Origin of the sequence: Pseudarthrobacter sp. fls2-241-R2A-168 (assembly GCF_030209335.1) — a bacterium.
Lineage (GTDB): Bacteria > Actinomycetota > Actinomycetes > Actinomycetales > Micrococcaceae > Arthrobacter.
In genome coordinates this window covers 1-203,646 of the sequence record NZ_JARVSG010000016.1, presented here as the reverse complement: position 1 = coordinate 203,646, position 203,646 = coordinate 1, and the positions used below count along the sequence as shown (strand labels likewise).

The following is a 203,646-nucleotide window of genomic DNA, read 5'->3' as shown; positions in this document are numbered from 1 at the left end:
TCAAGGTGGTCTGGGGCCGGGAATGGGATGACCTGCTGGCCCGCGACACCGACGGCTCGCTCGTGAAGATCATGAACGAAACCCCCGACGGTGACTATCAGACCTACAAGGCCGAATCCGGCGGGTTCGTCCGCGAACACTTCTTCGGCAAGGACCCCCGCACCAAAGACCTCGTCGCTGACCTCACCGATGACCAGATCTGGAACCTCAAACGCGGCGGCCACGACTACCGCAAGGTCTATGCCGCGTACAAGGCAGCCACCGAATTCAAGGGCAAACCCACCGTCATCCTGGCCAAAACCGTCAAGGGCTACGGACTCGGACCCCACTTCGAAGGCCGCAACGCCACCCACCAAATGAAAAAACTCACCCTCGAGGACCTCAAGGAATTCCGGAATTATCTCCGCATTCCAATTTCTGACGCCCGACTTGAGGAAGATCCGTACAGCCCGCCCTACTACCACCCCGGCCATGAAGCGCCGGAGATTGCCTACCTCCATGAGCGGCGCCGTGCACTGGGCGGCGCCGTGCCGGAACGGCGGCCGGACCACCAGCCCGTTGAGCTGCCCGAGGCCAAGACGTTTGACGTGGCCAAGCGCGGCACGGGCAAGCAGCAGGCCGCCACCACAATGGCGTTCGTGCGGCTCCTGAAGGACCTCATCAGGGACAAAAAGTTCGGCCACCGGATTGTGCCCATCGTCCCGGACGAATCCCGGACCTTCGGTATGGATGCCTTCTTCCCGACCGCGAAGATCTACAACCCCGGCGGCCAGAACTACCTGTCCGTGGACCGCGACCTGGTCCTGGCCTACAAAGAGTCCGCCCAGGGCCAGCTGATCCACCCCGGCATCAACGAAGCCGGCGCCGTGGCAGCGTTCACCGCCGCCGGCACCGCCTACGCCACCCACGGCGTGCCCCTGGTCCCGGTCTACGTGTTCTACTCCATGTTCGGCTTCCAGCGCACCGGCGACGCCTTCTGGGCAGCAGCAGACCAGATGACCCGCGGCTTCATCATCGGCGCCACCGCAGGACGGACCACCCTCACCGGCGAAGGCCTCCAGCACGCCGACGGCCACTCCCCGCTCCTGGCCTCCACCAACCCGGCAGTCGTCACCTACGACCCCGCCTACGGCTACGAAATGGGCCACATCATCCGCAACGGCCTCGAACGCATGTACGGGCCGGACTCCGATGACAAGAACCTGATGTACTACCTCACGGTGTACAACGAGCCCATCACCCAGCCCGCCGAGCCGGAGAACCTCGACGTTGAAGGGGTGCTGAAGGGTATTTACCGGGTGTCGGCGTCGGACGTTGAAGGACCCAAGGCGCAGATCCTGGCCTCGGGTGTGTCGGTGCCGTGGGCCCTGGAGGCACAGCAGCTCCTGGCCGATGACTGGGGTGTCTCCGCCGACGTCTGGTCCGTGACCTCCTGGAACGAACTGCGCCGCGACGGCCTCGCCGCCGAAGAGGAAGCCTTCCTCAACCCCGGCCAGCCCGCCCGCGTCCCGTTCGTCACCAAACAGCTCGAAGGCGCCACCGGCCCCGTCGTCGCCGTCAGCGATTACATGAAGGCCGTCCCGGACCAGATCCGCCAGTTCGTGCCCAACGAATTCGCCACCCTCGGCGCCGACGGCTTCGGCTTCTCAGACACCCGCGCCGCAGCCCGCCGCTTCTTCAAGAACGACACCCACTCCGTCGTGGTCAAAGCGCTGCAGATGCTCGCGGCGAGGGGCGAAATCGAGGAGGGCGCGCCGCAATACGCGATGGACCGGTACAAACTCCTGGACGTCAACGCCGGCACCACCGGCGGGGCCGGCGGCGACGCCTAGGAAGGACACGGACACCCGAAGAGTTAGGGTGCAGCTATGTGCGACGCGGAGGAGATCAGGGCCACGGGGGTTGTGCTCGCGGCCGGGGCCGGGACCAGGCTCGGCCGGGGCCCCAAGGCCCTGCTCCCCTACCGCGGCCGGCCGCTCGTGGAATCGGTGGCCGGAGCGCTGCTCGACGGCGGCTGCCGGGAGGTGGTGGTGGTCCTTGGCGCCGGCGCCCCGGACGTCGCCACCATTGCCGAACTGGACCGGTACCGGACGGTGGTCAACCAGGACTGGGAGTCCGGGATGGGCAGCTCACTGTTGCTGGGCAACGCCGACGCCGATCCCCGGGACCACCTGATGGTCGCCCTTGTGGACCAGCCGGGCCTGACGCCCGGAACAGTGGGCAGGCTCCTGGCAGCGCACTGTCCGGGCCGGCTCACGGCAGCTTCGTACGACGGCGGCACCGGCACCACACGCCGCGGGCACCCCCTGATCATCGACGCCGCGCTCCGGGAGGCCGTGGCCGCCACAGTGACGGGCGACGCCGGGGCGCGCGGCTTCCTGCGGGCCCATCCGGAACTGGTGGACGAGGTGGACTGCAGCGACCTCTCGAACGGCCTGGACGTTGACACCCCGGAGCAGCTCTACCTCCTGGGCTAGCGGCGAATTGCCCCGGCGCTGAGCAGCTCGTCCAGGCCCCGCTTGAAACCGGCTCTTCCGCCATGCGAGGGGTGCCGCACTTTGGGGGCATCCATACCGCTGAAAAGCAGGCTGCGGTGTGCCACGTTGCCCACGGCCACCACAGTTTCAATACTGAACAGCTCCGCGAGAGACTCCCAGAACGGCGTCCCATGCCTTGCATCGGCGGCAGTCGGAGTGCGGTTGGACCAGGGCTTCCCCGGAACATGGGTATGCCAGGGGCACGCGCTCCACAGCAGGGGCAGGAACCGCAGTTCGGCCAGCACGTCCCACATCACGGTTGCGGTGGGCTCTGCAGCAACGTCCGCTGCCTCCGGCGGCAGCACGTAGCCCTTCCCCGGACCAAACAGGCCAAAGCTGTTGGCCGGCCCCTGGAACATGGTGCGGTTGGTGAAGGGCACGCCGGTGATCCGCATGCCTCTGAATCCCGGCGCCTCACCCAGCAGCAACACTTTCGGTGAACGGTCCAGCAGTTCCTTGAGGTATAACTCCAGGTTGCGTCGCCGCAGTGCATTTTCGGGGACGCTGTGGTCAAAGAAGTTGTTGCGCCCCGGGACTGTGGGCACGGCGGCGAGCCGCTCCACAAAGTCACTGACGGATGCAGCCACAAGCGAACGGGGCTACCAGCGCGGGTGGATGGCCTCGCGGAAGTAGTGGTCATAGATCCAGCGGACGCCGCCGTCGAACTCCTCGCTGACACTCACGGATGCGGCAGCAGCATTTGCCGCGGCCTGCTCACCGTTGCGCGCGCCGGGGATCACCGTGGTGACGCCGTCCTGCGCGGCAATCCAGGCGATGGCTGCCTGGGCAGTGCTGGCGCCTTCCGGAACAATCTGTTCGAACTCGGCCACGGCCTTCAGGCCCAGTTCGTAGTCCACACCGGAGAACGTCTCGCCGACGTCGAAGGAGTCGCCGTTGCGGTTGTAGTTCCGGTGGTCGTTCTCGGCGAAGGTGGTCTCCTTCGTGTACTTACCGGAGAGCAGCCCGGACGCGAGCGGCACCCTTGCGATGATGCCCACGTTCGCGGCCTTTGCGGCCGGAAGGACCTCGTCCAGGGGCTTGAGCCGGAACGCGTTGAGGATGATCTGGACGGAGGCGGTGCCCTTGTGCCGGATGGCTTCCAAGGCTTCGTCCGTGCGCTCCACGCTGACGCCGTAGTTGCGGATGGCTCCCTCGGACACCAGGGTGTCCAGGGCGTCGTACACCTCGGCGTTGCTGTACACGGGGGTGGGCGGGCAGTGCAGCTGCACCAGATCGAGGGTGTCCGTGCCCAGGTTCTTCCGGGAGCGGTCCACCCACTGGCGGAAGTTGGCCAGCGTGTAGTGTTCAGGCTTCTGGTCCACCCGGCGGCCCATCTTGGTGGCGACAGTGATGTCCAGCCCCGGGTTGTCCGCGAGGAACTTTCCGATGGCCTGCTCGCTCTTGCCGTCGCCGTAGACGTCTGCGGTGTCGAAGAAGTTCACGCCTGCTTCCACGGAGGCGGCCAGGATGGCCTGCGCCTGGGCCGGGTCAACGTTGCCCCAGTCCGCGCCAAGCTGCCAGGTGCCCAGCCCCACAATGGACACGTTCCGTCCGGTCTTGCCTAAAATCCGCTGTTCCATCCCTTGACTATATGCAACGATGCAACGCGGGGTCAGATTTGGCCCCCTGAACGCGCTTCAGACGGCATTATGTGACCCCGCGTTGGTCAGGACAGGCCCGAGCGCTGCAGGTTGGGCACCAGCCCCGCCCCCTTGAGCCCCAGGTAGATCTTGTCCCGGGCGATGGGCAGCGACGTGAAACGCACCCCGGTGGCGTTGCGGATGGCGTTCGCGAGCGCCGGAGCCACGGGATTGAAGGGGCTCTCGCTCATGGACTTGGCGCCCAGCGGGCCCATCGTGTCATTGGTGTCCGCGAAGTACACCTCGCTGCGGGGCACGTCGGCGAAGGTGGGGATGTGGTACTGGCGCAGGATGTCGGTGGTGACCCGCCCGGCGTCGTCAATCACCACCTCCTCATACAATGCTGCCCCGATGGCTTGGGCAATCCCGCCCTCGATCTGGCCCCGGCACTGGCGCGGATTCACCACCACGCCCGCGTCCGCCGCCTGCACGCTCTGCAGGATTTTCAGCTCGCCCGTGCCGCGGTTCACCGCCACGCGGAAGCCGTGCACGTTGAACGCGACGGAGCGTGGCGTCCCGCCCCACCGCCCTTCTGCTGCGAGTTCGACGCCGGCTTCCGCAGCCGCCTGCGCCAGTTCCGTCAGTGCCAGAGGAGTTCCGTCAATAAACACGGAGTCGCCGTCGAGGACGCAGGCGGAGGCCTGGGTCTGCCGGATGCCGGCGGCAAAAGCCCGGATCCGGACGGCGAGTTCCTCCGCCGCGGCCAGTGTTGCCTTTCCTGCCACCACGGTCCCGGCCGAACCGAAGGCACCCGTGTCGTGCTCAATGAGGTCCGTATCCGACTGCCGGACCACCACCTTGGTTGCTTCGGTGGACAGTCCCGTGGCCGCCAGCTGCGCGTGGACTGTGGTGGTGCCGTTGCCGAACTCGGCGGTCCCGACGTCGGCCTGGTACGTTCCGTCCGGCAGGAGCAGCAGCCGGGAATGGGCGAAGTGGCCGCGCGGGGGAACAGTGTCGATCATGGAGAGCGCGGTCCCCTCGCCGGTCAGCCATTCGGGTCCCAGTTCGTCCAGGCCGGCGGCTCGGTAACGCTCCCGGCCGCGGGCCAGGGCATCGCGGACCAGGCTCAGGCATTGGTCCAACCCGTAGCTGCCGTAGTGGACGTCCTCCTCGGGCTCCGGCTGGGTGGACAGCATCAGGTCGCCTTCGCGCACCATGTTCCGGCGGCGGAACTCGAACGGATCCATCCCGATGCCGGCCGCGAGCTCGTCCATGGCGGACTCGATGGCGAAGATCATCTGGCTCAGCCCATAGCCGCGGAATGCTCCGGCCGGGACAGTGTTGGTGTACATCGCGTGGGCGTCCACCTTTTTGTTGGCGCACTTGTAGACACTCAGGGATTCGCCGCAGCCGTGGAACATCACGCCCGGCCCGTGGTTGCCGTAGGCGCCGGTGTTCGTCAGGACGTCCAGTTCCAAGGCTGTGAGCCGGCCGTCGTTGCTGGTCCCGGCGCGGAGCTTGATGGTGAACGGATGCCTCGTTGTGGTGGCCGTGAACTGTTCGGTCCTGGTCAGTTCGAGCTGGACCGGCCGCCCGAGTTTCAGTGCGGCGAGCGCCACGATGTCCTCGGTCAGGACCTCCTGCTTGCCGCCGAACCCGCCGCCCACCCGCCCTGCCACCACGTGCACCTGCTCCTCCGGAAGCCCGAAGACCCGGCACAAGGTCCGGCGGACCAGGAACGGAACCTGGCTGGAGGTACGGATCTGCAGCCGCCCTTCGCTGTCCACCGACGCAATGGCCGCGTGGGTTTCCAGGGCAACGTGCTGCACGCGCTGGGTTCGGTACGTGCGTTCGTGAATGAAGTCCGCCTGGGCGAAGCCCTCGGCCACGCTGCCCAGTTCGGAGTGCAGTTCCGCCACCACGTTGCGGTCGGGCCGGGAAATGCGGGCCGCGGTTCCGTCCTTGTCCCCATGCACCAGCGGCGCGCCGGGGACCAGTGCGTCCTGCGGCGAGAAGACTGCCGGGAGTTCCTCGTAGGCAACGTCCAGTGCCCGCACACCTGCTTCGGCGGCGGCCACGGTTTCAGCCACCACCGCGGCCACCCGCTGGCCCCGGAACCGCACCACGTCATCCAGCACGCGGGTATCGTCGGGGTCGTCCGTGAACAGTTCGTGCTGGGCGGTGGAAAACAGCTGTTCCGGCGCGTCCTGGTGGGTGAAGACCGCCACAACGCCGGGAACCTTCAATGCAGCGCCAGTGTTGATGGACAGCACCCGGGCATGCGCATGCGGCGAGCGCAGGAGCTTGAGGTGGAGCAGGCCCTGCAGCTGGTCCGCCGGAACGTCCAGCGTGTAGCGGACAGCCCCGGTGACCACCGCCCGGCTGGCAGGTGCGGGGACGTCGTCGCCCAGCTGCCCCCGCACAGGATCCGGCTGCCCCTCCCCCGCGATTCCGGAGCCCGGTCCCTGGGGAGCCGGGTGGCCGGCGTGGCCGCAGACGGCATCGGAGATAGCCCGGTATCCGGTGCAGCGGCAGAGATTGCCCTTGAGGTTCCGCGGCAGGTTCTCCTTCTGGTCGTCGTCGAAGGTGGCTGCCGTCATCACCATGCCGGCCGTGCAGAATCCGCACTGGAAGCCCTGCCGCTCCATGAACTGCTGCTGCACGGGGTGCAGGTCTGCGCCGGCAGTTGACGCCAGTCCCTCGATGGTGGTGACGGCGTGGCCTTCCGCCCGGACGGCCGGGTAGATGCAGCTGTGCACGGGAGTGCCGTCCACGTGCACGGTGCAGGCGCCGCAGTCGCCGCCGTCGCAGCCTTTCTTTACCCCCAGGTTGCCCTGTTCCCGCAGGAAGGTGCGCAGGCACTGCCCGGGGCGCGGTTCCGTCCCGGCCGCAACGCCGTTGATCTCGATGGCCATGCTCAGGCCCCTTCCTGCTGTGCGTTAAGTCCCTGTCCAGGGAACCCACGGTCCGACGGCGGCCAGAAATCGCCGGAGCTGCGGAGCCCGGGTGCCCCTTCGGGAGCAGCGAGCTCGGCACGGATCTCTTCGGCCAGGCGGTAGGTCATGTCCCGGCGCCAGGCCGGAAGCCCGTGGATGTCGTTGTGGTAAAGGCCTGTGGGAACGGCTTCATCGAGGGCCCGCGCCAGCGCGTCCGTGTCCGGCAGTGCGTCGAAGCGCAGCTGCACAGGCCGCTGGGTGGCGGCGGTGACGGTGAGGACAAAGGACGTGCCGCCGTCGAGCCGTCCAATCAGCAGCACCCCGGACCTGCCGAGGTTGCTCAGCGAGAGGCGGCGGAACGCCACCCGGGAGGCAAGGGCCGACGCCGGGAGCTGGATGCTGCGCAGGAGCTCGCCGGGTGCCAGGCAGTTTTGCGCGTCGCCGGTAACGAATTCGGCCACCGGGACGGTCCGGGTGGTGCCTTCGGGACCGAGGATGGTGGCGGTGCCGTCCAGCCCGGCGCAGAGCGAAATCATAGGGCCGGCGGGCAGGGACGTGCAGAGGTTGCCGCCCACGGTGGACATGTTCCACACCTTGAAAGAGGCCACGAAGGAGTCGCAGCAGGGGCGGACCAGCTCCACGCCGGGCCAGCTGCGGCCTGCGGCTTCGGGCGTCCCGGGAAGCTTGTACAGTTCAGCGACGGTGCAGGTGGCGGCGAGTTCGATGCCGGCGTCCGTGACGGTCACCGGAGTCCAGCCCGCGGATCCCAGGTCGAGGAGGCGCTTCAGCGGCTGCGGCCCGAACGCGAAGCTGCCGTAGGAGAACAGGACGGTGCCGCCGGCCAGCCAGGCGTCGCCGTCGCGCCATTGCCCGGGGTCGGTGGTGGGAACCACCGACTCGATGGTGTTCATGTCCATACGATCTCCTGCTGTTTAACGTTATTGGGGGCCGGCGCGTTGGCTGGTTTATCTGCAGTGGGCGCCGCCGATTGGTGGATGGGGCCGGAGGTTTCCCTCAACGGCTGGTGGGATGCTGCTGCGGTGCGGGCGGCGATGAGCTCGGCCAGGACGGACACGGCTACTTCGGCGGGAGTGACTGCCCCGATATCCAGGCCCAACGGCGAGTGGAGCTGGGCGATCCGCTCAGGCCGGACTCCCAGGTCCAGGAGCGCGTCCACCCGTTGGGCGTGGCTGCGCCGGGAACCGAGGGCCCCGATGAAGGCGACGTCCAGCCCCAGCGCGGTGTGGAGCAGGGGAATATCGAACTTGGGGTCGTGGGTGAGGACGCAGATGACTGTCCTGCTGTCCATGCGTCCAGCGGCAGCCTCCGCTGCAAGGTATTGGTGGGGCCACGCCGTCACCACTTCATCGGCCGTCCGGAACCGGGCCTGGGCGGCGAAGGCGGGGCGGGCGTCCACCAGCGTCACGTGGTAGCCCAGGGGTTTGGCGGCCGGCAGCAGTGCGGCGCTGAAGTCGTTGGCGCCGAACACCAGCAGGCGGGCCTGCGCGAGGCGGGACTCCACCAGCACGGTGGCGCCGCCGGTACACACGCCTGCGCTGGTCAGGTCCAGGACGCCGGTGCTGCCGGCGCGCAGGAAGGTCTCGAGCTGGACAGCCCGGGCCCTTCCTGCGTCCGGGTCCGCGCCCGGCACCAGGTCCAGCAGCGCAGCCAAAGCCGGAAGGCCGGTCACGCTGGCGGAGCCAGGGTCCGCAATAACGACGGCGTTGCTGCCGCCACCGGCCCCGCCCAGGTCCAGGTTCCGGACCAGCGCCACCGGCTCGTCCGGTCCGTAAGCTGCCAGCTGCCGGACCGCTTCGCCGAGCGCGCAGCGGTCACCGAGGTTGGCCGGCTCGATATGCACGTCCAGCTCTCCCCCGCAGGTGAGCCCGGCGGCGAAGGCATCCTCGGCACCGAAGCCGAAGGTCTCAAGGCGGGTGACGCCGTCGTCCATTGACTCCAAAGCCGCCGCCACAACGGCGCCCTCCACGCAGCCGCCGGAGAGGCTGCCCAGGACCGCGCCGCCGTCGTCCACCAGCATGGAAGTGCCCACGGGCCGGGGAACCGAGCCGCTGGCCCGCACGATGGTGGCCACCGCAAACCGCTGGCGGCCAAGGGCCGGGGCCCAGCCACTCAGTGAAGGGATCAGGTCAAGCATGGCGGCACTCCTTCTTCCGCGCTGCGGTGGTGTCCATATTGTCGTTCCTATTGGGGGCCGGGCCAAGCATTGGCCCGGCCCCGGTAGTCGGAAGGGGGCTCAGGCGCCCAGCAGCAGGTTGATCGGACCGCGGGCGAAGTACACCAGGAACCCGGCGCTGACCACCCACATCAGCGGATGGACCTTTTTCGCCTTGCCGGATGCGGCGCCGATGATGGCCCAGCTGATGAAGCCGACGCCGATGCCGTTGGCAATCGAGTAGCTCAGCGGCATGGTGACGATGGTGAGGAAGGCCGGCAGGGCCACGGTGAACTTGCTGAACTTGATCTCGCGGATCTGCGCCATCATCATCGCGCCCACCACCACCAGTGCTGCGGCGGCCACCTCGAGCGGGACAACGCTGGTGAGCGGGGTGAGGAACATGGACCCGAGGAACAGGACGCCGGTCACTACCGATGCCAGGCCGGTCCGGGCTCCTTCGCCGATGCCGGCAGCGGAATCGATGTAGACGGTGTTGGAGGAGCCGGAGGTTGCCCCGCCCGCGATCGCCCCGAAGCCTTCCACGATGAAGGCGGACTTCAGCCGGGGGAACGTGCCGTCCTTATGAGCTACGCCGGCGCTCTTGGCCAGGCCCGTCATGGTGCCCATGGCGTCGAAGAAGTTGGTGAACACCAGGGTGAACACCAGCATGGTGGCCGCGAGTCCGCCGATCCTGCCGAAGGCGCCGAACAGGTCGAACTGTCCCACCAGGCCAAGGTCGGGTGCGGACACCAGCTGTCCGGACAGGACGGGGGTGTTCAGGTGCCAGCCGCCGGGGTTGGTGGCGCTCGCCGGGCCGAGGTGCAGGATGGCTTCGACGATGGCGGCCAGGAAGGTGGTGGCCACAATGCCGATCAGCAGGCCGCCCTGGACCTTGCGGGCCACCAGGATGCCCATGGCCAGCAGGCCCACGATGAACACCAGGGTGGGTATCGAGGTGATGGAGCCGCCGTTGCCGAGCTGGACCGGCGGGCCGCCCGCCGTCGCCTTGACGAAGCCCGAGTCCACGAACCCGATGAAGGCGATGAACAGGCCGATGCCCACCGTGATGGCGGCCTTCAGCTCCTTGGGTACTGCCCGGAAGATGGCGGTGCGGGCACCGGTGATCCCAAACAGGACGATCAGGATGCCGTTGATCACCACCAGGCCCATGGCCTCCGCCCAGGTAACCTCTTGGATCACGGAGACGGCCAGGAAGGAGTTGATGCCGAGTCCCGCAGCGAGGCCGAAGGGCAGGTTGGCGATGAGCCCGAAGAGGATGGTCATCACGCCGGCGGTGAGTCCGGTGACGGCGCCCACCTGCGCAGCGGACAGCCATCCCCCGGCAACATCGGTGGGGGCGTTGTCCGCGCTGAAACCGCCCAGGATCAGGGGGTTGAGGATGACGATGTACGCCATGGTGAAGAAGGTGACCAGGCCGCCGCGGAACTCGCGGGCCAGCGTGGAACCGCGCTGGGTGATCTGGAAGAACCGGTCCAGGAACGAGTCCGGCGCCGGAGGTTGGGGAGTGGTGTTCGCGCGCTTTTGCGTGCGGATGCTTGGAGCCGAATGCTCCTCGTGTGAGTTGTCCAGGATGGTCATGTCAGCCGCCGGGCCTAGTAGTCGATCCTGGTGTCGAGTGTGTTCCAGGTGTTGAACGGCTCCAGCGGCGCGGGGGCCGCCGGATCATCCAGCACCAGCTTCGAGACCGGCATCAGGGAGTCCCTGTCCTGGTTGTCGAAGTATTCGTAGAAAACGGCGTCATCGAAGCCAACGGAGGCGGCGTCATGCCGGTCCGCGGCGAAGACCACCTTTTCCACCCGGGCCCAAAGCGCGGACGCGAGGCACATGGGGCACGGCTCGCAGCTGGTGTAGAGGACGGCCCCGCTGAGGTCGAAGGTGCCAAGCTCGCGGCAGGCGGTGCGGATTGCGGTGACTTCGGCATGCGCGGTGGGATCGTTGTCCGCGGTGACGCGGTTGACGCCGTCGAACGCGCGGCCGTCAGCCGTAACGATCATGGCTCCGAAGGGGCCCCCGCTGTTCAGGACGTTGGCCGTGGCCAACCTGATGGATCTGGCCAGAAACTGTTCGGCCGTGACGGTGGTACTCATGATGCGACTTCCTTTTGCCGGGAAGCCCGTTGCCGCTTGCAGGACCAGTAGAACCAGGTGCGAACGGTTACCAGGCTTCAGCATGTGCTGTGAAGGTTAAGTTGCGCCTGGTAGATAGCTTCCCGGTGACCGGGTGCCCGCCTTTGGCAAGATCGAGATTAGCACCGGACTGTGGGCTGCGCCATAGTTTTCTGGAATTTTAATTTCGCAATGTGAAATCCACGTTTCGCGGGTTTCACCCCTGCTGCGGTCACAATCCGTGGCGTTGACGCCGGGCCCTGCGCCTTCTAGCCTAGGTGCCAGCCGCGCCGCTTCCGGGCACTGAACCGTGAGGCGCGGCCGCCTGGATCAGCAGACAGGGCCTCACTGAGCTGGAATGACATTAACAGCGCTCAGAGAAGGACAGCCATGACGCCATCCGCTTCCCGTTTGTGGATCAAAAACCCGCAGGGAGCTTTTACCGCCAACCACCTCGACGCTTCGGGCGGGCTGGTGGTCAGCGGCGGTGTTATAACCGAGGTTCTTGCCGCAGGGCAGCAGCCCTCCGCGCCGTGCGATGAGACGTTCGACGCCGGAAACCACGTGCTGCTGCCGGGCCTGATCAACACGCACCACCACTTCTACCAAACACTCACCCGCGCGTGGGGCCCCGTGGCGAATGCCCCGCTGTTCCCCTGGCTGCAGAACCTCTATCCGGTCTGGGCGAGGCTTACCCCGCGGGACCTTGAACTCGCCACCACGGTGGCGCTGGCGGAACTCCTGCTGTCCGGCTGCACCACGGCGGCGGACCACCACTACCTCTTCCCCGCGGGCCTCGAGGACGCGATTGACATCCAGGTGGAGGCCGTGCGCCGGCTCGGCATGCGGGCCACCCTCACCCGCGGGTCCATGACCCTGGGAACGGACGACGGCGGCCTGCCGCCACAGTCGACGGTGCAGGCAGCCGAGGTGGTGCTGGCCGACAGCGAACGGCTGGTGCACCAGTACCACGAACGGGGCGACGACGCGGTGATCCAGATTGCCCTGGCTCCGTGCTCACCGTTTTCGGTCACCAAGGAGATCATGGCCGAAAGCGCAGCGCTCGCCGAACGGCTGGACGTGCGGCTGCATACCCACTTGGCCGAAACCCTGGATGAGGAGGACTTCTGCCGGGAGATGTTCGGGCTGCGGACGGTGGACTACCTGGACAGCGTGGGCTGGCTGACGGACCGCACCTGGCTGGGGCACGGCATCCATTTCAGCGACGCGGAGATCGCCAGGCTGGGAGCCGCGGGCACCGCCGTCGCGCACTGCCCCACCTCGAACATGCGGCTGGCGTCGGGAACCGCACGGGTCCTGGAACTGGAGGACGCCGGGGCTCCCGTGGGGCTGGGAGTGGATGGCTCGGCGTCGAACGATGCCTCCAACATGATCCTGGAAGCGCGGCAGGCCCTCTACCTCCAGCGGCTGCGGTACGGTGCGGACGTTCCGGTGGAGCGTGCACTCAGCTGGGCAACCCGCGGCTCGGCGGCCGTCCTGGGCCGGTCCGGCCTCGGCCAGCTGGCTCCCGGCATGCAGGCGGACCTGGCCCTCTTCCGGCTGGATGACCTGCGCTTCTCCGGCAGCCACGATCCGGTGGCCGCGCTGCTGCTGTGCGCCGCGGACCGGGCGGACCGTGTGATGCTGGGCGGACAGTGGCGCGTGGTGGACGGGCAGATCCCGGGGCTCGACGTGGCCGGCCTGATCGCCGAGCACTCAGCGGCCGCGCGCCGGCTGGTCAACGGCTAGCCGGACCCCTGGACCTGCCGCGACGCGCAGATTCAGGATCGACGCAGAAAAGGACAGGCGAGACCCGGGTATGGGTCCCGCCAGTCCTTTTGCGCAGCGGAATTGAGGGTGCGTGTCGCCAGCGTAGATGCGCGTCGCCGGCCCGGGCCTGTGCCCTGCTATGAACGGCGGCTGAATCCCGGGAGCGCCTGGACCCAGCGCGAGAAGCGGCCGGGAACGTGCTCCCGGTCCGCAGGAAGGTAGAAGTCCGGATCCGTCCCGCCGCCGAGGGGGAGGTAGAACTCCTGGACTGAAGCTGCCGCCGTGGGTGCCGGTGAAACCGGCGTGCTGTCCTGCTGGTACATCTGATCCTCCTTCAAGGTATGAGGTTTAGTTCCACAAAACGGAAAAAAACTTTTGCTGTGTGGAATAGCTTATGGCTGCCTCCGCTGGCTCGTCAATGGTCTGCTCCCGGTTCGGTCACAATCTGAATTTTCGATTTGTGATGTACACCACCGGCTTCCGGAGGTACGCTTGGTGTCAATTCGTGGCACAGGTCACGTAACCTGGGAGCAGCAGGCAGGGTCGTAATGAGCTGGCATCAATGGATGCCGGCTCTTTTTTGTTGGGTCGGCTCCACCGGAAACGCGCTTGAAACGCGCGCTTAATTTCAGTGATGGAACCTAGGTTCCACTTACCGGAAGTTGGGAAAAGACCATGAGCAGCAAGATCATCCTCGGCGAGAACCAGTACGGCAAGGCCGAGGTCCGGGTCGTCAAGATCACCCGCGACACCGACCGCCACGAAATCGAAGACCTCAACGTCACCTCGCAGCTGCGGGGCGATTTCGCGGCCGCACACCTTGAGGGCGACAACGCCCACGTGGTGGCCACTGACACCCAGAAGAACACCATTTACGCCTTCGCCCGTGAGGGCGTCGGCTCGCCCGAGGCGTTCCTGCTTCGCCTCGGCGAGCACTTCACCTCCAGCTTCGACTGGGTCACCGGCGGCCGCTGGGAAGCCGAGTCTTACAGCTGGGACCGGATCCAGGCCCACGGCACCGAGCACGACCACTCCTTCGTGCGCAACGGCCAGGAAGTCCGCACCGCAGTCCTGGTCCGCGACGGCGCCACCACCCACCTGATCTCCGGGCTCAAGGACCTCACAGTCCTGAAGTCCACCCAGTCCGGCTTCGTGGGCTACCCGAAGGACAAGTACACCACCCTGCCCGAAACCACGGACCGCATCCTGGCCACCGACGTCTCGGCCCGCTGGCGCTTCAAGACCGGCACCGACTTCAGCACCCTGGACTTCAACAAGAGCTACGACGACGTCAAGGGACTCCTGCTCGAAGGTTTCACGGAGAAGTACTCCCACGCCCTCCAGCAGACCCTGTTCGACATGGGCACCAAAGTGCTGGAAGCTCACAGCGAGATCGACGAGATCAAGTTCTCGATGCCCAACAAGCACCACTTCCTCGTGGACCTCTCGCCGTTCGGCCTCGACAACCCCAACGAGGTCTTCTTCGCCGCCGACCGCCCCTACGGCCTGATCGAGGCCACCGTCCAGCGCGAGGACGCCACCCCCGCGGACATCGCCTGGTCCGGCATCGCCGGCTTCTGCTAAACCCGCACCACGCACCATCCGGCCTGGAGTTTTTGTCCAGATAAGACGACTTCAGCACCCCTGAAGCCTGCATAGCTGGACAAAAACTCCGGGCACCCACCCCACGTCTTTCACCACCGTTAGCCAGACACCGTTAGCCAGACAATGTCGTCTGCCATGAACCAAGAAAGTCTGCCATGAACTTCAGAAAGAAACCGGCCGCTGCTGCCGCCGGAAAAGGCACCCGTTCGGCCCGGCCAGAGGACCAAAAGCTCCCCATCGCCAGCACCTTCGCGTACGGCTTCCAGCACGTCCTCACCATGTACGGCGGCATCATCGCCCCGCCCCTGATCATTGGCGCCGCCGCCGGAATGTCCTCGCAGGACATCGGCCTGCTGATCGCGGCCTGCCTCTTTGTCGGCGGCCTGGCCACCATCCTGCAGACAGTGGGCATCCGCTTCTTCGGCTCGCAGCTGCCGCTGGTCCAGGGTGTTTCCTTCGCAGGCGTCTCCACCATGGTGGCCATCGTGCACGGCGGCGGCGGAATCCAGGCAGTCTTCGGGTCCGTCATCGCGGCATCACTGATCGGCCTGCTGATCACTCCGCTTTTCTCGAAGATCATCCGGTTCTTCCCGCCGGTGGTTACCGGTACGGTGATCACCACCATCGGGCTGACCCTGATGCCGGTGGCCGCCAACTGGGCCATGGGCGGCAACAGCAAGGCCGAGAACTACGGCAGCATGGCCAACATCGGGCTGGCCGCGGCCACCATGGCCATCGTCCTCCTGCTCAGCAAGGTGGGCAGCGCCGCGATTTCACGGCTCTCCATCCTGCTGGCCATGGTCCTGGGCACCCTGATCGCGTTCGCCTTCGGCATGGCTGATTTCTCCAAGGTGGGTCAGGGCGAGATCGTCGCGTTCCCCACCCCGTTCGCCTTCGGCCCGCCGGTGTTCGAGATTGCCGCCATCATTTCCATGCTGATCGTCATCCTGGTCACCTTGACCGAGACCTCCGCGGACATCATTGCCGTGGGCGAGATCGTCGGCACCAAAGTGGACTCCAAGCGGATCGGCGATGGGCTCCGGGCGGACATGCTCTCCTCCGCCATCTCCCCGCTGTTCAACTCCTTCACCCAGAGCGCGTTCGCCCAGAATGTGGGCCTGGTGGCCATCACCGGAGTCAAGAGCCGCTTCGTTGTCAGCGCCGGCGGCCTGATCCTGGTGATCCTCGGTCTCCTGCCGGTCCTTGGCCGCGTGGTCGCAGCGGTGCCGACTCCTGTACTCGGAGGTGCCGGCGTCGTACTCTTCGGCACGGTGGCCGCCAGCGGCATCCGGACTCTGTCCAAGGTGGAGTACAAGAACAACATGAACCTGATCATCGTGGCGGCGTCCATCGGGTTCGGCATGATCCCCATCGCCGCGCCGGCCTTCTACGACAAGTTCCCGTCCTGGTTCGGCACCATCTTCCACTCCGGCATCAGCTCCGCTGCGGTGATGGCCATCCTGCTGAACCTGCTCTTCAACCACCTCAAGGCGGGCAACTCGGAGAACCAGTCGGTGTTTGTGGCCGGAACAGGGCGCGTGGTCCGGGAAGAGGACCTGAAGTGCCTGGCCGACGGCGACCGCTTCGAAGGCGGCAAGCTCATCGACTGCGACGGCAAGGAAGTCCGCGTCGAGTCGTCCGAGAAGGCGTCAGAGCACTGACCCTCCCCGCAAGTACGACGCGGCCCGCTTCAGGAAGGAGCGGGCCGCCGTCGTTGTCAGCACAGGAGGTGCGTCAGGTGCGGTTGAGTTCCAGCGAGATGGCCTCGGCGGCCTCGCGGAGGACGGGCACGGCTTTATCGGCAAAGTGCTCGTCCACGCGGGAGACGGGGCCCGAGACAGAGATGGCTGTGGGAGTGGGGGCGTTGGGCACCGCCATGGCGAAGCAGCGCACGCCGAGCTCCTGCTCCTCCTCGTCAATGGAGTAGCCCCGCTCGCGGATGAGCTTGAGGTCAGCCAGGAGGTCATCGACGTCGCCAATGCTCTTGGCAGTGGGCGTCGGCATCCCGGCGCGGGTCACGATGCCGCGGACCGTCTCGTCATCCAGCTGCGCGAGGATGGCCTTCCCGACGCCGGTGGCGTGGGTGTGGGCGCGGCGGCCCACCTCGGTGAACATGCGCATGGAGTGCAGCGAGGGCACCTGTGCCACGTAGATCACCATGTCCGAGTCCAGTACGGCCATGTTCGAGGTCTCCCCCAGCCGGTCCACCAGCGTTTTCAGCTGCGGACGCGCCACGGCGCCCAGCTGCTTGTTGGCGCCTTCACCCAGCCGGATGAGCCGAGGGCCCAGTGCGTAGCGCCGGTTGGGCAGCTGGCGGATGTAGCCCAGGGACACCAGTGTCCGCAGCAGGCGGTGGATGGTGGGCAGCGGAAGGTCGGTGGACGAGGACAGTTCGCTGAGCGTCACGTCGCCGCCGGCATCCGTGATGAGCTCCAGCAGTTCGAAGACGCGCTCTACCGACTGCACACCGCCCGAGGCTTTTTCTGCCATTCCGTTGTCTCCTACGGCTCGGAATCTGACAACTCTTATCCGCATCGTGAAAAGAATTGCTTAGAACACCCAACATACAGCACCTCTGTACGCGGCGCGATGCACTCCCCCAGTCATACAAGGAGGGCTTGTATTTCCATCTTGCAGATAATAATATCCATAATACGAAAACATTGGTTTCGAGAACACAGACCGGACACGGCCGAACAGAAGGCCCAACAGGAGGACATTCAATGGCGAACCCCAGCCCCGGAAATTCGATCACCCTGCGCGTGGAAGCACCGTCGAGCTTCAGCGCCACCAGCGAGCTTGCCGCAGCCGTGGGAGCGGCGGGCGCAGCCATCACCGCACTGGACGTCAGCGAATCCCACCACGAGACCCTCGTTGTGGACGTCACCTGCAACACCACTGACGACGAACACGCCGCCCGCGTCAAGGACGCCCTCAACGCGCTCGACGGCGTCACGGTCCAGTACGTCTCGGACCGCACCTTCCTGATGCACCTGGGCGGCAAGCTGGAAGTTGTCCCCAAGGTAGCCCTGCGCAACCGCGACGATCTTTCCCGCGCGTACACTCCCGGCGTCGCCCGCGTCTGCCTGGCCATCGCCGAGGATCCCGCGGCAGCCCGCAACCTGACCGTGAAGCGCAACACCATCGCCGTCCTCACCGACGGTTCGGCCGTCCTGGGCCTGGGCAACATCGGCCCGGCCGCGGCCCTTCCGGTGATGGAAGGCAAGGCGGCGCTGTTCAAGCAGTTCGCCAACGTCGATGCCTGGCCGGTCTGCCTGGACACCCAGGACACCGAGGAGATCATCATGATCGCCAAGGCCATGGCCCCCGTGTACGGCGGCATCAACCTCGAGGACATCGCCGCCCCGCGCTGCTTCGAGATCGAGAACCGGCTCCGCGAGGAACTGGATATCCCGGTGTTCCACGACGACCAGCACGGTACGGCCATCGTCACCCTGGCAGCCCTGGTCAACGCACTGCGCGTGGTGGGCAAGAAGCTGGACGAGGTGAAGATTGTGGTGTCCGGCGTCGGCGCAGCCGGCTCTGCCATCATCCAGCTCCTGAAGGCCCAGGGGGCGCAGCACATCATCGCCGCCGGCCGCTCCGGTGCCATCCACTCCGGCGAGACCTACGGTGACGAGCACCGCAGCTGGATCGCGGCGAACACCAATGAGGAAGGCTTCGCCGGCACCCTGCACGAGGCCCTCGCCGGCGCGGATGTGTTCATCGGCGTCAGCGCCCCGCACGTGATCGGCGAGGAGCAGGTGGCCTCGATGGCAGAGAACGCGATTGTGTTCGCCATGGCCAACCCGACGCCGGAAATCGATCCGGTCATCGCCTCCCGGCACGCTGCCGTGGTTGCAACCGGCCGCAGCGACTTCCCCAACCAGATCAACAACGTGCTGGCTTTCCCGGGCTTCTTCCGGGGCCTGCTCGACGCCGGAGCCTCGGACATCACCCCGGAGATGCTGGTGGCCGCCGCGGAAGCGATCGCCAACCGGGTGGCTGACGACGAGCTCAATGCCAGCTACATTATCCCCAGCGTCTTCGATCCCCACGTGGCTGCCGATGTTGCCTCAGCCGTTGCCGCGGCCGCCCACGCCGCCAACGTGGCAACCGCGGCTGCAGCCAAGGAACTCGAAGCCGCCCTGGCCAGCGCCTGATTCACCGCCTGACTTCAGTACAAGGAAAGGACCAGAAATGGCCATCACCGTCACAGACCCCCGGCCCATCGAGCGCGCGGAGGAAATCCTCACCCCCAAGGCCCTGGCCTTCATCGAGGAGCTCCACACCCGCTTCGCCGGCACCCGCAACGAGCTCCTGGCAGCCCGCGCCGTCAAGCGGCAGCGCGTGGCCGAGACCGGCAAGCTGGACTTCCTGCCGGAGACGCAGGACGTGCGCGACGGCGACTGGAAGGTTGCGCCGGCACCGGCGGCTTTGCAGGACCGCCGGGTTGAGATGACCGGGCCCGCCTCACCGGCGAAGATGGCCATTAACGCGTTGAACTCCGGCGCCAAGGTGTGGCTCGCGGACCTTGAGGATGCCAGCACCCCCACCTGGGGCAACGTCATCGACGCCATCCTGAACCTCCGCGACGCCGCCCAGGGCACCCTGAGCTACACCTCGGAGGAGGGCAAGGAGTACAGGCTCCGCACGGACGCGCCGCTCGCCGTCGTAGTGGCGCGCCCGCGCGGCTGGCACATGCAGGAAAAGCACCTGCTGCTCAACGGAGAACCCGCCGTTGGCGCACTGGTGGACTTCGGCCTGCACTTCTTCCACATCGCCAAGCAGCTGGTGCTCAACGGGCAGGGACCGTACTACTACCTGCCCAAGATGGAGAGCCACCTTGAGGCCCGGCTGTGGAACGACGTCTTTGTGTTTGCGCAGGATTACCTGGGACTGGGCCAGGGCACCATCCGCGCCACCGTGCTGATCGAGACCATCCCGGCCGCGTTTGAAATGGACGAGATCCTGTACGAACTGCGGGACCACGCCTCCGGCCTGAACGCCGGCCGGTGGGATTATCTGTTCAGCATCATCAAGTACTTCCGCGACGCCGGCGAGGAGTTTGTGCTCCCGGACCGCGCCTCGGTTGCCATGACCGCCCCGTTCATGCGCGCCTACACCGAACTGCTGGTCAAGACCTGCCACAAGCGCGGCGCCTTCGCCATGGGCGGCATGGCGGCCGTGATCCCCAACCGCCGGCACCCCGAAGTGACCGAGGCTGCCTTCGCCAAGGTCCGCGCCGACAAGACCCGTGAGGCAAATGACGGCTTCGACGGCTCCTGGGTGGCACACCCGGACCTGGTCCCCACCTGCCGTGAAGTCTTTGATTCTGTGCTCGGCGACAAGCCCAACCAGCTGGACAAGCAGCGCCCCGAGGTCAACGTGACCGCGGAGCAACTGCTGGACGTCACCTCCGCCGAGGGCCAGGTCACCGAAGCCGGGCTGCGTTTGAACCTGTACGTGGCCATTGCCTACACGGCGGTCTGGCTGTCCGGGAACGGCGCCGTGGCCATCCACAATCTGATGGAAGACGCCGCAACTGCGGAGATCTCCCGCTCGCAGGTCTGGCAGCAGATCCGTAACAAGTCGGTCCTCGCGGACACCGGCAACACGGTCACCCGCGAACTGGTGGAGCGGATCCTGGGCGAGGAAACCGAGCGGCTCCGCACCGAGTTCGGCGACGAGGCTTTCCGCCGCTACTACCAGCCGGCCAGCGAACTGATCGCGGACATCTGCCTGTCCGAGGACTACACCGACTTCCTCACCACCCCGGCCTACGAACTGGTGGGCTGAGCCATGGCAGCATCACCCAAACCGTCGCTGTCCGCCGGGGACCTGGCGGCCATCGACGGGCAGCTGGCCGCCACGGACCGCCTGCTGGAGCAGAACTACCCGGGCGACGACGGCTCACGCCAGCCCGTTCATACGGTGTACGTGCCCGCGGACCGGTTCACGCCGTCGTTCGCTGCCGACTGGGGCGCCGAGGCACTGGCCGCGGCCAACGCCCACGGCGGGCTGGAAAAGCTCGGTGCGCTGCTGGGCCAGGACGCCGCGCTGGCGGAGGCTGTTGCCCCGCGGGTGGAAGCCAAGCTGGCCAGCGAACCGATCGAGGACCTGCGGCTCGATTTTGAGGACGGGTTCGGGGACAGGGGCGACGACGCCGAGGACGCAGCCGCGGTTGCTGCGGCTTCCGCTGTGGCCGCCGCAGCCGCGGCCGGGTCCGCTCCCCCCTTCATTGGCATCCGCTTCAAGTGCTTCGAGGCGGCCACGCGGTCCCGCGGGCTGCGGACGCTGGACCTGTTCGTTTCGGGCCTGGCGGCGGCGGGCGAGCTGCCGGAGGGCCTGGTCCTGACGCTGCCCAAGGTGACCACCGTGGCCCAGGTCAAGGCCATGGACTACGCCGTTTCCCGGCTTGAGGAAGTGCACTCGCTCCCGGCCGGACGGCTCCGCTTCGAGGTGCAGGTGGAAACCCCGCAGCTGATCCTGGGGCCGGAGGGAACATCGCCGGTGGCCCAGCTGCCGCACGCCGTCCCGGGCCGGATCAGCGGCCTGCACTACGGCACGTACGACTACTCGGCGTCGCTGCAGATCTCGGCCGAATACCAGTCCATGGAGCACCCGGTGGCGGACTTCGCCAAGGAAGTCATGCAGCTGGCCGTGGCCGGTACCGGCATCCGGCTCTCGGACGGGTCCACCAACATCATCCCCGTGGGCGACAACGTGGAGAACGCATGGCAGCTGCACGGCCGCCTGGTCCGGCGGTCGCTGGAACGCGGCTACTACCAGGGCTGGGACCTGCACCCGGCCCAGCTGCCCAGCCGCTTCGCCGCAACCTACGCCTTCTACCGTCAGGGCCTTCCGGCCGCCGCGGCCCGCCTGCGGACCTACGTGGAACGGGACAACGCAGAGCAGACCGAAGGCGGCGTCATGGACGAACCCGCCACGGCCCGGGCCCTGGCCGCATTCGTCCTGCGGGGCGTCCAGTGCGGCGCCGTCGGTGCGGAGGAAGTCCAGGCGCTTGCCGGCGTCGGAATTCCGCAACTGACCGGACTGGCCCACCCGCGGCTCGCCACCACTTCCAACTCCTAGGTAAGGATCCCTTATGGGCAAGTACTACTCCCCCACTGGCGGGCTGCCGCCGCAGACCCACCTGACCACCGAGCGGGCCATCGTCACCGAGGCGTACACGGTGATCCCGAAGGGCGTGATGACGGACATCGTCACGTCCAACCTGCCGGGCTTTTCGAACACCCGATCCTGGATCATCGCCCGCCCCATCTCAGGCTTCGCCACCACTTTCTCGCAGCTCATCGTTGAGATCGGACCGGGCGGCGGCGCCCCCAAAGCTGAGTTCGAGGCCGGGGTTGAAGGCGTCATCTTTGTGACCCGCGGAAAGGTCAACCTCACCCTCGACGGCGAACTCCACCAGCTGGAGGAAGGCGGCTACGCCTACCTGGCGGCAGGTTCGGACTGGGGCCTGGAAAACGTTTCAGACGACGTCGTGTCCTTCCACTGGATCCGCAAGGCCTACGAACGCCTTGAGGGTTTCGAAGCCAAGTCCTTCGTCACCAACGAAAAGGACGTGGAACCCACGGCGATGCCGGACACCGACGGCGCCTGGAAAACCACCCGCTTCACGGACTCCAGCGATCTCGCCCACGACATGCAGGTGAACATCGTGACGTTCCAGCCCGGCGGCGTCATCCCGTTCCCGGAAACCCACGTGATGGAGCACGGCCTGTATGTCCTGGAGGGCAAGGCCATGTACCTGCTGAACAACGACTGGGTGGAAGTGGAGGCCGGCGACTTCATGTGGCTGCGCGCCTTCTGCCCGCAGGCCTGCTACGCCGGCGGCCCGGGCGAGTTCCGCTACCTGCTGTACAAGGACATGAACCGCCAGGTCCGCCTCACCTAAACCCCTCCCCCCAACTAAGTAGCGCCAAGTGTCGTTTTGGAACCTCAAAACGACACCTGGCGCTACTCAGTTGGGGGAAAATGGGCAACATGGGCACAACCCCGGGCCGCGCGTGGAAGCGGGTCGCCGCTGTCCTGTGCACGGTTCTGCTGGCTGCACCGTCAGCCGGCTGCACCGGGGAACCGCCTCCGCCAAAACCGGACAAGCCGGCAGCCTTCGCCCTTTTGGAATCCTTCAGCTCCCGGATGCTGGAGGAAGGCGCGCCCGCGGTTTTGGTCGCCGTCCGGTCCAAGGACACCAGCTGGACGCACGCCTCCGGCGTACGGGACCTGGCAACACGTGAGCCTGCAGCAGTCTCTGATCCAGTCCGCATCGGCGGCATTACCGAATCCATGGTTGCTGTATCGGTCCTCAAGCTGGCTGAGGAGGGCAAACTCGACCTGGACAACCAGGTCAGCGACTACCTCCCGGAGTTCGGCGGCGTCCTCCATCCGCCCGGCCGGGTCACGGTCCGGCAGCTCTTGACCCATGAGTCCGGGCTGCCCGACTTCTCAGTCCCCCTCCTGGCCTCCGGCGGGTGGGCGGAAACGATGAACCGGCCGCTCAGCCTTGAACAGCAGTTGGCCCTGGCCGCCACCATTCCCTGGGAACCGAGGCTGGCGCGAATATTCAACTACTCGCGGTCCAATTACGCCGCCCTTGGGCTGCTGATCCAACGCCTGCGGGGGCAAAGCTTGAGCCGCGTCCTGGCCGCAGATGTTGCGCACCCGCTGGGCCTGACGGCAACCAGTCTTGGCGGCGTGTCCTCGCCCACCATGGTCCACGGTTACATCACCGTGGAGGGCAAGCAGGTGGACGTGGCACATCCCGTCTGGCAGGCCGAGCTGCCCTCCGGCGGCGCCGTCTCCACGGTGGAGGACGTCAACCGGTTCTACGCCTCGCTGCTGCAGGGCACCCTGCTCCCGCCGGACAGGGTGACGGCCATGAAGGGCGGTTCCTCGACGTATTACGGCTTTGCCCTGCGGCGGTGGAACAACACCTGCAACAACCGTTTCTACTATGGCCTTCCCGGGGACACCGACGGCTATGGCATGATCGCCATGACCAGCGAGGACGGAAGCACGCAACTGGCGATGTCAGTCGCCTACCCGTCCGCGCCGCCAACCCTCGACCTGAATCCGCTGATCTACGAGATGCAGGACGTGGCGCAGGAAGCCCTGAACAGCCTGTGCAGCGAAAACTAGGGGTTCAGGACCACCTTGATGCAGCCGTCCTCCTTCTTCTGGAACTTCTCGTACAGCGCCGGCGCCCCCTCCAGGCCGGAGCGGTGGGTGACCAGGTCCATCACACCCAGCGGATCGGCGTCGTCCTCCACCAAGGGAAGGATGTCATCGGTCCAGCGGCGCACGTTGCACTGCCCCATCCGGAGCTGGATCTGCTTGTCGAACATGGTGAGCATCGGCATCGGGCTGGCCTGCCCGCCGTAGACCCCGCTCAGCGACACTGTTCCGCCCCTGCGCACAGCCTGGATGGACGTGTGCAGCGCGGCGAGCCTGTCCACGCCGGCTGTCTCCATCGCCTTTTGCGCCAGTTTGTCCGGCAGCAGACCCAGCGCCTGGTGCGCGAACCCGGCCACCGGGGAGCCGTGTGCTTCCATGCCGACGGCGTCAACCACCGCGTCCGGGCCACGCCCCGCGGTCATCTCCCGCAGCTGGTCCGCCACATCCTTGGTGTAGTCGAGCGTTTCGACGCCGTGCCGCGCCGCCATCTCACGCCGCTCAGGGACGGGGTCGATGCCGATGACCCGCAGCCCGCGCTGGACCCCGATGCGTCCCGAGAACTGGCCCACCGGGCCCAGCCCGAACACGGCCAACGTGCCGCCGGCCGGAGTGTCTGCGTACTCCACGGCCTGCCAGGCGGTGGGAAGGATGTCCGAGAGGAACAGGTACCGTTCGTCCGGCAATTCCGTGCCCACCTTGATGGGGCCGTAATCTGCGTGCGGCACGCGGAGGTACTCGGCCTGCCCGCCGGGGACGGAACCGTACAGCTCCGAATAGCCAAAGAGGGCCGCCCCTGAGCCCTTGTCCTTGACCTGGGTGGTCTCGCACTGGGACTGCAGGCCCTGGGCACACATGTAGCAGCGGCCGCAGGAAATGTTGAAGGGGACCACCACCCGGTCGCCTTTGCGAAGGTTGGTGACGCCGCTGCCCACCTCCTCGACGATGCCCATGGGTTCGTGACCGATGACATCACCCTTGTGCATGTACGGGCCGAGGACCTCGTACAGGTGGAGGTCGGAGCCGCAGATCGCCGTCGAGGTGATCCGGATGATGGCGTCGGTAGGGTCCTGGATGACCGGATCAGGCACTTCTTCCACACTTACCGAACGTTTTCCTTGCCACGTCAGTGCTTTCACAGTCTCCCCTTCTCTCGGATCCGGGCGGGACGCCCTTTCCTCGACGCTATCGGCTCACGGGCAAAAAAGTAAGCAGGCTGATGAAAGTCTTGTCGTCCCAGCCTGGGGCTCCTAGCGTAGGAAGGACCAGCCCACGCCAGATGCCCAGTGAAAGAGGAACATGATGTCGCTCTACCAGCCGGAACCGGTCGAAATTTCCACGCGCATGCGCCCTGGCGAATGGACGGAGGAAACCCTGGAAGCGCTGGTAGCCAGCTACCAGCAGCGCATCGTGGAGATGGGCGCCAGCATCACCGACGTGGTCACCGACATAGATCGGAGCGACGACGGCTCAGTGCGGGTAGCAGTTTCCTGGGTCAAACCGGCCAATGCGGGTGACGAGGACTCGGTCGCCGGCGGGCAGACGCTTTAGCGCCGCATCAGGTTAACAGGCGGCCTGCAGCGCTTGTTTTCAGGTTCTCCAGCAGGTCGCGCGGCCCTTCAAAGACTTCCACCGCGCCCGCGTCCCGGAGCTCAGCGGCACTGACCCCGCCGCAGGTGACTCCGATGGCGGGAATCCCCAGCGCGGCGGCGGCCACCATGTCCCAGACCGCATCCCCGACAAACACGGCGTCGGCCGCATCCACGCCGATTGCTTCCAGCGCGGCGACGAGGATGTCCGGGGCTGGCTTGCTTTCCTCGGCGTCGTTGGCGCTGGTGGCGCCATCGATGTACGCGTCCGCGTCCAGGATCGACTTCATGACCTGGAGGTCCTGGTTCCGCGCAGAGGATGCGAGCGCGACGGCGAGTCCGGCCGCATGGCATTGGGCCAGCAGTTCCCGGGCGCCGTCGAACCTGCGCAAAGCCGGCCAGTGGGAGGCGTAAAGTGCGGCATGGCTGGCCATGACCTCAGGGTCAAGGGACTTGTCCCGGTCATCCGGCAGGAGGTTGTCCACCAACCGGTCGCCGCCCATGCCCACAAAATGGTGGATCGACGCCATCGGGATGTCGTAGCCGTGCTGGCGAAAGGCACCCCACCAGGAAATGGTGTGGATGTAGGAGGAATCGATCAGCGTGCCGTCAACGTCAAAGAGAATCCCCCGGCGGCGTCCGCTGTCAGGGGATTCGGGTTCCAGCGCCACCATCAGCTGACCGCAGCCCGCTTGGCCCCCGCAGTTTTCCTGGCCCGGGCAGCCTCCTCCTTGGGGCTGGTCACCGGACGCACGCGCTCCCTGATGACCGTGCCGGCGCCGTCGTGGCTCTTGTCCCTGATCAGTCCCGTGCCGGCGATTTCACGCGCCATCGCCACCCCGGCAACCGCTGCCCGCTTGGTAGGAAAGGTGACCGAGATGGCCATCAGATTCCCGGTGCCATCCATCATCCGGACCCTATAGCCGCCGTCGGGCGCGTCCACGAGCTCAAAATACCCGGCCATTGCAATCACTCCTCCATCAGTCATGGTGCTGTGCTCTTTGGGAGCACTCCATGAAGTGTTAGTAAGTATACTTATCTAATTAGCGAAGGAGAAGCCGGACGTCCCGAACGCGCCGCCTCAGCGCGTTTCCGCCGTTTCCGGGGGTATGGGAGTGTCACTTCGCCGAACGGTATCCTGATGCAGCTCCAAAGCGCTAGTCACAAGCGCGAAGTGGCTGAACGCCTGTGGCGTATTCCCGAGCTGCCGGCCGAGCCTGACTCCCCATTCCTCGCTCAACAGCCCCACGTCGTTGCGCAATTCCAGCAGCCGTTCGAACAATTTCCGGGATTCCTCTTGGCGGCCCGCGCCCAACAGCGCTTCCACCAGCCAGAACGAACACGCCAGGAAGACGCCCTCATCGCCCGGCAGGCCGTCGTCGCTCTCGGCGGGCCGGTAACGCAGCACGAACCCGTCCTCGGTCAGTTCCCGCTGGATGGCCTCGATGGTTCCGATCACGCGCGGATCATCGGGCGGCAGGAAACCCACCCGGGGAATCAGGAGCAGGCTGGCGTCCAGTTCCGGCCGCCCGTAGGACTGCACAAAGGTGTTGCGTTTGGCGTCGAAGCCGTTGGCCATAATGTCCCGGCGGATGGTGTCCCGCAGTTTTTCCCAGCGTTCCACCGGCCCGGGAAGCCCTGAGTCGCGGACGCCCTTGACCATCCGGTCCGCCGCCACCCAGGCCATCACCTTGGAGTGCGTGAAGTGCCGGCGGGGGCCGCGCATTTCCCAGAGCCCGTTATCCGGCTGGTCCCAGATGGTCTCCAGGTGCTCCATCAGCGCTACCTGCACGTCCCAGGCCTCATCGGTATGGGTCAACAGCGAGTTGCGGGTGAGCGCCAGGCAGTCCAGCACTTCGCCCCACACGTCCAGCTGCAGCTGCTCGGCGGCGCCGTTGCCGATCCGGACCGGGGAGGAGTTTTCGTAACCCTTCAGCCAGGGCAGCTCCATCTCCGGCAGCCGGCGTTCCCCATGGATTCCGTACATGATCTGGAGATCCGACGGGTCGCCGGCGACGGCCCGGAGCAGCCAGTCCCGCCAGGCGGCCGCCTCGGCGGTATAGCCGGCTGCCAGCAGCGCCTGGAGCGTCATGGTGGCGTCGCGGAGCCAGCAGTAGCGGTAGTCCCAGTTGCGGGGGCCGCCGGGTTGTTCGGGCAGCGAGGTGGTCACCGCCGCCACGATCCCGCCGGTGGGAGCATAGGTCAGGGCCTTCAGCGTCACCAGCGAGCGGATCACGGCTTCCTTGTACTTGCCCTCCACCGTGCATTGGGAAGCCCAGCCCCGCCAGAAGGCGTAAGTGGTGCCCAGTACTTCTTCGGCATCCACAGTGTGCGGCCGCCCCACATGGCTAGGGGCCCAGGTGAGGACGAACGGAACCCGTTCGCCGGCATTGACCGTGAAGTCGCTGACGCTGTGCATGTTTTCCCCACGCAGCGGAGCAGGCGTTACAAAATAAACGGCGTCCGGCCCGGCAATGGCGTGCAGGCCATAGTCGTCCTTGCGCACCCAGGGGATGATGTGGCCGTAATCGAAGCGGAGGGTCAACTCCCCATGCATCTTCACGCTTCCGGTGACGCCTTCGACGATCCTGACGATGTCAGCCACCGAGTCACGCGGCGGCATAAAGTCGATGACCCGCACCGTCCCGTCAGCGGTGTCCCACTCTGTCTCCAGGATCAGGCTGCCGTCCCGGTAGCCGCGGCGCGTGCAGGGCCCGCCACTTTCCGGCGCCAAAAGCCACCGCCCCGCCTCGGGTGTGTCCAGCAGCGCGTTGAAGCAGGCAGGGGAATCGAACCGTGGAAGGCAGAGCCAGTCGATGGAGCCTTCAGTGTTCACCAGTGCCCCGGTATGGAGGTCACCGACAACCGCATAATCTTCAATTCGCGCCATGACCATACCCTGCCACAGCCAGCGCCGGAGTGGACCGTGTAGCCTCGAAAGACGGCAGCAGCGGTGACCGGAGGCAAACATGGCAATCCACATCGGAACCTCCGGATGGAGCTACGACCACTGGGAAAACGTCCTCTACCCGCCCAAGCTGCCCGCGAAGGACCGGTTGCAGCATTATGTGGCCCGGTTCCACACCGTTGAACTCAACGCCAGCTTCTACCGCTGGCCCCGCAACACCACCTTTGCCGGCTGGAACCAGCGGCTGCCCGCCGGGTTCAGCATGTCAGTCAAGGCGCCCCGTGGCCTGACCCACGCCAGGAAGCTGTACGAACCGGAGGTGTGGCTGGAGCGCATCACCCGGTGCTGGCACGAGTTGGGGGATAAACGCGCAGTCCTTCTGGTCCAGTTGCCGCCCGGCATGGAACGGGACGATGCACGGCTGGACTACTTCCTCGCCGCGGTGCCGGACTGGATCAGGGTCACCGTGGAGTTCCGGCACCCGAGCTGGGAATGCTCCGAGGTGTTCACCCTGCTGGAGCGGCACCAGGCCGCCTACTGCATCATGAGCGGTGCCAACCTTCCCTGCATCCTTCGGACTACTGCCCCTTTCGCCTACGTGCGGCTCCATGGCCCGGACCACCAGCACCTTTACGCAGGCTCCTACTCGGATACGGACCTGCAGTGGTGGGCGGACCGTATCCGGGAATGGGCAGGCAACGGCCTGGACGTCTACGCCTATTTCAACAACGACGGCGGCGGGAACGCCGTGCGGAACGCGGACACCCTGCGCGGGATCCTCGGGGAAGGGTAACGTCACGAAGCGTCAGCAGAGGCCTGGCTTCTCTGTGGCCCGCACCGCCCTGTGGCAGAGTGGAGCCATGGACTCGGCTCCGAAGAATTCTGCACACAGCACAACACCTGCCGCGGCTTTGGACGCGCTCTCCGGGAACCAGGTGTTCCGGCTGGCGCACCGGCTATCGGACGCCTTCAATGACGTCCGGATCCAGCTGGCCAAGCGCTGGAAGTTCGTTCCGCAGATCATCGCCTACCAGGGCTACGGCTCAACCACCCAAGTCAGGGTACTGGGGCGGGTGCTGATGACCCAGAAGCCGCTGCCTGGCAGCAAGGCCGAGCAGGAAGCCCAGAACGGCAACCAGAATGTGCGGGGGTGGCGCGCCTTCACCGGTGTACCGCTGCAGTTCACCGACGTCGAAATCACCATCGGCGACGTCGTCACCCATATCCGGGCGGACCGCGGCGGCCTGATCGACACGGAGGTGGACGTCCAGCTGTCTCCGGGCTGGCACACCGCTGTCCTGCGGGCGGAAGGAACGGACCCTGTTGAGGCAAAGGTCCGGGTAATCGCGCCCGACGTGAAATTCGGCATCGTCTCGGACATTGATGACACCGTGATGGTCACCGCCCTTCCCCGGCCGTTCCTGGCGTTATGGAACACCTTTGTGCTCAGCGAGCGCGCACGCATGGCCACGCCGGGCATGGCGGTGCTGCTGGACAGGCTCACCATCGAACACCCCGATGCCCCGGTCATCTACCTGTCCACGGGCCCCTGGAACGCCGCACCCACCCTGGCCCGGTTCCTGAACCGCAACATGTACCCGTCCGGAGCGCTGCTGCTGACGGACTGGGGCCTGACCCAGGACCGCTGGTTCCGCAGCGGCCAGGACCACAAGCACCGTAACCTGGAGCGGCTTAGCAAGGAGTTCCCGGACATGCAGTGGCTGCTGATCGGTGACAACGGCCAGCACGATGAAGCCATCTACTCCGGCTTCGCGGCGGAGAACCCGGACAAGGTTGCCGCTATCGCCATCCGCCAGCTGTCGGTGAGCGAGTCAGTCTTCGCAGGCGGCCACTCGGAAGACGGCGACCACACCACGTCCAAGGTGCCGTGGATCTACTCCCCTGACGGCGCCGGCATCGCCAAGCAGCTGGGCATGCTGGACGTCCTCTAGCCCGGTGCCCTAAGTGCCCTAAAGCCGCAGCCTGCACCCCGGCAGCGGCTACCCTGCACCCCGGCAGCGGCTGCCCCGCGCCCCGGCGGCCTAAGCGCTGGCACCCAACGGGGTCACGCCGTCGTCGGGCGATTCCGCATCCAGGACCTCCGCCTCCAACCCCTCGGGTGCCGCGGCCGCTGCGATGGCCATGTCCGCAGCAGCAGCCACGTCCCGCTCCTCAATGAGCTCCTGGTACCAGAAGTAGGAGGCCTTGGGCGTCCGCTCCAGGGTCTCGTAGTCCACATGGAGCAGCCCGAACGGCTGGTTGTAGCCGGCGGACCACTCGAAGTTGTCCAGCAGGGACCAGACGTAGTAGCCGCGCAGGTCGATGGACTCGGCCTCACCGCCGGGAGCCGTGGCCCGCAGCGCAGCCTCGAGGTGGTCCGAGAGGTACTTGAGGCGGCGCTCGTCGGGGATGAACCGGGTGTTGGTGGACTTGTCCCGGACGATGATGTCCTCGAAGCTGGCCCCGCCCTCGGTGAGGATGACCGGCGGCAGGTTGGGGTACCGGTCGGCCATCTCCTTCAGGGCAACCCGCATGTATTCCGGTTTAACCGGCCAGCCGTAGGACGTGATGTCCGCTTCCGGCCAGGTTTCCACGTGGAAGGGGGTGCCGCCGCTGCCCGTTGCGCTGAGGTCGCTGCCCATGGCCTCCGCCATGCTCGCCGGCACCGCCCCGCCCCCGGGTCCCACAGCCACCTTGGTGGGCATGTAGTAGTTGAGCCCGTAGAAATCCAGCGGCTGCGAGATGAGCTCCATGTCCTCCTCCGGATGCTCGAACGAGCTGAAGAACTTGGCGGCCCGGATAAGGTCGGGATACTTCCCCGTCAGTACTGGGTCAGCGTAGAGCCGGTTCTGCGCCAGGTCCATCAGGCCCGCGCTGACGTAGTCCAGCGGGTTGATCGAATTCGGGACCATGGGCGAGTAGACGTTGGTCATGCCGATTTCGCCCGGCACCTTCGCGGCGCGCAGGGCCTGCACGGCCAGGCCGTGCCCCAGCAACTGGTGGTGGACCGTGGGGAAGGCGCCCAGGAGGAGCTCCTTGCCCGGCGAATGGAGGCCAAGGGTGTAGCCGTTGGTGCTCACCGTGGCGGGTTCGTTGATGGTGACCCAGCGGGCCACCCGGTCACCGAAAGCCTCAGCCAGGATGCCGGCGTACTCCCCCAGCCGGTAGGCGGTGTCCCGGTTCATCCACCCGCCGTCCTCGTCCAGCGCCAGCGGTGTGTCCCAGTGGTAGATGGTGGCCATGGGCGAGATTCCGTTGGCCAGGAGTTCGTCCAGGAGCCGGTCGTAAAAGGCCAGGCCAGCCTTGTTCGCGGGTCCGCGGCCGGTGGGCTGGATGCGCGGCCACGCGAACGAGAACCTGTACGAGTCCACGCCCAGCTGCTTCATGAGCGCCACGTCCTGCGGCATGCGGTGGTAGTGGTCGCAGGCCACCTTCGGGCTGTGGTCCTCCACGATGGCGCCTGGCTTTGCCGCAAATACATCCCAGCCGGCGGGTCCGCGGCCATCCTCGTCCAGCGCACCTTCGATCTGGAAGGCTGCGGTGGCCACTCCAAGCGTGAACCCCGCGGGGATGAGTGCGGCGAGGTCCTTGGCGGATATGTGCATCGAATCAAACCCTTTACTACGGACAGGACGGTACCCGCGCCAATCGTTGGACCCGCGCGAGGTCAGGACCATATCCTCGCACGATTCCCGGGCTCCTGGTGGGCGTCCTGCTAGGGTCTGGGAATGGATGAAAAACTGGGGAAGTTCATCGACAATTTTGCGCTTCTGGTGCAGTTGGCCCAGGCAGGCAGCCACCGCCGCCAGCCCGGAACGCAGCTGCTGGAAGCCTTGACCGGGCACCTGGGCGTGGCGGCCGAAAACCTTGCCGTGGTGGAGGAAGAAATTCCGCCTCATCGGTTCGTTGATGCGGACATCGTGATGGCGGACCTCGCTGCCCTCGACCCGGGAAGCCGCCTGGTGGGGATCGGCGGGGGCGGTCAGCGGCACCACCAGTCGCTCAGCGACATGGTCCAGCAGTCGCAGGTGTTCCCGCAGTTTCCCCTCGCCCAGCCGGACTACGTGAATCTCGCGGTAGGCCCGGAGGCGCAGCGGCAGGCGGTGGGCTGCGGGCTGAGGCTGTTGACGTACGACGGCGGCCGGCTGGGTGTGCTGCAGCGTGCGGCGGATCCGCGCTCGGGACGGCAGTCGGCTTCGCTTGAGGTGGTGGCCGAAAACATTGGCACCGGGACGGCGTTCCTGGCCGAGTACCGGCGGCGGATGGACAGCCAGAGCGTGTTGAAGGGCCAGGTGGTTTCCCTGACCATGGGTGAGTTCGGGCCAAGCAGCGGCGGAGTGACCTTCCATTCCCGGCCACGGCTTGAGGGGCATGAGGTGATCCTCCCGCCGGGGTTGCTGCAGAAGGTGTCGGACCACGCTGTGGGCATTGCCGCCCACCGTGAGTCTCTGAAGCGCCATGGCCAGCATCTCAAGCGGGGTGTCCTGCTGTACGGGCCGCCGGGAACCGGCAAAACACACACCGTCCGCTATCTGCTGGGACAGAGCACGGACGCTACGGCCATTCTCCTGAGCGGGGGTTCGCTGGCCCGGATTTCGGAAGCGGCCCGGATGGCCAGGGCTTTGCAGCCCTCGATCGTGGTGTTGGAGGATTGCGACCTCATCGCCGAGGACCGGAGTTTCGGCCACGGGCCGCAGCCGCTGCTCTTTGAGGTCCTTGATGCCATGGACGGCCTGGACAACGACGCCGACGTCGCGTTTGTGCTCACCACCAACCGGCCGGACATGCTCGAGCGTGCGCTGGCACAGCGCCCCGGCCGGGTGGACCTGGCTGTGGAGATCCCGCTGCCCGCGCTTAATGAGCGGATTGCGCTCCTTCGGCTCTATGGCCGGCAGGCCAATTTCAGTGAGGAGGCGGTGGCAACCGCCGCCGCCCGTACTGCCGGAACTACCGCGTCCTTCGCCCGCGAACTGGTGCGCCGCGCCGTGGTGGCTGCAGCCCTGGAAGATGCACCGGTGTCGGATGTGCACCTGGCAGCGGCCGCGGAAGAACTGATGGACGACGCCGAGACCCTCACCCGGAGCCTGCTGGGCAGTGGTGCCCCGGGGAGCGCCTGACTACTGGTCTCCGAACAGGAAATCCTTCGCATGCGCCACAGCCTTGCGGAAGGCATCGTTACGGAGCGTCACGAGGTGCTCTGTTTCGCCGTCGGCCGGTTCAAGGTACCCCGTGTAGCCCGGCCGCAGGACCCAGATGTCCCCGGCCGGCGGCAGATAAAAGACGCCGAAGGAACGCTGCTGCTTTTCGTCGTTTGTCCAGACCGGCACCACGGCCAGGGCAGCGCCGGTTGCCGGGTTGATCCACTGTGCACGGGGCAAGGGCTCCTCATGTGCTTCGGGGTCCAGGAACGGGGCGGTGCCTTTGCCCCAGCGCTGTTCGAAGCGCTCGTGGAACGCCGGCATGAGGTGTGAGTCGTAACGGCGCCAATCGCTCATACAGTTTGCCTCCCTAACGTAGAGCCGCCCCGGTGGGTCCGTCGGCGGCTGAAGGTAGCCGATGCGCCGCGTGGTTTCTGCAGCTAGGCCCAGGGGCCGCTCTCCCAGCGCACCGGGCTGATCCTGATGGTGTTCCCCGAAGGGCGGCTCCGGGGCTGGACTTTGCGGACCGGAATCTCCCGCGCGGTTCCCGACGCCGGTGTTGCCCGGGCTGCAGGTGCCGCCTTCACCCCGCGGTCGTAGTCCGCCCGCCGGACCGGATCGCGCAGGACGGCGAAGGCCTGCATAATCCGCAGCAGTTCGCCCTCCGACTGCGGCGGAGCCGTCACCGGGACGTTCTGTTGGCTGCCCATGGTGGCCCTGCCCGCATCGAGGTCGGGATGGTGGCAGCGCATGAGGGCCCGGTAGGCGCGGGAAATCTGCTGCTGGGTGGCGTCACGCGGGACGCGCAGCGTTGCGTAGTAGTCCGGGATGTCGCTCATGTGGGTCTTCCGCTTCCAGATGCGTCCGGATACGGGGGCGGCGCAGGGCACCCGCCACGGCTGCCCTGCGCCACGGGTCCGTCCTAGCTTCCGATCTGGTGCATCTCGCCCTGCTGGGTCTGGATTTCGATCTTGCGGGGCTTGGCCTGTTCCGCCACGGGGATCCGCAGCGTCAGGACACCTTGGTCATAGCTGGCCTTGATGTTGTCCGTGTTCAAGGTGTCGCCCAGGATCAGCTGGCGGCTGAAAACACCGCGCGGACGCTCGGAAGCAACCAGCTCCACGTTGGGCTGGGTAGGATCCTTGCGTTCGGCGCGCACCGTGAGGACGTTGCGCTCAACGTTCAGGTCCAGCGAATCGAGCTTGACGCCCGGAAGATCAAAGGCCACAACAAACTCGCCATCCTCCTGCCAGGCATCCATGGGCATGGCAGCCGGGCGGGCGGCGGTTCCAAAGACCTGCTGCGTGAGCCGGTCCAGCTCACGGAACGGGTCCGTGCGCATCAACATCATTTCCCACTCCTTCAGCTTGTCAGATGTTGGTTCCTGCCATATCCACCGCTTCATGATCTATGGTGGTGGATATAGATTTTTTATAGCACCCGTGGGAAACTGAAGCAAGATCACCGCCAAAAATTCTGGAGAGGGCCGATGGCAGAGCAGGAATCAGGCCGGGCGGCCGCGCCCGCGAAGGGGCGCGCACTCTATGCCATTTCGGTGGCGGCGAAACTGGCGGGCACCGGCCAGCAGAACATCCGCCTCTACGAGACCCGGGGTTTGCTGACGCCGTCCCGCACCTCGGGCGGCACACGGCAGTACAGCGATGCGGACATAGCCGTGCTGCTTAGGATCGGCGAGCTCCTTGACCAGGGCCTGAACCTGGCCGGAGTCGCCAAGGTGCTGGAACTGGAGGAAGCCAACCTCAAGCTCCACCGTGCCTTAAAGCGTGCCCGGTCGCGGCCGCCGGCGTAACGGTTTAGTCCCGCTGGGTTTCAGCCTTGGACAGTTCGCCGGTGATCCGCTCGCCGGGAATCCTTGCCGTCCGCCAGGTATCCAGGGCGATGACTCCCCCGAGGATCAGCAGTGACAGCGAGACTGAGGCGAGTGCATCGCTGAGCCAGTGGTATCCCAGGTACAGCCGGCTGACCGAGGCCAGCACAATTCCGACTCCCGCTCCGATGAACCCCCAAACCGCGGCCTTCCTGTTCTTCCGCCGCGAATAGATCAAGAACGTGCCCACCAGCAGGAAGTCGCACGCCCCCAGGACGTGTCCGGAAGGAAACGAGAAAGTGTGGTCTATCCCAAAGAGCATCTGCTCCACCGGCGGACGCGACCGGCGCACAATCTGGAGGATGATCTGCGAAATGATGACCCCGCTGAGCATCGCGGATGCCAGCACCACGGGGCGCCAGGCGTGCTTCGCGGCGAAGCCCCACACGAGCACCACCACCAGCACGATGATGGGGAGGGCAATGGGACCGAAGATCACGGCGAGGACAATCATCACCACCGTCAGGGTCTGGGACCTCAGCCCCAGCAGCCAGTCCCGGACGGGCACGTCGGCTGCCGAAAGTCCATCTGCCTGGACAACGCTGACCAGGGTGGCAAGGAAAAGCGCCAGTCCCACCCCCGCCAGGATGACGGCTGCCCTGTACAGGTTGCGCCGGTCCACCGGGTCAACGTAGCGCTCCTCCACCACGAACTTGTCATGGAAGGCCCGCCACTTGCCGGTACTCTTCCGGGTGGTTCCTGAGCCTGCTGATTCCTGCTGTCCCACCGGCACGTCCGTCCCTCGGTAGTGAAGTTTGCCTAGGGTGAAGATTATCCCTGTTCCGGAGGGTTGGTGCGGCGGGAATCCGGCTGGCGTTCGGAGGGGCCCTCATTGTCCTAGCCCGGCGGTAGCCTGACTGCATGGGCGTGATGAACGAACTGATGGACCCGCCGGCCATAGCCACCCTCGTCGGCATCCTCAAGGAGACCTCGCCAGGAGTCCCATGGGAGCGGACCGCAGCCACCGGCGCGGAGCTGGGTGAGCTCAATTTACGTGCCCGCACCGACCTGGTGGCCCGGGCGCTGGTGGCCGACATCAGCGAGGCCAGCCGCGGTGACGGGTTTACGACGGCGGCCCGCAGCTTCCGCGCGGCGCTTCAGCTTCCCGAATTTACCGGCTGGGTCCTGTGGCCGGTGTCCGAAGCGGCAGCCAGCCTCGCCCTGGATTCAGGTGCGTTGGAGGACTTTGACGACTGCCTGGCGCTGCTGGCCGAACTCACGCCGCGCCTCACCGGTGAATTCGCCATCCGGCGGCTCCTTGCCCGGAACCCGGACCGCGCCCTGGCAGCAATCCAGGAGTGGACAGCAAACCCGGACGAGCATGTGCGCCGGCTGGCAAGCGAGGGCACCCGGCCCTACCTGCCCTGGGCGGTGCGCGTACCCGCACTCGTCCAGCGCCCGGAAGCCACCCTGCCCATCCTGGATGCCCTGTACCGGGACTCCTCTGAGTACGTGCGGCGCTCGGTGGCGAACCACCTCAACGACCTTGCCCGGCACGTGCCGGACGCTGTTGTTGCCACCGCCGGGCGCTGGCTCGGAGCGGCGGTCGGCAACACGGCGGACAGCAATACCGTGGACAAAAACACGGCGTGGGTGGTCCGCCATGGGCTCCGCACCCTGATCAAAAAAGGACATCCCGGCGCATTGGCGCTGCTGGGCTTCACCCCTGCGTCCGTGGCCGTGAACGGCCCGCGGCTGGACCAGGAAACCCTCACCGTACCGGGTGAGCTGACGTTCGCTTTTGAGATTTCCAACTCCGGCACCGAAGAGGTGAAGCTCGCCGTGGATTACTTGGTGCACTACCAAAAAGCCAATGGCAGCCAATCCGCCAAGGTTTTCAAGATCTCAACCCTGACCCTCGCACCGGGCGAGCGCCGGAGCCTGTCCAAGCGCCACGCCTTCCGGCAGATGACAACCAGGGTGCACCACCCCGGATTGCATGCGCTGGAGCTGCAGATCAACGGGGCCGTGCACGGCCGCGCGGAGTTCCTGCTGGAGACGGTCCGGGCCGAAACCTAGAAGGAACCGGTGGTGAACTGCCAGCTCCGGCCGCCGAAGGGGTTTCCGGCCAGGTCCCTCACCGCGGCGCTGCCGCCGGTCACCGTCACGGTGTATTTGGTCTTGGCGGCCAGCGGCTGCTGGGGGTCCAGGATCCACTGATTGGTGGTCCCGTTCCGGTACACGGACGCCGGCACCACGGCTCCGGTGGCGGCGTTCTTCACCGTGAAGGTGGTTCCGTTGACGGCCTGGACAGCCTCGTTAAAGGTGACGCTGATGTTGTTGGTCCGCCGCACCAGCAGTGCGTTGCTGCCGGGCGTGGTGCTGGTGACCACGGGCGCGGGTCCGGTCAGGAAGCTCCAGCCGGCGGAGGCCAGCGGGGTGCCTGTGGTGCCGCGGATGGCCGAGGTTCCGCCCACCAGTGTTGCGGTGTAGCGTGTGTCAGCAGCCAGGTTGGCAGCCGGGTCAAGGGTGGCTGTGCGCGTGGTGGCGTTGTAGGTGACGGTGGCGGGGATGGGGCTGCCTGCGGAGTTCTTGAGGACGAAAGTCCCGCTGGTGACGCCTTGGACCGCGGCACTGAAGGTGGCCGTGACGTTGGAACCGGCCGCTACTGCCGTGGCATCAACCCCGGGCGTCATCGCCGTGACGGTCGGAGCAGGAGCAGGGGCAGGGGCAGGCGCGGGAGCAGGGGCAGGAGCAGGAGCAGGAGCAGGTGCAGGTGCAGGTGCAGCAGCAACGGCACCGGCGAACAGCAGGCGGTTGGGCGTGCCGCTGGTGGTGCCGGTAACCACCCCGGCGGTGGCGTTGGTTGTGAGCGCAGCAGCCACCTGGGCCGGAGTGAGGGCCGGGTTCTGGGACAACAACAGTGCCGCCGCCCCAGCCACGTGTGGAGAGGCCATTGAGGTCCCGGACATGGACGCGGTGGCAGTGGCAGAGGTGTAGTAGGTGGAGGTGATGCCGACGCCCGGCGCGTAGAGGTCCACACATGGGCCGACGTTGGAGAAGGACGCCTGCCGGTCTGCAGAATCACTGGCCGCTACTGTGACGGCGGCCGGAACGCGGGCGGGGGAACTGTTGCAGGCGTCCACGGCAGAGTTGCCGGCGGCAACCACTGCAGTGACGCCGTCGTTGATCACTGCCTGGATGGCGGCGTCCACGGTGGTGCTCACGCCTCCGCCCAGGCTCAGGTTGACCACGGCCGGTGTTCCGGCGGCGTGGTTGGCGGCAACCCAGTCGAGCCCGGCCACCACGTCGGAGTTGTAGCCGGAACCGTTGCAGTCGAGCACGCGCACAGGCACCACGGTGGCGCTCTTTGCCACACCATAGGTGGAACCCGCTACCGAGCCGGCCACATGCGTGCCGTGGCCGTTGCAGTCACCCGAGCCCAGTGCGTCGGCGACCGCTGACCAGCCTGCGGCCACCCTGCCACCAAAATCGGCGTGCGAGGCCAGGACGCCCGTATCCACGACGTAGGCGCTCACCCCGGCGCCGGAGGAAGTCCAGGAGTAAGACCCGGACAGGGGCAAGGACTTCTGGTCGATGCGGTCCAGGCCCCACGGTGCCGGCTGCTCTGTGGCGGAGACGCTGACGCGGGCATCCGGCTCCACCGCAACAACGCGGCCCGAACGTGCCAGTGCGGCCGCCTGGGCAGGATTGGCGGTGACCACTGCAGCGCGGACCGCGTGTGAAAACGTACGGCCGACGGCGAGGCCCTGTCCCCGCAGTCCGGCCGCCTCTGCTGCCACGTCGGTGCTGGCTGCGTACTGGACGATGTAGCGGGCGGCACCGGTATCGGCAGGTGGAGCTGCCGAGGCAGGCACGGCAGTAGCAAGAAGTGGGGCGGCGAAAACCAACACTGCTGCGGCGGGCAGAACAAAGGCGGGAGTACGAATTTTGGGTCCTTGTTTTGGCGTTGCGGGCTGCGCGGGCAGACCATCCATCCGCCCTTACCAAAAGGTTAGGACCCAACAACGGCCAGGATCCGGGTCCTTGCGGGATCCTGTGCCAACACTTGGCGATTCCTGCGCCGGACCGCAATTCCCTAGTCTTGCGCGCCTCCTGCGATATCCGCCACGTGGTTCCGCCAGGAGTGTTCGGGCTCGAAGCCAAGCAGGCGCCGGGCCTTGTCGATGGACAGCAAGGTCTCGTGCTCGCCCAACTCCTTGGTGACTTTGACGGCGGGGAATACCTCGGCAGCGAGGCTGGCACTTGACCGGCTCATGACCGTATCCGCATTGGCAATGACGTAGGCCTCGAAGCCGGGCCGGCCGTTCTCCAGCGCGCGGACCACGGCCTGCGCCCCGTCACGGCCGTCGATGTAGCCCCAGAGATTCCACTTCCGCAGCGTTGCGTCGGCGTCGAAGCTTGGGAACTTTGCATAGTCGCCAGGGTCCATGACGTTGGAGAACCGCAGCCCGGAGATGCTCAGCTCCGGGTCCCAGCGGGTCAGCTCCACCGCCATCTGCTCCTCGAGGTGCTTCACCAGGGAGTAGGTGCTCTCCGGCCGCGCCGGGTACTCCTCGTCCACGGGGATGTAGGGCGGGTCGACGTCGAACGGCAGTCCCAGCACCGTCTCACTGGAGGCGTACACCACTTTTTTGATTCCGGCCCGCCGGGCTGCTTGGAACACGTTATAGGTGGAGAGCATGTTGTTCTCGAAGGTGGCCGCGTCAGGGATGATGCCCGGCGCCGGTATGGCTCCGAGGTGCACCACAGCATCAAACCCGTTATGCCGGTCATCCACGCCCAGCAGGACATCCAGGACCTGCCCGTAGTTGCGCAGGTCCACCACCACCAGCCCGGGGCTCCGCTCACCAGCCCGGTCCAGGTTCAGCACCTGGTGTCCGTCATCCACCAGCCGCCGCACCACGTGCCGTCCAAGCTTTCCGCTTCCCCCGGTTACTGCCACCCTCATGCGCGTTTTTCCTTTCCGTTGATGAAGCGTTCGACGGCGTCAATCGCCTGTGCAGTGATCTCGCCCGGGTCGCCGCTGCCGTTGACCGACACCAGGAGTCCCCGGCCCGCGTAGACGGACACCACTTCGTGGGTCTCCCGGTGATACAGATCAAGCCTGCGCCGGAACACGTCCACCGTATCGTCCCGGCGGCCTTCCTTCCGGGCACGCTCCAGCATCCGCTGTTCCAGTTCCGAGTCCGGGGCGCGGAGTTCGATGACGGCGTCGAGGAAGCCGCCCTGGGAGGCCAGGAAGTTGTCCAGCTCCACCACCTGGGGGGCGGTGCGCGGGTACCCGTCCAGCAGGAAGCCCGCCCGGACATCAGCGTCCCGGAGGCGGTCCTTGACCAGGGCGTTGGTCAGGTGGTCGGGCACAAAATCCCCGCCGTCGAGATACTTGGCGGCTTCGTTACCCAGTTCCGTTTGCCTGCTGACATTGCTGCGGAAGATTTCACCCGTGGAGACGGCGGGGATCCCGAAGTGGCGCGCCAGCTTTTCAGCCTGGGTTCCCTTGCCGGAGCCGGGCGGACCGATGATGAGCAGTCTGGTCATGTTCGTTGTCCCTCCGCGGCGCAGCTACCGCTGGTTTCCGGGTCCGCCGCCGGCAGCCCCGGCGCTGCCCTATTCTGCCCATAACGGGCAACACAATGCCAGCCTCCGGGAGGCGTTCCGGAGGCTGGCAGTGGGTTTCAGTTCTACCTAGAACCTCGAGTTGGTCCCCGGGACGGGTCCGCCGGGAAGGAGGTTTCCGGCGCCGTCAGTCAGCCCGGAAGCCGGAATGTAGGTTGGCAGCACGTTTCCTTGTTTTGTTGTCGGCGTGCCACTAGCCAGGTTCACGAGGTTGATGGTGAGTTGGAGCGTGCCGGGGTTCCATACCAGTGACGAACTGAAGCTAAGGTCGCCGCCCGCTGAGTAGTTCCCGTTGAGCGTCACCGTCCCGAACCTGATTGAAGGGCATCCTGGGTCGGTGCTGGTGAACTTCAAGGAGTTTCCGCCGGTGATGGTGAGGGTACCATTTGCGGATTTGATACCGGAAGGGTCCGTCCAGCCGCTGCAAATACTGGAAGGAAGCAGGGGCTCCGAGAACGTCACCACAACCTTGTCTCCAGCGTCAGCGATGAACTGGCTTCCCCCATTGCCAAGCGACACGGCCGAGACAGCCGGCGCCGTCGCATCCTTGGCTGAAGTGGCCGTCCCGGGAGCACTGGCATTTCCCGCGGCGTCAGTGGCCACCGCCGTGTAGGTGATGGTTCCGTCCCTGAGCGCCGAGAGGTTGAAGGTCACCGTCTCATTTGATCCAGTCACCGTCAGCACTTGGAAGACGCTCTGCGCGCTGCCGCCGGCCGGTGCGGTCTCGGTAGCGGTAATCCTCACGGATGAGCCTTGTTCAGCCGAAAGCGTTACAGGCACGCTGCCCACGTTGGCGCTGTTAGTTGCTGCAGGAGCGCTGCTGACCAGCGCCGGCGCCGTGATGGTTGGAGCAACGGGCGGCGTCGTGTCCGCGGCGGTCACTCCCACGCTTCGGACAGATTCAACGCCCACCCACGCGCCGAGTACCGGCGTGACGGTGTAGTACCAGGTGCCGGCCGGCAGTGAGGCTTCGCTGCACGTCAGGACGGTGACAGTTCCGGCGCAGCCGCCCGTGCCGGAAACCTTGATGCCGCCGCTGGCAGACGAGTACCGCGCAACGGTGTAGCCGCCAACCGGACGGCCTTCCGCCGTCGTGCCCTGCTTCCAGCTGATGGATGCAGCACCTCCGGACACCACTGCGGACGGAGCCGCCACCGCCGGGATGGCGTCGGCCCTGGCCGCTCCGGCGTTGCTGCCCAGGGTCTGCCAGAAAGCGTTGGCTGCCGGACCACCCCATGAAATGACGACGGCGGCGGCCAGCACCCCCGCGATGCGGGTGAGCTTGCGGCGGCGGGGCTGGTTGCGGTGCCCGAGCTCAATCGGCTGCGGGGCCTGGTTGGGGCGGATCATTTCCGGGCCTCCAAGGTGACGGGCAGGCTGAAGGTTGCTCCTTGGCAGCCCGACGATGATGCAAACGACATCGCGGCCGCGCCGGGCAGGGTAATGAGCACGGATGTGTTCGCGGGTATGGTGACCGCCAGCGGGTCGGCCGGGTCCATGAAGGTCACCCCGGTGGTGGTGCAGCCGGGGTGGTTGGCGTCTGCAGTCGCGGCCCCGTTGCCCCGGATGGCCTGCACCTTGACCGGGAAGCTGTTGGGGTTGAACGCCCGGACGGCAACATCGGCGGTGCTGCCCGGGACGAGACTGTTTTGCGTGCCGTCGCCGGCCACGAGGGCTTCGACGGCGACCAACCGCATGGTGCCGTTGACCGCGGCTCCTGAGCCCGCTCCCACGGCTGCCCAGTAGGCGTAGGCCGCGCCTGCTCCAGTCGCGAGGCAAAGAGCGACGGCTGCTGCCGCTGACTTGGCAGCCAGCCGCCGGGACGTTTTCTTCGATGTGGACGTCATGTCAGTTCCCCTCCCCTGTTCCGGAATAGGCGAGCTGGAGCGTGGCGCCCTTGCAGCCGTCCTGGTTCACATTGGTGTCCAGCATGCCGATCCTTGGCCATAGATCCGGCGACAGTTTGAGTGACTGAAGCGTTGAAGTCCCCACCGGAACGGTCAGCGGGTATTGGCCGCTGTAGTTGGTCACTGCATAGTCCGCAGGGGTGCAGGAAAGGCCCGCGGCGACCGCCGCCTGGGTCCTAGTCACAATTGCCACCGAGACGGACAGACTGGACAGTGCCAGGCTCTTGTTGTTGGGGTTCGTGATGGAAAGATTCAGCGGGACCGTGGCTCCGGGAGACAGCGGGGCGCCCAGGTTCCCTGAGATGGTGAACGTTTTTTTGGAGGCTTGGACAACCAATTGGACTACGACGCCGCTGGCCTGGCTGGTGCCGGCAGCGGTGGCGATCGTCAGGTCGGCCTTGCCCTCCGGGGTGGTTGCCTGCGTCACCACCGTCAGGGTGACGGTGGCGCCTTTCCCGGAGGTGAGGGTTACGGACGCCGGAGTGAAGGCCGCCGTCGTATTGGCTGGAAGGCCGGACACCGTGGGTGTGACGTTTCCGCTGAACCCGTTGGCGGACGTGAGCGAGGCGGCGTAGCTGGCGGTGCCGCCCTGGTCTACTGTCCTAGTGGCGGGATTCACCTGGATGGTGACGCCCGACTTGTTGCCCTGGTTCCCGCCCTGGCTGGCGGCGAAGATGGAGCCCGCCGAAACGAACATCACCAAAAGCCCCAGCAGCAGCATTCTCCCAGCTGTGCGGAAGTACCCGGATGTGTTCTGCACGAAAAACCCTTCTGGCCGGACTCGAGTGGGAGGACGTGGAATTCGCCGGCGGGGAGGTGCTGCCCCTCCCCGCCGGCGAAGCTCTTAGAGGCTGTTGACGTTGACAGTCACAGTTGCACCCTTGCAGGCGCTCTGATCGACTGTTGCGCTGTCATTGAACGTCAGGACTCCACTGCCCACCGACGTCCCTGTGGAGTTCTTCGGGACAGTGGTGTTGCTGGTGACGGCGGTGACGCTGAACCACTCGGGCAGGCAGCCGGGGATGTCTGTGGCCACGGTGGCGGTCAGCGCGCCCACCTTGGTGCTGGTGTTCACGTCTGAGTTGTCCGCCGTGTAGCCAACGCTGCGGCTGTCGCCGGGGGTGAGGCCCGCGTCGAAGTTCGCGTGTAGGGTGACGGTGCCGCCGCCTGTCGAGTTGGCGGCACCGCCGCTTCCCGAACCGGTGGTGGTCCAGTAGGCGTAGGCAGCTCCACCGCCGCCTGCCACCAGGGCCAGTGCTCCGGCTGCTGCCAGGACCTTGTTTTTCTTCGTCATTTTGCGCATGGTGGAGACTCCTTTGGCTGGGGGATAACGACTGTTTCTGAGACGCACAGCCATCGGGAACCACTACGGGAACTTGCTTCCGGCTGATCGATGACGCCCATATTTCCCGGCGCCGGGAGCGCAAACAACGCGTAGCTGTACTGGTCTTTTCACAGCATTGCCGGAACCGGCTTCTTGGTTTGGGGGCGGAGTACTCAGTTTTCGAAGCAGTGCGCAACGTGCCGCGCCAGCCCCAAAAGCGGCGTTGCCACAGGCCGGAGCTGTATATACTTCTGGATATCGGTTTAGCAGCAGGCCGTTGGAAAAGTTCGTCGAATCCAGCGACTTCAGCCGCCGGCCGCCCTTTGAGGTGGAAGGTGCATGTCGCCGGCTCGTTTTGACCTGAGCGAATGGCACCAAGAAACCGTGGCCAGCGAGTCAACTGCAAAAACCGATAACTCCATAACCGAGCACCTGCATGAACTCGTCCTCAACAGCTCTGACGTTGAGGACTTCCTTAACGAACTGGCGCAGGTGTCCGCCCGTAAACTCTCCGAGCCCGGCGACGAGATGCTGTGCGCCATCACCCTGCTGCGCGAACGGAAAGCTGCCACAGTAGCCAGCAGCAGTCCGGCCGCCGAGGCCGTCGCCAGGCTCGAGTACGAGTTCAACCAGACGCCCAGCATGGAAGCGTCCACCACCCAGGCAACCGTCTCGGTGCCGGACGTCCGGGAGGACGGCCGCTGGCCCGAGTACTCGGCAGCCCTGCTGGACCAGGGCGTCCGCTCCGTCCTTGCCGTGCCGTTCCAACTGGAGGGCGGGACGAAAGCGGCGCTGCTGCTGTATTCGAGCCGCCCCAACCGTTTCGAGGCCCAGGTTCTTGAGTTTGCCGAGGACTTCGTCAGCCAGACGTCCCTCGCGCTGCGGCTCGCGGTGCGCTTTGCGCACTACAGCGAGACCGCCGCCAACCTGCGGGCCACGCTGGAATCCCGGACCGTCATCGACATGGCAGTGGGCATCATCATGGCCCAGAACAGGTGCAGCCAGCACGACGCCTTCGAGATCCTGAAGACAGCCTCCAGCACCCGCAATTCCAAGCTGCATGATGTGGCTGCCTCAGTGGTCAACTCCCTTGGCCAGGGACCCGCCCGCACGCACTACGACGGATAGCAGCCGCATTCCCGCATTTGTTACCTGCCACCCACCTGCCTTACAGCAGGCCGCCGGCCTGCGGCGGTAGACTGATGCCAACTTTTGCCGGGGGGCTCCAATGGAAAATAAACGCGTCTGCCTGGTCGTTGAAGACAACGACGATATCCGCGGACTGATCACTGTCGTCCTGAGACGCGCCGGATTCGAGGTCAGGGCCGTGGCCACGGGCGCCGAAGGAATCGCCGCTGCAGCAGACCCCGCCGTCTCGCTGGTCACCCTGGACCTGGGCCTGCCGGACATGGACGGGCATGTGGTGGCCCGCGCCGTCCGCGCCTTGAGCAAGGCTCCCCTGCTATTCCTCACGGCCAGGTCTGAGAACGACGACGTCCTGGCCGGCATGGCATCAGGCGCCGCCGCGTACCTCACCAAGCCCTTCCACCCGAAAGAACTGAAGGACCTGGCCGTACAGCTTTGCCCTGCCCCTGTGCCGGCCGCTCCCGCTTCACAGGTTCCACACATACCGGGCAAATCCCTCTGCTAGTTTGCCTGCCTGGAAATGAGGCATGACTCCTCAGCAGAACAAACTCCGTAAAGGCCCTGATATTTGTGGTGGTGCACGGCCGCAGCCCCGCTACAGCGCCGGCGTCACTATGACCGGACCGCCGAAATCATGCAGGGCCTCGGTGCCGCCACTGCCTACAACATCGACGGCGGTGGCTCCGGCACCAGTGCAGGGCTCGGGGAAGGCTCAGTGGACCGCGCCGCCGAACAGAGCACTGTCACCGGCGGCGAGTACACCGCGGAATACACCGCGGTCAGGGCCTGGGCGGAAGCGGCGGCGGCCCGCGCTGGTAATCCCCAACGCTCGCTCACTTAACGTCGCCTTTCCCTCAACGCTTCATCACTTAACGTCGCCTTTCCCCCAACGCCAGCTCACTTAACGTCGCCTTTCCCCCAACGCCAGCTCACTTAACGTCGCCTTTCCCTCAACGCGCGCTCACTTCCGGCGACGGCGGCTCCCGCCGTCGCCGGAAGTTCCGGCGCTAAGCGGTGCTACTTGGCGAGGAAGCGCAGCAGCGCTTCGTTGACCTCCGCAGCATGGGTCAGGAGCAGCCCGTGCGGAGCGCCCTCGATCTCCACGTACTCGGCGCCCGGCAGGGCCTTGGCGAACAGCCGTCCGGTGGAATCGATGGGAAGGATGTTGTCCGCGGTGCCGTGGAGGATCAGTGCCGGGACGTCGATTTTCGGGATGTCCCCGCGGAAGTCCGTGATCCAGGTGGCCTGGGCTGCGACGGATGCAGTGGCCCCGGCATTGGAGGCGGTGTTCCAGCTGGCGTTGACGGCCTCCTGGCTGAGGCGGGGCGTACCAAGGAACGTGTCGCTGTTGTAGAAGTTCTTGAAGAACTCGGTGAAGAAGGCGTAGCGGTCTGCCGAGACAGCTTCCTTGAGTCCGTCAAAGACTTCCTGGGGAACACCGTCGGGGTTGTCATCGGTCTTCAGCAGGAATGGTTCCAGGGAACCCAGGAAGGCTGCCTTCGCTACCCGGGCAGATCCGTAATTGCCGATGTAGCGGGCCACTTCACCGGTGCCCATGGAGAAACCGACGAGCACTGCGTCGCTCAAATCCAAGGCGGTCAGCAGGGTGTTGAGGTCCGCGGCGAAGGAGTCGTAGTCGTATCCCTCGGTGGTCTTGCTTGACTTGCCGAAGCCCCGGCGGTCATAGGTGATCACGCGGTAGCCGGCCTCCAGCAGGGCGGTGGCCTGCTTCTCCCAGGAGGCGCCGTCAAGGGGGTAGCCGTGGATCAGCACAACGGGCTGGCCCGAGCCGTGGTCCTCGTAGTAAAGCTCGATGTCAGTGCTGTTTTCGGTTCCAACGGTGATGAAAGCCATCGCGGCGGTCCTTTCGAGACTGTGGGATCGGAGCGGGCGGCAAAGCTCGCTTGCCCCCGCAGTTCCCACTCTAGGGGCACAGCTCCTGCTCCAAGGTTGTCCGCCGTGAGCGCTACTTGGAAGGTTGCGGCAACTCACATGAAATTTGGGGGTTGGCACCCATGTAGTTCAGCGGGCCCGCCACAATAGTGATGGCAATGGTGCCGGCCTGGGCGCAGTTCCCCGGTGCTGCCCCGAAGTAGCCGCGCTGCCAGGCAGCAACGCCGCCGATGATCAGCCAGATGACGATGAGTGCTCCGAGAATCCGCATGATTCCTCCAAAGGCCGCGGCGGCTGGTGGGATCAATTATGCGCGGTGCACTGCGGAAAGTGAGAGAGCGTTCGTCGAAAAGGGGCGGTAAGTGAGAGAGCGTCTGATCCGGGACAGAAAAGACTGCACCTCCGGGCCCGGGGTGGTTACCGGGGCCGGAGGTGCAGTCAGTGCTTTACGTGAGGGCTAAGCCCGGGGCGATGGCGCCTAAGCCCGCGCAGCCTTGCCCGGGAGGGCCAGTTTGAAGATTTTGCCCCACGTGGACCCGACCTGCTTCAGCAGCGGCCCGGTGGTGTACTTCAAGCCGTAGCGCTGGCAGATTTCGCGGACCTTGGGCGCCACCTCTGCGTACCGGTTGGAGGGCAGGTCCGGGAACAAGTGGTGTTCGATCTGGTGCGACAGGTTGCCTGTCATGATGTGCATGAATTTCGACCCGGAGATGTTGGCGGAGCCAATCATCTGGCGGATGTACCAGTCGCCGCGGGTTTCGCCTTCCGCCATTTCCTCCGTGAAGGTGTCAGTGCCTTCGGGGAAGTGGCCGCAGAAGATGACAGCGTGGGCCCAGACGTTCCGCACAGCGTTGGCGGTCAAGGTTCCGTAGAGCGCCTGCTTACCGGAGCCTGTCAGCATGGCCACTGCCGGGGTTGCGGCGTAGTCCTTGGTGAACTGGGTGACAACCTTCTTGCCGAGGGCCTTGAGGTCCTTCAGCAACGCTTCCTTGGACTTAGTGCCTTCCTTGAACTCCGTGAGCTCGAGGTCATAGATGGCGATGCCCCACTCGAAGAGGGGCGCGAGAATGGCGTTGTACAGCGGGTTGCCGAGGTTCATCGGCTTCCACGGCTGGTTCTCGTCCATGCGCAGGAGGTTGTATCCGACGTCGTTGTCCTTGCCCACCACGTTGGTCCAGCGGTGGTGGAGGTCGTTGTGGGTGTGCTGCCAGGAGCGCGACGGGGTGACAAAGTCCCACTCCCAGGTGGTGGAGTGGATGTCCGGGTCCCGCATCCAGTCCCACTGGCCGTGCAGGACGTTGTGCCCGATCTCCATGTTTTCCAGGATCTTGGCCAGGCTCAGCAACGTGGTTCCGGTGACCCACGCGGCCTTGTTCTTGCTGACCAGCAGGGCGGCCCGGCCGGAAATTTCCAGGCCGCGCTGGATTTTGATCACGCGGCGGATGTAGGCGGCGTCTTCCGCGCCACGCTTGGCGAGGATTTCGTCACGGATCGCATCAAGTTCGCGCCCGAGTTCGGCCACCTGCTCGTCACTGAGGTGGGCAGCCGCGGGCGGGCGCACCGTGGGGCTGCCGGATTCGGCAAGCTTTCCCGGGCGCGTGCGTGAGTTCCCGGCGGAGCCGCCGGTGGATGTGGCCTTGCTGGGTGAAATTACAGACATACCGTGGTGCTCCTCAGATTTCGAGGTTGACGGGTCCGGCGGCTGCCGAGACACACGTTTGGATCAGTTGGCCGGGTTCGCCGTGGACTTCCCCGGTGCGGAGGTCGCGCACCTGCCCGGACAGGAGTGGGGTGAGGCAGCTGTGGCAGATACCCATGCGGCAGCCGCTGGGCATCAGCACTCCGGCGTCCTCGCCGATGTCCAGGATGGGGGTGTCGCCGTCGGCCTGCACTTCCCGGTCCGAGGCTTCAAAGGTGACCAGGCCGCCGTCGTACCCCACACCCCCGGCGAAGGTGGTGTTGAAGCGTTCGATCATCAGGTTGCCGGCGCTGCCGGCCACTGCCACGTCCGAGCCGGGCGCCGCCGTGGTCAGCGCGGCCCGCTTCCACAGGGCTTCGGCGTCGTCCAGGAAGCTGTCCGGGCCGCAGGCATACGCCGCCCGTTCCTTCCAGTCGGGGCAGATCTCGTCCAGCTGGTCCGTGTTGCTCAGGTCCATGCGGCCCTGTTCGCCGGTGTACCAGTGGGCCAGGCGGAAGTTGGGGAACTGGTCGGCGAGCTCGGCGAGTTCCTCGCGGAAGAGGCTGTCGCCGGGGGTGCGCGCCGAGTGGACCAGGACGACGTCGGCATCCGGACGCCGCGGAACGAGCGTGCGGATCATGGACATCACCGGGGTGATGCCGCTGCCGGCCGTGACCATCAGCAGGGGCCGGGGGTGCTCAGGGAGCACGAAGTCGCCCTGCGGCGGGGCCAGGAAGAGGACGTCTCCGGGCCGCGTGGTGCGGACCAGCGTGCCGGAGACAGCACCGACGTCGGTGACCGTGATGGCCGGGTCCTTGCCTGCGGGGGCGCTGAGCGAGTAGGACCGCCAGTGGCGGACGCCGTCGAGCTCGACGCCGATGCGCGCCCATTGGCCTGCAAGGTGCGAGTGCCAGCCGCGGCCGGGCCGGAAGAAGATAGTGGCTGACTGCGCGGTCTCCTGGACCACCCGGGTGACCACGCCGCGAAGCTGCCGCGCGGAGTAGACCGGGTTGAACAGCGCGAGGATGTCCTCCGGCGCCAAAGGGGTGGTAAGCACGGAGGCCGCCTGGGCCAGCTGACGTAGCCGGATCATGGGATAAAGCCTAAAACGGCGCGGGCCATATTTCTCTCTTTCCGTCATATGACCGTTCCGCAGTCACGCTGTAATGAGGGCGCTAAGCCCCCAAAGCCGCACTATAAGCGTAACGGCTGCGGTGTGCAGAAGGTTCCCCAACTTCAGTAAGCATGCTTAGCATACCCGGGATTCGGGTGCGCTGCCTGCTTTCTCAAGGGGTGGACGGCGGTGGCGCGGCCGGCGGCTAACGGATCAGGATCGGGCCGCTTTCCAGCCCAGGTTCTGATGGGGAGCATGGCCTTAATCGAGTACTCCTTACGCTGGCCGGTTCGTCCGTGGTGCTGCAGAATCGCAGGAACAAGCGGTCCCTTGGCGGCCGGCGGACTTTGGCAGACGGGCGGACCTGTGGACCATGCGGACTACTGCATTATTGGCGGCGGAATTGTGGGGCTGGCAACGGCCTACCAACTGCTGATCAAGGAGCCCGGAGCGTCGCTGATCCTGCTGGAGGCCGCGGACACGCTCGCCGCACACCAGACCGGCCATAACAGCGGTGTCATCCACTCCGGCATCTACTACGCCCCGGACAGCCTCAAAGCCCGCTTTAGCAAGGCCGGCGCGCAACAGACAAAGGAGTTCTGCCGGGAACACGGCATTCCCTTCCAGGAGCCGGGCAAGCTGCTCGTCGCCACCACTGCGCTGGAAGAGGCACGGCTGGGCCAGCTGGAAGAGCGGGCGGGCATCCACGGCCTGGACTGCGAGCGCGTGGGCCAGGCGGAGCTGCGCCGCAGGGAGCCGGATGTGTCCGGGCTCGCGGCATTGTTCATACCCAGCACAGGGATTGTTGACTACACAGAGGTGGCCCGGAAGCTGGCCGGACTCATCACCGCCGCAGGCGGGCAGGTCATCACCGGCGCCAGGGTCACCACCATCACCGAGCATGCGGACAAGGTTGAGGTGGCCACCCGGGCAAACCGCTACAGCTGCGGCAAGCTAGTGGTGTGCGCCGGGCTGCAGTCGGACCGGCTCGCGGAGCTGGCGGGCATGGACATCGACGTTCAGATCATCCCCTTCCGGGGCGAGTACTTTGAGCTTCCGGCAGATAAATCCAGCTACGTCCGGCACCTGATCTATCCGGTCCCGGATCCCGCCCTGCCCTTCCTCGGCGTGCACCTCACGCCCACAGTGGCCGGCACCATCACCGTGGGGCCCAACGCGGTGCTGGGTCTGTCGCGGGAGGGCTACCCCAAATTCTCGGTAGACCTCAAGGACGTGGGCCGGTACCTGAAGTTTCCCGGCCTCTGGCACGTGGCCCGCGCCCATGCCACTACAGCAGTCCGCGAGGTCCGGAACTCCTTGTTCAAGGGCAGCTACCTGCAGGAATGCCGGAAATATGCGCCCGGCCTCACCAAGGACGACCTGCTGCCGTACGAAGCAGGAATCCGGGCGCAGGCGGTCCGCCGCGACGGCACCCTCATCCACGACTTCCTCCTCGCCGAGACGGCCCGGATGATCCACGTCCTGAATGCACCCTCACCCGCGGCCACCGCGGCGCTGCCCATCGGCGAGCACCTGGCGTCGAAGGCGGTGCAGCTGCGCACCGCGTAGCCTGCAGGCCGGTGGCTAGACTGGCACCGTGACCAACAGCGACCAGCCCGCCAACGCCGGGACCCCGCCGTCGCGGGGGAAAATCGCTGAGCGGCTCCTGCCCGGCGGCGAGGAACCGGACCCGCGGTTCACCCTTGCCAACGAGCGGACGTTCCTGGCGTGGATCCGGACGTCATTGGCGCTGCTGGCCGGCGGCATCGCCATCGAGGCGTTCACGTCCGATCTTTTCCTGGAGCCCGTCCGGAAAGGGCTGGCGGTGGTGCTGCTCCTGCTGGGGATGCTGTTGAGCGCAGGCTCTGCGGTGCGGTGGGTGCGGGTGGAGCGCAGCATGCGCAACAAGGCCCCCCTGCCCTTGCCGCTCATTGTGCCGCTGCTGGCCGGGGCCGGGGCGGTGGCAGCCGCCGTCGTCCTCATCTTTATCCTCTGGCGCTGAAACTGTGGACTCGTCCCGCTCTGCCGGCAGCCACGGCGACCCCGGCCTGCAACCGGAGCGGACCACACTGGCGTGGGGCAGGACAGTACTGGCACTGGTGACGGTCAGCGCCATCTTCCTGCGCTGGCTCCCCCGGCACGGCCTGCCCATCCTCCTGCTGTTTGCCGTCTCGGCAGCCGCGGCGCTGGCCATCTACGCCACCCAGCGGCGTCGGTACACCGCCAGGTCCCGCGGCCTCTCGAAGGAAAGGCTCGACGCCGACATCACCGCAGTGCTGTGGACCGCTTTTGCCGGGGTTGCCCTGGGCGGCCTGGGCATCGCCGTAGTCCTCGCCGGATAGAGGCCCGGGACCCTAAAACATGGGCAGGACGAAACCTGCAAGCAGCGCCACGGCACCGATCGCGGTCAGGCAGCGGCCCAGCACTGAGGCTGTTTTGCCGGCCTCTTCCGGCTCGGTGGTCTGCCACTGGGTGGGCCGCTTGGGGTGGTAGTAGATGGGGAGCGTGTCCCCCACCGCCATGTCCCTGATGTCGTGCGGCGACATCGGCGCGTGGTGCACCTGGTATTTGCGGTCGAACCAGCGGAAGCCCACGCCGGTGTTGTCCGAATAGACCACGGCTTCGGCCACATCCCAGGGGTGCACGAAGCGCCGCAGGAAGCCGGTGTAGAAGAGAAGACCCAGCCCGGCGGGCAGGCACAACCAGGTGAGCATTTCCAGGATCGGACCTGCCATATCAAGCACGGTGGGCATGGATTCGATGGTACAGGCGTACGCTGGGGGAAACGTTCCTGCGGAAGGGGTAGACATGAACGACGAGGATCTTTTGGCCCGCATCCAGGCCCTGGTGGAGGAGGAACACACCCTCCGCGAGGGATCCGGCGACGGCCATGCACCGGACCAGGCGAGGCTTAGGCAGGTTGAGGAAAGGCTGGACCAGTGCTGGGATCTCCTCCGCCAGCGCCGGGCCAAGGCCGAGTCCGGGGAAAACCCCAACGATGCCGAAGCGCGGCCCGTCAGCGAAGTCGAGGGCTACAAGCAGTAAAGGCCGCATCTGTTCCACTGCACCTCTGGCGGTATCGTTGCGCCAGAGGTGCAGCCATGCCACCTCAAGAACGGAGCCATCCATGCGTCTAGCAGTCGCGCAGATCATCAGCAGTGCCGACCTTGAGGCCAACCTGGAGCTGATCCGCGAGAACGCCACGCAGGCCAAGGCCGCCGGCGCGGAGCTGGTGGTGTTCCCCGAGGCTGCCATGCGGGCATTTGGCCATTCCTTGCGGGACGTCGCGGAACCGCTTGATGGGGCCTGGGCCGAGAAGGTGCGGGCTCTGGCCAACGAACTGGGTATTGCCATTGTCGCGGGAATGTTCACTCCCGGTAAGGACGGCCGCGTCCGCAACACCCTGCTGGTCACCGGCCCCGGCCTGGACACCTCCTACGACAAAGTGCACCTCTTCGACGCGTTCGGCTTCACCGAGTCGAAGACCGTGGACGCGGGAACGGAGCCGGTGACTTTTGAAGTCGGCGGCACGGTGTTCGGCCTGGCCACCTGTTACGACGTCCGGTTCCCTGCCTTGTTCACGGCCAATGCCCGTGCGGGGGCACAGGTGAACATCGTCTGCGCCTCCTGGGGAGCGGGCGAAGGCAAGGCCGAGCAATGGGACCTCCTGGTGCGGGCACGCGCGCTGGACAGCACCACATTCGTGGTGGCCTGCGGCCAGGGTGACCCCGAAACCATTGGAGCCGGCCCGGCGGGCGCAGCTCCGACCGGCATTGGCCACAGTGCCGTCATCACTCCCCTGGGCTCGGCGGTGGTTGCGCTGGGCGGGAAGCCGGAGCTCGCCGTCGTCGACATCGACCCCTCGATTGTGGACGACGTCCGCACTAAACTTCCGGTGCTGGCCAACGCCCGCCAGTTCTGATCTTTTAGCCCACCTGTCCGGCTAAGCCTCCACGGCTGAGTCTGGATCACGACGGCGCGCCGCAGATCCCCCTGCGGCACGCCGTCGTCGTGCTTAAGGATGGGAATTGCCGCCTTTGAGCGGTGAAGTTCCGTTCATGGCCGCGTAATCTTGCTGAATTTTACGTACGACGGCGGGATCTCACCTTCCGCCCCCGGCCCACCATGGCCCGCATGGAGTTCCGGCCGGTAAGGTTCCACGGCACGGGTTGGCTGATGGACCCTGTTTACATTGCCGAAACATTCCCGACACGGGGAATTCACACCGGGGCCATTTCTGTAACGCGCGCGCAACTTTCAAGCGCATTTCCTGAAACACGAAACGCGAAAGATGGACTGCGGGGGAAACGCGAGGGCCTGCAAGAGCGCCCCGTTTCGAGGCGCTAACGCGAAGGGACCTTCAGGTGGAGATTTCTGCCCAACATGTCTGGCTGATGATTTCGGCCGCGATGGTACTGCTGATGACGCCCGGGCTTGGCCTCTTTTACGGTGGCATGACGCGGGCCAAGGCGGCCCTGAACATGATCATGATGAGCTTCATTTCAGCCGGGATCGTCGGCGTGATCTGGGTTCTGTGGGGCTACTCGATGACCACAGGCGACGGCGTGCTCGGCATCTTTGGCAATCCCTTCGCCAACTTCGGACTCCAGAACCTGATGGGCTCCCCGGACCTGATCAAGGCCGGCTACAGCGCCACCTTCGCGATCATCACCGTGGCTCTGATCAGCGGTGCCATTGCCGACCGCGCCAAGTTCGGCGCCTGGGCACTGTTTGTACCCATCTGGATCACGGTTGTGTACTGCCCCCTCGCCTATATGATCTGGGGCGGCGGCCTGATGAGCGCCGGCGGTGCCGTCACCGCTGTTTTTGGCCAGGTCATCGACTTTGCCGGCGGCGCAGTGGTGGAAATCAGCTCGGGCACGGCAGCCCTAGTCCTTGCAGTGATCGTTGGGCAGCGCCACGGCTTTGCGAAAGACCCCAACCACCGCCCGCACAACATCCCCTTCATCATGCTCGGAGCCGCCATCCTCTGGTTCGGCTGGTTCGGCTTCAACGGCGGCGCCGCAACTTCAGCGGAACAGGCCGGCCTGATCTGGATCAACACCCTGGTGACGCCCGCTGCGGCCATGCTCAGCTGGCTGGTGACCGAAAAGATCCGCCACGGGCACCCCACCTCGCTGGGTGCAGCGTCCGGTGTGGTGGCCGGCCTGGTTGCCATCACCCCTTCCTGCGCCAACATCAGCCCGGTGGCCGCTATCGGCCTGGGCCTGGTGGCCGGAGCCGCCTGCGCTGTCTTCGTGGACCTCAAGTACCGGTTTGGCCTGGATGATTCCCTCGACGTGGTGGGCGTCCACCTGGGCGCCGGCCTCATCGGCACCCTGGCACTTGGCTTCATCGCCCTCCCGGTGGACGGCCAGGGCGGCGGGCTCTTCTACGGCGGGGGCCTCCAGCAGCTCATTGCGCAGACCGTGGCCGTGGTGATCACGCTGCTGCTCTCAGGCATCGGCACCTTGGTGATTGGCCGTGCCATCAACAAGACCATCGGGTTCAGGGTCAGCCGCGAGGCAGAGACTGCAGGAGTGGACCTGGCCGAGCACGCTGAGAGCGCCTATGCCTTCGGGGAAATCGGCGGAGGCTTCCGTCCGCTGAACCACGGCCTTCCGCATGCCGCGGCCACAACGCACTCCCCGAATGAATCTTCTTCTGTAGCCGGCCAAAGCCTGCCACCGCGGCCGGCCAAAGAAGATTCCTTCGCCTGAGCCCTGCCCATCTCTTCGGCCTGCTAGTCAGCCAGGATCTTGTAGAGCGCGCGCCGGGTCTCGTCCAACTTCTCGATCGCAGCCGTCCGCTGTTCCTGGGTGACGCCGCTGCGGAACTGGTGGATAGCGGCCATCAGCTTTCCGATGCTCTGGTGGAAGTCCCGGTCGGGACTCTCAGGTCCGGCGTTCCACGCGTTCTCCAATTCCTCTGCATGCTCCTCCACCCAGGCCCTTCCGGCATCCGTGAGTGAGAACTCAGTCCCGCGGCCTTCACTGAGGGGCGTGATGAGCTCCTCATCCACCAGTTGCTGCAAAGTGGGGTAGATAGATCCGGGACTTGGCCGCCAGGCACCGTCCGTCTTTTCGGCAATGGCCTTGATCAGCCCGTAACCATTCGAGGGCGCTTCGGCCAGGAGCGAGAGGATGGCTGAGCGGACATCGCCCCTGCTTGCCCTGCGCGGGCCGCGGCCGAACCCAGGCCCGAACCCGGGGCCAAAACCTGGGCCGGGGCCACCGCCAAAGCCGGGGCCGAATCCCGGACCGAAGCCGGGGCCGAAACCTCCACCCCTGTGCCCGTGCGGTCCGCGCCTTCCACGCCCGCGTTCAAACCTGCCCCTGCCATGCTGCTGGCCGGGAAAATTCTCTTCTGAAGTGCCTTTCATGGTGGCATCTTCCTTTCATTCCACATTGTCTTCTTGGTTGTCGCCGATCCTTCGGCGATAGTTAACGATATGTCGTTAACTATCGCCGAGTCAATAGAAGAATTCACCAAATCATGACCTGGCATCCTCTGGATTGCCCGCTGGAGGCGACGTAGTCTTGTGGCACTCTTCAAGCTCGAGGGCTGGAAAATGGCGAAGAATAAGAAGCGCAGGCGTCGCAGCGGTTCTACCCTGGGAAGGATTCTGGGATTTTTCGCGGCGAGCATTATGTGCGGCGTGCTGGCGGCCAGCCTGGTGGTCCCCGCAGTGGCAGCGGCAGGCTTCGGAGTGAGCACCTCGATCGGGTTTTTCGACAGCCTGCCCGAGGAACTCACGGTCCAGCCGCCGTCGCAATCAACGAGGGTCCTCACGTCCGATGGCCAGCCGATTGCAACCTTTTATGCGGAGAACCGCGTCCGAATCCCGCTGGACCAGATGTCGCCCTACATCAAGAACGCCGTCATTGCCATCGAAGACAGCCGCTTCTACGACCACGCCGGCATTGACCCGCAAGGGGTCCTTCGTGCGGTGGTGGCCAATCTGACCAAGGGAGACCAACAGGGCGCGTCCACCATCACGCAGCAGTACGTCACGAACGTGGTCAATGAAGCGCGGCTGTCCCAGGACAGGCCCGACGAGGTGATCCTCAGCGGCCAGAAGGACATCGGCGACAAACTGCGGGAGATGAAACTGGCCATAGCGCTGGAGAAGAAGTACACCAAGGACCAGATCCTTGAGGGCTACCTGAACATCGTGTTTTTCAACAGTGACGCCTATGGCGTGGAAGCTGCGGCCCGGTACTTCTTCAGCACTACGGCAAAGGACCTGGACCTTCCACAGTCTGCGCTCCTGGCCGGGCTCGTGAACAGCCCCACGTTCTACAACCCAACCATCAACCCCGAGAACTCGTTGACCCGCCGCAACCAGGTGCTCGGGGAAATGCTCCGGCTGGGGAAAATCAATCAGCAAGAGCATGATGACGCTGTTGCCGCACCCATCGAGCTCAAGGTCAGCCCGCAACGGCAGGGTTGTGCCAATGCGTCCATGGCGCCGTATTTCTGCGATTACATCTCGCACCTGATCCTGAACAACCCGGCTTTCGGGCCCAACCAGACTGAGCGTGAGCGGAAGCTCTACCGGGGCGGCTTGACCATCACCACTACCCTTGACAGCAGGCTTCAGGCCGCCGCCCAGGCGCAGGTGGATGGAACAGCGGGACCCAACCCCGACCGCTGGGGAGCAGCTCTGGTAACCATCCAGCCAGGGACCGGCAAGATCCTGGCGATGGCACAAAACACGGTTTTCCTGCCCGAACCGGGCAAGTTCGACACGCAGTTGAATTTCAATGTGGACGCAAAGGACCCCCAAGGCAACGACTTGAACGGTGCCGGAGGGTTCCAGACCGGGTCCACCATGAAGCCGTTCACGTTCGCTGAATGGTTGAACGAGGGCAAGACCATCACGGCCGAGGTGGACGCCTCCCGCCGGGTCTATCCCCTGGGATTCCCGTGGCGGTCCTCCTGCGGAAAGGTGCTCGGTGCCTACAGTACTGCGCAGAACAATCCTGAACTCGGCGCCGCCGATGACCTGCAAAATGCGGAAGAAGGCTTCTACCGGAAGATGCCCGTGAACTACGGCCTGTACAACTCCATCAACACCGCTACTTTTGCCTCGGCCACGCAGCTGGACTTCTGCGGGATCCAGAAGATGGTGGACGCAGTGGGACTCCACAGCGGCCTGGACGGCTCGCCCATCAACATGCATCAACTTGGCAACCTGCTGGGCGCCACCGGAGTTGCTCCCCTGCATATGGCTAATGCCTTTGCCACCTTTGCCAACGACGGCCGCTACTGCAACCCCATCGCCCTGCTGGAAATTACCGACGCCAACGGCGGCAAGTTGCCGGCCCAGTCCACGGAGTGCCGGAACGCGGTAAAGCCGGAGGTGGCACGCGGCGTCAACAACGTCCTGCAGGACGTGCTGAAGAAGGGTTCGGGCGTCTGGATCAACCCCAAGGTGCACGACAAGGTTCCTACGGCTGCCAAGACGGGAACGTCGAACAACAACGGGTCCACCTGGGTGGTTGGGTACACATCGGGGCTCGCCACCGCTTCCTTCTTCGGGGACGCACTGGAAGGACAGAAACGGTCCGGCCAGAACGTCACCATCAACGGGACCTTCTACCCCCGGCTTGACGGTTTCATGATCGCCGGGCCGCAGTGGGCAAACTACATGGTGAACGTGGCTCCGCTTTACCCGGCCGCACCGTTCCCGCCGCCTCCTCCGGCCATGATGGGATCAAATCCTCCGCCGCCCACGCCGGGCCGGTGACGACCGCCCGCAGGCAAGGGAATCCGGCAAAGAACAGGCAAGGCGAAGCCCGTCGATCAGGGGCTGTGGGCTGCGACCCGCTTTTGAGGAGTGGGGCGCCTGCTCATGCCTCGTTCAAGCACTTGGGCAGAGGGCTTGGCCAACCCGGGGGGTTTCACCGACGGGAGGGGCTCCTCCCGAACAATGGGCTTCACTGGAACGGAAGGCTTCGCTGCCATCGCCAAGGCGCTACCGGGGAGCAGCGGCGCGGTCGACCTGTAGGTGTGGCCGGTGGGAGTCCGGGTTTCCACTGTCTGCCGCTGCCCTGGTCGGGTGACGGTCTTTGAGTCCCAGCCTGGTGTTTCTTTGGTGTGGTTGCAGGCTTCGCAGAGGCCTTGGCCGTTGGTGCTGGTGGTTGGCCCGTCGTTGTGCCAGGGGATGATGTGGTCGTGGTGGCGGATGGGCGCGTCGCAGTAGGGGGTGCGGCAGGTGTCGTCCCTGACCTGGATGAACCGGCGGAGTCCTGCCGGGAAGAGCCGGGATTTTGGAGTCCATCGCGACCAGCTCACCGCTGGTGGGCGTGGTGTAGAGCCGGCGAAGCCACACCTTGAGTGCGGAGCTTTCCGGTTCCGCGTTTAGAGAACCATCTGGTCCCAGGCCCGCTGCTGGCCAGTCGCTTCACTGCCGGTGGGCTCCGCGTCTGCCAGCAGCTCGCCACAGATGGTTTTTCGGGCCCATTCGCCGGGAATGATGCCGTAGCCGGCCAGGCGGGCAGGTTCGCTGTCGCCTTGGAAGAGGGTGCGGTCGGTCATGACGAGCTGGATCTCGACACCGCTGATCCCGCCGGGGGTGCCGGTCACGGATTCCACGAGTTGGTCAGCCATGATGTTGCCCTTTGAACGCTCATCACCGGAAGATTTCAGGGTGTCAGCATGGCGGGCCAGTGCCGCGTACGCGGCCACGCCTTGGGCGACCGGGAGAAGGGCGGTCAGGCGGGTCATCGTGTCCGGCGCCGGACGCAGAGTCACGGTCCGCTCATTCACAGCGTGGCTCGCGCGCCTGGCGACCGATTGCGGGTCCCGCCGGTACGCCGCAGCCCGGACTGCGGCGATGACGGCCCGGTCCCCGGCGCCGGCCAAGGTCCCGGTGTGGGCGGCGATCTCCTCATCCACGGCGGTCCGGTCCTCGACCGCGAGGCAGGCTGTTTCCTTCACCACCAGGGTGGCCCGCCACTCGTTCAACTGCCCGGACTCCAGCGCCGCGAACGTGTGGGGCATCTCAACCAGGGCTTTCCCCAAACCCAGCAACCGGGCGCCACGGGACGGCGACTCGCGCCGGGCCAGGGCAATTTCGGCTCCGACCCCCGCGCCCAGTTCATCCGCGGGCACACCGGCTGCGGCCTGTTCCTGCCGGGTTGCGAGGTGGTAGGCCACCGCGATCCTCGCCTGCTTGGCCGCAGCCGCGGACTTCACATCCTCCAGCTCCCGCATCTGGTCGATCATTCTTTGCCTGTCAGCAGCGGGACGGACCAAAGACAAGGTGCGCAGGACATCCGCAACAGCAGGCCCAGGGCGGCTTGCCGCGTCCTGCTGCCCCGCCGTCGTGATCAGGTCCATAAACAAAGTCTTCCAGCAGCCCCAGCCAACGGCACGGAACCGCCGGCCCTATGTGGATAACCCAACCCCTCCGCAAGAGCCCGGCAAAGTGGCAGGATGGGCGGGGTGAAAAGCCTGGAAACCAAGCGGCTGATCCTGCGCCCGTGGGAGCCCGAGGATGCCGGGTTCGTGCTGGACCTCTACTCCCGCTGGGAGGTGCAGCGCTTCATCGGCAACCATCCACAGGTGATGCGGGAATTCGCCGAGGCCGAGGAGCGGATCCGCGTGTGGCGGACCATGGACCATCCGCTCCACGGCGCCTGGGCAGTTCAGTTGAAAGAGGCAGTCCAGCTAAAAAAGGCGGCCCAGCTGAAAGAGCCACTCCAATCCAAAAGCACCCCACCCCTGGCCGGAACCCTGCTGCTCAAGTCCATCCCGGCGTCGGGCGAAACACCGCCGCTTCAGCCCTCCGGCGATACGGAGATCGGCTGGCACTTCCACCCCGACTGCTGGGCTCACGGTTACGCGACGGAAGCTGCTGCCGCAGTCCTCGCCTACGCCCTGGAAGGGGGACTGGACAGGGTGGTGGCAGTGACGGCCCCCGCCAACACGGCATCACAGAGAGTCTGCCAGCGTATCGGGATGACCCACCTGGGCCAGACCAACAGGTACTACAACGCACTCTGCGAGCTTTTCGAAGCCAGGACGCCCCAGCCCACACTGCCCTAGCCGACCGCGCCCTTCCAGAGCCGCTGCCACCACGAACGCGCAGCTTCCGGTTCCGGCGGTGGGGCATCAGCAATCCGGGCGGCACGGCGCTCGCGCCACCGGGAAACCTCCTCCTCCACATCCCGGGTCCTGGTGACCACCGGCGGGCCGCCCTGTAGCTGGCGCCGGGCGTCAATGACGCGGCGGTTGAAGTCGGCCAGGATATCCCGCACCTGCTGCTCGGTGTACTGCGCGTCGAGCTTGGCGTCCAGCTCCGCATCCTCGGTGCGGAGCAGGATGGCAGCGGGGCCGAGGCCACTGATGTTTTCCCGCTGGATAAGGCCCTTGACCCACCAGTCGGGGTCGTACCGCTCCCCCAGCCCCGGAATCGGCTTGCCCGCATACTTGAGGTTGTCGAACTTGCCCTGCGCCATCGCGTCCCGCACCAGATACTCAGCCCGGGCGGCGTCGCTGACCTTCTTGCGCTTCTCCCGCTCCTGCGCATCAAGGGCGTCAAGCGCGGCTTCCTCCTCGGCGCTGATGCCGGCTCCACGGTAGGACCGGACTTCAGCGGCGCGCTCCAGGCGCTTCCGGAAATCCCCCGCACCGCCGCCCATTGCTGCCACCGCCTCACGTCGAAATGATGCTTCCTTCCAGTATTCAGAAGGTTTCCGCCCGCTTCAATGCAAGGCGCCGCAATTGAAAGCAAGGGGAGCTTAAGCTGTTCAGGCGTGGCCAGTCGAGGAGGAGTTGCCCATGGATGCCAGGGAATCCGCGGAGCGGACGGAAACGTTCAGTTGGGTGGATCCCCGCGTGGGGCTTGAACATCTGCCCCGCCTTTCCGGGTTCGACTACCTCTGCGGAATGCGGGACGGGAGCATCCCCCGGCCGCCCATGGCATCGCTGATGAACCTGGCCCTTATCAGGGTGGAACCGGGCCGGGTGGAGTTTGAGTGCCGGCCGGGCGAGGCTCACTACAACCCACTCGGGGTGGTGCATGGCGGCCTGGCGTGCACGCTCCTCGATACTGTGGTGGGGTGCGCCGCGCACAGCACCTTGCCCCTGGGTCTCGGCTATACCTCCATTGATCTCTCGGTCAGCTATCTCCGCCCCATCACGCTCAGGCACAGAGTCCTGAGGGCCGAGGGCACCGTGGTGAAGCAGGGGCAGCGCGTCATCTTTGCGGAGGGCCGGATTGCCGGGCCTGACGGAGAGCTTCTGGCCACGGCCACCAGTTCGCTGCTGGTTTTTGCCGCCGGCCACGAGATTAAGTAAGCGTACGACGGCGGGAGGTCCCGCCGTCGTACGCTCTCCCTGGGTGCCGGGAGGCTCAGCCGGTCACGCGTTCGCGTGTTCGGCGAGGATGGCGTCGATCTGGCCGACGGCCTCCCGCATGCCTTCCTCCATGCCCATCTGGACCATCTGTTCCATCTGCTCCTCCGACTCGAAGGTGGAAACGATGGTCATCCTGGTCCGTCCGCTCGCATCCTCGAGCGTGACCGTGGCGTGCGTGGTGCCCATGGACTCCACCGGAGCCCCGTTTTCGTCCGCGAAACCGTCGTCAAACTCCAGCTTGCGGGGAGCCTCGATGGCTGTGAACCGCCACCAGCCACCGGCCTTTTCACCTTCCGGCCCGGTCATGTAGTAGCCGGCTCTGCCGCCGGATTCGAAATCGAACTGCTCAAAGGTGGCCGGCCAAGTGGGCGGGCCCCACCAGCGCTCCAGCTGGCGCGGGTCTTCCCAGAGCTGCCAGACGCGTTCGACTCCGGCGTCGAACTCGGCGACCAGAATGAAGCTGAGCGCCTCAAGATTCTTGGTGGAACTGATAACCGACATTGCAGAACCCTTTCCCTATCCTTCAGCCAGAATGTCAGCGATCCGGCTTACGCGCTGCCGCCAGATCGCCTCATAGTCATCGAGCAGCCGGCGGGCCTTCTGCAGCCCTTCGTGGTTTCCCCGCACGATCTGCTCCCTTCCGCGCTTCTCCTTGGTGACCAGGGAGGCGCGCTCCAACACCGCCACGTGCTTCTGGACGGCAGCGAAGCTCATGGCGTAAAGGCCTGCGAGGCCGGAGACCGAGTATTCGCCGGCAGTCACCCGGCGAACAATGTCGCGGCGGGTGGAGTCGGCGAACGCCTGGAAGAGGCGGTCAAGTTCGGTTTCGCGGAGCTGATCTACAACCATTTGGTTGTACGATAAGTCGCGGACACAGCACCTGTCAACGATTTTTGTTTCGCGCCTGCTCGGACGCCATCGCCGGGAGGGCGGCCGACGGCGTGCCGCGCCTTGGTTTCTCCGCCGGCGCCTGAGAGGGAGCTAAGCGTCGAAGTGAGTCTGGACGCTGGTGCCCTGCAGCTGCTCAACCAGTTCTGTAGCCACGTCCCGCAACTTGCGGTTGCGGTTGCTGGAGACCTTGGTCAGGATTTCCATTGCTTCTGATTGTGAACACCTGTTCTGGGCCATGATGACCCCGCAGGCCAAGTTGATGGCCGTCCTGTGTTCCATGGCCGCCTCAAGATCTTCCGCCCGGTTTTCGGCAGTTTTGATGCGGACGGACAAATGCAGGGTGCTGTGCGCAGCGGCGCCAAAGCCCACGGCCTTGTCGTAAACATTCGGAGTGAAGACGCCCGGCCTGGTTGCGAAAAAGTTCAGTGCAGCGCTGGCTTCGCTGCTGATTTCCAAAGGCACGCCCAGTGAACTGTAGATGCCCGCCTCCGCAAACCTTCTGGTGAGCTCGGGCCAGCGGGAGTCCGAGGCGACGTCGTCGATAATCACCGGTGACATTTCCCTCAGGGCCCTCATGCAGGGGCCATCGCCGACGGCCTGCTCAATGTGGTCGAGCCCAACGGCACGGTCACTGCTGCCTGCAACGGTAGTGGGCCTGCGCCTCAGCTTGACGGTGACTGCACATTCGATGGCATCGCCTGCTGCTTCGGAAACCGCCGCTGCCGCCAGCCCTGAAAGCCCCGACAGGAACTCCACCCCGTCTTCGGCTCCCACCAGGATGCCTTGCAGCTGTGCGATCGATTCGTTGTCCGGTGAATTCGACATGCGCCTATCCTATGTCCCGCCCCTAAAACATGGGCGGTGTTGCTGTGTATGAACCAGGCGGAACGGCTGCCACCCCGCACTGCAGCCGTTCCGCCTCCTGCAGGACGCCTATTCGGGCACCTCCATCTGGAAACCGCACTGGCAGTGCAGTACCTGCGTTGTCAGGTAGACGTCCAAGGCGTCCTCGAATGGCTTGTCTGTGAAGGCCGGCGCAATGAGCCTGCGCAACTCGGAGCCCGTCTTCTGCATGGGCTGGCCACAGTGGACAAACTGCCCGCCAAAGGCCAGGACGCCGTCAATGCGGTTCTTGGGACCCTCCGGATTGATGGACATCGTCAGGCGGCGGCAGGGTAGCTGGACAGGATGTAATCGGCCGCTGCCGGCCCCACCATCCGGAGCCTGGTGTCGTGGAGGTCGATGCCTTCCCGGTGCATGGCTGCCCGGAAGGTGACGTCCGGCTTGGCTTCCAAACCCTTGAGCAGGCACCAACTGACGTAGAGCCCATAGAGGCAATCGGCAGACATGGGGCAGTCAGTATCGAATTCCGGAACGGTGGCTTCAGCAAGGAACTGTGAGAAATGCGAGGCAGCCATGATGGCTCTCTTTCGCTGGTGTGCGTCAATCCGCCGTCATGCTACAGCGGTCACTCCCGGAGGCCCAGCACTAGGCCCGGAGGGGCAGGTCGCCAAATGTGACGCCTACCACTCAAAAATTTACGCACTCTCCGCGCTTCTGTCCAATGGGACTTTTCTCTTGCCGACAGCCGAGTCCTTTCCCAACAAAGACCGGATCCAGAAAAGTTCAACGGCGGCATCAAGCAGGTAGGCCCTGCTGATGCGCCCACTCAAGGAGTAATACAAGTCAATTGCAGCAAGCGTTAAGGCAGCACCGATGCCGAGTCGCCTTGCAACGGCGGCGCTTTCCCTGCCGGGGGTAGCACGCACTTGCTCCAGGCCGATGGCGATAAGGAGGCCCGATACCGTGCGCACCAGCCATTTGTCTGCCTTTGGTCCGCTCACGGCCTCGAAGCTGCGCATATGGACGAGCGGCCACAAGCCGTTGATGATGTAGAAGGCTCCTTGCAGTTTTGCTGTTTTGGAAGACTGCATCCTCCTCGCTCCCTCAGTAAGGTCCTGTCATGATCCCCTGCCACCGGTTAACGCCAGGGCTCGTTCGTCGACAGCCGCGCAGCTCACTCGTCGAAATGCGTACGCAGGGCGGAATCGGGCGAAACTGATTCGATGATGCCTGCTGCCACGTCCCGCAGCTTGACGTTGCGGCTGTTGGACGCCTTCCGCAGGATGGCCATCGCTGATTCCTGGCTGCAGCGGCTTTGTGCCATTATCACGCCGACAGCAATATCGATGGCGGTCCGCGATTTCATCGCGGCCTCCAGATCCTCCTTGGCATCCCGCAACTGGGCGAGGCGCAGTTCGAGCCGCAGAGTCTTGGCGGACTGCTCGCCGAACAGCTCCGCACGTGCAATGTCCTCCGGGGAGAATCCATGCACTGCCGAGGAGTAGATGTTCAAAGCGGCTGAGGAATCGCCCTCAAGCTGCAGGGGCACGCCCAGTATTGAACCGATGCCGTGGGCTGCGACTGCCTGCGCATACTGCGGCCAGCGCTGCTCCATTGAAACATCGGCAACGTACACGGTCTTGCCTGTACGCATGGCCGTAAGGCAGGAGCCGTCGCCGTAGGCGTACTGGAGGTCGTCCATCACGCGTGCTGTGGGCGTACTGGAGGCGACAGAGACGGGCCGCTTCCGGCGCACCACCGTCACGTTGCAATGTACCTCTCCTCCTGGCGGGGCGAGGAGAGAAGCCGAGAAAACGGCGAGTTCCTTGAAAAAGTCCTGGGCGTCGCCCGCCTGCAGGACGAGGTCCTGGAGGCGGGAAACGATGCCGTCCTGAATTGCGGTGGCCGGCAGAGAGGCTGTATCGGGCAGGGCGTCCATTCCAGATCCATGAAGTCGGGATTCAACCGCGCCAGTTTCCAACGCGGCCTTTAGACGCCCACTTCCAAACGCTGCCACCAGCCTACATCGATTTGACGGGCTTCCGGAAAGCCGTAGCGCCGGAACCCCGCGCGACTGCGTCGTCAGGGTCTATTCTTGTCTTGGAGGGAAAATTACTTTCCGCTCCCGGCCCAGCAGGGGGCACCCCACGAAGACAGCAATGTCCTTCGCAGAAGGTCCGCTCCCATGCCACAACAACTCCCCTTGGATGAACTCACCCTCGCGCTTGCGCGCATCAGGGGCCTCCTCCTGACCGAGGAGAAAGTAGACCGGGCCGCCCAACGGCTTGCCGAGGGCATCCGCGACGCTTTCCCGGCAAGCTCGGGGGCGGGCGCATCACTCATGGACGAACACGGCAAGCGGACCAGCACGGGAGCCACTGACCCGGTAGTCCTTGAAGCGGACGCCGCACAGTATGAGCTCGGCGAGGGTCCGTGCATTACGGCGTGGGCCACCGAACGCAGTGTGGTGATTCACGACGTCGCTACTGACGACCGCTGGCCCTTGTGGTCGCAGGCGGTCCGGGAACTCTCCATCCGCTCCGTCATCAGCTCGCCGTTGATGGCAGGCACACGATGCCTGGGGGCTCTGAAAATCTATTCAACCCAGCCGGGCGTCTATGACGCCGCCAGCGCGAGGCCCCTGGAAAAGCTTGCCGTGCCTGCAGCCACTCTCCTGGACAATATCCAGAGCTCCGAGGCTCCGCAGCGATTCACCGAAGTCCTCGCTTCTGCCCTGGACAGCCGGGACACAATCAACCGCGCCCAGGGCTTCCTGATGCACCTGCACGGCCTTGACCAGGCCACAGCCCTTCAGCAACTCGTGGAGCTCTCCAAGTCCAGCAGGCAGTCACTCTTTAGCATCAGCACCGGGATCCTCGCCGGAACCAAGAGAACCTCTGATGACGGACCATGAATTAAGCCGCCCCGACTCCTCGATGGGCCTTGAACAGGAGCAGAGCCGGCTCCTGCGCAAAGCCCTGCAGCGCTCCGGCGTCAGGCATGGAGATCTGTGGCTCCGCTACTTCAGCATCGGAGGGACCGTGGGTGAATACGAAGTTGACGCCTACATCCAGTCGCTGTTCTCCCTGCCGGCGGGCCAGCGCGACCTGCTGGCGCACGCAGCAAATGAACTCATCGACGAGCTGCCGCCGCTGCCCCGGGCGCCGTACCTGCAGGACCTCGCCTGAACGGGCGCACCCCGGGTGCCCTCCCGCCGTCGTAATGCACATACCCGCAGGCGAGCCCAAGGGACGGCGGGAAGGCCTTGGCCCTATGCTGGAATTATGGCGCAGCAACTTCCCCTCGACGAGCTCAGCACTGTGATCGCTCGCATCCAGGGGCTGCTGCTCACTGAGGAGAAGGTGAATTCGGCTGTCCGGCTATTGGCCCAGGCGGCCAAGGAATCGGTACCGGGCACCATTGGAGCGGGGGTGTCCCTCATGGATGCCCGCGGACGCCGGACCAGCAGCGGTTACACCGACAGGATTGTGGCCGAGGCCGACGCCACGCAGTACGAGCGCGGGGAGGGTCCGTGCCTGACCGCCTGGGCAACGGAAAAGCCGGTGCTGCTCCAGGACATCCGGGTGGAAACCCGCTGGCCGGATTGGCGCAGGGCCGTGGCGGGGCTGCCCGTGCGTTCGGTTGTCAGCGCTCCCCTCATCGCAGGCAAGGAGACCATCGGCGCCCTGAAGTTGTATGCCGCGCTGCCCAATACATATGACGAGTCCAGCACCACCCTGCTGCAACTTTTTGCAGCGCCGGCCGCCACGCTGCTCTCGCACATCCAGGCCAGCGAGGCACCCCACAAGATGACCGAGGGCCTCCAGGCCTCCCTGTACACCCGCGACCTGGTGAACCGTGCCTGCGGCGTGCTGATGGAACGTATGGGCCTGACCCACGAAGCAGCCCTGCAGTGGCTCATCAGGCATGCCCGCGACGAAAACACAGCATTGCAGGACGTCAGCGCACGAGTCCTGGCCGGGACGCCGGCATCCGGATCGTAGGCCGTCCACATGGGTTTCGATCCTAATGAACCGGAACAACGGCGCAGGCTCCGTTCGGCCATGAGGGCCGCCGGCATCTCCATATCCGAGCTGTGGCTGAAGTATTTTGGCATGTCCGGAGACGCCGGCGAATACGAGGTGGAGGCCTACCTGCAGGGGCTGCTGTCGCTGCCGCCCGTGCAACGCGACCTGCTGGCGCTGGCGGCCAATGAGCTGATCGACGATCTCCCCCGGCCTCATGCGCCGTACACTGACGATTTCGACGGCGGTCCGGGCCCTGCCCCCACCACATCGGAGATCCGGGAAGATGGCACCGGCCGCCAGGCGGAACCGGACGAGTAGGTCAAGGACCGGGCATATCAATAGGTCCGGTACCGGCGTAGTGTCGGTAGTAGGAGATTTCGGGATACCCATCAGATCCAGAGGTTGAATGATCGGGTCCGCCGCGCAGAGAGCGGAGGCCGCCAGCCAGGGGCAACTGCCCAGGGCACACCTATGGATCGAGGGCCCATGGCCCAGGACAGCAGACTTACCACGTTGGACCGAATGCAGGATTTGCTCCTGGAAAGTCCCGGGTTCCCCGAGTTCCTCCTTGGCCTGGCCACGATCTCCGCCTCGCTGCTGGGGTCCGATGGCACGGTCACCTGTACCATCACCGTGGAACGCGACGGAGGAGCGGCAACGGTTGCCAGCAGCACCGAAGAGGGCCGCCGCTTGGATGAAACGCAGTACTCGTTCGGCGACGGACCATGCCTCACTGCCGCCCGGCAGCAGCGCCTGGTGTTGATTGCGGACCTGGAAAACGACGAACGCTGGAGCGACTACCTGGAGGCAGCCCTCCAGGAGGGCGTGCGCTCCGTGCTGGCCGTCCCCATCCCCACTGACGCCTTCTCGCATGCCGGATTGAACTGCTATGCAGGCACGGTGGGCGCCTTCACCGCGGAGACGGTGGGGCTTCTCGAACAGCACGCGGCTGCCATGTCCCGCGTGCTGAGGATCGCACTGCGGCTGCACGGAACGGACATCCATCCCGAGCACCTTCGCGCCGCCCTGAAGTCGCGGGCAGTGGTGGACGCGGCCGTCTCCCTGATCATGCTCCAGCAGCATGGCGGCCGTGAAGACGCCCTGCAGATCCTCCAACTGGCGGCCAAGTCAAGCAACCGCCGAATGCACGACATTGCCACTGACATTGTCCGCGGAGCCGGACTTCCCGGAGCGGAGCAAGACGAGAGGTAGGAACGTATCCCTACGGAGCCGATGGTCCCGAAGGATCGGATTTTGCCGCCGAAGTACGGCGGGGCACAGCGGAGCGTTTCCGGAAGACAGACCTTCCGCTGGCCAAATTGTGGACGTATTACTACGGCCTGGGCGGTGGGATCGATGAGATGTCACTGGATGCCTACCTTCACGAGGCACTTGATATCCCGTCGGGTCAGGTTGCCTTGATCGCCATGGCCATGACGGAGCTGATAGAAGGCGAAACACTATGACAAACCAGGAGTCCGGTGCCGGAAACTTCAGCATCGTGCCGCAGGCGGACCCGGTTCCCGCCCCGGATGTGGAGACGCGGCTGAAGGAACTGGTCCTGGACAGCAAGGATGTGGCCGGCTTCCTTACCGATCTGGCGCTGATTGCCGCCGCCCGGCTGTCCTCCCCGGGTAACCGGATCCATTGCGGCGTCACCGTTATGCGGCGCAAGAGGCCCGAAGCTGTAGCCAGCAACGATGCGGCAGCCCGCGCCCTGGACGAGTTGCAAAACGGGTACAAGGACGGCCCCTGCCTCACCGCCCTCAGGAACAGAACCACGCTCCTGGTTCCCGACCTGGCCGCCGAGCGGCGGTGGGCACACTACACGAAGGCCGCCCAGGAGAATGGTGTCTCATCCATCCTCGCCGTGCCACTGGACCTGGCCGGTGAGGCAGAAGCCGTGATGAACCTGTATTCCGGCTGCAGCAACGGATTCACGGACGAGGACATTTCCACTGCCGAGGCGTTCGCCAGCCAGGCGGCGACTTCGCTGCGCCTGGTTCTACGCATCGCTCAACTCAGCGAAGCCCGGAACGACATGGCAGTCGCCATGCAGTCGCGCACGGTGATTGACATGGCCATCGGCGCCATCATGGCCGAAAACAGGTGCAGCCGGGACACAGCCTTCAAAATCCTCACCAAGGCCTCCAGCACCCGCAATATCAAGCTGCGGGACGTGGCAGCAACCGTGATCGCCTCCATTTCGGGCGAGAATCAGATCGACACCTACTTCGACGAATAGGCCACCGTCCGCCGCCCCCTTGCTGCCGTGATGAGAATCACTTGCAATAATTGCCGTTTCGGTTGAGACGCTTCACCTGCTCTGGGCACTATGGAAAAGCAGGGTTGGCCACCAGCGGGCTCACGCTCGCGCGACCTGGTGTGATTGGTCACATCGCCCCTGCACCGGTTGCGGATCCCAAAAGCAACCTGCACCATGGAAGTAAGGGAATGCGCTTTCCCACTTGCAGTCCGTCCTCACCGACGAGGACACAGTCCGGGCAAAGAAGATTCCGGGCTGCCCACCGCATGAAATGGAAGTTGAATAATGACGTTCGATGCCAATAACTCCTTGACCCTCAAGATCTGGGACCGGTCAGCCCTCCACCACACGCTTGACGCCGCAGTGAGTGACCTCTCGGCCCGCCACAACACCACCACCTGCCGCATCGCCGTCACCTGCAGCGGGCCCAACACGTTCACGTTGAGTGTCCGTGGCGAGGACCGCGCACTGGCCTCCGCCTAACGCACCTAAGCAAAACTGCAGCGGACGACGGCGGGAGGTAACCGCCGTCGTCCTCTTCAGTTAACTGCCCTCCCGGAAAAGTCCGTTAGCTGTGGGTGGGCTCCTCCACCAGCGCTGTGGCGATGCTGTCGGCGTCGTGCAGGGCGGCGAGGTAGCGTTCTGCGTCGAGGGCGGCGGCGCAGCCTGTGCCGGCGGCGGTAATGGCCTGCCGGTAGCGGTGGTCCACGGCGTCCCCGCACGCGAAAACGCCGGAAATGTTGGTGACAGTTGTGGGTGAATCCACCTTGATGTAGCCGTCCTCGTCCAGGTCCACCTGCCCGGTCAGCAGTTCCGTGCGCGGCACGTGCCCGATGGCGACGAAAATCCCCGTAGCGGCCTGATGCCGTGTCTCCCCCGAACGCGTGTCCCTCAGGGTCACTCCGGAGACTTTCCCGTCGCCATGGATCGCCGATACTGCGGAGTTCCAGGCGAAGGTGATCTTGGGGTTGTCCTTGGCCCGCTGCGCCATAATGCGGGAGGCCCGCAGTTCGCTCTTGCGGACCACGACGGTGACGGACTTTCCGAACCGGGTCAGGAACATCGCTTCCTCCATTGCCGAGTCACCGCCGCCCACCACGATGATGTCCTGTTCGCGGAAGAAGAACCCGTCGCAGGTGGCACACCAGGAAACCCCGTGGCCGCTGAACTTCTTTTCCTCCGGCAGGCCGAGCTCCTTGTACGCCGAGCCGGTTGCGAGGATGACGGCCGGAGCCCTGTGGGTTTCGCCGCCGCCGGTGACCACAGTCTTGACGTGACCCTTCAGCGAAACCTCGGTGACGTCGTCGAACACCACCTTGGCGCCAAACTTCTCGGCCTGCTCCTGCAGCCCGTCCATGAGCTCCGGCCCCTGGATACCGCCCGGGAAGCCGGGAAAGTTCTCCACCTCGGTGGTGTTCATCAGCGCGCCGCCCGCCGTGACGGAGCCGGCGAGCACCAGAGGCGCAAGGCCGGCACGGGCGGCGTAAATGGCGGCGGTGTAGCCGGCGGGGCCGGAACCGATGATGATCAGCTGTTCCGTTGCTGGATGGTGGTTCGCGTCAATGGTCACGGCGGGCTTCCTTTGCTTTCGGGCGTTCGGGCGTTCGGGCGTTCGGGCACAGGCTTCCGGGTCTCCGGGTGCTGACCGGTTTAGCCAGGGACTCGTGGGTCAGCGGACGGCGGGATACGGTTTTAATTGTGCGCGTTTATGTGCGCACAGCTTCTACAGAATCTACGCGGACGGCGAGGAAAAGTGTGGCATCACGTCAGAACGCCAGTGGCAAGGAAGAGTCCATGACGCAGCCGCCCGCCCAACCCCGACTGGACCAGGCGCGGCCCACTGGGCTGAACGGCGCCTCACTGAACGTGATCCCGGCAGCGCTGGTCTCGGCGTCGGGCTTTCTGCTGTTTGTCCGCGAGGACCGCCTCTCCGGCTTCCTGCTGCTGGCCGCCGCCCTTGTACTGGCCGCAATGATCAACCGCCGGTTGCTCATCGACCTGGCCCTGATTGCCGCGGGATTGACCGCCATGAGCATGGTGCCCATCACCACGGACATCAGCACCGGCCACATGGCCGTGATGGGCACAGCCATGATCCTGGCCGTTGGTATTCCGTACGCCGTTTCGCGGTTCATCACCAGGGAGCATGCCATCCGGTTCCCTGTCCGCACCGGCCAGCCGTGGACCCGCGCCGAAAAGTGGTACCTGCCCGCGGTCCTGGTGATCGGATACGCGCTGATGCCGGTTTACATGATCCGCACTGGTGTCTACAACAACTGGCCTGCCGTCAGTGACCCGGAGGGCATTGCCAGGCTTTTCCTGGGGACCAACGTGCTGGGCATCTGGGATGAGCTGTTCTTTATCTGCACCGCGTTCACGCTCCTGCGCCGGCATCTTCCGGACTGGCAGGCCAACCTGCTCCAGGCTGTGCTCTTCACGTCCTTCCTCTGGGAGCTGGGGTTCCACGCCTGGGCGCCGTTCTTCATCTTCCCGTTTGCGCTGCTGCAGGCGCGGCTGTTCACCATCACCAGGTCGCTGTCCTACATCGTGAGCGTGCACCTGCTGTTCGATTTCGTGCTGTTCCTGGTGCTGATCCACGCCCACAACCGGGAATGGATCGACATCTTCCTGTACTGACGTTTTTGCTCTGGACGTGCACTGGCCCGGCGCCCATGGTTGAAGCGTGCAGACACCCGACCCTGAACTTGAGGCCTTGCGGCAGCGTGCCGAGCGCGGTGATTCGGACGCCGTGGATGAACTGGTTGAACGCGCCGCGGAGCGTGGGGACCTGGACGAACTGAGGCGGCTGGCCGAGTCCGGCAGCAGGGACGCCATGGACCAGTTGGTGGAAACCGCCGGCGAACAGGGCGACCTTGATGAGCTTCGGCGCCTGGCGGCCGCAGGCAACCGGGACGCCGCCGACGTGCTCGCGGAGATTGAAGACGACGGCGGCTCCTGGCACGGGAGGAAGTCATGAGTGAAGTCATAGACACGCTGGTTGCCGCCCTGAATGCCCACGACCTGGAAGGGGCGGCAGCGCTTATTCACGAGGACTACCGCAGCGAGCAACCGGCCCACCCCGGCGCTGCCTTCGTTGGGCGCGCTCAAATGCACGCCAACTGGCAGGCGATGTTTGCCGGGATTCCCGATTTCCACGCCGAACTGATCCGCTCGGTTGATGACGGTGACACGACCTGGAGCGAATGGTCCTGGTCCGGAACGCGCAGTGATGGCCAGGACTTCAAGGTGCGTGGAGTAACACTCTTTGAGCTCAGGAACGGCAAGATCACGGCGGGCAGGCTCTACATGGAGGAGGTCGACCGCCTAGCCGTGAATATCGAGCAGGCGGTGGAAAACCTCTCGGGACAGCGGCCGGATACGGCGCCGAACCCACAGCAATAACTGAGGGGATGGCATAGAGCGGGCCCTGGGCGATTAAAGCCCGACGGCGGCCCGCCCCTTGGGAGCCGGCCGCCGTCGGACGCTTTTGGTACTAGAGGGTGGCAGTGTCGATCACGAAGCGGTAGCGGACGTCCGAGGCCAGGACGCGCTCGTAAGCGTCGTTGATCTTCTCAGCGGGGATGACCTCGATCTCGGCGCCGATGCCGTGCTCGGCGCAGAAGTCCAGCATCTCCTGGGTTTCGCGGATGCCGCCGATCATGGATCCGGCGAAGGACCTGCGGCCGCCGATCAGCGCGAAGGCGTTCACCGGGAGCGGCTCCGCGGGGGCGCCGACGTTCACCAGCGCGCCTTCGAGGGCCAGCAGCTGCAGGTAGGAGCTGATGTCGATCGAGGCGCTGACGGTGTTGATGATCAGGTCAAAGGTGCCGGCGAGCTCCTTGAAGGTGTTCTCGTCGCTCGTGGCGTAGTAGTGGTCCGCGCCAAGGCGCAGCCCGTCTTCCTGCTTTTTCAGCGACTGCGACAGGACCGTCACGTCAGCACCCATGGCGTGGGCGACCTTGACGGCCATGTGGCCGAGGCCGCCGAGGCCGACGACGGCAACCTTCTTGCCGGGGCCGGCGCCCCAGTGCCGCAGGGGTGAGTAGGTGGTGATGCCGGCGCACAGCAGCGGGGCGGCGACGTCCAGGTCCAGTCCCTCAGGGATGCGCACCACGAAGTCTTCGGTCACCACAACATGGCTGGAGTAACCGCCCTGGGTGATGGTGCCGTCGCGGTCAACCGCGCCGTAGGTGCCCACCATGCCCTTTAGGCAGTACTGCTCCTCGCCCTTCAGGCAGTTGGCGCACTCCTTGCAGGAGTTGACCATGCAGCCAACGCCCACCCGATCGCCGACGGCGTGCTTGGTGACGGCGGAACCCACCTGGGTGACGACGCCGGCGATCTCGTGGCCGGGGACCAGCGGGTACTGCTGCGGGCCCCAGTCGCCGCGGACCGTGTGGATGTCCGAGTGGCAAATGCCGGCGAACTTGATCTCGATCAGGACATCGTTCGGGCCCACCTCGCGGCGTTCGATGGTGGTGGCGATGAGGTCATCTGTGGCGGACGGGGATGCATAAGCTTTGACGGTAGTCATGGCTCTCCTGTTGTTCTTGGGGGTTCTCTAAAATGCTAGCGGGGTCGAAGACCGGCAAACCGGCATATCAGGCCGGCAGGGGTGGCCCTGTTGATACTGGGTCTGGCAGTCCTACCCTTAACCGCCTTCGTACTGGTCATCCGTGATGTGCTCGGCCCAGACGGTGGTGACGGCGGGGTCGTCAGAGTTCTCCAGGATGGCGATGTGCTCCATGAAGGTTCCATTGGCCGAGGCGTGCCAGTGCTCCTCCCCGGGCGGGGTGTAGAGCGTCTGCCCCGGGTGTACCTCAATGATCGTGCCGTCCCGGCTGCCAAAGCGGGCCACACCTGCGGTGACATGCAGGTACTGGCCGCGTTCATGCGAGTGCCAGGCAGTGCGGGCACCTGGCGCGAAACGCACTTTGGCAACCACTGCACGCTGCTCAGGCCCGTGCGGTGCGGCAATCAGGTCCACCCACACGTTGCCGGCGAACTGCTCCGGCGGGTTCTTGATGGTTTCACGGGCTGGTTCGATGTCCATTGGTTCCTTTCCTATGACTGTGAATGTGGGGCCGGGCCAGGACAAGGAGCCCGAACAGGGACAGCAGCGCTCCGCCGATCATGAGCAGGGCCATGGGCACGGCCGTGTTCTCGCCGCCGAGGCCGGCGATCGGCGCCACGATGCCCGCGGTGGTCCACTGAACCAGTCCCAGGACGGCGGAACTGGTGCCGGGGTGCCGGGGCACCTCCGCGGAAGCGAGGGCGCCGCCATTGGTGTTGATCAGGCCCTGCGCCACCATAAGGGCGAAGAAGCTGCCCATGGCCACGAGCAGCGGGGTGGCCCACCACAGTGCTCCGGCCAGCATGGCCACCCCGGCGGCCAGCGCGATGAGCTGCCCCGCCAGGATGACCTTCCGCGTGGGGATGCGCCCGGCCATCCTGGCTGACAGCAGCGCCGCGATGGTCATTCCGCCGGCGTTCGCGGCGAACACGATGGAGTACGTCACCGGAGACAGGCCGTTCATGTTCTGCAGGATGAACGCGGACGTTGCCACGTATGCGAACAGGGCGATAAAGGCCGACGACGCCACCACCACGTAGCCAACAAAGCTGCGGTTCGAGAGCACCTCCTTCGCCGCGCGGCCGAATTCAGCCAGCCCGCCGGAGTGGCGTTTCTCCGGCGGAAGCGATTCCGGGACGACGAACAGGGCACAGAGTGTCATCAGGATGCCCAGGGCGGCAAGCGTCCAGAAGGTCATCCGCCATCCGGTCAGCTGCAGGATCACGGCTCCGAGCAGCGGGCTGATGATGGGTGCCACGCCGCCGATGCCCATCACAATGTTCAGCACCCGGACCAGCTGGGACCCATGGGCGAGGTCCACGATGACGGCCCGGCCGACCACCATGGCCCAGCCGCCGCCAAAGCCCTGCAGGAAGCGGGCGATCATCAGGAGTGCGATGTTCGGGGCGAGGGCACAGGCCACCGATGCCACCGCCATCAGGACGGTGCCCGCCACCAGGGGGAGCCGACGTCCGCGCTGGTCACTGAACGGGCCGCCCACCAGCTGGCCGAGGCCCATACCGGCGAAGAACGTGGTGAGGGTCAGCTGCACCGCCGAGGCCGTGGTGCCGAAGTCCGCGGATACGCGCGGGAAGGCCGGGACGTACATGTCCGTGGCCAGGGGTGCCACCGCCGTCAGGAAGATGACAGTGGCCACCAGCGTCGCGGGAACGGCGCCGGCGGACGGCGCCCGCGTTGCGGTTGGCAGCATTCGTTGAGCACTCCATCTGATTGATGACGAAAAGGGGATGCTTCCATCAAAACGGCAGCCGGAAGTCCTAGCGAGGGCCCTGCTGAAACGGGTTTTGGCAGACCCTCCTTACGGATTGGCCATTCGTCGTAACGTGTCCTTATGGATAACCGAGCCGAGGTACGTCAGTTCCTCTCCACCCGCCGCGGGCGCATCACGCCGGAGCAGGCAGGGATCGAACCCTACGGCGGACGTCGTCGCGTGCCCGGCCTCCGGCGGGAAGAGGTGGCCCGGCTCGCCGGGGTCAGCGTGGACTACTACACCCGCTTGGAACGCGGGAACCTCACGGGTGTCTCGGACAGTGTCCTCGATGCGATCGCACGCGCCCTGGAACTGGACCGGGCCGAACATGACCACCTTTACGACTTGGCCAGGACGGCCAACATGACGGGCCGCAAGCGTGCGGCGAGCGCCGCGCCAACCCGTGTCCGGCCCGAACTCCAGTACCTCCTCGACACCATTACGGGAGCGCCGGCCTTCATCGGAAACAACCGGATGGACATCGTGGCCGCCAATACGCTGGGGTACGCGCTGTATTCGGACCTGTACCGCGGCCCGGCACGCCCGGCCAACCATTCACGCTTCATCTTCCTGGACCCCCGGGCCCACAACTTCTACACGGACTGGGAACGGGCAGCCAATACCAACGTGGCCATCCTCCGCCGTGAGGCCGGACGGAACCCGCATGACAAAGGCATTGCCGAGCTGGTGGGCGAACTGTCCATGCGCAGCGACGATTTCCGCACCCGCTGGGCTGCACACAATGTCCGCCGGCACTATGCCGGGACCAAGTTCTTCCAGCACCCTGTGGTGGGGCTGCTCGAACTGAACTACCAGGTCCTGGGACTTGAAGAGGACCCCGGGCATTCACTTACGGTCTACCCCGCGACTCCGGGCAGCCCCTCCGAGGAAAGCCTCAAGCTCCTCGCTTCCTGGGCGGCAACCGAGAAGATCGCCGAACTGGCCCAGGCCAGCGCGGGCTAGCTCCAACCAACCCGGTGTTCCGGGTTTCCAGTCACATTAACCACCGTTGCGGATCATGGCGCAGCGTTGCCCGGTTTGTCCTTCTGATGGCGCTGTAAGTAGCGCCGTTTCCTTCCGTTTCGCGTCTTTTGCAAGGTGCTGGCCAAGGCCCTGGCTGCCGTGCTTAGGTGTTTCCACGGCCTCGGCCATGCAGCATCAAACAGAACAAGCAGAACGAACAGGAGGACCCGATGCCGGAAACCACCATCCGCTGCCAAGGCAGCCCCTTCGGTTCCGCCTGTTGCCCCACGCACCGAATGTGCCGCATGCGCAGTGCCGAACGGTGGCGGCTCCCCCGCTCCTGACTGCCGGCACCTGACAGCGCGCAGCACCTCCGTTTTTCCCCATCCCGCTCCGGGCTCTCTTCGAGGGCCAGCTCGGCCGTGCCTTCCTTCCGACTTCGCATGCCACTTTTCCCACGCCAATACTCCGAAAGGCCAACCATGACCTTCGCCGCCTCCTCTTCACCCCCGTCCGCTTCATCCGGGGCTTCCAGCTTCACCCGCCGCCGTGCCCTCGGCGCCTTCCTGGCACTGCCAGCGCTCGGGCTCCTGACCGCCTGCGCCGGTACCGCCACGGCCGGCAACTCCACCAGCCAGGTGTCACTGGCGCCGCTGGCCACCACCGTTCCCGCCGGAACCACCATCAAAGTGGGCGACCCCACCGTCAAAGTAGCCCTGGAACTCTCGGGCCTGAACAAGGAGCTCGAGGGCTTCACCGTGGAGTTCGCCAACATCTCCGGCGGGCCCCAGACAACAGAGGCTTTCCGGGCCAATGCCCTTGATGTCGGTTCCGTGGCGGACATCCCGCCCATCCACGCCACCTGGACCGGCCTCGATGTCCGCATCATCGCCAGCGCCTACCGCCAGGACGCCGTGAACCACCCGATCTACGAGCTGGGCATCGCCCCGGGAGCCGGCATCACCTCCCTGGCGGAGCTGCGCGGCAAGAAGATCGCCTACAGCCCCGGCCAGGCCCAGGGTGCTCTGGTGCTGCGGATCCTTCAAAAGGCAGGCCTCACGCAGGATGACGTCAAACTCATCGAGCTGCCAAGCACCGGTGACACCTACTCCACGGCACTGGCCAGCAAGCAGGTGGATGCTGCGCCACTGGGCGGGGTACAGATCAAGCGCTACCTGGCCAAGTACAAGGCCGACGGCGGCACTACCCTCCGGCATGGCCTGCGAGATGATCCGGGGCACCTTTACTCCCCCGCCAAAGTGCTGGCGGACCCGGCCAAGGCCGCCGCACTGGCTGCCTACGTCAAGGTGTGGGGCAAGGCCCAGCGCTGGATTGAGGACCACCCCGAGGAATGGCTCGAGGGCTATTACGTCAAGGACCAGGGCCTGTCCCGCGAAGACGGCCAGTACCTGATCGACGCGGCCGGCAAGCGGGATGTTCCCACCTCCTGGGCTGAGGGCATCGAGCGGCACCAGCAGACCATCGACCTGCTGTCGAAGGAACAGAAGAAGCCGCACCTAAAAGCGGCGGACCTGTACGACACCCGGTATGAAGCCATTGCCGGCACCGCCTTCGCTGAAGCAGCAAAGGGCGGTGCAGCATGAGCGCCGCCCCCGTGCTGGACCGTCCCGCCGTCGAACCCCACCTGGATCCGACGCTCGCCACACGCGAGGACATCCGCCCCGCCGGCAGGCGGCTGGGACCGGGACGTCGCAGGCGGCTGGCCTGGCTGCTGGGCCCCGGCGCCCTGCTGGCACTCTGGACCATCTCCTCCGCCACCGGCCTGCTGGACCCAAGGATCCTCTCCGAACCCTGGACCGTGGTGGCCACCGCCGGTGAGCTCCTCGCCGACGGCCGGCTCCAGGAAAACCTCGCCATCTCGGCCCAGCGGGCAGGGCTGGGGCTCTTCTTCGGCATCGTGGTCGGCGCCCTGCTCGCCCTGCTGTCAGGACTGAGCCGCGTGGGCGAGGCGCTCATCGACGGGCCGGTGCAGATCAAGCGGGCCATCCCCGGCCTCGCCCTGATCCCGCTCCTCATCCTGTGGTTCGGCATCGACGAGACCATGAAGGTCCTCACCATCACCCTGGGCGTTTTTGTCCCCATCTACCTGCAGACCCATGCCGGACTGCGCGGCATCGACCTGCGCTACGTGGAGCTCGCCCAAACCGTAGGCCTCAGCCGTGCGGCCTTCATCCGCAAGGTGGTCCTCCCCGGCGCCCTGCCCGGGTTCTTCCTGGGCCTGCGGTTCGCCGTCACCGGTGCCTGGGTGTCCCTGGTGGTGGTGGAGCAGATCAACGCCACCAGCGGCATCGGCTACATGATGGAGCTCGCCCGCACCTATGGCCAAACCAACATCATCGTCCTCGGACTGGCCGTCTACGGCATTCTCGGCCTGGTCTCCGACGGCGCCGTCCGCCTCATCGAACGAAAGGCCCTCTCGTGGCAACGCACCCTGGCGGGCTGACCGCCGCCGCACGTCCCGCCGTCGTCAACCCTGCCGGCAAGCCCGCTTCCGGCGACGTCACCGCAGTTTCCGTCCGGGACCTGATCCGCAGCTTCGGGCCCAAAGGCGTCCTGAACGGCGTGGACCTGGACATCGCACCGGGCGAATTCGTGGCCCTCCTGGGCCCCAGCGGCTGCGGTAAAAGCACCCTGCTGCGGGCACTGGCCGGGCTGGACCACGATGTGCGCGGCAGCGGCGTCATCAGCGTCCCGGAGCGGGTCTCCGTGGTGTTCCAGGACTCCCGGCTGCTGCCGTGGGACTCCGTGCTGGGCAACGTCACCCTGGGCCTTCGGGAGCACGACGCCGAGGCCCGGGCACGCAAGGCCCTCGCCGAAGTGGGGCTCGCCGGCCGCGAGAAGTCCTGGCCCCACGAGCTGTCCGGCGGTGAACAGCAGCGCGTGGCACTGGCCCGGTCGCTGGTCCGTGAACCCCAGCTGCTGCTGGCCGACGAGCCCTTCGGCGCCCTCGATGCCCTCACCCGGATCAAAATGCACGGACTGCTCCGTGACCTGGTGGCCGCCCACCGGCCCGCCGTCCTGCTGGTCACGCACGACGTGGACGGGGCCATCGCCCTCGCCGACCGCATCGTGGTGCTGGACAGGGGCCGCGTGGCCACCATCCGCACGGTTTCGTCGGAGGTCGGTACTGCTGCCGACGCGGCCGGACACGAAGCCCTGCGCCGCGAACTGCTCACCGACCTCGGCGTCGTCGCCCCCTCCCACTGAACCGACCCCAAAGGACCAATCCCATGACTTCCGAAAACCAGCCGCAACACCGCAAGCTCCACCTCAACGCCTTCCTCATGAGCACCGGCCACCACGAGGCGTCCTGGCGGCTGCCCGAAAGCGACCCGCAGTCCAGCACCGACATTGAGCACTACAAGCAGCTGGCCCGCACGGCCGAACGCGGCAAGCTGGACTCCATCTTCTTCGCCGACTCCCCCGTCCTCTTCGGCGAGGTGGGCCGCCGGCCGGCCGGCAAGCTCGAGCCCACCGTGCTGCTGACCGCCATCGCCGGCGCCACCGAACACATCGGACTGATCGCCACCGCCTCCACCACCTACAACGAACCGTTCAACCTGGCCCGCCGCTTCGCGTCCCTGGACTGGGTCAGCGGCGGCCGGGCCGGCTGGAATGTGGTGACCACAGCCGGCCCCGACGCTGCCCGCAACTTCGGGGTGGACGACCAGCCCGCCCACGCCGTCCGGTACGAACGGGCCGCCGAGTTTATCGAGGTGGCGCAGAAGCTGTGGGACAGCTGGCAGGACGATGCCGTCCTCGCGGACAAGGCCGAGGGCGTGTGGGGTGACGCAGACAAGATTCGGACCATCGACCACGAGGGCAAGCACTTCAAGGTCCGCGGCCCCCTCAACGTGCCCCGCTCGCCGCAGGGCCACCCTCTGATTGTCCAGGCCGGATCGTCCGAGGACGGCAAGGACCTCGCGGCCCGGTATGCCGACGCCGTATTCACCGCCCACCAGACCCTCGCGGACGCCCGGGAGTTCTACCGCGACCTCAAAGCCCGCACCGCTGCGGCCGGCCGTGACCCTGAGACCATCAAGATCCTCCCGGGCATCGTGCCGGTCATAGGCGCCACGGAGGAGGAAGCGCTGGAGCTGGAACGGGAACTGGACCGGCTGATCAAGCCCGAGTACGCACGCATCCAGCTGGCAAAGACCCTGCGCGTGACTCCGGAGGACCTGCCCCTGGACCGCCAACTGCCCGAGGACCTGCCCAGCGAGGACGAGATCGAGGGCGCCAAGAGCCGCTACACCCTGATCGTCCAGCTTGCCCGCCGCGAACAGCTCACGGTCCGCCAGCTGATCGGCCGGCTGGGCGGCGGCCGCGGGCACCGCACCTTCACTGGAACGCCGGTCCAGGTGGCGGACGCAATCCAGGAATGGTTCGACGGCGGCGCAGCCGACGGCTTCAACATCATGCCGCCGGTGCTGCCTTCCGGGCTGGAGACGTTTGTGGACCAAGTGGTGCCGATCCTGCAGGAGCGCGGCCTGTTCCGCACCGACTACACGGGAACCACCCTGCGGGAGCACTACGGCCTGGAGCGCCCGGGCAACCGCTTCGCCGGCGATGTTGCACCGGCGCTCGCGTCGATCGGTTCAGCGTTCTGATGGGCCGGCAGCTCAAGCTCAACCTGTTCATCTACCCGGGCGGCCACCACGAGGCCGCGTGGCGGCACCCTAAATCCCGGACGGACCGGTTGCTGGACATCCGCTTCTACCAGGAGCTGGCCCAGCGCGCGGAGGCCGCAAAACTGGATGCAGTGTTCTACGCCGACGGTCCAGCGCTGGAGAACAACGTGCAGTATGCCACCAGGTTCCGGATCGAGCCGTTCACCTGGCTGTCCGCGATCGCCGTCGCCACCGAACGGATCGGCCTGATCGGCACCGCCAGCACCACTTACCTGGAGCCGTACAACGCGGCCCGGCTGTTCGCGTCACTGGACCACATCAGCAACGGCCGCGCCGGGTGGAACATCGTAACCACCGGCGCGGAGCGGGCGGCCCGGAACTTCGGGCTGGATGAGCACCCGCCGCACGCCGAGCGATACGCCCGCGCGGATGAGTTTGTCCGTGTGGCGGGCAAGTTGTGGGACAGCTGGGAGGACGGGGCCGTGGTGGCCGACACCGACAGCGGGGTTTTCGCCGACACGTCCCGGATCCATCCGATCCAGCATGAGGGCGAATACTTCCGGGTGGAGGGCGCATTGAACACGCCGCGGTCCCCGCAGGGCAGGCCGGTGTTTGTGCAGGCCGGCTCCTCGGCTGACGGCAAGGCCTTCGCTGCCCGGCACGCCGAGGCGGTTTTCACAGCCCACCAGACCCTGCAGAGTGCGCAGGGGTTCTACGCCGACATCAAGGCGCAGGCAGCGGCGAACGGCCGGGACCCGGAACAGCTCCTGGTCCTGCCCGGCATCAGCCCCTACCTGGGCTCCACCGAGGCCGAGGCGCGGGCGCTCAAGCAGGAATTCGACGAGCTGACCCAGCCGGAGTACGGGCTGGGGATCCTGCAGAAGCTGCTGGGCGTTGACCTGGACGGGGTGAAGCTGGACCGGGCCTTCCCGCCGGAGCTGCTGGCCTCGGCAGGCAAGGCCGGCAGCCGCAGCCAGCTGGTCCTGGACATCATCCGCCGCGAGAACCTGACCGTGCGGCAGGTGCTGCACCGCTTCGCCGGGGCCCGCGGGCACTATGTCTTCGCCGGAACTCCGGTGCAGGTGGCAGACGAGATCCAGCGCTGGTTCGAGGACGGCGCAGCGGACGGGTTCAACATCATGCCGCCCTGGCTGCCCGGCGGCTTCGAGGCCTTCGCCGACGAAGTGGTGCCCATCCTGCAGTCCCGCGGACTCTTCCGCACCGAGTACACCGGCCGGACCCTGCGCGAGCACTTCGGCCTGGATCGGCCGCAAAGCCAATACAGCCAAAACCAACACAGCCAGCAACTCCTGGGAGCATCCGCATGACCGACTACCGCAACCTTGGATCCACCGGCCTCAAGGTCAGCCCACTGACCCTGGGCACCATGATGTTCGGGGCCATCGGAAACCCGGACCACGAGGATTCCATCCGCATCATCCACCGCGCACTGGATTCCGGGATTAACCTTGTGGACACCGCGGACGTCTACTCCAAGGGCGAGTCTGAGGTGATCGTGGGCAAGGCGCTCAAGGGCCGCCGGGACGAGGTGGTGCTGGCCACCAAGGTCCACGGCCGCCTCGGCGAGGACGTGAACCAGGCGGGAAACTCCCGCCGGTGGATCATCCGGGAGGTGGAGGACAGCCTGCGCCGGCTGCAGACCGACTGGATCGACCTCTACCAGGTGCACCGGCCGGAACCGGACACGGACATCGACGAGACCCTCGGGGCGCTCACGGACCTGGTGCGGCAGGGCAAGGTCCGCTACATCGGCACGTCCACATTCGAGCCAGGGCAGATTGTGGAGGCCCAGTACGTGGCCAGGGAACGCCACCGCGAGCGCCCGGTCACGGAGCAACCGCCGTACTCCATCCTGGCCCGCGGCATTGAACGTGAAGTGCTGCCGCTGGCCCGGAAGCACCGCCTCGGCGTGCTGCCGTGGAGTCCGCTGGCCGGCGGGTGGCTGTCCGGCAGGATCAGGCCCGACGGCGCGCATGCCACCTCCAGCCGGGCCGCGCGGCAACCGGAGCGGCATGACCCGTCGTCGTCGGAAAATGCCCGCAAGACCCAGGCGGTACTGGAGCTGACCGAACTCGCCGGGCAGGCGGGTCTGTCCCTGATCCACCTCGCGTTGGGCTTCGTGCTGGAGCACCCGGCCGTGACGTCCGCGATCATCGGGCCGCGCACCCTGGAGCACCTCGAAGGCGCGCTCGGCGCGGACAAGGTCAGCCTGTCAAAGGACGTGCTGGACCGGATCGACGGGATCGTTCCGCCGGGCACCACGCTGAACCAGGCCGACGCCGGCTACCTGCCGCCGTCGTTGACTGACCCGTTGCTGCGGCGCCGCAGCCGTTGAACCAGCGCCGGCTGGACTGCTGCCTGCAGGTACGTCGGCGGGCCGGACGGCGCGGGAAGCTCCCGCCGTCGTCCGGCCAGTTCACTGAGGCTGATCAGGCCGGGTGCACGCGCGTGGTGAGGTAGAGGCGGTGGGCGGTGATGACCAGCGACAGCCAGGCGGCGCCCAGCGCCCAGGCCCCCAGCACGTCCGTGAGCCAGTGGTGCCCGAGGTACACCCGGCTTAGCCCCATGGTGGCGGCGAACACTGCCGCGGCCACCGCGGTGAGGGCGCGGGCCCGGGCAGACTTGAGGCGCAGGATGATCAGGTACGCCACAATTCCTGCGATGACCACCGAATTCAGCGAATGGCCGCTAGGAAATGACGCCGAGTATTCGTAAGGCGGAACGGCGTCCGCCAGGTCCGGACGGGTCCTGCCCACCAGTTCCTTGCCGGCGATGGTCATTAACAGCGAACCGAGCCCGGCAACGAGCATCAGGATGACGGGGGTCAAGGACTTTCGCCGCCATGCAAGCAGGACCATAACGGCCAGGGCCAGCACGGGCATTCCGATGGTGCCGCCCACATCCGTGTAGGCGGTGATCAGGAGATCCAGGGTTGGGGAACGCAGTGTTTTGGCACCGTCGAGGACCGGGTGGTCCAGCCCTGCCACCCCGTCTGCTTCGACTACGGACTCGTACACCTGGGCGAAAACTGACGCCAACGTGACAGCCAGCACCGCACCGACGGCCAGGGTGAGCACAAGCGCGGCGTGCGAGCCAAGAAGGCTGCTGATCCGCTTGACCACCGAGGCCAGGAGCCGGCCCGGCCGGGTATCCCACCTGGTGAGGTCCTGCCCTCCAACAAAACGGTCCTGCTGGACTTCACCGCGGACGCCGGTCTCCGCCGGATTCTTGCCTGCAACCATTTTCCTGGGCCCTCCCGTACGGCAGATAAGGAATTAGTAAGCAACCTTACCTTGCCGTTCGGCGGATTCCTCCTGCCCTTCCCCACTGTCCGGCGGTTGGGGCTTGTAGACCCAGGCCACCAGCACCACGGAGATGATCATCAGCAGGAACCAGGACACCAGCTTGTCCAGCGGCACCGGATGCCAGCCGTCCGCCTGGCTGGGGTACAGCCAGGCGCCGGACCAGGTGGCGATGTTCTCGGCGATCCAGATGAACAGCGCCACCAGCAGGAACGCGATGACCAGCGGCATCCTGTGGTGCTTCCGGAACACCCGGAAGTGCATCACGCACGGGCCGAAAATGATGACGACGGCGGCAAGCAGCACCCAGCGCAGGTCCCAGATGTAGTGGTGGCTGAAGAAGTTCGCATAGATGGCGGCGGCCACGATGGCTGTGATCCACCGCCGCGGGTAGTTGGCGAAGCGAAGATCGAAGAGCCGGTAGACGCGGACCATGTACGAGCCCACCGCCGCATACATAAACCCGCTGAAGAGCGGGACCGCACCGATCCGCAGCACACCCTCCGCCTCATAGGACCAGGAGCCGACATCGGTCTTGAACAGTTCCATCACCGTACCCACCAGGTGGAACAGGATGATGACCCGCAGTTCCCGGAGCGTTTCCAGTTTGAACACGACCATCAGGACCTGGATGGCGACGGCGGCCAGCGTCAGGAAGTCGTTCCTGGCGAGCGCGGCACCGTCCGGGTACCAGAGCCGTGCTGCCATCAGCACCGCCAGGAGGGCCGCCCCGAAAATACAGGCCCAGCCCTGCTTCAGGCCAAAGACCACGAATTCGGTGAGCTTGGGGCGCACACGGCCGGCCGGGGCGCTGGCGAGGAAACGGCGGGCCCGTTCGTCGAGGCGCTCCTCCAGCGGAGTGGAACTACGCACGAACTCCCTGACGCTTGCCCGGTTGGCTGTTGGCGCGGATGTCGGCGTCCAGGCTGTTCAGGCAGTAGTCCTTGAACCAGTGCCGGATACGCCGCGGGAGCCTGGGGTAGGCCACCGCCAGGACCCGCATGGTGCGGTTGAAGCGGCGCTCCCGGCGGCCGCTCCACGGCAGGCCGAAATCTTGGCGGAGCTGATCCGGGAGGAGGCCGGCGGTGAGGAACCTCGCGGACGGCATAATGGCGCGGTACCAGAGGGCCGTGTGCTTCGGGTACAGCAGCCCGCGGCCCACGCGCACCCCGCCGCCCTCTGCCCGCAGGGTAGAAATGCGTTCGTCCCAGTAGCGGCCGAACGCCGCCCGGTCCGCGGGCCACATCCCGGCCGGAAGCTGCAGGGCTGTGCCGATCCGCGCATAGTCCTGGTACATGGCGTCGGCCGATTCGTCGTCGAGCGGGCCGTAGATCTTCTCGATGATGGTGATCGCAGTGTCGTAAAGCGTGGCCACCACCCAGAGCTGCAGCTCGGGATCGAAGGCGTTGTAGCCCGGGGAAGTTTCGGTGTCGTCCTTGCGGACCGGAACGTGGGCCCGGTTCACCCTGCGGCGGACCTCGGTGACCTGCTCGTCCGTGCCGTACACAATGGCGTAGACGTAAGTGAGGGTGCCCTTGAGCCTGTTGACCGGCCGGCCCACAAAGGTGCTGTGCTCGTCAACGCCGCGGCCAACGGCCGGATCGGCAAGCTGCAGGAGGAGGGCCCGGCCCGCGCCGGCGAGCAGGATGCCTTCTGCGCCGTACTCGGCCATTCCTCGCACCATTTCAACAGGGTACCGGACTGCCTCAAGCAAGGACGACGGCGGGGCCTCCCGCCGTCGTCCGCTTCCGTCCCCGCGCTGCGTCAGGCGAGGTACTCGGTGCGGCCGTCCACCACAGTGCGGAGTATGCGCGCGTTCAGCAGGGACTCCTCACCATGAACGAAGGGATCTGCGTCCAGCACGGCGAAGTCGGCAGCGAGTCCGGCCGACAACCGGCCCCTGCGGTCCTCCTCCATCACGGAGGCAGCGGCGTCGCGCGTGGCATGCCCGATCGCCTCCGCCAGGGGCCGGGCGGAATGCGGGTTGTTTGGCGGATACGACGGGTCCAGCGCCGACTTCCGGGTGGCCGCCACAAACATGTTCTGCAGGGCATCATAGGGCGCCGTGGGAGCATCGGTGGAGAACGCCAGGAGGGCTCCGGCCGCCACATACTCCGGCCAGGCAAAGCTGCGGTCCGGCCGGTCGTCGCCCAGCATCGCCACCCAGTTGCCGTAGATGGCGGGGTCGGCGTGGACGGGCTGCATGGATGCGGTGACGCCGAGCCGGGCCATCCGGGCAGGGGTCTCCGGTGAGGCGTATTCGAGGTGCTCGATGCGGTGGCGGCGGTGCCGTGGGCCGTTGATGTCTGCGGCACGCTCCAGGGCATCCAGGGCAATATCACTGGCGTGGTCCCCGATGGCGTGGAGGGCAACCTGCAGCCCGGCAGCGTCGGCGGCGGCCACCACCGTGGTGAGCTGCTCGGGTGCCCAGATGGGTCCTGCCTGGGAACCGTCGGCGTAGGGCTGGTTCATGGCAGCGGTGCAGGCATCGATCACGCCGTCGAGCGCCAGCTTGATCCCGGCCACCCGCAGCCACTCCGTATTGACTTCCCGCGCCAGGCGCACGGCGCGTTCCACCTGCGCCAGGTTTTCCGCTTCGTCGCCGGTGTTGTGGATGAACCAGTGCGCCACAATGCGCAGCGGCAGCCTCCCGCCGCGCCGATCTGCCGCCCGCAGGAAGGCGGCCAGGTCCAGTTCGCCCAGGGCCATGTCCACCGCGCCGGTCACCCCGGCGGCAAGATAGGCCTCGATGGAACGCTCGACGGCGGCGTCCCGGTCAGCGTCGGACGTCACCTTTGCCAGGAACGGCCACACAAACTGCTGGGCGGCAGTTTCGTACAGCATCCCGTCCGGCTCGCCCTGGCTGTCGCGTCCGATACGGCCGCCGAGGGGGGCCGGGGTGTCGCGGGTGATGCCGAGCTCCTTCAAGGCGGCGCGGTTTACCCAGCAGGAGTGGTAGTCGTTGGCATCGAGGTAGACGGGTACATCTGACACCGCTTCATCGATCATGGCCGCGGTGGGGGCTCCGGGCAGCGAATCGAACAGCCAGCCCCTGCCCAGGATCCGCTGCGCACCGGGCTCCGCGGCGCGGGCAGCGCTCAGGCGTTCCTGGATGTCGGACAAGGACCTGGCATCCGTCAACGCCACCTTTCCGAGCGCCTCCCCGAGCATCATCACGTGCGTGTGGGCGTCGATGAACCCAGGCACCACCAGCCGGCCGCCAAGGTCGATGACCTCCGCGGTGGACCCGGCTGCCGCGTCGGCGGAGCCGTTGGTGCCCACGTGGGTGAGCATGCCGGCGTCGACAACAAACGCTTCAGCCCAGGGTGCCGACTCGTCGGCGGTGAAGACGCGGGCGTTGCGGTACATCTCGGTCATGGCTTTTATACTCCTGCAGTTCGAATGGTGGCGATATCGGGTGAGTTGGAGGTTTTGGCGGCGTTCACTGCCTCTACACGGGTGGACAGCCGGGCAATCAGGACTGCGGGAACCAGGAGCACCAGGCTGAAGCCGGCCAGGACCCAGCCCAGGGCCGGGAAGCCGAAAGCCTCCCCGATCCAGGCTCCGAACATGGGCGCAAAACTGGATCCCACCAGGTACACCCCCAGCACGGGGCCGGACCAGCGGCCGCTGGCGTCCAGGGCTGCGGCGGTGGCGATGAAGTACATAAAGGCGACCGCGTACACGGTGTTCCAGGCGATCATGGTGACGAGGTAGGTGGTGGAGTCTGTGGTGAGGCAGGCGGTCAGTTTCAACGCGGCGCCGAGCGCCAGCAGGATGCCCAGCGGGAGTGCCCGGCCCAGCCTGGTTCCGAGGAAAATCAGTGCGATGGCAGCGAGCAGGCCTCCGCCGGTGGATGCGCTGAGCACCAGCCCCAGCTGTTCCTCCGTCATACCGGCCTGGGCCACGCCGATGGCTCCGGACATAGCCCACAGGGAGTCCTCGCCGATTGCCCACAGGGCGAAGATTGCGAGCAGGGCAAAGCCGGCAACGGTGATGGTCCTGGTGCTGACGGCGCCTGCTGTGGCGATTGCCGTCGTCGTACTCTCCGCTGCTGGCTGTGGTGCACCCTGGTGGGCCGCCGGTTCCTCCGCCATGGGCAGCCACCCGGCCGTGAACAGCAGCGCGAGGGCAAGCCCGGCCACGAAGCCGAAGGCGCTTCCCATGCCGATGCCCACGGCCGGAATGATGGCCAGCACCACGGTGACGATGGCCCGGTTTGCCAGTCCGCTGATGCCGGAGGCGCGGTTCGGGTTGCGCAATGCTGCCAGAGCGGCCCCGCCGGATGCCACGGCGCCGCCGGCTCCGATGCCGCCGGCAATGATCCCGGTGATCACCGCGGCGGGTGCCAGGTCAAGGGCGGCAAGTCCAAAGCCGGCGGCCGTCAGGAGCAGTCCCAACCGGGCCACCAGGTAGCGCCCGCGGCCTTCCGTAAAGCGGGTCACGGCGAGGCAGGCGAGGGCGGTGGCAAGGAGGCAGGCCGTCATCAGCGTGCCCGCCTCGGTAGCTCCGACCTCGAGGGAATCCTGGATGGCGAGGATCATGAACGGCACCAGGTTGGCGCTCATGAAGCCCACCACGCCGATGCCGAAGGTGGAGACCGCGCGTTTGGTGGTCAGCGGAAGCCGCTGGGGTTCTGGCTGGGTCATTGGTAGTCCTTTGAACAGGGGGATGCGCAGGGTTTTCAGGACTGCGCCGGATGCTTCCTTGCATCAGGCGTGCCTGCTGCCGGTTCGGCAGTTCCCACTAAAACGAATGGCGTTCGTTTTATTATGCATGTGACCTGCGTCAAAGGGAAGAGTCCCTAGACTGGCATCTGACGAAGGGAGTTTCATGCCACGGCCCAGGACGCCGATCCTCTCGGTGGACCGCATCGCGGATGCCGCCATCGAACTGGTGGATGAAGGGGCCGGCTTCGGCGTTAATGCCCTCGCCCGCCGCCTGGGCGTCACGGCGTCGTCCCTGTATAACCACATTTCGGGGCGGGACGAGATCATTGAACTCATGCGTGCCCGGCTTGCCACGCAGTCCATCCCGGACGTTCCCGAGGACGCCGGCTGGGACAGGGTGCTCTCGCTGATTGTGCGCGGGCAGCGGGAAATGTACGCGGCCCATCCGTTCGTGGTGCCGCTCATCGTTGGCAAGACCATCACCGACCCCGGAGTGATCAGCGCCTACGAACGCATGGCCTCAGCGCTCGTCGCGGCCGGCTTTCCGGACGGGGACGTGCTGACCATCATCTCCGTCATCGACTCCTTTTCGCTCGGCGCGGGCCTGGACCTCGCCGCACCTGACGACGTGTGGGCGCCCTCCGAATCCGCCGCCACTTTGTCCAGGCTGGTCAAGGAATCCGGTCACGGCCGGGAACGCAGCGACAAGGCCTTCGAGACCGGCCTTGAGTTACTCCTTGAGTCGCTGCGGATGCGGTTAGCCGCGACCTGACGGGCGCCCACCCGCCGGCCCTTCTCAGCCAAAAGAAATGCGCCATGGGGAAAACTGGGAGCGATAACAGGAAACTACGCCTGAGTCCGCAACTGAGTCCCACTTTAATTCCTACCGGTGACGCTCACTGGTGTGCTAGAACTGGGAGCGCACACAGGTTCCGCCGGTTGGCGTACTTGCCGCCAGCCTGCTTTCGATTCATACCGTCAGGGAGGACGACATGAAAAAGCACCACTCGAAGATCCAGCACCCTCAGAAGCGAAAACTTCCCTCAGCGGTGGTGGCCGCTTCGCTGCTGGCCGTCGCTGCTTTGCCTGCTGGCATCAGCCCGGCGACAGCCGAAGGCCCCTCCCAGCCGGGTGGCGCCGTCGTCAACGGAGACTTTTCCCAAGGACTCAGTGGATGGAAGGTGACCGGCGATCCTGCCGCGACCACCACGGCGGCGGAGGCCGGCAACCAGCTACTGACGCAGCGCCTCGGCGCGGACGGCACGGCGACTCTTCGCCAGAAGACCGGCAGCCTGGCCGAGGGCTGGTGGACGGTGTCAGCACGGGTGAAGGCTGAGGGGACGCTCGGCGCTTCCCGGATCGGCTTGAAGAACTGCGGAGTGGACGGCGAGACCGTCCTTCCGTCCACCGCGCAGGACGGCGCCTGGCTGCAGATCTCGGCCGACGCCTACGTGACCAAGGGTGCCTGCGAGATCATTATCGAAACCCGCGGCAAAGCCGGCGACTGGGCCGAGGTGGACGATGTCACCCTCACCCCAGGCTCCGTCCAGCGGGCGGTCCGTGGTGCCGACCTTTCCAACCTTGCCAAAAATGAGGACATGGGTGCGGTCTACTTTGATGCGAACGGCCGGCAGGTGGATGCCGTCGAAGCATTCGCCGACGCCGGCGCCAACCTGGTGCGGCTGAAGGTGTGGGTGAACCCCGCTGACGGCTACAACACCACGGATGAAGTGGTGGCCACGGCCAAGCGGGCGAAGGCGGCCGGGATGAAAATCCTGGTGGACTTCCACTACAGCGACCGGTGGACAGACCCGGGCGCCCAGGGAATGCCCGCCGCCTGGGTGGGCCTCAGCCCGCAGGCAGTGGCGGATGCCGTCTACGCGCACACCTCGGAGGTGCTGACTGCACTGAAGAACGCCGGCGCCACTGCGGACTCGGTGCAGGTGGGAAATGAAATCAACCCCGGCATGCTCTGGCCCCTCGGCCAGACCTGGGACGTCAACCCCGCGGACGACGTGAAGGGCGCCCAGTGGGACAACCTGGCGCTGTTCCTCGCCGCCGGTTCCCGCGCCGCCAAAGACGTCAGCGCCCAGACCGACGTCATCCTGCACCTGACCAACATCAACAACGGCATCGGCGGCCTGACGTGGTGGTATGACGAGGTCACCAGGCGGGGCGTCCAGTTCGACACGATCGGCTTGTCCTACTACGGCTACTGGCACGGCTCCATGGCGGACCTGCAGCACGCCATCACCGAACTTTCCGCCCGCTACGACCGTAACGTGGTGGTCGTCGAGAACTCCTACCCGTTTACCCTCCAGGACAATCCGGTTGATCCGTGGGAGAACGTCATCCGCAGCCAGGACCAGCTTGTACCGGGCTATCCGGCAACTCCGGAGGGGCAGGCGGCTAACTTCCGGGCCGTTCAGGACGTCGTGGCGTCCGCCCCGGGCGGCCGCGGACTCGGCGTGGTGTCCTGGGAACCGGCATGGACTGCCGTCCCGGGCAACGGCTGGGATCCGGCCGACCCCGCCAGCGGCAACGCGTGGGAGAATCAGGCCATGTTTGATTTTGCAGGCCGGGCCCTCCCGGCGCTGCAGCAATTTGCTCCGGATCCTGATACCAAACGCTGATCCCACGAGCGGGCCGCGCCTGTCCTGCCGGGCTGGCGCGGCCGCAGTGACTTGACTCACAATAAGCCCTGACGTACCGTTTCTGTTAGCGCTAACACATCCTGAAAGCGGACTGCATGGCAAGTGCCACCGGCATCGCCCGGGCAGACCGCCCCTTCCGAGTCCAGAACCGCGGGTCCGGCTTTTAAAGCCCCACCCCTTATTGCTTTACCTGCCGGCAAGCGCAGATGCTTACCGGCTCAGCACCACTTCGCGGACAAACTCCGCGGAAGGAGAAAGTTGTGAGAATTAGGAAACTCCTGGGCGCCGTTGCAGTCGCTCTCGCAGTCACTGTGGGTGCCACAGGTTGCGGCTCCCGGGGCGGAGCAGCTGAAGCCGGGGCCGGGGCCTCGGCTAACCCCAGCGATTCCCTGGTGGGCATCTCTATGCCCACGCAAACTTCCGAACGCTGGATCGCCGATGGCGGGAACGTGGAAAAGTCCTTGAAGGAACTGGGCTACAAGACTGACCTGCAGTTCGCCAACGACGACATTCCCACCCAGGTGTCGCAGATCGAAAACATGCTCACCAAGGGAGCCAAGGCGCTGATCATCGCTGCCATCGACGGCACCACCCTGACCGATGTCCTCGCCAAGGCGAAGGAACAGAACGTCAAGGTCATTGCTTACGACCGCCTGATCAACGGCACCCCCAACGTTGACTACTACACCACGTTCGACAATTACACCGTGGGCGTGCAGCAGGCTACGTCGCTGCTGACCGGGCTTGGCCTGGTGGATGCCAGCGGCAAGAAGGTGGACGGCAAGGGCCCCTTCAACGTTGAGCTTTTCGCTGGCAGCCCCGATGACAACAACGCCAACTTCTTCTGGACCGGCGCCATGGACACCCTGAAGCCGTACATGGATGCCGGCACCCTCAAAGTGCCCAGCGGCCAGACCAAATTCGAGCAGGCAGCCATCCTGCGCTGGCAGGCACCCGTTGCGCAGAAGCGCATGGAGGACATCCTGACCGCCGCCTACAGCTCCGGCACCAAGCTCGACGGCGTGCTCTCCCCCTATGACGGGCTCTCCATCGGCATCATTTCGGCGCTGACCAGCACGGGCGGCTATGGCAAGGGCGACCTGCCGGTGGTCACCGGCCAGGACGCTGAAAAGGGTTCGGTGAAATCCATCATCTCCGGTGAGCAGTACTCCACCATCTTCAAGGACACCCGCCAGTTGGGTTCCCAGGCCGTGAAAATGGTTGACGCCGTCCTGAAGGGCAAGGAGCCGGAGGTCAACGACAGCAAGACCTACAACAACAAGGTCAAGGTAGTACCGGCGTTCCTGCTGAAGTCCGTGATCATCACGGCGGACAACTACAAGAAGGAACTCATCGACTCGGGCTATTACAAAGACGCCGACGTCAAGTAACCATCTTCGGGGGTTGCGGCCAGGCCACCCCGGCCTGGCCGCAACCCCTTCCCGTAGGGCCCCTGCAGCCGCAGGCCGGCCAAGTTTTTCAACCAGTCAGTGGGAATTGACGATGAACACACCCATTCTCCAAATGCGGGGAATCACTAAGACCTTTCCGGGCGTGAAAGCCCTCCAGGACGTCACCCTGGACGTCAACCGTGGCGAGGTGCACGCCATCTGCGGTGAGAACGGGGCGGGAAAGTCCACCCTCATGAAAGTGCTCTCCGGCGTTTACCCGCACAACTCCTTCGACGGTGAGATCCTCTTCGAAAACGAGCCCTGCAACTTCTCCGGCATCAATGACAGCGAGAAACGCGGCATCGTCATCATCCACCAGGAACTCGCCCTGAGCCCCTACCTGTCGATCGCCGAGAACATTTACCTCGGGAACGAGCAGGCCAAAAACGGCTGGGTGGACTGGCGGAAAACAAACCTGGAAGCGGCCAAGCTGGTGGCCCGGGTGGGGCTGGACGAAAACCCCGTGACTCCGGTACAGCACATCAGCGTGGGCAAGCAGCAGCTGGTGGAAATCGCCAAGGCCCTCTCGAAGGAAGTCAAGCTCCTCATCCTGGACGAGCCTACTGCCGCGCTTAACGACGAGGACTCGGGACACCTGCTGGACCTGATCCTCCACCTGAAGGGGCAGGGAATCACCAGCATCATCATCAGCCACAAGCTCAACGAAATCCGCAAGGTAGCTGACGCCGTCACCATCATCCGCGACGGCAAAACCATCGAAACGCTGCGCCTGGATGAAGGCCAGATCACCCAGGAACGGATTATCCGCGGGATGGTGGGCCGGGACCTGGAAAGCCTCTACCCGGACAGGAACCCGCAGATCGGCGAGGAAGTCCTCCGGATCGAGGACTGGTCCGTCAGGCATCCCCAGGACCACTCCCGGATGGTGGTGCACAACGCAAGCCTGTCCGTCCGCAAGGGCGAAGTGGTTGGCCTCGCAGGCCTGATGGGCGCAGGCAGGACCGAGCTGGCCATGAGCGTGTTCGGGCGCACCTACGGAACCGCGATGTCCGGGAAGGTGTACAAGTACGGCAAGGAAATCAACACCTCCACCGTGTCCCACGCGATCTCGAACGGCATTGCCTACGCCACCGAAGACCGGAAGCACTACGGCCTGAACCTCATTGAGGACATCAAGCGGAACATCTCCATGGCGGCCCTGCGGAAGCTGGTCAAGGGCGGCTGGGTGGACAAGAACCAGGAAACCATTGTCGCCAACGGCTACCGGAAGAGCATGAACATCAAGGCTCCGTCCGTGGCCGCCATCACCGGCAAGCTGTCCGGCGGAAACCAGCAAAAAGTGGTGCTGAGCAAGTGGATGTTCTCGGACCCGGACGTCCTGATCCTCGACGAACCCACCCGGGGCATCGACGTCGGCGCGAAATTCGAGATCTACACCATCATTGCCAAGCTGGCGGCCGAGGGTAAAGCGGTGATCGTCATTTCCTCCGAACTGCCCGAACTCCTCGGCATCTGCGACCGGATCTACACCCTCTCGGCCGGCCACATCACGGGCGAAGTTCCCATCGCCGAAGCCTCCCAGGAAACCCTCATGCACTACATGACCAAAGAGAAGGAATAGGACATGTCCGCCCTACGAGAATCACTCGGCTTCCTCACAAGCCGCCTCCGGCAGGTTGGCATCTTCGTTGCCCTGATCCTGATCGTCCTGCTGTTCCAGGTTTTGACCAACGGCATCCTCCTGGAACCCCAGAACGTCACCAACCTGGTGGTCCAGAACAGCTACATCCTCATCCTCGCCATTGGCATGGTGATGGTGATCATCGCCGGCCATATCGATCTCTCGGTCGGTTCGATCGCCGGATTCATCGGGGCCGTTGCCGGCGTAATGATCGTCCATTGGGGCTGGGCCTGGTGGATCGCCATCCCCGCCTGCCTCCTGGTGGGAGCACTGGTGGGCGCCTGGCAAGGTTACTGGATCGCCTACGTGGGCATCCCTGCGTTCATCGTCACACTGGCAGGCATGCTGATCTTCCGCGGCCTCACCCTGATCACTTTGAAGAACCAGCAGATCACCCCGTTCCCCGCCGAACTTCGGGCCCTGGGCGGCGGCTTCCTTCCGGACATCTCCGGCGGCAATTCAGTGCTGGAGTGGCTGACCGTCATCCTTGGCGTGGGTGCCACGGTCGCCCTGCTCGTCCAGGCACTCAAAGAACGCCGGATCCGGAGGAAGTTCGATCTGGAGAACGAACCGATGGCCTGGTTTGCCACCAAGACCACCTTTATCGCCCTCCTCATGCTGATCATCACGTTCCTCCTGGCCAGCTACCGCGGCACGCCGATCGTCCTGATCGTGCTGGCCGTCCTGGTCATCGCCTACACGGCCCTGATGAACAACAGCGTCTTCGGCCGCCACACCTACGCCATCGGCGGGAACCTCCACGCCGCTGAGCTGTCCGGCGTCAAGACCAAAGCCGTCACCTTCCGGCTCTTCGTCAACATGGGCGTCCTGGCAGCCTTGGCCGGCCTGGTCTTCACGGCCCGGCTCAATTCGGCCCAGCCGGCCGGCGGCACCGGCTTCGAGCTGGACTCCATCGCCGCTGCGTTCATCGGCGGCGCTGCCGTCCAGGGAGGCATCGGCACGGTGGCCGGCGCGATGATCGGTGGCCTCATCATGGGCGTGCTGAACAACGGCATGTCCATCCTGGGCCTCGGGACCGACTACCAGCAGCTCATCAAGGGCCTGGTCCTCCTGCTCGCCGTAGGCTTCGACATCTTCAACAAGAACCGCACCGGCGGCGGCACCAGCATCACCAGCCGCTTCAAGAAGAAGCCGGTTCCCCCGGCAGCCACTGACGCAGCGGCGCCTAAGGAGCCAGCCGCTCCGGTTCCGGCAAAGGCATCCGAGACTGTCTGACCCAAGGGGAAAGCCCAGCTACCGGACGGCCTGGTAGCTGGGCTTTTTCGCGTGGCGCGAAAGAGATTGGGCCTAGAAAGTGGATTCCCGGGTCACTCCGAACGGCACCTGGTCGCTCAGGGAGACCCGGAAGTGGCCGGGTTCCAGGCGGGTCACCAGGATGCCGTGGGTCCCGGCGCGGACTGCTAGGGCTTGCAGATCCTTCACGGCCGAGTTCAGCCGTTCCTCGATCTGGAAGGCGCTCTCGACCCGGATCTCGATGTGGTCAGCGGTTGCGGTGGGCATGTCCTAAACCTCTTTCCCGGCAGTGTGGATGACGCAGACGGTTCCTGCGGGGACCACTGCGGTGCCCGCGACGGTTTCGCCGCTGAGGAGGTCGCGGCCGGTGGCCGGGTACTCGGCGTCGGTCTCTGCATGGTTGATCAGGAAGGTGAAGGTGTCCGCCCCGGCGCTGCGGGACGCGACCTCCAGTCCGGCCGGCGGCCGGGGCACCGTTTCAATCCCTGAACTTTCGACGGCGTCACGCACCACGGCGGCGAGGTCGCCGCCGTCGAGCTTGGTGGAAACGTACCAGGCAGTCCCGCTGCCGAACGTGTTGCGGGTGACGGCCGGCCGTGAAGCTGCCGGGCCGTCAACGTAGTGGCTGACGACCGTGGCAGTGCCGGGATGGATCTCCTCGGCCCACACGGTCCCGGCGGCACCGCTGCCCAGCGTGACGGTCTGGTTCTCTCGGAGCGGCAGGAATTCGTGGATTTCCAGGCCGAGCACCTCGCGGAGGGCTCCGGGTGAGGCACCTGCCGGGACCGTATCGTTGGCGTCCACAATGCCGGAGAAGTAGGAAACCAGCAGGTGGCCGCCGCCGCGGACGTATTGTGCGAGGTTTGCCGCAGCCTTGTCCCCCACCAGGTAGAGGGCCGGGGCCAGGACCAGGCCATATCCGGAGAGGTCGGCTTCGGGGTGGGCGAAATCGACGCTGATGCCTGCCTGCCAGAGGGTGGTGTAATACGCCTCAATGCCTTCGCGGTGGTTGAGGTCGCTGCTGGGCCGCCATTCCAGGTCCTGGGCCCAGAAGGATTCCACGTCCCAAAGGATGGCCACCCGGGACTCCACAGTGGATCCCTTGGCGGCGGCGAGCTTCTTCAGGTCATCGCCCAAGTCCAGCACCTCGCGCCAGATCCGGGTACCGGTACCGGCGTGCGGAAGCATGGCGGAATGGAACTTCTCGGCACCGAACCTGGAGGCCCGGAACTGGAAGAACATCACCGCATCGGCGCCGCGGGCCAGGTGGGAGAGGCTGTTGCGTGCCAGTTCGCCGGGGCGTTTGGCGATGTTGCGGCCCTGCCAGTTCACGGCGCCGGTGGAGTGTTCCATCAGCATCCAGGGCCGGTTTCCCGCCAGGGAGCGGGTGAGGTCGGCGTCCATGGCAAGCAGGATGTGATTGTCCGTCCGCTGGGCCACCAGGTAGTGGTCGTTGGCGACGATGTCCACTTCCTTGCTCCACTTCCAGTAGTCAGCAGCCAGGCAGTTGGTGGCCATGAAGTTGGTGGTGACGGGGATGTCCGGAGTGTACCGGCGGATGACGTCCCGCTCATTGATGAAGCACTCAAGCAGGGCGTCTGAGGTGAAGCGGTGGAAGTCCAGGCGCTGGGCCTGGTTGCTGACGCTGGCGGAGAGCCGGGGCGCGTCGATCTCGTCCCATTCGCCGTACTTCTGTCCCCAGAACAGCGTGCCCCACGCGCGGTTCAGTTCGTCCAGTGTGCCGTAGCGGGCCTGGAGCCATTCGCGGAAGGCAGCCACGGAGTACTCGTCGTAGGAGTCGCTGACCGGTGCCCCGTACTCGTTGTGGACGTGCCACAGGACCAGCGCCGGATGCGCGGCGTACCTGCGGGCCAGCTGCTCCGTGATGTTGGCGGCGGCGCGGCGGTACTCGGGCGAGCTGGGGCTGGCCATTCCGCGGGATCCGTTGCCGAGGGTGACCCCCTCGCGGGTGACGGGGCGGGCCTGCGGGTACTTCTTCCAGAACCAGGCGGGCGGAGCTGCCGTGGGTGTGCCGAGGTCCACACTGATCCCTGCACCATGGAGGAGATCCATCAGATGGTCCAGCCATTCGAAGTCATACTCGCCTTCGCGCGGTTCCAGCAGCACCCAGGAGAAGATGCCGATGCTGACCAGGTTGATCCCGGCCTCCTTCATCAGCGCGATGTCCTCCACCCAGACCTCGCGCGGCCACTGCTCCGGGTTATAGTCCCCGCCGTAGCAAAGGCCGGCGGGGCGCTGGACCCAGGGCGCAGGTAGGCGCTCGGGTGCCGCCGCGGCCTGCGTCGCCGCGCGGTGAAGGACGTCTGTCATGGGGGATTCTCCTTAGGACTGTGTGCGGTCCCAGTTTTATCACAGCGTAAAGCACGAAGACCAGAGCAGCGCTCCTATTGACATGGCTCACACAGATGTGGATTACTGGAACCGCTCACAGTCATGCGGCCTAGGTTCGGATGAGGGTGATAATTCAGCGAAACCCGTTCAGCTTTTCGACAAGGAGGACGAAATGCGCAAGTCATTTCGTGCAGGCGCCGTGGCCATGCTCGCAGGGGCCGCAATGCTTACCGCAGGATGTTCCGGGAATTCCGGTTCGGACAACGGATCAGCAGCAAGTGATCCCAACCAAAAGGTGGAACTGACCTACTGGGCCTGGGCCCCCAACCTGGACAAGGTGGTGGAGGTCTGGAACGAAAAGAACCCCAACATCCACGTCACCGTCAACAAGCAGGACGGCGGCGACCCCGCCGTCACCAAGCTGCTCACCGCCGTCAAGGCCGGCAGCGGCGCCCCTGACCTGATCCAGGCCGAATACCAGAAGATTCCCACGCTGGTTGCGGCAGATGCCCTGGCCGATCTGTCCGGCACCGAAGCCAACGAAACCAAAAGCCACTTCCCCGAAGGCGTGTGGAACGACGTAACGCTGGGCGGCGACGCACTGTACTCGGTTCCGCAGGACACCGGCCCCATGGTCTTCTACTACCGTGCCGACGTCTTCGAAAAGCTCGGCCTCTCCGTCCCCACCACCTGGGATCAATACGCGCAGGCCGCCAAGGCCGTCCACGCCGCGGATCCCGAAGCTTACCTGGGCACGTTCTCCTCCAACGATGCCGGCTGGTTTACGGGCATGACCCAGCAGGCCGGAGCCTCATGGTGGGGTATTGACGGGGACGCCTGGAGCGTCAACATCGACAAGGAAGCCACCCAGAAGGTCGCCGGGTACTGGGGCGGGCTCGTGGAAGAGGGCATCATCGACAACAAGCCGATGTACACCCCCGAGTGGAACACGGCCCTGAACACCGGCAAGCAGGTCGGCTGGCTCAGCGCAGCGTGGGGTCCGGGCGTGCTCTCCGGCAACGCAGGTTCAACTGCCGGCCAGTGGAAGGTGGCCCCCATGCCGCAGTGGGATGCCGCAAAGCCCTCCACCGGAAACTGGGGCGGTTCCTCCACCGCCGTAACGTCGCAGTCCAAGAACCTTGACGCCGCCGCAAAGTTCGCCACCTGGCTGAACACCGATCCGGAAGCCGTCAAGGCCCTGGTCACCGAGACCGGCATCTACCCGGCCGACACCGAAGGTGCCAAGTCCGCGCTGACCGAGGCGCCCGGGTTCTTCTCCAACCAGCCCGATTTCTACGATGTGGTTGGCGGCGCCGCGCAGAGCGTGAGCTCCTTCACCTACGGGCCCAACGTCAATGTGGCCTACAACGCCTACAACGACCAGTTCGCCAAGGCTGCACAGTCCAAGCAGAAAAGCGCCTTCCTCGACGCCGTCAAGTCCATGCAGCAGGTCACCGTTGAGGACCTGTTGCAGACCGGCTTCACCGTCAAATAAGCCCTGCAAGTATGTAACAGACTCCGGTTCCGGGAGGGGCATCCCTTGGCCCCTCCCGGAACCGGCACCATCTTCAAGAATCCACAAGCTCCAATCCACACAAGGAAGTGCACCCGTGGCAATGACTGTGACCAAGCCCGGTCCGGCGGCAGATACCGCCGCCGGGACCACCAGGCGGGCGAAGAATTTCAAATCCCGGGTGCTCATCCCCTATGCGATGCTCGCCCCCGGCATCATCCTTTTCCTGGTCTTTATGGCCGCACCCATCGTCTACACGCTGGTGCTGAGCTTCCAGAAAAAGAAGGTCAGCGGCCTGGGGCTCGGCAAAGGCTCCCAAAGCCAGGTGTTCGCGGGCTTCGAGAACTACGTCAGCGCCCTGACTGACCCCGAGTTCCTGGGCAGCGTGCTCCGGGTGCTGCTCTACGGCCTGATACTGATTCCGCTGATGCTCGGCTTCGCACTGCTGTTCGCGCTCCTGCTGGACTCCCGGCGGACCAGGGCAGGCAGCTTCTCCCGCACCGCCATCTTCCTTCCCTACGCCGTCCCCGCCGTTATCAGCTCGCTGCTGTGGGGCTTCCTGTACCTGCCGGGAGTGAGCCCCTTCCACTTCCTGGCCCGGCAGTTCGGCGTCGCACTCCCCTCGCTGCTGGACCCGAACCTCGTGACATTCGCCATCTGCAACATCGCCCTCTGGGGCGGCGTGGGCTTCAACATGATCGTGATGTATACGTCGTTGAAAGCCGTTCCCAGCGAGATCTACGAGGCAGCCAAGCTGGACGGCTGCTCTGAAATCCAGACGGCCCTGCGGATCAAGATCCCGATCATCGCCCCGTCGCTGGTGATGACGGCATTGTTCTCGATGATCGCCACGCTCCAGGTCTTTGCCGAGCCCACCACCCTGCGCCCCCTGGCCAACAGCCTGTCCACCAGCTGGTCCCCTCTCATGCTGGTCTACCGCGACGCGTTCACGCGGAACGACGTGTTCTCCGCAGCCGCCACCAGCATCGTGATCGCCGCCGCCACCTTCATCATTTCCTTCCTGTTCCTGCGTGTTGTGCAGAAGCGGGCCTTCGGACAGGAGAACTGACCGTGACCACCCTCGCCCCGCGCCGGACCGCCAACGGAAAGTCACAGCGCAGCTCCATGCGTGTTGATTCAGTCCAGGAGAAACCGAGCTACCTGTCCACGGGAATCCTGATCCTGGGCGCACTGTACTGCCTGTTTCCCGTGATCTGGGTGGTGGCAGCCGCCAGCAAGGACGGCACTGAGCTGTTCTCCACCTTCACGCTGGCCCCCAGCACCCACCTGTGGGACAACATCGTGGCCCTGACCGAATACCGCGACGGCCTGTTCTGGCGCTGGATGGCCAACACTGCGCTCTACGCCGGTGTGGGCGCCATCCTCTCCACCTGGGTCTCGGCGCTGTCCGGCTACGTCCTGGCAAAGTTCGAGTTCCCCGGCAAGGCAGGGATCTTCAAGGTCCTGCTGATGGGCGTGCTGGTCCCCGGCGTCATCCTGGCCATCCCCCAGTACCTGATGCTCGCCCAAGCCGGCTTGACCAACACCTACTGGTCGGTGCTCCTGCCGCAGATCATCAGCCCCTACGGCATCTACCTCGCCCGGATCTACGCTGCCGCATCTGTGCCCGGGGATGTTATCGAGGCGGCCCGCACCGAAGGCGCCAAGGAGATGTACATCTTCAACCGGATTGCCGCACCCATGATGCTGCCCGGCCTGGTGACCATCTTCCTCTTCCAGTTCGTGGCCATCTGGAACAACTTCATGCTGCCGTACATCATGCTGGGCGACGACCACCTGTTCCCCATCACGGTGGGCCTGAACGGGCTGCTGAACCAGGGCGCCTCCGCACCTGCCCTCTACACCCTGGTCCTGGCCGGCGCCCTGCTGTCGATCGTCCCGCTGGTCATTATGTGCCTCCTCCTGCAGCGCTACTGGCGGGTCGACCTCGCCGCCGGCGCTGTCAAGGCCTAGTCCTCGATAGGCTGTCAACCATGACTCAACCCACCTCCCGGCCGAGGCCAAAGATCGACGACGTGGCCAAAGAAGCCGGAGTCTCACGCGGCACAGTTTCCCGCGTGCTGAACGGCGGACACTGGGTCAGCCCGTCCGCCCTGGAGGCCGTCAACGCCGCCATCAAAAAGACTGGCTACCGGGTCAACCCGCATGCCCGGAACCTGGCCACCAACCGTGCCAACTCCGTGGCATTCCTGCTGACCGAAACGCATGACCGCCTGTTCGAAGACCCCAACTTCGCCGTCCTCCTGCGCGGGGCCGCCGATGCGCTGGCAGTCCACGACATCCCGCTGGTCCTCATCCTGGCGGGCACCGATGACGAACAGCGCCGCGCCACGGAATTCCTCACCTCGGGCCATGTGGACGGCGTACTGCTGGTCTCATCCCACGCCACCCGCAAGGGGATCATCTCGAACATCATTTCCGCGGGCATTCCCGCCATCTCCTGCGGAATCCCGTTGGGGTTCGAAAAGAAGATGGGCTACGTTGCGGCCGACGACTACGAAGGTGCCCGGGACGTCCTGCGCTACCTCCAGGACGCCGGCCGCCAGCGGATTGCCACCATCACCGGGCCGCAGGACACCTCCGGCGGCATCCGCCGGCTTGAGGCCTACCGCGACCACCAGGGCGCGGACCTTGATGAAGCCCTGATCGTCCACGGCGACTACAGCAAGGAAAGCGGTGCCAAGGGCATGCGGGAACTCCTCAACCGTGCTCCCGGCATCGACGCCGTTTTCGCCGCCAACGACCTCATGGCCCTTGGCGCCATGGAGGTTCTGCACGAGGGCGGGCGGCGCACCCCCGAGGACGTCGCCGTCGTGGGCTTCGATGACATCAGCGCGTCCTCGGCTGCCACGCCGGCGCTGACCACCGTGCGCCAGCCGTTCGAGCGGATCAGCGAGGAAATGGTCCGGCTGCTCCTGGACGTCATCGCGGGCAAGCGGCCCGCGGCCATCACCATCCCCACGGAGCTGGTGGTCCGGGAGTCCGCGTGACCCTCCTGAGGTGAGCGCTGAACAACAGAAGCGGACGACGGCGGGACCTCCCGCCGTCGTCCGCTTCTGTTATGTGCGCTTCTGTTATGTGCGCTGCTGTTATGTGCGCTGCTGTTATGTGCGCTGCCCGGAGGCTGGTGCTAAACCTTGGCGCCGAAGCTGAGCAGGACCTTCCCGGATTCCGCAGAGTTCCGGGCCACGCCGAAGGCTTCCAGCGCGTCCTCCACCGGGTATTCGTGCGTGATGACGGGCTCAATGTGCAGCGAGCCGTCAGCGAGGGCGGCAATGACGTCGTCGATCTCGTCGTTGAACCGGAACGAACCCTTCAGCTCGAGTTCCCGCGTGATGGCCAGCGAGATCAGCACCGGCTGCGGCCCCGTGGGCAGCAGCCCCACCATCACCACGGTGCCGCCGCGGGTGGCGCCCTGGATGGCGGACGCCAGGCCGTGGTGGTTGCCGGAGGATTCAATCACGACGTCGGCCTCCACGGCGGCGATGGCCTCGGCATCACCGGCGGTGATCACCTGGTCCGCCCCCACGGCTTGGGCGATCTCCAGCGGCTTGGCGTGCATGTCGACGGCGGTGATGCGGCTTGCGCCGGCCCGTTTCAGGACCGCGACGGCAAGGGCGCCGATAGGGCCGCTTCCGATCACCAGCGCGGACTTTCCGGCCACGTCACCGGCCCTCGCCACTGCGTGCCAGGCCACCGAGGCCGGCTCGATCAGGGCGGCGGTGCGGAGATCGATGCTGTGCGGCAGGGTCCGCAGCATCCGGGTCGGCAGGTTCACGTAGCGGCTGAACGCGCCGTCCTTGTGCGGGAACCTCGCGGCGCTGCCCAGGTACGTGCAGCCGGGCGAAAGGTTGGGCCGGTCCTCCGGGTAGCGCGCCGCGCCAGGACCGGGCGTGGCGGGGTGGACCGCCACCGGGGTGCCCGCGGCCGGACCGGTGCCGTCAGCAGCGGCACGGACCACCGTCCCGGAAATCTCGTGGCCCAGCACCAGGGGCGCCTTCAGGATGGATTCGCCGGCTGCGCCGTGCAGCCAGTAATGCAGGTCCGAGCCGCAGATGCCGCCGTAGTGCACCTCGATCACAGCCTCGTCCCGGGCCGGAGCGGCGAGGGTCAGTTCATCGATCCGGAGATCGTTCGCGGCATGGGCCACCACAGCCGGGCCGGTAATGGGCAGTGATGTATCCAGGGACATCAGACCACCACCGTCATTCCGCCGTCGATGAAGATGGTCTGGCCGTTGACAAAGTCAGAACCGCTGGAGGCCAGCCACACGACAGGCCCCGCGAGGTCCTGCACGGTCCCCCACCGGTTGGCCGGGGTGCGGCCCAGGATCCAGGAGTTGAACTGCTCGTCGTCCACCAGGTTCTGCGTCATCTCGGTGTGGATGTAGCCCGGAGCGATGCCGTTGATCTGCAGCCCGGACGCCGCCCACTCCGCGGTCATGGCCCGGGTCAGGTTCCGCAGACCGCCCTTCGCGGCAATATAGGGCGCGATGGTGGGGCGGGCGAGGTCCGTCTGGACCGAGCAGATGTTGATGATCTTCCCGTGCCCGCGCCCGATCATGAACCGGGCAGCCTCCCGGCCCACCAGGAACGCGCTGGTCAGGTCAGTGGAGATCACCCGTTCCCAGTCCTTCACATCCAGGTCCAGCATCGGCACCCGGTGCTGGATCCCGGCGTTGTTCACCAGGATCTCCAGCGGCCCCACGTGGTCTTCCACCCAGGCAACGCCGCGCGCGGCCTCGGCGTCATTCGTGACGTCGAAGGCCACACTGTGCACCCGGCCCGGCGCGAAGTCCGCAGCCATGGCCGACGCGGCGTCCTTGAGCCGCTCCTCATTGACGCCGTTCAGCACCACTGTTGCACCGGCGTCGGCCAATGCCCTTGCCAGGGCGTTGCCGATCCCGCGGCTGGAACCGGTGACCAGCGCAACCCGGCCGGTCAGGTCGAAAAGTGAGCTCATGCGAACGGACCTTCCTGGACGAGGTTGGCCGGAGCCTGGCCGGCGGCCAGCGCCTCGAGCTGCTTCCGGAGGAGCTTCAGGATCCGCGGCTGGAACGCCGAGGCGTTGCCGCCCACGTGCGGCGTGATCAGGGCGTTCGTGGTGGACCAGAGAGGGTGGTCCTGCGGCAGCGGCTCGGGATCAACAACGTCGATGGCGCACTGCAGGCGGCCGGACAGGACTTCCTTGGTCAGCGCGGCGGTGTCCACCACGGAACCGCGGCCCACGTTCACCACCAGGGCACCGTCCGGCAGGGCAGCCAGGACCTCTTCGCCGATCAGCTGGTGGGTGTGCTCGTTCAGGGGCAGCACCGAAACCAGGATGTCGTGCGAGGCGGCGAGCGCGGCCAGTTCGGAGGACGCGTGGACCTGGCCGTGCTCATCCGTCCGGGCCGAGCTGCCCACCCGGGTAATGGAGACTTCGAAGGGCTCCAGCCGGCGCGCAATCTCGTGCCCGATTCCGCCCACGCCCACCAGCAGCACCTTGCGGTCCGCCAGCGACTGCCGCCGCTCCGGCCGCCACAGCCCGTACTGCTGGTCCCGGACGGCCTGGTCGATGCCCCGCAGCTTGGCGAGGATCAGGCCGATGGCAAGCTCCGCCGTCGCCGCCGCGTGGACTCCCGAGGCGTTTGCCACTCCGGCTGCCGGGCCGGCAGCCTCAATCACGCCGTCGTACCCCGTGGACTGGGTCTGGACGAACTTCAGGTCCTGCACCCTGGCCAGGGACCCCAGCACTGCGCCGGCGTTGATGTACGGCAGGATGACGCCGTCGATCCCAGCCAGCGTCCCGCCGTCGGGATCCTCATTCAGGTCCCAGACCACTCCCCGCAGCCCGGCGGGCAGGGGTGAGAGATCGTCGAGGAGCTGCTGGTCGGGGAAGCTGACGGTGCGGACTGTTTGCATCGGGAACCTATCAATCGGTGGAACTGGTTGGCGTGGCGGTGGCTAGCGCCGGTCGAACGTGAGGCCGCCGGGCACCTGGAACGTGGGCATCAGTTCAAGCATGCCAACATTTACGTGCCGGGGTGTTTCGATGGCGTAATCCATGGCGTTGACGATGTCATCGGTGGTCAGCGATTCGTAGCCCTCGTAGTAGGTCTTCCACGCCTCTTCCATGGCCTCCGGCGTTCCGCCCATGTTGCGGCCGAAGATTTCGGTCTCCACCCGGCCGGGGCAGATCTCGGTGACGCGGATGCGCTTGCCCACGGTGTCGTTGCGGAGCTGGCGGGAGATCTGGTGCACCGCGGCCTTGGTGGCGTGGTAGACCGTGTGGCCGTAGAAGTTGTACACGCCGGCGATGGAGCTGACGTTGATGACGTGCCCGCGGTCGCGTTCCACCATGCCCGGCAGCACCAGCCGGGTCAGCTGCAGCAGGCCGCGGAGGTTCACGTCGATGAGTTCGTCGATGTCGCCCTCGCTGGAGTCCAGGATGTTGCCTGGCCGGGAGACGCCGGCGCAGTTCACCAGGATGTCCACTTCAAGGCTTCCGACGGCGGCAGTCAGGGCCGCGGTGTCCGTCAGGTCCACCACGTGGGGCACCGCGCCGGTTTTGTCCGCGAGTTCCTTCAGGCGGTCCTCGTTCCGGGCTACGGCGTGGACGGTGAGTCCGCGCTTGGCCAGGCGTTCGGCGATGGCGGCACCCATGCCGGTGGAGGCACCGGTCACCAGGGCGGTTGAGTAGTCAGAAAAAGTCACGGATATCTCCTGTGGGCAGCTCGGGGCTGCGGTGGTAGTTGTCTCGGGAAAGGTCAGGCGTCGCGGAGCGGCAGGTGCGCCCGGTCCTTCACCGTGCTGACGGCGGCGAGCGTGCCCAGTGCGGTAATCACGGCGTAGAAGGCGGGCATGTAGATGTTGCCGGTGGACGAGATCAGCCAGGTCATCAGCAGCGGGGCGGTGCCGCCGAAGAGTGCCGAGGAGATGTTGTAGCCCAGGCCGTAGGCGGAGTAGCGGACGCGGGTGGGGAAGAGTTCCACGATCAGGATGTGGATCACTGCCGTGTGGCCGGCGAAGACCACTGCCATGATGCAGGCACCCAGGATGGCCAGGGCCATCTCGCCGGTGGCGATCAGGGCGTAGGAGGGGATGCCCAGGACGGCCATGGCGATGGCGGAACCGGCGATGACCTTCTTGCGGCCTACCCGGTCAGAGAGTGCGCCCATAAACGGGATGGCGATGCAGATGACCACCAGGCTGCAGGCGGTGACCAGCAGTGCCTCGCCGATGGTGAAGTTGAGCTGCTTGCCCTTGAGGAAGGTGGGCATGTAGGAGAACAGGACGTAGTAGCCGGAGCCGTTCATCAGCGGGATGAACAGGGCCAGCAGCATGGCGCGGCGGTGCTCTGCGGAGGCGAAGGCTTCCTTGAGCGGGTTCTTGGACAGTCCGCCTTCTTCCTTGAGCTTCTGGAAGTTGGGGGTGTCCGCGATGGCCTTGCGGATGTACCAGCCGATGATGCCCATGGGGATGGCCACCAGGAACGGAATGCGCCATGCGAACGCACCGAACCCGCCGCCGTCGATCGCTGCCTGGGTGAGCCAGGGGGACATGGAGAAGGCAACCAGCGTGCCGGTGAGCAGTGCCGCGAAGGAGGCGATCTGGGCGTAGGAGGTGATGATGCCGCGCTTGCCTTCAGGGGCGTGCTCGGCGAGGAAGGTCATGGCGCCGGCAGCTTCGCCGCCCACGGAGAAACCCTGCAGCAGCCGGAGCAGCACCAGCAGGATGGGCGCCGCGATCCCGATGGCCGCGTAGTTGGGCAGCAGGCCGATGCCGGCTGTTGCCACGCTGATCAGCAGGATGACGAAGACCAGCAGCTTTTGCCGCCCTATCCTGTCGCCCAGGTAGCCGCAGACCACGGCGCCGAGGGGGCGCACGAAGAAGGAGACGGCGTAGCCGGCGAAGACGAACAACAGGGCGTTGTCCGGGTTGCCGGGAGCCAGGAAAACAAGGGCCAGGGTCCCCGCCATGAAGGCGAAGATGCCGTTGTCATAAAGTTCCACAAAGATGCCGACGCAGCCGGCCGTGACGACCTTGCGGGTCTGCTTGCTGCTGAGCCGCTCTTGGTGCGGCTGGGCCGCATGCGTAGAAGTGGACATGGCTTTCCTTACTTAAGGGGATGGTAACAAGGGTTTGACGCTGGGGCGAGGGTGTTTAGCTTCCTGCTGCCGGCGCGAGCCGGGGCCAGCCTGGTTGGTTGCCGTAGTGGTTGCCTGGTTGGGTGCTTGATTGGTTGCTTGGTTGGTTGCCTGGCTGGTTGCCGACGCCCAGGAGGGCGAAGACGGTACTGACGGTGGAGCGGAGTGTTTCCAGTTCCCGGAGCGCTGCGCGGTATTTGGCTGTTGCTTCCGGGACGGAGGTTCTTCGGAAGGTGATCTTGTGGCCGGGGCGGGCCTGGGCAAGGACGTCCAGCGAGCGGCTGGTGACCACTGCCAGGACGGGGTAGCCGGCGGTGACCCCCCGGCCCCGGTGCAGCACCAGGAGCTCTTCCCGGGACGGCACCTCGATGGCGCCCACCGGGACGCCGCGGGACAGCACCTCCGCCGTGGACTGGCGTTCGGGAAGGGCCCCGCCCAGCCGCAGGCCGATGTGGTTGCTCCGGGCGCTGACGGTGTACTCGGTGTTGTAGAGCAGGTCCGCAGTGCCGCCGAACTCCTCCACATCGGGTCCGTCCGTCACTTCCACCACGGCCGTGCTGGTGAATTGCGGCCGGGTGAGGCCCAGGCGGAAGAGGGGAAGGTCGAAGTATGGCTGGCGGATGGGCGGAACGTTGCGGAAAGTCTTCAGTTCCGTGCCTTCGATGAGCCGCAGGCCGAAGCCGACGACGGTGTCCGGCGCGCAGCTGCCCAGCAGGACAGGGGCTTCCACTGAGCCGTGGACGGCGATGTAGGCGCGGAGGCCGCCGTCGATCCTTCGGAGCGCCACCGTCTCCCCCGCCCTTACGGACACCGGCTCCCACTGCTGGCACTCGCGCCCGCCCACCGTGAGGTGCAGGGGTGCTCCGGTGACGGCGATGAGGAGGTCCGTAGTGGCCCGCATGCGGAAATCCAGTGCGGTGACTTCCAGCAGCGGGGCGTTGTCCGGATTGCCGGCAAGGATGTTGGCGGCGCGGGCCGAGAACTGGTCCAGCGCGCCGTTCACGGGCAGCCCGAACCGGGGTCCGCGGAAGCGTCCCAGGTCTGTTACCACTGAGTTGCCGGGCTGCTGGATGACCAGGCTCATTGTGTCGCCTCCAGTTTCCTGCCGGCGTACTTCGCGAACTCTTCGGGCTGGATCTGTTGGAAGCGCAGGGTGTCGCCGGGGACGTAGGGAACCAGTGGTTCGGCGGCGACGTCGAGGACTGTCAGGGGGGTTTGGCCGATGACGCACCAGCCGCCGGGGGCCGCAGCCGGGGCAATTACTGCCTGCCGGCCGGCCACCGATACTGCCCCTGCGGGCACGGACAGCCTGGGGTCCTTGAGGCGGGGCACAGGGAAGGGGAAATCGGGGCCGTCCATCATGGGCGAGCCGGCGGGGGCGCCCAGGCAGCGGATCACGTAGGACTTGGTGGTGTGAAGGGCGATGATGTCCTCGACGGAGAGCTGCTGTTGTTCGGCAACGCGCTCCAGGTCCGGGCCATATTCGCCGCCATACACCACGGGAACAAGGAATTCGCGGGGTTCCCGGGCGGGGGCGCCGGTGAATTCGAGCTGGCGCAGGCCCAGAAGGACGAAAGCCCGGACCTGGCGCGCTGAGGTGACGCCGGGATCGAATTCCACGAGAAGTGAGTCGTAGGTGGGCACTGCCCCGTGGACGCCGTCGAAACCGGCAGCGTCCAGCCAGCCGGCGAGGGCATGGACCGTCGCCCAGTTTGCCTCCCGGTCCGGGGAGGACGTGACGACGCGGAGGGCGGCGTCACCGGATTCGAACACCTCCACCGGAGGCTGTGCTGGCGTTGGGGTGGCGGGCATGTCAGGCGGCTTTCACTTTGGCGGCGAGGACCTGGGCGAGCGGTGCAATGGTGACGCCGGCGCGTTCCAGTTCAGCGCGGACCTGGCGGGCCAGCTGGACGGCGCCCGGGGTGTCCCCGTGCAGCAGGATGGTGTCGGCAACGATCGGGAGGTCTGTTCCGGCAACGGTTTCGATGACGCCTTCGCAGACCATCCGGATGGTGCGCTCAACAATGGCCGAAGGATCATGGATGACGGCGCCGGGACGGCTGCGCGGCACCAGGGTGCCGTCCGCTTCGTAGGCGCGGTCTGCGATGCCCACGATGCCCACAGGGAGCTGGCGGGCTGCGGCGGCATCGGCGAGTTCGCCGTCCTGGGCGAGGACGATGAGATCCGGGTTGATGCGGGCGGCCGCGTCAGCCACGGCTTCTGCATAGTCGGGGCGCGTGGCCACGAGGTTGCCGAGGCGGCCGTGCGGTGCAAGATGGACGACGCCGGCGCCATGGTAGGCGGCGAAAGCGCTGAGGGCTCCGAACTGGTACAGGACGTCGTTGCGGACTTCGTCTGCGGTGAGGTCCATGGCGCGGCGGCCGAAGCCCCGGAGGTCCGGGAAGCTCGGGTGCGCCCCGATGCTGACGCCGCGGCGCACGCATTCGGCCACGGTGGTGTTCATGATGTCCGGATCTCCAGCGTGGAAGCCGCAGGCGATGTTGGCGCTGGACACCACTTCGAGCAGGGCTGCGTCGTCGCCCATGGAGTAGGCACCGAAGCCTTCTCCGAGATCTGCCACGAGATCAACTGTGGGTCCCATCTGAGCCCTCCTTGGGTGTTTTGGCGCAGCGCTGTACAGCGGCACAGCGCCTGTTGCCTGAAGCGGAAGTGGTGGGGACCAGCCTGTGGGGCTCTGGTCCGGTTGCCTGGGTTGCCGGGCTTGTAGAAAAAAGTCTGACACCGGGACTTTGATCACACAAAGACGTAATCCATGTCACGGGATAGGCGGGGGTTATGACCGCCGGACTGTGGCATAGAGAGTCCATATGTCACCTCCTCCACTAAAGGCCTGTTGCCCGCCAATTCCGGTTATCGATCGCCTTCAAGGTAAGTGCCGTACATTTCCGGAATGTTAAAAGGAATGGCTCGGAGCAGTCAACCATTTACTTATGCAAAAAGCATCTGACGCCATCAGGAAATTGCATGATTGGCCGGGGGTAGAATGACTGATTAGTGAATTAGCGTTCAGGACAGCGATGTTCCCGACAGGCCGGACAGGCGAGTTCTGGACAGCGACGATCTGAACAGGGAGAGGGCGGCCATGGATACGCGAAAGCTTGCGTACTTTGTCCAGATCGTGGATTCGGGAAGCATCACCAAGGCGGCCGCGGCGCTGCATGTGGCCCAGCCGGCACTGAGCCAGCAGGTCTCTGCCCTGGAGACCGACCTGAAGCAACGGCTGCTGATCCGCAGCAAACAGGGTGTGGTGCCCACTGCTGCAGGCCACACCCTGTACCGGCACGCACAATCCATCCTGCGCCTCGTTGACCAGGCCCGGCAGGACGTTGCCAAGTCCGGGGCAGCCCCTTCCGGCCGCGTGTCTATCGCCATCGCGCCGTACAGCATGGCCTCCAGCCTGACTCCCCGGATCATCAGCGAAGTGGCGCGCAAATACCCGGACATCGTCCTGCACGTTACGGAGATCTATGGCGGCGTCCTCAGCGAGGCCATCAAGAATGGCCGGCTCGACATGGCCCTCATCTACGAGCCCGGCCCCATCCGTGGCGTGCTGTTCACCACCATGATCGTGGAGGACCTCCACTTTGTGGTCAATGCCAACCGGGAGGACGTCAATCACGCGGACGGCGAGATCTCCCTGGAGGAAGTGGCCCGCCACGGACTCTTCCTGCCCGAACAGATCCACACTCTTCGCCAGGCTGTCCAGGCGGGGCTCACCAGCAAGGGGCTTGAGCTGCGGCTGGTGGGCGAGGTGGAATCCGTTCCGTCACTCGCCCGGTTGCTGCGCGCTGACCTGGGTGCCACCATCATGCCCAAGTCCGCAGCTGATGCCCTGTTCCACGAGGAGGACTTCAACGTCCTGCGGATCGTGGACCCGGCCCTCCAGTGCAAAATCGCCCTGTGCACCCCGGACCACGATCCCCTCTCCGAAGCGGCGTCCGCAGTCCTGCTGGTCCTGAAGGAAATGCTTCAGGAAATGCTCAACAATAAGTACGCCCGCTAGTTTCCATAGCCCTCGCTTATTGGGTCACGCGTCTTTGGTCTTAGCGCTGCTTCACGGTGGATCCTAAAATAAATTCAAGGCCGGAATTTATGGCCGATTCAATCCTTGAAGAATTAATTGGAGTACGCCGTGAAAAAGATAGATACGTTGCGGAGAATTGGCGGTAAGGGTCTGGGCCTGATGGCCAAAACTGGATTCCACTGCCCGGCGAATGGATTCTGGCGTCCAGAGGACCGCTCGATGGACCCTATTTTCGTCTTCGAGGGCAGCCTCATGCCGGCAGGCAGGGGCGGGTCCACGGTCTGGCTGCTGGAGGACGCCATGTTCGGGCCGCCGGAGTACCCGCTTCCGGCACGTTAGAAGGCTCTTCCGCGGAAAGCTGCCAATTCCATATCCGGCCCCGCTTCTTCCGTCTGACCTGCGTTTCCCCAGGCCTGCCCCTTCCCTATCCAAGCCTGTCTTTTCGTATCGGGACCTCCCCTTCCTGTCTCGGTTTCCTGCCCACTCCGGCGCTTGCTCCCAATCTGGACAATGGCGACCGTCCGGGTCATCCCATCCCCGGCCCCTCTCTCGCCAAATTGTCAGACCCCCTTGCCATGATTGATGCATGGGGAAAGCGGCGGTGGTGAAGGCGTTTGAGGACATCAAGGCCGCCCTTGCCGTGCTCAATGCCGAGGCGGAGGGCTGTGGGTCGGAGCCGTTCTCGGATGCTGATCCGCTGGCCGGTTTGGCTGATGGGTGCCTGGACATTCTTGCCGGGGCGCGGGTGGTGGAGGCCGGGTTCGCCGCTTTGAAGGCCAGGGCTGCCGTGACGTACTCGGACACTGTTCAGGCCGTTGCGGGGCCGGACACACCGGTGCAGGCACTGGAAATGGCTGTCGCCGCGGAAATCGGCGCCCTCCTGGCCGTCGGTCCCCGGGCAGCCGGCGCGTTCCTGGCCGCCTCCCACACGGTCGCGAAGGAGTTGCCGCTGGCGTTCTCGGCGTTGCAGACAGGAACGATCACCTGGCCGCACGCCCTGGTCATGGCGGAGGAAACCGCCGGCCTTGACCCCGCCGGCGCCGCCGCACTCGAGGCCCACTTCCTGGACCCGGACCTGCCCAGGCCGGCCACGGCCGCCCCGATCGGGGAGCTGCCCGCGTACCGGCTCCGTGCCAAGGCCAGGAACTGGCGGGAACGCCACCACCCCGAATCCATCGAGAAACGCCATGCCAAGGGTGTGGCGGACCGGCGGGTGGAATACCGGCCGGATCGGGACGGGATGGCCTGGCTGTCCGCCTGCCTGCCCGCGGACCAGGCCATGGCGGGCTGGAACCGGCTCACCGCCCTCGCCCGCGGGATGCAAGGACCCGACGAGTCCCGCACCCTCACCCAGTTGAAGGCCGACAAGTTCACCGATGCGATCCTTGGCAGCGGCTACAACGCCGGGTCTGCCGGTGCAGGCGGTGACGACTCCGGTGCGGCGGCTGGCCCGTCGTCGCGGATCCAGGCGCAGGTGCTGGTCACCGTGCCGGTATTCTCCCTCCTGGGCATCACCGACGAACCGGCAAACCTGGACGGCTACGGCCCGATCCCGCCTTCCATGGCCCGGCGGCTAGTTGCTGAAGGTGCCGGTTCGTTCTATCGCGTGCTGGTGGATCCGCGGGACGGGGCGCCGCTGGAAATCGGCCGTACAAGCTACCGGCTCACCAAGGCCATGAAAAAAGCCCTGCAGCTCAGGGACGGGAAATGTACCTTCCCCGGCTGCAACAACCCCTCCCTGGACAACGAGGCAGACCACCTTCAAGCCTGGCAACACGGCGGCACCACCGGGATCAGTAACCTGGCCCAGCTCTGCCCGAAACATCACCGCCTCAAACACGTCACCGGCTGGACGCCCACCACGGCCACCCAAAACGAACCACCGGGCTGGACCTCACCCACCGGCCGCCACTACAAAGCCGAACACCACGACTGGGACCCACCACACTGGCCTGCCCAACTACAGTCCGCGACTGGGGATCCGCCGGACTTTATCTACCTTGGGCTCTCCCCAGGCGAAGAAGCACTCGAGTGGTTCCTGCACGCCCCACCCGCCTGACTCGTTGCTGGGTTCCGGGTTTCGACAAGCTGAACCACCGGGACGCAGTGCAGCCGCCGCAGGACCAGATCCGCGGCGGCTGCACTGCTACTTCAGGCTGGAATTCGCCGCCTCCTAGGCCTGCTCGACCAGCAGTCCCTTCGCCTTCAACACATCCGTGAGGTTGCACAGGTCGATGGTGGTGCCGCCAGCCTTGTACAGGCTGATGAGCTCGCGCTCGGCGTCGTCGCGTTCCTGCGAAAGACGGATAACTTCCTCGATCTCGTCCTTGCGGACCACCACAACACCGTCGGCGTCGCCGCGCAGGACGTCGCCGGGGTAGATGATCTCGTCGCCGAACACTACCGGGTGGTTGATGGGGCCGATGGTCTCTTTGACGGTGCCCTTGATGGACACGCTGCCGGAGAAGACGGGCAGCCCAAGCTCAATGAGGTCCTGGGTGTCGCGGACACCGGAGTCCGTCACCAGGCCGGCCAGGTCCTTGGCTTTCATGGCGTTGCCGAGGACATCGCCGAAAGTCCCGGCTTCCTCGTACTCCCCCGCGGCGGCCAGGATCACGTCGCCGGGCTGCGCGTAGTGAATGGCCACCTGCAGCATGAGGTTGTCCCGTGGGGCGCACCGGACCGTGGTGGCAGGGCCGCAGAAGGACATGGACCTGTCGATGGGCTTGATGCGGGAGCTCAGCGCGCCCTTGCGCCCCTGTGCCTCATGAATGGTGGCCGACGAGAACTTCGCGAGCCGGCTTACGGCGTCGGCGCTGGGGCGGTCGATGTTGGTTTTAACGTGAATCACGGCATTTTTCCTTCGGTGGGTTGGGTCAGTTGAGGGCCCGGACGGCCTTGTCGATGGCAGCGATGGACTCCTCGATGACGTCCAGGCTGGTGGCGTAGGAGATGCGGAAGTACGGGCCCAGGCCATAGGCCGATCCCTGGATGACCGCCACGGAGGCGGCCTCCAGCAGGTAGAGCGTGAAGTCCTGGTCGTCGCTGATGACTTCGCCATCCGGCGTCGTCCTGCCAATAACCCCCGAACAGTTGACGTAGGCGTAGAAGGCGCCTTCCGGCGTCGTGCAGGACAAACCGTCGACGGCGTTCAGGCTGGCCACTGCCGTATCCCGCCGCTTGCGGTACACCTCCAGGCTGTCCCGGACGAAGCCCTGGTCGCCGGTCAGCGCCGCGACGGCGGCGGCCTGGCTCACGGAGGATGGGCAGGACGAGATCTGGGACTGCAGCTTGTTGATGGCGGCAATCACCGGAGCCGGTCCGGCCGCGTATCCCAACCGCCAGCCGGTCATGGCGTAGGCCTTGGATACGCCATTGACGGCGAGGACGCGGTCCTTCAGTTCGGGGGCTACTTCCACCAGGCTGGTCAGCTTGCCGTCGCCAAAGTAGATCTGGTCGTAGATTTCGTCGGTGAGGACGGAAACGTGCGGGAAGCCGGCCAGGACATCGGCGAGCGCCCGCAGTTCGGCCGGTGAGTAGACGGCGCCGGTGGGGTTGGACGGTGCGTTGAGGATGACCCACTTCGTGCGGTCGGTCAGTGCACCGGTCAGCGCGTCGGGCGTGAGCTTGAAGCCAACGTCCTCGCCGCAGGGAACCACCACGGGGGTGCCGTCATTGGCCAGCACCATGTCCGGATAGGAAACCCAGTAGGGGGCGGGGACAATCACTTCGTCGCCGGCGTCGAGCGTTGCCATGAATGCGGTGAAGATGACCTGCTTGGCACCGCCGCCGATGGTGATCTCGGCAGGGGTGTACTCAAGGCCGGTCCGCTGCGCCAGGGTCTGGAGGATGGCCTTCTGCAGGGCAGGGGTGCCGGTGACGGACGTGTATTTGGTTTCGCCGCGGCTAATGGCTTCAACCGCTGCTGCCTTGATATGCGCCGGGGTATCGAAGTCCGGCTCGCCAACCGTGAGATCGAGGATGCGGCGCCCTTCCGCCTTCAGTTCACGTACACGGGCGGCGGCGGCCACGCTGGCCGAAGACTTGATGCGGGACACCCGCGCTGCAGGGACAAATTCAGGCATGGTCTTTTCCTAGGGAGTCAGGAGCGAGCGGTACTCGTTTCTTCGACACTAGGGAAATCCGGCGGGTATGGATAAGACCAATACTGCGTGGACGGATAAGCGTCCCTTATGGCTGGCAAGCCCATACTTTCCCGTTATGGGTCCACTCACAATTGGTATTTCCGGCGCGCATCGGACACTGCCTAGCCTCGAAGGTGACCCATCGGGGTACGTGGCCCATCCGGCAAAATTCCAACCGAGGAGTGACCTTGGCCGTTATGCACCATGGCGACGCCGGCTACTACCGCTACCGCGGAATGCCAAGGCCTGACAAGCCGGCCGTAGACGCGGAGAAGATCCGGACGCTGCTAAAGGCGAACCGGCAGCGGCTTGCCTTCAATGCCAGCAGCAGCCGCCCCCTGTCCGCCCGGCTGAACCAGCACGTTGCGCAGGCGCTCCGGGACGGCGTCAAGGTCACCCGGCTGGCCCAAACTGCCGGCCTTTCCCGATGGACCATCAGGACTATCGGCCTGACATATAACGACCTGCATCCCTCAGGCCAGCCCGCCGAGCAGCAGCTCGGAGTCATATCAAGCCTGAAGTCCGAGCTCGCTGAGTTGGAGGAATCCAGGGCAGTACTTGAGGAACAGCGCCTGAAACTCCTGGCTGCGGCACGCCGGCTCGGCGTGATGGACGACTTCGAACTCGCGGCCCTCAGCGGACTCCAAAGCGATGCCATCCGCAAAATGACATGGGGGCAACCGGTCCACGTTCTCTAGACTGGCATCTGAACGCCAAGTAACGGATACCAGTAGAGGAGCAAGGCATGAGTGACGTAGTTGTTGTAGGTGTGGACGGCAGCGAGTCCGCCAAGAAGGCCGCGGAAGCTGCACGCGACCTCGCGGCGTCGCTGGGAGCCTCACTGCACGTGGTGACAGCATTCGAGACCGAGAGCGCCGAAACCTTCGGCGTCGGGTCGGACAAGGTGCGGATCTCAAACGCGGACGCCGCCGAGATGGTTGCGAACTCGCTCTCCAACTCAGGGCAGGTGTCCATCACCCACTCGGCCGCCCGCGGCAAGCCCGCCGACGCCCTGATCAAGGAAGCCATCCGCCTGGACGCGAAGGTCATCGTGGTGGGAAACCGCAGGATGCGCGGCATCGGCCGGCTCCTGGGCAGCGTGGCCAACAGCGTGGCGCACAACGCCCCCTGCGACGTCTACATCGCCAACACGTACGACGACTGACGGCTCACCCTACATAAAAACAAAAGCAAACCGGACGACGGCGGAACTTCCCGCCGTCGTCCGCTTGCGTTTAATGCCCGCTCCAGGGAGCGCGCTGCCGCAACGAGTGCTAAGTGGCCGCCTCCGCCTCCGCCAGCGCGATCATCCGGATTTCCTCGGCAACTGCGTGGGAGGGCCAGTGGCTGTTGGCTATGTCCCTGGCCCGGTGGTGATCAGCATCGGCAAAGAGCTTCTCCAGCAGCCCCGTCACATGCAGCAGGCCGATCAAGGCCGTGGTGCGCGCATCGGCTGTTCCGCTTCCCAGCCCGGCCTCAATGTCCTTGAGGAGCGCCGCCTTCGGCGCGTGGTCCTGCTCCGGATACCGCGTGATCCTGAACAGGCCCAGGCGCTTTTCGCCGACGTGCCTCACCACGCCCTGCTCAGCCAGCTCCTCATAAATCCGATGCACCTCGGCACGGCTTTCCAGGATTGAAACCCAGCGATGGGCAGTGTGCGGCCTTGATTTATGCCGGATGAGCTCCAGGTGGTGCTGAACCCCGTCGGGCACAGGGCCGCCTGTGACCCTGACGTGCTTGCCCTGCAGTTCAATGGCACCGAGCAGATCCAGCTCCGCCAGGATTGCCCCGGCTACACCGGCTTGCAGAACGGGCTGGGTGATTTCTGCCCCGCCGTCAGCGTCGTTGGTTGCGAGAAGGAGGAACGCCTGGGGAAGGCTCAGCTCCCCGGCATTGGGAGATTCAGCATCCATACCACTATGGTCCCGCGGGAAACGGGCCACCACAACGAGGATTTACCTCCACGAAACGCAAACCACTGGAAGCAATCGAAATTGCAGAGTACATTTAATGCAATCACCCTTGCAGAGTGATCTGCGTTACAGAACAGGTCTTCCTTGAACACCAACACCGCAGAAGCGGAAGCCCCCGCCATTGAAGCCAACGGCAGCCCCGGCGCCGGGGACAGCTCCCAAGCATGGCTCGGCGACGCAATCCCGGATGTTCCGCTGACCAAGGCACAAAGCCGGGTGGTGGAGGTCATCACCCGGAATCCGCAGCTCTCCTCCTACGCGGACATAGCGGAGATCGCGCAGCGGGCCGATGTCAACAACTCCACCGTGGTCCGCGCCGCGCAGCACCTTGGCTACCGTGGCTGGCCGGACCTGCAGCGGGAACTCCGGTCGCGTTACCTCGTGATGATTTCCACGGAGGACACCCTCACCGAGCACGGCGAACACCGCAGCCCCTTGCACGACGCACTGAACCACGACGTTGAAAACCTCCGGCTGACCCTCGAATCGAATACGGCAGACGAAGCCGAGGCCGCTATCGCGGCGATGGCCGCGGCGAAGTCCATCACCGTCGTCGGGATCGGCTCCTTCGCAGGCCCCGCCAGCGTGATGGCCCACCTCGGCTCCACGATGGGGTATCCCATCTCGCTGGAAAACCGCGGCGGCGTCCACCTGGCTTCGAGCACCAACACCCTTGGCGCCGGCGACGTGCTGGTGGTGATCAACATGTGGCGTTCCGTCCGGCAGGTCATCGTGGCCGCCGAAGCCGCCAAAGCTTCCGGTGCCACGGTCATCGCCATCAGCGACATGCGCCGCGGCCGCCTGGCAGCCGCCGCCGACCACCTTCTGGTGGTGGCATCCGAGGGCATCTCCTTCTTCCAGTCGGTCACCGCCGCGAACTCGCTGGTCTACGGGTTGCTCGCCGGGATGGAGGCGGCCCATCCCGAGCGCAGCCGGGCCGCCATCCGCCGCACCCAGCAGCTATGGAAAGACCTCGACATCTACCTCGACTGACCCGCCTTAACTTCGCAGGAGTATTTGATGAATGACCAGATCGATCGCCGGATAGCCGTCATCGGGCTCGGTGCCATGGGCGGAGCAATGGCCGCCACCCTCCACAAAGCCGGCTGGGACGTCACCGGCTTCGACCCCTCCGGCGAGGCACGTACCGCCGCGGAACAAACCGGCATCAAAACCATTCCCAACCTCGCGGATGCCGCCGGGACACCCTACGCCGTGCTCTCCCTCCCCGCCGCCAGCATCGTGGAAACCACCGTGCCCCAACTCCTCAAAGTGCCAGGCACCGTGGCGATCATCGACACCACCACCTCCGAACCAGGCACCAGCAAAAACATGGCCGAGCTTGCCCAAACCCAGGGAGCGGCCTTCGTGGACGCACCCGTCTCCGGTGGCCGCGACGGCGCAGCAACCGGTTCGCTGAGCGCCTTCGTCGGTGCCACGGACGAGGCCCTCGCCGCCGCCGAGCCCGTCCTGCTGGCGCTGACGGGCGGGAAATACAGCCACATCGGCGGCCCCGGCAGCGGCAACGTGGTCAAACTCCTCAACAACGTGCTCGCGGCCGCCAACCTCGTCTCGGTGGGGGAAGCATTGGGTGTTGCCAAGGCCTACGGCATTGACCCCGCCACCGCCGCGGCCAGCATCAGCAATGCGTCCGGGGGCAGCAAAGTCTCGGCCAACATGTACCCCAACTGGGTACTCAGCGGCACGCACGACTCCGGTTTCTCCCTGGGCCTGATGGCCCGCGATGCCGCCCTCGCCGTGGATGTCGCCGCCCGGATCGGCGAAAAGCCCGCACTCTTGGCCGCCGTGGCCAGTCAGTGGCAGGATGCCCTGGCCGCGCTCGGCCCGAAGGCGGACTTCACTGAAATCGCCCGGACCGTGGCCCCGGCCATCACTCCCGCCGGAGCACCAAGCAACGCACCAGGCCTGGAACCAGGCCTGAAACCTGGAGCGGCACCCGGCAACGCTTCCGGCACCTCCGCAGGCACCTAACACCCAACCCGCAGCCCCAAAGGAACACCACATTGAGCGTCACCACAGCACCCAACTCCTCCTCGGCAGCCACCGCTAAAAAGGTCCTGGATTCGGCCTTCCCCGCCGGTCTGGGCGCCTTCGTCAACGGCAAGGTAACCACCGGCAGCGGCGAGGCCATCACCCTCACCGCTGCTGCCACCGGCAAACCGTTCGCCACCTACGCGGACCCCGGCGCCGAAGGTGCCAACGCCATCCTGGAAAGCTCGACGGCGGGCGCCAAAGTCTGGGGCGCACTGAACGGCTTCGAACGGGCCGCCATCCTCCGCAACGTCAGCCGGGCGGTGGAACAGCACGGGGAGGAGCTCGCCATCCTCGAATCCGCCACCACCGGCAAGCCGATCCGCGACACACGCGCCGAAGCCGCCAAAGTTGCTGAAATGTTCGGCTATTACGCCGGCTGGGCGGACAAGCTGACCGGCCAGACCATCCCGGTCCCGGGCAACTGGCACACCTACACCGAGCGCGTCCCGTGGGGCGTCGTCGTGGCCATCACGCCCTGGAATGCTCCCCTGTTCACCGCCGGCTGGAACTCCGCGGCCCCGCTTGCGGCCGGCAACGCCGTGATCATCAAGCCCAGCGAGTTCACCCCGGCCTCATCGGTCCGGCTCGCCCAACTGGCGCACGAAGCCGGGCTGCCGGCAGGCGTCTTCAACGTGGCGGCCGGGCTGGGCCAGACTGTGGGCGCGGCCCTCACCACGGACCGGCGCGTGGGCAAGGTGAGCTTCATCGGCTCCGTCCCCACCGGCCGCCGCGTCGCCGTGGCTGCAGCCCAGGCCGGGATTCCCGCCCTGCTGGAGCTCGGCGGGAAAAGCGCCAACATCGTCTTCGCGGACGCGGACCTGGACCGTGCCGCGGATGGCGCCATCTCAGCCATCTTCTCCGGCGCGGGCCAGTCCTGTGTGGCCGGATCGCGCCTGCTCGTGGAGCGCAGCGTCCACGCAGAGTTCGTAGAGCTGGTAGCCGCCAAGGCCGCACGGCTCCGGGTGGGCGACCCGCTCAGCGCGGACACCGAGGTGGGCCCCATCATCACCGCCCAGCAGTTCGCCACCGTCACCACGCTCATCGAAGCAGGAATGAACGACGGCGGCCGCCGGGTCACAGAAGCCGCTTTGCCGGACTCCCTGGCCGGGTCCGCCCTGGCAGGCGGGCACTGGGTGATGCCCACTCTGCTGGACGGCGTCACCCCGGCCAACCGCCTCGAAACCACGGAGGTCTTTGGTCCCGTAGTGGGCGCCGACGCCTTCGACACCGAAGCCGAAGCCATCGCCCGGGCCAACAACACCAACTTCGGCCTGGCCGGTGCAGTCTGGACTTCCGACGTGTCCCGCGCCCACCACGTTGCCCGCGAGGTCAAGGCCGGCACGTTCTGGATCAACTCGTACAAAACCATCCACGTGGCGGTTCCGTTCGGCGGCTTCGGCGATTCCGGCCACGGCCGCTCCTCAGGCCCGGGCGTACTGGACGAATACACGCAGACGAAGGCCATCTGGGTGCCCACCCGCGCGGCCGGGTCGCCTTTCCCGTCCCTTTCCTACTAATCCGCCCTGAAACGCCGCACCCAAAGGAAGATGCCCATGGAACTGACCAACCCATCCCCCGCCCCGGCGGCCCTTCGCGGCGCCCTGGCAGACGGCGTCGACCATTGGAAACCCCGCGTCCAGGCGTTGGCGCAGGAGATCCACGCGTTCAAGGAGATTTCCTTTGAGGAGGTGCGCTCCGCCCACGCGATTGCCGCCCTGCTGGAGGAGGCCGGCTTCGAGGTGGAGCGTGGCACCTCAGGCCTTCCCACCGCCTTCTCGGCGAGCGCAGGCAGCGGCGAACTGACGGTAGCGCTGTGCGTGGAGTACGACGCGCTTCCGGACATCGGCCACGCCTGCGGGCACAACCTGATCGCGGGCGCCTCGGTGGCCGCCGCCCTCGCCCTTCTCCCCCTGGTGGACGAGCTCGGCATCACGCTGAAGGCCATCGGCACTCCCGCCGAGGAGCATGGCGGCGGCAAGGCGCTGATGCTGGAGCGAGGAGCGTTCGACGGCGTCGGGCTGGCTTTGATGGTCCACCCCGTCCAGGACGGGCTCACCTACAATCCCACCGGCACCAGCGCCCAAGCGGTGGGCCGCTACAAGGCGACGTTCACCGGTAAGGCGGCCCACGCCGCGGCAGCCCCGCACCAGGGCGTCAACGCGGCCGATGCCGCGGTGCTGAGCCAGGTGGCCATCGGCCTATTGCGCCAGCAGATCCCCAGCGACCACCGGATCGCCTGCTTCGTGGCCGAGGCCGGGCACGTCACCAACATCATTCCGGAGAAGGCGGTGGTCCAGTTCGAATGCCGGGCCTTCACCCTGCCGGAATACGAGGCCCTGCACCAGCGGGTCCGGAACTGCTTCGAAGGCGCCGCGCTGGCCACCGGCACAACGCTGGCCATCGAGGAAGCCGAACCCCTGTACGAACCGCTGCTCCAGGATGACGCCCTCGCAGCGCACTGGACCGACGCGATGGATGCCTTCGGCAAAGACACGTCGCGGTCGTCCGGCCTCAGCGGCGGCTCCACCGACATGGGCAACATCTCCCAGGTCATCCCGTCCCTGCACCCGTGGCTGAGCATCCCGGGTGCGGACGTGCCCATCCACTCGCACGCGTTTGCCGCACTTGCGGACACTCCCGGGGCGTACGGCGTGATGTTCGAGGCAGCGGTCGCGCTGGCCTGGACCGCCGCGGCCGCCGCCTCAACCCCCACCGAACGGGACCGCTTCATCAAAGCTGCGTACCGCCGTCGTACTTTCACGCAGGAAGGCACATCATGAGCACCACCAAAGCAGCCCGGGCTGATAGGGCCGGGGCCAAGCTGACCATCCCGATCGCCGCCCTGGCCCTGGTGATCGCCGTGGCGGTCCAGTTCATTGGGCAGGTGAAGATCGATGTGGGAATCGGCTCCATCATCATCTTCCCCATGGTGTGGGGCCTCATCCTGGGCCTGCTGGTCTCGATCCAGAAGGTCAAGCCCCTGGGCATCGACCTGCAGCGGGTGGCGGCAGCCTTGGTGGGCGTGGCCGTATTGCTCCTGGTGGCCCGGCTGGCGTTCAACATCGGACCCAGCCTGCCCACCCTGCTCAAGGCCGGACCCGCGCTGCTCCTCCAGGAGGTGGGCCACCTGCTCGGCACCATCGTGCTGGCGCTCCCCCTGGCTGTGCTGCTGAGGATGGGCGCGGCAACGGTGGGCGCCACGTTCTCGCTGGACCGCGAGCCCTCCTTCGCGATGGTGTCGGAGAAGTACGGCCCCGATTCGGACCAGTACCGCGGCGTGCTGGCCATGTACGTGTTCGGCACGCTGTTCGGCGCCGTCTACATCACGCTCCTCACCTCGCTCGTGGCCAACTGGAAGATCTTCGATCCGCTGGCCCTGGCCATGGGCGCCGGCGTGGGGTCCGGCTCCATGATGGCGGCGTCCGCCGCGAGCATCGTGGCCGGCTACCCGGCGGACCAGGAAGCCGTCCTGGGCATGGCGGCCGTGTCCAACCTGATCACCACGGTCCTGGGCGTTTACGTGGGCATCTACATCGCCCTGCCGCTGGCCGACCGGTTTTACCGGCTCCTCACCCGCAAGCAGACCGCACGCGAAGACGCTGCCGTGACGGCTGGTGCACCGGCCGGCGCTGCCGGGGCTTCCGCCGGTGCAGCGGCAGCACGTACCGCGGAAGACATGGACCGCGAAGCCGCCCAGGCGGAGGAAAACCGGCGGTTCCGTGAGCGCGTGGCCGAGTCCGCGGCAGCCATGAAACTGCCGCTCTGGCTGTCCCTCTCGGTCCTCACGGTCCTGGGCATCGCGACGGCGTCGGTGGCGGCGAAGGGCTTCAGCCTCAGCATCGTAGCCGGCTACGTGATCATGCTGGTTTTGGTCCTGGTCAGCATCGCGCTGGCGAAGGCCACCCGGAAGATCTCGGCCATCGTTTTTATCACCACCATTGGCGCCTACATCTCCAGCCCGTGGTTCTTCGCGGCGGAACCGTTGAATGCCGCGGTCAAGACCGTCGACTTCCTCTCCATCGCCACCGTGATGCTGACCCTGGCGGGCCTGTCGCTGGGCAAGGACATCCCGTTGCTGAAAAACATTGGCTGGAAGATCATCCCCGTGGGCCTGGTGGCCGTCACGGCGTCGTTCCTGCTCTCCACGGTGATCGCGGAATTCGCCCTTGGCCTCTGGCACTGACTCCGGACCGAGACTCCCGACAGCCGGTCCACAGCAAAGCGGACGACGGCGGGACCTCCCTCCGTCGTCCGCTTGCTTTAATCGTCGGCTCGTCCGAAGTAAGGGTGCGGGCCACCTGGACCACTGGTATTGCTCCGCGCCCGAAGGCGGAAGGAACCATGCGCCCAACACGGCCAGCGCACTAATCCAGGTTGTTGCCTGCCGTTTCCGGCCCGCACGGTCTTTGGGCTGGAGCGCGTCAGACGCTGGTTCTGCGCTTCAGCCAGCCCCAGACAGCGGTGGCCACAAACAGGATCAGGCCGATGAACGCCAGCCACAGCAGGCCCTTGATCACGAAGCCCAGGATCGACAGAACAAGCCAGATGATAAGCAGTGTGATGATTAGTCCCATAGGGGAAGCTTAGGCCAATCCCGGACCGCGCATGCCGGGTTAGGTCGAGGCGTCCCGCTCAATTTCCTCGGCGAGGTCGTCCACCGCTTCGGGGCGCAGGTTGATTCCCGCCTCATCGAAGCGTTCCTCCAGCACGTGGCTTACGTCGTCCTGCACATGGCCCAGCCGGATCTCGTCCTTGACCTCTTCGGCAATGCTTTCGGCGGTTTCCACGGCGTCAACCTCCTCCATGTTGTCGTCGTCAAAAGGGGCACCGGTATCAGCTGCGTCAGTCATACTTCATCGTTGCGGCTCGGCGGCGGGCGGTCAATGACGGGAACGGCGAAAAGGGCAAAGCGGACGACGGCGGTACCTCCCGCCGTCGTCCGCTGCCGTTGTCCAGGGGCTTAGCCCGCAATCTCTACTTTGACGAAGTCCTCCCGGTGGAACATCCGGCGCTCGGCCCAGCCGTCCATGACCACCCAGATGATGGAGCCGTCGGGTGTGGTGCCGTCCACCACGCCGCAGCCCAGGGGCACGCCGTCCCGTGAGAGGCGCACCCACTGTCCCACCGGCAGGGCATTCCAGGAAACGCGCCGCCAACTGTGCAATTCAGTAAGGAACATTCGCGCCTACCGGAGGATGACCGTGCGGTTGCCCAGCAGCAGGATCCGCCCCTCGCAATGCCAGCGGACGGCATTCCGGAGGGCAGCACACTCGGCGTCCCGGCCCACCGCCACCAGGTCGTCCGCCGTGTAAGTGTGGTCCACCTCGATGACCTGCTGCGCGATGATCGGGCCCTCATCCAGTTCCGCGTTGACGTAGTGCGCGGTGGCACCCACAGTCTTCACGCCCCGCTCGTACGCCTGGTGGTAGGGCTTGGCGCCCTTGAAGCTAGGCAGGAACGAGTGGTGGATGTTGATGGTCTTGCCCGCCAGCCTGACCGAGAGCTCATCGCTGAGCACCTGCATGTAGCGGGCCAGGACCACCAGTTCCACGTCGAGCTCATCCACCAGTTCCAGGAGCCGCGCCTCAGCCTGGGGCTTTGTGGCAGCGGTGACCGGCACGTGGAAGAACGGAATGCCGTGCCACTGCACCAGGCCTTCCTGGTCCCGGTGGTTCGAGACGACCGCGACGATCTCCACCGGGATGTCACCCGTGCGCGCCCGGAACAGGAGGTCGTTGAGGCAGTGCCCCATCTTGGACACCATCACCAGCACACGGCGTTTCCGGCCCTGCGGCTCCAGCTTCCAGTTCATCTGCCACTTCTCCGCCACAGGCCCGAACTGCCGGCGCAGGTCCTCGGTGGTGAGAGGTTCCTCCAGGCTGCCTTCGGACGAGTCCGAGGCGAAGTGCACCCGCATGAAGAAGTGTCCCTGAGCCTTGTCCCCGTACTGCTTGATGTCGACGATGTCGCAGCCGTGCTCGAGCAGGAACGCCGACACCGCGTGCACAATGCCCGGCGATTCGGCACAGTCAACGGTCAGGATATGTTCGACGGCGGCAGCAGGTTCCCCAGCTGCCGCAGCCGCCGCGGGGGCTGGCTCTTCGAGCGCCGTGCTCATTTCTTGGCCCCGTCTTCCACAGCTCCGAAGTCGCGGCCGATGGTGGACGCCTCGGTGTCCAGGTCCTGGGCAAGCTCGGACTTGAACGTCTCGTAACGGGCCAGGTGTGCGGGCCGGCGGCGCAGCACCAGCCACGCGGCGCCGAGCACCAGGAACCAGACCGGCGTGACCAGCAACGCCAGCAGGGTATCCGGCTGGGTGGTGAGGGCCCAGAGGACGAAGCCGAAGAACGCGAACACTATCCACACCATCGGGATCCCGCCGGGCATGCGGTACTTGGACGCCTCGTGCAGGTGGGCGCGGCGGCGGCGGAACGCGAGGTAGCTGGCCAGGATGATGGACCAGGCAAACACGAAGCAGACGGCGGACACGGTAGTCACCATTTCGAAGGCCTTGCCGATGTCCTGGCCCGCGTACATCAGCACTACGCCGGAGAGCAGCAGCACGCAGGAGAGGAACAAGGCATTCTGCGGCACTTTTCGGGTCGACAGGTGGCGGAACACTGACGGCGCGTCGCCTTCCTGTGCCAGGCCGTAGACCATGCGGGAGGTGGAGTAGATCCCGGAGTTGGCCGAGGACATCGCCGAGCTGAGGACCACCAGGTTCACTACGGTGGCGGCGGCGCCGAGGCCGGCCAGGGAGAACATGGCGATGAACGGGCTGTGGCCGGCCTGGAACTGGGTCCACGGGGTGACGGACATCAGGATGATCAGGGCGCCCACGTAGAACAGGAGTACGCGGATGGGGATGGAGTTGATGGCCTTGGGCAGGTTCTTCTCGGGGTCCTTCGCCTCGGCGGCGGTGGTGCCCACCAGTTCAATGCCCACAAACGCGAACACCGCAATCTGGAAGCCGGCCACAAAACCCATGAATTCATTGGGGAACATCCCGCCGTGGCTCCACAAGTTCGTGAAGGTGGCAGGGCCGGCGTCGGACTGGAAGCCCGTGAAGATCATGAACATGCCCACGATGATCAGCGCCGCGATGGCGATGATCTTGATCAGCGCGAACCAGAACTCGGTCTCGCCGAACGCCTTCACCGTCACCAGGTTGAGGAACAGCAGGATGGCCACGGTGGCCAGGCCCGGGATCCAGAGCGGCAGCCCCGGCCAGAGTTCCTTGGAGTAGCCGGCGATGGCGATCACATCCGCGATTCCGGTGATTACCCAGCAGAACCAGTAGGTCCAGCCGGTGAAGAAGCCCGCCCAGGGGCCCAGCAGGTCGGCGGCGAAGTCGCTGAAGGATTTGTAGTTCAGGTTGCTCAGCAGCAGTTCGCCCATGGCCCGCATCACGAAGAACAACATGAAGCCGATGATCATGTAGACGAAAATGACGGACGGACCTGCTGCGGAGATGGTTTTGCCCGAGCCCATGAACAGGCCCGTGCCGATGGCGCCGCCAATGGCGATCAGCTGGATGTGCCGGTTGGTAAGCTGCCGCTCCAAGTGCGGTTCCTGGTGGGTTGTTACGGGTTTAGTGCTCACGTGCTGCTCCTCGAATCATCGTTGGTTGAAGTGCTGCGGTAGTGGATGTTTGCTCCGGTCCGGCTGGGACCGGGTCAAGGCTGTTGAAGCTGTAGAGGTGGATGCCGGCGATGCTGCCCGGTTGGCTTTTCAGGCCGGCGATCAGGCTGTCCGGCGAGTAACGGTCGCCGCTGAGGAGTTTGCGGGCCAGCGGGCCTTTGCGGCTGAGGAACTTCAGGGAACTTCCGACGCCGATCTGCCCGGCGAGTGCCACCAGCCTGGTCCGCGGGACGGCCCCCGCCACACCCGCCCAGACGGGAAGGTGAACGCCTTCACGGCGCAGGAGCGCCGCATAGTCGTGGATTTTCTCCGGGGAAAAGCACATCTGGGTGACCACGTGGGTGGCCAGGTGCTGCTTGGCCAGCAGCCCGTCCAGCAGGTCTACCGGGCTCACCGCAGGGTGGCCCTCGGGGTAGCCTGCCACACCGGCCCGCATGGTCCCGCCGGTGTACTGCGCGATGTCTTCGAGGACCGGAAGCGCCGAGTCATAGACGCCGGCCGGTTGTTTCCGGTCTCCCCCAATAACGAAGACTTCGCGGATGCCCGCTGCATCGCAGCCGCGGACAATTTCGGTGAGCTCGGCCCGGCTGCTGATGCTCCGGCCGGCGAGGTGCGGCACCACGGTGTAGCCGGCATCGCTGAGCTCCACCGCGGTGCGCATGGTCCGTTCGATGCCGTGGTGCGGCAGGCACGTGACGCTGAGCGTGGTGGTCCTGGGCACCAGGGCCTGAACCTGCTCCACGATTCCCTGGGCAGGGATGATTTCGATTCTGATGGGGAACTTCATTGGTCCTGTCTATGCATCAGGTATGGGTCATCCGTTCCGGACTGCAACGCGGGGTCACTCCCGGCCCGATGTTGGCGGTTTTTTGGGCCGGATGTGACCCCGCGTTGTGGTTCAGGAAGCGGCGAGCAGTGAGCTGGCTTCCTGGCGGGTGGTTCCGGAGTCCTGGATGCCCTCGGCGATGTGGGCGAGTTCGGCGGGGATGTCCCGGCCTTTCTTGCGCATGGCAGTGGCCCAGAGCCGGCCGGCCCTATAGGAGGAGCGCACCAGCGGGCCGGACATCACGCCCAGGAAACCGATCTCGATGGCCTCGTCCTGCAGGTCCACGAACTCCTGCGGCTTGACCCACCGGTCCACCGGCAGGTGCCGCTCGGACGGGCGCAGGTACTGGGTGATGGTGATCAGGTCGCACCCCGCCTCATGCAGGTCCCGCAGCGCTTCGGAGATCTCTTCACGGGTTTCGCCCATGCCCAGGATCAGGTTGGACTTGGTCACCATGCCCAGGTTCCGGCCCTGCGTGATCACATCCAGGGACCGCTCGTACCGGAACGCCGGCCGGATCCGCTTGAAAATCCTTGGCACGGTTTCCACATTGTGCGCGAACACCTCCGGCTTCGAATCACAGATCGCGGCGATATGCTCGGGCTTGCCGGAGAAGTCCGGGATCAGCAACTCCACCCCGGTGCCCGGGTTCAGCTCGTGGATCTTCCGGACCGTCTCGGCGTACAGCCACACACCCTCATCCGCCAGATCGTCCCGGGCCACGCCGGTGACGGTGGCGTAGCGCAGCTGCATGGCCTGCACGGACCGGGCCACCTTGGTGGGTTCGAACATGTCCACCGGGGACGGCTTGCCGGTATCGATCTGGCAGAAATCACACCGCCGCGTGCACTCGGACCCGCCGATCAGGAACGTGGCTTCCTTGTCCTCCCAGCACTCAAAAATGTTGGGACAGCCAGCCTCCTCACACACCGTGTGCAGGCCTTCCTTTTTCACCAGGTTCTTGAGCCCGACGAACTCCGGACCCATCTGGACCTTGGCCTTGATCCACTCCGGCTTGCGCTCCACCGGAACAGCAGAATTACGCTGTTCAACGCGCAAAAGCTTCCGGCCTTCAGGTGCCAATGTCATTTCTGTACTTCCTTCAGCATTCGACGACGTTGACGGCGAGGCCGCCCATGGCCGTTTCCTTGTATTTGGAGCTCATGTCCTTGCCGGTCTCGCGCATGGTCACAATGACCTCATCGAGCGAGACGCGGTGGGAGCCGTCGCCCCAGAGCGCCATCTTCGCGGCGTTGATGGCCTTCGCCGCGGCAATCGCGTTCCGTTCGATGCACGGCACCTGCACCAGGCCGCCGATCGGGTCGCAGGTGAGGCCCAGATTGTGCTCCATCGCGATCTCCGCCGCGTTCTCCACCTGCGCCGGGGTTCCGCCCATTACCTCGGCCAGGCCTGCTGCCGCCATGGACGACGCGGATCCCACTTCGCCCTGGCACCCCACCTCGGCGCCTGAGATGGACGCCTGCTCCTTGTACAGCACCCCGACGGCCCCGGCAGCGAGCAGGAACTTGACCACCACGTCGTCGCGGTCCTCTTGGCTTGCGTTCTCCATCCCCGGCGCGAAGTGCAGCGCGTAAAACAGGACCGCCGGGATGATCCCCGCCGCTCCGTTGGTGGGTGCAGTGACCACCCGGCCGCCGGACGCGTTCTCCTCATTGACCGCCAGGGCGATCAAGTTAACCCACTCCTGCCAATACTTCTGGTCATAGAAGTCCTGGTCCTGGCCTTCATCGTCCGGCCGTGAGCTTTCCTTCTTCAGCCGGTCGTACCAGTCCGGGGCACGACGGCGGACCTTCAGTCCCCCGGGCAGCACGCCTTCGCGTTTCAGGCTGGTCTGCACGCAGTCCTCCATCACCGACCAGATGTGCAGCAGGCCTGCGCGGATCTCTTCGGGAGTGCGGCTGTCCTCCTCATTGACGCGCATCACGTCGCTGATGCCCAGACCGGTTTCCCGGCAGTGCTCCAGCAGTTCGGCGGCAGTGCGGAAGGGCAGCGGCAGTTCCTTCTTGGACTCCTCGAGTTCCTGCTGCGCCGCGTCTTCCTCGCCTTCGCGGACGATGAACCCGCCGCCCACCGAGAAAAACGTGGCGGTGTGCAGGACGTTGCCGTCGGCGTCGGACACAGTGAAGGTCATGCCGTTGGTGTGCCGGGGCAGGACGGTCAGCGGCCGCAGCACCATGTCCTTCACCCCGTACGGCAGTGCGACCGCGCCAGCCAACTGCAGCGTGCCGGTATTGGCGATTGCCGCCAGCCGTTCCTCCACCTCGTCCGGCAGGATCAGCTCCGGGTGGAAGCCCTCCAGCCCCAGCAGGATCGCGGTCATGGTGCCGTGCCCGTGCCCCGTAGCCGCGAGCGACCCGTACAGGTCCACCCGCAGGGAGGCAACGTCCGCGAGCTTGCCCAGGCCTTTGAGCTCCTCGGCAAAGACGGCAGCGGCCCGCATCGGCCCCACAGTATGGGAACTAGAGGGGCCAATCCCTATCGAAAAGAGGTCAAAGACTCCAACAGCCATGCGCGTTTCCTAACTAGAAGTGGGGCGTTGATTGAGCTTGTAAAAACCGGTTTCGGCAGGCTCAACCACCGGTGGTTGAGCCTGTCGAAACCTACTGCTCAACTAGCGAGGTTTGCGACGCCCGGGTAGAGCGGGTGGGCTTTGGCGAGGGCGTCGACGCGGTGACGCAGGCCGGAAAGGTCTGTGTCGGCGTCGGCCGTTAATGCCTCGGCGATGATGTCAGCAACCTCACGGAAGGCCTCTTCGCCGAAGCCGCGGGTGGCCAGAGCGGGGGTGCCGATCCGCAGGCCGGAGGTGACCATGGGCGGGCGGGGGTCGAACGGGACGGCGTTGCGGTTGACCGTGATGTCGATGGCTGCGAGCCGGTCCTCGGCCTGCTGGCCGTCGAGTTCGCAGTTCCGCAGGTCGACGAGGACCAGGTGCACATCGGTGCCGCCGGAGACCACGCTGATGCCCTTGGCGCTGACGTCGGGCTGGACCAGGCGCTCGGCCAGGATCCGGGCGCCGGCCAGGACGCGCTCCTGGCGTTCCTTGAACTCGGCGGACGCGGCGATCTTGAACGCCACAGCCTTGCCGGCGATCACATGCTCCAGCGGGCCGCCCTGCTGGCCCGGGAATACCGCCGAGTTGATCTTCTTGGCGATGCCGGCGTCGTTGGTCAGGATGATGCCGCCGCGCGGACCGGCGAGGGTCTTGTGCGTGGTGGAGGTGGTGACGTGCGCGTGCGGCACCGGCGACGAGTGCAGCCCCGCGGCCACCAGCCCGGCGAAGTGCGCCATGTCCACCATCAGGTAGGCGCCGACGGAGTCGGCGATGCGGCGGAACTCTGCGAAGTCCAGCTGCCGGGCGTAGGCGGACCAGCCTGCCACGATCAGCGCGGGCTTGGTCTCCTGGGCCAGGCGCTCCACCTCGGCCATGTCCACCGTGTGGGTATCTTCGCGGACGCCGTACGGCACCACGTTGTAGAGCTTGCCGGAGAAGTTGATCTTCATGCCGTGGGTGAGGTGGCCGCCGTGGGCCAGGTTCAGGCCCATGATGGTGTCGCCCGGCTTGATCAGCGCGTGCATCACCGAGGCGTTGGCCTGGGCGCCGGAGTGCGGCTGCACGTTGGCGAACTCCGCGCCGAAGAGCGCCTTGATCCGGTCGATGGCGAGCTGTTCGATGACGTCCACGTGCTCGCAGCCGCCGTAGTAGCGCTTGCCCGGGTAGCCCTCGGCGTACTTGTTGGTCAGCACGGAGCCCTGCGCCTGCATTACGGCGACGGCGGTGTGGTTCTCGGAGGCGATCATCTCCAGGCCGTCGCGCTGGCGGGTGAGTTCGTCGTCGATCTTTGCCGCGATCTCCGGGTCCAGGGCGGACAGGTTCGCGTCCAGCGACGGGGAGACTACCTGCTCGAACGCCGCCGTTGTCATGCCCGCGCCGCTCACAGTTCGCCGCCGTTCGCTTCGGCGTACTCTTCAGCGGACATCAGCGGGCCTTCTTCGGTGACGGCCACCTTGAACAGCCAGCCGGCGCCGTACGGATCGTTGTTGATCAGGGCGGGGTCGGAGACCACGTCGTCGTTGATCTCCACCACTTCGCCAGTGACGGGTGCGTAGAGGTCGGAGACCGACTTGGTGGATTCCACCTCGCCGCAGGTCTCCCCCGCGGTCACCGTGGAGCCAACCTCGGGCAGGTCCACGTAAACGATGTCGCCCAGGGCTTCGGCAGCCACAGCGGAGATCCCGACGCCGGTAGGCCCAGACCCGTCAGCAGCAACCCACTCGTGCTCGGCCGAGTATTTAAGTTCAGCAACAACTTTTGCCATGTGTATTTCCTTAGGTAGGTGTGTGAAAAGTGAAAGAGCGTCAGCCCAAACCCCACATCAAGTGAGAGAGCGTTTGGTCAAAACCCGCATCAAGTGAGAGAGCGTTCCGTTAAACCCTGCGAAAAGTGATGCAGCGTCGGGGGTACCAATGGGGACGACGGGGCTGGCATCCGGCAGCGTGCTCCCCACCGTCTCCCTAGCCTCGCAAGCTCGGCCAGGGAACCCTGACGGCGTGGGCCCAAGCACGCGTGAGAGGTCGGGCCCGGCGTCACGCAAGAGCGTTACTTCTGGCGTTTGTAGAACGGGAGCTCTACTACTTCGAACGGCTCTGCCTTGCCGCGGAGGTCGATGTCCAGGGCGGTGCCTGGTGTGGAGTGTTCGACGTCGATGTAGGCCAGGGCGATCGGGTAACCGAGGGTAGGACTCGGCTGGCCTGAGGTCACCTCGCCCACCACGTTGCCGTCCTTGAGGACTGGGTAGTGGCTGCGGCCGGCGCGGCGGCCCAGGCCTTTGAGTCCCACGAGCTTGCGGCCGGAGGTGGAACCGGCCCCCAGTTCCTTGAGCTCCGCCAGCACGGCCCTGCCCACGAAGTCCGATTCCTTCTTGAGCGATACAACAGGACCCAGTCCGGCGGCGTAGGGGTTTCCTTCGCGGGAGAGTTCGTTGCCGTAGAGCGGCATGCCGGCTTCGAGGCGGAGCGAGTCCCGGCAGGCCAGGCCGGCGGGGATGAGCCCCTGGTCCGAGCCGGCTTCCAGCAGGGCATCCCACAGGCCGGCGGCGTCCTCGTTCGGGATGTAGATTTCGAACCCGTCCTCGCCGGTGTAACCGGTGCGGGCGAGCAGCAGTTCCTGGACAGTACCGTTGACGGCGATGCCTACCTCAACGGCCGCGTAGTACTTCAGCTCGGTTACCAAGGAGTGCTGCTCGGCCGGGACCAGCTTCAGCAGGATCGCTTCGGCGTTCGGCCCCTGGATGGCGATCAGCGACGTCTGGGCGGACACGTCCTCTACGCGGACGTCGAAGTTGGCAGCACGCTCGGCCAGTGCCGCGGCAACCACCGCAGCGTTGCCGGCGTTGGGGACCACCAGGTACTTCTGCTCCCCGCGGCGGTACGTGATGAGGTCATCGATGATGCCGCCGTCTTCCTGGCAGATCAGCGAGTACTTGGCTTTGCCCACGGCCACGGCGGACAGTTTGCCCGTCAGCGCGTAGTCCAGAAAGGCTGCGGCGTCGGGTCCTGTGACCCAGACTTCGCCCATGTGGGAGAGGTCGAACAGGCCGGCGGCGTTGCGCACGGCGTGGTGTTCGGCCAGTTCGGAGCTGTACTTCAGGGGCATCTGCCAGCCGCCGAAGTCGGTGAAGGAAGCGCCGGCGATCTTGTGCTGCTCGTACAGCGCAGTGTAGTTCTCAGTCATGGGATCAGCCTTCCAATCCGGTGGTTGAGCTTGTCGAAACCTCGAACTCGGAGAGCGGAGGGCAGGAGCAGACCAGGTTGCGGTCCCCTGCGGCGCCGTCGATGCGGCCCACCGGCGGGAAGTACTTGTCCTGGCGGAGCGAGGCCACAGGGAAAGCGGCCTGCTCGCGCGGGTAGGAACGATCCCAATCAGAGGAGACGACGGCGGCTGCCGTGTGGGGTGCGTTGCGCAGCGGTGAGTTCTCCACCGGGAAGTCGCCGGCGGCCACCTGGTCGATTTCATTGCGGATGATGATCATGGCTTCGATGAAGCGGTCGATCTCCGCGAGGTCCTCGGACTCGGTGGGCTCCACCATCAGCGTGCCGGCCACCGGGAAGGACAGCGTGGGTGCATGGAAACCGAAGTCGATGAGGCGCTTGGCCACGTCCTCGGCCGTGACGCCGGTCTTGGCCGTCAGGTCGCGCAGGTCCAGGATGCACTCGTGCGCCACGAGGCCGCTTTCACCGGTGTAGAGGACCGGGAAGTGCTCGTCCAGCCGGGCGGCAACATAGTTCGCAGCGAGCAGCGCGGACTTGGTGGCCTCGGTGAGGCCTTGGCCGCCCATCAGCTTCACGTACGCCCAGGAAATGGGCAGCACACCGGCGGAACCGAAGCGGGAAGCGGAAATCGCGACGCCGTGACCAGCCGCGGCGTTTTCGGAAGAACCGTTGTTCGCATCCCCCGGCATAAACGGTGCCAAGTGCGCCTTGGCAGCAACAGGTCCGACGCCGGGTCCTCCACCGCCGTGCGGGATGCAGAACGTCTTGTGCAGGTTCAGGTGCGAGACGTCGCCGCCGAACTTGCCCGGCTGCGCCAACCCGACGAGGGCGTTCAGGTTCGCGCCGTCAACGTACACCTGGCCGCCGGCCGCGTGGATCGCATCGCAAACCTCGCGGACGTCGGAATCGTACACACCGTGGGTGGACGGGTAGGTGATCATGATGGCCGAGAGGACGTCCTTGTGGGCCTCGATCTTGGCCTGCAGGTCCGCGTGGTCAATGGTGCCGTCGGCAGCAGTAGCGACGACAACAACCTTCATGCCGGCCAGGACGGCGGAGGCGGCGTTGGTGCCATGCGCCGATGCCGGGATGAGGCAGACGTTGCGCTGCGCTTCGCCGCGGGAGTGGTGGTAGCCGCGGATTGCGAGCAGGCCCGCGAGCTCGCCCTGGGAACCGGCGTTGGGCTGGATGGACACCTGGTCGTAACCGGTGATCTCGGCGAGGTCTGCTTCCAAAACGGAAATCAGTTCACGCCAGCCGACCGTCTGGGAGTCCGGAGCGAACGGGTGGATCGAGGCAAATTCCGGCCAGGAGATGGCTTCCATCTCTGCGGTGGCGTTCAGCTTCATGGTGCAGGAACCCAGCGGGATCATGGTGCGGTCCAGCGCCAGGTCCCGGTCGGAGAGCCGGCGGATGTAACGCAGCAGCTGGGTCTCGGAGCGGTGGGTGTTGAACACCGGGTGCTGCAGGTAGGTGGAGGTGCGCTGCACGGATGCCGGCAGCTCGAAACCCTCGGCAGACGCAATGGGACCGGCACCAAAGGCGACAACAACCGCGGAGAGGACCTCCGGCGTCGTGGTTTCATCGACGGACACGCCAACTGTGTCCGCGTCGATGAGGCGCAGGTTGATGCCGCGGGCTTCGGCGGCGGTGATCACCTTGGCGGCCTTGCCGGGCACGCGGACAGTGATGGTGTCGAAGAAGGTGTCGGATACCAGTTCGCGGCCGGCGATCTGCAGTGTGGTGGCCAGGGCGCGGGCGTTGTTGTGGACGGTTTCGGCGATCGCCTTCAGTCCGTCGGGGCCGTGGTAGACGGCGTAGAAGGACGAGACGATGGCCAGCAGCGCCTGCGCGGTGCAGATGTTTGAGGTGGCCTTCTCGCGGCGGATGTGCTGCTCGCGGGTCTGCAGGGCCAGGCGGTAGGCGGGGACACCGGCGTTGTCCTTGGAAACACCCACGATGCGGCCCGGAAGCGTGCGCTCCATGCCGTCACGGACGGCCATGTACGCGGCGTGCGGTCCCCCAAAGAACAACGGCACGCCGAAGCGCTGGGTGGAGCCGACGGCAATGTCCGCGCCCTGCTCGCCCGGAGGCGTGATCAGGGTGAGGGCCAGGAGATCGGCGGCGACGGTAACCAGCGCGCCGCGGTCCTTGGCCTCGGCGATGACGGCGGTCTGGTCCCAGACGCGGCCGGAAACGCCGGGCTGCTGGAGGACCAGGCCATTGATATCGCCGTCGGGCAGGCCGTCCGTAAGATCGGCGATTTCCACCTCGAAGCCGAGAGCTTCGGCGCGGCCCAGCACGATGGCGATGGTCTGCGGGAGGAGGTCGGCGTCCAGGACGGTCTTGCCGTCCTTGGCCGTTTTGTTCTTGTTGGCCCGGCGCATCAGCAGCACGGCCTCTGCCACGGCGGTGGCTTCGTCCAGCAGGGAGGCGTTGGCCACGGGAAGTGCGGTGAGGTCCTGCACCATGGTCTGGAAGTTCAGCAGCGCCTCGAGCCGGCCCTGCGAGATTTCAGGCTGGTAGGGGGTGTAGGCGGTGTACCAGGCGGGGGCCTCGAGGATGTTTCGGCGGATCACCGGCGGGGTCACAGTGTCGTAGTAGCCCTGGCCGATCATCTGCACGGCCATCTTGTTTTTTCCGGCCAGTTTACGGAGCTCGGCGAGGACCTCGACTTCGCTGAGGGCGCTCTCGAGGGTGAGCGGCTTGTCCTGGCGGATAGAATCCGGGACTGCGCTGTCAACGAGGCCATCGAGGGTGTCGTAGCCGACGGCCTTGAGCATGGTGTCGATGTCGGACTGGCGGCGCGCGCCGATATGGCGGTCTGCGAAGGTGGTGGGGGACGATTGAACCGTCATAAGAGGAACTCCATAATTCAGGTGGTGCCGAAGCACCACGTTGATTCGGGTTCCTCCCCGCTCTGTATTGGACCTGAGAGTTTTGCGTTGTCCTGCTGTTTTGCAGGGCGCCGCTTGCACCGTCGGTGAGCCCGGTTGCCCGGACTGCTTTCCAGAGTTGCCTTGCCGCGGCGGTACGTGGGCCTGAGAGATTCCTGGGGAGGATTTGCTCCTACGGCGCCTGCAGAACGTACCGGCAGGACTCTCCCGCCGCAGATCATCAGCATGTGCCACTGGTGGGTGACACGGCTCACACCTTACCGGAGTCGGGGGCAGGAAGCAAAACGGCGCCTCCCAGCCGGGCGGGCGGACGACGGCGGCACCTCCCGCCGTCGTCCTGACTCCTCCGCGTTAGGGGCGCCGGCGGGGACACCCTTTGGCGGGGCCTGAGACAATGGCCGAATGGAGATCGCCCTGGGACTTCTGGTTCTCGTTGCGGTGGTGTGCGCCGGAAGTGCGCTGGGCCGGAAGCTGAACATTTCGGTGCCGCTGCTGCTGGTGCTGGCGGGAGTGATCGGTTCCTTCCTCCCGTTTGTTCCGGACATTGAACTGAACCCCGAGCTGGTCCTCGTGGGCCTGCTGCCGCCGCTGCTGTACGCCGCGGCGCTGCGGACGTCCCTGTTCGATTTCGGTTCCAACCGCCGCGCCATCGGGCTGCTATCGGTGGGCTATGTCATCTTCGGGACCATCACGGTGGGACTGGTGGTCTGGTGGCTGTTTCCGGAGATTCCGCTGGCCGCAGCGATCGCCCTGGGTGCGGTGCTGGCGCCGCCGGATGCGGTGGCTGCCACATCCATCGCCCGGAAGGTGGGGATGCCGCGCAGGATTGTCACCATCCTGGAAGGTGAATCCCTGGTCAACGACGCCACCGCGTTGATCTGCCTCCGGGCAGCGATCGCTGCCATCTCCGGGTCCGTGTCCGCGGCCGGGATCGCCGGAGACTTCCTGCTCGCCGTGGGCGGCGGTCTGGTGGCGGGCCTGGCCGCGGCCTATGTGCTGACCATGCTGCGCAAACGCATCCGGAACGTCGCGATCAACACTTCCACGTCCCTGGCCGCCCCCTTTGTGGCGTACCTGCCGGCGGAGGCCATCCACGCCTCCGGCGTGCTCGCCGTCGTCGTTACTGGCTTGGTGATGGGCACAAAGGCGCCGTCCATGCCCAACGGTGCCGCCCGGCTGAGCCAGCGCAGCAACTGGAACACCGTGCAGTTCCTGCTGGAAAACTCGGTGTTCCTGCTGATCGGGCTCCAGGTCCGGACCATCATCGAGGGCGTCCAGGACGATTCCCTGGGTGCTGGCCGGATCTGGGCTGGTTGCGCCCTGATCCTGCTGGCGGTGCTGGTACTCCGGCCGGTGTGGGTGTTCCCGGCCACCTACCTCCCCCGCCTGATTCCTGCCGTGCGGCGCAGCGACCCGTCGCCGCCCTGGCAGTTCCCGGCGATCGTCTCGTGGGCCGGGATGCGTGGGGTGGTCACCCTCGCCGCGGTGCTGGTGCTGCCCGAGGACCTGGAGCACCGTTCAGTGCTGATCCTCGCTGCCCTTGTGGTGGTGGGCGGCACGCTGACGCTGCAAGGCTTCACCCTCCCGGCGCTGGTCCGGCTGCTGCGGGTCCAGGGCCCAGACCAGCGCGAGGATGCGTTGAACAAGGCATCGCTGATGCAGCTCGCCACCGCTGCCGGCGTGACCCGGCTGCAGGAATTGCGGACGGACGACGACCCGCCGGAGGTGGTGGCAATGCTGAAGCGGCGCACGCAGGAGCGCGGGCTGGCGGCGTGGGAACGGCTGGGCCGGCCGTCGGCGGAGACAGCCACCCCCAGTGAGCGTTATGCCCGGCTGCGGCTTGCCATGCTGGAGGCCGAACGGGCCAAGGTGCTGGAGCTGCGGCGCGGCGGCGAGTACGCGCAGGAGGTCCTCAGCGATGTCCTGGAGCGGCTGGATGTTGAGGAATCGATGCTGGACGTGGCGCTGGACGAGGTGGATGCGTCCGGCGAGGGCGGCGGCGAAGGCATCGCGAGGCCCGGCGGTGTATGCGGGCACCTCGAGCAGGCCCGGCCCCTTGAGGCGCCGCGGAACGCATTCTGCACTGACTGCCTGCGGGAAGGAACCACTACTGTGCACCTGCGGATGTGCCTGGCTTGCGGGCAAGTGGGGTGCTGCGACTCCTCGCCCGGAACGCACGCGTCAAGGCATTTCCAAGCTACCGGGCACCCTGTCATGCGCAGCATCGAGCCGGGCGAGGACTGGCGCTGGTGCTATCAGGACGACCTGCTGGGGTGATGGCCCGCTGACGTGCGGCCTGCTCCCGTGAGGGGACGACGGCGGGAAGGTCCCGCCGTCGTCCGGTCACCTGAAGTTTCAATGGGCTAAGCCCCGGGCAATTGGATTACGCCGAGCTGCTGCATCAGCCCAAGATCGTCCCGGTCAGACCAGTGCTCCACGATCTTTCCATTCTGGATCCGATGGATGGCCACTGCAGTCTCCCTCAGCTGGGCGCCGGTGGGAGGCAGCGGTCCGGGAAGCTCGCCCACATGCCGCCCGGTAGCTGTCAGCCTGGTCACCACCTTGTCCCCTTCTGCAACCTGGTCCTCAATCTCGTGGACGCCAGGCGTAGCCGAAAGAAAGATGCGGAAGGCCTGCTTCAGTCCTTCGCGTCCTGCCGGCAGTCCAGGAAAAGGCGGGTGATGGTCGAGATAATCTTCCGCCACCAGGTCATCCATCGCGTCGATATTCCCGGCGTCGATCTCGGCGTAGAAGCGGCGCACGAGCTCTTTATTGTCGTCAGTTCCCACGGCAGGCCTCCCCTTAGTACACGGCGTTTCGCGCTCGGATGGGATCAGGTGTCGCCGTTACAAGCGTGCCGTGGAGGGCAATTCTAAGTCCCCTATCGGCACTCCGGTAGAAGGTCAGGAGACGCCGGCGAGGACTCCGTCAATCTGTTCCAGCAGTCCGGGCCAGCCGTTGCCCATGCCTTCAATGGCCTGCTTGCCCATAGGGGTGTCGAGGCGGAAGCCTGCGTGTTCATGGTGGAGGATGGTGCCGCCGTCCACCGGCTCGAGCCGCCAGGTGATGGTGGTATCCAGCATTCCTTCCGAGAAGAGGAAGCTGATGGAAGTGCCGGGATCCACGGCGAGGACTTCACATTGCTGCTGGCCCCATGAGCCCATGTCCATGGTGAAGCGGTGGCCGACGACCGGCGCGATATCACCCGGCGCCCACCAGCGGGCCAGCAGTTCCGGGGTAGTCAGTGCGGCCCACACGGATTCCGCGGGGTGCGGATAGCGGCGCTCGAGCCGGATGGCGTTCTCGGTCATGACGGTTTCTCCTCGTCCAGAAGTTCTGCCAGCGCGTCGAGGCGCCGGTTCCAGTAGTGCTCGAAGTGCTTCACCCAACCGCCGATATCAGCGAGGCCTTGCGGCTGGAGGTGGTACAGCCGGTTGCGGCCGCGCCGTTCTTCCCTGACCAGCCCGGCCTCCCGGAGGACGGCGAGGTGCTCAGAGGCCGCCGAGCGGCTGAGGTTCAACAGCCCGGTGAGCTCGCCCGCTGTCCGGGGACCCTGGCGCAGCTCGTCGAGGATGACGCGCCTGGCCGGGTTGGAGACAGCGCCGAACACATCAGGAAGCACAGGATCAGTATATGTCGGAAATTTCCGACATATCTAGCTGGGACTTCTCCGGCCGATCCGGTGCCCTGCCCAGAAGGCGAGCAGGAGCAGCCCCACCACGGTGATTGCCACGCCGATCTGGGTTCCTTGGGTTATCAGGACAGCGCCGTTGGCACTGAACGGCGTCTTGCTGAGCGGTGCATACGCGAACCAGCCCACGTAATCCCTGTTCAGGAAGGCGATGAGCCCGCCTCCCAGCACCGCGGCGAAGCCTGCAAGAGGCACGACGGCGGCACGGACTTTGACTCTTTTTGGCGTGTTTGGCTGCTCGGCAGCATTGTTTTCCCCCATGGAAGCGAGTCTAGCCGGGCCGCAGCAGCCGGGATTAGGCTGGGCGGATGTTGACTATCGGAACTATTGTGCTCGGCGTCAACGACGTTGCCGCCGCCACCGATTTCTGGCACGAAGCCCTGGGCTATGTCCCAAGGGAGCAAGGTGACGAGACGTGGGTGACCCTTGCGCCGGCGTCGGGACCTGGAGCGCAGCTGTCACTGATGCGGAGCGAGACGCCGGTCCACGAACATCCCCGGATCCATCTGGATTTGTATGCGGATGACCAGAGCGCGGAGGTGGAACGGCTGGTCTCGCTCGGCGCCCAGCGCGTGGACTGGGACCTGTATCCGGAAGACCCCGACTACATCGTGCTCGCTGATCCTGACGGGAACAGGTTCTGCGTCATCGACAAAAGCCCGCGGTAGCGGAATTCAGCCGCAGAATAACGGCAAACTCAACAGAACTTGTTGCTCCAACTTTCCCTCTTCCTACGCTACGGTTGGCACCATCGGCGATTTTTCAAGGGGGAAAAATGGAGTTAGCGGAAAAGCTTTCAGCGTTGGCAGCAAAGGTACGCCAGCAGCGGGGAGTCATTCAGACTGAAGAGGCCACTAAGAACGCGTTCGTGATGCCCTTCATCTCAACCATTCTTGGGTACGACGTCTTCAACCCGATGGAAGTGGTTCCTGAGTTCATCGCTGACGTGGGGCTGAAAAAGGGCGAGAAGATTGACTACGCGATCGTCAAAGATGGTGAAGTTCAAATTCTTATTGAGTGCAAGAAATCCACTGAGCCCGTGAAGATCGAGCATGCGTCCCAGCTGTTCCGCTACTTTGCTGTGACGAACGCGCGCATCGCGATCCTGACGAATGGCGAGGTCTACCAGTTCTTCACCGATCTTGACGCTCCTAATCGAATGGACGCCAAGCCGTTCTTGGTCTTGGACTTGAATGACCTCGACGAGTCGCTGATCCCGGAGCTCCAAAAGCTGTCCAAGGACGTTTTTGACCTCGACTCGATCATTAGCGCCGCCGGTGAGCTGAAGTACATCGGTGAATTGAAGCGGACCCTGGCGGCACAATTCAAAGAACCCGAGGATGAATGGATCAAGTTCCTGACAGGCCGCGTCTATTCAGGCCCATACACGCAAAAAGTACGCGAGCAATTCACGTCACTCGTAACTAAGGCGTCCAAGCAGTTCCTTAACGACCAAGTCAACGAGCGTCTCAAGAAAGCTTTGGGAGCTCCCGGGTTCCCGCAAACGGAAGACATAACGGCGGCAGCTACAGTGACCAGCGCACCGGTGGCTGAAGCAGATCTGGCCGAGGCCGACGGGCTGGAGACCACCCTGGAGGAGATCGAGGGTTACCAGATCGTCCGCGCCATCGTCTGCAGTGAGGTCAAACCAGCCCGCGTCGTTCAGCGTGATGCCAAGTCCTATTTCGCGGTGCTGCTGGACGACAATAACCGGAAGCCGATCGCGCGGCTGCATTTCAACAGAACGCAAAAATACATTGGGATCTTCGACGAGAACAAGGAAGAAACGCGAGTTCCCATTGCGTCTCTCGAGGAGATTTACGAGCATACCGAAGCACTCAGGGCCAGCGTGAAGAGTTACCTTGGCACCCCGACGGGAAACTCGAGCAACTGAAACTTCCGGATCACGGCGGCGGCCGGTTGAACGAGACGCCGTTTCGACGCTGGCGTTCGGGAACATTCCTGCCCGCCATGCCGTTGGTATCCCTACGACGCACGCCGTCTTTCAACGCGGCGGCGCTTACGGAAGGGAACACATGGCCAGGGCTATCTGGAACGGAAAAGTCATCGCCGAATCCACGGACACCGTGGTGGTGGAAGGCAACCACTACTTCCCGCGCGAAGCCGTCAACGCCGACTACCTCAGGGACAGCGACTTCCACTCCATCTGCCCCTGGAAAGGCAAGGCCAGCTATCACACACTCGAAGTGGACGGAAAGCTGAACATGGACGCCGCCTGGTACTACCCGGAAACAAAGCCGCGGGCAAAACAGATCGAGGACCGGATCGCGTTCTGGCGCGGGGTCACCATCGAGGCTTAAGAACAGGCAACGGACGACGGCGGAACCTCCCGCCGTCGTCAGCTCAAGTAGGCCACCATGGTGATTGTGGATGCACAGCAGCTTTTCCCCGGCGCGCTCACGGAGATCTATGACGCGCTTTCAGCGCGGATGTCCGGGCTGGGTGACGACATCGTTGAAGAGTTTTCAAGAACCCAGGTAAGTTACGGGGCGGCGCGTAAGTTCACGTGGCTCACCCCCATTTCGAAGAGCAAAGCGCTCCTGACCATGGACATGTGGGATGAGCACTATGCCGCGTTCGTCCGTAATGTCATCCCGTTTCGTCACGACAAGTACACCCACCAGGTGGAAGTGCGCACCCCAGCCGACGTTGAGTCTGTTGCCGCCCTGGGCTGGTTTGAAGATTCAGCCGCGTGGGGCCGGAAGCAACGCTGACCAGTGGGCTGCTTCGTAAGCGCCGGCATCGTCGCTTTCCTCAAATTGATTGGCTCAGCTCCAGCTATGAGCCGACGATGACGTACTCGCCATTGAGCTCCTCGACCAGGCGTCCGATGTCCCTCGTTGACGGTTGGCCGGTGGCTATTTCAGTGAAGTCGACAACCATCCAATTCTTCCCATGGACTAGATGGATTTTGCCTTGGTTGGAGTCAGACAAGATCTGGTAGGTTTCGCGAAATGCTTTCTCATCTGCAAAAAGGTCTATCTGGACCTTTTCAAAGCACAATTTCTGCGCCGAGGCCAGCCTGATGCCATCGCCCATTGGCACAATTGGATCACCAACAGGATCAGCTTCGCAGGCCAGGACGTCATTGACGACGGTGTAAGCCTCATCCATGGAGCTGAATCCTTGTAAGTTCTCACCTCCCGGTTGCTCTTTGGCGCCACATCCCGCGACCGGAACGGCCACAAGAAAAGCAACCATTGCAATATTCGGCAAACACCTGTTCTTGGCCACTTTTACCCCCCGGTTATTTATCGCACTATTCCATATGCATGAGGAACCCAATAGCCCTTTCTGGTCCGCCGGGGGTGCGGTATTTATCGCTGTAGGCCGAGAGTGGCGATCAGGTCCTCGTGGAACTCGAACCAAATGCGATGAAAGGAATCACGGTCTGTGGCGATTAGCCAGGTTGTTTCCGTGGCTGCCTTTGCCACCGCCTGATCGAGGCGTTGCGCGTATCCGCCGAACCGCGGCAACGCTCCAGCCAGACGGGTTTCCAGGCCACGGAAGGGTGCCACGGCGTCGGTAAAGGTTTGATGCGTCTGGTGGTCCATCCCGTCATTTTGCTGGTTCTCCCGGGAGAGCCGGTCGAGCTGAAGCCAGCTGCAGGCGGCGACGATATCCGTGTTCAGGGGCACAAACTCCGAATGCACGGAGGTGACCGCGGCACGTGCATCCGCCGCTTCAAGTTCCCCGGCCAGGAGCCGTTCGTTTTCCGTCCTTCCGGCGACAGTCAGGGACCATCCCCGCGAGCCGCCGAACGAGGAGCGTGCGGCCCACCCCTTGGAGCCGGCTTCAATGAGAAGAGATTCGACTTGTTGGGAATCCTGGCCGAACCTTTTTGCCACTGCCTCAGTGTCGGCGAAGCCGAGGAGCCGGATGGAGTGGAGGGTGAGCAGCATTGTTGACTGGTTCGAGCTCATCACGGAACCTTTGGCGGCGCTTCGGTGACGGTTCCCTGGGTTCCGTCGACCACGACAGTGGTTCCGGCCGGGAAAAGGTGGAGGGCGCCGGCTACCCCTAAAACAGCCGGAATGCCATATTCGCGAGCCACGATAGCGGCGTGCGAAAGCATGCCGCCTGTTTCCGTGACGATTGCAGCGGCCAGCCCGAATAGCGGTGTCCAGGCAGGGTCAGTGGTCCGGCAGACAAGGATATCGCCGGGCATCACTGTCGAAAATTCATCCACGCTATGCACCGTCCTAGCCGTACCGCAGGCAGTCCCGGGGCTGGCGCCGGTTCCAATGGAAGTCATCAACCAAAATTACCGTGTCGCGCCGGGCAGCGCCGGGAGGTAGTTGCTTCTGTAATTTGCGAGCGCATCAGCAAGCATCCGGTGGCCTTGTTTCTCGAACTCGTGGTCGCCGAACTGGAAAGCCCAGGCGGCGGTGGCGACGGCTTCACGCAGCAGCGTTATATTCCAGAGTCTGCTCTCTCGCGGATCTGAACCATATCCCTCAAAGAAGGCCGCCTCCAGCTCGGGACGGGTCCGCCATTGCTGCACAGCCAGGCGGCAGAAATCGCTGATGGCCGGTCTGAATTCAAACCGGCCGAAGTCTATGACTCTTAACTCAGCCCGGTTCATGAGCCAGTTGCGTGGCTGCCAGTCTCCATGGGTCGGCACCACCGGCACCGGTTCCGGCCGGTATGCGGCGAGTACGCCCCGCACTTTCCCTGCCACAGATTCTTCAATGCGGTGGGGCGTCTCCAGCCAGGCCATCGCTTTCTCCGTAGCTGCCGCCTCATACCGCGAGTCAGTCCGAACGGTTTGGGCCTGGAACTCATGCAGAAGCTGCCCGGCTTGCAGGTAAGTGCCGCTCTCATATTCAGCTGCGCTTCCCTCCACCAGGTAACCCTCCAGATACTCCGTTATCAGGAGGTTCAAGGAAGGGTTGGCGTGCACGAGTCTGGGTGCCCGCTCCTGGCGGGCCCAGGCTTCTGTCCAGGCCTCATGAGCGTCTAGTTCACGCCGCATGTGACGATTGGAAGGTCCCGCTGCCTTGATGACGTACCTACCCTGTCCGTGCGCCACTTCAAGCACAGCGGTATCCACGAGATTCCAGGAAAGATCATTGAGGAATCGAACGCCCGGGAGCCGGGTTTCCACGAACTCGGCTTGTCCGGCACTAAGCCGGTTCCGGTGCCAGGATTCCATCCCAGCAGACTAACGCGTCCGCGCCGGATCTTTCCCTGGCAGTTGCCGTCATGGTTCCGACCTCGCTCAAGGTGCCTCGCTGCCCCAGCGTGCCAGCGCGTCGATCGCCTCGCGCAAGGCGAGCCCGCGATCGGTCAGCGCGTAGGCCCGGGTGTTGTGCCGGAGGGGCAGGCGGGACAGTACGCCGGCAGCCTCGAGCTCGCGCAGGCGGGTCGCAAGCATGTTGGTCGGCACTCCGAGGTCGCGCTGCAGATCGCCGTAGCGCTGTGGCCCGTCGAGCAGCCGCTCCACGAGGAGCAGGGCCCACCGCGATCCGACGATGTCGAGGGCCGCGGCGAGGTTGCTCACGCGGTCGGATCGGTGTCCGGCTTCATCCAAAACGGCGAGTAGTGGTAGCCGTCGGGGTCGTCGAATTGGCGCTGGTACATGAAGGGGTAGTCGTCGGTGTCACCGATCCGCCCGCCGGCGGCGCCGGCGCGTTCGGTGAGCTCATCGACCGCCTCGCGGGTGCCGAGGTCGAATGAGACCGTGACTTTCGAGGGGGTGTCGGGTCCGCCGACCAGCTCCTCGGCGCCGCCGATGCTCGCGTACATCTCGCGGCTGCCGAGCATGACGTACTGCTCGGGCGCGATCTCGAAGCATGACACGTTGTGATCGGACATCTTGGCGTTGAGGGTCCAGCCGAGGGCGGTATAGAAGGCGGTGGCGCGCTCAACATTCTCTACGGGGCAAGTGATGAAAAGGCTCATGACGCCATACTTGCAAAATGCAAGTATGGCGTCAAGCCCTCGGCAGCGGGGGATTGCAATGAGTCGAAACAGATTTCCGTACAACTCTTCATTGTCAAGGGTTCTGTGGCGGAGGAGACTTGGGGCGACGGCATACCATCAGGGGCCGCCCGCGGGGCCACCCGGCCGCAGGGCCTCACAGCACTCTGTAGCGGCCTGGTGGATCGATGAGCTCCATGACACCTCTCGAAAAGGCCGCTCAGCGTTCGCGCCATCTCGTGTCCTTGGTGGCTATCGCACTGATTGGATGTCTCGGCGGGTGCGAGTATGAATCCAACGACGTCTCCCTCCCGTCGGCCAGTTCTCCCACTACGGAGGCTCGCACTGTCCCACCGCCGCCGGAGCGTGGCGACACTCGCACGACCCCACTGCTGCCGGAGAATGGCGCCATCGACGCCGGCACATACCTCGTCCTCGCCCCTGGCTACACGGCGCCATTCGAGATCACTGTCCCAGACGGCTGGTCGAGTGAAAGCGGTGACACCCTGGGCAAGAACGACCCGGATCATCCGGGGGACGCGGCCGTCTACGTGGCTTGGTGGCCCGTCGACCATGTGCCGACGGACGCCTGCGAGTGGGTGGGCACCCTCGCCGAGGTCGATCCGTCGCCTTTGGCCTTCGTTGACGCCATGGCCGCGCAGAAGTCCACCGTGAGTACCCCCGCCGTCAAGGTCATGGTGGGCGACTACTCCGGTTTCGAGTTCGACCACTCGGTCGAGGGCGACGTGGAGATCACAGCCTGCGATGGCAAAAGGCTCTGCATCCACTCATCATCCGCATACGAATGCGGACGCTGGTACTCGACTCAGAATGAACGCGAAACCTACCGCGTGGTCGACCTGAACGGCCAGCGCGCGGTGATCTGGGTGGCCCAGTACCGCCCACCCATCAATCCGGAGCTGACGAGAGAGGCACGAGCCGTCTTCGACTCGATCGTGTTCAAGTCCGACAAGTGACCAGCTGATGCGATAGGCGATCCCGCCCGCGGACGCCGACTCCTTCCCTGAACCCACCTCGGTGTCTTGTAGCCTCAATGCCTCGAAACCCTTGGATTTCGCAACACTGAGGCTACAAGACAAATCAAGTTGAATTGGGGGAAAAATTCGGGTGCCTGCAAGAGGACCTTTCCCATGCGCTGCATTGCTCGGCGTAATGGTCAACGAGCCGTCGATGTGTCCTGACCGGTGACTTTTCCGCGCCGTGCTGGTCTGTACAACCGATACCGCCTCACGGGAGACTGACGCCATGCGCACCCTGGCCTTCGGCATGAACGTGAGCGTGGACGGCTATATCGCCGCGCCCGGCGATGACCTCGGCTGGAGCGTGCCCAGTGACGAGCTGTTCCAATGGTGGTCCGACCGGGTGGGGACCACGGGCCTGGCGCTGTACGGGCGAAGGCTGTGGGAGACCATGAGCTCCCACTGGCCGACGGCGGACCAGCAGCCTGGCGCCACACCCGCCCAGATCGAGTACGCCCGCCGCTGGCGGGACATGCCGAAAATGGTGTTTTCCTCGACAACCGGCACTGTCGACTGGAACACCAGTGTGGTCACCGGCGACGCGGTTACCAAGATCACGCGGCTCAAGGCCGACGACGGCGACTCCATGGACATCGGCGGCGCCACACTCGCCGCGGCGGCCATGCGGGCCGGGCTGATCGATGAGTACTTGATCGTCACCCATCCGGTACTCGTGGGCGCCGGTACGCCGTTCTTCACAGCCTTGGACAACTGGGTGAACCTGAGCCTCGTCGAGACACGGACCTTCCCCGACGGTGTACTCATGACGAGGTATGTGACCAGGGGCTGAGTGCCCGGCAGTCCGGCATCAGCCCACTCGAAGCTACGAAGTCCACGTCTGGACCTTTCGATCGCGTTGATCGGCGTTGTAGGGTGACGCCGTGATCGTCCCCGATGTTTCCCAGAATGCCGCCGCGGTCGCGGACCACTACGACGAGCTCGATCCCGTCTATCGACGGGTGTGGGGTGAGCACGTCCACCACGGGCTGTGGGCGACGGGCCGCGAGACGCCCGCCGAGGCGGTCGAGGCGCTGGTCCACGCCGTCGGCGATCGGCTGCGGCTTATGCCCGGGGAGGCATGCGTGGACATCGGCTGCGGCTATGGCTCCACCGCAAGGCAGCTCGCGCTGACACACAAGGTGAGCGTGACCGGGCTGACGCTTTCCGCAGAGCAGGCACGCTACGCCGCAGCGCATCCCGTACCCGGGGTGGATATCCATCTGCGCGACTGGCTCGCCAATGGATTGAGCGACGCCTCGGCCGCTGCCGCGTGGGCGATCGAGTCGAGCGAGCACATGGTCGATAAGCAAGCGTTCTTCGCCGAGGCACACCGCGTACTGGCGCCGGGCGGCCGCCTCGTGGTCTGCGCGTGGCTGGCCGAGACTGGTGCCAGCGGATGGAAGGTTCGCCACCTGCTCGAACCGATTTGCCGCGAAGGGCGCCTGCCCTCCATGGGCATGCGCGAGGACTATGAGGCGATGGCCATGGCGGCCGGTTTCGCAATCGATGACTACGAGGACGTCAGCCAGCGCGTCGCGCGCACCTGGACCATCTGCGCCCGTCGGCTTGTGAAGGCCCTGCTCGTCGATCGCGAGATCCGCCGCCTCGCCCTGGGCGGACGCAACCGCATTTCCGTTCTCAGCTTCCCCCGCCTCATCCTGGCCTACCGCACGGGTGCGATGCGCTACGGGATCTTCACGCTGTCGAAGGCGAGGTAGAACCGGGCGCGAACGCGGCAGAGAAATGCAGCAGGAGCCGGCCCGATCGCAAAGGGACAGCGGACGACGGCGGAGCCTCCCGCCGTCGTCCGCTGCTTCTTGAAGGGCCCTCCATTGCGCCCTCCAAAACCATTCCGGCTAGGCGGCCAAAGGCATGTCGAACAATTGCTCCGCAAGCCGGATCAGGTGGCGCGGAGCGTCGGCGTGCTCCCCTGACTCCGCCTGGCCCAGGAACAACGCCGTCCCGTGGATTGTCGCGTCCACGTCAACGCCGGCTTCGCGGATCAGGACTTCCGCCCGGAGGTTCTCGGCGTATTTGGTCCCCTCGCTGTCCAGGTAGGCATGCCAGCCCGTCCCGGCGATGTGCCCAATGTCCCCCGCCGCCACCCGCAGCAGCGCTGCCCGGTCCAACTCCACGGACAGGATGTGCACGGGGTGGACCAGCGGGGCCGGGACCACCAAGGCCGTGAAGGAAGTGTTCATCGTGTTGTCCTTGACGCTCGATCCGGTGTGCGGCGCCTGACCGCCGCGGGGACGCGGGCAGCCGTTCGGGCTAGGAGTCCCTTGTCCGGCTGCCCGCGGGCTATTTAGCGTTGGTTTTTGCGCGGCTTTGCGAAATTAAGTTCGCTATTCTCGCTTTTAGCCCTTTTGTCGGCCCTTTTTTCGAGAATTGACTTGCCGGCTTTTTTGGCAGGGCCGCTTTTGGGGGATTTTCCGGACATCGGAATCACGCCTTTCTTTGCTTGCGTTACCCAGTACCATACCTACTTTTATTTTTTAAGCCAGTCCTGCAAAAGTTGAGTGGAATCCGCGCGCTTTTTTCGTGCTTTTTCTGCCCGGGCTGCGACCGGGAGACTCCACGACAGGCAACCGCACAGGCTGCCGGGTGGAGGGGCGAGTGGATTCGCTTGCGGGCAGCGTCTAGCGTGAGTTCCATGGCGTCCGATGCTTCAGCTAACTCCAGCGGCAACCCGCTCCTTGTCCTGGGCAAGATCACCTCCATCCTCGATGCGTTCTCGCTCGCCAGGCCGGTTCTGTCACTGAGCGATATCCGCGAGCACACGGGACTGCCCACCTCCACTGTGCAGCGGCTCGTCACCAACCTGACCTCGCAGGGATTCCTGGACCGCGAAGAGGACGCCTACCGGATCGGAATGCGGATGGCGTATTGGGCGGCCCCGGCAACCCGGGGGATGGAAGTGGTGGACATCCTGGGCCCGCTGCTCAAGTCCCTGCGCGACACCACCGGCGAAACAACCTGCTTCTTCAAGTCGGAACAGCACTACCGCGTGTGCGTTGCGATGGCGGAAACGCGCCATGCTCTCCGCCGGGAAATGCATCTGGGCAAAGTGGCACCACTTCACGCGGGATCGGCCGGACGCGTGCTGCTGGCATGGGATCCCGAACTGCTGGAGGCGGTCCTCCGCGACCCGCTACTGCCCATCACCGAGTCCACCATCACCACATCAGAGGAACTCGCCGTTGCCGTCAAGCAGACCCGGCGGGACGGTTTCGCCATCACCGTGGGCGAGCGCGAAGACGGCGCCTCCGGCCTTTCCGCACCGGTCTTCGACTCCGCTGCCGGCCTGGTTGGCGCCGTCACCATCAGCGGGCCCACGCTACGGATGCCGTTGGAGACCTGTGAGGCTTGGGTGGAATCCCTGCTCACTACGGCCGAACATATGACACGGCTGATAGGCGGCCGCTTTCCCGGCGAGGCCTAGACCCGCCAGGAAATCCAAGAAAACCTATTGGACGGCAATGGCCTTTCCGGCAGCCCGCATTGCAGATGCATCGGTGGCAACATGGATTTCCGCGAAATTCTCCGCGTAATTTCCCAAATCATCACACACCGAGCCCACCACGGCGACTAAAGGAATGTTCCGGCCGGAATTCCGGACGCGGTGCAGAATTGCCGAGATGATTTTCCCGTCGCCGGTCTGCGAATCCAGCCGGCCTTCGCCCACCACCACCGCGGTGGCCGTTTGAAGGTAGTCGTCGAAGCCGGCAGCGTCCAGCACCGCATCCGCTCCGGACACAAGATCCGCCCCGAAGTGCGCCCACAGCCCGCCGGACAATCCCCCGGCTGCACCGGTCCGCGGGACACCGGCAGGGTTGCGCGGATACGAGCCGGCAAGGAGGGTCAGCCGTTCTTCCAGCAGTTCCACCGTTGCCTGGTCTGCGCCCTTCTGCGGCCCGAAGACGCGGGCAGCCTCCACAAAGCTGGTGGTGACATCGGACAGGACAGTGATCCTGGCGTCGTGAAGACCGCCCCTTTCGATGATGGCCTGCACTGCCCCGGCGCCGCCGTCGGTGGTGGCTGACCCGCCCGCCGCGACCAGGATGTGGGTGGCGCCGTGGCTGACGGCGGCTGCGATAAGCAGGCCCGTGCCATAGGTACTGGCGGCCAGGGCGTCCGCCGGGCTGCTCCGCCCGGCCGTGAGCCCGCTCACCTGGGCAACTTCAACGACGGCGGTACCGTCGTCAGCCAGCCCCAGGACCGCCTCGAGCGGCTCACCCCAGGAATTGACGACGTCGACACTCACCGGTGAGGCGCGCAGGCTGCGGCAGAGCGCATCAAAGGTTCCCTCACCCCCGTCGGCGACGGGCAGCCGGGCAGCCACTCCCCCGGCGTCCTCGATTCCCGCAGCGATGGCAGCGGCCACCTGTGCGGCTGTGTATGTTCCCTTGAAGCTGTCCGGGGCAACGAGGATGGTCATGCCATAACGAGGGGGTTGACAGGGTGGAGCGGCAGCCGGCCCTCGGCGATGGCGATGGCGTTGAGTGCACTCAGCCGCGCCATTTCGCTGCGCACCCGGACCGTGGCGCTGCCCACGTGCGGCAGCAGGACCGTGTTCGGCAGCTCCGCCAGCCCGGGCGCAAGCTGCGGTTCATCCTCGAACACGTCCAGCCCGGCACCGGCAATAACCCCGGAGCGTAAGGCCGCCACCAGCGCAGCCTCGTCCACCACAGGCCCCCGGGCCGTGTTGATCAGGATCGCATCCGTCTTCATCCGTGCCAGCACTCCCGCGTCCACGAGGTGCCGGGTCTGGTCATTCAGCGGCACATGGAGGGACAGGAAGTCGCTTTGCTCCACGAGTTGATCCCATGGAACCTGCCGGACCTTCCCCGCAAACTCACCCAGTTCCTCGTCATTGACGGGACGGTCTCCGGGCGGCCGGGGCGAGAAGATCACTTCCATGCCGAAACCCAGTGCACGCCGGGCCGTGGCGCGGGCAATCCGGCCGAACCCTGCCAAGCCCAGCACGGCGCCGGAAACATCCCGGCCCAGCAATAGCTCCGGCTCCCAGCCGAGGAACTTGCCGTCGCGGACCAGCCGGTCGGCCTCCACCACGCGCCGCGCGGTGCCGAGGATGAGCAGCATGGCGATGTCCGCCGTCGCATCCGTCAGGACACCGGGCGTGTTCCCCACCAGGATGCCATGGCGGGTGGCGGCGTCCACGTCGATGTTGTTGTAGCCCACGGCGTAGTTGGAGATGCCCTTGACGCGGGCGTTGGCCAGGAGCGGCGCATCCATGACATCGCGCAACTGGGTGAGGACCACGTCAAAATCCCCGGATGCGCACAGGCCCACCAGCGTTTGGTAGGAGGGCGGTTCCGGGAGGACCGTGACCTGTCCGGCGTCGGAGAGGAGTTGCATTCCGGGTTCCGGGATGGCCGTGGTGACCAGGAAATGGCTCCCCATGCTCAGTTCCCGGAGCGGTCGGCGGCGGCGGACTCTGCCGGCAGGACCCAGTCGAAGGCTTCGGCCCGGGACCTGGCACCCTGCGCTGCCTTGGAGCGGTTGGGTTCGCCCAGTTCTGCCAGCAGCTTCTCGGACAGGACCACGAGGTCCCCGAACTTCTCTGTGGTGAGCCACTCGGGCCGGGTGGCGAACAGGATGTCCTCGCTGGAGGTGTTCCCGCTGGCGCCGGGTGCGAAGGGGCAGCCGCCCAGGCCACCGAGCGCACCGTCCACCATGGCCGCGCCGGCCTGGATGGCGGCGAGGGTGTTGGCTACTCCCAAACCCCAGGTGTCGTGCCCGTGGTACACGATCCTGCGCGCAGGCGATTCCTCCCGGACCCGCGCGATCAGTCCCGAAACCTGGGCCGGGATGGCCTGCCCCAAAGTGTCACAGAGGACGATGTCCGTGGTGCCTTCGGCCCGGAGATCGTTGGCGATGGACAGGATCCGTTCTTCCGGCACGTAGCCTTCAAACGGGCACGTGAAGGTGGTGGCGATGCAGAGCTGGATCTGGCCACCCACCTCCTGCGTGTACTCGATGGCCTGCGGCAGGGCCGCGAGGCTTTCCTCGGTGGTGCGGCCGATATTTGCCTTGTTGTGCGAATCCGATGCCGAGAGGCAGTACTGGAAGTTCCGCGCCCCGGCTGCGGAAGCCTTGGCCACATGACCGGGCGTTGCCACCCAGATCCAGCACTTTTCCAGTTCCTCGGGGGTGAGTGCCTGGACCACTTCCAGCGTGTTGGCCATTGTGGGGACGAGGTCAGCCCGGGCCATGGAGCCCAGCTCGATGGCCGGGACGCCGAGGCGCAGCAGCTCGCGGACGGTTTCGACCTTCCGTTCTGTGGAGAGGAGTTTTCCGGTGAGCTGGAGCCCGTCGCGGAGGGTCACGTCCCGGAGGATGGTGCTTCCCAGGGTGGCGGCGAGGCCGTTTGCGTGGTGGTTCATGGCTGGAGTGCCTCCTCGCGGCCGGAGGCCGCGTTGATCGCTGAGGGGTCCATGTTCAGGAGCCCGGAAAGGATTTCTTCGGTGTTTTCACCCAGGTCCGGCCCGAGGTTCCGGATGGGCAGCGACTGCCCGCCCAGCACGGGAACAATGCCGGGGAATCCTACGCCGGGCAGGATCTCCTCGCCGGTGGACACGTCGAACTTCTGGATCATGTTGCGGGCGGCGTACTGGCTGTCGGTGCTGATGTCCGCAGCTGTGTAGATGGGTCCGGCGGGAACGCCGGCGGCGTCCAGGGCTGCGAGGGCTTCAGCCGCATCCAGTTCCCCGGTCCACGTGCCGATGGCTTCATCCAGCTCCTCGCGCCGGGCCCAGCGGCCGGCGTTGGTCTGCAGTCCCGGATCCGCGGCCAGGTCCGGCCGTCCGATGGTTTCCATGTACCTCTGGTAGATCGAGTCCCCGTTGCCGGCCACCACAATGCTGGCGCCGTCCTTGCAGACGTAGGCGTTGGAGGGTGCGATCCCCTCCATCCGGCCGCCCACCCGCTGGCGGTCCACGCCGTAGGCCTGGTAGTCCGGGATCAGGGATTCCATCATGGAGAACATCGCCTCGTGCAGGGCGACGTCGATGATGCGCTCGGTGAGCGGTACGGCACCAGCCGAGTCCCGCCGTCGTGCTTCCCTTTGGTAAAGGCTCATCATGGAGCCGAAGGCGGCGTACAGGCCGGCGATCGAGTCGCCGATGGAGACGCCCACGCGGACGGGTGCCCGGTCCGGGTCGCCCACGAGGTTGCGGAAGCCGCTGTAGGCTTCGGCGACGGCGGCGAAGCCGGGGCGCTCGGACAGCGGGCCCGTCTGCCCGAAGGCTGAGATCCGGGTGATGATGAGGTCCGGGTTCGCTTCGCTGAGGACCTCGGGTCCCAGGCCCCAGCGTTCCAGCGTGCCGGGCCGGAAGTTTTCGAGCAGGATGTCCGATTTTGCGGCGAGCGCGAGGACGGCCTGCTTGCCGGCCTCGGTGCGGAGGTCCAGCACCACTGACTTTTTGTTGCGGTTGATGGTCCGGTACAGCATGGAGGTATCGCCCTTGTGCAGGCGCCAGTTGCGCAGCTCGTCACCGGTTCCGGGGCGTTCCACCTTGATGACTTCGGCGCCGAAATCCGCCAGCAGCCTGCCGGCCGTAGGAGCGGCAATGTAGTTGCCGAGCTCCAGGACGCGTACTCCCTCCAGGGGCGCGATGGGTGTCTGTGTCACGGGGTTCTTCTTCTTTCGTTGGCGCGTGTCGGGGCGGAGGTACTGGATCCGGTTAGAACAGCAGGCTCATGGGCATGATCAGCAGGATGGCGACGACGGAGGCCACCGAGACGCCGACGGTCACCGATTTCAGTGCGCCCCTGACACTTTGCCCCAGAAGTGACTGCAGGAGCCAGAAGGTGTTGCTGGTGACGTGGACCATGAACAAGGATCCGGCGCCCGCGGCCAGGGCCAGGAGCACGGGATCCAGCCCGATGGCCGGAGCGATGGGAGCCAGCAGGCCGGCCGCCGTGATGGCGGACAGGGTGACGGAGCCGACGGCGATGTGCAGCACGGCGGCGATGGCCCAGACCACCAGGAGCGGGGCAACGGTGCTTGCCGAGAAGAATCCGCCCAGGATGTCACCCAGGCCTGCGGCCTTGACCGTGGCGGCGAGGGATCCGCCCACGCCGGTGAGGATCAGGATCTGCCCGCTTTCCTTGAAGCCGATGGTGATGGCCTCTTCAACACGGGACTGGCCGATGGCCGCGCGGGTCACGAGGGAGGTGCCGATCAGGCCGATGAGCAGGGCAATGACGGGTTCGCCGAGCAGCTGGAGCCAGGGCAGGTCGATCTCCAGGATCTGCAGGATGGCGCCGGCTCCGATGAGCAGGAGGGAAACCAGGAGCGGGGCGAAGAGAGCAAGCAGCGGAAATTCCTTGCCGCCCCGCTTGGCAACGGCCACGGTGCTGGGCTGGAGGTCCGCGCCGTCCTTGGCCGGGACGCGTGCCGGACCGGCGGATTCGCCGGGGACGTCTTCGTAGTCCTCTTCGCCTTCGCGGTCTTCTTCTGCCACGAAGGTGTGGTCCTCATCCTTGGCTTCGTTCCAGAAGCCGCGGCGGAAGAGGAAGGTCATGATGGCGATGGAAATGATGATGGTGGGGATCACCAGCATGAGGCCGAACAGCAGCATCTTGCCCAGGGGTACGTTCAGGAGGCCGGCCAGGGCGAGGGATGCGACGCCGGGGACCATAAAGACGATGCCGCATTCGAGGGCGATGGCCATGGCGGTTGCCATCCGGGCGGTGCCGAGCTTGCCGATCTTTGGTGCAAGCTTGCGGGCAAGGGGTGCGGAGATGACGAGCAGGACGTCCAGGAAGATGGACTGCAGGACGGTGCCGATGGCCAGGCCCATGGTGTAGGGCAGGCGTTTGGGGCCGAACGTCTTGAGCAGCAGCTCCACGAGCCGGCGGATGGCGCCGCTCTGGTTAAGGATGGAGCCCATCAGCACGCCGAAGGCGATGAGCAGGCCGACGTCGACCATGATCTCGCCGAAACCGGACGTGATGGTCTCCACGGTCTTTTCAACGCCCAGCCCGACGGCCAGTCCAAGGTAGACGGAACCGATGATCAGGGCGATGACGGGGTTGACTCTGAAACGCACAATCAGCACCACGGCGGCGAGGACGGCCACCGCAGTGTTAATCAGGACGGCAATGTCTGACATGAGGGGGAATCCGATCGTTGGGCCTTCTACGTCGAAGGCTTCGGGGACAGATGCGCACCGTGAGGAGGGCCAGATCGCTCAACCCATATTATAGGATGCAGCTCATAATGCAAGACATTTTTGTAGTTGTGACGGAAATGGGGGCACGCAAAAAGCGGACGACGGCCGGAGGTCCCGCCGTCGTCCGCTTCCATTCGCTCACCCGATGCCATTGCTGGACGTCGTAGGCTACTGAAGAGGTTGAACACCAACAAAGGCGTCGGGCCCGAAGGGAACATCGAGTGGACAGTAATCCTGGTACCTGGTTCTTGAGTGGCGCTGAGCGGGGGAACACGGCCACCGGAGTGCACGCCGGAGATGCCGGATCGCAGTCCTGGTCCGAGGGAAACCTGGTGCGGCCCCTGATTCACGGGGCCACCTATTTCGCCCGGCTGCATGAGGAGCTGACGGCCCTGCAGGCCGGAGACCGTGTGTGGTTTACCGACTGGCGTGGTGACGGCGACGAGCGGCTCACCGCGGACGGACCCACGATCGGTGAGCTGCTGGCGCAGTTGGCGGAAGCGGGGGTGGAGGTGCGCGGGCTGATCTGGAGATCCCATGGCGAGCGCATCTCGGCCCCGATGAGCAACCGGTCCAACGAGCTCCTCAGCCGCCAGATCAATGACGCCGGCGGTGAAGTCCTGTTGGATCAGCGGGTGCGCCTCTTCGGCTGCCATCACCAGAAACTGGTGGTCATCCGCCGCCGCGACGACGCCTCAAAGGACGTGGCGTTCGTAGGCGGGATCGACCTCTCGCACGGCCGCCGGGACGACGCCGATCACGCGGGAGACCCGCAGGCAGTGGACATGGATCCCCGGTACGGAAAACAGCCCCCGTGGCACGATGCCGCAATGGAACTGCGCGGGCCGGTGGTGGCGGATGTGCTGGAGCTGTTCGCCGAAAGGTGGAACGATCCCCATCCGCTGGACCACCGCACACCGTACCGGATGCTGTTGCAGCGCCTGGCCGACATGCCCCGGCATCCCGAACCCCTGCCGGAGACTGCGCCGCCACCACCGCCGGCCGGCCCCCACGCCGTGCAACTGCTGCGCACCTACGGCGTGAAGCATCCCCCATTCCCCTTCGCCCCCGGCGGTGAGCGGAGCGTTGCCCGCGCCTACACTAAAGCCTTCTCCCAGGCCCGATCGCTGATCTACATCGAGGACCAGTACCTGTGGTCCTCCGAGGTGGCCGACGGAATTGCTGCGGCCCTCGAACAGAACCGGGACTTGAACGTGATCGCCGTGGTCCCCCGCTACCCGGACTCGGACGGCCGCCTCGGAGGGCCGCCCAAGCGGGTGGGCCAACTGCGCGCCATCGAAGGGATGCGCCGCGTTGCCCCGGACCGGTTCGGCGTGTTCAACCTGGAGAACAAAGCCGGGACTCCCATCTATGTCCACGCCAAGATCTGCATCATCGACGACACCTGGTTCACCATCGGGTCGGACAATTTCAACCGCCGCTCCTGGACCACGGACAGCGAGCTTACCTGCGCAGTGATCGACACCAGCGCCGGTTCTGACGCTTCCCGTTCGCTGGCCCACTCCCTCCGCCGCGAGCTCTGGGGCGAACACCTGGGCGTGGACCAGAATGACCCCCAGCTCCAGGACCCGGCAGCCGGGCTGGACCTGTGGAAGGCCACCGCCGACGCCTTGGACCAATGGCACAAAACCGGACGCGGCTCCGACCGCCCCCGGGGGCAAGTGCGGCGGCACAATCCGCAAGGAGTGTCGCGGCTCCAGCGCATCTGGGCGAATCCCGTCAACCGCCTCCTGATAGACCCGGACGGCCGCCCCCGGAAAATGCGCGGGACCACCGAGTTCTAGACAATGACAAAAGGAAGCGGACGACGGCGGGATGTTCCCGCCGTCGTCCGTTCCCTCTTTTGGTGCCTACTGGCTGAAGGGGACCTTCTCCCAGCTCAGGACCTCGCCGCCGGTGCTGTTGCCGGCCACCGTAAACCGCACATAGTTCGTGGCGTTGGCGGAACCGTCCACCGTGATGCGCTGCAGGTTGTCCGCGGCGGGCTGGCCGTACACCGCGAGCCAGGGAGAGCCCTCGGCCAGCGGCTGGTTCTCGGCGAAGACGTGGCTGTCGCCGTTGACGAGGTAGACCGGGGCGTCGAAGCTGTTGGTTTCCTCGATGATGGTCTTGACGATCTCGCGGAACCCGGAGACCGTTTCCGGGTTGGCGGTTGCCGCGGCAAGCAGCGACGGATCGAACATGTCGGCCTGGGTCATCAGCACCACGGCCCGGTCGTTGCGGCGCTCCGCGTCTGCGAAGGTCTCGTGGATCTGGGCGATGACGGCGTCCGTCCGGTGCTGCACCTCAGCCAGCTGCTCCGCGGTGACGGTGGTTTCGCCCAACCCGGTCCATGGCTGCAGGGAGTTGTTGCTGCCCTGGATATCCACCACGGAGAAGGCCACCCGGTTCTCGGTAAAGCGGACGTTCTCCGGCAGCCCGAGGCTCTCCTGGGACTTGATGGGCATGGTGGCGCCCAGCGTCTTGCCGGGCTCGGTGAAGAACACTTCCCGCAGCTTGTCCAGCCGCTCCAGCGGGTTGTAGGCGCCGTTGTTGGTGCGGTGGCAATCCACCCACTCGTTGTCGCCGGGGGTGTAGACCAGCGGGTGCTCGAAGGTGTCGAACTGGGCCCGGATGTTGGCGAAGTATTCGTCGGAGCAAACCGACGAGCCGTTCTTGATATCGCCCACATGGGTGACGAACTTCAGGTCCTTGTCGGCGTTGATGTCCTGGATCCGGCCCGGGAACTTCGCGATTTCGGCGGCGCCGTACGGGATGTCGCCGATGACGCCAAATGTGAAGGCCTCGCCGGTGCTGTCGGCGGCTGTGGCGGGCTGGGACGCGAGGAGGCCAAGCGCCAGGGTGAGCGCCGCCGTCGTAATTTTCATGGTGCGTGAAGGCATCGGAAATGTTCCTGTCTCGGGGAAGGGCTTAGGCCGCGCGGGCGGTGAGGAACTGCTGCAGGCCGGCGAGGTCGTCGGTGTTGATGTGGTCCACGCCGGCATCGGCCAGTTCGGTCCACACAGCGTCCCGGGCCAGGCCGGGCATGTCCGGGGTTGCCCAGAAGCGGACGCGGTAGCCGTTGGCGTGCGCCTTGGCAACGTAGGCGTGCAGCTTGGTTCGCTCCGCTTCGGGCATGGGCCCGACGCCCTGCCAGGTGAAGAGCTTGGTCCAGTTGTCGCTGACCAGCGGCATCAGGCCAGCAGGCATGCCCGAAGCGAGGTCGGCGGAGCGGCCGTCGTAGAAGCTGAACCGCTTCTCCTGTGCCTGCATGGTGGCCAGCGGACGGTTGCCGCTGATGACGGCGGTGACAGGGCCGGTCTTGACGTTGCCGCTGGTGTAGCGGCTCATGATGTCGCGGTGCTCGGCCAGTTCCTGCTCAATGGCGGCATACGTGGCCTCACCCTCGCTTTTGATGTCGATCAGGAGCTGCAGGCTGCCGTCCCAGTGCGGGTAGACGCCGTGGCCCGGCTGGGTGCGGACCAGGTCCTGCAGCGGGTCGAGATAAAGGCTTTCGAGCGTGACGCCCTGCTTGGCATCTTCCAGATCGTGGGCCACGCGCAGCTCACCGTCCACCAGCCACACGTCCGCTTCAACGCTGGTGAAGCCGTGCTCCAGCGCCTCGAACAAGGGACGGTCATGCTCGTAGTCGTTGTGCGCATGTGCCTGGGCCAACGGCTGGCCTACGACGACGGGAGCCGGCTGGGGTGCCTCGGCCTGGGCCGGTGCCACTGCGGTGCCGGCCAGGGAGGCAAACACGGCGACGGCAGCGAGGGTGCTTTTCACGAACACGGAGTACTCCTGGTACCTCGGGGATGTTCGCCCGGCAGGGGGTGTGCCGGGCGAAGGGTGCGTGAAAAGACTGCTGGTGGCAGGAGAACGAAGGCGGACATCCTGATTGCTGGCAGGTGAACCGGGAGGGACCAATTCCCCTTTTACATGCAGATTAAGTCCGGATTCGCTGAGACAAGTATTGCTGAGAAACCGCTTTCTCGCTAATGTCCTTGTCAGCGCTCACAAATGACCGGCGTCACAGTGGACCCGGCCGAAGCGCAGTTCATTCCAAAGACGGAAGAGAGAACATGCGAAAACGCAGTACCCGCTTATCCATGTCCGCAGCCATTGCCGTAGCAGGGGCACTGGCCATTTCGGCTCCTGCCGGAGCATCTCCCAACCCGGTGGCGGACCCTGTCGCCCAGACCGCCCAAACCCCGCTGGAGCGCCAGGTACTTTCCGCAGGCGACGGCTGGGCATCCGAGGGAACCGGAACCACGGGAGGCTCAGCGGCGGCAGACGACAACGTTTATGACGTCTCCACCAAGGCAGAACTGCTGGCCGCCTTCGCAACCGCCGGCACGCAGCCCAAGATCGTCCGCGTCCACGGAACCATCGACGCCAACACCGCCGCGGACGGGAAGCCGCTGACCTGCGAAGACTACGCCGCAGGCACCGGCTTCAGGCTGGAGCAGTACCTTCAGGACTTCGACCCCGCAACCTACGGCCGCACCGAGGAGCCCGCCGGCACGCAGGAAAGCGCCAGACGCCTCGCCGCAGCAAACCAGGCCAAGACCATCCGGTGGGACATCCCCAGCAACACCACCATCGTCGGCGCCACCCCGGAGAGCAGCATCACCGGCGCCGCTCTCCGCGTCAACGGCGCCACCAACGTGATCGTCCGCAACCTCACTGTGCGGGACGCCGCGGACTGCTTCCCGGCCTGGGACCCCACCGACGGCGCCGAGGGCAACTGGAACAGCGAATACGACCTGCTCCAGGTCATCAACAAAGCCACCCACGTCTGGATCGACCACTCCGAATTCACTGACACCCCCAACCTGGACAGCAACCAGCCGCTGTACTTCGGCCGCCCCTACCAGGTGCACGATGGCGCCGTGGACGTCACCAACGGCTCGGATCTGGTGACCATGTCCTACAACCGGTTCTCCGACCACGACAAGCTCCTCCTGATCGGGTCCACCGACTCGGCCAACCGCGGGGACCCCGGCAAGCTGCGCGTCACCATCCACCACAACGTCTTCGAAAACGTCGGCCAGCGTGCCCCGCGCGTCCGGTTCGGCCAGGTGGATGTGTACAACAACCAGTTCAAGGTCAATGAGGACAGCACCGTCCCCTTCGAGTACGCACTCGGGGCCGGATTCGACTCCCACCTCTACGCTGAGGCAAACGCCTTCACGCTTCCGGCCGGAACCGACGCCGCGGACCTCATCCGGCGCTTCAAGGGAACCGCAATCACCACCGTCGCGAACGCCGTCAACGGCAAAATCACCGATCTTCGCGCCGAGTACAACGCCGCTGCCGCGCCCGCGGACCAGCTGGCCGAGGACACCTCCTGGACACCACTCCACCGGACGCAGGTCCACCCGGCCCAGGCCGTCCCGGCGCTGCTCAAGAACTCCACCGGCCACATCTTCACTGCCGGCGGAAACCTCTGATGGCCGCCATCCTGCCCAGCCGCCGCAGCGTCCTGGCCACCCTGGCGCTCACCGCAGGAACCATGGCCCTCTCGGGAACGGGCATAGCCAGCGCCTTCCCCCAAGCAGAGCCGGAGCCCACCAAGCCACGCACCAAGCCGGTCATTTTCGTCGTCGGGGACTCGACGTCGTCGGCCTACCAGCAGTCCGAACGCCCCCGCGCCGGATGGGGACAGGCCCTGCCGCTCCTGCTGGGGCCGCAGGCCACCGTCTTTGACTACGCCTGGTCCGGCGCCTCCTCCAAGAGCTTCGCCGACGCAGGGCTGCTGGACCGGGTGCTGGCACTGATGCAGCCGGGCGACTACCTGCTGATTTCCTTCGGCCACAACGACGAAAAAGTGGCGGACCCCAACCGTGGAACGCTCCCGGACACCACCTTCAAGGAGTACCTGGGCCGGTACATCGAGGGCGCCAGGGCACGCGGGGGCAAACCCGTCCTGGTGACCTCCGTGGAACGCCGCCGCTTCGATTCCTTCGGCAACGCCCAGGAATCCCATGGCGCGTACCCGCAGGCTGTGCGGGAACTCGCCGCGGCGTCCGGCACTCCACTGGTGGACCTGACGGTTTCCTCGAAGCAGCTGTGGCAGCAACTGGGCCCGGAAGGGACCAAGCAGCACTTCCTTCACCTTGCTCCCGGCGAGCACCCGCAGTACCCGCAAGGCTCGGAGGACAACACCCATTTCCAGGCCGCCGGAGCGCTGGCCGTGGCCCGCCTCGTGGCCCGCGAACTGCAGTCCAAGGAGATCGTCCCGCCGGGCTACTTCCTGAATGTCGACGCCGGCGCCGATCCCCTGCTGGGCATGTACTGGCCCGCCGAGCGGCCCGTGGATGTACCGGTGACGCTCGACGTCGGACCGGGCAGGACGTTCGCGACCGTTCAGTCTGCCGTCGACTCCGTCCCCTCGGGAAGCCTCCAGCGGACCGTCATCAGGATCCAGCCCGGCACCTACCGGGAAGCCGTGCGGGTGCCATCCGACAAACCCCGGGTCTCCTTCATCGGCCTGGGCAGCCGGCCGGAGGACGTGGTGATCGTCTACAACAACGCGTCCGGTACGCCCAAGCCGGACGGCAGCGGGAACTTCGGCACCTCGGGCAGCGCGTCCGTGCGGATTGACGGGCCGGACTTCGTGGCCCGGAACCTGACGTTCAGCAACGACTTCGACGAGGCGGCCAACACAGGAATGAAGGACCGCCAGGCCGTGGCGCTGCACATCACTGCGGACCGTTCGGTGCTGTCCAACGTCAGGATGCTGGGCAACCAGGACACCCTGCTGGTCAACTCCCCGGCGGCGGGCGTCCAGGCCCGGTTCTACTTCGAGGACTGCTATGTGGAAGGGGACGTTGACTTCATCTTCGGCCGCGGCACCGCTGTCTTCAGCGGCTGCGAGATCAAGTCCCTGGACCGCGCCTCGAGCACGAACAACGGCTACGTGACAGCAGGCAGCCTGGACCTGTCCATCAACTACGGCTACCTCTTTGACCATTGCCGGCTCGTCTCGGATGCCGCCGCAAACACTGTCCACCTCGGCAGGCCGTGGCACCCCAGCGGCGACCCGAAAGCTGTTGCCCAGGTCCTGGTCCGGGACTCCTGGCTTGGCGCCCACATCTCCGGCACGCCGTGGACGGACATGAGCGGCTTCTCCTGGCGCGAGGCGCGGTTCCACGAGTACAACAACCGCGGCCCCGGCGCGCAGGTGACTGCCGACCGTCCGCAGTTGCCCGCGGCTGAGGCGGGCAACTACACGGCCAGGGACTACCTGCAGGGAACGGACGGCTGGGCACCCCAGCTCGCAGGCAGGCACGACGGCGGACTGCAGCGTCGTGCCGTCGGAGGTGGCTGCTTAGCTTCCGGCATGCAATGGCGGGCGACATCCGCTAATGGCCCACCCCGGAAAACCGACGCGGGGTCACTTTCGGCCCAATAATCGCTGCATTTTGGGCCGGGAGTGACTCCGCGTTGCAATGGCGGGCGGACGACGGCGGGAACCTCCCGCCGTCGTCCGCTTCCTGGCAGCTACTTCTGTACGTTCGCGGTCAGTCCTTTGCCACGTCCAGCTCGATCATTGCCCAGGACAGCGCCGGGAGAGTTGCCCGGAGTTCGGAGCCGCTCGCCTTGGCTCCTTCCAGCGGCTTGAGCCCCACCTGGTCCGGCCTGCTTTGAGTGTTAATGGTGAAACGGTCGCCGTCTTCAGGGATTTCCAGGACCTCCGCGCGGACAACCTGGCGCGCATCAAAACCGCGAAGTGCCACTTCAACGTCCGCCGCTTCCTCAAGGCCGCGGTTAGCGAAGAACAACGCCAGGCGGCCTGTCTCCTCATCCCAGGTGGCACTGACATCCACAAGATCGGTGCCGCCGAAACGGGCATTTTCGTACTTGTCCGAGTCAACGGCCAAACGCAGGATCTGGCCCTTGGCCAGCTCTGCCATCCGGGCGAACGGGTGGAAGATGGTCTGCCGCCACGCCGGCCCGTTTTCCTCGCTGAAGATCGGAGCGATGACGTTGACCAGCTGCGCCTGGTTGGCGATCTTGACGCGGTCGCCGTGCCGGAGCAGCGAGTTCAGCAGGGTTCCCACCACCACGGCATCGGTCACGTTGTATTTGTCCTCGATGACCCTGGGGTGCTCGCGCCAGCCCGCTTTTGCCACATTGTGGGGCTGGTCCTGGGTATCCAGGCCGCGCTGGTACCAGACGTTCCACTCGTCGAAGGAAAGGTTGATGTGCTTCTTGTGCTTCCCCTTCGCCCGGACGGCGTCGGCAGTGGCGATGACTGATTCGATGAAATAGTCCATGTCCACGGCGCTGGCGAGGAAGCTGCCGGCGTCACCGTCGTGCTCCTGGTAGTAGGCGTGGAGGGACACGTAGTCCACCTCCTCATAAGCGTGCGTCAGGACCGTCTGCTCCCACGCACCGAACGTGGGCATGCCGGAGTTGGAGCTTCCGCAGGCCACCAGTTCGATGTCCGGGTCCACGAAGCGCATGGCTTTGGCGGCTTCCTGCGCCAGGCGGCCGTATTCCTCGGCGGTCTTGTGGCCGATCTGCCAGGGCCCGTCCATTTCGTTGCCCAGGCACCAGAGCTTGATGTTGAACGGATCCTTGTGGCCGTTCCTGGCGCGGAGGTCGGACCAGTAGCTGCCGCCGGGGTGGTTGGCGTATTCAACGATCTCGCGGGCCGCGTCCACTCCCCTGGTGCCCAGGTTGATGGCTTCCATGATTTCCGTGCCGGCCAGGCGGGACCAGTCCACGAATTCGTGCAGGCCGAACGCGTTGGTCTCCACAGTGTGCCAGGCACCGTCCAGCCGGCGGGGGCGGTCCCCGCGCGGGCCGATGCCGTCTTCCCAGTTGTAGCCGGAGACGAAGTTGCCGCCGGGATAGCGGACAACGGTGGCGCCGAGTTCCTTGACGAGCTTGAGGACGTCTTGGCGGAAGCCGTTCTCATCCGCTTCAGGGTGGCCCGGCTCGTAGATGCCGGTGTAGACGCAGCGGCCCATGTGCTCCACGAAGGAGCCAAAGAGGCGGCAGGGAACTTCGCCGATGGTGAAGTCGCGGTCGAGGGTGATCCGTGCGCGGGAAATGTTGGAGTTTCTCCTTGGTTGTGGGAGGTCTGTTGGAAAGCGTTGGGTTTGGCAGGCGGAAGGTGCCCGATCAGGTCCCGGCGAGGCCCGTCGTCGCAACGCCCTTGATGATCTGGCGCTGGAAGAACAGGAACACCAGGATCAGCGGCAGCGCCGCGAGCAGGGCGGAGGCCATGTTCTGCGCGTACTGGATGCCGTAGGCGCTCTTGATGGTCTGCAGGCCCACCGGAAGGGTGAGGAGCGAGCCGTCGTTGGTGGCGATGAAGGGCCACAGGAAGTTGTTCCAGGCGCCGATGAACACAAAGATGGCGACGGCGGCCAGGATGGGCCGGGACAACGGAAGGATGATTTGGGTGAAGATCCGCATGCGGCTGGCGCCGTCCATCACCGCGGCTTCTTCAAGTTCGCGCGGAATCTGGTCGAAGAACTTCTTGAGCACGAACACCATGGCCGGGTGGATGACCTGCGGCAGGATGATGGCCCATGAGGTGTCGATCATATGCAGGGCGAGCATCTGGTAGAAGAGCGGGATGATCAGAACCGGCGGCGGGACGATGATGGAGGCGATGATCACCGTCATCAGCACCTTCTTGCCCTTGAAGTCGATCCGGGACAGCGCATAGGCCACCAGCGCCGAGATCACCAGGGTGATGGCCGTGATGGCCGCGGAGGTGTACAACGAATTCCACGTCCAGAGCGGGATGTTGCCGTCCTGGAAAACCTTCACGAACGCTTCAGGAGTAAAGCCCGACGCCGGCACCCAGCTGATCTTCGGCGCTGCGGCATCCGTCTCGGTCTTGAAAGCGGTGGCGGTGGCCCAGGCGAAGGGAACCAGCCAGAGGACTGCGATCAGCGCGGCCACCACCACGGCGGCGATCTTGCCGGCGGTCATCTTCTTGCGGGGTTGGCGGAGGTCCTGGCTGGTGCTGGTGCCCGTGCCTGGCTTCGGGCGGTCGAGGGTCTGAATGGCCATGGTTATGCACTCCTGCGGCGGGTGATGGCGAACTGCATGACCGAGACGAGCACGATCAGTCCGAAGAAGATGTAGGAGATGGCTGCCGAATAGCCCAGCCGGTAGCCGGTAAACCCGGTTTCGAAGATGTACTGCACCACGGGCCGGGTTGATCCTCCGGGGCCGCCGGCGGTCATCTGGTACACCTGGTCGAAGATCTTCAGCGAGGCCAGGATCTGGAGGAGCACGATCATCACGGTGGTGGGGGTCAATTGCGGCAGGGTGATGGAGAAGAACTGCCGCCAGGCTCCGGCGCCATCCAGGGATGCCGCCTCATAGTGCTGGTGCGGGATGTTCTGCATCGCGGCCAGGTACAGCAGGAAGTTGAACCCCACTGTCCACCACAGCGTGGCGATCACGATCGCCCACATGGCCACGTTGGGGTCGTTGAGCCAGGCGACTTTGGGGATACCGATCTTGGACAGGGCATCGTTGATGAGGCCAAGCTGCGGGTTGTACATCCAGGTGAAGAAGAGGGAGACCACGGTGGACGCGAGCAGGTAGGGGGCAAAGTAGGAGAGCCGCCACAGCCACTGCGCCGGAAGCCCGACGTTGAGCAGCGCCGCCATCACCAGGGCCACCAGTACCAGCGGGACCGTGCTGATGACCGTGAAGTAGAGGGTGTTGCCGAGTGAGCGCCACATGCCGGCGTCGGCCAGGGCTTCGGCGTAGTTGGCGAAGCCGATCAGGCTGTCATTGGCTCCGGTCAGGGACTTGCCGGTGAGGCTCATGTAGAGGCCATAAAGAAGGGGCCAGACAAGGAACACAAGGAAGAAGACCAGGAAGGGGGCGGCGAACCCCCAACCGCTGCGGTTGCTCCTGGTGAGGCTCCCGGGTTTCCGCCGGGCTGCTAGTGAAGAACTCATGAAGGACTCCTTTGTCGCTCGGTGGGGTTAGACCGGGTTGGGCATGGAAAGAAGGTGGTTGGTCCGCTCTTCGAAGGCGTCCCAACCCGCAGCTGCCTTGTCGCGGCCGAGGAGGACGTTCTGCACGTTCTCCGCGAAGTAGGTCTGCCAGTCGGAACCTGATCCGCTGAACCAGGATTCGGGATCGTAGGCAATCACGTCGGCTGCATTGGCGTAGTGCACCTGCGGTGTGAGGTCCTTGTAGGCCTGCGACTGGACCACGGGCTGGTACGCGGGGATGTGGCCGGCTTCAGCCCAGGAGAGTGATCCCTTGAGAACGTCGCTGACGAACTTGTAGACATCGCGGCGCTTCGCTTCGTCCACGTTCAGTTGCCGCGGAAGGACAAAGGAATGCGAGTCTGCGTAGGCGGCCGGCGTGCCGTAGAGCGTGGGAATGGTCGCGGCGTCCACCGGCAGGCCTGCCTTCTTGAGGGTGGGCAGTTCCCAGACCCCACTGAAGAGCATCCCCGAGTCGCCGCGGGCGAATTCCGCGATGCCGGTGCTGATGTCGCCGCTCTTGGCCGCGATGGTGTCATCAAAAAGCGATGCCATGAACTCCAGGGACTCAATGGCTGCGTCCCGGTCAACCTTCATCGGCTGGCCCGGCGTGAGGGTGATGTCCGCGCCGTGCTGTTTGTAAAGCGTGTAGAAGAGCCGCCACATCTGGGATCCGCTGCCCAGGTAGCCAAAGGACAGTCCATGGGCTTTGGTGACCTTCTGCATTTCCCTGGCCAGGTCCATGAACTCCTGCGGGGAAGCCACGTCCTCCAGTTGTCCGTTGCCAGCCAGGACCCCGGCTTTGCTGGCCACGTCCGTGTTGTAGAACATCACGAACGGGTGCGAATCCAGGGCGATGGAGAACACTTTGCCGTCCTGCTGGCTTTTCTCCCAGATGCGCGGGGCAAAGTCTGCAGCGGAAACTCCGTGCTCTGCCAGCAAGGAGAGGTCCCACGGATCGATCAGTCCACCTGGCGCGTAACCGGGGACGCGGCTGGCATGCATGATTGCTACCTCGGGCGGACGTCCACCTGCTGAGGCCATGGCCAGTTTTGTGTAATACGGAGGTCCCCAGGCCAACACCGTGGGATTCACCTTGAACCCCGGGTTGGCCTGGTTGGCGCCGTTGATCATGGCCTGCATCTTGATGCCGTCGCCACCGGACAGCAGATGCCAGAAGCCGATATCCCGGACACCGGCGGCCTGGGCGTTTCCGCCGCACCCTGTCAGTGCGCCTGCTGCCAGGAGGCTGCCAAAGGCCGCGGTTCCCGTCAGTAACTGTCTCCGGGACAACTGCTTCCCGGGAAATACTTCAAACTGCTTCACCAATCACTCCTTTGGATGGGTCCGCTGAAAGGTCACTTCTTATTGCTCAAAACTTCCGGTTCCGGCGCATCACGTCCTGCGGCCAAGGCCTCCGGGGAGTGACGCGGGTCTCACATTACATCGATGTAATGACACCTGCAAGGAAAAATTGTTAGCGCAAACAACTTGATTGCAGGCTCCCGTTTCAGCCGCCGCTGCTGTCCCGTTCCACAATCGTGTAGTCAATGGGAGCCAGGCGCTGTTCATGGCCCCTGTCCGCCATCCGCTCCGTCAGGAGGCGCAGGGCTTCCGTGGCGACAGCGCGCTTGTCAAAGGAAACGGTTGTTAGGGACGGAACGGCATAACGGCCGTCAGCAATGTCATCAAAGCCCGCCACGGCAATGTCCCCCGGAATCCGCAGGCCCTTCTTCCAGAGCACGCTCAGTGCGCCGATGGCCATGGAATCGGTGAAACAGAACAAAGCCTCCGGAAGCGGATGCGAGGCCAGGTAGGCCGTCAGTGCTTCGGCAGCAGTTTCGGGTGTCCATTTTTCGCACGGAATCAGCAGCGACTCGTCCCGGTCAATGCCGAGGATCCGCAACGCTTCTTCGTAACCCTGGGTTCTCTGGATCGCCGCGGCCGATCCCCTGCCCTGGGTGGTTCCCAGGATGGCTATCCTGCGGCGCCCCGGCTTCGCCAGGGCCAACGTCATGTCCCGTGCCGCCGCGAAGCTGTCCACGAACACGCGGTCGGCGAGCTTCTGCGTGACCTCGCCGAGCAGGACCACGGGCGGAAGGGCAACACCTACCTGGACCGCGCTCTCATCGAGCACCACAGGATTGAGGATCAGCCCGTCGATGAGGTTGGTGCGGGCGCGCACCATAAGTTCGTGTTCGCGCTGGGGATCGGAACCGGTTTCCTCGATCTGCACCACCCAGCCCTGTTCATGCGCTACCTCGACGATGTTGTGGGCGATCTCTGCCGAGTAGGGCGTGGCAAGGTCAGGCAGGGCCAGCGCAATGACACCGGATCGTCCATTGCGCAACCCCCGGGCGGAGAGGTTGGGCACGTAATCCAGATCGAGGATGGCCTGCTCCACTTTCAGCCGGGTGGCTTCACTCACCGGAACGATGCCGTTCATGACGTTAGACACCGTCTTGGGTGAAACACCGGCGCGGCGCGCGACGTCCTTGACCGTTGCGCGCACTGCTCCCCTTTCCGACCCAATATCGCCAACCCGGCAGGCAGCGGATGCCGCTCTGGTGGCTTGCTGATGATGTTACCGCCCGCTTAAGGGAGGTCCTGCCAGAACCCGTTTCAGCAGGGACTCCCTTACGCGTCCGGGAAGGCGTTGACTGGAGGAAAAGCCCGGCACATCGGCGTCGGGCGAACGATTATCAGCAAGGGAGACATGATGCATACACGGACACTTGGGCAGGGCCTGCAGGTTTCGGCGATGGGCCTTGGCTGCATGGGAATGTCGCAGAGCTACGGCCCCAACCCCGGGGACCGCCAGGCGATGATCGGTGTGCTCCGCGACGCCGTGGAGATCGGCATCAATTTCTTTGACACCGCAGAGGTATACGGCCCCTTCGTCAACGAGGAACTGGTCGGCGAGGCACTCGCACCGGTCCGGGAGGACGTGGTCGTCGCCACCAAGTTCGGGTGGCGGATCGAGAACGGGAAGTCCGTGGGGCTGGACAGTTCACCCGAGCGGATCAAACGCGTGGCCGACGAGTCGCTGCGCCGGCTGCGGGTGGACACGCTCGACCTCTTCTACCAGCACCGCGTGGACCCCAATGTGCCCATCGAAGAGGTGGCCGGAGCCGTGGGCGAGCTCGTCCAGGCCGGAAAGGTGCGCCACTTCGGGCTGTCGGAAGCCTCGGCCGCCACCATCCGCACCGCCCACGCCGTCTTTCCGGTGACGGCCGTCCAGAGCGAATACTCACTGTGGACACGGGACCCGGAGCCGGAAGTGCTGCCTGCCCTGGCAGAACTGGGCATCGGTTTTGTGCCCTTCAGCCCGCTCGGCAAGGGCTTCCTCACCGGAACCGTGGATACGGCCACACAGTTCTCGGAGGGTGACGTCCGCGGCACCATACCGCGTTTTTCTCCCGAGAACCGCGCCGCCAACCAGGCCTTGGTGGATCACGTGGCCGGACTCGCGGCAGCCAAAAACGCCACGCCGGGGCAGATTGCCCTGGCCTGGCTCCTGGCGCAGCAGCCGTGGATTGTGCCGATCCCCGGTACGCGCCGTCGGGAGCGCCTCGAGGAGAACGCAGCCGCTACCGCCGTTGCCCTGTCCGCCGATGAAGTGGCCGACCTCAACGCAGTCGCCGCCCGGATCGGCGTGCAGGGGAACCGCTACAACGACCTGCACATGGGCCTCGTCGGGCGATGATCCCTGACGCCCCCTCACCCTGAGGAAAACCAACGCGGGGTCACTTCCGGCCCAATAATCGCTGTATTTTGGGCCGGAAGTGACCCCGCGTTGCAAAGGGGAGCGGACGACGGCGGGAGGTTCCCGCCGTCGTCCGCTTTCTGTTGGTGATGCGTCGCTTCCCCACCACGGGCACTGCTAGAAGTGGCCGGTGGGCCCGCTGTCCTGGACTTCGCCGCGCCAGCCGCCGGTTTCGGTACCGCGCGATTCGATGAAGGCCTTGAACTTCCGCATGTCGGCCTTTACCTGCATCTCGTCGATCTTCAGTGCGGCGCCTGCCTTTTCGGTCAGGGTTTCCGGCGCCCATTCGAAATGGACTTTGACCTTCGTGTGGTTCGGATCCAGCGGCGTGAACCTGATGATTCCGGCGTGGGACTTGCCATCGGTGCTGCGCCAGGCGATCCGGTCGTCCGGCTCCTGGTCAACAATTTCGGTATCGAATTCGCGCTGAACGCCGCCCACCTTGGTCACCCAGTGGTTGGTGGTGTCGGTCAGCTGGGTGACGGACTCCACACCGGACATGAACTGCGGAAAGGACTCGAACTGGGTCCACTGGTTGTACGCGGTCCGCACCGGAACTGCCACGTCAACGGTCTCTTCAACGTGTTCCAACTGCTTCCTCCTCGGGACGGACGGCCGCAACAGCGGACCGGCAGCACTGGCCATCCTGCCAGTCAGGCAGCCGCCACCTTTTCACCATAAATCCGGCCGCTGCCGGGGTCCAGACCCTCTGAATTCCTGGTTGGGGTTGAGAATTCCGCAGCGTTAACCGGTGGATTTGAGCGGATGATTTCCATTGACCGGGACGATCCCGCACGGGCCGACGTCCATCAGCTCCTCGCAAGAGAGAGGCGATGCAGGCTCGGATCCACCGGAGCGAACCTCCGGGTGGTGTCGCCGTTTCACTTCTTAGGTATAGGGGTTACCGCACCGTTCAATACTTAGGTATTAGGGTATCGAGCGTGCCCGGAAAGAGGTACATTACTTCGTTGCGCCTACTTTCGTTTCGGGTCTACGCTTTGGCATAGCTGGCATTTAGCCGTCGTTATTTCTGGGGTCGACGCTTGCTTTACCCAGCAAAAACTTAAATTCCCCAACAGAAACAGCCGATTAACATGAAGGCTACATCCGCCGGCTTAATGACTCAGGAATTGCCAATCCACGGGACAAACCGAAGTGCGCGTCCAACAAAATTTCCAAGCCTGATAAGGGCCAAGGGCAAGTCCTGGCGTAAATACGTGGCGGTCGCATCATCCGTTCTGGCTGTGTTCGCACTATTTACCCCACCATCGGCAAACGCCGCAGCAGCGACCATCTCTCCGACAATGGACACTTACGTACAGGCGGACAAGGCGACCACCAACTTCGGGACCAGCATCCGTTTATCAACCGAAGGCCGCACCAATATTTGGCGGAACGCACTCCTACGGTTCGATGTCCAAGTTCCCGCCGGCCAACATGTTGTTTCGGCTAAACTGCGGGCCTATTCGGAGACCTCAACAACGTCCACTCAGTTCGTGGATGTTTTCACTACCTCCGGCGGTTGGACCGAGCGGGGAGTCACCTGGAATACAGCACCGGCGCGCGCGACTTGGCTGGGGAAGGCCGGCAGGTTCGCTGCCAACTCCTGGGTTGAGTGGGACGTTACGAAGGGCGTTGGCGCAACGGGTGGCGAGGCGAACTTCAAGCTGGAAAGCAACGCGCAGAAGTGGATCGGCTTCAAGTCCAAGGAATCCTCGAATGCCGCCCTGCGTCCACGGCTGGTAATTACCACCGCAGCCGACACAGTGACCTCCACGGAGGCTGCGGTAGCCCATGGCTGGGGCACACCTGTAACTGGCGACGAGTTCAATTACGCAGGTGCACCCGATGCCGCCAAGTGGACTGTTTACAACAGCCCAGGGCATGCGGGCAACGGTATCCGCAGTCCACAGCAGGTTACGGTGGACGGTTCCAAGATGGTTATCAATGGAACTCCGGATGGCACTACTGCCGGTATCGGCGCCAAATTCGCAAACCAGAGGTACGGCCGGTGGGAAATCCGCGCGGCGGGCTCGGGTGACAATGAATACCACCTAGTGTCCATTTTGTGGCCGGATAGCGAGAATTTGCCCTGCGAGGGCGAAGTTGACTACGCGGAGACGACTGGTGACTGGAGCTTAATCAAATTCTTCCACCACTACGGATGTTCAAATTCGCAAACATCGGGGACAAAGATTCTGGACGTCAGCCAGTTCCACAACTACGCGGTTGACTGGTCTCCGAGCGGGACGGTCGGCTACATCGATGGAGTCAAGTGGTTTGAGGACTACGACCCAACCCACCAGCCTCCAGCGTCGATGCACCAGACACTGCAATTGGACTGGTTCCCGGACGGCACTCCTGACGGCGCTGGCGAGATGCGGGTGGACTGGATTCGCGTTTATGCGGCTGGAGCCTAGGGCGTTTCTCCCTAGGCATAGCCGAATGACGACGGCAAACAGTGACCTGACGTCACACAACGCGACGGCATCCGGATTCAGCCAAACAACGTCCTACCCTTGACAGGTGACTTTGACTAAGATGCGCACCGCCGCCGCGAGCTCGCTCGCCGCCGCCGGTCTCCTGTTTTCCCTCGCCGCCTGCTCCGCGCCGGCCAACCAGCCTGCCGCCTCCGAACCGGCTTCCTCGGCAGCTTCCTCCCCCAGCGCCTCCGACGGGCCCTGCAGTGGCGTGAAGGTTATCGTCGATTCCGGCTCCCTGAAGCAGGCCGCCGCTGACAAGTCCGTGTGCGTGCCCGTGGACGCCGCGACCCCCGCGTCCAAGGTGCTCGAAGAGGCCGATATCAAAACAGTGGGCACTGAGCAGTACCCCAACGAACTGGTGTGTCGCGTGAACGGTGTCCCCGCCGCGGACTTCGACATCAACCACAAGGGCGGCACGTACCGGGAAGAATGCAAGGGCATGCCCGCCGCCTTCGCGTACTGGTCCCTCTGGACCAAGCCGGCTTCCGGTGAGTGGGCCTACGCCCAGGAAGGCCTCGCTACCCTGAAGGTGAACCCCGGAGAGAGCCTGGAACTGCTCTACACCGTCGACGGCGAACCGGCCGCCCCCAAGGCATGACCTTTCGACCCGCGCCGCTGCGCGCCGGCATTGCTCTGGCCGTCGTGTTCATCGCGGCGCGGGTCATCTACCGCGTCCTCTTCAACGGTGCGGGCATTGGCTCGCCCATCCTGCTGGACCTGCCGGCCATGCGGCTGCCGGCCCCGTACGCCCACGTGGTCTTCCTCGGTCCTGTCTCCGGGCCCGGGCTGTGGGCGGCGGTCCTGTCCGCCCTGCCCATCGCCGGGATGTTCATCGGATTTGGCCTGCTCAACGCCTGGGTGGACGTGGCCCGCGGCTTCGTGTTCCTGGCACGCCGCGGCCCCATGCAAGGCATAGCCCGGATGCTTGTGGTGGCATGGGCGGCGCTCCCCGCGCTGGCCGACGCCGTGACCTCCGTACGCCTGGCGTTCCGTTTGCGGGGCGAGCGTTTTGGCCCCCGCGCCCTGGTGCCCGTGCTCGAGCGCACGCTGGAACACGCAAGCCGGGTGGCCGCTGCCTTGGAGCTGCGGGGTTTCGGGAGCCGGGCGGCACATATGCCTGGAGGTAGTTTCGAAGCTCCACTTGTCATCCGGGACGCAGAGTTCCGGATCGGAGACGCGGCCGTCCGCGTGGCCGGATTTACCCCTGCCAGGGGCTCACTTACCGCCATTACCGGGCCCACCGGCTCCGGCAAATCCACCATCCTGCGGGGTATCGCCGGTCTCCTCTCCCACGTCGACGGTGGCGAACTTTCCGGCACCGTTCGCGCCGCCGGATCGGACCGCGCCGCCACTCCGCCGCGCGATACTGCCCGCCACGTCGGCGTCGTCCTGCAGAATCCCCGCGCCGCCTTTGCCAGCACCCGGGTCCGGGACGAAATCTCCCTCGCCCTTGAGTTGCGCGGCATGCCATCCGCTGCCACCAAGGCCCGGGTGCAGGAGGTCGCCGAGCGCATTGGCGTGACGGCGGTGCTGGACCGGAATCTCAGCACCCTCTCCGCCGGGGAGGCAACACTCGTCGCGATTGCCGCCGCGGTGGTGGATCATCCCGCGCTGCTGCTGGTGGATGAGCCCCTCGCCGATCTGGATACCGCAGCCCGCGGCCGCGTCATCTCGGTACTTCATGCCCTCGCCCGCGACGCTGGAGTCTGTGTGATCGTGGCCGAACACCGCGCGGAAGCACTCGTGCCCGTTGCCGATTCCTGGTGGACCATCGACCGCGGCGCCCTGGTCTCGGGTGCCGCGCCCTCCCCTTCGCCCCCTGTTGAGCTCCGTGAATCGCCGGAAGAACCGGTGTACGTCCCGCCCGTACTGACGGCGACAAACCTCGCGGTGCACCGCAAAGGCAAGCCGCTGGTGCGCGATGCGTCCCTGACCCTGCACCGCGGCGAAGTGGTGGCCCTGGTGGGGCCGAACGGCGCCGGGAAGTCGTCCCTCTTGGTGGCGCTCGCGCTCGGTGAAAGTACGGGCGGATCAACTACGTGCGACGGCGGCACGGCCGACGGCGGTCGGGTCGCCCTGGTGCCGGACGCCTCGGATGACCTCTTCACTCGGGATACTGTCGCGGGCGAGCTTCGGGCCGCCGAGCGGCGCCAGGCCCGCCGAAAAGGCAGCGTCCAGCCTGCGCCCGGTTCCGCGGCTGCACGCCTGGCTCGTCTCCGCGGAGACGTCACGATTCCCATCCGGGACGAGCATCCGCGCGACCTTTCCGCCGGAGAACGCAGGATCCTTGCCATCGCGCTGCAGACTATGGACGATCCGCAGGTACTCCTGATCGATGAACCCACGCGGGGCCTCGATCCGGCCGCGCGCGCGGCAGTCTCGGCGGCGCTGCGGGCCGCGGCGGACGCCGGAACTGCCGTCCTGATCGCCACGCACGACCTCAACTTTGCCCAAGGCCTTGGTGCCCGGATCCTCCCGATGAGTGACGGCGTCGCGCCCTCTGCTGTGACGGAAGCCGCCCCGGCTGAAGCCGTCTCCGCACAACCTGCAACAGCACCAAGGATCCCGGCGCCAACGTTCACCGAGGAACCAGCCGACTCTCACAGCGCGAAGCCCCGCATCCGGATGCCGCGGCCCGTCGAGCTTGCAGTCCTCGCGGCTGCAAATCTTCTTGCCCTCGGTGCCTTCTGTTGGCCGCTGCTCGCCGCAGCGCTTCCGCAGGATGCCGCCGCAGCACTCCCCTACGCGGCGCTGGCTATCGCACCCCTCGCCGTCGTGGCCATCGTGCTCTCCCTCGACGGTTCGGTGAGCTCGGCACATACCGTGGCATTGCTCGGCGTCCTGGCCGCGGTAGGTTCCGCGGTGCGGGTGGCGAGTACCGGCGTCGGGGGCGTGGAGGCGGTCTTTATCCTGCTGATCCTGGCCGGGCGGGCATTCGGTGCCCGCTTCGGTATGCTCCTCGGCGCCGCCACCATCGCGGTTTCGAGTGTGCTGTGGGGCGGGATTGGGCCATGGACGCCGTTCCAGATCTTCGCCTGCGCATGGGTGGGAGCGGGTGCCGGCCTGCTCCCCCGACGGGTGCGGGGCAAGGCCGAGCTGTGGATGCTGGCAGGCTACGGCGTGGTGGCGTCGTACCTGTTCGGGCTGCTGACCAACCTGTGGTTCTGGCCGTTCGCGGTGGGCGCGGGCACGGGCATCTCCTACCTGCCCGGCGCGCCGCTGGGCACCAACCTTAGCAGCTTCCTGCTGTACTCACTGGTGACGTCGACGGCGGGCTGGGACACCCTGCGCGCCATCACCACGATCATTGGCATCGCAGTGGTGGGCCGGGCCATCCTCGCCGCGTTCCGGCGCGTGAAGCCGGTCTCCGGCGCGGCCGGGCAAAAGCAGGCTCACTCCACCCAAGCCAAAGACCGGCTTCAGCTCAGGGTCTAAGGACCCCCGAAAATAGTGGCAGGACCAGCCCCTTTGTTGATGACGTGCTTCACGCACCCGCGTATTGGGCGGGGGCATTGGCTTCGAGTGCGGCGTTGAGTTCCTCAAGGGTGGGCGGATTCGCTCCCGGGCGCTGCACGGTGATAGCCGCGGCTGCTGCTGCGGTGTGTCCAAGCTGTTCCAGGACAGCCGGCGCGAAGCCTTCGGTTCCCCGGGTGAGGAAGCCCAGGATCAGGGCGGACATGTAGGAGTCTCCGGCGCCGATGGTGTCTGCAACTGTCGTTTTCACGGCGGGGATGCTGATGGTGGCGGCGGCTGTGGTGAATTGCGAACCTTCAGCGCCTTTAGTAATGACGGTCAACCGGGTGCCCAGTCCGAGGATGTGGGCAGTGGTTTCGTCCAGGCTTTTCCCGGGGTACAGCCAGTGCGCGTCCTCGTCGCTGAGTTTGACGACGTCGGTGAGGGCCACGAGCTCTTCGAAGATGGCTTTCGCTTCGGCGTGGCTGCCGAGGAGGGCGGGCCGGATGTTGGGGTCGTAGGTGATGATGCAGTGCCGGTGTGCCTGTTCCAGCAGGGCTTTTACGGCGCCGGCGCCTGGGCTAAGGAAGGTCGCGATGGATCCCGTGTGCAGGATTTTGGGGAAGTACGCGGGCGGCGTGGGGGCCAGGTCCCAGGAGATATCGAACTCGTACGTGGCAGAGCCGTCCGAAGCGAGGGTTGCCGTTGCCGACGGTGTCCGGGTGAGGGATTTCGAACCGGGCAGGAGTGTGACTCCTGCGCTGTGGAGATGTTTTTCGATGGCGGTCCCCCGGGAGTCCGGGGCGATGGCCGTCAGCAGACCTGTGGTGACGCCGAGGCGGCCGAGTCCGTAAGCGACGTTGGCCGGCGAGCCGCCCGGATGTTCCACCTGGCCGTTTGAGGTTGTGACCACGTCGATCAGCGCTTCGCCTACGACAGTGACGTCAAGTGTCGGGTGAATGTCCTGCCGGGCTGTTGTGAGGTAATCCATGGTCTGTCTCTCGTGGGGAGCTGATGGGGTGGGGCCGTTCAAGCGACGTCAGTCCGCGGACCGGTGGCCTGGTCCGCGGACTGACGTCGGGGCAAGCAGTTGATCAGGCGGTGGCTGCGCCGGTCATGATTGCCACTGCATCGGTCATGTTGTGAGACTGCGGGGTGATGGTGGCCGCGCATTTGCCGAGGCGCTGGATGTGGATGCGGTCTGCCACGTCGAAAACGTGGGGCATGTTATGGCTGATCAGGATGACAGGCAGGCCGCGGTCCCGGAGGTCCCGGACCAGCTGCAGGACCTGGTTGGATTCGCGCACGCCCAGTGCCGCCGTCGGCTCATCCAGCACAACAACCTTTGAACCGAATGCTGCGGCACGGGCGACCGCCACGGCCTGGCGCTGGCCGCCGGACAGGTTCTCCACGGGGACAGTGACGTCCTGGAGGGTGGAGATGCCGAGCCGGGTCAGCTCTTCCTTGGCTTTGCGGCGCATTCCTTTGGTGTCCAGTACGCGGAAGAGCTTGCCCAGCGGACCGGGGATCCGCTCTTCCCGGCCGAGGAACAGGTTTGACGCCACATCGAGCGCCGGCGACACCGCAAGGTTCTGGTACACCGTCTCAATGCCGTGGGCACGGGCATCCTGGGGCCGCTTGAAATGCACCGGTTTGCCTGAGACAAAGAGCTCACCGGAATCCGGGACCTCTGCTCCGGTGAGGCATTTGATCAGGGTTGATTTGCCCGCGCCGTTGTCGCCGATGATTGCCAGGACTTCGCCCGGGTACAGGTCGAGGCTGACGCCGTCCAGGCCGACGACGCGGCCGAAGGTCTTGACGAGGTTCCTGGCCTTCAGGATTGGCTCGCGGGTGGCGGTGTGGGAAGCTGCTGGTTCTGTCATGGTCATGACTTGACCTTTCGGATCCACTGGTCGATGGACACAGCGAGGATGATCAGGACGCCTACGGCGAGTGTCTGGTACAGAACGTCCAGGCCTGCGAGGGAGAGTCCGTTGCGGAAGACGCCGACGATCAGGGCGCCGAGGAGTGTGCCCCACACGGAGCCGCGGCCGCCGAAGAGGCTGGTTCCGCCGATGACGACGGCGGTGATGGAGTCAAGGTTCAGGTCCACGCCGGCGTTGGGGCTGGCTGCGTTGGTGCGGCCGATCTGGATCCAGGCGCCGATGGCCAGGACAGCGCCGGCGGCGAGGTAGACGCTCATAAGGACTTTATTCACGGCGATGCCGGCCAGGCGGGCGGCTTCCTTGTCATCGCCCACGGCGTAGACGTGCCGGCCCCAGGCGGTCTTGCCGAGGATGAAGGCGATGGCGATGTAGAGCAGGAGCATCACGACGACGCCTGTGGAGATCCTGACGCCGCCCACCGGGAAGGTGGTTCCGGTCCAGGTCAGCAGGCCTGGCATTGCCGAGCCACGCACTGTTGCTCCGTTGGAGTAAAGCAGCGTCAGGGCGATGAAGATGTTCAAGGTGCCCAAAGTGACGATGAACGGAGGGAGCCGGAACCTGGTGACCAGGAATCCGTTCACGGCTCCGGCGGCGAGTCCCACGATCAGGCCTGCGAGAAGGGCAACGGGCGCGGGGAGTCCGTTGTTGACGGCGAGCTGGGCCACGACCATGGAGGACAGGATCATCACGGCTCCGACGGACAGGTCAATCCCGGCAGTGAGGATGATGAGTGTCTGGGCGATGGCCAGGGTGCCGACGACGGAAACCTGCTGGGTGATCAGCGAGAGGTTTTCAACCCGCAGGAACCTGTCATTGAGCAGGCCGAACACCACCACCGCAATGAGAAGTACGAGGGCCGGGCTGAGTGCTGGGTAGCGGTGGAGGATGTTGCGTATCCGGCTGAGCGGGGTCTGGCGGTCAAGGAATTCCTCCGCCAGGTCTGCATGCCCGGCGCTTGGCGGGCCGGCGGTCTGTTGCTGGGTCACGTTGGGTCCTGATCTTCGATAGTGGTTTGCTGGCGCGTAGCTATCGCGGAATTGGTGCTCCGGGGAGGCCGGAGCGGAGCGCGGCCTCCCCGGGCGCATGGCTGCGGGGTTCTACTTTCCCCAGCAGATATCGGAAGCTGCTGTGGTGGTGATGCTCTTGATGCCGTCGGCCGGCTTATCGGTGACAAGTTCGACGCCGGTGTTGTAGAAGTCCAGGCCCGGCGAGTTGGCAGGCTTGTTACCGGTCTTGGCCAGATCCACGATGGCCTTCACGCCAAGTTCGGCCATCTTGATCGGGTACTGCTGGGCGGTGGCCCCGATGACTCCGGACTTGACGTTGTTCACGCCGGTGCAGCCGCCATCAATCGAAACCACGAGCACGTCCTTCTCCTTGCCGGCGGACTTCAACGCCTCGAAGGCTCCAGCAGCGGCAGGTTCGTTGATGGTGTAAACAACGTTGACGTTCGGGTTTTTGGCGAGAAGGGTTTCCATCGCTGTGCGGCCGCCGTCCTCGTTGCCCCCGGAGGCCTGGCTGCCCACGATTTCGTACTCGCCGCCCTTGCCGCCGGTGTACTTGCCGGTCTTGGCTTCATCGCCGTTCTTCTTCTTGTCAGCGGTGTCGATGCCCAGCCCGGTCAGGAAGCCCTGGTCCCGGTTGTAGTCCACTGAGACGATCTTGTCGTCGAAGAGGTCCAGCAGCGCGATGGTGGCCTTCTTGCCGCCGAGCTGGCTCGCGGTCCACTTGCCGATCAGCTCGCCGGCGGCAAAGTTGTCCGTCGCGAACGTGATGTCGGCGGCGTCGGCCGGGTCCGGCGGAGTGTCCAAAGCGATGACAAACAGGCCTGCGTCCTTCGCCTTCTTCAGGGCGTCAACCACCGAGGGGCCGTTGGGTGTGATGAGGATGCCCTTGTCGCCCTTGGAGATGGCGTTTTCGATCGCCTGGATCTGCGTTTCCTCATCGCCGTCGGCCTTGCCGGCGGCCAGCTTCAGGTCAACCCCGTCTGTTTCGGCGGCTTTCTTTGCACCGTCCTGCATGGAAACGAAGAACGGGTTGGTGGTGGTCTTCACGATCAGGGAGACACCGACCTTCTCATCAGCGGAGCCTCCGCTGGCTGAGGTGCCACTGGAACTGCCGCCGCAGGCAGAAAGACTGACCGCTCCCAACGTCAGGACCGCTCCTGCCGCGAACAGGCGGGTGGCCATCGAACGGGGTGCTTTGGAAGTCAACATTGAATCTCCTGGTGTTTAAGGCCTTGACCGGCCTCGACAACGATGTCATAGCCGAGGTAATCAGGATCACACGATAGAGTCAATAGGAAACGAACGAGAAGGAGCGACTTTCTTGACAACGATGTCCGATCGTTACCAACCACCCTTGTCCCCGACGCGACCCACGATGCGCCACGTGGCCGCCCTCGCCGGCGTCGGAATCAAGACCGTTTCACGAGTGATCAACGACGAGGCCGGGGTATCTGAGGCCACCCGCCAAAAGGTGCTCGATGCCATCGCGCAGCTCAACTACCAACTGGACGTCACAGCCGGCAGCCTCCGCCGGGCGGGCAGAAGGACCCTCTCCGTTGGCCTCCTGCTGCCCAGCGTTTCCAACCCGTTCAGCGGTGAAATACACCGGGCCATGGAGGATGCCCTAGGCGCCCGGGGAATAGCTGTTTTCGCCGCCAGCCTCGACGACGACCCCAAACGGGAGCAGGCCATCATCGCCGCTTTCCTGGGCAGGCGGGTGGACGGCCTTGTCCTGACGCCGATCGCAAAAAACCAGGCCTACATGATCCCGGAGCACTCCAGAAACTTGCCAATGGTCTTTATTGACCGGGAGCCGGTAGGGGTGGAGGCTGATGCCGTGGTCACTGACAACGCAGTGGGCGCGGGCAAAGCCGCCGCACATCTGCTGGCGCACGGACACACCAAATTGGCCTACCTGGGCGACCGGACAGAAATCCAGACCGCGCGGGAGCGCCGGCGGGGCTTCCTCGAGGAGGTCGCCCGGGCAGGACTTCCCACCTCCGCACTGCCCGTCATCGACGATCTTCACGATGAGGAAGCAGCGCGCCGGGCGGCCCTGGAACTATTGAATTCCGAGGATCCTCCGACGGCCATCTTCTCCAGCCAGAACCTCGTCACCTTCGGAACCATGCGCGCGCTGAAGGAGCTCGGCGCACACAAGCGTGTGGCACTTGTGGGTTTTGACGACTTCACGCTTGCCGACATGATGGACCCCGGGGTTACTGTCATCGCCCAACACCCGGAGCGGATTGGCGTCAAGTCGGCCGAACGGCTTCTGGCCAGAATCGACGGCGACGATCAACCTGCGCGGACCTACATTGTCCCCTCCGAGCTCATCCAAAGAGGCACCGGCGAAATCCGCCCGCCGGCATAACCCCTCCCACAAACTGCGGCTCTGCAAATCCGACCTGAAGAGAGATCATGACCAAAACCCTGTATGCCGAATTCACCGTCAAAGCCGGCAGTGAGGCCCGCGTTGCCGAAATGATGGCCGAGTTGACCCGGCACGTCCGTAACGAACCAGGCAACGAACTGTTTCTTCCCTACACCCGCGAAGAGAATCCCCGGGAATACTTCGTCTTCGAGGTCTACCGGGATGAAGCGGCGTTCCAGGAGCACATCACCGCGGACTACGGAGCCAGGTTCAACGAGGAGTTGGCTCGTCACATCGAAGGTGACGCCTCGGAGCTGACCTGGCTGAACCCGGTCCTATAGCCCCGCTGCACACAGCGGCCAGAGGGTAGGGGTCCCCAAGGCTTTTCCCTCAAAGGCTCGCCCCTTCGCACGTCTCAGCCCCCGTCCTGCGGACGCGGGGCTCGTCGTCCTGCTCGCCCGGCACGGTATTTCAGGCACAAAAATCGGCCACAAAATGACCGTTGACTTGTCCGATAGACATCTTTTACAGTCCATCGCACCGACTGACAACGTTGTCTACTGGTTAGACACGCGCAATGAAGGGCGACACAAGCAACATGAAACAATCCACAATGCGGGGCGCGCGCAGCGTCTCCGCACTGACACTGGCCAGCCTCTCGCTCGCCACTGCACTGGCTGGTGCCTTGCCCGCGTCCGCCGTCGAACCCGGGGATGAGCTGCACCGGCCAGCCATCCATTTCACGCCGGAAAAGAACTGGATGAACGATCCCAACGGGCTCGTGTTCCACAAGGGCGTCTACCACCTGTACTACCAGCACAACCCCTCCGGGAACACTTGGGGGAACATGTCCTGGGGCCATGCCACGTCCAAGGACCTCGTCCACTGGGAAGAGCAGCCGCTGGCCATCTCCACCGACGCCCAGGAGGATGTCTTCTCCGGCAGCGTCGTCGTTGACAAAAACAACACGTCCGGACTGGGCACCAAGGAAAACCCGCCCCTGATCGCGATCTACACCAGCGCCTACAAGGAAGCGTCCCCGCACCGCGGCCTGCAGGCCCAGTCCCTGGCCTACAGCCTGGACGACGGCCAGACATGGACCAAGTACGACGGCAATCCCGTCCTGAACCGGAACTCAGCCAACTTCCGCGACCCGAAGGTCTTCTGGTACGACAACCCGGCCGGCGGAGGCTACTGGGTCATGACCGCGGTGGAATCGCAGGAGCACAAGGTTGTCCTCTACAAGTCCGACAACCTCAAGGACTGGACCGCCCTGAGCGACTTCGGGCCCGCCAACGCCACCGGCGGGCAGTGGGAATGCCCCGACCTGTTCCCCTTGGCTGTTGACGGCGACCCGAACAACGTCAAATGGGTCATGATCGTCAGCATCAACCCGGGCGGCGTCGCCGGAGGCTCTGCCGTCCAGTACTTCGTGGGCAACTTTGACGGCACCACGTTCACCTCCGAAACCACCAAACCAGCCGCTGCCGCCCCGGCCGGAACAGTGCTGGCAGGATTCAACGACGGAACCTACAACGGCTGGACGGTGAACAACGAACCGGGCAACTGGAAGAATGGCCCCTTCGGTGACGCCCCGGCCACCGGCTCCCTGCCCGGTCAGAGCCCGGTGACCGGCTTCGGCGGCAGCGGGCTGATCAACTCCTTCAACGATGGCGACTGGCCCCTCGGTTCCATGCAGTCACCCACCTTCACCGTGACCGACAACTACTTGAACTTCCTGGTGGGCGGAGGCAAGCACCCCCACGTCTCCGACAAGCTGGCCAATAACCCGCCCGACGGCGAGCTCAAGTTTGACGGCTTCGAAGTTCCCGAGGGGACGACGCTGGCCAATGCCGACTGGACCGGCACCGGAGACCTGACCCCCAATTTCCAGCCGGCCACCAGCGGTGGAGACTATTACCTTGGCGCCAAACGGATCAACACGTTCGAAACCGGCACCGTGCCCGGTGACGACCGCCAAGGCACCCTGACATCACCCGAGTTCCCCATCACGAAGAATTTCATGAGCATGTTGGTCGGCGGCGGCAACCGCTCCGCCGACTCCGGACAAACCCTCGCCGTCCAGCTGCTTATCAATGGCAACGTGGTCCGCTCCCTGGCCGGCGACAACGGCGGGTTGTTGAACTGGAAAGGCTGGAATGTCTCCGAATTCGCCGGGCAAAACGCCCAGCTGCGCATCGTTGACCAGGCTACCGGCGGGTGGGGACACCTGACCCTTGACCACGTCATGCTCACCGACACTGCCGCTGTTCCCAGGTCCGATGAAGAAACGGTGAACCTGGTAGTCGACGGCAAGGTGGTCCGTACGGCCACCGGTAACGACAGTGAGAGCCTGGACTGGGCATCCTGGAACGTCAAGGAATTCGTTGGCCGGCAGGCACAAATCAAGGTTGTCGACAACAACCGGTTCGGCTGGGGGCACATTCTCGTGGACGAGCTCACAGCAAGCCCCTCCCCGGCGACGTCCCGGCTGGAGTCCTATGACTGGCTGGATTACGGCCGTGACTACTACGCCGCCGTCTCCTTCGGCAACATGCCCGAGGACAAGCGGATTATGCTGGGCTGGATGAACAACTGGGACTACGCCAACAACATCCCAACCAGCCCCTGGCGCAGCGCCATGGCCCTTCCCCGCGAAGTGAAACTCACCCAAACCCCTGACGGACCCCGCCTCACCCAAAGCGCCGTGAAGCAAGTGGAAAAACTGGCAGGGAAAGCCAGCTACAACGACAAGTTGGGCGGCCCGATTTCAACAGGCACTCACCAGCTGCCTGCACAGTCGGCGGGCCAGTTGCAGCAGGTGGACATCACCTTCGCCCCCGGTACCGCAACAAAATCCGGCATCACCGTCCTCGGCGACGGACAGTCGGCCACCGCCATCGGCTACGATGCCACGACCGGCAAGATGTTCGTTGACCGCACGAAATCCGGCAACACCGCTTTCCACCCGGCCTTCGCATCCGTCGAGGACGCCGCCGTCACGCTGGACAAGAACGGCAACGTCACCATGCGGATTTACCTCGATCACTCCTCCGTGGAGGTGTTCGCCCAGAACGGCCTGAAAACAATTACCGATCAGGTATTCCCCAACCAGGGAGCCGACAAGATGGCCCTCTTCGCCGAAGGCGGTACGGCCCAGCTCAAATCACTCACAGTGACACCGCTGGAAGAGGCGATGTTCCTCCCCGGTAAGAAATAACAACCACAATGTGACCAGCTCACCTGCGAGCTGGAGCTGAGGGGACTGGTCCGGTGACACGCCGGGCCAGTCCCTTCAGCTTTCCCTGGGCACGCTGCGAGATGGCCGGTACTCGATCATGCAGCTATTCCGCATGGATATCTTCAGAATGTTGCGCTTTTATTGCAGCTCCTGTGACCCTAATCTCATCTGTACAGGCTCTTCGACCGTCGGTCCCGTGCCCGTGAAGGGTGCTTCGGTGGCCTGAAACCTGGGGAGGTATCCTCATCGAAGCATCCCTCACGGGCCATGGGGCAGCGCCTGCAATTTTGCCGGAGCAGTGCCAGGCCATCCGAGTGGAAGGCCGGGCACCAGTACCCCTACCCAAAGGAGTGTCCATGTCAGGAAACAAAGCCGTCGCCTACAAAGAACCGGGTGTCGTCGAAATCATCAACACCGACTACCCCACGTTTGAACTGAAAGACGGGCCTGGCGTTAATCCGGCCAATGTGGGCCGGAAAGTACCCCACGGCGCGATCCTGCGCACGGTGACCACCAATATCTGCGGCTCGGACCAGCACATGGTTCGGGGCCGGACCACGGCCCCCAAGGACCTCGTCCTTGGCCATGAAATCACCGGCGAGGTGGTGGAGGTCGGTCCGGATGTGGAGTTCATCAAGGTGGGAGACATTGTCTCCGTACCTTTCAACATCTCCTGCGGCCGTTGCCGGAACTGCAAGGAGCGCAAGACGGGCATCTGCCTGAACGTCAACCCTGACCGCCCGGGCAGCGCCTACGGTTATGTGGATATGGGCGGCTGGGTGGGCGGCCAGGCCGAATACGTGCTGGTCCCCTACGCTGACTGGAACCTGCTAAGGTTCCCGGACCGCGACCAGGCCCTGGAAAAGATCATGGACCTGACCATGCTTTCCGACATCTTCCCCACAGGCTTTCACGGCGCCGTCACCGCCGGAGTGGGCGTCGGATCCACCGTCTACATTGCCGGTGCCGGCCCGGTGGGCCTCGCGGCCGCCGTCGGTGCGCAGCTGCTCGGTGCCGCCGTCGTGATTGTCGGTGACATGAACGAAGACCGCCTGGCCCAGGCCCGCTCGTTCGGCTGCGAAACGGTGAACGTCACCAAGGGCGATCCGAAGGACCAGATCGAGCAGATCCTTGGCGTCCCCGAAGTGGATTGCGGCGTCGACGCCGTAGGGTTCGAAGCCCGCGGTCACGGCAAGGACGCCTCCCATGAGGCCCCCGCCACCGTGCTGAACTCGCTCATGGACATCACCGCTGCAGGCGGTGCCCTTGGGATTCCCGGCCTGTATGTCACCGGCGACCCGGGTGGAATTGACGAGGCAGCAAAGCACGGCTCCCTGTCGCTGTCCCTGGGCACCGGATGGGCAAAGTCCCTGTCGTTTACCACCGGACAGTGCCCCGTTATGTCGTACAACCGCCAGCTGATGATGGCGATCCTGCACGACAAGGTCCAGATCGCCAAGGCAGTAAACGCCACAGCGATCCCGCTCGAGGATGCACCGCGCGGATACGCCGAATTCGACGCCGGTTCGGCAACGAAATTCGTGCTGAATCCGAACGGATACGTCAAGAACTAGAACCGCAGCTGGCGGGGCCCGGAGGGAGATTCACGGTCTCTAGCCCCGCCGTCACACCCCGGCAGGTAGACCGTTCACCGTAAGTAGCAACCCGCACCGGTGGCATGGGCCTTCCTTGCCCGTGCCACCGGCGCGCATCCACTCTCCCCGCATCAGCAAAGGTAATTCCATGACCCATCTCACCGACCAAGAATCAGTTCTCCGCCTTAGCAGCAACGGGAAGGAGCATGTTGACATCCGGCTCGAAGCATCGAGTCCGGTGACCGTTCGGCTGCAGCTGGATGGTGGCTGCAATTGCCAGCATGGCAGTGCAAATCGCCCGGGTTCGTATGTTGACAGCGACCTCGGCGTCCGCTGACAGCGGCTGCACGGCCATGCAGTATCAGCCCTGAGACCGGGGCGGGCCCGATGGGGGCGAGCGGATTGACCCGCTCCGGGACGGGCCCCGGAGCGGGTCGCCGCTTATGCAAGGATTGTGCCCGAAATGATTACGTGGTCTAGGCCCGGGTTCTGCCTTGAATGAAGTGGAAGACCAGGACCACGACGGCAATAACCAGAAGTATGTGTATGAGGCCGCCGCCGATATTCGTCAGCAGGCCTAGAAGCCAGAGAACTGCGATAATGATGGCTATCCAAAGCAACACGAGAATCTCCTTCTTTTGATTTGATAAAGAATGCTTGGTTGAATTCCCGCCCCTGATGCATTGGGAAGAAGCCCTGCGGGAATGGCGGGTCTTTCAGAGTGCTAGGTCCGTTGGTGTCCGGTATTGGCATGCCTCCCGCTCTCGTAGCTCCGCGGTAGCAGTGATGTGGCGGACCCGGAATACAAATGCCGGATCAATGCCAAAGCTCACTCCATTTCCGCTTGGTGTCTCTCAACCTACTCCGCGATCTGAGTTTGGGAAATGTCTATAAAGATAGCAATTACAGGGCAGAGCGGCCGGATTAGCTCAGAGTCTCGAAGTCGTGGACTTCCTCCTGCCTTTTGGGCTGCTGCTGCTCAGCCATGCCGCTGCCTTCGTCGCAGAGGTGAAGCACAAGATCGGGCAGGGCAAAGTGACCCTCCCAGGAGGAAAAGTGCGATTACCCGACCCACTGGAACCGATCCTAAAGAGCGGTAATTATGTCCGCTTCCCTTGCCTCCGGACACCCCTGCTGAACAAGAGAAGATCCGTCAGGATTCCAGCTAGGCAGCTAATCCGACACCGGGCGCTAGCTTGACAGAAGGCAGGTTATCGGCGTTCATTCCGTCGTTAGTGGAGAACCGTCCACTGAGTAGTACGCGGGTCGCTGTTCGGGATGGTTTGGCAGTCCATCCTGATCAGATTGCAGGAGAGGATTTCTTTTGCTTTGCCGGGCCTGCGGGTTCCAGTTGTGGGTTCGTCGCTGGCACGAGGCCTAGTGTTGAAAATTCGCTTCGAAGGACCTTGGCCCACGCGGCGTAGCCCAGACCGTTAAGGTGTAGGGCGTCAGCGGTAAATTCCTTCCGCAGCGCGCCGTTGTCATCGGCCAGTGCAGGCCACAAGTCTACGAAAACCGCGTTTTCCCGAGCGGCAATATTGCGGAGTAGTGAATTCAAGAACATGATATTTTCGCGGTACTTGCGGCGGCGCGGCATAACACTGTTAATCAGGAAAGGAGCTTTGGGAGCGCGTTTCCTGATCTCCTTGACGAGTTCTTGGATAGACGCTGCGATGTCTTCTGCTTTTCGTTTTGCCCCGCCCAGGTCATTCGTCCGATCAACAGAGATATAGCCACGGGGTCATGGATCGCAGTGTCCAGTCTGGTGAGGACTCCCTGTACGTCGTCGCCACCGATGCCGCGGTTAAGGGTTTGCAGCTCGGGGAACCATTCGTCCCACTGCCCCCTTCGGTAATGCTGTCCCCTAGGAACAGGACTCTCTGAGGTGGGAGGGGCAGCACTTCAAACTGGGAACGGCGCATGGTGATGCCCCGCGAAACGAATCCAAGGATCAAACGAGCGATGGGGTTCATTGATTCTTTACGAAGGGCAAGCACGATTCACAGTTTATTCCCGGTCGGGGGAAAACCCAAGGGTGGACCCTAAGTGATCCGAGTTAGGATGCCAAATGATCGCTGATTAGCCCGGCGGCAGCCCGCATTCCTTCTCGGTTAGGGTGGAACGAAACTCCGTTTCCGGGCTTGGGCCGGAAACCGTTGACCCAAGGTTCTGGACATCCAAGGGCATGGTTCTCGCTGAACTGTGAGAGTTTAACTAGCTCAGATCCGGAACGAGCTGCAGCGTCTTGGAACATTTGTGCAACCTGCTCGCCAATCACCCGCAGTGTAGACATGGTTTCACTGTCGAAAGGTGCTGAGGGCCCCGGTGTTGTTCGATGCCCGATTATCGTGAGGTAGTCGACAAAGACGACGCGTGCCTTTGGGGCCCGACGGTGAATTTCCTCCGCGACGCTCACTAGTCCCGCAGTGGCACGGTCAATTAGTATTCCCGGCTTCTCGCTTATCTGTGGGAGTTTAATTCGCGAAAGGACAGGCTGCGTTGAGAACCAGCCCTTCAATGCGGCTGCGTACATCGAACCGATGTATCCGACGTCATTGCCACCCGCTGTCAGGGTGACCAGATCGCTGTCGTGAGACAGGCCCCGGATTTGAGGCTGGAATTTTAGGAGGCCGACCCGCTGTGAACGGGTAAGAATTGTTTCCGTGGTTGCACCCGATATAGATAAATCTGTGAGCCGGCAACCTAGCTTCTCAGCGAGAAGGTGCGGGTAGTTGAGGGTAGATCGTTGAGCGCGTCGACTCTCTATAGGCCGGATGCCTGGACCAGCGGCAAACGAACTTCCCAAAGCACTTAGGTGCGTGATTTCGTGCCTGGTCTGGCCGGAAGCCTCTGCGGGACTGCTGTTCACTTATTTCTCCTCGAGGATTGCGGGTCGGCGCCGGCAGTTATAGGTCTCTGTGAGAAAGGAGCGGCGGTGGCAATCGATGGCTGGTGGGGCCCGTCGGCCTATGCCGGTCTTGCTACCGGCGTTCTCGAAAAGGCATCTCTCAAGCTGGCAAGATGCCACCGCGTCACCTTGCTGATTTGCCGGAGTTGTCGCTGGTCGTAATCTTGACGGTTGCTTGGGTCAAGCCGTCCGCGCTGGCCGTGAACGTGATCTCTCCGGGACGTGTTGTAGTACGAATAATTGCTTGAGCCCGTCCCTGGTAGGTGCTGTGGGTTGGAGAGCTCAGTTGTTCAGCGGTCGCAGGGTTGGCGCTTCCGAAGCCTAGTAGCGTTCCTTCGCCTTCTACATTGACTGTCACGGGCCTATCATCGAGTGGTTTGAGCACGCCTGTGTTGTCAGTGAGCTCGACATCGATGAAGACCAGGTCAGCGCCGTCTGCCGTCGCCTCGCTGCTTTCAGCAGTGACTCGAAGTACCGTCTCGGGGCCGGCCGAGGCTAGGGTCTCTGAACCGACGACGTTGCCGGATTTGTCGTATGCCGTGGCAGTGAGTTTCCCCGGCGCATATGGCATGGTGAAAACAGTGCGAAATTGTTTCTTCTCCCTGACTTTTCGGGAAGCGATGAGCTTATCGTTCAGGTGCAGGTCAACACGGTGAGCGTCAGCGTATACTTCCACTTCGGCTTTGACGCCTTCGTATCCGCTCCAGCTCCAACTGTGAACCGTGTCGGTCGGCCGCCAATTGTTCTTGGTGCGTTTTTGCCCGGCATGGTTCAAGGGACGCACGGACAAGAACGGGCCTCGTGTTCGGCCCCACACAATCTCGTTGTAGTACGACCAGGGTTGCCGGTAACCGGTGATATCGATGATCGGTGCCCCTGCCAGGAGTGCCGGGTAGGGCTGGAACAGTTTGCGGGGACTGTCATACTGCTGAGTGGCGATGCCGGCTTCCCCTACGTAGTCCCAGGCTGTCCACACGAATTCGCCGATGACGTTGGGCATGGCGTTGATCAGCCGCCATAGTGTAGCGGTTGTGCTGGGGGTCGTTTCCGTACCAACGATAACGCGGTCCGGATACCGCTTGGTGTCCCTGACCCACCGGTCATGCCCGTAGTTGTAACCCGCAACATCGAGGGCGAACTGTGCTTCCCTCGTCCTATTCTCGGCTTGGGGGAGCCTGAGCAGCAGCGGAGTGAGCTTCTCGAAGGCGCCCATCAAAAAGTTGAGCATCGCGATCGTCTTTTCAGGATCGCCCGCCTTCTCTTTGTTCTCGACCTTTTCGGGCTCCACTTTGGGGTCGTCCTTAGGGGCAATGAAGCTCAGGAAGACGTTCACCCCATTGGTGATGAAGCGGTCGGGGTCCGCTGATCGGGCGTGAGCGGCTATGTCGTAGCCGAGCGCCTTGCCTTGGTCAGTGGAGATCTCGCCAATCTCATTGCCGATCGAATACATGATCACTGAAGGGTGGTTGTAGTCCTTGGCGATCAGCGCGTCGAGGTCACGTTGCCACCACTCCAGGAAGTGCCGAGAGAACCCATCGCGGGACTTTGGCCTCCACCATTCATCGCCGAGTTCATCCATGACGAGCATCCCGAGTTTGTCGCATGCTCGAAGAGTCGCCCGGGAGAGGGCGTTGTGAGCGCTTCGGATCGCGTTGTAGCCGGCATCACGGAGGATGCGGATCCGGCGTTCTTCGGCAGCCTCCAGTGTGTGGGCGCCGATGATTCCGTTGTCGTGGTGGATGCAGCCCCCGCGCAATTTTGTTGTGGCGCCGTTGATTTGGAGGCCTTGGTGCGCGTTGACAGTAACAAGCCGGATCCCAAACGTATCCTCGACCGTGTCGAGGCCGTCGTTCTTGTCGGCGAGCTCTGCGTAGACGCTATACAGGTGCGGATGCTCCGGCGACCAAAGGTGTGCGCCGTCGATAGTAAATTCGACGGCATGGACGGAGTTTGTTCCCGGCGGGGTCGCTACCTCTTGGGAGGTTGCCGAAATCTCTTTGCCGTCCGGCCCCGTAAGTGTGACTCTCAACGTGGAGGTGCGGGCTTTGATGTCGTCGTTAGTGACAGTGGCACGGGCATGAACCGTAGCGTTGGTGCCCTCCAGGCTAACTGTCCGCAACTGCAGGCCGGTCGGATCGATATGCAGAAGAGGACCGATCAGGAGGCTGACCGGGCGATAGATTCCGCTTCCTGAGTACCACCGCGAATTTGGGCCTGACGGGTTATTGGCAACTACCTCAAGGAGGTTATCTTCCCCGTACTTCAGGTGGTCATCAAGCACCACTCGGAACTCTGCGTAGCCCGAGGGGCGTCCCCCGATGAGTACTCCGTTGAGGTAAACCTCCGAGCGCATATAGACACCTTCAAACTCAATGACAACGTGTTGCCCGCGCCACGCTTCGGGCGCAACGAAGGTCTTGCTGTATCTGTACACGCCACCTGGGTAGAAGCCTGTGTGGTAGCCATTTGCCGTTGCCGGGTCGCGTTTTTCGTAGAGCATGGCATCGTGCGGGAGTGTCACAGCCGTGGGCTTCGCGGACCCGGCAATGCCGGAAACAAGCCAGTCTGTATTGAACGGTGTGCGTTTCATAATCCCTCGTTATGGTGATTGAACTGACAAAAAGCAGCCGGAACTGAGTGAGCGCCGTTTGGATGCGAGCTGCTGGTCTTGCAACTAAGTGGCGGTTTCAGCGGCACCGACTAAAACCAACGCCGCCATGGGCGGTATTGCCAACCGCTGCTACTCCATAACGCTGCCGGCGTTCTCGAAGAGGGCAATTTGGCCGATACGCCGGGCGTGCCTTTCGTCATTGCTGAAAGGAGTCTGAAGAAAGGCTTCCACGAGGTCGAACGTTTCCTGAGCTGAGTGTTGCCTTGCTCCCAAGGCAACAACGTTGGCGTCGTTATGTTCCCTGGCGAGAACGGCCGTTGAGTGGTTCCACACTAGTGCCGCACGGATGCCCTTCACTTTGTTTGCCGCGATTTGTTCACCGTTGCCGGAACCGCCAAGAACAATGCCCAACGCATGCCTCCCCGACTGTCGGTCGGTGATAACAGCCTGGGCCGCACGAATACAAAAAGCGGGGTAGTCGTCTTGCGGGTCGTACGTCTTTGGCCCGTGGTCAACAACTTCATACCCTTTTGCTGCCAGACGCCTTACGAGATCAGCGCTAAGGTCAAGCCCGGCGTGGTCAGTGGCTATATGGATCCGGGGGCAGAGTTGCGTGTCCGTGGACATTGAATTTTCCATTCTTATGCATGTGATCTAAGTGCTGGGTAAAGGCAGGCGGAAGCCGGCCGGGCCCATGGCGCAGCCCTGCGCCCGGCCGGATGAACGGAACCGTCAGATCCCGCCGGCCAGCTTGTAGTAGGCGGCGTTCCAATTCAGGTCTTTTTTGAACTGGCGGATGGTGGTGTCTTGATCGATGGTGAGCAGTTCGGTTTTGGCGATTTCGGCGAAGTCCTCGAAGACGTCGATGCCCACCTGGGTGGAGAGCACGGTGTGGTGGGCGGCGCCGGCGGTGAGCCAGGCGGCGGCGGAGGTGGCGAAGTCCGGCTTCGGTTCCCACAGGGCGCGGGCCACGGGAAGGTTGGGCAGGGGCTGGTCCAGAGGGACGACGTCGACGGCGTTGGCCACCAGGCGAAAACGGTCGCGCATGTCGGACAGGGCGACGACGACACCCGAGGAGGCATCGGCGTCGAACACCAGCCGCGCCGGGTCTTCCTTGCCGCCGATGCCCAGCGGGTGGATCTCCAGCCGCGGCTTCGCCGCCGTCAGGGACGGGCAGACTTCGAGCATGTGGGCGCCCAGGATCTTTTCGGAGCCGGGTTCCAGGTGGTAGGTGTAGTCCTCCATCAGGGAGGCGCCACCGGGCAGGCCAGCCCCCATCACCTTCGCGGCGCGGACCAGAATGGCGGTCTTCCAGTCGCCCTCGGCGCCGAAGCCGTACCCGGCGGCCATGAGCCGCTGCACCGCCAGGCCCGGAAGCTGCCGGAGCGCGCCCAGGTCCTCGAAGGACGTCGTGAACGCCGCCGAGCGGTTGGCCTCCAGGAAGCTCCGCAGGCCCAGTTCGATCCGGGCGCCGTACCGCAGCGAGTCGTGCCGCGCGGCGCCCGCGCGGAGCTCCGGCACCACGTCATAAAGGTCCTCATACTCGGCCACCAGGGCGTCGACGTCGGCCTCCGCGGCGCCGTGCACGGCATCGGCGAGCTCGTTGACGGACCAGGTGTTCACCGCGACGCCGAACCGCAGCTCGGCCTCGGTCTTGTCGCCTTCGGTGACGGCGACGTTGCGCATGTTGTCCCCAAAGCGGGTTAGCTTCAGGCTCCGGACGGCGGCCCACCCGGCCGCGGCGCGCTGCCAGGACCCCACCTGGCGGGCCACTTCGGAGTTGGAGACGTGCCCGACGACGGTCTTCCGGGCGATGCCCAACCGGGACTGGATGTACCCGAACTCGCGGTCGCCGTGCGCGGCCTGGTTCAGGTTCATGAAGTCGAAGTCGATGTCCGCCCACGGCAGGTCGCGGTTGGCCTGGGTGTGCAGGTGCAGCAGCGGCTTGCGCAGCAGGTCCAGTCCCTGGATCCACATCTTGGCCGGGCTGAAGGTGTGCATCCACGCCGTCACGCCAATGACCGAGTCATCCGAGTTTGCCTCCAGCGCGGTGCGGCGGATGGCATCCGAATCGGTCAGGACCGGCTTCCACACCAGCCGCACCGGCACGGCAGCGGAGGCGTTCAGCTGGTTCGCGATCTCCTGCGACTGCGCGGCCACCTGCTTCAGGACCTCCTCCCCGTAAAGGTGCTGGCTGCCGGTGAGGAACCATACCTCGTAGCCATCGAGGGAGGTGTTTGCTGCGGTACTCATTAGGTTCTCCAATTGAGATTCGATAGTGGATATTGGCCAAGCGTGGGCCGCGAATGAATTACTAAAGGATGATCGTTGCGCTACGTGTCTTTAAAGGAACGCCGCGGTCCCGGGTTCGTGGAGTGCCGCCCCGATAAGGGCGACACCGGCTGGTGGGGCGCCGTGCTTGCACGAATGTGAAGTGCTGGGGTGACTACCGCGGTGGGTGGGGGCATTCCGACGTCGAGTTCCCGCAGCATCAAGTCCACGGATTTGCGCCCCAGTTCTTCGAAGTCCTGTCGCACTGTTGTCAGTGGCGGGGTGAAGTAGGCGCTCTCCGGCTGATCGTCGAAGCCGACAACGCTGACGTCTTCCGGTACCCGTACCTGTGCTTCAGCAAAGGCTCTCAGGACTCCCAAGGCCATTTGGTCGTTGGCGGCAAACACGGCAGTTATCCGAGGGTCCTGGGCAATTTTCCTGCCGATGGTGTATCCACTGCCGGCGCCCCAGTCACCTATAAACAGGTGTTCATCGGGGAGGCCGGCTCCGCACAGAGCTTCCCGCCAGCCCGCTTTACGTTCGGAGCTGTCCGGCCACCCCGGCGGACCCGAAAGGTGAGCTATCGCGCGGTGGCCCTGCTGGAGAAGATGTTGCACTGCGGCACGTGCGCCCTGTCCCTGGTCCACTATCGTCCCGCTGACATTCCTGTTGGTTGGCGATCCGACAGTTACAACAGGAACGGACAGCTTCATGTCATCCAAAGCTGCAAAAGCTTCCTCATGGGGTACCACCACGGCAATGCCGTCAACGGACTGGTCCATAAAATTGTTGATGGCCTCGCATATGCTCGCCCTGTTCACTTCACGCAGCGCAGCGATGCTGACGGAATAGCCAGCATCCCTGGCTGCCTGTTCTATGCCCATCAGCGTGTTGACTGGACCATACTGCGACAACTCGCTCGCCAGTACCCCGATCCTCCGCGAACGGCGGGTGACCAAGCTCCTGGCTGCAGTGTTGGGCCGGTACCCGAGCTCGGCGATCGCAGCCTTGACCTTTTCTCTTGTGCCGGTGCGGACGTTCGGGTGACCGTTGACGACCCTTGACACCGTCTGATGTGAAACACCGGCGACGGCAGCGACGTCCTTCAGCCTTGGTGCCTTGCCATCAGTGGTCCTGCCCATGGTTCACCGAGCCACTGTGTCGTGTATGGATACCGGCCGCATGTTTGACGCGCCGTCACGCCCGTGGCGGACGGGCTCCCTCAATTTAAGGCCCCTGTGGGTTCTTGCCCGTAAACGTTCTGATAGCGGTTGAACAGGGCATCAACCGCTGCTGGTGCAATTGGGTGCGGTTCTCCTAACTGTCGCGAGAACAGCACTGACCTGGCTACATCTTCAACCATGACGGCTGCCTTAACAGCGTCACGGGCATCTTTGCCGATGGTGAACGGGCCGTGATTCTTCATCAGTACGGCACGGGAGCGGTGGCCACTGAGGGTATCGACGATTCCACGCCCAATGGAATCATCGCCGATGATTGCGAAGGGGCCGATAGGAATCTCGCCGCCGAACTCGTCTGCCATCGCTGTTGTTACGCAGGGTATGGGTTCGCCGTGCGCGGCCCAGGCTACGGCATACGGAGAATGGGTGTGAACCACTCCCCCAACCTCGGGCATATGGCGGTAAACGTACGCGTGTGCAGCCGTGTCGCTTGAAGGTGCCCTTTCTGAACCGGGCACGTCAGGGACGACCCGACCATCGAGAGTGCAGAGAATCATGTTGTCGGCGGTCAGTTCGTCGTACAGGACACCGCTAGGTTTGATCACGAAGTAATCAGTCCCTGGAACGCGCCCGGAGACATTGCCGCCGGTCCATACAACAAGGTTGTAGCGCACAAGTTCCGCATGCAGCTCGGCGACGTCGCTTCGGACTGTTCTAATAGCCTCGGCTATCTCGGTCGGCACTTGACTTGACGGCTGGGTGGTCGAACTAGAGCTCATGGCTGGCTTCCTTTCGGAGAGATTGAGTCAACGGCTGCGCGCTGGACCGCAAGCCCAACGGCATATCGGTCCAAGTACGTCGAGAACCCTGTTACGTCGGCAGGGTCAGGATTAGTCGTTTCAAAGGCCGCGCCCCCAAAGACGCTGTTGCGAAGAAACTCATTGAGGTCTCCTGAGGGGTGGGTGGCGAAGGCCGCAAGCACGGCGATCCCCCAAGCCCCACCTTCGGAAGCCGATTCCGCGACGGAAACAGGCGCGTTTAGAGCGCCGGCAAGAAAGCGTTGAGCGATTCCAGCGGTCCGAAACATGCCGCCGTGCGCGAACATCCGGTCGACCGCAACCCCTTCGTCGGCAAGGACGCGCATGCCAAGTACCAGCGTTGCGAACACGCCGTACACCTGGGAGCGCACAAGGTTTGCAAGGGTGAACGTGCTGTCGGGTGCTCGTACAAGGAGTGGCCGGCCATCGCGCACGCCAGCAAGAGGTTCACCGGCAACGTAGTTGTACGCGATTAATCCGCCGGCATCTGGGTCGCCTTCGAGCGCTTCTTCAAGGAGGGCGGTGAACACGGTGTCCTGGTCGATGGTGCAGTCTGATTTACGCGCGAATTGGGCGAAGACCTGTACCCAGGCTGCAAGTTCACTTGCACCGTTATTGCAGTGGACCATTGCTACCGGAGCGCCCGCCGGAGTCGTTACGAGATCTAGCTCGTGGCGGACCTGAGCCAGCGGCCTTTCAAGGACGACCATGGCGAAGATGCTCGTGCCGACACTGACGTTGCCCGTCCGGGGGGCTATGGAGCATGTGGCGACCATTCCAGTACCGGCGTCACCTTCTGGCGGGCAGAAAACTGCCCCGGGCTGCAGGGCACCTGACGGGTCAAGCAACGCTGCGCCGGCATCCGTGAGTGTGCCGGCGTGCTCACCCGCCACCAGCACCTCGGGGAGCACCTGGCTGAGGTCGAGCGCGGGAGCGGCCTGAGCAACAAGTGCTTTGTAACGTGCCAAAAGGTCCGAGTCGTAGGTGTGGCTCGCAGAATCGATCGGGAACATGCCGGAAGCATCACCGATTCCAATTACTTTCCTTCCAGTGAGACGCCAATGAACATAACCGGCAAGGGTGGTCATGAAATCAATGCGTGGAACGTGGTCTTCGCCATCGCTCACAGCCTGGTGTAGGTGGGCAATCGACCAGCGGAGGGGGATGTTGAGGTCGAATGCCTTTGTAAGCTCGGCAGACGCCGCGCCCGTAGTGGTGTTCCGCCAGGTCCTGAATGGCACGAGTTGTTGGTCATCGCAATCGAAGACCAGATAGCCGTGCATCATGGCGGAAACACCAATCGCTTGAAGAATGCGTGGTTGCACCCCATAGCGCTCTTCGCAGTTCGCAACAAGATCTGCATAGGCTGCCTGAATACCGGTCCAGACGTCTGTCAGCGAGTAGGTCCACACCGCGTTTTGAAAGCTGCTTTCCCAGCTAAAGCTCCCCAATGCCAGCACGTGCCGGGGATCATCCCCGATAAGGCACGCCTTTATGCGGGTTGAGCCTAGTTCAATCCCCAGACGAGCGCGTCCGGAACGTATGGCATCGGCTACAGATGACGTGCCGGGAAGATTCACAACAATCCTTCTCTTGCTGGCTCAGGCCAGATAATTTTTCGACATGTGAGGGGACAACCAAAGGATGCCCTAGGCTTCAGATCTTGGTTAGCGCTAACAATATTGAGACACGCAGTCTCAAGGATGGTCACTATTCCTCACCTTGCCGCTTGCTCAATCCCGGGCCCGATGACCTGGGCCCTTGAACTGAAGCGTTCGCCAAAGATTATTCCCGTCTGGGGAAAAAGGCAAGGCTGGCTTCTATATTTGGGCGAGCACGTCGTTGTTCCGGCTCTGTGCTTCTATTGGTTCTGGGCGTGTACGAGTTCGAGCGGAGCGAGAGGAGCTTCGCACATGCTTGTCATTCGAGAATCACGAGTGCATGCGGTGGTCCGTTCCGGTTCTAAGGCAAGCGAAGGCTTGTTGTTGACGCTTTTGGATCACCGGAGTACGCGCCCGCTTCCAAGACCACGTCCGCCGCAGCCCACTCGAACCGCCCGTTGGTGCGGCGCTGCAGTGGGCGAAGAGAACCGGCCACCTCCATCGTCTTGGTCTCCCCTGGCGCCAGGTTCACGGGCTTGAAACCCAACAAAACCCGTCGGGGAAAGTCCTCTGCCTCGATCGAACCGTAAAGCTGTACGACGTGACGGCCTGCGCGTTCTCCTGTGTTGGTGACTTGTGTTGTAACCGTCACGCTATCTGCGGCGATCTGCGTGACGGTCAGGTCGCTGATGTCGAAGGTGGTGTAGGAGAGGCCGTATCCGAGTGGGAAGGCAGGGCTGTGGCCGTCGCGGTCCAAGAGGCGCTGCCCAAACCAGCGGTCGTACGTGATGCTGGTGGCGTCCCGGTCGAAGTAGGGTAAGTGTTCCTCTGTTGTTGGGATGGAGTAGGGAAGCCGTCCGCTGGCATCGGCTTTCCCGTAAAGGACGTCTGTGAGGGCATTTCCCCCCTCGGATCCTGAGTACCATCCCACGAGCATCGCCGGGACGGTGTCGCGCCAGGATTCTGTGATGATGGCTCCTGCGGTGACGACAACGACCACGGTTTTGGGGTTCGCAGCCGCGGTTGCCCGGATGATTTCCTCGTCGACAGGCCTTAGCCGCAGGCTGGCCCGGTCGCCGCCAACGGTGCTGCCCATGGCGCCTGCGGCTCCCATGAGGTTGCTTGGGTCCATGCCTTCGGGGAAAGGAGGGAACAGGGCAAGAATGTCCGGGTCCAGCATGCTGTCCCCGCCGATGTATTCGCCTTCATCTTCTGCGGTGTAGCCAACGACGACGATGGCTACCTCCGCCTTTTTTGCTGTGGCGGCGGCTGCTTTGGGGTCGTCTTCGAATGAGGTGAAGAGCTGTGCTTCTGGAACGTTTTTCCGGAGTCCTTCGAGTGCAGTAACTACCTCCGGGGAGCGGACTGATGACGATCCGTGGTCGCCCGTATTGGGTAGATTGGCCAGCCTGCCGATCAGCGCGACCGAATTCCTCTTCTCCGGACCGAGGGGCAGTACCGGTGTGCCGTCAACTGCATCGTTTTTCAGCAGGACCATGGACGTGGCCGCTGCTTCCCGCGCCAGATTCCGGTGTTCGCTGCAGAAAATGACTTCCTTTGCGGGCTCTTCCTCACGTGCGGAGGCATAGTGTCGAAGCTGGGCGCGCAGGACCCGCTTTGCTGCCCGGTCGACGTGCTCCCAAGTGACCCGGCCGGATTCAAGGTCTTCGGGTAGTTGCTGGGCGCGCTGCTGACGCATGGGCGCTTCAACGTCGAGACCTGCGCGCAGCGACAGGCCGGCGTCCCGGAAGCCGGACACGAAATCGGTGATGGTGACGCCCTCGAATCCCCATTCACTGCGGAGGGTGCCTTCCAGGAGGGTTTCGTTCTGGCCGGCCCATTCGCCGTTGACGGAGTTATAGGACGTCATGATGCCGTCCACACCTTCCTCGACGACCCGGCGGAAGTGCGGGAGGAAGGCCTCGTGGAGCGTCTGTTCGTCGGCCAGCACGTCGACTTTGAAGCGTGCATTTTCCATGGAGTTAAGGGCGTAGTGCTTTGCGACGGCCATGGCGTTGCGTTGGACGCCACGAACGAGCGCTGCGCCGAACTCGCCCAGGAGAATGGTGTCTTCGCCGTAGGTTTCCTGTGCCCGGCCCCATGCGGGGTGCCTTGGAAGATTGATGCATACGCCACCGAAGAAGTTCCCTCCCTGGGCTCTCAGTTCACGGCCAATGGCGACGCCGATGCGCTCTTCCATCTCAACATCCCACGTCGCGCCACGCGCCATGGACACTGGAAACGCCGTGGACGCGCCCATCACTACTCCACGGGGACCATCACTGAAACGGAGGCCGGGAATCCCAAGGCGCTTGATCTCGCCCATCACGATGGGTTTCAGGTTGTAGCCGGCGCTCATCTCTGCGATCCCGACCCAAAAATCCGAGTCACCATCGAGCAGCCACAGCTTTTCATCCTGTGTGAGCTGGCCGAGAAGCTGCTCTGTGGCCGCGTCCAGGTCAGCTCCTTGCCGAATGATGTTGACCGCTTCGTAGAAGCTATTGGTTGTTTCGTGGAAGCTATCGGTCTGGCTGGTCGGCATGGTGCTGGTCTTTCTGGTGATGATGGGAGATGACATGCCTCCGTCCGAAGGAGAGCCGGGTGGGCGTTCTACGGGTGGGAGGGGTACGTAGCGGACACGTAGTTGGGCAAAAGTGCTTGTGCTCCGGCCGTCGGGTTGGGGGTGACGGCCGGAGCGGGGGGTGGTTT

The 203,646-nt window shown here is 64.9% G+C and carries 194 protein-coding genes, 1 pseudogene and 2 riboswitches; of the genes and pseudogenes, 83 read left to right on the top strand and 112 right to left on the bottom strand.

The window, feature by feature from the left end; genetic code table 11:
• A partial coding sequence (locus QRN11_RS12070; protein WP_285251145.1) for a transketolase-like TK C-terminal-containing protein occupies positions 1–1,832 on the top strand: 1,832 nt, incomplete at its 5' end.
• Positions 1,833–1,868: 36 nt separating this feature from the next.
• Positions 1,869–2,477 carry a nicotine blue oxidoreductase gene (gene nboR / locus QRN11_RS12065; protein ID WP_285251144.1) on the top strand — a complete coding sequence of 203 codons (609 nt, stop codon included), beginning with the start codon at positions 1,869–1,871 and terminating at the stop codon, positions 2,475–2,477.
• Here nboR and QRN11_RS12060 read toward each other — a convergent pair.
• From QRN11_RS12060 to QRN11_RS12030, 7 genes are all read right to left on the bottom strand, one after another.
• Positions 2,474–3,124, bottom strand: a complete 651-nt coding sequence (locus QRN11_RS12060) for a uracil-DNA glycosylase family protein (RefSeq protein WP_285251143.1) — start codon at positions 3,122–3,124, stop codon at positions 2,474–2,476. The two genes, nboR and QRN11_RS12060, sit on opposite strands and share 4 nt — an antisense overlap.
• Positions 3,125–3,136: 12 nt before the next feature.
• Positions 3,137–4,117 carry an aldo/keto reductase gene (locus tag QRN11_RS12055; protein ID WP_285251142.1) on the bottom strand — a complete coding sequence of 327 codons (981 nt, stop codon included), beginning with the start codon at positions 4,115–4,117 and terminating at the stop codon, positions 3,137–3,139.
• An 86-nt stretch (positions 4,118–4,203) separates the two neighbouring features.
• Positions 4,204–7,032, bottom strand: a complete 2,829-nt coding sequence (locus QRN11_RS12050) for a molybdopterin-dependent oxidoreductase (RefSeq protein WP_285251141.1) — start codon at positions 7,030–7,032, stop codon at positions 4,204–4,206.
• 2 nt (positions 7,033–7,034) lie between these two features.
• Entirely contained in the window at positions 7,035–7,970 is a 936-nt protein-coding gene (locus QRN11_RS12045; RefSeq protein ID WP_285251140.1) for an FAD binding domain-containing protein, read from the bottom strand.
• A complete protein-coding gene (locus tag QRN11_RS12040) occupies positions 7,961–9,208 on the bottom strand; it encodes an XdhC family protein (protein WP_285251139.1) in 1,248 nt (415 codons plus the stop codon). Before QRN11_RS12040 ends, QRN11_RS12045 begins: the two co-directional genes overlap by 10 nt.
• 99 nt (positions 9,209–9,307) lie before the next feature.
• Complete coding sequence (locus tag QRN11_RS12035) at positions 9,308–10,828, bottom strand: NCS2 family permease (RefSeq protein WP_285251138.1); 1,521 nt, start codon at positions 10,826–10,828, stop codon at positions 9,308–9,310.
• Positions 10,829–10,842: 14 nt separating this feature from the next.
• Positions 10,843–11,337, bottom strand: a complete 495-nt coding sequence (locus tag QRN11_RS12030; RefSeq protein ID WP_142056565.1) for a nucleoside deaminase — start codon at positions 11,335–11,337, stop codon at positions 10,843–10,845.
• Between the two features lie 408 nt (positions 11,338–11,745).
• Here QRN11_RS12030 and QRN11_RS12025 point away from each other — a divergent pair, with 408 nt between their 5' ends.
• The gene (locus tag QRN11_RS12025; protein ID WP_285251137.1) at positions 11,746–13,104 is read left to right on the top strand and encodes an 8-oxoguanine deaminase; all 1,359 of its coding nucleotides are present in this window, start codon (positions 11,746–11,748) and stop codon (positions 13,102–13,104) included.
• Between the two features lie 158 nt (positions 13,105–13,262).
• On the opposite strand, the gene QRN11_RS12020 is transcribed toward QRN11_RS12025, so the two are convergent.
• A complete protein-coding gene (locus QRN11_RS12020; protein ID WP_050053784.1) occupies positions 13,263–13,448 on the bottom strand; it encodes a hypothetical protein in 186 nt (61 codons plus the stop codon).
• A gap of 352 nt (positions 13,449–13,800) precedes the next feature.
• Between QRN11_RS12020 and pucL the strand changes: the two genes are divergently transcribed.
• A complete protein-coding gene (gene pucL / locus QRN11_RS12015; RefSeq protein ID WP_285251136.1) occupies positions 13,801–14,709 on the top strand; it encodes a factor-independent urate hydroxylase in 909 nt (302 codons plus the stop codon).
• 176 nt (positions 14,710–14,885) lie between these two features.
• A complete protein-coding gene (locus QRN11_RS12010; protein ID WP_285251135.1) occupies positions 14,886–16,391 on the top strand; it encodes a nucleobase:cation symporter-2 family protein in 1,506 nt (501 codons plus the stop codon).
• A 73-nt stretch (positions 16,392–16,464) separates the two neighbouring features.
• Here the strand turns inward: QRN11_RS12010 and QRN11_RS12005 are convergent, their stop codons facing one another.
• Positions 16,465–17,220: an IclR family transcriptional regulator gene (locus tag QRN11_RS12005; protein WP_285251134.1), complete on the bottom strand. Its 756-nt coding sequence runs from the start codon at positions 17,218–17,220 to the stop codon at positions 16,465–16,467.
• Between the two features lie 233 nt (positions 17,221–17,453).
• Here QRN11_RS12005 and QRN11_RS12000 point away from each other — a divergent pair, with 233 nt between their 5' ends.
• From QRN11_RS12000 to QRN11_RS11980, 5 genes are all read left to right on the top strand, one after another.
• On the top strand, positions 17,454–18,893 hold the full coding sequence (locus QRN11_RS12000) for an NAD-dependent malic enzyme (protein ID WP_285251133.1): 1,440 nt from the start codon (positions 17,454–17,456) through the stop codon (positions 18,891–18,893).
• A gap of 37 nt (positions 18,894–18,930) precedes the next feature.
• Positions 18,931–20,529 carry a malate synthase A gene (gene aceB / locus QRN11_RS11995; RefSeq protein ID WP_285251132.1) on the top strand — a complete coding sequence of 533 codons (1,599 nt, stop codon included), beginning with the start codon at positions 18,931–18,933 and terminating at the stop codon, positions 20,527–20,529.
• A 3-nt stretch (positions 20,530–20,532) separates the two neighbouring features.
• Positions 20,533–21,825: a DUF6986 family protein gene (locus tag QRN11_RS11990; protein WP_285251131.1), complete on the top strand. Its 1,293-nt coding sequence runs from the start codon at positions 20,533–20,535 to the stop codon at positions 21,823–21,825.
• Positions 21,826–21,838: 13 nt separating this feature from the next.
• Entirely contained in the window at positions 21,839–22,651 is an 813-nt protein-coding gene (locus tag QRN11_RS11985) for a bifunctional allantoicase/(S)-ureidoglycine aminohydrolase (RefSeq protein ID WP_091421373.1), read from the top strand.
• A gap of 89 nt (positions 22,652–22,740) precedes the next feature.
• Positions 22,741–23,895, top strand: coding sequence for a serine hydrolase domain-containing protein (locus QRN11_RS11980; RefSeq protein WP_285251130.1), 1,155 nt, complete (start codon positions 22,741–22,743; stop codon positions 23,893–23,895).
• Here the strand turns inward: QRN11_RS11980 and QRN11_RS11975 are convergent.
• Positions 23,892–25,067, bottom strand: a complete 1,176-nt coding sequence (locus tag QRN11_RS11975; protein WP_142056588.1) for a zinc-dependent alcohol dehydrogenase — start codon at positions 25,065–25,067, stop codon at positions 23,892–23,894. The genes QRN11_RS11980 and QRN11_RS11975 overlap by 4 nt on opposite strands.
• Before the next feature lie 160 nt (positions 25,068–25,227).
• Here QRN11_RS11975 and QRN11_RS11970 point away from each other — a divergent pair, with 160 nt between their 5' ends.
• A complete protein-coding gene (locus tag QRN11_RS11970; protein WP_285251129.1) occupies positions 25,228–25,479 on the top strand; it encodes a hypothetical protein in 252 nt (83 codons plus the stop codon).
• 7 nt (positions 25,480–25,486) lie between these two features.
• Here QRN11_RS11970 and QRN11_RS11965 read toward each other — a convergent pair whose 3' ends face one another.
• The 3 genes from QRN11_RS11965 to QRN11_RS11955 form a co-directional block, all read right to left on the bottom strand.
• Positions 25,487–26,191 carry an HAD family hydrolase gene (locus QRN11_RS11965; RefSeq protein WP_285251128.1) on the bottom strand — a complete coding sequence of 235 codons (705 nt, stop codon included), beginning with the start codon at positions 26,189–26,191 and terminating at the stop codon, positions 25,487–25,489.
• Positions 26,191–26,481, bottom strand: coding sequence for a hypothetical protein (locus QRN11_RS11960; RefSeq protein WP_091421382.1), 291 nt, complete (start codon positions 26,479–26,481; stop codon positions 26,191–26,193). Before QRN11_RS11960 ends, QRN11_RS11965 begins: the two co-directional genes overlap by 1 nt.
• A 117-nt stretch (positions 26,482–26,598) precedes the next feature.
• Entirely contained in the window at positions 26,599–28,407 is a 1,809-nt protein-coding gene (locus QRN11_RS11955) for a glycoside hydrolase family 15 protein (protein WP_091421649.1), read from the bottom strand.
• Between the two features lie 79 nt (positions 28,408–28,486).
• On the opposite strand from QRN11_RS11955, the gene QRN11_RS11950 reads away from it, so the two are divergent.
• Both QRN11_RS11950 and QRN11_RS11945 read left to right on the top strand, forming a co-directional pair.
• The gene (locus QRN11_RS11950) at positions 28,487–29,218 is read left to right on the top strand and encodes a DUF72 domain-containing protein (RefSeq protein WP_285251126.1); all 732 of its coding nucleotides are present in this window, start codon (positions 28,487–28,489) and stop codon (positions 29,216–29,218) included.
• 67 nt (positions 29,219–29,285) lie between these two features.
• Entirely contained in the window at positions 29,286–30,377 is a 1,092-nt protein-coding gene (locus tag QRN11_RS11945) for an App1 family protein phosphatidate phosphatase (protein WP_285251125.1), read from the top strand.
• A gap of 90 nt (positions 30,378–30,467) precedes the next feature.
• Here QRN11_RS11945 and QRN11_RS11940 read toward each other — a convergent pair whose 3' ends face one another.
• Complete coding sequence (locus QRN11_RS11940) at positions 30,468–32,030, bottom strand: GH1 family beta-glucosidase (RefSeq protein ID WP_285251124.1); 1,563 nt, start codon at positions 32,028–32,030, stop codon at positions 30,468–30,470.
• 123 nt (positions 32,031–32,153) lie between these two features.
• On the opposite strand from QRN11_RS11940, the gene QRN11_RS11935 reads away from it, so the two are divergent.
• Positions 32,154–33,542, top strand: a complete 1,389-nt coding sequence (locus tag QRN11_RS11935; protein WP_285251123.1) for an AAA family ATPase — start codon at positions 32,154–32,156, stop codon at positions 33,540–33,542.
• Here QRN11_RS11935 and QRN11_RS11930 read toward each other — a convergent pair whose 3' ends face one another.
• The 3 genes from QRN11_RS11930 to QRN11_RS11920 form a co-directional block, all read right to left on the bottom strand.
• A complete protein-coding gene (locus QRN11_RS11930) occupies positions 33,543–33,920 on the bottom strand; it encodes a hypothetical protein (protein ID WP_091421395.1) in 378 nt (125 codons plus the stop codon).
• Positions 33,921–34,003: 83 nt separating this feature from the next.
• The gene (locus QRN11_RS11925; RefSeq protein ID WP_285251122.1) at positions 34,004–34,402 is read right to left on the bottom strand and encodes a J domain-containing protein; all 399 of its coding nucleotides are present in this window, start codon (positions 34,400–34,402) and stop codon (positions 34,004–34,006) included.
• 83 nt (positions 34,403–34,485) lie between these two features.
• The gene (locus QRN11_RS11920) at positions 34,486–34,911 is read right to left on the bottom strand and encodes an Hsp20/alpha crystallin family protein (protein WP_091421651.1); all 426 of its coding nucleotides are present in this window, start codon (positions 34,909–34,911) and stop codon (positions 34,486–34,488) included.
• Between the two features lie 141 nt (positions 34,912–35,052).
• Between QRN11_RS11920 and QRN11_RS11915 the strand changes: the two genes are divergently transcribed.
• The gene (locus tag QRN11_RS11915) at positions 35,053–35,373 is read left to right on the top strand and encodes a MerR family transcriptional regulator (protein WP_285251121.1); all 321 of its coding nucleotides are present in this window, start codon (positions 35,053–35,055) and stop codon (positions 35,371–35,373) included.
• Between the two features lie 4 nt (positions 35,374–35,377).
• Here the strand turns inward: QRN11_RS11915 and QRN11_RS11910 are convergent, their stop codons facing one another.
• Positions 35,378–36,178 (bottom strand): phosphatase PAP2 family protein, encoded by an 801-nt coding sequence (locus tag QRN11_RS11910; RefSeq protein ID WP_285251120.1) that lies wholly within the window; start codon positions 36,176–36,178, stop codon positions 35,378–35,380.
• 134 nt (positions 36,179–36,312) lie between these two features.
• On the opposite strand from QRN11_RS11910, the gene QRN11_RS11905 reads away from it, so the two are divergent.
• On the top strand, positions 36,313–37,470 hold the full coding sequence (locus QRN11_RS11905) for a DNA alkylation repair protein (RefSeq protein WP_285251119.1): 1,158 nt from the start codon (positions 36,313–36,315) through the stop codon (positions 37,468–37,470).
• Here QRN11_RS11905 and QRN11_RS11900 read toward each other — a convergent pair.
• From QRN11_RS11900 to QRN11_RS11870, 7 genes are all read right to left on the bottom strand, one after another.
• Positions 37,467–39,269, bottom strand: a complete 1,803-nt coding sequence (locus tag QRN11_RS11900) for a S8 family serine peptidase (RefSeq protein WP_285251118.1) — start codon at positions 39,267–39,269, stop codon at positions 37,467–37,469. The genes QRN11_RS11905 and QRN11_RS11900 overlap by 4 nt on opposite strands.
• A 221-nt stretch (positions 39,270–39,490) precedes the next feature.
• Positions 39,491–40,363 (bottom strand): NAD-dependent epimerase/dehydratase family protein, encoded by an 873-nt coding sequence (locus tag QRN11_RS11895; RefSeq protein ID WP_285251117.1) that lies wholly within the window; start codon positions 40,361–40,363, stop codon positions 39,491–39,493.
• Positions 40,360–40,953 (bottom strand): adenylate kinase, encoded by a 594-nt coding sequence (locus QRN11_RS11890; protein WP_091421422.1) that lies wholly within the window; start codon positions 40,951–40,953, stop codon positions 40,360–40,362. Before QRN11_RS11890 ends, QRN11_RS11895 begins: the two co-directional genes overlap by 4 nt.
• Before the next feature lie 147 nt (positions 40,954–41,100).
• The gene (locus QRN11_RS11885) at positions 41,101–42,381 is read right to left on the bottom strand and encodes a hypothetical protein (RefSeq protein WP_285251116.1); all 1,281 of its coding nucleotides are present in this window, start codon (positions 42,379–42,381) and stop codon (positions 41,101–41,103) included.
• A complete protein-coding gene (locus QRN11_RS11880; protein WP_285251115.1) occupies positions 42,378–42,878 on the bottom strand; it encodes a hypothetical protein in 501 nt (166 codons plus the stop codon). Before QRN11_RS11880 ends, QRN11_RS11885 begins: the two co-directional genes overlap by 4 nt.
• A gap of 1 nt (position 42,879) precedes the next feature.
• Positions 42,880–43,698 carry a COG1470 family protein gene (locus QRN11_RS11875; protein ID WP_285251114.1) on the bottom strand — a complete coding sequence of 273 codons (819 nt, stop codon included), beginning with the start codon at positions 43,696–43,698 and terminating at the stop codon, positions 42,880–42,882.
• An 84-nt stretch (positions 43,699–43,782) separates the two neighbouring features.
• The gene (locus QRN11_RS11870) at positions 43,783–44,241 is read right to left on the bottom strand and encodes a hypothetical protein (RefSeq protein ID WP_285251113.1); all 459 of its coding nucleotides are present in this window, start codon (positions 44,239–44,241) and stop codon (positions 43,783–43,785) included.
• 405 nt (positions 44,242–44,646) lie between these two features.
• Here QRN11_RS11870 and QRN11_RS11865 point away from each other — a divergent pair, with 405 nt between their 5' ends.
• From QRN11_RS11865 to QRN11_RS11855, 3 genes are all read left to right on the top strand, one after another.
• Positions 44,647–45,390, top strand: coding sequence for a GAF and ANTAR domain-containing protein (locus QRN11_RS11865; protein ID WP_091421657.1), 744 nt, complete (start codon positions 44,647–44,649; stop codon positions 45,388–45,390).
• Between the two features lie 100 nt (positions 45,391–45,490).
• Positions 45,491–45,913 carry a response regulator transcription factor gene (locus tag QRN11_RS11860; RefSeq protein ID WP_285251112.1) on the top strand — a complete coding sequence of 141 codons (423 nt, stop codon included), beginning with the start codon at positions 45,491–45,493 and terminating at the stop codon, positions 45,911–45,913.
• Between the two features lie 129 nt (positions 45,914–46,042).
• Positions 46,043–46,249 carry a hypothetical protein gene (locus tag QRN11_RS11855; RefSeq protein WP_285251111.1) on the top strand — a complete coding sequence of 69 codons (207 nt, stop codon included), beginning with the start codon at positions 46,043–46,045 and terminating at the stop codon, positions 46,247–46,249.
• Between the two features lie 176 nt (positions 46,250–46,425).
• On the opposite strand, the gene QRN11_RS11850 is transcribed toward QRN11_RS11855, so the two are convergent.
• From QRN11_RS11850 to QRN11_RS11835, 4 genes are all read right to left on the bottom strand, one after another.
• Positions 46,426–47,262 (bottom strand): alpha/beta fold hydrolase, encoded by an 837-nt coding sequence (locus QRN11_RS11850; RefSeq protein ID WP_285251110.1) that lies wholly within the window; start codon positions 47,260–47,262, stop codon positions 46,426–46,428.
• 112 nt (positions 47,263–47,374) lie between these two features.
• Complete coding sequence (locus QRN11_RS11845) at positions 47,375–47,572, bottom strand: hypothetical protein (RefSeq protein WP_091421438.1); 198 nt, start codon at positions 47,570–47,572, stop codon at positions 47,375–47,377.
• A gap of 207 nt (positions 47,573–47,779) precedes the next feature.
• Positions 47,780–48,961, bottom strand: coding sequence for a fatty acid desaturase family protein (locus QRN11_RS11840; RefSeq protein WP_091421441.1), 1,182 nt, complete (start codon positions 48,959–48,961; stop codon positions 47,780–47,782).
• 13 nt (positions 48,962–48,974) lie between these two features.
• Positions 48,975–50,072: a ferredoxin reductase gene (locus tag QRN11_RS11835; protein WP_285251109.1), complete on the bottom strand. Its 1,098-nt coding sequence runs from the start codon at positions 50,070–50,072 to the stop codon at positions 48,975–48,977.
• A 387-nt stretch (positions 50,073–50,459) separates the two neighbouring features.
• On the opposite strand from QRN11_RS11835, the gene lhgD reads away from it, so the two are divergent.
• Genes lhgD through QRN11_RS11820 form a run of 3 tightly spaced genes read left to right on the top strand, consistent with a single transcriptional unit; the run spans position 50,460 to position 52,435 of the window.
• The gene (lhgD, locus tag QRN11_RS11830; protein WP_285251108.1) at positions 50,460–51,662 is read left to right on the top strand and encodes an L-2-hydroxyglutarate dehydrogenase; all 1,203 of its coding nucleotides are present in this window, start codon (positions 50,460–50,462) and stop codon (positions 51,660–51,662) included.
• Positions 51,663–51,690: 28 nt separating this feature from the next.
• Positions 51,691–52,095: a YidH family protein gene (locus tag QRN11_RS11825; protein ID WP_285251107.1), complete on the top strand. Its 405-nt coding sequence runs from the start codon at positions 51,691–51,693 to the stop codon at positions 52,093–52,095.
• Between the two features lie 4 nt (positions 52,096–52,099).
• The gene (locus QRN11_RS11820) at positions 52,100–52,435 is read left to right on the top strand and encodes a DUF202 domain-containing protein (protein ID WP_285251106.1); all 336 of its coding nucleotides are present in this window, start codon (positions 52,100–52,102) and stop codon (positions 52,433–52,435) included.
• A 12-nt stretch (positions 52,436–52,447) separates the two neighbouring features.
• Here QRN11_RS11820 and QRN11_RS11815 read toward each other — a convergent pair whose 3' ends face one another.
• On the bottom strand, positions 52,448–52,846 hold the full coding sequence (locus QRN11_RS11815; RefSeq protein ID WP_285251105.1) for a hypothetical protein: 399 nt from the start codon (positions 52,844–52,846) through the stop codon (positions 52,448–52,450).
• 55 nt (positions 52,847–52,901) lie between these two features.
• Between QRN11_RS11815 and QRN11_RS11810 the strand changes: the two genes are divergently transcribed.
• The 3 genes from QRN11_RS11810 to QRN11_RS11800 all read left to right on the top strand — a co-directional run bounded on the left by QRN11_RS11810 (position 52,902) and on the right by QRN11_RS11800 (position 55,813).
• Positions 52,902–53,138 carry a DUF2630 family protein gene (locus tag QRN11_RS11810; protein ID WP_091421465.1) on the top strand — a complete coding sequence of 79 codons (237 nt, stop codon included), beginning with the start codon at positions 52,902–52,904 and terminating at the stop codon, positions 53,136–53,138.
• 82 nt (positions 53,139–53,220) lie between these two features.
• Complete coding sequence (locus tag QRN11_RS11805; protein WP_285251104.1) at positions 53,221–54,015, top strand: carbon-nitrogen hydrolase family protein; 795 nt, start codon at positions 53,221–53,223, stop codon at positions 54,013–54,015.
• Positions 54,016–54,457: 442 nt separating this feature from the next.
• The gene (locus QRN11_RS11800; protein WP_285251103.1) at positions 54,458–55,813 is read left to right on the top strand and encodes an ammonium transporter; all 1,356 of its coding nucleotides are present in this window, start codon (positions 54,458–54,460) and stop codon (positions 55,811–55,813) included.
• Positions 55,814–55,836: 23 nt separating this feature from the next.
• Here QRN11_RS11800 and QRN11_RS11795 read toward each other — a convergent pair whose 3' ends face one another.
• Positions 55,837–56,475 carry a PadR family transcriptional regulator gene (locus tag QRN11_RS11795; RefSeq protein ID WP_285251102.1) on the bottom strand — a complete coding sequence of 213 codons (639 nt, stop codon included), beginning with the start codon at positions 56,473–56,475 and terminating at the stop codon, positions 55,837–55,839.
• A gap of 189 nt (positions 56,476–56,664) precedes the next feature.
• Between QRN11_RS11795 and QRN11_RS11790 the strand changes: the two genes are divergently transcribed.
• Positions 56,665–58,845, top strand: coding sequence for a transglycosylase domain-containing protein (locus tag QRN11_RS11790; protein WP_285251101.1), 2,181 nt, complete (start codon positions 56,665–56,667; stop codon positions 58,843–58,845).
• Positions 58,846–58,901: 56 nt separating this feature from the next.
• Here QRN11_RS11790 and QRN11_RS11785 read toward each other — a convergent pair.
• Positions 58,902–60,440, bottom strand: a pseudogene (locus QRN11_RS11785) (HNH endonuclease).
• A 96-nt stretch (positions 60,441–60,536) separates the two neighbouring features.
• Between QRN11_RS11785 and QRN11_RS11780 the strand changes: the two are divergent.
• Entirely contained in the window at positions 60,537–61,148 is a 612-nt protein-coding gene (locus QRN11_RS11780) for a GNAT family N-acetyltransferase (protein ID WP_285251100.1), read from the top strand.
• Here the strand turns inward: QRN11_RS11780 and QRN11_RS11775 are convergent.
• Positions 61,145–61,744, bottom strand: a complete 600-nt coding sequence (locus QRN11_RS11775; RefSeq protein ID WP_285251151.1) for a DnaJ family domain-containing protein — start codon at positions 61,742–61,744, stop codon at positions 61,145–61,147. The genes QRN11_RS11780 and QRN11_RS11775 overlap by 4 nt on opposite strands.
• 139 nt (positions 61,745–61,883) lie before the next feature.
• Between QRN11_RS11775 and QRN11_RS11770 the strand changes: the two genes are divergently transcribed.
• On the top strand, positions 61,884–62,402 hold the full coding sequence (locus QRN11_RS11770) for a PaaI family thioesterase (RefSeq protein WP_285251099.1): 519 nt from the start codon (positions 61,884–61,886) through the stop codon (positions 62,400–62,402).
• Between the two features lie 63 nt (positions 62,403–62,465).
• Here QRN11_RS11770 and QRN11_RS11765 read toward each other — a convergent pair whose 3' ends face one another.
• The 7 genes from QRN11_RS11765 to QRN11_RS11735 all read right to left on the bottom strand — a co-directional run bounded on the left by QRN11_RS11765 (position 62,466) and on the right by QRN11_RS11735 (position 66,135).
• Positions 62,466–62,963: an SRPBCC family protein gene (locus tag QRN11_RS11765; RefSeq protein WP_285251098.1), complete on the bottom strand. Its 498-nt coding sequence runs from the start codon at positions 62,961–62,963 to the stop codon at positions 62,466–62,468.
• A 15-nt stretch (positions 62,964–62,978) separates the two neighbouring features.
• The gene (locus tag QRN11_RS11760; protein WP_142056649.1) at positions 62,979–63,311 is read right to left on the bottom strand and encodes an ArsR/SmtB family transcription factor; all 333 of its coding nucleotides are present in this window, start codon (positions 63,309–63,311) and stop codon (positions 62,979–62,981) included.
• Between the two features lie 132 nt (positions 63,312–63,443).
• Positions 63,444–64,178 (bottom strand): GAF and ANTAR domain-containing protein, encoded by a 735-nt coding sequence (locus QRN11_RS11755; RefSeq protein ID WP_091421492.1) that lies wholly within the window; start codon positions 64,176–64,178, stop codon positions 63,444–63,446.
• A gap of 108 nt (positions 64,179–64,286) precedes the next feature.
• A complete protein-coding gene (locus QRN11_RS11750; RefSeq protein ID WP_091421495.1) occupies positions 64,287–64,511 on the bottom strand; it encodes a hypothetical protein in 225 nt (74 codons plus the stop codon).
• A gap of 2 nt (positions 64,512–64,513) precedes the next feature.
• Complete coding sequence (locus QRN11_RS11745) at positions 64,514–64,771, bottom strand: hypothetical protein (protein ID WP_091421497.1); 258 nt, start codon at positions 64,769–64,771, stop codon at positions 64,514–64,516.
• Between the two features lie 120 nt (positions 64,772–64,891).
• Complete coding sequence (locus QRN11_RS11740; RefSeq protein ID WP_142056651.1) at positions 64,892–65,287, bottom strand: hypothetical protein; 396 nt, start codon at positions 65,285–65,287, stop codon at positions 64,892–64,894.
• Between the two features lie 83 nt (positions 65,288–65,370).
• Entirely contained in the window at positions 65,371–66,135 is a 765-nt protein-coding gene (locus QRN11_RS11735; protein WP_285251097.1) for a GAF and ANTAR domain-containing protein, read from the bottom strand.
• 246 nt (positions 66,136–66,381) lie between these two features.
• Between QRN11_RS11735 and QRN11_RS11730 the strand changes: the two genes are divergently transcribed.
• The 7 genes from QRN11_RS11730 to QRN11_RS11700 all read left to right on the top strand — a co-directional run bounded on the left by QRN11_RS11730 (position 66,382) and on the right by QRN11_RS11700 (position 70,973).
• Positions 66,382–67,110: a GAF and ANTAR domain-containing protein gene (locus tag QRN11_RS11730; RefSeq protein WP_285251096.1), complete on the top strand. Its 729-nt coding sequence runs from the start codon at positions 66,382–66,384 to the stop codon at positions 67,108–67,110.
• The gene (locus QRN11_RS11725) at positions 67,097–67,384 is read left to right on the top strand and encodes a hypothetical protein (protein ID WP_255470647.1); all 288 of its coding nucleotides are present in this window, start codon (positions 67,097–67,099) and stop codon (positions 67,382–67,384) included. The genes QRN11_RS11730 and QRN11_RS11725 overlap by 14 nt, the downstream gene beginning before the upstream one ends.
• Before the next feature lie 96 nt (positions 67,385–67,480).
• Positions 67,481–68,200: a GAF and ANTAR domain-containing protein gene (locus tag QRN11_RS11720; RefSeq protein WP_170850845.1), complete on the top strand. Its 720-nt coding sequence runs from the start codon at positions 67,481–67,483 to the stop codon at positions 68,198–68,200.
• A 9-nt stretch (positions 68,201–68,209) separates the two neighbouring features.
• On the top strand, positions 68,210–68,542 hold the full coding sequence (locus tag QRN11_RS11715) for a hypothetical protein (RefSeq protein WP_091421508.1): 333 nt from the start codon (positions 68,210–68,212) through the stop codon (positions 68,540–68,542).
• 204 nt (positions 68,543–68,746) lie between these two features.
• Positions 68,747–69,436, top strand: a complete 690-nt coding sequence (locus QRN11_RS11710; RefSeq protein WP_350223983.1) for a GAF and ANTAR domain-containing protein — start codon at positions 68,747–68,749, stop codon at positions 69,434–69,436.
• A 250-nt stretch (positions 69,437–69,686) separates the two neighbouring features.
• Positions 69,687–70,469, top strand: coding sequence for a GAF and ANTAR domain-containing protein (locus QRN11_RS11705; protein WP_091421517.1), 783 nt, complete (start codon positions 69,687–69,689; stop codon positions 70,467–70,469).
• A gap of 306 nt (positions 70,470–70,775) precedes the next feature.
• A complete protein-coding gene (locus QRN11_RS11700; RefSeq protein WP_285251095.1) occupies positions 70,776–70,973 on the top strand; it encodes a hypothetical protein in 198 nt (65 codons plus the stop codon).
• 85 nt (positions 70,974–71,058) lie between these two features.
• Here the strand turns inward: QRN11_RS11700 and trxB are convergent, their stop codons facing one another.
• On the bottom strand, positions 71,059–72,060 hold the full coding sequence (trxB, locus tag QRN11_RS11695) for a thioredoxin-disulfide reductase (RefSeq protein WP_285251094.1): 1,002 nt from the start codon (positions 72,058–72,060) through the stop codon (positions 71,059–71,061).
• Between the two features lie 224 nt (positions 72,061–72,284).
• Here trxB and QRN11_RS11690 point away from each other — a divergent pair, with 224 nt between their 5' ends.
• Genes QRN11_RS11690 through QRN11_RS11680 form a run of 3 tightly spaced genes read left to right on the top strand, consistent with a single transcriptional unit; the run spans position 72,285 to position 73,892 of the window.
• A complete protein-coding gene (locus QRN11_RS11690; RefSeq protein WP_285251093.1) occupies positions 72,285–73,127 on the top strand; it encodes a CPBP family intramembrane glutamic endopeptidase in 843 nt (280 codons plus the stop codon).
• Positions 73,128–73,173: 46 nt separating this feature from the next.
• On the top strand, positions 73,174–73,467 hold the full coding sequence (locus tag QRN11_RS11685; protein WP_091421525.1) for a hypothetical protein: 294 nt from the start codon (positions 73,174–73,176) through the stop codon (positions 73,465–73,467).
• Complete coding sequence (locus QRN11_RS11680) at positions 73,464–73,892, top strand: nuclear transport factor 2 family protein (protein ID WP_142056659.1); 429 nt, start codon at positions 73,464–73,466, stop codon at positions 73,890–73,892. The genes QRN11_RS11685 and QRN11_RS11680 overlap by 4 nt, the downstream gene beginning before the upstream one ends.
• 91 nt (positions 73,893–73,983) lie before the next feature.
• Here QRN11_RS11680 and QRN11_RS11675 read toward each other — a convergent pair whose 3' ends face one another.
• The 3 genes from QRN11_RS11675 to QRN11_RS11665 form a co-directional block, all read right to left on the bottom strand.
• On the bottom strand, positions 73,984–75,024 hold the full coding sequence (locus QRN11_RS11675) for an NAD(P)-dependent alcohol dehydrogenase (RefSeq protein WP_285251092.1): 1,041 nt from the start codon (positions 75,022–75,024) through the stop codon (positions 73,984–73,986).
• 117 nt (positions 75,025–75,141) lie between these two features.
• Positions 75,142–75,543 carry a (R)-mandelonitrile lyase gene (locus QRN11_RS11670; protein WP_285251091.1) on the bottom strand — a complete coding sequence of 134 codons (402 nt, stop codon included), beginning with the start codon at positions 75,541–75,543 and terminating at the stop codon, positions 75,142–75,144.
• Positions 75,521–76,774, bottom strand: coding sequence for a multidrug effflux MFS transporter (locus tag QRN11_RS11665; protein ID WP_285251090.1), 1,254 nt, complete (start codon positions 76,772–76,774; stop codon positions 75,521–75,523). Before QRN11_RS11665 ends, QRN11_RS11670 begins: the two co-directional genes overlap by 23 nt.
• A 141-nt stretch (positions 76,775–76,915) precedes the next feature.
• Here QRN11_RS11665 and QRN11_RS11660 point away from each other — a divergent pair, with 141 nt between their 5' ends.
• The 7 genes from QRN11_RS11660 (at position 76,916) to QRN11_RS11630 (ending at position 84,805) form a co-directional block, all read left to right on the top strand.
• A complete protein-coding gene (locus QRN11_RS11660) occupies positions 76,916–77,797 on the top strand; it encodes a helix-turn-helix transcriptional regulator (protein WP_285251089.1) in 882 nt (293 codons plus the stop codon).
• Between the two features lie 482 nt (positions 77,798–78,279).
• A complete protein-coding gene (locus tag QRN11_RS11655; RefSeq protein WP_285251088.1) occupies positions 78,280–79,401 on the top strand; it encodes an ABC transporter substrate-binding protein in 1,122 nt (373 codons plus the stop codon).
• The gene (locus QRN11_RS11650; RefSeq protein ID WP_091421542.1) at positions 79,398–80,261 is read left to right on the top strand and encodes an ABC transporter permease; all 864 of its coding nucleotides are present in this window, start codon (positions 79,398–79,400) and stop codon (positions 80,259–80,261) included. Before QRN11_RS11655 ends, QRN11_RS11650 begins: the two co-directional genes overlap by 4 nt.
• A complete protein-coding gene (locus QRN11_RS11645) occupies positions 80,237–81,025 on the top strand; it encodes an ABC transporter ATP-binding protein (RefSeq protein ID WP_285251087.1) in 789 nt (262 codons plus the stop codon). Before QRN11_RS11650 ends, QRN11_RS11645 begins: the two co-directional genes overlap by 25 nt.
• Before the next feature lie 23 nt (positions 81,026–81,048).
• Entirely contained in the window at positions 81,049–82,428 is a 1,380-nt protein-coding gene (locus QRN11_RS11640; protein ID WP_285251086.1) for an LLM class flavin-dependent oxidoreductase, read from the top strand.
• Positions 82,428–83,777 (top strand): LLM class flavin-dependent oxidoreductase, encoded by a 1,350-nt coding sequence (locus tag QRN11_RS11635; protein WP_285251085.1) that lies wholly within the window; start codon positions 82,428–82,430, stop codon positions 83,775–83,777. The genes QRN11_RS11640 and QRN11_RS11635 overlap by 1 nt, the downstream gene beginning before the upstream one ends.
• Entirely contained in the window at positions 83,774–84,805 is a 1,032-nt protein-coding gene (locus tag QRN11_RS11630; protein ID WP_285251084.1) for an aldo/keto reductase, read from the top strand. The genes QRN11_RS11635 and QRN11_RS11630 overlap by 4 nt, the downstream gene beginning before the upstream one ends.
• Before the next feature lie 94 nt (positions 84,806–84,899).
• Here QRN11_RS11630 and QRN11_RS11625 read toward each other — a convergent pair whose 3' ends face one another.
• The 5 genes from QRN11_RS11625 to QRN11_RS11605 all read right to left on the bottom strand — a co-directional run bounded on the left by QRN11_RS11625 (position 84,900) and on the right by QRN11_RS11605 (position 90,421).
• Positions 84,900–85,712 carry a phosphatase PAP2 family protein gene (locus tag QRN11_RS11625; RefSeq protein WP_285251083.1) on the bottom strand — a complete coding sequence of 271 codons (813 nt, stop codon included), beginning with the start codon at positions 85,710–85,712 and terminating at the stop codon, positions 84,900–84,902.
• Positions 85,713–85,745: 33 nt separating this feature from the next.
• Positions 85,746–86,645 (bottom strand): DUF817 domain-containing protein, encoded by a 900-nt coding sequence (locus QRN11_RS11620; RefSeq protein ID WP_285251082.1) that lies wholly within the window; start codon positions 86,643–86,645, stop codon positions 85,746–85,748.
• Entirely contained in the window at positions 86,638–87,456 is an 819-nt protein-coding gene (locus QRN11_RS11615) for an oxygenase MpaB family protein (protein ID WP_285251081.1), read from the bottom strand. Before QRN11_RS11615 ends, QRN11_RS11620 begins: the two co-directional genes overlap by 8 nt.
• An 80-nt stretch (positions 87,457–87,536) precedes the next feature.
• On the bottom strand, positions 87,537–89,150 hold the full coding sequence (locus QRN11_RS11610) for an amidohydrolase (protein WP_285251080.1): 1,614 nt from the start codon (positions 89,148–89,150) through the stop codon (positions 87,537–87,539).
• 5 nt (positions 89,151–89,155) lie between these two features.
• Positions 89,156–90,421 carry an MFS transporter gene (locus tag QRN11_RS11605; protein ID WP_285251079.1) on the bottom strand — a complete coding sequence of 422 codons (1,266 nt, stop codon included), beginning with the start codon at positions 90,419–90,421 and terminating at the stop codon, positions 89,156–89,158.
• A 184-nt stretch (positions 90,422–90,605) separates the two neighbouring features.
• On the opposite strand from QRN11_RS11605, the gene QRN11_RS11600 reads away from it, so the two are divergent.
• The 5 genes from QRN11_RS11600 to mmsB all read left to right on the top strand — a co-directional run bounded on the left by QRN11_RS11600 (position 90,606) and on the right by mmsB (position 97,425).
• A complete protein-coding gene (locus QRN11_RS11600) occupies positions 90,606–91,214 on the top strand; it encodes a TetR/AcrR family transcriptional regulator (protein ID WP_285251078.1) in 609 nt (202 codons plus the stop codon).
• Between the two features lie 220 nt (positions 91,215–91,434).
• Positions 91,435–93,075: a glycoside hydrolase family 53 protein gene (locus QRN11_RS11595; RefSeq protein ID WP_285251077.1), complete on the top strand. Its 1,641-nt coding sequence runs from the start codon at positions 91,435–91,437 to the stop codon at positions 93,073–93,075.
• A gap of 281 nt (positions 93,076–93,356) precedes the next feature.
• Positions 93,357–94,487, top strand: a complete 1,131-nt coding sequence (gene chvE / locus QRN11_RS11590; RefSeq protein ID WP_350223982.1) for a multiple monosaccharide ABC transporter substrate-binding protein — start codon at positions 93,357–93,359, stop codon at positions 94,485–94,487.
• A gap of 112 nt (positions 94,488–94,599) precedes the next feature.
• On the top strand, positions 94,600–96,129 hold the full coding sequence (gene mmsA, locus QRN11_RS11585; protein ID WP_285251075.1) for a multiple monosaccharide ABC transporter ATP-binding protein: 1,530 nt from the start codon (positions 94,600–94,602) through the stop codon (positions 96,127–96,129).
• 3 nt (positions 96,130–96,132) lie between these two features.
• Entirely contained in the window at positions 96,133–97,425 is a 1,293-nt protein-coding gene (mmsB, locus tag QRN11_RS11580; protein ID WP_285251074.1) for a multiple monosaccharide ABC transporter permease, read from the top strand.
• A gap of 72 nt (positions 97,426–97,497) precedes the next feature.
• Here mmsB and QRN11_RS11575 read toward each other — a convergent pair whose 3' ends face one another.
• Positions 97,498–97,710 carry a hypothetical protein gene (locus tag QRN11_RS11575; protein ID WP_285251073.1) on the bottom strand — a complete coding sequence of 71 codons (213 nt, stop codon included), beginning with the start codon at positions 97,708–97,710 and terminating at the stop codon, positions 97,498–97,500.
• A 3-nt stretch (positions 97,711–97,713) separates the two neighbouring features.
• Positions 97,714–99,774: a beta-galactosidase gene (locus tag QRN11_RS11570; RefSeq protein WP_285251072.1), complete on the bottom strand. Its 2,061-nt coding sequence runs from the start codon at positions 99,772–99,774 to the stop codon at positions 97,714–97,716.
• A 193-nt stretch (positions 99,775–99,967) separates the two neighbouring features.
• On the opposite strand from QRN11_RS11570, the gene QRN11_RS11565 reads away from it, so the two are divergent.
• The 4 genes from QRN11_RS11565 to QRN11_RS11550 all read left to right on the top strand — a co-directional run bounded on the left by QRN11_RS11565 (position 99,968) and on the right by QRN11_RS11550 (position 104,319).
• Positions 99,968–101,290: an ABC transporter substrate-binding protein gene (locus QRN11_RS11565; RefSeq protein ID WP_285251071.1), complete on the top strand. Its 1,323-nt coding sequence runs from the start codon at positions 99,968–99,970 to the stop codon at positions 101,288–101,290.
• 121 nt (positions 101,291–101,411) lie between these two features.
• Positions 101,412–102,377, top strand: coding sequence for a carbohydrate ABC transporter permease (locus tag QRN11_RS11560; RefSeq protein WP_285251150.1), 966 nt, complete (start codon positions 101,412–101,414; stop codon positions 102,375–102,377).
• Between the two features lie 2 nt (positions 102,378–102,379).
• Positions 102,380–103,282, top strand: a complete 903-nt coding sequence (locus QRN11_RS11555; RefSeq protein WP_285251070.1) for a carbohydrate ABC transporter permease — start codon at positions 102,380–102,382, stop codon at positions 103,280–103,282.
• A gap of 20 nt (positions 103,283–103,302) precedes the next feature.
• The gene (locus tag QRN11_RS11550; RefSeq protein WP_285251069.1) at positions 103,303–104,319 is read left to right on the top strand and encodes a LacI family DNA-binding transcriptional regulator; all 1,017 of its coding nucleotides are present in this window, start codon (positions 103,303–103,305) and stop codon (positions 104,317–104,319) included.
• A gap of 140 nt (positions 104,320–104,459) precedes the next feature.
• Here the strand turns inward: QRN11_RS11550 and QRN11_RS11545 are convergent, their stop codons facing one another.
• Genes QRN11_RS11545 through QRN11_RS11510 form a run of 8 tightly spaced genes read right to left on the bottom strand, consistent with a single transcriptional unit; the run spans position 104,460 to position 112,059 of the window.
• On the bottom strand, positions 104,460–105,521 hold the full coding sequence (locus tag QRN11_RS11545; RefSeq protein WP_285251068.1) for an L-idonate 5-dehydrogenase: 1,062 nt from the start codon (positions 105,519–105,521) through the stop codon (positions 104,460–104,462).
• Positions 105,521–106,291 carry an SDR family oxidoreductase gene (locus QRN11_RS11540; protein WP_285251067.1) on the bottom strand — a complete coding sequence of 257 codons (771 nt, stop codon included), beginning with the start codon at positions 106,289–106,291 and terminating at the stop codon, positions 105,521–105,523. Before QRN11_RS11540 ends, QRN11_RS11545 begins: the two co-directional genes overlap by 1 nt.
• Positions 106,288–107,232: a 2-hydroxyacid dehydrogenase gene (locus QRN11_RS11535; protein WP_285251066.1), complete on the bottom strand. Its 945-nt coding sequence runs from the start codon at positions 107,230–107,232 to the stop codon at positions 106,288–106,290. The genes QRN11_RS11540 and QRN11_RS11535 overlap by 4 nt, the downstream gene beginning before the upstream one ends.
• Before the next feature lie 42 nt (positions 107,233–107,274).
• A complete protein-coding gene (locus QRN11_RS11530) occupies positions 107,275–108,024 on the bottom strand; it encodes an SDR family oxidoreductase (RefSeq protein WP_091421595.1) in 750 nt (249 codons plus the stop codon).
• A gap of 53 nt (positions 108,025–108,077) precedes the next feature.
• A complete protein-coding gene (locus QRN11_RS11525; protein ID WP_091421598.1) occupies positions 108,078–109,418 on the bottom strand; it encodes an MFS transporter in 1,341 nt (446 codons plus the stop codon).
• A 55-nt stretch (positions 109,419–109,473) separates the two neighbouring features.
• Positions 109,474–110,541, bottom strand: a complete 1,068-nt coding sequence (locus tag QRN11_RS11520; RefSeq protein ID WP_285251065.1) for a 5-oxoprolinase subunit C family protein — start codon at positions 110,539–110,541, stop codon at positions 109,474–109,476.
• Positions 110,538–111,269: a 5-oxoprolinase subunit B family protein gene (locus QRN11_RS11515; RefSeq protein ID WP_285251064.1), complete on the bottom strand. Its 732-nt coding sequence runs from the start codon at positions 111,267–111,269 to the stop codon at positions 110,538–110,540. Before QRN11_RS11515 ends, QRN11_RS11520 begins: the two co-directional genes overlap by 4 nt.
• Position 111,270: 1 nt before the next feature.
• Entirely contained in the window at positions 111,271–112,059 is a 789-nt protein-coding gene (locus QRN11_RS11510) for a LamB/YcsF family protein (RefSeq protein ID WP_285251063.1), read from the bottom strand.
• A 501-nt stretch (positions 112,060–112,560) separates the two neighbouring features.
• On the opposite strand from QRN11_RS11510, the gene QRN11_RS11505 reads away from it, so the two are divergent.
• A complete protein-coding gene (locus QRN11_RS11505) occupies positions 112,561–113,481 on the top strand; it encodes a LysR substrate-binding domain-containing protein (RefSeq protein ID WP_285251062.1) in 921 nt (306 codons plus the stop codon).
• Positions 113,482–114,088: 607 nt separating this feature from the next.
• Positions 114,089–115,561, top strand: coding sequence for an HNH endonuclease signature motif containing protein (locus tag QRN11_RS11500; RefSeq protein ID WP_285251061.1), 1,473 nt, complete (start codon positions 114,089–114,091; stop codon positions 115,559–115,561).
• A 114-nt stretch (positions 115,562–115,675) separates the two neighbouring features.
• Here QRN11_RS11500 and QRN11_RS11495 read toward each other — a convergent pair whose 3' ends face one another.
• A complete protein-coding gene (locus tag QRN11_RS11495) occupies positions 115,676–116,353 on the bottom strand; it encodes a 4-carboxy-4-hydroxy-2-oxoadipate aldolase/oxaloacetate decarboxylase (protein ID WP_285251060.1) in 678 nt (225 codons plus the stop codon).
• Positions 116,354–116,378: 25 nt separating this feature from the next.
• The gene (locus QRN11_RS11490; protein ID WP_285251059.1) at positions 116,379–117,587 is read right to left on the bottom strand and encodes an aspartate transaminase; all 1,209 of its coding nucleotides are present in this window, start codon (positions 117,585–117,587) and stop codon (positions 116,379–116,381) included.
• A gap of 257 nt (positions 117,588–117,844) precedes the next feature.
• Between QRN11_RS11490 and QRN11_RS11485 the strand changes: the two genes are divergently transcribed.
• Together QRN11_RS11485 and QRN11_RS11480 are read left to right on the top strand one after the other, a co-directional pair.
• Entirely contained in the window at positions 117,845–118,345 is a 501-nt protein-coding gene (locus QRN11_RS11485; protein WP_285251149.1) for a hypothetical protein, read from the top strand.
• A gap of 47 nt (positions 118,346–118,392) precedes the next feature.
• Positions 118,393–118,812 carry a universal stress protein gene (locus tag QRN11_RS11480; protein WP_142056741.1) on the top strand — a complete coding sequence of 140 codons (420 nt, stop codon included), beginning with the start codon at positions 118,393–118,395 and terminating at the stop codon, positions 118,810–118,812.
• Positions 118,813–118,921: 109 nt separating this feature from the next.
• Here the strand turns inward: QRN11_RS11480 and QRN11_RS11475 are convergent, their stop codons facing one another.
• Positions 118,922–119,560, bottom strand: a complete 639-nt coding sequence (locus tag QRN11_RS11475) for a GOLPH3/VPS74 family protein (protein ID WP_285251058.1) — start codon at positions 119,558–119,560, stop codon at positions 118,922–118,924.
• Positions 119,561–119,704: 144 nt separating this feature from the next.
• Between QRN11_RS11475 and QRN11_RS11470 the strand changes: the two genes are divergently transcribed.
• The 5 genes from QRN11_RS11470 to QRN11_RS11450 are packed head-to-tail and all read left to right on the top strand — an operon-like array spanning position 119,705 to position 125,858.
• Positions 119,705–120,613: a MurR/RpiR family transcriptional regulator gene (locus tag QRN11_RS11470; protein ID WP_285251057.1), complete on the top strand. Its 909-nt coding sequence runs from the start codon at positions 119,705–119,707 to the stop codon at positions 120,611–120,613.
• 27 nt (positions 120,614–120,640) lie between these two features.
• Positions 120,641–121,612, top strand: coding sequence for an NAD(P)-dependent oxidoreductase (locus QRN11_RS11465; RefSeq protein WP_285251056.1), 972 nt, complete (start codon positions 120,641–120,643; stop codon positions 121,610–121,612).
• Positions 121,613–121,644: 32 nt separating this feature from the next.
• Positions 121,645–123,192, top strand: coding sequence for an aldehyde dehydrogenase family protein (locus QRN11_RS11460; RefSeq protein WP_285251055.1), 1,548 nt, complete (start codon positions 121,645–121,647; stop codon positions 123,190–123,192).
• 36 nt (positions 123,193–123,228) lie between these two features.
• Complete coding sequence (locus QRN11_RS11455; protein WP_285251054.1) at positions 123,229–124,455, top strand: amidohydrolase; 1,227 nt, start codon at positions 123,229–123,231, stop codon at positions 124,453–124,455.
• Positions 124,452–125,858: a DUF3100 domain-containing protein gene (locus QRN11_RS11450; RefSeq protein ID WP_285251053.1), complete on the top strand. Its 1,407-nt coding sequence runs from the start codon at positions 124,452–124,454 to the stop codon at positions 125,856–125,858. The genes QRN11_RS11455 and QRN11_RS11450 overlap by 4 nt, the downstream gene beginning before the upstream one ends.
• Before the next feature lie 238 nt (positions 125,859–126,096).
• On the opposite strand, the gene QRN11_RS11445 is transcribed toward QRN11_RS11450, so the two are convergent.
• The 12 genes from QRN11_RS11445 to gcvP form a co-directional block, all read right to left on the bottom strand.
• On the bottom strand, positions 126,097–126,249 hold the full coding sequence (locus QRN11_RS11445) for a hypothetical protein (protein ID WP_167344656.1): 153 nt from the start codon (positions 126,247–126,249) through the stop codon (positions 126,097–126,099).
• Between the two features lie 39 nt (positions 126,250–126,288).
• Entirely contained in the window at positions 126,289–126,525 is a 237-nt protein-coding gene (locus QRN11_RS11440; RefSeq protein WP_091421635.1) for a hypothetical protein, read from the bottom strand.
• A 110-nt stretch (positions 126,526–126,635) separates the two neighbouring features.
• Positions 126,636–126,854, bottom strand: a complete 219-nt coding sequence (locus QRN11_RS11435) for a hypothetical protein (protein ID WP_285251052.1) — start codon at positions 126,852–126,854, stop codon at positions 126,636–126,638.
• A 6-nt stretch (positions 126,855–126,860) separates the two neighbouring features.
• Positions 126,861–127,793 carry a formyltetrahydrofolate deformylase gene (purU, locus tag QRN11_RS11430; RefSeq protein ID WP_285251051.1) on the bottom strand — a complete coding sequence of 311 codons (933 nt, stop codon included), beginning with the start codon at positions 127,791–127,793 and terminating at the stop codon, positions 126,861–126,863.
• Positions 127,790–129,277 (bottom strand): D-serine/D-alanine/glycine transporter, encoded by a 1,488-nt coding sequence (gene cycA / locus QRN11_RS11425; protein ID WP_285251050.1) that lies wholly within the window; start codon positions 129,275–129,277, stop codon positions 127,790–127,792. The genes purU and cycA overlap by 4 nt, the downstream gene beginning before the upstream one ends.
• Positions 129,267–130,103 (bottom strand): methylenetetrahydrofolate reductase, encoded by an 837-nt coding sequence (locus tag QRN11_RS11420; protein WP_285251049.1) that lies wholly within the window; start codon positions 130,101–130,103, stop codon positions 129,267–129,269. The genes cycA and QRN11_RS11420 overlap by 11 nt, the downstream gene beginning before the upstream one ends.
• Before the next feature lie 111 nt (positions 130,104–130,214).
• Complete coding sequence (gene lipA / locus QRN11_RS11415) at positions 130,215–131,231, bottom strand: lipoyl synthase (RefSeq protein WP_285251048.1); 1,017 nt, start codon at positions 131,229–131,231, stop codon at positions 130,215–130,217.
• 13 nt (positions 131,232–131,244) lie between these two features.
• Positions 131,245–132,672 (bottom strand): L-serine ammonia-lyase, encoded by a 1,428-nt coding sequence (locus QRN11_RS11410; RefSeq protein WP_285251047.1) that lies wholly within the window; start codon positions 132,670–132,672, stop codon positions 131,245–131,247.
• 98 nt (positions 132,673–132,770) lie between these two features.
• Positions 132,771–134,084: a serine hydroxymethyltransferase gene (gene glyA, locus QRN11_RS11405; RefSeq protein ID WP_285251046.1), complete on the bottom strand. Its 1,314-nt coding sequence runs from the start codon at positions 134,082–134,084 to the stop codon at positions 132,771–132,773.
• Positions 134,085–134,095: 11 nt separating this feature from the next.
• Positions 134,096–134,479 (bottom strand): glycine cleavage system protein GcvH, encoded by a 384-nt coding sequence (gene gcvH / locus QRN11_RS11400; RefSeq protein ID WP_285251045.1) that lies wholly within the window; start codon positions 134,477–134,479, stop codon positions 134,096–134,098.
• 281 nt (positions 134,480–134,760) lie between these two features.
• Entirely contained in the window at positions 134,761–135,894 is a 1,134-nt protein-coding gene (gcvT, locus tag QRN11_RS11395) for a glycine cleavage system aminomethyltransferase GcvT (RefSeq protein ID WP_285251044.1), read from the bottom strand.
• Between the two features lie 4 nt (positions 135,895–135,898).
• Positions 135,899–138,790, bottom strand: a complete 2,892-nt coding sequence (gene gcvP, locus QRN11_RS11390; protein ID WP_285251043.1) for an aminomethyl-transferring glycine dehydrogenase — start codon at positions 138,788–138,790, stop codon at positions 135,899–135,901.
• A gap of 52 nt (positions 138,791–138,842) precedes the next feature.
• Positions 138,843–138,950: riboswitch (glycine riboswitch) on the bottom strand.
• Between the two features lies 1 nt (position 138,951).
• A riboswitch (glycine riboswitch) is annotated at positions 138,952–139,049 on the bottom strand.
• Between the two features lie 182 nt (positions 139,050–139,231).
• On the opposite strand from gcvP, the gene QRN11_RS11385 reads away from it, so the two are divergent.
• Entirely contained in the window at positions 139,232–141,106 is a 1,875-nt protein-coding gene (locus QRN11_RS11385; RefSeq protein ID WP_285251042.1) for a Na+/H+ antiporter, read from the top strand.
• A gap of 86 nt (positions 141,107–141,192) precedes the next feature.
• Here the strand turns inward: QRN11_RS11385 and QRN11_RS11380 are convergent, their stop codons facing one another.
• The 4 genes from QRN11_RS11380 to QRN11_RS11365 all read right to left on the bottom strand — a co-directional run bounded on the left by QRN11_RS11380 (position 141,193) and on the right by QRN11_RS11365 (position 142,781).
• Positions 141,193–141,618 (bottom strand): ester cyclase, encoded by a 426-nt coding sequence (locus QRN11_RS11380; protein WP_285251041.1) that lies wholly within the window; start codon positions 141,616–141,618, stop codon positions 141,193–141,195.
• A 114-nt stretch (positions 141,619–141,732) separates the two neighbouring features.
• Positions 141,733–142,140 (bottom strand): SRPBCC family protein, encoded by a 408-nt coding sequence (locus QRN11_RS11375; RefSeq protein WP_285251040.1) that lies wholly within the window; start codon positions 142,138–142,140, stop codon positions 141,733–141,735.
• Positions 142,137–142,451 carry an ArsR/SmtB family transcription factor gene (locus QRN11_RS11370; RefSeq protein WP_091424400.1) on the bottom strand — a complete coding sequence of 105 codons (315 nt, stop codon included), beginning with the start codon at positions 142,449–142,451 and terminating at the stop codon, positions 142,137–142,139. The genes QRN11_RS11375 and QRN11_RS11370 overlap by 4 nt, the downstream gene beginning before the upstream one ends.
• Positions 142,452–142,484: 33 nt before the next feature.
• Positions 142,485–142,781, bottom strand: a complete 297-nt coding sequence (locus QRN11_RS11365; RefSeq protein ID WP_285251039.1) for a hypothetical protein — start codon at positions 142,779–142,781, stop codon at positions 142,485–142,487.
• Between the two features lie 47 nt (positions 142,782–142,828).
• On the opposite strand from QRN11_RS11365, the gene QRN11_RS11360 reads away from it, so the two are divergent.
• The 4 genes from QRN11_RS11360 to QRN11_RS11345 all read left to right on the top strand — a co-directional run bounded on the left by QRN11_RS11360 (position 142,829) and on the right by QRN11_RS11345 (position 145,255).
• A complete protein-coding gene (locus tag QRN11_RS11360) occupies positions 142,829–143,188 on the top strand; it encodes a VOC family protein (protein WP_285251038.1) in 360 nt (119 codons plus the stop codon).
• A gap of 107 nt (positions 143,189–143,295) precedes the next feature.
• Positions 143,296–144,414, top strand: coding sequence for a type I restriction endonuclease (locus QRN11_RS11355; RefSeq protein WP_285251037.1), 1,119 nt, complete (start codon positions 143,296–143,298; stop codon positions 144,412–144,414).
• A gap of 142 nt (positions 144,415–144,556) precedes the next feature.
• On the top strand, positions 144,557–144,841 hold the full coding sequence (locus QRN11_RS11350; protein ID WP_285251036.1) for a DUF427 domain-containing protein: 285 nt from the start codon (positions 144,557–144,559) through the stop codon (positions 144,839–144,841).
• A gap of 57 nt (positions 144,842–144,898) precedes the next feature.
• Positions 144,899–145,255 (top strand): DUF5655 domain-containing protein, encoded by a 357-nt coding sequence (locus tag QRN11_RS11345; RefSeq protein ID WP_285251035.1) that lies wholly within the window; start codon positions 144,899–144,901, stop codon positions 145,253–145,255.
• A 64-nt stretch (positions 145,256–145,319) separates the two neighbouring features.
• Here QRN11_RS11345 and QRN11_RS11340 read toward each other — a convergent pair whose 3' ends face one another.
• The 6 genes from QRN11_RS11340 to QRN11_RS11315 form a co-directional block, all read right to left on the bottom strand.
• Positions 145,320–145,757 carry a hypothetical protein gene (locus QRN11_RS11340; RefSeq protein WP_285251034.1) on the bottom strand — a complete coding sequence of 146 codons (438 nt, stop codon included), beginning with the start codon at positions 145,755–145,757 and terminating at the stop codon, positions 145,320–145,322.
• Between the two features lie 101 nt (positions 145,758–145,858).
• Positions 145,859–146,464, bottom strand: a complete 606-nt coding sequence (locus tag QRN11_RS11335) for a hypothetical protein (protein ID WP_285251033.1) — start codon at positions 146,462–146,464, stop codon at positions 145,859–145,861.
• Complete coding sequence (locus QRN11_RS11330; RefSeq protein ID WP_285251032.1) at positions 146,464–146,730, bottom strand: PEP-utilizing enzyme; 267 nt, start codon at positions 146,728–146,730, stop codon at positions 146,464–146,466. Before QRN11_RS11330 ends, QRN11_RS11335 begins: the two co-directional genes overlap by 1 nt.
• A gap of 75 nt (positions 146,731–146,805) precedes the next feature.
• Complete coding sequence (locus QRN11_RS11325; RefSeq protein ID WP_285251031.1) at positions 146,806–147,648, bottom strand: phosphotransferase family protein; 843 nt, start codon at positions 147,646–147,648, stop codon at positions 146,806–146,808.
• Between the two features lie 114 nt (positions 147,649–147,762).
• Positions 147,763–148,044, bottom strand: coding sequence for a winged helix-turn-helix transcriptional regulator (locus QRN11_RS11320; RefSeq protein ID WP_285251030.1), 282 nt, complete (start codon positions 148,042–148,044; stop codon positions 147,763–147,765).
• Entirely contained in the window at positions 148,041–148,445 is a 405-nt protein-coding gene (locus tag QRN11_RS11315; RefSeq protein ID WP_285251029.1) for a VOC family protein, read from the bottom strand. The genes QRN11_RS11320 and QRN11_RS11315 overlap by 4 nt, the downstream gene beginning before the upstream one ends.
• Positions 148,446–148,702: 257 nt before the next feature.
• Here QRN11_RS11315 and QRN11_RS11310 point away from each other — a divergent pair, with 257 nt between their 5' ends.
• The 3 genes from QRN11_RS11310 to QRN11_RS11300 all read left to right on the top strand — a co-directional run bounded on the left by QRN11_RS11310 (position 148,703) and on the right by QRN11_RS11300 (position 151,221).
• Complete coding sequence (locus QRN11_RS11310) at positions 148,703–149,440, top strand: hypothetical protein (protein ID WP_350223981.1); 738 nt, start codon at positions 148,703–148,705, stop codon at positions 149,438–149,440.
• 289 nt (positions 149,441–149,729) lie between these two features.
• Positions 149,730–150,293: a dihydrofolate reductase family protein gene (locus QRN11_RS11305; protein ID WP_285251027.1), complete on the top strand. Its 564-nt coding sequence runs from the start codon at positions 149,730–149,732 to the stop codon at positions 150,291–150,293.
• Between the two features lie 91 nt (positions 150,294–150,384).
• Entirely contained in the window at positions 150,385–151,221 is an 837-nt protein-coding gene (locus QRN11_RS11300; RefSeq protein WP_285251026.1) for an SAM-dependent methyltransferase, read from the top strand.
• A 138-nt stretch (positions 151,222–151,359) separates the two neighbouring features.
• Here the strand turns inward: QRN11_RS11300 and QRN11_RS11295 are convergent, their stop codons facing one another.
• On the bottom strand, positions 151,360–151,704 hold the full coding sequence (locus QRN11_RS11295; protein WP_285251025.1) for a hypothetical protein: 345 nt from the start codon (positions 151,702–151,704) through the stop codon (positions 151,360–151,362).
• A gap of 452 nt (positions 151,705–152,156) precedes the next feature.
• On the opposite strand from QRN11_RS11295, the gene QRN11_RS11290 reads away from it, so the two are divergent.
• Positions 152,157–152,945 (top strand): IclR family transcriptional regulator, encoded by a 789-nt coding sequence (locus QRN11_RS11290; protein WP_285251024.1) that lies wholly within the window; start codon positions 152,157–152,159, stop codon positions 152,943–152,945.
• A 24-nt stretch (positions 152,946–152,969) separates the two neighbouring features.
• On the opposite strand, the gene QRN11_RS11285 is transcribed toward QRN11_RS11290, so the two are convergent.
• From QRN11_RS11285 to QRN11_RS11265, 5 genes are read right to left on the bottom strand one after another with little or no spacing between them, the layout of a single operon-like run.
• Positions 152,970–153,941 (bottom strand): glycerate kinase, encoded by a 972-nt coding sequence (locus QRN11_RS11285; protein WP_285251023.1) that lies wholly within the window; start codon positions 153,939–153,941, stop codon positions 152,970–152,972.
• Positions 153,938–154,927 (bottom strand): 2-hydroxyacid dehydrogenase, encoded by a 990-nt coding sequence (locus QRN11_RS11280; RefSeq protein WP_285251022.1) that lies wholly within the window; start codon positions 154,925–154,927, stop codon positions 153,938–153,940. Before QRN11_RS11280 ends, QRN11_RS11285 begins: the two co-directional genes overlap by 4 nt.
• A 2-nt stretch (positions 154,928–154,929) precedes the next feature.
• Positions 154,930–155,910 (bottom strand): hydroxymethylglutaryl-CoA lyase-like TIM-barrel protein, encoded by a 981-nt coding sequence (locus QRN11_RS11275; protein ID WP_285251021.1) that lies wholly within the window; start codon positions 155,908–155,910, stop codon positions 154,930–154,932.
• Positions 155,907–157,157: a CaiB/BaiF CoA transferase family protein gene (locus tag QRN11_RS11270; RefSeq protein ID WP_285251020.1), complete on the bottom strand. Its 1,251-nt coding sequence runs from the start codon at positions 157,155–157,157 to the stop codon at positions 155,907–155,909. Before QRN11_RS11270 ends, QRN11_RS11275 begins: the two co-directional genes overlap by 4 nt.
• Positions 157,158–157,209: 52 nt before the next feature.
• On the bottom strand, positions 157,210–158,643 hold the full coding sequence (locus QRN11_RS11265) for a GntP family permease (RefSeq protein ID WP_285251019.1): 1,434 nt from the start codon (positions 158,641–158,643) through the stop codon (positions 157,210–157,212).
• A gap of 281 nt (positions 158,644–158,924) precedes the next feature.
• Here QRN11_RS11265 and QRN11_RS11260 point away from each other — a divergent pair, with 281 nt between their 5' ends.
• Complete coding sequence (locus QRN11_RS11260; RefSeq protein ID WP_285251018.1) at positions 158,925–160,508, top strand: phospholipase D family protein; 1,584 nt, start codon at positions 158,925–158,927, stop codon at positions 160,506–160,508.
• A gap of 66 nt (positions 160,509–160,574) precedes the next feature.
• Here the strand turns inward: QRN11_RS11260 and QRN11_RS11255 are convergent, their stop codons facing one another.
• Positions 160,575–161,606, bottom strand: coding sequence for a metallophosphoesterase family protein (locus QRN11_RS11255; RefSeq protein WP_285251017.1), 1,032 nt, complete (start codon positions 161,604–161,606; stop codon positions 160,575–160,577).
• Between the two features lie 28 nt (positions 161,607–161,634).
• The gene (locus QRN11_RS11250; protein ID WP_285251016.1) at positions 161,635–162,495 is read right to left on the bottom strand and encodes a phosphatidylinositol-specific phospholipase C/glycerophosphodiester phosphodiesterase family protein; all 861 of its coding nucleotides are present in this window, start codon (positions 162,493–162,495) and stop codon (positions 161,635–161,637) included.
• A 317-nt stretch (positions 162,496–162,812) separates the two neighbouring features.
• On the opposite strand from QRN11_RS11250, the gene QRN11_RS11245 reads away from it, so the two are divergent.
• Positions 162,813–164,156, top strand: a complete 1,344-nt coding sequence (locus tag QRN11_RS11245) for a pectate lyase family protein (RefSeq protein ID WP_285251015.1) — start codon at positions 162,813–162,815, stop codon at positions 164,154–164,156.
• Positions 164,156–166,120, top strand: a complete 1,965-nt coding sequence (locus tag QRN11_RS11240) for a pectinesterase family protein (protein ID WP_285251014.1) — start codon at positions 164,156–164,158, stop codon at positions 166,118–166,120. The genes QRN11_RS11245 and QRN11_RS11240 overlap by 1 nt, the downstream gene beginning before the upstream one ends.
• Positions 166,121–166,229: 109 nt before the next feature.
• On the opposite strand, the gene arfA is transcribed toward QRN11_RS11240, so the two are convergent.
• The 5 genes from arfA to QRN11_RS11215 all read right to left on the bottom strand — a co-directional run bounded on the left by arfA (position 166,230) and on the right by QRN11_RS11215 (position 172,194).
• The gene (arfA, locus tag QRN11_RS11235; RefSeq protein ID WP_285251148.1) at positions 166,230–167,768 is read right to left on the bottom strand and encodes an arabinosylfuranosidase ArfA; all 1,539 of its coding nucleotides are present in this window, start codon (positions 167,766–167,768) and stop codon (positions 166,230–166,232) included.
• A gap of 70 nt (positions 167,769–167,838) precedes the next feature.
• Entirely contained in the window at positions 167,839–168,741 is a 903-nt protein-coding gene (locus QRN11_RS11230) for a carbohydrate ABC transporter permease (RefSeq protein ID WP_285251013.1), read from the bottom strand.
• A gap of 2 nt (positions 168,742–168,743) precedes the next feature.
• Positions 168,744–169,646 (bottom strand): carbohydrate ABC transporter permease, encoded by a 903-nt coding sequence (locus QRN11_RS11225; RefSeq protein WP_091423721.1) that lies wholly within the window; start codon positions 169,644–169,646, stop codon positions 168,744–168,746.
• 27 nt (positions 169,647–169,673) lie between these two features.
• Positions 169,674–171,008, bottom strand: a complete 1,335-nt coding sequence (locus QRN11_RS11220; RefSeq protein ID WP_285251012.1) for an extracellular solute-binding protein — start codon at positions 171,006–171,008, stop codon at positions 169,674–169,676.
• A 184-nt stretch (positions 171,009–171,192) separates the two neighbouring features.
• Positions 171,193–172,194, bottom strand: a complete 1,002-nt coding sequence (locus QRN11_RS11215; RefSeq protein ID WP_285251011.1) for a LacI family DNA-binding transcriptional regulator — start codon at positions 172,192–172,194, stop codon at positions 171,193–171,195.
• A 207-nt stretch (positions 172,195–172,401) separates the two neighbouring features.
• Here QRN11_RS11215 and QRN11_RS11210 point away from each other — a divergent pair, with 207 nt between their 5' ends.
• Positions 172,402–173,388 carry an aldo/keto reductase gene (locus QRN11_RS11210; RefSeq protein ID WP_285251147.1) on the top strand — a complete coding sequence of 329 codons (987 nt, stop codon included), beginning with the start codon at positions 172,402–172,404 and terminating at the stop codon, positions 173,386–173,388.
• Positions 173,389–173,565: 177 nt separating this feature from the next.
• Here QRN11_RS11210 and QRN11_RS11205 read toward each other — a convergent pair whose 3' ends face one another.
• Positions 173,566–174,039, bottom strand: a complete 474-nt coding sequence (locus tag QRN11_RS11205; RefSeq protein WP_285251010.1) for an SRPBCC family protein — start codon at positions 174,037–174,039, stop codon at positions 173,566–173,568.
• Between the two features lie 527 nt (positions 174,040–174,566).
• Here QRN11_RS11205 and QRN11_RS11200 point away from each other — a divergent pair.
• From QRN11_RS11200 to QRN11_RS11190, 3 genes are all read left to right on the top strand, one after another.
• Entirely contained in the window at positions 174,567–175,868 is a 1,302-nt protein-coding gene (locus QRN11_RS11200; RefSeq protein WP_285251009.1) for a CBM96 family carbohydrate-binding protein, read from the top strand.
• A 106-nt stretch (positions 175,869–175,974) separates the two neighbouring features.
• Complete coding sequence (locus QRN11_RS11195) at positions 175,975–176,529, top strand: hypothetical protein (RefSeq protein WP_285251008.1); 555 nt, start codon at positions 175,975–175,977, stop codon at positions 176,527–176,529.
• The gene (locus tag QRN11_RS11190; RefSeq protein ID WP_285251007.1) at positions 176,526–179,366 is read left to right on the top strand and encodes an ATP-binding cassette domain-containing protein; all 2,841 of its coding nucleotides are present in this window, start codon (positions 176,526–176,528) and stop codon (positions 179,364–179,366) included. Before QRN11_RS11195 ends, QRN11_RS11190 begins: the two co-directional genes overlap by 4 nt.
• Before the next feature lie 49 nt (positions 179,367–179,415).
• On the opposite strand, the gene QRN11_RS11185 is transcribed toward QRN11_RS11190, so the two are convergent.
• The 4 genes from QRN11_RS11185 to QRN11_RS11170 form a co-directional block, all read right to left on the bottom strand.
• Positions 179,416–180,375, bottom strand: a complete 960-nt coding sequence (locus QRN11_RS11185) for a carbohydrate kinase family protein (RefSeq protein WP_285251006.1) — start codon at positions 180,373–180,375, stop codon at positions 179,416–179,418.
• A gap of 103 nt (positions 180,376–180,478) precedes the next feature.
• Positions 180,479–181,273: an ATP-binding cassette domain-containing protein gene (locus QRN11_RS11180; protein WP_142056840.1), complete on the bottom strand. Its 795-nt coding sequence runs from the start codon at positions 181,271–181,273 to the stop codon at positions 180,479–180,481.
• Positions 181,270–182,316 (bottom strand): ABC transporter permease, encoded by a 1,047-nt coding sequence (locus QRN11_RS11175; RefSeq protein WP_091423744.1) that lies wholly within the window; start codon positions 182,314–182,316, stop codon positions 181,270–181,272. Before QRN11_RS11175 ends, QRN11_RS11180 begins: the two co-directional genes overlap by 4 nt.
• Positions 182,317–182,427: 111 nt before the next feature.
• A complete protein-coding gene (locus QRN11_RS11170) occupies positions 182,428–183,546 on the bottom strand; it encodes a substrate-binding domain-containing protein (RefSeq protein WP_285251005.1) in 1,119 nt (372 codons plus the stop codon).
• Between the two features lie 166 nt (positions 183,547–183,712).
• Here QRN11_RS11170 and QRN11_RS11165 point away from each other — a divergent pair, with 166 nt between their 5' ends.
• The 4 genes from QRN11_RS11165 (at position 183,713) to fdhA (ending at position 189,526) form a co-directional block, all read left to right on the top strand.
• Positions 183,713–184,711 carry a LacI family DNA-binding transcriptional regulator gene (locus QRN11_RS11165; protein ID WP_285251146.1) on the top strand — a complete coding sequence of 333 codons (999 nt, stop codon included), beginning with the start codon at positions 183,713–183,715 and terminating at the stop codon, positions 184,709–184,711.
• A 47-nt stretch (positions 184,712–184,758) separates the two neighbouring features.
• Positions 184,759–185,052 (top strand): putative quinol monooxygenase, encoded by a 294-nt coding sequence (locus QRN11_RS11160; protein WP_285251004.1) that lies wholly within the window; start codon positions 184,759–184,761, stop codon positions 185,050–185,052.
• Between the two features lie 257 nt (positions 185,053–185,309).
• Positions 185,310–187,931: a GH32 C-terminal domain-containing protein gene (locus QRN11_RS11155; protein WP_285251003.1), complete on the top strand. Its 2,622-nt coding sequence runs from the start codon at positions 185,310–185,312 to the stop codon at positions 187,929–187,931.
• Between the two features lie 377 nt (positions 187,932–188,308).
• Complete coding sequence (fdhA, locus tag QRN11_RS11150; RefSeq protein ID WP_285251002.1) at positions 188,309–189,526, top strand: formaldehyde dehydrogenase, glutathione-independent; 1,218 nt, start codon at positions 188,309–188,311, stop codon at positions 189,524–189,526.
• A gap of 497 nt (positions 189,527–190,023) precedes the next feature.
• Here the strand turns inward: fdhA and QRN11_RS11145 are convergent, their stop codons facing one another.
• From QRN11_RS11145 to QRN11_RS11110, 10 genes are all read right to left on the bottom strand, one after another.
• Positions 190,024–190,170, bottom strand: coding sequence for a lmo0937 family membrane protein (locus QRN11_RS11145; protein ID WP_139205044.1), 147 nt, complete (start codon positions 190,168–190,170; stop codon positions 190,024–190,026).
• A 677-nt stretch (positions 190,171–190,847) separates the two neighbouring features.
• Positions 190,848–191,252, bottom strand: coding sequence for a GDSL-type esterase/lipase family protein (locus tag QRN11_RS22515; protein ID WP_350223984.1), 405 nt, complete (start codon positions 191,250–191,252; stop codon positions 190,848–190,850).
• A gap of 351 nt (positions 191,253–191,603) precedes the next feature.
• Positions 191,604–192,416 carry an SGNH/GDSL hydrolase family protein gene (locus QRN11_RS22510; protein WP_350223980.1) on the bottom strand — a complete coding sequence of 271 codons (813 nt, stop codon included), beginning with the start codon at positions 192,414–192,416 and terminating at the stop codon, positions 191,604–191,606.
• Between the two features lie 163 nt (positions 192,417–192,579).
• Complete coding sequence (locus QRN11_RS11140) at positions 192,580–195,045, bottom strand: glycoside hydrolase family 2 TIM barrel-domain containing protein (protein ID WP_285251001.1); 2,466 nt, start codon at positions 195,043–195,045, stop codon at positions 192,580–192,582.
• A 150-nt stretch (positions 195,046–195,195) separates the two neighbouring features.
• Positions 195,196–195,693, bottom strand: coding sequence for a ribose-5-phosphate isomerase (locus QRN11_RS11135; RefSeq protein WP_285251000.1), 498 nt, complete (start codon positions 195,691–195,693; stop codon positions 195,196–195,198).
• 105 nt (positions 195,694–195,798) lie between these two features.
• The gene (gene araA, locus QRN11_RS11130; RefSeq protein WP_285250999.1) at positions 195,799–197,319 is read right to left on the bottom strand and encodes an L-arabinose isomerase; all 1,521 of its coding nucleotides are present in this window, start codon (positions 197,317–197,319) and stop codon (positions 195,799–195,801) included.
• Between the two features lie 80 nt (positions 197,320–197,399).
• Positions 197,400–198,479 (bottom strand): LacI family DNA-binding transcriptional regulator, encoded by a 1,080-nt coding sequence (locus QRN11_RS11125; protein WP_285250998.1) that lies wholly within the window; start codon positions 198,477–198,479, stop codon positions 197,400–197,402.
• Positions 198,480–198,559: 80 nt separating this feature from the next.
• A complete protein-coding gene (locus QRN11_RS11120; protein ID WP_285250997.1) occupies positions 198,560–199,297 on the bottom strand; it encodes an L-ribulose-5-phosphate 4-epimerase in 738 nt (245 codons plus the stop codon).
• Entirely contained in the window at positions 199,294–200,916 is a 1,623-nt protein-coding gene (locus tag QRN11_RS11115) for a xylulokinase (protein WP_285250996.1), read from the bottom strand. Before QRN11_RS11115 ends, QRN11_RS11120 begins: the two co-directional genes overlap by 4 nt.
• Before the next feature lie 382 nt (positions 200,917–201,298).
• Complete coding sequence (locus tag QRN11_RS11110) at positions 201,299–203,515, bottom strand: beta-glucosidase family protein (protein WP_285250995.1); 2,217 nt, start codon at positions 203,513–203,515, stop codon at positions 201,299–201,301.
• Between the last annotated feature and the right edge of the window lie 131 nt (positions 203,516–203,646).

Coding starts and splice junctions, on each gene's coding strand:
- QRN11_RS11435 (WP_285251052.1), bottom strand. CDS start 126,854: ATGTTCCTTACTGAATTGCACAGTTGGCGGCGCGTTTCCTGGAATGCC.
- QRN11_RS11950 (WP_285251126.1), top strand. CDS start 28,487: ATGGCAATCCACATCGGAACCTCCGGATGGAGCTACGACCACTGGGAA.
- QRN11_RS11455 (WP_285251054.1), top strand. CDS start 123,229: ATGGAACTGACCAACCCATCCCCCGCCCCGGCGGCCCTTCGCGGCGCC.
- QRN11_RS11275 (WP_285251021.1), bottom strand. CDS start 155,910: ATGAACCACCACGCAAACGGCCTCGCCGCCACCCTGGGAAGCACCATC.
- QRN11_RS11905 (WP_285251119.1), top strand. CDS start 36,313: ATGGGCGTGATGAACGAACTGATGGACCCGCCGGCCATAGCCACCCTC.
- QRN11_RS11180 (WP_142056840.1), bottom strand. CDS start 181,273: ATGACCATGACAGAACCAGCAGCTTCCCACACCGCCACCCGCGAGCCA.
- QRN11_RS11315 (WP_285251029.1), bottom strand. CDS start 148,445: ATGAGCCTTTTCATCACTTGCCCCGTAGAGAATGTTGAGCGCGCCACC.
- QRN11_RS11965 (WP_285251128.1), bottom strand. CDS start 26,191: ATGGTGGCGCTGGAACCCGAATCCCCTGACAGCGGACGCCGCCGGGGG.
- QRN11_RS11360 (WP_285251038.1), top strand. CDS start 142,829: ATGTTGACTATCGGAACTATTGTGCTCGGCGTCAACGACGTTGCCGCC.
- QRN11_RS11705 (WP_091421517.1), top strand. CDS start 69,687: ATGACAAACCAGGAGTCCGGTGCCGGAAACTTCAGCATCGTGCCGCAG.
- QRN11_RS11545 (WP_285251068.1), bottom strand. CDS start 105,521: ATGTCCCTGGATACATCACTGCCCATTACCGGCCCGGCTGTGGTGGCC.
- QRN11_RS11855 (WP_285251111.1), top strand. CDS start 46,043: ATGCAGGGCCTCGGTGCCGCCACTGCCTACAACATCGACGGCGGTGGC.
- QRN11_RS11700 (WP_285251095.1), top strand. CDS start 70,776: ATGACGTTCGATGCCAATAACTCCTTGACCCTCAAGATCTGGGACCGG.
- purU (WP_285251051.1), bottom strand. CDS start 127,793: ATGAGCACGGCGCTCGAAGAGCCAGCCCCCGCGGCGGCTGCGGCAGCT.
- QRN11_RS11190 (WP_285251007.1), top strand. CDS start 176,526: ATGACCTTTCGACCCGCGCCGCTGCGCGCCGGCATTGCTCTGGCCGTC.
- QRN11_RS11355 (WP_285251037.1), top strand. CDS start 143,296: ATGGAGTTAGCGGAAAAGCTTTCAGCGTTGGCAGCAAAGGTACGCCAG.
- QRN11_RS11610 (WP_285251080.1), bottom strand. CDS start 89,150: ATGACCGAGATGTACCGCAACGCCCGCGTCTTCACCGCCGACGAGTCG.
- QRN11_RS11730 (WP_285251096.1), top strand. CDS start 66,382: ATGCCACAACAACTCCCCTTGGATGAACTCACCCTCGCGCTTGCGCGC.
- QRN11_RS11375 (WP_285251040.1), bottom strand. CDS start 142,140: ATGACCGAGAACGCCATCCGGCTCGAGCGCCGCTATCCGCACCCCGCG.
- QRN11_RS11990 (WP_285251131.1), top strand. CDS start 20,533: ATGGCAGCATCACCCAAACCGTCGCTGTCCGCCGGGGACCTGGCGGCC.
- QRN11_RS11450 (WP_285251053.1), top strand. CDS start 124,452: ATGAGCACCACCAAAGCAGCCCGGGCTGATAGGGCCGGGGCCAAGCTG.
- QRN11_RS11185 (WP_285251006.1), bottom strand. CDS start 180,375: ATGGATTACCTCACAACAGCCCGGCAGGACATTCACCCGACACTTGAC.
- QRN11_RS11225 (WP_091423721.1), bottom strand. CDS start 169,646: ATGAGTTCTTCACTAGCAGCCCGGCGGAAACCCGGGAGCCTCACCAGG.
- QRN11_RS12030 (WP_142056565.1), bottom strand. CDS start 11,337: ATGAGTACCACCGTCACGGCCGAACAGTTTCTGGCCAGATCCATCAGG.
- QRN11_RS11335 (WP_285251033.1), bottom strand. CDS start 146,464: ATGAGCTCGAACCAGTCAACAATGCTGCTCACCCTCCACTCCATCCGG.
- QRN11_RS11710 (WP_350223983.1), top strand. CDS start 68,747: ATGCAGGATTTGCTCCTGGAAAGTCCCGGGTTCCCCGAGTTCCTCCTT.
- QRN11_RS11160 (WP_285251004.1), top strand. CDS start 184,759: ATGACCAAAACCCTGTATGCCGAATTCACCGTCAAAGCCGGCAGTGAG.
- QRN11_RS11750 (WP_091421495.1), bottom strand. CDS start 64,511: ATGTCCATCAATCCGGAGGGTCCCAAGAACCGCATTGACGGCGTCCTG.
- QRN11_RS11230 (WP_285251013.1), bottom strand. CDS start 168,741: ATGGCCATTCAGACCCTCGACCGCCCGAAGCCAGGCACGGGCACCAGC.
- QRN11_RS11440 (WP_091421635.1), bottom strand. CDS start 126,525: ATGACTGACGCAGCTGATACCGGTGCCCCTTTTGACGACGACAACATG.
- QRN11_RS11550 (WP_285251069.1), top strand. CDS start 103,303: ATGACTCAACCCACCTCCCGGCCGAGGCCAAAGATCGACGACGTGGCC.
- mmsB (WP_285251074.1), top strand. CDS start 96,133: ATGTCCGCCCTACGAGAATCACTCGGCTTCCTCACAAGCCGCCTCCGG.
- QRN11_RS11790 (WP_285251101.1), top strand. CDS start 56,665: ATGGCGAAGAATAAGAAGCGCAGGCGTCGCAGCGGTTCTACCCTGGGA.
- QRN11_RS11595 (WP_285251077.1), top strand. CDS start 91,435: ATGAAAAAGCACCACTCGAAGATCCAGCACCCTCAGAAGCGAAAACTT.
- QRN11_RS11770 (WP_285251099.1), top strand. CDS start 61,884: ATGGATGCCAGGGAATCCGCGGAGCGGACGGAAACGTTCAGTTGGGTG.
- QRN11_RS11725 (WP_255470647.1), top strand. CDS start 67,097: ATGACGGACCATGAATTAAGCCGCCCCGACTCCTCGATGGGCCTTGAA.
- QRN11_RS11200 (WP_285251009.1), top strand. CDS start 174,567: ATGACTCAGGAATTGCCAATCCACGGGACAAACCGAAGTGCGCGTCCA.
- QRN11_RS11895 (WP_285251117.1), bottom strand. CDS start 40,363: ATGAGGGTGGCAGTAACCGGGGGAAGCGGAAAGCTTGGACGGCACGTG.
- QRN11_RS11535 (WP_285251066.1), bottom strand. CDS start 107,232: ATGCAAACAGTCCGCACCGTCAGCTTCCCCGACCAGCAGCTCCTCGAC.
- QRN11_RS11985 (WP_091421373.1), top strand. CDS start 21,839: ATGGGCAAGTACTACTCCCCCACTGGCGGGCTGCCGCCGCAGACCCAC.
- QRN11_RS11660 (WP_285251089.1), top strand. CDS start 76,916: ATGGATAACCGAGCCGAGGTACGTCAGTTCCTCTCCACCCGCCGCGGG.
- pucL (WP_285251136.1), top strand. CDS start 13,801: ATGAGCAGCAAGATCATCCTCGGCGAGAACCAGTACGGCAAGGCCGAG.
- QRN11_RS11515 (WP_285251064.1), bottom strand. CDS start 111,269: ATGCCCGCCACCCCAACGCCAGCACAGCCTCCGGTGGAGGTGTTCGAA.
- QRN11_RS11630 (WP_285251084.1), top strand. CDS start 83,774: ATGACCGACTACCGCAACCTTGGATCCACCGGCCTCAAGGTCAGCCCA.
- QRN11_RS11420 (WP_285251049.1), bottom strand. CDS start 130,103: ATGAAGTTCCCCATCAGAATCGAAATCATCCCTGCCCAGGGAATCGTG.
- QRN11_RS11210 (WP_285251147.1), top strand. CDS start 172,402: ATGCATACACGGACACTTGGGCAGGGCCTGCAGGTTTCGGCGATGGGC.
- gcvH (WP_285251045.1), bottom strand. CDS start 134,479: ATGGCAAAAGTTGTTGCTGAACTTAAATACTCGGCCGAGCACGAGTGG.
- QRN11_RS11385 (WP_285251042.1), top strand. CDS start 139,232: ATGGAGATCGCCCTGGGACTTCTGGTTCTCGTTGCGGTGGTGTGCGCC.
- QRN11_RS11635 (WP_285251085.1), top strand. CDS start 82,428: ATGGGCCGGCAGCTCAAGCTCAACCTGTTCATCTACCCGGGCGGCCAC.
- QRN11_RS11280 (WP_285251022.1), bottom strand. CDS start 154,927: ATGGGGAGCCATTTCCTGGTCACCACGGCCATCCCGGAACCCGGAATG.
- QRN11_RS11970 (WP_285251129.1), top strand. CDS start 25,228: ATGATGTCGCTCTACCAGCCGGAACCGGTCGAAATTTCCACGCGCATG.
- QRN11_RS11880 (WP_285251115.1), bottom strand. CDS start 42,878: ATGACGTCCACATCGAAGAAAACGTCCCGGCGGCTGGCTGCCAAGTCA.
- QRN11_RS11760 (WP_142056649.1), bottom strand. CDS start 63,311: ATGGTTGTAGATCAGCTCCGCGAAACCGAACTTGACCGCCTCTTCCAG.
- QRN11_RS11615 (WP_285251081.1), bottom strand. CDS start 87,456: ATGGTGCGAGGAATGGCCGAGTACGGCGCAGAAGGCATCCTGCTCGCC.
- nboR (WP_285251144.1), top strand. CDS start 1,869: ATGTGCGACGCGGAGGAGATCAGGGCCACGGGGGTTGTGCTCGCGGCC.
- QRN11_RS11465 (WP_285251056.1), top strand. CDS start 120,641: ATGAATGACCAGATCGATCGCCGGATAGCCGTCATCGGGCTCGGTGCC.
- QRN11_RS11155 (WP_285251003.1), top strand. CDS start 185,310: ATGAAACAATCCACAATGCGGGGCGCGCGCAGCGTCTCCGCACTGACA.
- QRN11_RS12055 (WP_285251142.1), bottom strand. CDS start 4,117: ATGGAACAGCGGATTTTAGGCAAGACCGGACGGAACGTGTCCATTGTG.
- QRN11_RS12010 (WP_285251135.1), top strand. CDS start 14,886: ATGAACTTCAGAAAGAAACCGGCCGCTGCTGCCGCCGGAAAAGGCACC.
- QRN11_RS11165 (WP_285251146.1), top strand. CDS start 183,713: ATGCGCCACGTGGCCGCCCTCGCCGGCGTCGGAATCAAGACCGTTTCA.
- QRN11_RS11290 (WP_285251024.1), top strand. CDS start 152,157: ATGGCGTCCGATGCTTCAGCTAACTCCAGCGGCAACCCGCTCCTTGTC.
- QRN11_RS11500 (WP_285251061.1), top strand. CDS start 114,089: ATGGGGAAAGCGGCGGTGGTGAAGGCGTTTGAGGACATCAAGGCCGCC.
- gcvP (WP_285251043.1), bottom strand. CDS start 138,790: ATGACGGTTCAATCGTCCCCCACCACCTTCGCAGACCGCCATATCGGC.
- QRN11_RS11935 (WP_285251123.1), top strand. CDS start 32,154: ATGGATGAAAAACTGGGGAAGTTCATCGACAATTTTGCGCTTCTGGTG.
- QRN11_RS11775 (WP_285251151.1), bottom strand. CDS start 61,744: ATGGGCGGCGGTGCGGGGGATTTCCGGAAGCGCCTGGAGCGCGCCGCT.
- QRN11_RS11120 (WP_285250997.1), bottom strand. CDS start 199,297: ATGAGCTCTAGTTCGACCACCCAGCCGTCAAGTCAAGTGCCGACCGAG.
- QRN11_RS11765 (WP_285251098.1), bottom strand. CDS start 62,963: ATGTCGGTTATCAGTTCCACCAAGAATCTTGAGGCGCTCAGCTTCATT.
- QRN11_RS11475 (WP_285251058.1), bottom strand. CDS start 119,560: ATGGATGCTGAATCTCCCAATGCCGGGGAGCTGAGCCTTCCCCAGGCG.
- QRN11_RS11170 (WP_285251005.1), bottom strand. CDS start 183,546: ATGTTGACTTCCAAAGCACCCCGTTCGATGGCCACCCGCCTGTTCGCG.
- QRN11_RS11845 (WP_091421438.1), bottom strand. CDS start 47,572: ATGCGGATTCTCGGAGCACTCATCGTCATCTGGCTGATCATCGGCGGC.
- QRN11_RS11690 (WP_285251093.1), top strand. CDS start 72,285: ATGACGCAGCCGCCCGCCCAACCCCGACTGGACCAGGCGCGGCCCACT.
- QRN11_RS11655 (WP_285251088.1), top strand. CDS start 78,280: ATGACCTTCGCCGCCTCCTCTTCACCCCCGTCCGCTTCATCCGGGGCT.
- QRN11_RS11835 (WP_285251109.1), bottom strand. CDS start 50,072: ATGATCCGGCTACGTCAGCTGGCCCAGGCGGCCTCCGTGCTTACCACC.
- QRN11_RS11720 (WP_170850845.1), top strand. CDS start 67,481: ATGGCGCAGCAACTTCCCCTCGACGAGCTCAGCACTGTGATCGCTCGC.
- mmsA (WP_285251075.1), top strand. CDS start 94,600: ATGAACACACCCATTCTCCAAATGCGGGGAATCACTAAGACCTTTCCG.
- QRN11_RS11680 (WP_142056659.1), top strand. CDS start 73,464: ATGAGTGAAGTCATAGACACGCTGGTTGCCGCCCTGAATGCCCACGAC.
- QRN11_RS11640 (WP_285251086.1), top strand. CDS start 81,049: ATGACTTCCGAAAACCAGCCGCAACACCGCAAGCTCCACCTCAACGCC.
- QRN11_RS12045 (WP_285251140.1), bottom strand. CDS start 7,970: ATGGACATGAACACCATCGAGTCGGTGGTTCCCACCACCGACCCCGGG.
- QRN11_RS11305 (WP_285251027.1), top strand. CDS start 149,730: ATGCGCACCCTGGCCTTCGGCATGAACGTGAGCGTGGACGGCTATATC.
- QRN11_RS11735 (WP_285251097.1), bottom strand. CDS start 66,135: ATGGACGCCCTGCCCGATACAGCCTCTCTGCCGGCCACCGCAATTCAG.
- QRN11_RS11815 (WP_285251105.1), bottom strand. CDS start 52,846: ATGCCCACCGTGCTTGATATGGCAGGTCCGATCCTGGAAATGCTCACC.
- QRN11_RS12025 (WP_285251137.1), top strand. CDS start 11,746: ATGACGCCATCCGCTTCCCGTTTGTGGATCAAAAACCCGCAGGGAGCT.
- QRN11_RS11840 (WP_091421441.1), bottom strand. CDS start 48,961: ATGTCTGTAATTTCACCCAGCAAGGCCACATCCACCGGCGGCTCCGCC.
- QRN11_RS11265 (WP_285251019.1), bottom strand. CDS start 158,643: ATGTCAGACATTGCCGTCCTGATTAACACTGCGGTGGCCGTCCTCGCC.
- QRN11_RS11670 (WP_285251091.1), bottom strand. CDS start 75,543: ATGGACATCGAACCAGCCCGTGAAACCATCAAGAACCCGCCGGAGCAG.
- QRN11_RS11140 (WP_285251001.1), bottom strand. CDS start 195,045: ATGAAACGCACACCGTTCAATACAGACTGGCTTGTTTCCGGCATTGCC.
- QRN11_RS11410 (WP_285251047.1), bottom strand. CDS start 132,672: ATGGCTGTTGGAGTCTTTGACCTCTTTTCGATAGGGATTGGCCCCTCT.
- QRN11_RS11345 (WP_285251035.1), top strand. CDS start 144,899: ATGGTGATTGTGGATGCACAGCAGCTTTTCCCCGGCGCGCTCACGGAG.
- QRN11_RS11365 (WP_285251039.1), bottom strand. CDS start 142,781: ATGGGGGAAAACAATGCTGCCGAGCAGCCAAACACGCCAAAAAGAGTC.
- QRN11_RS11605 (WP_285251079.1), bottom strand. CDS start 90,421: ATGACCCAGCCAGAACCCCAGCGGCTTCCGCTGACCACCAAACGCGCG.
- QRN11_RS12050 (WP_285251141.1), bottom strand. CDS start 7,032: ATGGCCATCGAGATCAACGGCGTTGCGGCCGGGACGGAACCGCGCCCC.
- QRN11_RS11485 (WP_285251149.1), top strand. CDS start 117,845: ATGCACCATGGCGACGCCGGCTACTACCGCTACCGCGGAATGCCAAGG.
- QRN11_RS11570 (WP_285251072.1), bottom strand. CDS start 99,774: ATGACAGACGTCCTTCACCGCGCGGCGACGCAGGCCGCGGCGGCACCC.
- QRN11_RS11915 (WP_285251121.1), top strand. CDS start 35,053: ATGGCAGAGCAGGAATCAGGCCGGGCGGCCGCGCCCGCGAAGGGGCGC.
- fdhA (WP_285251002.1), top strand. CDS start 188,309: ATGTCAGGAAACAAAGCCGTCGCCTACAAAGAACCGGGTGTCGTCGAA.
- QRN11_RS11650 (WP_091421542.1), top strand. CDS start 79,398: ATGAGCGCCGCCCCCGTGCTGGACCGTCCCGCCGTCGAACCCCACCTG.
- QRN11_RS11240 (WP_285251014.1), top strand. CDS start 164,156: ATGGCCGCCATCCTGCCCAGCCGCCGCAGCGTCCTGGCCACCCTGGCG.
- QRN11_RS12020 (WP_050053784.1), bottom strand. CDS start 13,448: ATGTACCAGCAGGACAGCACGCCGGTTTCACCGGCACCCACGGCGGCA.
- QRN11_RS11925 (WP_285251122.1), bottom strand. CDS start 34,402: ATGAGCGACATCCCGGACTACTACGCAACGCTGCGCGTCCCGCGTGAC.
- QRN11_RS11125 (WP_285250998.1), bottom strand. CDS start 198,479: ATGGGCAGGACCACTGATGGCAAGGCACCAAGGCTGAAGGACGTCGCT.
- QRN11_RS11445 (WP_167344656.1), bottom strand. CDS start 126,249: ATGGGACTAATCATCACACTGCTTATCATCTGGCTTGTTCTGTCGATC.
- QRN11_RS11890 (WP_091421422.1), bottom strand. CDS start 40,953: ATGACCAGACTGCTCATCATCGGTCCGCCCGGCTCCGGCAAGGGAACC.
- QRN11_RS11285 (WP_285251023.1), bottom strand. CDS start 153,941: ATGACCATCCTCGTTGCCCCGGACAGCTTCAAGGGAACATACACAGCC.
- araA (WP_285250999.1), bottom strand. CDS start 197,319: ATGAGTACCGCAGCAAACACCTCCCTCGATGGCTACGAGGTATGGTTC.
- QRN11_RS12035 (WP_285251138.1), bottom strand. CDS start 10,828: ATGACCATCCTGGACAACTCACACGAGGAGCATTCGGCTCCAAGCATC.
- QRN11_RS11960 (WP_091421382.1), bottom strand. CDS start 26,481: ATGGCCGGGTATTTTGAGCTCGTGGACGCGCCCGACGGCGGCTATAGG.
- QRN11_RS11860 (WP_285251112.1), top strand. CDS start 45,491: ATGGAAAATAAACGCGTCTGCCTGGTCGTTGAAGACAACGACGATATC.
- QRN11_RS11665 (WP_285251090.1), bottom strand. CDS start 76,774: ATGCTGCCAACCGCAACGCGGGCGCCGTCCGCCGGCGCCGTTCCCGCG.
- QRN11_RS11135 (WP_285251000.1), bottom strand. CDS start 195,693: ATGTCCACGGACACGCAACTCTGCCCCCGGATCCATATAGCCACTGAC.
- QRN11_RS11940 (WP_285251124.1), bottom strand. CDS start 32,030: ATGCACATATCCGCCAAGGACCTCGCCGCACTCATCCCCGCGGGGTTC.
- QRN11_RS11245 (WP_285251015.1), top strand. CDS start 162,813: ATGTCCGCAGCCATTGCCGTAGCAGGGGCACTGGCCATTTCGGCTCCT.
- QRN11_RS12040 (WP_285251139.1), bottom strand. CDS start 9,208: ATGCTTGACCTGATCCCTTCACTGAGTGGCTGGGCCCCGGCCCTTGGC.
- QRN11_RS11780 (WP_285251100.1), top strand. CDS start 60,537: ATGGGCGGGGTGAAAAGCCTGGAAACCAAGCGGCTGATCCTGCGCCCG.
- QRN11_RS11540 (WP_285251067.1), bottom strand. CDS start 106,291: ATGAGCTCACTTTTCGACCTGACCGGCCGGGTTGCGCTGGTCACCGGT.
- QRN11_RS11980 (WP_285251130.1), top strand. CDS start 22,741: ATGGGCACAACCCCGGGCCGCGCGTGGAAGCGGGTCGCCGCTGTCCTG.
- QRN11_RS11110 (WP_285250995.1), bottom strand. CDS start 203,515: ATGTCATCTCCCATCATCACCAGAAAGACCAGCACCATGCCGACCAGC.
- gcvT (WP_285251044.1), bottom strand. CDS start 135,894: ATGACTGAGAACTACACTGCGCTGTACGAGCAGCACAAGATCGCCGGC.
- QRN11_RS11600 (WP_285251078.1), top strand. CDS start 90,606: ATGCCACGGCCCAGGACGCCGATCCTCTCGGTGGACCGCATCGCGGAT.
- QRN11_RS11955 (WP_091421649.1), bottom strand. CDS start 28,407: ATGGCGCGAATTGAAGATTATGCGGTTGTCGGTGACCTCCATACCGGG.
- QRN11_RS11885 (WP_285251116.1), bottom strand. CDS start 42,381: ATGATCCGCCCCAACCAGGCCCCGCAGCCGATTGAGCTCGGGCACCGC.
- QRN11_RS11295 (WP_285251025.1), bottom strand. CDS start 151,704: ATGAACACTTCCTTCACGGCCTTGGTGGTCCCGGCCCCGCTGGTCCAC.
- QRN11_RS12000 (WP_285251133.1), top strand. CDS start 17,454: ATGGCGAACCCCAGCCCCGGAAATTCGATCACCCTGCGCGTGGAAGCA.
- QRN11_RS11850 (WP_285251110.1), bottom strand. CDS start 47,262: ATGGCTTTCATCACCGTTGGAACCGAAAACAGCACTGACATCGAGCTT.
- glyA (WP_285251046.1), bottom strand. CDS start 134,084: ATGACAACGGCGGCGTTCGAGCAGGTAGTCTCCCCGTCGCTGGACGCG.
- QRN11_RS11560 (WP_285251150.1), top strand. CDS start 101,412: ATGACTGTGACCAAGCCCGGTCCGGCGGCAGATACCGCCGCCGGGACC.
- QRN11_RS11740 (WP_142056651.1), bottom strand. CDS start 65,287: ATGCAGTCTTCCAAAACAGCAAAACTGCAAGGAGCCTTCTACATCATC.
- QRN11_RS11575 (WP_285251073.1), bottom strand. CDS start 97,710: ATGCCCACCGCAACCGCTGACCACATCGAGATCCGGGTCGAGAGCGCC.
- aceB (WP_285251132.1), top strand. CDS start 18,931: ATGGCCATCACCGTCACAGACCCCCGGCCCATCGAGCGCGCGGAGGAA.
- QRN11_RS11795 (WP_285251102.1), bottom strand. CDS start 56,475: ATGAAAGGCACTTCAGAAGAGAATTTTCCCGGCCAGCAGCATGGCAGG.
- QRN11_RS11945 (WP_285251125.1), top strand. CDS start 29,286: ATGGACTCGGCTCCGAAGAATTCTGCACACAGCACAACACCTGCCGCG.
- QRN11_RS11870 (WP_285251113.1), bottom strand. CDS start 44,241: ATGCGCAAAATGACGAAGAAAAACAAGGTCCTGGCAGCAGCCGGAGCA.
- QRN11_RS11745 (WP_091421497.1), bottom strand. CDS start 64,771: ATGGCTGCCTCGCATTTCTCACAGTTCCTTGCTGAAGCCACCGTTCCG.
- QRN11_RS11565 (WP_285251071.1), top strand. CDS start 99,968: ATGCGCAAGTCATTTCGTGCAGGCGCCGTGGCCATGCTCGCAGGGGCC.
- QRN11_RS11480 (WP_142056741.1), top strand. CDS start 118,393: ATGAGTGACGTAGTTGTTGTAGGTGTGGACGGCAGCGAGTCCGCCAAG.
- QRN11_RS11350 (WP_285251036.1), top strand. CDS start 144,557: ATGGCCAGGGCTATCTGGAACGGAAAAGTCATCGCCGAATCCACGGAC.
- QRN11_RS11930 (WP_091421395.1), bottom strand. CDS start 33,920: ATGAGCGATTGGCGCCGTTACGACTCACACCTCATGCCGGCGTTCCAC.
- QRN11_RS11255 (WP_285251017.1), bottom strand. CDS start 161,606: ATGCCTTCACGCACCATGAAAATTACGACGGCGGCGCTCACCCTGGCG.
- QRN11_RS11920 (WP_091421651.1), bottom strand. CDS start 34,911: ATGTTGATGCGCACGGACCCGTTCCGTGAGCTGGACCGGCTCACGCAG.
- QRN11_RS11525 (WP_091421598.1), bottom strand. CDS start 109,418: ATGTCCACTTCTACGCATGCGGCCCAGCCGCACCAAGAGCGGCTCAGC.
- QRN11_RS11810 (WP_091421465.1), top strand. CDS start 52,902: ATGAACGACGAGGATCTTTTGGCCCGCATCCAGGCCCTGGTGGAGGAG.
- QRN11_RS11490 (WP_285251059.1), bottom strand. CDS start 117,587: ATGCCTGAATTTGTCCCTGCAGCGCGGGTGTCCCGCATCAAGTCTTCG.
- QRN11_RS11505 (WP_285251062.1), top strand. CDS start 112,561: ATGGATACGCGAAAGCTTGCGTACTTTGTCCAGATCGTGGATTCGGGA.
- QRN11_RS12005 (WP_285251134.1), bottom strand. CDS start 17,220: ATGGCAGAAAAAGCCTCGGGCGGTGTGCAGTCGGTAGAGCGCGTCTTC.
- QRN11_RS11625 (WP_285251083.1), bottom strand. CDS start 85,712: ATGGTTGCAGGCAAGAATCCGGCGGAGACCGGCGTCCGCGGTGAAGTC.
- QRN11_RS11755 (WP_091421492.1), bottom strand. CDS start 64,178: ATGTCGAATTCACCGGACAACGAATCGATCGCACAGCTGCAAGGCATC.
- QRN11_RS11675 (WP_285251092.1), bottom strand. CDS start 75,024: ATGACTACCGTCAAAGCTTATGCATCCCCGTCCGCCACAGATGACCTC.
- QRN11_RS11510 (WP_285251063.1), bottom strand. CDS start 112,059: ATGGGACCCACAGTTGATCTCGTGGCAGATCTCGGAGAAGGCTTCGGT.
- QRN11_RS11715 (WP_091421508.1), top strand. CDS start 68,210: ATGGGTTTCGATCCTAATGAACCGGAACAACGGCGCAGGCTCCGTTCG.
- lipA (WP_285251048.1), bottom strand. CDS start 131,231: ATGACATTGGCACCTGAAGGCCGGAAGCTTTTGCGCGTTGAACAGCGT.
- QRN11_RS11805 (WP_285251104.1), top strand. CDS start 53,221: ATGCGTCTAGCAGTCGCGCAGATCATCAGCAGTGCCGACCTTGAGGCC.
- QRN11_RS11520 (WP_285251065.1), bottom strand. CDS start 110,541: ATGAGCCTGGTCATCCAGCAGCCCGGCAACTCAGTGGTAACAGACCTG.